Annotated in this window: 193 protein-coding genes, 4 tRNA genes, 1 other RNA gene and 1 pseudogene; 120 read left to right on the top strand and 79 right to left on the bottom strand. The window is 27.3% G+C overall.

Annotated features, from left to right (window positions below):
• The 4 genes and pseudogenes from CLV39_RS06965 to CLV39_RS06950 form a co-directional block, all read right to left on the bottom strand.
• Positions 1 to 665 (bottom strand): annotated as a pseudogene (locus tag CLV39_RS06965) (RNA-guided endonuclease InsQ/TnpB family protein); the annotation flags it as partial.
• Positions 666 to 797: 132 nt separating this feature from the next.
• Positions 798 to 1,229, bottom strand: a complete 432-nt coding sequence (locus tag CLV39_RS06960) for an RrF2 family transcriptional regulator (protein ID WP_121923517.1) — start codon at positions 1,227 to 1,229, stop codon at positions 798 to 800.
• Entirely contained in the window at positions 1,229 to 1,651 is a 423-nt protein-coding gene (locus CLV39_RS06955) for a hemerythrin domain-containing protein (protein WP_121923516.1), read from the bottom strand. The genes CLV39_RS06960 and CLV39_RS06955 overlap by 1 nt, the downstream gene beginning before the upstream one ends.
• A gap of 2 nt (positions 1,652 to 1,653) precedes the next feature.
• Positions 1,654 to 2,055: a bacteriohemerythrin gene (locus CLV39_RS06950; RefSeq protein ID WP_121923515.1), complete on the bottom strand. Its 402-nt coding sequence runs from the start codon at positions 2,053 to 2,055 to the stop codon at positions 1,654 to 1,656.
• Positions 2,056 to 2,196: 141 nt separating this feature from the next.
• Between CLV39_RS06950 and CLV39_RS06945 the strand changes: the two genes are divergently transcribed.
• Positions 2,197 to 2,949 (top strand): nitrilase-related carbon-nitrogen hydrolase, encoded by a 753-nt coding sequence (locus CLV39_RS06945; protein ID WP_121923514.1) that lies wholly within the window; start codon positions 2,197 to 2,199, stop codon positions 2,947 to 2,949.
• A 1-nt stretch (position 2,950) separates the two neighbouring features.
• Positions 2,951 to 4,672 (top strand): NAD+ synthase, encoded by a 1,722-nt coding sequence (locus CLV39_RS06940; protein ID WP_121923513.1) that lies wholly within the window; start codon positions 2,951 to 2,953, stop codon positions 4,670 to 4,672.
• Here the strand turns inward: CLV39_RS06940 and lptB are convergent.
• Genes lptB through CLV39_RS06920 form a run of 4 tightly spaced genes read right to left on the bottom strand, consistent with a single transcriptional unit; the run spans position 4,669 to position 7,922 of the window.
• Positions 4,669 to 5,400 (bottom strand): LPS export ABC transporter ATP-binding protein, encoded by a 732-nt coding sequence (lptB, locus tag CLV39_RS06935; protein WP_121923512.1) that lies wholly within the window; start codon positions 5,398 to 5,400, stop codon positions 4,669 to 4,671. The genes CLV39_RS06940 and lptB overlap by 4 nt on opposite strands.
• Positions 5,397 to 6,605 carry an aminotransferase class I/II-fold pyridoxal phosphate-dependent enzyme gene (locus CLV39_RS06930; RefSeq protein ID WP_121923511.1) on the bottom strand — a complete coding sequence of 403 codons (1,209 nt, stop codon included), beginning with the start codon at positions 6,603 to 6,605 and terminating at the stop codon, positions 5,397 to 5,399. The genes lptB and CLV39_RS06930 overlap by 4 nt, the downstream gene beginning before the upstream one ends.
• Positions 6,602 to 7,669, bottom strand: coding sequence for a M23 family metallopeptidase (locus CLV39_RS06925; RefSeq protein WP_121923510.1), 1,068 nt, complete (start codon positions 7,667 to 7,669; stop codon positions 6,602 to 6,604). The genes CLV39_RS06930 and CLV39_RS06925 overlap by 4 nt, the downstream gene beginning before the upstream one ends.
• A complete protein-coding gene (locus CLV39_RS06920) occupies positions 7,653 to 7,922 on the bottom strand; it encodes an acylphosphatase (RefSeq protein WP_121923509.1) in 270 nt (89 codons plus the stop codon). Before CLV39_RS06920 ends, CLV39_RS06925 begins: the two co-directional genes overlap by 17 nt.
• Positions 7,923 to 8,035: 113 nt before the next feature.
• Between CLV39_RS06920 and CLV39_RS06915 the strand changes: the two genes are divergently transcribed.
• From CLV39_RS06915 to gmhB (CLV39_RS06760), 32 genes are all read left to right on the top strand, one after another.
• Positions 8,036 to 10,342: an endonuclease MutS2 gene (locus CLV39_RS06915; protein WP_121923508.1), complete on the top strand. Its 2,307-nt coding sequence runs from the start codon at positions 8,036 to 8,038 to the stop codon at positions 10,340 to 10,342.
• Between the two features lie 69 nt (positions 10,343 to 10,411).
• Positions 10,412 to 10,807: a Fur family transcriptional regulator gene (locus CLV39_RS06910; RefSeq protein WP_211325082.1), complete on the top strand. Its 396-nt coding sequence runs from the start codon at positions 10,412 to 10,414 to the stop codon at positions 10,805 to 10,807.
• Between the two features lie 8 nt (positions 10,808 to 10,815).
• A complete protein-coding gene (locus tag CLV39_RS06905) occupies positions 10,816 to 11,409 on the top strand; it encodes a sulfite oxidase-like oxidoreductase (RefSeq protein ID WP_121923507.1) in 594 nt (197 codons plus the stop codon).
• Positions 11,382 to 11,813, top strand: a complete 432-nt coding sequence (locus CLV39_RS06900; protein ID WP_121923506.1) for a hypothetical protein — start codon at positions 11,382 to 11,384, stop codon at positions 11,811 to 11,813. Before CLV39_RS06905 ends, CLV39_RS06900 begins: the two co-directional genes overlap by 28 nt.
• Positions 11,814 to 11,908: 95 nt before the next feature.
• Entirely contained in the window at positions 11,909 to 13,345 is a 1,437-nt protein-coding gene (locus CLV39_RS06895; protein ID WP_121923505.1) for an SLBB domain-containing protein, read from the top strand.
• Between the two features lie 9 nt (positions 13,346 to 13,354).
• Positions 13,355 to 14,551, top strand: coding sequence for an SLBB domain-containing protein (locus tag CLV39_RS08865; protein WP_121923504.1), 1,197 nt, complete (start codon positions 13,355 to 13,357; stop codon positions 14,549 to 14,551).
• 3 nt (positions 14,552 to 14,554) lie between these two features.
• Positions 14,555 to 15,949, top strand: coding sequence for a capsule assembly Wzi family protein (locus CLV39_RS06885; RefSeq protein ID WP_121923503.1), 1,395 nt, complete (start codon positions 14,555 to 14,557; stop codon positions 15,947 to 15,949).
• Between the two features lie 9 nt (positions 15,950 to 15,958).
• Positions 15,959 to 17,143, top strand: coding sequence for a GumC family protein (locus CLV39_RS06880; RefSeq protein ID WP_121923502.1), 1,185 nt, complete (start codon positions 15,959 to 15,961; stop codon positions 17,141 to 17,143).
• A gap of 10 nt (positions 17,144 to 17,153) precedes the next feature.
• The gene (locus CLV39_RS06875; RefSeq protein WP_121923501.1) at positions 17,154 to 17,372 is read left to right on the top strand and encodes a hypothetical protein; all 219 of its coding nucleotides are present in this window, start codon (positions 17,154 to 17,156) and stop codon (positions 17,370 to 17,372) included.
• A 16-nt stretch (positions 17,373 to 17,388) separates the two neighbouring features.
• Positions 17,389 to 17,757 carry a PIN domain-containing protein gene (locus CLV39_RS06870; protein WP_121923500.1) on the top strand — a complete coding sequence of 123 codons (369 nt, stop codon included), beginning with the start codon at positions 17,389 to 17,391 and terminating at the stop codon, positions 17,755 to 17,757.
• Positions 17,758 to 17,783: 26 nt separating this feature from the next.
• Positions 17,784 to 18,092 carry a nucleotidyltransferase domain-containing protein gene (locus tag CLV39_RS06865; protein ID WP_121923499.1) on the top strand — a complete coding sequence of 103 codons (309 nt, stop codon included), beginning with the start codon at positions 17,784 to 17,786 and terminating at the stop codon, positions 18,090 to 18,092.
• The gene (locus tag CLV39_RS06860; RefSeq protein WP_121923498.1) at positions 18,089 to 18,541 is read left to right on the top strand and encodes a hypothetical protein; all 453 of its coding nucleotides are present in this window, start codon (positions 18,089 to 18,091) and stop codon (positions 18,539 to 18,541) included. The genes CLV39_RS06865 and CLV39_RS06860 overlap by 4 nt, the downstream gene beginning before the upstream one ends.
• A gap of 13 nt (positions 18,542 to 18,554) precedes the next feature.
• The gene (locus tag CLV39_RS06855) at positions 18,555 to 19,616 is read left to right on the top strand and encodes an ATP-binding protein (protein WP_121923497.1); all 1,062 of its coding nucleotides are present in this window, start codon (positions 18,555 to 18,557) and stop codon (positions 19,614 to 19,616) included.
• Between the two features lie 17 nt (positions 19,617 to 19,633).
• Positions 19,634 to 20,509, top strand: coding sequence for a glucose-1-phosphate thymidylyltransferase RfbA (rfbA, locus tag CLV39_RS06850; RefSeq protein ID WP_121923496.1), 876 nt, complete (start codon positions 19,634 to 19,636; stop codon positions 20,507 to 20,509).
• On the top strand, positions 20,502 to 21,704 hold the full coding sequence (lhgO, locus tag CLV39_RS06845) for an L-2-hydroxyglutarate oxidase (RefSeq protein WP_121923495.1): 1,203 nt from the start codon (positions 20,502 to 20,504) through the stop codon (positions 21,702 to 21,704). Before rfbA ends, lhgO begins: the two co-directional genes overlap by 8 nt.
• A 9-nt stretch (positions 21,705 to 21,713) precedes the next feature.
• The gene (rfbC, locus tag CLV39_RS06840) at positions 21,714 to 22,274 is read left to right on the top strand and encodes a dTDP-4-dehydrorhamnose 3,5-epimerase (protein ID WP_121923494.1); all 561 of its coding nucleotides are present in this window, start codon (positions 21,714 to 21,716) and stop codon (positions 22,272 to 22,274) included.
• A gap of 22 nt (positions 22,275 to 22,296) precedes the next feature.
• Entirely contained in the window at positions 22,297 to 23,346 is a 1,050-nt protein-coding gene (locus CLV39_RS06835; protein WP_121923493.1) for an NAD-dependent epimerase/dehydratase family protein, read from the top strand.
• A gap of 10 nt (positions 23,347 to 23,356) precedes the next feature.
• Positions 23,357 to 24,199: a dTDP-4-dehydrorhamnose reductase gene (gene rfbD / locus CLV39_RS06830; RefSeq protein WP_121923492.1), complete on the top strand. Its 843-nt coding sequence runs from the start codon at positions 23,357 to 23,359 to the stop codon at positions 24,197 to 24,199.
• 42 nt (positions 24,200 to 24,241) lie between these two features.
• The gene (gene cysQ / locus CLV39_RS06825) at positions 24,242 to 25,033 is read left to right on the top strand and encodes a 3'(2'),5'-bisphosphate nucleotidase CysQ (RefSeq protein ID WP_121923491.1); all 792 of its coding nucleotides are present in this window, start codon (positions 24,242 to 24,244) and stop codon (positions 25,031 to 25,033) included.
• The gene (locus CLV39_RS06820; protein ID WP_121923490.1) at positions 25,023 to 26,792 is read left to right on the top strand and encodes an SLC13 family permease; all 1,770 of its coding nucleotides are present in this window, start codon (positions 25,023 to 25,025) and stop codon (positions 26,790 to 26,792) included. Before cysQ ends, CLV39_RS06820 begins: the two co-directional genes overlap by 11 nt.
• Entirely contained in the window at positions 26,792 to 27,397 is a 606-nt protein-coding gene (cysC, locus tag CLV39_RS06815; protein WP_121923489.1) for an adenylyl-sulfate kinase, read from the top strand. The genes CLV39_RS06820 and cysC overlap by 1 nt, the downstream gene beginning before the upstream one ends.
• 10 nt (positions 27,398 to 27,407) lie before the next feature.
• Positions 27,408 to 28,562 carry a sulfate adenylyltransferase gene (sat, locus tag CLV39_RS06810; RefSeq protein WP_121923488.1) on the top strand — a complete coding sequence of 385 codons (1,155 nt, stop codon included), beginning with the start codon at positions 27,408 to 27,410 and terminating at the stop codon, positions 28,560 to 28,562.
• On the top strand, positions 28,563 to 29,930 hold the full coding sequence (locus CLV39_RS06805; RefSeq protein WP_121923487.1) for a flippase: 1,368 nt from the start codon (positions 28,563 to 28,565) through the stop codon (positions 29,928 to 29,930).
• Entirely contained in the window at positions 29,930 to 30,820 is an 891-nt protein-coding gene (locus CLV39_RS06800) for a sulfotransferase family protein (protein WP_121923486.1), read from the top strand. The genes CLV39_RS06805 and CLV39_RS06800 overlap by 1 nt, the downstream gene beginning before the upstream one ends.
• Before the next feature lie 250 nt (positions 30,821 to 31,070).
• On the top strand, positions 31,071 to 31,358 hold the full coding sequence (locus CLV39_RS08695; RefSeq protein WP_211325081.1) for a glycosyltransferase family 2 protein: 288 nt from the start codon (positions 31,071 to 31,073) through the stop codon (positions 31,356 to 31,358).
• A gap of 193 nt (positions 31,359 to 31,551) precedes the next feature.
• Entirely contained in the window at positions 31,552 to 32,790 is a 1,239-nt protein-coding gene (locus tag CLV39_RS06790) for a hypothetical protein (protein ID WP_147435398.1), read from the top strand.
• Complete coding sequence (locus tag CLV39_RS06785) at positions 32,784 to 33,713, top strand: glycosyltransferase family 2 protein (protein WP_121923484.1); 930 nt, start codon at positions 32,784 to 32,786, stop codon at positions 33,711 to 33,713. The genes CLV39_RS06790 and CLV39_RS06785 overlap by 7 nt, the downstream gene beginning before the upstream one ends.
• Positions 33,706 to 34,887 (top strand): glycosyltransferase, encoded by a 1,182-nt coding sequence (locus CLV39_RS06780; RefSeq protein ID WP_121923483.1) that lies wholly within the window; start codon positions 33,706 to 33,708, stop codon positions 34,885 to 34,887. The genes CLV39_RS06785 and CLV39_RS06780 overlap by 8 nt, the downstream gene beginning before the upstream one ends.
• The gene (locus tag CLV39_RS06775) at positions 34,871 to 35,893 is read left to right on the top strand and encodes a GHMP family kinase ATP-binding protein (RefSeq protein WP_121923482.1); all 1,023 of its coding nucleotides are present in this window, start codon (positions 34,871 to 34,873) and stop codon (positions 35,891 to 35,893) included. Before CLV39_RS06780 ends, CLV39_RS06775 begins: the two co-directional genes overlap by 17 nt.
• A gap of 2 nt (positions 35,894 to 35,895) precedes the next feature.
• Positions 35,896 to 36,477, top strand: coding sequence for a D-sedoheptulose-7-phosphate isomerase (locus tag CLV39_RS06770; protein ID WP_121923481.1), 582 nt, complete (start codon positions 35,896 to 35,898; stop codon positions 36,475 to 36,477).
• Entirely contained in the window at positions 36,470 to 37,171 is a 702-nt protein-coding gene (locus CLV39_RS06765) for a nucleotidyltransferase family protein (RefSeq protein ID WP_121923480.1), read from the top strand. Before CLV39_RS06770 ends, CLV39_RS06765 begins: the two co-directional genes overlap by 8 nt.
• The gene (gmhB, locus tag CLV39_RS06760; protein WP_121923479.1) at positions 37,168 to 37,701 is read left to right on the top strand and encodes a D-glycero-beta-D-manno-heptose 1,7-bisphosphate 7-phosphatase; all 534 of its coding nucleotides are present in this window, start codon (positions 37,168 to 37,170) and stop codon (positions 37,699 to 37,701) included. Before CLV39_RS06765 ends, gmhB (CLV39_RS06760) begins: the two co-directional genes overlap by 4 nt.
• 7 nt (positions 37,702 to 37,708) lie before the next feature.
• Here gmhB (CLV39_RS06760) and CLV39_RS06755 read toward each other — a convergent pair whose 3' ends face one another.
• Both CLV39_RS06755 and CLV39_RS06750 read right to left on the bottom strand, forming a co-directional pair.
• The gene (locus CLV39_RS06755) at positions 37,709 to 38,230 is read right to left on the bottom strand and encodes an MraY family glycosyltransferase (protein WP_281271983.1); all 522 of its coding nucleotides are present in this window, start codon (positions 38,228 to 38,230) and stop codon (positions 37,709 to 37,711) included.
• 15 nt (positions 38,231 to 38,245) lie between these two features.
• Entirely contained in the window at positions 38,246 to 39,175 is a 930-nt protein-coding gene (locus CLV39_RS06750; RefSeq protein ID WP_121923477.1) for a sugar transferase, read from the bottom strand.
• 784 nt (positions 39,176 to 39,959) lie between these two features.
• Here CLV39_RS06750 and CLV39_RS06745 point away from each other — a divergent pair.
• Genes CLV39_RS06745 through CLV39_RS06725 form a run of 5 tightly spaced genes read left to right on the top strand, consistent with a single transcriptional unit; the run spans position 39,960 to position 45,179 of the window.
• Positions 39,960 to 40,736, top strand: a complete 777-nt coding sequence (locus CLV39_RS06745) for a Wzz/FepE/Etk N-terminal domain-containing protein (RefSeq protein WP_170145620.1) — start codon at positions 39,960 to 39,962, stop codon at positions 40,734 to 40,736.
• Positions 40,726 to 42,084, top strand: coding sequence for a flippase (locus CLV39_RS06740; RefSeq protein ID WP_121923475.1), 1,359 nt, complete (start codon positions 40,726 to 40,728; stop codon positions 42,082 to 42,084). The genes CLV39_RS06745 and CLV39_RS06740 overlap by 11 nt, the downstream gene beginning before the upstream one ends.
• Positions 42,085 to 42,088: 4 nt before the next feature.
• Positions 42,089 to 43,291 carry an EpsG family protein gene (locus CLV39_RS06735; protein WP_121923474.1) on the top strand — a complete coding sequence of 401 codons (1,203 nt, stop codon included), beginning with the start codon at positions 42,089 to 42,091 and terminating at the stop codon, positions 43,289 to 43,291.
• An 11-nt stretch (positions 43,292 to 43,302) separates the two neighbouring features.
• A complete protein-coding gene (locus tag CLV39_RS06730; protein WP_121923473.1) occupies positions 43,303 to 44,103 on the top strand; it encodes a glycosyltransferase in 801 nt (266 codons plus the stop codon).
• Complete coding sequence (locus CLV39_RS06725; protein ID WP_147435397.1) at positions 44,100 to 45,179, top strand: glycosyltransferase; 1,080 nt, start codon at positions 44,100 to 44,102, stop codon at positions 45,177 to 45,179. The genes CLV39_RS06730 and CLV39_RS06725 overlap by 4 nt, the downstream gene beginning before the upstream one ends.
• Before the next feature lies 1 nt (position 45,180).
• On the opposite strand, the gene CLV39_RS06720 is transcribed toward CLV39_RS06725, so the two are convergent.
• Both CLV39_RS06720 and galE read right to left on the bottom strand, forming a co-directional pair.
• Positions 45,181 to 46,221 carry a glycosyltransferase family 4 protein gene (locus CLV39_RS06720; RefSeq protein WP_121923471.1) on the bottom strand — a complete coding sequence of 347 codons (1,041 nt, stop codon included), beginning with the start codon at positions 46,219 to 46,221 and terminating at the stop codon, positions 45,181 to 45,183.
• 212 nt (positions 46,222 to 46,433) lie between these two features.
• Positions 46,434 to 47,441 carry a UDP-glucose 4-epimerase GalE gene (gene galE / locus CLV39_RS06715; protein WP_121923470.1) on the bottom strand — a complete coding sequence of 336 codons (1,008 nt, stop codon included), beginning with the start codon at positions 47,439 to 47,441 and terminating at the stop codon, positions 46,434 to 46,436.
• A gap of 111 nt (positions 47,442 to 47,552) precedes the next feature.
• On the opposite strand from galE, the gene CLV39_RS06710 reads away from it, so the two are divergent.
• From CLV39_RS06710 to CLV39_RS06665, 10 genes are all read left to right on the top strand, one after another.
• Complete coding sequence (locus CLV39_RS06710; RefSeq protein WP_121923469.1) at positions 47,553 to 48,335, top strand: hypothetical protein; 783 nt, start codon at positions 47,553 to 47,555, stop codon at positions 48,333 to 48,335.
• 38 nt (positions 48,336 to 48,373) lie between these two features.
• A complete protein-coding gene (gene rpoZ, locus CLV39_RS06705; protein WP_121923468.1) occupies positions 48,374 to 48,601 on the top strand; it encodes a DNA-directed RNA polymerase subunit omega in 228 nt (75 codons plus the stop codon).
• Between the two features lie 2 nt (positions 48,602 to 48,603).
• Positions 48,604 to 49,770, top strand: a complete 1,167-nt coding sequence (locus tag CLV39_RS06700) for an ATP-binding protein (RefSeq protein WP_121923467.1) — start codon at positions 48,604 to 48,606, stop codon at positions 49,768 to 49,770.
• Positions 49,751 to 51,109, top strand: a complete 1,359-nt coding sequence (locus tag CLV39_RS06695) for a sigma-54-dependent transcriptional regulator (protein ID WP_121923466.1) — start codon at positions 49,751 to 49,753, stop codon at positions 51,107 to 51,109. Before CLV39_RS06700 ends, CLV39_RS06695 begins: the two co-directional genes overlap by 20 nt.
• A 128-nt stretch (positions 51,110 to 51,237) precedes the next feature.
• Complete coding sequence (locus CLV39_RS08840; protein WP_121923465.1) at positions 51,238 to 51,642, top strand: prepilin-type N-terminal cleavage/methylation domain-containing protein; 405 nt, start codon at positions 51,238 to 51,240, stop codon at positions 51,640 to 51,642.
• A gap of 143 nt (positions 51,643 to 51,785) precedes the next feature.
• Complete coding sequence (locus CLV39_RS06685) at positions 51,786 to 52,202, top strand: prepilin-type N-terminal cleavage/methylation domain-containing protein (protein WP_121923464.1); 417 nt, start codon at positions 51,786 to 51,788, stop codon at positions 52,200 to 52,202.
• Positions 52,189 to 54,201, top strand: coding sequence for a hypothetical protein (locus CLV39_RS06680; protein ID WP_121923463.1), 2,013 nt, complete (start codon positions 52,189 to 52,191; stop codon positions 54,199 to 54,201). Before CLV39_RS06685 ends, CLV39_RS06680 begins: the two co-directional genes overlap by 14 nt.
• A gap of 69 nt (positions 54,202 to 54,270) precedes the next feature.
• Positions 54,271 to 54,453, top strand: a complete 183-nt coding sequence (gene rpmF, locus CLV39_RS06675; RefSeq protein WP_121923462.1) for a 50S ribosomal protein L32 — start codon at positions 54,271 to 54,273, stop codon at positions 54,451 to 54,453.
• Positions 54,453 to 55,472, top strand: coding sequence for a phosphate acyltransferase PlsX (plsX, locus tag CLV39_RS06670; protein WP_121923461.1), 1,020 nt, complete (start codon positions 54,453 to 54,455; stop codon positions 55,470 to 55,472). Before rpmF ends, plsX begins: the two co-directional genes overlap by 1 nt.
• 4 nt (positions 55,473 to 55,476) lie before the next feature.
• On the top strand, positions 55,477 to 56,409 hold the full coding sequence (locus CLV39_RS06665) for a beta-ketoacyl-ACP synthase III (RefSeq protein WP_121923460.1): 933 nt from the start codon (positions 55,477 to 55,479) through the stop codon (positions 56,407 to 56,409).
• Here CLV39_RS06665 and CLV39_RS06660 read toward each other — a convergent pair.
• The 6 genes from CLV39_RS06660 to thiE form a co-directional block, all read right to left on the bottom strand.
• A complete protein-coding gene (locus CLV39_RS06660) occupies positions 56,406 to 56,873 on the bottom strand; it encodes a bifunctional nuclease family protein (RefSeq protein WP_121923459.1) in 468 nt (155 codons plus the stop codon). The two genes, CLV39_RS06665 and CLV39_RS06660, sit on opposite strands and share 4 nt — an antisense overlap.
• An 18-nt stretch (positions 56,874 to 56,891) precedes the next feature.
• Entirely contained in the window at positions 56,892 to 58,217 is a 1,326-nt protein-coding gene (gene miaB, locus CLV39_RS06655) for a tRNA (N6-isopentenyl adenosine(37)-C2)-methylthiotransferase MiaB (protein WP_121923458.1), read from the bottom strand.
• Between the two features lie 158 nt (positions 58,218 to 58,375).
• Positions 58,376 to 58,585, bottom strand: coding sequence for a cold-shock protein (locus CLV39_RS06650; RefSeq protein ID WP_121923457.1), 210 nt, complete (start codon positions 58,583 to 58,585; stop codon positions 58,376 to 58,378).
• A gap of 180 nt (positions 58,586 to 58,765) precedes the next feature.
• A complete protein-coding gene (gene queA / locus CLV39_RS06645; protein WP_147435400.1) occupies positions 58,766 to 59,776 on the bottom strand; it encodes a tRNA preQ1(34) S-adenosylmethionine ribosyltransferase-isomerase QueA in 1,011 nt (336 codons plus the stop codon).
• Positions 59,776 to 60,000: a DUF2905 domain-containing protein gene (locus CLV39_RS06640; protein ID WP_121923455.1), complete on the bottom strand. Its 225-nt coding sequence runs from the start codon at positions 59,998 to 60,000 to the stop codon at positions 59,776 to 59,778. Before CLV39_RS06640 ends, queA begins: the two co-directional genes overlap by 1 nt.
• 1 nt (position 60,001) lies before the next feature.
• Positions 60,002 to 60,637 (bottom strand): thiamine phosphate synthase, encoded by a 636-nt coding sequence (gene thiE / locus CLV39_RS06635; protein ID WP_121923454.1) that lies wholly within the window; start codon positions 60,635 to 60,637, stop codon positions 60,002 to 60,004.
• Between the two features lie 61 nt (positions 60,638 to 60,698).
• On the opposite strand from thiE, the gene CLV39_RS06630 reads away from it, so the two are divergent.
• Positions 60,699 to 60,791, top strand: a tRNA-Ser gene (locus CLV39_RS06630).
• A gap of 7 nt (positions 60,792 to 60,798) precedes the next feature.
• Here CLV39_RS06630 and CLV39_RS06625 read toward each other — a convergent pair.
• From CLV39_RS06625 to sfsA, 7 genes are all read right to left on the bottom strand, one after another.
• Positions 60,799 to 61,101, bottom strand: a complete 303-nt coding sequence (locus CLV39_RS06625; RefSeq protein ID WP_121923453.1) for a hypothetical protein — start codon at positions 61,099 to 61,101, stop codon at positions 60,799 to 60,801.
• An 11-nt stretch (positions 61,102 to 61,112) separates the two neighbouring features.
• Entirely contained in the window at positions 61,113 to 61,949 is an 837-nt protein-coding gene (locus tag CLV39_RS06620) for a sigma-70 family RNA polymerase sigma factor (RefSeq protein WP_121923452.1), read from the bottom strand.
• 122 nt (positions 61,950 to 62,071) lie between these two features.
• A complete protein-coding gene (aspS, locus tag CLV39_RS06615; protein WP_121923451.1) occupies positions 62,072 to 63,886 on the bottom strand; it encodes an aspartate--tRNA ligase in 1,815 nt (604 codons plus the stop codon).
• Positions 63,887 to 63,889: 3 nt separating this feature from the next.
• Complete coding sequence (locus CLV39_RS06610) at positions 63,890 to 64,177, bottom strand: hypothetical protein (RefSeq protein ID WP_121923450.1); 288 nt, start codon at positions 64,175 to 64,177, stop codon at positions 63,890 to 63,892.
• Positions 64,178 to 64,198: 21 nt separating this feature from the next.
• Entirely contained in the window at positions 64,199 to 65,086 is an 888-nt protein-coding gene (locus tag CLV39_RS06605) for a carbon-nitrogen hydrolase (protein WP_121923522.1), read from the bottom strand.
• Between the two features lie 10 nt (positions 65,087 to 65,096).
• Entirely contained in the window at positions 65,097 to 65,717 is a 621-nt protein-coding gene (locus CLV39_RS06600) for a trimeric intracellular cation channel family protein (protein ID WP_211325079.1), read from the bottom strand.
• 1 nt (position 65,718) lies between these two features.
• Positions 65,719 to 66,414, bottom strand: coding sequence for a DNA/RNA nuclease SfsA (sfsA, locus tag CLV39_RS06595; protein ID WP_121923449.1), 696 nt, complete (start codon positions 66,412 to 66,414; stop codon positions 65,719 to 65,721).
• 118 nt (positions 66,415 to 66,532) lie between these two features.
• Between sfsA and CLV39_RS06590 the strand changes: the two genes are divergently transcribed.
• The 12 genes from CLV39_RS06590 to CLV39_RS06535 all read left to right on the top strand — a co-directional run bounded on the left by CLV39_RS06590 (position 66,533) and on the right by CLV39_RS06535 (position 77,059).
• A complete protein-coding gene (locus CLV39_RS06590; protein ID WP_121923448.1) occupies positions 66,533 to 67,708 on the top strand; it encodes a pyridoxal phosphate-dependent aminotransferase in 1,176 nt (391 codons plus the stop codon).
• A 9-nt stretch (positions 67,709 to 67,717) separates the two neighbouring features.
• A complete protein-coding gene (locus CLV39_RS06585; protein ID WP_121923447.1) occupies positions 67,718 to 68,239 on the top strand; it encodes a thioredoxin family protein in 522 nt (173 codons plus the stop codon).
• Positions 68,233 to 68,676, top strand: coding sequence for a lytic transglycosylase domain-containing protein (locus CLV39_RS06580; protein WP_121923446.1), 444 nt, complete (start codon positions 68,233 to 68,235; stop codon positions 68,674 to 68,676). The genes CLV39_RS06585 and CLV39_RS06580 overlap by 7 nt, the downstream gene beginning before the upstream one ends.
• The gene (locus CLV39_RS06575) at positions 68,673 to 69,038 is read left to right on the top strand and encodes a glycine zipper family protein (RefSeq protein ID WP_121923445.1); all 366 of its coding nucleotides are present in this window, start codon (positions 68,673 to 68,675) and stop codon (positions 69,036 to 69,038) included. The genes CLV39_RS06580 and CLV39_RS06575 overlap by 4 nt, the downstream gene beginning before the upstream one ends.
• A complete protein-coding gene (locus CLV39_RS06570; RefSeq protein ID WP_121923444.1) occupies positions 69,038 to 69,331 on the top strand; it encodes a DUF4911 domain-containing protein in 294 nt (97 codons plus the stop codon). The genes CLV39_RS06575 and CLV39_RS06570 overlap by 1 nt, the downstream gene beginning before the upstream one ends.
• A gap of 17 nt (positions 69,332 to 69,348) precedes the next feature.
• Positions 69,349 to 70,347: a UDP-N-acetylglucosamine 4,6-dehydratase (inverting) gene (gene pseB, locus CLV39_RS06565; protein WP_121923443.1), complete on the top strand. Its 999-nt coding sequence runs from the start codon at positions 69,349 to 69,351 to the stop codon at positions 70,345 to 70,347.
• Positions 70,347 to 71,489 carry a UDP-4-amino-4,6-dideoxy-N-acetyl-beta-L-altrosamine transaminase gene (pseC, locus tag CLV39_RS06560; protein WP_121923442.1) on the top strand — a complete coding sequence of 381 codons (1,143 nt, stop codon included), beginning with the start codon at positions 70,347 to 70,349 and terminating at the stop codon, positions 71,487 to 71,489. The genes pseB and pseC overlap by 1 nt, the downstream gene beginning before the upstream one ends.
• A complete protein-coding gene (locus tag CLV39_RS06555) occupies positions 71,486 to 72,316 on the top strand; it encodes a cytidylyltransferase domain-containing protein (RefSeq protein ID WP_121923441.1) in 831 nt (276 codons plus the stop codon). The genes pseC and CLV39_RS06555 overlap by 4 nt, the downstream gene beginning before the upstream one ends.
• The gene (pseG, locus tag CLV39_RS06550; RefSeq protein WP_121923440.1) at positions 72,313 to 73,296 is read left to right on the top strand and encodes a UDP-2,4-diacetamido-2,4,6-trideoxy-beta-L-altropyranose hydrolase; all 984 of its coding nucleotides are present in this window, start codon (positions 72,313 to 72,315) and stop codon (positions 73,294 to 73,296) included. Before CLV39_RS06555 ends, pseG begins: the two co-directional genes overlap by 4 nt.
• Positions 73,293 to 73,808, top strand: a complete 516-nt coding sequence (gene pseH, locus CLV39_RS06545) for a UDP-4-amino-4,6-dideoxy-N-acetyl-beta-L-altrosamine N-acetyltransferase (protein ID WP_121923439.1) — start codon at positions 73,293 to 73,295, stop codon at positions 73,806 to 73,808. Before pseG ends, pseH begins: the two co-directional genes overlap by 4 nt.
• A complete protein-coding gene (gene pseI / locus CLV39_RS06540; protein WP_121923438.1) occupies positions 73,789 to 74,826 on the top strand; it encodes a pseudaminic acid synthase in 1,038 nt (345 codons plus the stop codon). Before pseH ends, pseI begins: the two co-directional genes overlap by 20 nt.
• A 79-nt stretch (positions 74,827 to 74,905) precedes the next feature.
• Complete coding sequence (locus CLV39_RS06535; RefSeq protein ID WP_121923437.1) at positions 74,906 to 77,059, top strand: RelA/SpoT family protein; 2,154 nt, start codon at positions 74,906 to 74,908, stop codon at positions 77,057 to 77,059.
• Here CLV39_RS06535 and plsY read toward each other — a convergent pair whose 3' ends face one another.
• Genes plsY through CLV39_RS06490 form a run of 9 tightly spaced genes read right to left on the bottom strand, consistent with a single transcriptional unit; the run spans position 77,060 to position 85,086 of the window.
• Positions 77,060 to 77,650, bottom strand: coding sequence for a glycerol-3-phosphate 1-O-acyltransferase PlsY (plsY, locus tag CLV39_RS06530; protein WP_121923436.1), 591 nt, complete (start codon positions 77,648 to 77,650; stop codon positions 77,060 to 77,062).
• Complete coding sequence (pgsA, locus tag CLV39_RS06525; RefSeq protein WP_121923435.1) at positions 77,641 to 78,156, bottom strand: CDP-diacylglycerol--glycerol-3-phosphate 3-phosphatidyltransferase; 516 nt, start codon at positions 78,154 to 78,156, stop codon at positions 77,641 to 77,643. The genes plsY and pgsA overlap by 10 nt, the downstream gene beginning before the upstream one ends.
• Positions 78,153 to 79,286 (bottom strand): cell division protein FtsZ, encoded by a 1,134-nt coding sequence (gene ftsZ / locus CLV39_RS06520; RefSeq protein ID WP_121923434.1) that lies wholly within the window; start codon positions 79,284 to 79,286, stop codon positions 78,153 to 78,155. Before ftsZ ends, pgsA begins: the two co-directional genes overlap by 4 nt.
• A 13-nt stretch (positions 79,287 to 79,299) precedes the next feature.
• On the bottom strand, positions 79,300 to 80,538 hold the full coding sequence (gene ftsA, locus CLV39_RS06515) for a cell division protein FtsA (protein ID WP_121923433.1): 1,239 nt from the start codon (positions 80,536 to 80,538) through the stop codon (positions 79,300 to 79,302).
• A 3-nt stretch (positions 80,539 to 80,541) separates the two neighbouring features.
• Positions 80,542 to 81,219 (bottom strand): cell division protein FtsQ/DivIB, encoded by a 678-nt coding sequence (locus CLV39_RS06510; protein WP_121923432.1) that lies wholly within the window; start codon positions 81,217 to 81,219, stop codon positions 80,542 to 80,544.
• Entirely contained in the window at positions 81,203 to 82,099 is an 897-nt protein-coding gene (locus CLV39_RS06505) for a D-alanine--D-alanine ligase (RefSeq protein ID WP_121923431.1), read from the bottom strand. Before CLV39_RS06505 ends, CLV39_RS06510 begins: the two co-directional genes overlap by 17 nt.
• Positions 82,092 to 82,955 carry a UDP-N-acetylmuramate dehydrogenase gene (gene murB / locus CLV39_RS06500; protein WP_121923430.1) on the bottom strand — a complete coding sequence of 288 codons (864 nt, stop codon included), beginning with the start codon at positions 82,953 to 82,955 and terminating at the stop codon, positions 82,092 to 82,094. The genes CLV39_RS06505 and murB overlap by 8 nt, the downstream gene beginning before the upstream one ends.
• Entirely contained in the window at positions 82,952 to 83,989 is a 1,038-nt protein-coding gene (gene murG, locus CLV39_RS06495) for an undecaprenyldiphospho-muramoylpentapeptide beta-N-acetylglucosaminyltransferase (RefSeq protein ID WP_121923429.1), read from the bottom strand. The genes murB and murG overlap by 4 nt, the downstream gene beginning before the upstream one ends.
• Positions 83,989 to 85,086: an FtsW/RodA/SpoVE family cell cycle protein gene (locus CLV39_RS06490; protein WP_121923428.1), complete on the bottom strand. Its 1,098-nt coding sequence runs from the start codon at positions 85,084 to 85,086 to the stop codon at positions 83,989 to 83,991. The genes murG and CLV39_RS06490 overlap by 1 nt, the downstream gene beginning before the upstream one ends.
• Before the next feature lie 153 nt (positions 85,087 to 85,239).
• On the opposite strand from CLV39_RS06490, the gene oadA reads away from it, so the two are divergent.
• From oadA to CLV39_RS06455, 7 genes are all read left to right on the top strand, one after another.
• Positions 85,240 to 87,078 (top strand): sodium-extruding oxaloacetate decarboxylase subunit alpha, encoded by a 1,839-nt coding sequence (gene oadA, locus CLV39_RS06485; protein WP_121923427.1) that lies wholly within the window; start codon positions 85,240 to 85,242, stop codon positions 87,076 to 87,078.
• 91 nt (positions 87,079 to 87,169) lie between these two features.
• On the top strand, positions 87,170 to 89,065 hold the full coding sequence (locus CLV39_RS06480; protein ID WP_121923426.1) for a motility associated factor glycosyltransferase family protein: 1,896 nt from the start codon (positions 87,170 to 87,172) through the stop codon (positions 89,063 to 89,065).
• Positions 89,066 to 89,123: 58 nt separating this feature from the next.
• On the top strand, positions 89,124 to 90,023 hold the full coding sequence (locus CLV39_RS06475) for a flagellin (protein ID WP_121923425.1): 900 nt from the start codon (positions 89,124 to 89,126) through the stop codon (positions 90,021 to 90,023).
• A gap of 101 nt (positions 90,024 to 90,124) precedes the next feature.
• On the top strand, positions 90,125 to 90,493 hold the full coding sequence (locus CLV39_RS06470) for a flagellar protein FlaG (protein ID WP_121923424.1): 369 nt from the start codon (positions 90,125 to 90,127) through the stop codon (positions 90,491 to 90,493).
• A 34-nt stretch (positions 90,494 to 90,527) separates the two neighbouring features.
• Positions 90,528 to 91,868: a flagellar filament capping protein FliD gene (gene fliD, locus CLV39_RS06465; protein ID WP_121923423.1), complete on the top strand. Its 1,341-nt coding sequence runs from the start codon at positions 90,528 to 90,530 to the stop codon at positions 91,866 to 91,868.
• Between the two features lie 10 nt (positions 91,869 to 91,878).
• Complete coding sequence (fliS, locus tag CLV39_RS06460; protein ID WP_121923422.1) at positions 91,879 to 92,250, top strand: flagellar export chaperone FliS; 372 nt, start codon at positions 91,879 to 91,881, stop codon at positions 92,248 to 92,250.
• Positions 92,247 to 92,540, top strand: a complete 294-nt coding sequence (locus tag CLV39_RS06455) for a hypothetical protein (RefSeq protein ID WP_121923421.1) — start codon at positions 92,247 to 92,249, stop codon at positions 92,538 to 92,540. Before fliS ends, CLV39_RS06455 begins: the two co-directional genes overlap by 4 nt.
• A 1-nt stretch (position 92,541) precedes the next feature.
• Here CLV39_RS06455 and CLV39_RS06450 read toward each other — a convergent pair whose 3' ends face one another.
• Genes CLV39_RS06450 through CLV39_RS06435 form a run of 4 tightly spaced genes read right to left on the bottom strand, consistent with a single transcriptional unit; the run spans position 92,542 to position 95,402 of the window.
• Positions 92,542 to 92,937, bottom strand: coding sequence for a cytochrome c (locus CLV39_RS06450; RefSeq protein ID WP_121923420.1), 396 nt, complete (start codon positions 92,935 to 92,937; stop codon positions 92,542 to 92,544).
• Positions 92,937 to 94,481, bottom strand: a complete 1,545-nt coding sequence (locus CLV39_RS06445) for a 2-isopropylmalate synthase (protein WP_121923419.1) — start codon at positions 94,479 to 94,481, stop codon at positions 92,937 to 92,939. Before CLV39_RS06445 ends, CLV39_RS06450 begins: the two co-directional genes overlap by 1 nt.
• A gap of 49 nt (positions 94,482 to 94,530) precedes the next feature.
• Positions 94,531 to 95,061: a hypoxanthine phosphoribosyltransferase gene (gene hpt, locus CLV39_RS06440; RefSeq protein ID WP_121923418.1), complete on the bottom strand. Its 531-nt coding sequence runs from the start codon at positions 95,059 to 95,061 to the stop codon at positions 94,531 to 94,533.
• Between the two features lie 38 nt (positions 95,062 to 95,099).
• The gene (locus CLV39_RS06435) at positions 95,100 to 95,402 is read right to left on the bottom strand and encodes a 4a-hydroxytetrahydrobiopterin dehydratase (protein ID WP_121923417.1); all 303 of its coding nucleotides are present in this window, start codon (positions 95,400 to 95,402) and stop codon (positions 95,100 to 95,102) included.
• A gap of 155 nt (positions 95,403 to 95,557) precedes the next feature.
• Between CLV39_RS06435 and CLV39_RS06430 the strand changes: the two genes are divergently transcribed.
• The 3 genes from CLV39_RS06430 (at position 95,558) to CLV39_RS06420 (ending at position 98,824) form a co-directional block, all read left to right on the top strand.
• Positions 95,558 to 95,917: a hypothetical protein gene (locus tag CLV39_RS06430; protein WP_121923416.1), complete on the top strand. Its 360-nt coding sequence runs from the start codon at positions 95,558 to 95,560 to the stop codon at positions 95,915 to 95,917.
• Entirely contained in the window at positions 95,895 to 97,631 is a 1,737-nt protein-coding gene (gene uvrC / locus CLV39_RS06425; RefSeq protein ID WP_121923415.1) for an excinuclease ABC subunit UvrC, read from the top strand. Before CLV39_RS06430 ends, uvrC begins: the two co-directional genes overlap by 23 nt.
• A gap of 137 nt (positions 97,632 to 97,768) precedes the next feature.
• Positions 97,769 to 98,824 (top strand): AI-2E family transporter, encoded by a 1,056-nt coding sequence (locus tag CLV39_RS06420; protein ID WP_245960339.1) that lies wholly within the window; start codon positions 97,769 to 97,771, stop codon positions 98,822 to 98,824.
• Here CLV39_RS06420 and CLV39_RS06415 read toward each other — a convergent pair.
• Positions 98,821 to 99,552 carry a succinate dehydrogenase/fumarate reductase iron-sulfur subunit gene (locus CLV39_RS06415; RefSeq protein ID WP_121923414.1) on the bottom strand — a complete coding sequence of 244 codons (732 nt, stop codon included), beginning with the start codon at positions 99,550 to 99,552 and terminating at the stop codon, positions 98,821 to 98,823. The two genes, CLV39_RS06420 and CLV39_RS06415, sit on opposite strands and share 4 nt — an antisense overlap.
• A gap of 63 nt (positions 99,553 to 99,615) precedes the next feature.
• Between CLV39_RS06415 and CLV39_RS06410 the strand changes: the two genes are divergently transcribed.
• Together CLV39_RS06410 and CLV39_RS06405 are read left to right on the top strand one after the other, a co-directional pair.
• Complete coding sequence (locus CLV39_RS06410) at positions 99,616 to 100,089, top strand: peroxiredoxin family protein (protein WP_121923413.1); 474 nt, start codon at positions 99,616 to 99,618, stop codon at positions 100,087 to 100,089.
• Positions 100,090 to 100,099: 10 nt separating this feature from the next.
• Positions 100,100 to 100,933, top strand: a complete 834-nt coding sequence (locus CLV39_RS06405) for a cytochrome c biogenesis CcdA family protein (RefSeq protein WP_121923412.1) — start codon at positions 100,100 to 100,102, stop codon at positions 100,931 to 100,933.
• A 5-nt stretch (positions 100,934 to 100,938) separates the two neighbouring features.
• Here the strand turns inward: CLV39_RS06405 and lpxD are convergent, their stop codons facing one another.
• The 14 genes from lpxD to CLV39_RS06335 form a co-directional block, all read right to left on the bottom strand.
• Entirely contained in the window at positions 100,939 to 101,925 is a 987-nt protein-coding gene (gene lpxD, locus CLV39_RS06400) for a UDP-3-O-(3-hydroxymyristoyl)glucosamine N-acyltransferase (RefSeq protein ID WP_121923411.1), read from the bottom strand.
• The gene (locus CLV39_RS06395) at positions 101,922 to 102,428 is read right to left on the bottom strand and encodes an OmpH family outer membrane protein (protein ID WP_121923410.1); all 507 of its coding nucleotides are present in this window, start codon (positions 102,426 to 102,428) and stop codon (positions 101,922 to 101,924) included. The genes lpxD and CLV39_RS06395 overlap by 4 nt, the downstream gene beginning before the upstream one ends.
• A 1-nt stretch (position 102,429) precedes the next feature.
• Positions 102,430 to 103,332 carry a protoglobin domain-containing protein gene (locus CLV39_RS06390; protein WP_121923409.1) on the bottom strand — a complete coding sequence of 301 codons (903 nt, stop codon included), beginning with the start codon at positions 103,330 to 103,332 and terminating at the stop codon, positions 102,430 to 102,432.
• Positions 103,333 to 103,335: 3 nt separating this feature from the next.
• A complete protein-coding gene (purN, locus tag CLV39_RS06385) occupies positions 103,336 to 103,989 on the bottom strand; it encodes a phosphoribosylglycinamide formyltransferase (protein ID WP_121923408.1) in 654 nt (217 codons plus the stop codon).
• Between the two features lie 12 nt (positions 103,990 to 104,001).
• A complete protein-coding gene (locus CLV39_RS06380; RefSeq protein ID WP_121923407.1) occupies positions 104,002 to 106,134 on the bottom strand; it encodes an MGH1-like glycoside hydrolase domain-containing protein in 2,133 nt (710 codons plus the stop codon).
• Positions 106,135 to 107,154: a phosphoribosylformylglycinamidine cyclo-ligase gene (gene purM / locus CLV39_RS06375; RefSeq protein WP_121923520.1), complete on the bottom strand. Its 1,020-nt coding sequence runs from the start codon at positions 107,152 to 107,154 to the stop codon at positions 106,135 to 106,137.
• Between the two features lie 16 nt (positions 107,155 to 107,170).
• Positions 107,171 to 107,629, bottom strand: coding sequence for a phosphatidylglycerophosphatase A family protein (locus CLV39_RS06370; protein ID WP_121923406.1), 459 nt, complete (start codon positions 107,627 to 107,629; stop codon positions 107,171 to 107,173).
• A gap of 40 nt (positions 107,630 to 107,669) precedes the next feature.
• Complete coding sequence (gene nuoD, locus CLV39_RS06365; protein ID WP_121923405.1) at positions 107,670 to 109,421, bottom strand: NADH dehydrogenase (quinone) subunit D; 1,752 nt, start codon at positions 109,419 to 109,421, stop codon at positions 107,670 to 107,672.
• Positions 109,422 to 109,458: 37 nt separating this feature from the next.
• Positions 109,459 to 109,977 (bottom strand): NuoB/complex I 20 kDa subunit family protein, encoded by a 519-nt coding sequence (locus tag CLV39_RS06360; protein ID WP_121923404.1) that lies wholly within the window; start codon positions 109,975 to 109,977, stop codon positions 109,459 to 109,461.
• On the bottom strand, positions 109,968 to 110,336 hold the full coding sequence (locus tag CLV39_RS06355) for an NADH-quinone oxidoreductase subunit A (protein ID WP_121923403.1): 369 nt from the start codon (positions 110,334 to 110,336) through the stop codon (positions 109,968 to 109,970). Before CLV39_RS06355 ends, CLV39_RS06360 begins: the two co-directional genes overlap by 10 nt.
• An 85-nt stretch (positions 110,337 to 110,421) precedes the next feature.
• Positions 110,422 to 110,814 (bottom strand): type II toxin-antitoxin system tRNA(fMet)-specific endonuclease VapC, encoded by a 393-nt coding sequence (gene vapC / locus CLV39_RS06350; protein WP_245960345.1) that lies wholly within the window; start codon positions 110,812 to 110,814, stop codon positions 110,422 to 110,424.
• Between the two features lie 5 nt (positions 110,815 to 110,819).
• A complete protein-coding gene (locus CLV39_RS06345) occupies positions 110,820 to 111,044 on the bottom strand; it encodes an antitoxin (RefSeq protein ID WP_211325075.1) in 225 nt (74 codons plus the stop codon).
• A gap of 60 nt (positions 111,045 to 111,104) precedes the next feature.
• Positions 111,105 to 111,428 (bottom strand): antibiotic biosynthesis monooxygenase family protein, encoded by a 324-nt coding sequence (locus tag CLV39_RS06340; RefSeq protein WP_121923400.1) that lies wholly within the window; start codon positions 111,426 to 111,428, stop codon positions 111,105 to 111,107.
• Positions 111,429 to 111,545: 117 nt separating this feature from the next.
• Entirely contained in the window at positions 111,546 to 113,525 is a 1,980-nt protein-coding gene (locus tag CLV39_RS06335) for a M3 family metallopeptidase (RefSeq protein WP_121923399.1), read from the bottom strand.
• 79 nt (positions 113,526 to 113,604) lie between these two features.
• Here CLV39_RS06335 and CLV39_RS06330 point away from each other — a divergent pair, with 79 nt between their 5' ends.
• Positions 113,605 to 114,747: an FIST N-terminal domain-containing protein gene (locus CLV39_RS06330; protein ID WP_121923398.1), complete on the top strand. Its 1,143-nt coding sequence runs from the start codon at positions 113,605 to 113,607 to the stop codon at positions 114,745 to 114,747.
• Positions 114,744 to 115,355 (top strand): GGDEF domain-containing protein, encoded by a 612-nt coding sequence (locus CLV39_RS06325; protein ID WP_121923397.1) that lies wholly within the window; start codon positions 114,744 to 114,746, stop codon positions 115,353 to 115,355. Before CLV39_RS06330 ends, CLV39_RS06325 begins: the two co-directional genes overlap by 4 nt.
• Here CLV39_RS06325 and CLV39_RS06320 read toward each other — a convergent pair.
• The 8 genes from CLV39_RS06320 to CLV39_RS06290 all read right to left on the bottom strand — a co-directional run bounded on the left by CLV39_RS06320 (position 115,341) and on the right by CLV39_RS06290 (position 118,980).
• Positions 115,341 to 116,297, bottom strand: a complete 957-nt coding sequence (locus tag CLV39_RS06320) for a dihydroorotate dehydrogenase (RefSeq protein WP_121923396.1) — start codon at positions 116,295 to 116,297, stop codon at positions 115,341 to 115,343. The two genes, CLV39_RS06325 and CLV39_RS06320, sit on opposite strands and share 15 nt — an antisense overlap.
• Positions 116,298 to 116,308: 11 nt before the next feature.
• Positions 116,309 to 117,322 carry an aspartate-semialdehyde dehydrogenase gene (locus CLV39_RS06315; protein ID WP_121923395.1) on the bottom strand — a complete coding sequence of 338 codons (1,014 nt, stop codon included), beginning with the start codon at positions 117,320 to 117,322 and terminating at the stop codon, positions 116,309 to 116,311.
• A 46-nt stretch (positions 117,323 to 117,368) separates the two neighbouring features.
• Entirely contained in the window at positions 117,369 to 117,869 is a 501-nt protein-coding gene (locus CLV39_RS06310; RefSeq protein WP_121923394.1) for a DUF2628 domain-containing protein, read from the bottom strand.
• 192 nt (positions 117,870 to 118,061) lie between these two features.
• A tRNA-Glu gene (locus tag CLV39_RS06305) sits at positions 118,062 to 118,136 on the bottom strand.
• A 6-nt stretch (positions 118,137 to 118,142) separates the two neighbouring features.
• Positions 118,143 to 118,215 (bottom strand) — tRNA-Lys (locus tag CLV39_RS06300).
• A 67-nt stretch (positions 118,216 to 118,282) separates the two neighbouring features.
• Positions 118,283 to 118,585 (bottom strand): hypothetical protein, encoded by a 303-nt coding sequence (locus CLV39_RS06295; protein WP_121923393.1) that lies wholly within the window; start codon positions 118,583 to 118,585, stop codon positions 118,283 to 118,285.
• Between the two features lie 35 nt (positions 118,586 to 118,620).
• Positions 118,621 to 118,752 carry a hypothetical protein gene (locus tag CLV39_RS08830; RefSeq protein WP_281271978.1) on the bottom strand — a complete coding sequence of 44 codons (132 nt, stop codon included), beginning with the start codon at positions 118,750 to 118,752 and terminating at the stop codon, positions 118,621 to 118,623.
• Positions 118,753 to 118,794: 42 nt separating this feature from the next.
• Entirely contained in the window at positions 118,795 to 118,980 is a 186-nt protein-coding gene (locus CLV39_RS06290) for a hypothetical protein (protein WP_121923392.1), read from the bottom strand.
• 152 nt (positions 118,981 to 119,132) lie between these two features.
• Here CLV39_RS06290 and CLV39_RS06285 point away from each other — a divergent pair, with 152 nt between their 5' ends.
• Genes CLV39_RS06285 through truD form a run of 6 tightly spaced genes read left to right on the top strand, consistent with a single transcriptional unit; the run spans position 119,133 to position 122,312 of the window.
• The gene (locus CLV39_RS06285) at positions 119,133 to 119,450 is read left to right on the top strand and encodes a substrate-binding domain-containing protein (protein WP_121923391.1); all 318 of its coding nucleotides are present in this window, start codon (positions 119,133 to 119,135) and stop codon (positions 119,448 to 119,450) included.
• Positions 119,390 to 119,845, top strand: a complete 456-nt coding sequence (locus tag CLV39_RS06280) for a PhnD/SsuA/transferrin family substrate-binding protein (RefSeq protein ID WP_121923390.1) — start codon at positions 119,390 to 119,392, stop codon at positions 119,843 to 119,845. Before CLV39_RS06285 ends, CLV39_RS06280 begins: the two co-directional genes overlap by 61 nt.
• A 35-nt stretch (positions 119,846 to 119,880) precedes the next feature.
• Positions 119,881 to 120,078, top strand: a complete 198-nt coding sequence (locus tag CLV39_RS06275; RefSeq protein ID WP_342769309.1) for a YgaP family membrane protein — start codon at positions 119,881 to 119,883, stop codon at positions 120,076 to 120,078.
• Positions 120,069 to 120,494 (top strand): Holliday junction resolvase RuvX, encoded by a 426-nt coding sequence (gene ruvX, locus CLV39_RS06270; RefSeq protein ID WP_342769308.1) that lies wholly within the window; start codon positions 120,069 to 120,071, stop codon positions 120,492 to 120,494. The genes CLV39_RS06275 and ruvX overlap by 10 nt, the downstream gene beginning before the upstream one ends.
• Complete coding sequence (gene mltG, locus CLV39_RS06265; protein WP_121923388.1) at positions 120,491 to 121,432, top strand: endolytic transglycosylase MltG; 942 nt, start codon at positions 120,491 to 120,493, stop codon at positions 121,430 to 121,432. Before ruvX ends, mltG begins: the two co-directional genes overlap by 4 nt.
• Before the next feature lie 10 nt (positions 121,433 to 121,442).
• Entirely contained in the window at positions 121,443 to 122,312 is an 870-nt protein-coding gene (gene truD, locus CLV39_RS06260) for a tRNA pseudouridine(13) synthase TruD (RefSeq protein WP_245960337.1), read from the top strand.
• On the opposite strand, the gene CLV39_RS06255 is transcribed toward truD, so the two are convergent.
• The 3 genes from CLV39_RS06255 to dnaK all read right to left on the bottom strand — a co-directional run bounded on the left by CLV39_RS06255 (position 122,277) and on the right by dnaK (position 126,360).
• Complete coding sequence (locus CLV39_RS06255; protein WP_121923386.1) at positions 122,277 to 123,614, bottom strand: ArsB/NhaD family transporter; 1,338 nt, start codon at positions 123,612 to 123,614, stop codon at positions 122,277 to 122,279. The genes truD and CLV39_RS06255 overlap by 36 nt on opposite strands.
• A 12-nt stretch (positions 123,615 to 123,626) precedes the next feature.
• Positions 123,627 to 124,361: a hypothetical protein gene (locus tag CLV39_RS06250; protein ID WP_121923385.1), complete on the bottom strand. Its 735-nt coding sequence runs from the start codon at positions 124,359 to 124,361 to the stop codon at positions 123,627 to 123,629.
• Positions 124,362 to 124,470: 109 nt separating this feature from the next.
• Complete coding sequence (dnaK, locus tag CLV39_RS06245; protein ID WP_121923384.1) at positions 124,471 to 126,360, bottom strand: molecular chaperone DnaK; 1,890 nt, start codon at positions 126,358 to 126,360, stop codon at positions 124,471 to 124,473.
• A gap of 134 nt (positions 126,361 to 126,494) precedes the next feature.
• Between dnaK and CLV39_RS06240 the strand changes: the two genes are divergently transcribed.
• The 4 genes from CLV39_RS06240 (at position 126,495) to CLV39_RS06225 (ending at position 130,404) form a co-directional block, all read left to right on the top strand.
• Entirely contained in the window at positions 126,495 to 126,995 is a 501-nt protein-coding gene (locus tag CLV39_RS06240; protein ID WP_121923383.1) for a hypothetical protein, read from the top strand.
• Between the two features lie 12 nt (positions 126,996 to 127,007).
• Positions 127,008 to 128,687, top strand: coding sequence for a DEAD/DEAH box helicase (locus tag CLV39_RS06235; protein WP_121923382.1), 1,680 nt, complete (start codon positions 127,008 to 127,010; stop codon positions 128,685 to 128,687).
• Between the two features lie 84 nt (positions 128,688 to 128,771).
• Positions 128,772 to 129,566 carry a nucleoside triphosphate pyrophosphohydrolase gene (gene mazG / locus CLV39_RS06230; RefSeq protein ID WP_121923381.1) on the top strand — a complete coding sequence of 265 codons (795 nt, stop codon included), beginning with the start codon at positions 128,772 to 128,774 and terminating at the stop codon, positions 129,564 to 129,566.
• On the top strand, positions 129,493 to 130,404 hold the full coding sequence (locus CLV39_RS06225) for an MBL fold metallo-hydrolase (RefSeq protein WP_245960336.1): 912 nt from the start codon (positions 129,493 to 129,495) through the stop codon (positions 130,402 to 130,404). The genes mazG and CLV39_RS06225 overlap by 74 nt, the downstream gene beginning before the upstream one ends.
• Here CLV39_RS06225 and CLV39_RS06220 read toward each other — a convergent pair.
• Complete coding sequence (locus tag CLV39_RS06220; RefSeq protein ID WP_121923379.1) at positions 130,401 to 130,886, bottom strand: peroxiredoxin; 486 nt, start codon at positions 130,884 to 130,886, stop codon at positions 130,401 to 130,403. The genes CLV39_RS06225 and CLV39_RS06220 overlap by 4 nt on opposite strands.
• An 87-nt stretch (positions 130,887 to 130,973) precedes the next feature.
• Between CLV39_RS06220 and CLV39_RS06215 the strand changes: the two genes are divergently transcribed.
• The 14 genes from CLV39_RS06215 (at position 130,974) to CLV39_RS06150 (ending at position 143,748) form a co-directional block, all read left to right on the top strand.
• Entirely contained in the window at positions 130,974 to 131,213 is a 240-nt protein-coding gene (locus CLV39_RS06215; protein WP_121923378.1) for a hypothetical protein, read from the top strand.
• Complete coding sequence (locus CLV39_RS06210; protein WP_121923377.1) at positions 131,206 to 132,540, top strand: hypothetical protein; 1,335 nt, start codon at positions 131,206 to 131,208, stop codon at positions 132,538 to 132,540. The genes CLV39_RS06215 and CLV39_RS06210 overlap by 8 nt, the downstream gene beginning before the upstream one ends.
• Positions 132,530 to 132,910 (top strand): HEPN domain-containing protein, encoded by a 381-nt coding sequence (locus CLV39_RS06205; protein ID WP_121923376.1) that lies wholly within the window; start codon positions 132,530 to 132,532, stop codon positions 132,908 to 132,910. Before CLV39_RS06210 ends, CLV39_RS06205 begins: the two co-directional genes overlap by 11 nt.
• A 4-nt stretch (positions 132,911 to 132,914) precedes the next feature.
• Positions 132,915 to 134,498, top strand: coding sequence for an NAD(P)H-hydrate dehydratase (locus CLV39_RS06200; protein WP_121923375.1), 1,584 nt, complete (start codon positions 132,915 to 132,917; stop codon positions 134,496 to 134,498).
• A gap of 61 nt (positions 134,499 to 134,559) precedes the next feature.
• A complete protein-coding gene (locus CLV39_RS06195) occupies positions 134,560 to 135,069 on the top strand; it encodes a hypothetical protein (RefSeq protein WP_121923374.1) in 510 nt (169 codons plus the stop codon).
• Positions 135,070 to 135,192: 123 nt separating this feature from the next.
• Positions 135,193 to 135,399 (top strand): 50S ribosomal protein L35, encoded by a 207-nt coding sequence (rpmI, locus tag CLV39_RS06190; protein WP_121923373.1) that lies wholly within the window; start codon positions 135,193 to 135,195, stop codon positions 135,397 to 135,399.
• Between the two features lie 16 nt (positions 135,400 to 135,415).
• The gene (rplT, locus tag CLV39_RS06185) at positions 135,416 to 135,766 is read left to right on the top strand and encodes a 50S ribosomal protein L20 (RefSeq protein ID WP_121923372.1); all 351 of its coding nucleotides are present in this window, start codon (positions 135,416 to 135,418) and stop codon (positions 135,764 to 135,766) included.
• 3 nt (positions 135,767 to 135,769) lie between these two features.
• Positions 135,770 to 136,804 (top strand): phenylalanine--tRNA ligase subunit alpha, encoded by a 1,035-nt coding sequence (gene pheS / locus CLV39_RS06180; RefSeq protein WP_121923371.1) that lies wholly within the window; start codon positions 135,770 to 135,772, stop codon positions 136,802 to 136,804.
• Positions 136,804 to 139,209, top strand: coding sequence for a phenylalanine--tRNA ligase subunit beta (gene pheT, locus CLV39_RS06175; RefSeq protein WP_121923370.1), 2,406 nt, complete (start codon positions 136,804 to 136,806; stop codon positions 139,207 to 139,209). The genes pheS and pheT overlap by 1 nt, the downstream gene beginning before the upstream one ends.
• Positions 139,210 to 139,268: 59 nt before the next feature.
• A non-coding RNA gene (gene ssrS / locus CLV39_RS06170) (6S RNA) lies at positions 139,269 to 139,435 on the top strand.
• Positions 139,436 to 139,479: 44 nt separating this feature from the next.
• Complete coding sequence (locus CLV39_RS06165) at positions 139,480 to 140,031, top strand: 5-formyltetrahydrofolate cyclo-ligase (RefSeq protein WP_121923369.1); 552 nt, start codon at positions 139,480 to 139,482, stop codon at positions 140,029 to 140,031.
• Positions 140,024 to 141,685 carry a ribonuclease Y gene (gene rny / locus CLV39_RS06160; RefSeq protein WP_121923368.1) on the top strand — a complete coding sequence of 554 codons (1,662 nt, stop codon included), beginning with the start codon at positions 140,024 to 140,026 and terminating at the stop codon, positions 141,683 to 141,685. Before CLV39_RS06165 ends, rny begins: the two co-directional genes overlap by 8 nt.
• A 67-nt stretch (positions 141,686 to 141,752) precedes the next feature.
• The gene (locus tag CLV39_RS06155) at positions 141,753 to 142,973 is read left to right on the top strand and encodes an ammonium transporter (RefSeq protein ID WP_121923367.1); all 1,221 of its coding nucleotides are present in this window, start codon (positions 141,753 to 141,755) and stop codon (positions 142,971 to 142,973) included.
• Between the two features lie 7 nt (positions 142,974 to 142,980).
• Positions 142,981 to 143,748: a TIGR00282 family metallophosphoesterase gene (locus CLV39_RS06150; protein ID WP_121923366.1), complete on the top strand. Its 768-nt coding sequence runs from the start codon at positions 142,981 to 142,983 to the stop codon at positions 143,746 to 143,748.
• On the opposite strand, the gene mqnC is transcribed toward CLV39_RS06150, so the two are convergent.
• Positions 143,745 to 144,860 (bottom strand): cyclic dehypoxanthinyl futalosine synthase, encoded by a 1,116-nt coding sequence (gene mqnC / locus CLV39_RS06145; RefSeq protein WP_121923365.1) that lies wholly within the window; start codon positions 144,858 to 144,860, stop codon positions 143,745 to 143,747. The two genes, CLV39_RS06150 and mqnC, sit on opposite strands and share 4 nt — an antisense overlap.
• A gap of 11 nt (positions 144,861 to 144,871) precedes the next feature.
• Positions 144,872 to 146,554 (bottom strand): carbamoyl-phosphate synthase large subunit, encoded by a 1,683-nt coding sequence (gene carB, locus CLV39_RS06140; protein WP_121923364.1) that lies wholly within the window; start codon positions 146,552 to 146,554, stop codon positions 144,872 to 144,874.
• A gap of 66 nt (positions 146,555 to 146,620) precedes the next feature.
• On the opposite strand from carB, the gene gmhB (CLV39_RS06135) reads away from it, so the two are divergent.
• Together gmhB (CLV39_RS06135) and CLV39_RS06130 are read left to right on the top strand one after the other, a co-directional pair.
• Positions 146,621 to 147,220, top strand: a complete 600-nt coding sequence (gene gmhB, locus CLV39_RS06135; protein WP_121923363.1) for a D-glycero-beta-D-manno-heptose 1,7-bisphosphate 7-phosphatase — start codon at positions 146,621 to 146,623, stop codon at positions 147,218 to 147,220.
• Positions 147,180 to 149,108 carry a helicase HerA domain-containing protein gene (locus CLV39_RS06130; protein ID WP_121923362.1) on the top strand — a complete coding sequence of 643 codons (1,929 nt, stop codon included), beginning with the start codon at positions 147,180 to 147,182 and terminating at the stop codon, positions 149,106 to 149,108. Before gmhB (CLV39_RS06135) ends, CLV39_RS06130 begins: the two co-directional genes overlap by 41 nt.
• A 1-nt stretch (position 149,109) precedes the next feature.
• On the opposite strand, the gene CLV39_RS06125 is transcribed toward CLV39_RS06130, so the two are convergent.
• From CLV39_RS06125 to gltB, 5 genes are read right to left on the bottom strand one after another with little or no spacing between them, the layout of a single operon-like run.
• Positions 149,110 to 149,418 (bottom strand): metal-sulfur cluster assembly factor, encoded by a 309-nt coding sequence (locus CLV39_RS06125; RefSeq protein ID WP_245960335.1) that lies wholly within the window; start codon positions 149,416 to 149,418, stop codon positions 149,110 to 149,112.
• On the bottom strand, positions 149,411 to 150,703 hold the full coding sequence (locus tag CLV39_RS06120; protein ID WP_121923361.1) for a dihydroorotase: 1,293 nt from the start codon (positions 150,701 to 150,703) through the stop codon (positions 149,411 to 149,413). Before CLV39_RS06120 ends, CLV39_RS06125 begins: the two co-directional genes overlap by 8 nt.
• 12 nt (positions 150,704 to 150,715) lie before the next feature.
• The gene (gene lepB, locus CLV39_RS06115) at positions 150,716 to 151,423 is read right to left on the bottom strand and encodes a signal peptidase I (protein ID WP_121923360.1); all 708 of its coding nucleotides are present in this window, start codon (positions 151,421 to 151,423) and stop codon (positions 150,716 to 150,718) included.
• Positions 151,424 to 151,999, bottom strand: coding sequence for a thermonuclease family protein (locus tag CLV39_RS06110; RefSeq protein WP_121923359.1), 576 nt, complete (start codon positions 151,997 to 151,999; stop codon positions 151,424 to 151,426).
• On the bottom strand, positions 151,986 to 156,365 hold the full coding sequence (gene gltB / locus CLV39_RS06105) for a glutamate synthase large subunit (protein ID WP_121923358.1): 4,380 nt from the start codon (positions 156,363 to 156,365) through the stop codon (positions 151,986 to 151,988). Before gltB ends, CLV39_RS06110 begins: the two co-directional genes overlap by 14 nt.
• A 118-nt stretch (positions 156,366 to 156,483) precedes the next feature.
• Here gltB and CLV39_RS06100 point away from each other — a divergent pair, with 118 nt between their 5' ends.
• Genes CLV39_RS06100 through CLV39_RS06080 form a run of 6 tightly spaced genes read left to right on the top strand, consistent with a single transcriptional unit; the run spans position 156,484 to position 160,432 of the window.
• Complete coding sequence (locus CLV39_RS06100) at positions 156,484 to 156,885, top strand: hypothetical protein (RefSeq protein ID WP_121923357.1); 402 nt, start codon at positions 156,484 to 156,486, stop codon at positions 156,883 to 156,885.
• Positions 156,882 to 157,940, top strand: a complete 1,059-nt coding sequence (locus CLV39_RS06095) for an ABC transporter permease (protein WP_121923356.1) — start codon at positions 156,882 to 156,884, stop codon at positions 157,938 to 157,940. Before CLV39_RS06100 ends, CLV39_RS06095 begins: the two co-directional genes overlap by 4 nt.
• Before the next feature lie 9 nt (positions 157,941 to 157,949).
• Positions 157,950 to 158,159 carry a MoaD/ThiS family protein gene (locus tag CLV39_RS06090; RefSeq protein ID WP_121923355.1) on the top strand — a complete coding sequence of 70 codons (210 nt, stop codon included), beginning with the start codon at positions 157,950 to 157,952 and terminating at the stop codon, positions 158,157 to 158,159.
• Positions 158,156 to 158,314, top strand: a complete 159-nt coding sequence (locus tag CLV39_RS08620) for a hypothetical protein (RefSeq protein WP_170145619.1) — start codon at positions 158,156 to 158,158, stop codon at positions 158,312 to 158,314. Before CLV39_RS06090 ends, CLV39_RS08620 begins: the two co-directional genes overlap by 4 nt.
• A complete protein-coding gene (locus tag CLV39_RS06085; RefSeq protein WP_121923354.1) occupies positions 158,289 to 159,251 on the top strand; it encodes a TIGR00269 family protein in 963 nt (320 codons plus the stop codon). The genes CLV39_RS08620 and CLV39_RS06085 overlap by 26 nt, the downstream gene beginning before the upstream one ends.
• A gap of 20 nt (positions 159,252 to 159,271) precedes the next feature.
• On the top strand, positions 159,272 to 160,432 hold the full coding sequence (locus tag CLV39_RS06080) for an NAD(P)/FAD-dependent oxidoreductase (RefSeq protein ID WP_121923353.1): 1,161 nt from the start codon (positions 159,272 to 159,274) through the stop codon (positions 160,430 to 160,432).
• A 1-nt stretch (position 160,433) separates the two neighbouring features.
• Here CLV39_RS06080 and CLV39_RS06075 read toward each other — a convergent pair whose 3' ends face one another.
• The 7 genes from CLV39_RS06075 to hemN all read right to left on the bottom strand — a co-directional run bounded on the left by CLV39_RS06075 (position 160,434) and on the right by hemN (position 168,264).
• Positions 160,434 to 160,880 carry a desulfoferrodoxin family protein gene (locus CLV39_RS06075; protein WP_121923352.1) on the bottom strand — a complete coding sequence of 149 codons (447 nt, stop codon included), beginning with the start codon at positions 160,878 to 160,880 and terminating at the stop codon, positions 160,434 to 160,436.
• Between the two features lie 208 nt (positions 160,881 to 161,088).
• Positions 161,089 to 161,592: a translation initiation factor IF-3 gene (infC, locus tag CLV39_RS06070; RefSeq protein WP_281271979.1), complete on the bottom strand. Its 504-nt coding sequence runs from the start codon at positions 161,590 to 161,592 to the stop codon at positions 161,089 to 161,091.
• 17 nt (positions 161,593 to 161,609) lie between these two features.
• Positions 161,610 to 163,184 (bottom strand): L-aspartate oxidase, encoded by a 1,575-nt coding sequence (gene nadB / locus CLV39_RS06065; protein WP_121923350.1) that lies wholly within the window; start codon positions 163,182 to 163,184, stop codon positions 161,610 to 161,612.
• A complete protein-coding gene (locus tag CLV39_RS06060; protein WP_121923349.1) occupies positions 163,177 to 164,169 on the bottom strand; it encodes a gluconeogenesis factor YvcK family protein in 993 nt (330 codons plus the stop codon). Before CLV39_RS06060 ends, nadB begins: the two co-directional genes overlap by 8 nt.
• Positions 164,166 to 165,224: an S-methyl-5-thioribose-1-phosphate isomerase gene (gene mtnA, locus CLV39_RS06055; RefSeq protein ID WP_121923348.1), complete on the bottom strand. Its 1,059-nt coding sequence runs from the start codon at positions 165,222 to 165,224 to the stop codon at positions 164,166 to 164,168. Before mtnA ends, CLV39_RS06060 begins: the two co-directional genes overlap by 4 nt.
• 346 nt (positions 165,225 to 165,570) lie before the next feature.
• Entirely contained in the window at positions 165,571 to 166,866 is a 1,296-nt protein-coding gene (gene rimO / locus CLV39_RS06045; RefSeq protein WP_121923346.1) for a 30S ribosomal protein S12 methylthiotransferase RimO, read from the bottom strand.
• 12 nt (positions 166,867 to 166,878) lie between these two features.
• The gene (gene hemN, locus CLV39_RS06040) at positions 166,879 to 168,264 is read right to left on the bottom strand and encodes an oxygen-independent coproporphyrinogen III oxidase (protein ID WP_121923345.1); all 1,386 of its coding nucleotides are present in this window, start codon (positions 168,262 to 168,264) and stop codon (positions 166,879 to 166,881) included.
• A gap of 120 nt (positions 168,265 to 168,384) precedes the next feature.
• Here hemN and folP point away from each other — a divergent pair, with 120 nt between their 5' ends.
• From folP to CLV39_RS05980, 12 genes are all read left to right on the top strand, one after another.
• Entirely contained in the window at positions 168,385 to 169,446 is a 1,062-nt protein-coding gene (gene folP, locus CLV39_RS06035; RefSeq protein WP_121923344.1) for a dihydropteroate synthase, read from the top strand.
• Positions 169,439 to 170,245 carry a diadenylate cyclase CdaA gene (gene cdaA / locus CLV39_RS06030; RefSeq protein WP_121923343.1) on the top strand — a complete coding sequence of 269 codons (807 nt, stop codon included), beginning with the start codon at positions 169,439 to 169,441 and terminating at the stop codon, positions 170,243 to 170,245. Before folP ends, cdaA begins: the two co-directional genes overlap by 8 nt.
• A complete protein-coding gene (locus CLV39_RS06025) occupies positions 170,242 to 170,613 on the top strand; it encodes a CdaR family protein (protein WP_121923342.1) in 372 nt (123 codons plus the stop codon). Before cdaA ends, CLV39_RS06025 begins: the two co-directional genes overlap by 4 nt.
• A 9-nt stretch (positions 170,614 to 170,622) precedes the next feature.
• On the top strand, positions 170,623 to 171,033 hold the full coding sequence (gene gspG / locus CLV39_RS06020) for a type II secretion system major pseudopilin GspG (protein ID WP_121923341.1): 411 nt from the start codon (positions 170,623 to 170,625) through the stop codon (positions 171,031 to 171,033).
• Entirely contained in the window at positions 171,023 to 171,310 is a 288-nt protein-coding gene (locus tag CLV39_RS06015; RefSeq protein ID WP_170145618.1) for a prepilin-type N-terminal cleavage/methylation domain-containing protein, read from the top strand. The genes gspG and CLV39_RS06015 overlap by 11 nt, the downstream gene beginning before the upstream one ends.
• Positions 171,300 to 171,701, top strand: a complete 402-nt coding sequence (locus CLV39_RS06010; protein WP_121923339.1) for a prepilin-type N-terminal cleavage/methylation domain-containing protein — start codon at positions 171,300 to 171,302, stop codon at positions 171,699 to 171,701. Before CLV39_RS06015 ends, CLV39_RS06010 begins: the two co-directional genes overlap by 11 nt.
• A 138-nt stretch (positions 171,702 to 171,839) precedes the next feature.
• On the top strand, positions 171,840 to 172,748 hold the full coding sequence (locus CLV39_RS06005; RefSeq protein ID WP_121923338.1) for a type II secretion system minor pseudopilin: 909 nt from the start codon (positions 171,840 to 171,842) through the stop codon (positions 172,746 to 172,748).
• Between the two features lie 10 nt (positions 172,749 to 172,758).
• Entirely contained in the window at positions 172,759 to 173,055 is a 297-nt protein-coding gene (locus CLV39_RS06000) for a nucleotidyltransferase family protein (RefSeq protein WP_121923337.1), read from the top strand.
• Positions 173,048 to 173,398 carry a HepT-like ribonuclease domain-containing protein gene (locus tag CLV39_RS05995; RefSeq protein ID WP_121923336.1) on the top strand — a complete coding sequence of 117 codons (351 nt, stop codon included), beginning with the start codon at positions 173,048 to 173,050 and terminating at the stop codon, positions 173,396 to 173,398. Before CLV39_RS06000 ends, CLV39_RS05995 begins: the two co-directional genes overlap by 8 nt.
• On the top strand, positions 173,398 to 174,519 hold the full coding sequence (locus tag CLV39_RS05990) for a hypothetical protein (protein WP_121923335.1): 1,122 nt from the start codon (positions 173,398 to 173,400) through the stop codon (positions 174,517 to 174,519). Before CLV39_RS05995 ends, CLV39_RS05990 begins: the two co-directional genes overlap by 1 nt.
• Before the next feature lie 109 nt (positions 174,520 to 174,628).
• Positions 174,629 to 174,701, top strand: a tRNA-Thr gene (locus CLV39_RS05985).
• A gap of 43 nt (positions 174,702 to 174,744) precedes the next feature.
• A partial coding sequence (locus tag CLV39_RS05980) for a GTP-binding protein (RefSeq protein ID WP_211325005.1) occupies positions 174,745 to 174,834 on the top strand: 90 nt, incomplete at its 3' end.

Below are 174,834 nucleotides of genomic sequence, written 5' to 3'. Positions count from 1 at the left end.
TCTACTATACAGGTTGCGAAGTTGTTTATTCCGTAATCTATGGCTAAAACTCTACTTCCTTTAACCTCTACTTTTGGTATTGCCTCTTCATATATCACTACCAGTTTGTAGCTTAGATGTCCATAAGCCTTGTATGGAACTAATTGAATGTTAAGAACTCTTAATTCTTTTAACCTTTTATAGCCTGTGTCTATCCAGAGGTAATCGGTTTCTATTTTGAATTTGCTCTTTAAGTATTCCTTTAAACTCTTTGAGAGGGAGAGCCTTATTACACTTCCTACTATCTTAAAGCCTGTCTTGTCCCACGTGATTGTCCTATGAGGAAGATTAGGATTTTGGTATTTGGGAGGTTTTACAAACTCAACTCCCTTTTTCTTGTAGCTTTCAGGAGACTTTAGGAAGTTAAAGAAGTTGTTCCAAGCTCTTGATAGTTCATCAAGGATGATTTGAGCAGAGCGAGAGTGTAAGGAACGGAGGTTAACGGAACTGTCCTTTAGTTTATGATATAGGTCTTTGTAGAGCGGCTTGGCTAATTTGTTTTGTATTAGGTAATTAGCTTGGTTCCATAGTTTACCTGCATGGTAGGTTAAGTGTCCAATTATTATCAGTTGTTCGTCAGTTAACCTGTTATTAAGCTCAAATGAAATAGCTTTTTTTGTTTTCATAGGTTTATTGTATCATTCTATATACGGGCTTTCATCCCCTCCCTTACGGAAGGGGTCTTCTCGCCCGCTAAAGATAAAATTTAATTCGTTAATAAATATTATAAATTATCTTGATTGTTTTTTTTGATTAGATTAAATCTTTATATTTGTTTCTTTTTCTAAATTTTCTTCTATATTTTCAAGAGTTGTATTTTTAAACATATTGTAAAGTCTATCTCTTTCTTCTTTCCACATATTATGAATTGCACAAGGTTTTGAATCTGAACATTCTTTAAAACCTAAAATACAAGATTCAAAAAGTTCAGTACCGTCTATTGATTTGATAATATCAAATAAGGATATCTTTTTTAAATCTTTTTTTAATTTCACTCCACCATTAGGACCTCTATAAGACTCTAAAAATCCATCTTTTACTAAAATCTGAAGAATTTTAGACAAAAAGTAGAAAGATAATCCTAAATTTTCTGAAATCTCTCTTATTGATATAAATCTATTTTCTTTTTTATTTTCTTTGGCAATATAAATAATTGCTCTAATAGCATCTTTACATGCTGTTGATAGCATTAAAGCCACTCCTTTTCTTCTTTATATACATTTGGAAATAGGAAATTTTCTTCTTCCATAAAATGATCCTTTAACATAGTAAATACTTTTTCAATGCTGTTAACTAATCTATCTTTATATTTTTTATTTTTTTTATATTTTTCATAATAGTATATAACATCTTCTATTGCTTCATCTAAAACATCATGTGCGAAAATTATTGCTTGACTATCAAAATCTGGATACTTTTCTTCTATTTTCTGATTTAATCTTTCTTCCTCTTTTTCTGCATGATTTTGTATATCTTCTTTAAGAAAATTTATTATTTTTTCCAATAAATCTTCATTAAATTTAAAATGTAATAGCTTTTTCCAGTTTTCCATTTTTTGTATATATTCTTGATGTTCATTTTTAAGATTTTCTATGAAATCTTTTAAATCCATTTTTAAAAGCCACCAGTTAAGAATGAAGCAGTAACAGTATCCATTGTATTTAAATGATTTATAAGCCAAGGAATAAATCCTTCTTTTAGAAAGTTTGCAATTAATTTAGTATCCTTTGTTTTTTCAAATTTTTCTCGTAGGTTATATAAATCTTTTAATACATTATCATGTTCCATTTTATGCATTGGATAAGCAAAAAACTCATTTTGTTCCATTAAATCTTCTTCAAAAGAAAAATGATCTTCTATATGTTCTATAAATTCATCAAACAACTTTTTGGTTTTTTCATAATCTCCTGACATAGCAGTATCATATAGATTATTAATCATATCTACTTCTTCAAAATGAATCTCATTCATTTCATTTAATGCAACTTTTGGAAGTTCTTCTTTTGTTAATAACATTTTTATCACCTCATAATTAAGACTAATTACTCTTTAATCTATAATTTTTGAATTTAAAATTTTATGATTTATATCAAATTTTTTATACTCTTATGTTAAAATTCTTTTAAATTCTATAAAACTACATACTGAGAGGTATTGATGAAAATATATTCACTGCAGATAAATTTAGAACTTGGAAATATTGAAAAAAATATGGAAAAAATATTTTCATATATAGATAAAATAGAAAAATCCTCTAAAACATCTTTGTTACTTCTTCCTGAAATGTTTAGCAGTGGATTTGATAATGAGAATTTAGAAAATCATGCAAAGGAAACTCCTCAAATATATAAAGATTTAGAAAAATTATCCTTAGAAAAAAACTTAGTAATATCAGGAACTCTTCCAGAAAAATCAAGATATGGAATATATAATAAAGCATTTGTAATAGATAAAGGGGATATAATCTTTAAAAGAGCAAAAGTTAAGCTTTTTACTCCGACAAATGAGGATAAATATTTTAAACCAGGAAAAAATAGTTTTGATATAGCAGAAAGCTCTGTAGGTAATCTTGGAATAATGATATGTTTTGAACTTAGATATCCTAATATCTCTCATATTTTAAGAAAAAAGGGTGTAGAGATAATATTAATTCCTGCTCAATGGGGACTTTCAAGGAAAGAACATCTTGAAATACTTTCAAAAGCGAGAGCAATAGAAAATCAATCTTTTGTAGTTGTAAGTGATACAACTGATAAAATAGGTAGAATTTCTTATGCAGGAAGTTCGGCTATTTATGATCCTTGGGGTAAGACTTTAGCTTTTATTGATAGTGAAGAAGGATTAGTAGAAGCAGATATAAATTTAAGTGAAGTTTATAGAGTAAGAAGAAAGATAAAAATGGAGATATAAAATGAAAGTATTGAGAGTTGCTTTAGCTCAATTAAATCTTACAGTTGGAGATATAAAAGGAAATACAGAAAAAATAATTGAATATATAAAAAAAGCAAAAGAAAAAGAAGTTGATATAGTAGCTTTTCCAGAACTTGCTATTACAGGTTATCCACCGGAAGATCTTTTATTTAAAGAAGAGTTTATAAATGAAAATCTAAAAGCCTTAAAAAAAATAGAACCTTATATAGAAGGTATTATAGCTATTGTAGGATTTGTAGATAAAAAAGAAGATATATACAATGCTGCAGCTATTTTAAGTAATAAAAAACTTTTAGCTACTTATCATAAAAATATGCTTCCTAATTATGGTGTGTTTGATGAAATGAGATATTTCCAAAGAGGAAATGAGATTACTTTATTAAATATAGAAGGATATAAGGTAGGTATTTCTATATGCGAAGATATATGGTATCCAGAAAATCCAATAAATATAATGGCTATAGAAGGGGTTGAACTTGTAATAAATATAAATGCTTCTCCTTACAACATAGGAAAAATAGAAAAAAGAGAAAATATGGTAAGAACAAGAGCTACTGATAATTTAATATCAATAGCTAATGTAAATATGATTGGTGGGCAAGATGAACTTGTTTTTGATGGTAGTAGTTTTGCAGTAGCTCCAGATGGTAAATTTTTAGCAAAAGGAAAGTCTTTTGAAGAAGATTTTATTATTTTTGATATAGAACTTGATAGTATATTTAGAAAACAGCTTAAAGATAATAGATTAAGAAACTTAAGAGCCTCTTATAAAAGAGAAGAAATAGTTAAAGAGATATTCGTGGATTATAAAATAAAAAATAAAACAACAAAAATAAAAGAAAAAATAGAGTTAGATTTACCAGAAGTAGAGCAGATATATAAAGCTTTAGTATTAGGATTAAGAGATTATATATATAAAAATGGATTTGAAAAAGTGGTAATAGGTTTAAGTGGAGGAATAGATAGTTCTTTAACTGCTACTATTGCTGTAGATGCTCTTGGAAAAGAGAATGTTAAAGGGGTATTAATGCCTTCTCAATTTACTTCAAAAGAAAGTATAGAAGATGCTGAAAAGCTTGCAAAAAATCTTGGAATAGAAACTTTTACTTTTAAAATCAAAGATATATTTGATAAATATATGAATATTCTTAATCCTGTTTTTGAAGGAAAAGAATGGGATATAACAGAAGAAAACTTACAAGCAAGAATAAGAGGAAATCTTTTAATGGCTTTATCAAATAAGTTTGGCTGGATAGTTCTTGCAACAGGTAATAAATCAGAAATGAGTGTAGGATATGCAACTTTATATGGAGATATGGTTGGAGGTTTTGCAGTATTAAAAGATATTTATAAAACAAAAGTTTATGAACTTGCTCAGTATAGAAACAGTATATCTCCAGTAATACCTGAAAGAGTTTTACAAAAGCCACCTTCTGCAGAACTTAAACCAAATCAAAAAGATGAAGATGAACTACTGCCTTATCCTATCCTTGATGAAATTATATATCTATATGTAGAAGAAGATTTATCACCAGAAGAAATATCAAAAAGAGGTTTTGATATAGAAAGCGTAAAAAGAGTGATAAGAATGATAGATAATAATGAATATAAAAGAAGACAAGCACCAATAGGAATTAAAATAACAGAAAGAGCTTATGGAAAAGACTGGAGAATGCCAATAGTAAATAAGTTTAAGTACTAAACAAGAATAAAATCTTCTCCAAGGAAAACCTTTTTTACATACTCATCATTTACTATTTTTTCAGGTTTTCCTTCTGCTATTACTTTTCCATGAGCTATTATATAAGCTCTGTCAGTAATTTTTAATGTTTCTCTAACATTATGGTCTGTTAAAATTATTCCAATATCTTTTTGTATTAAAGATTTTATAAGATTATTTATATCTTTTACAGAAACAGGATCAACCCCTGCAAATGGCTCATCTAATAAAAGAAATGAAGGATTTATAATTAAACTTCTTGCTATCTCAAGTCTTCTTCTTTCTCCACCTGATAAAGTAGAAGCTTTTTGATTTTTTAATCTTTCTATCCCAAACTCTTCTAATAACTCTTCTGCCTTTTCATATATTATTTTTTTGTCATCATACTGGAACTCTAAAAACATTACTAAATTTTCAAGTACAGTTAAATCTTTAAAAATAGAACTTTCTTGAGGTAAAAATGATATTCCTTTTTTTGCTCTTTCATAAACAGGAAGATTTGTAATATCTTCTTTATCAAGATATATATTTCCTTCATCTGGTTTTATAAATCCAAGTAAACATTTAAAAGTAGTTGTTTTACCTGCACCATTTGGGCCAAGAAGTCCTATAATCTCTCCCTCATTAACTTCTAAGGATATTCCTTGTAAAATTGCTCTATCTTTGTAAGATTTTTTTATATTATCAACATAAAGCCTTGATTTTTTCATTTATTATTTTGTAAAAATTTTTTAATATTTCTTACTGCTTGTCTTATTCTTTTTTCATTTTCAACTACTGCAAATCTAACATATCCTTCTCCATGTTCTCCAAAACCTACACCAGGTGCTACTGCAACTTTAGCCTCTTTTAAAAGTTTCATACTAAATTCAATAGAGCCTAAATCTTTGAATTGTTCAGGTATTTTTGCCCATAAAAACATAGTTGCTTTTGGTTTTTCTACTTTCCAACCTGCTCTATTTAAACCTTTAACTAATATATCAAGTCTTTTATTATATGTATCCCTTGCTTTTTCTACAATTGAGTAATCACTATCAAGAGCAATCACAGATGCTACCTGAATAGGTGTAAATGTTCCATAATCTAAATAGCTTTTAAGTCTTTTCAGATTATAAACAATAGTTTCATTTCCAAGTACAAATCCAACTCTCCATCCTGCCATAGAAAATCCTTTTGTCATTGAATAAAGCTCTACTGCAACATCTTTAGCACCTTCTACCTGTAAAATAGACGGAGCTTTATATCCATCATAACAAAGATCTGCATAAGCAAAATCATGAATAATCCATAAACCTTTTCCTTTTGCAAATTTTACTATCTCTTTGAAGAACTCAATATCAACAGACATAGTTGTTGGATTATTTGGAAAGTTTAAAAGAAGTACTTTAGCTTTTGGATAGCTATCTTCATAACTTTCATATATATTTTTTAAGAATTTTTCCTGTTTTTCGCTATCACTACCTTCTAATGGAAGAGGTACAGTTAACACACTTGCTCCTGCTATAACAGGTGCATAATAATGGATTGGATATCTTGGACTTGGCACAAGGGCTATATCTCCTGGCTCAAGCATAGCTACCATAAGATGAGAAATTCCTTCTTTTGAACCAATTGTCATTATAGCTTCTTTTTCTGGATCAATGTCAACATCATATCTTCTTTTATAAAAATCTGTAATTGCTTTTCTAAGTCTTGGAATACCTTCAGACATAGAGTATCTATGGGTATGTTTCTTTTTAGCTGATTCACATAATTTATCAATTATATGTTTTGCAGGTTGAAGGTCTGGATTACCCATTCCAAAATCTATAATATCTTCACCTTCTTTTCTCATTTGAGATTTTAGTTTGTTAACAACTGCAAAAACATACTGAGGAAGTCTTTTTATTCTTGGAAACTCATACATTTCACTCATTTAGTTTGAACCTCTTTTTTCTTTGGTAGTAATACTATTGGATCTACAGGAATTGCATTTTTTCTAATTTCAAAATAAAGTCCACAATCATCACTATTATTTAATTTTCCTGTATATCCTATAATATCTCCTTTTTTAACATACTTGCCATCTTTTGTAGCTATCTTTCCAATATGGCCATAAACTGTATTGTAATTTTTTCTATGTTTAATTATTACAAGATTACCAAAAGCTTTTATACTATCTCCTGCATATATAACTTTCCCAGATTCTGATGCTTTAATTGGATAATTACAATCTGTTTTAATATCTATTCCTAAATGTCTTAAAGTAGAACTATTTACAAATTGAGCTATTACAACTCCTTTGTCAACAGGCCATATAAATCCAAAAGGCATAGATTTTGAAATCTGTTTTATCTTTTCTTCTTCTGTAATTTCTACAACTTTTACTATCTTCTTAGGAATTTTTATTTTTTGCCCAGGTCTAATAATATAAGGTTTTCTTAGATGATTTATTTTTATAATCTCATTAACTGATGCATTATATTTTCTTGCTATAAGAGCAATACTTTCACCAGGTTTTACAGTATGTATAACAATTTTTTTTATTATCTTTTTCTTTACTTTTACTTTAGGAGATTTTTTAGTTTTTTTTGTTTGATGGTAATTTTTATTACCTTTCTTTATACATAAAATTTGACCAACTCTGATAGTATTACCTTTTAAATTATTTAATTTTTTTAAATCTTTAACCCATACATGATATTTTTTTGCAATAGTTATTAAAGAATCACCTGCTTTTACTTTATATGTAATAGCACAGTTATTGATACTTTGTTGCTCTGTTTTCTTTTTTTGTTTAACAGGAATCTTTATTTTTTGCCCAGGTCTAATAATATAAGGTTTTCTTAGATGATTTATTTTTATAATCTCATCAACAGATACTTTATATTTTTTAGCTATGTAATGTAAGTTATCACCAGGCTTTACAATATAAACCTTTGCAAATGCTACTGAAAAAGTAAAAAATAAAATTGTTAATATATTAATACCTAATCTCAAAATCAGTAAATCCTCCATCTTTATTTAAAAATTCATAATCTATATCTATAATTTCGGCTAAAGGAGGTCCTTTATAAAGATTTTCTAACAGCTCCTTTAGTTTATCTTCATCTCCTTCTGCTACAACTTCTACTGTTCCATCTGGAAGATTTTTTACCCAACCTTTTAAACCAAGTCTATCTGCTGTTTCCTTTGTAAACTTTCTATAGTATACGCCTTGTACTTTGCCTTTTACAATTGCATGGAGTAGCATCTAAAACTCCAACTAAATTTTATTAGCTTAATATTATAATACTTGAAAAAGGTAAGTTAAAGCTTAATTTTTGTCATAAAATATAAAGATTAAAATAATTTTAAAGAGGTAAAATGAGACAAAAAGATTTACAGCTTTTAGAATATCCAAAATTTTTAGAAGACATATCTAAATTTACTTTAAATGAAAAAACAAAAAATAAGATAAAATCTTTAAAACCATTAACAGATAAAGAAAAAATTCAAAAAAAACATAAAAAAGTTGATGAATTTATCCTAATTGTTCTTAAAGAAGGATATTTTCCTTTATCAGAATATCCAGATATAGAAGAAAGTTTAAAACTTTTGGCTATAGAGGAAAGTATTTTATCTCCTCATGAAATACTAAATATTTCTAAGCTTTTAAACATATCAAGACAGATAAAAAATTTTTTTTCAGGAAAATTATCAAAAGAAAATAGCCTATTTTATTTATATAAAAAACTTTTTTCATCAAAAGATACTGAAAATATTATAAATGATAGTATAGATGAAGCAGGATATATAAAAGATAGTGCAAGTAGAGACCTAAAAAGAATAAGAAAAGATATAAAAGAGCTTGAACATAAAATTACAAATATTTTAGAAAGTATTTTAAATAATCCAAATTATGAAGATATAATTCAAGAAAGAATTATCACAATAAGAAAGGATAGATATGTTATTCCTGTAAAAGAAAATTTTTCATCAAAAATAAAAGGTATTATCCATGACAGGTCATCTTCAGGGCATACTATATTTTTAGAACCAATATCTATTTTAGAGTTAAATAATAAACTTTCTGATTTAAAAATAAAAGAAAGAATAGAAATAAGAAAAATACTAAAGTTTTTAACTGATATTTTAAGAACAAAACAAAAAAATATCCAAAGCACATTTGAAGCAGTAATAGAGTTTGATTATCTATATACTATATACAAATATGCAAAAGAAACTGATGCAAAACTACCAAAAATCTCAGATAGATTATACTTAAAAAATGCAAAACATCCTTTATTCTTATTAGAAGGTAAAGATTTTAAACCTATAGATTTAATTATTAATGAAAAACAAAAAGGACTTGTAATTACAGGGCCAAACACTGGTGGAAAAACAGTAGCTTTAAAAACAACAGGACTACTTGCTTTAATTTATCAAACAGGACTTCCAATCCCAGTTTCTGAAGAAAGCGAAATACCAATTTTTGATGGAATATATATAGATATAGGAGATTTTCAAAGTATTCAACAAGATTTATCAACATACTCATGGCATATATCAAATATAAAAGATATACTTTCAAAGGTAGATAGTAAATCATTAGTTTTACTTGATGAATTAATTCCAGGTACAGATCCAGATGAAGGTTCAGCTATTGGAATAGGAATACTTAAATATTTAAAAAATAAAAACAGTTATGTGATAGCCACATCCCATTTTAAACAGATAAAAATGTTTGCCCTTTCAGATAATTATTTTAATGTTGCATCTGTAGGATTTGATAAAGAAACTCTTACACCAACATATACTCTTTATTATAACTCTGTTGGAAATAGTATGGCTTTTTATATAGCAAAAAGACTTGGATTTAATGAAAAGATTTTAGAAGATGCAAAAAGCTATCTAAAAGAAGATAGTATAAAACTTGAAGAAGCAATAGAAAAATTAGAGCAGTTTAAAGAAAAATATTATAAAGAACATCAAAAATATTTAGAAATTAATCAAAAACTAAAAGAAGAAAAAGAAAAGTATGAAAAGTTAAATGAAGAACTTGAAAGAATCAAAAAAGAAAAATGGAAAGAAAGTTTAAAAGAGATAAATGAATTTGTAAAAAATGTAAAAAAAGAAGGATATTCAATACTTGAAAATCTAAAAGAAAAACAATCAGGGAAAAATATAGAAATTTTTGGAAAAAATGTAAAAGAAAAGATATCCCAATTTTCAGAAGAAGATACAGAAATTCCTTTAATAGATATTGGAGATAAAGTAAAGATAAAAGGCAAAAATACTATTGGTGAAGTAATATCTGTTAGAGAAACGAAAGCAAATGTTAATTTTAATGGCCTTAAAATATGGGTACCTTTAAAAGATTTAGAAAAGGTAGAAGAAATAACTTCAAAGAAAAAGATGAAATTTTCTATAAAAAAAGGGAAACCTTCTGTAAAAAATGAGATAAATCTTATAGGAATGACAAAAGAAGAAGCTATAAAAAAATTATCTGATTATTTAGATAAAGCAGTTTTAGCAGGATATAGTAGAATACGAATTATACATGGATATGGTTCAGGAGTTTTAAGAAAAGCAGTTAGAGAATATCTTGATATAGCCCCTTATAATATATCTTATAAAGATGCAGATTATCAAGAAGGTGGAATGGGAGTTACAATAGCAGAAATTAAATGATAATTATTATTGAAAATAAAATTCTATTAAATATAATAGTATAGTTAATCTTCATTTGAGGTAAAAGAAATGAATAATATAAAAAGAAGAAATACAAAACAAAGAGCTATTATATATGATATAGTTGCATCTACAAATAGTCATCCTACAGCAGACTGGATTTATGAAAAAGCAAAAAAAGTAATACCAAATATAAGTCTTGGTACTGTTTATAGAAATCTTCATATTCTAAAGGAAGAAGAAAAAATAATAGAGATTAACGATGGAAAACAAAGTAGGTTTGATGCAAGAATAGATAAACATTATCATTTTAAATGTTTATCATGTGGTAATATATATGATATAGAAAAAGAAGATGTTTTGGACATTAAAGATATAAATTTAAGTAATAAAGGATTTGATGTGTTAGATGCTTCTATAACATTAACAGGTATTTGTCCAAGCTGTAAAAAGGAAAATAACTAAAGGATATTATGAAGAAAATAGTAAGCCCAATAAATTTTAGAGAAGATAGACTACCACCAGGTCAACACTGGGTTGACCATTTAATAGTGCTTGATATAGCAGGACCACCTTCTAATATAGATTTGAATAAATATAGATTTAAAATATTTGGAGAAGTTGAAGAAGAAAAAATATTAACTTGGGATGATATTTTAGATTTAGAGCCAGTAGAACTTAAAGCAGATTTTCATTGCGTTACAAGATGGAGCTGTAAAGATGTAGTTTGGCAAGGTTTTCATGTAAACGAAATAAAAAAATTAGTAAAAATAAATCCTGATGTAAAAGCAGTTATGGTTCATTCTCTTGATGGATATACAACAAATATTCCAATAGAATACTTTTTTGATGAAGATGTGATATTTGCATATAAATTATTTGAAAAACCAATTCCTGCTGATAATGGTTATCCCTTAAGATTAATTGTTCCTAAACTTTATTCATGGAAAAGTGCAAAATTTGTTTCAGGAATAGAATTCCTAAAAGAAGATATACCCGGTTTTTGGGAACAAAGAGGCTATCATATGAGAGGAGATCCATGGAAAGAAGAAAGATACTCAGTCTAATTTTAATTTTTACATTCTTTTTTAGTAGTATAAAAGCTCAAGAAAACAAGAACTGCGATTCTTATTTAGCATCTTATCCAGATATAATCAAAGTAGTTTTAGACAACAAAGATAATTTAGATCTTTCTCAAGAACAGATGGAATCAATAGAGTCAGCAATAAGCACTTATGAGCCTATGATACTTGAAAGAAAAAAACAGATAAATCAACTTCAAGAAAAACTAAATAAACTAATTTTAGAAGGTGGAAAATCTGAAGATATAAAACAGATAATATTAAAACTTGCCCAGTTAAAAGCGGAAAATTTAGTACTAAAAATAAAAGAAATAAGAGAAGTACAGAACAGCTTAACAGAAAGTCAGTATAAGAAAATTCTTTCTTTAATAGAGGCAAAGAAGATATAAGTTGGTTTTTTATATACAAGTATTTTTGACTTTTTCTTTATGAAAAGTTTAGAATATATATCTGTTTGATGAAAAATAAAAATAGAGGATAACTAATGGGGAAGCTTTTTTACAGTTTATTTATATCTACATTTATTATTATTTTTTCCTATGCAGCTTCATCTACAATGTCTGGAACTTCTGTTCAAGGAACTGCTACTCAAGGTATAATTTCTACTCAATCAGAATCTTCAGTAGGTGGAACAACTAACTCTGAATCAGGTTCTCAATCTCAGCAAGCAGAAGAGATTCAAAATAGTGAAACACAGCAAGAAATTGAAAATTTAAAAGAACAATATATACAAAAAGAAGTTCAAGGAATATCTACTCAAGTTTCAGATATTGAAAGTTTATATATGTCTAAAATAGGCCTTTCTAAAGTAAAGGGAAGATTAAGACAATTTGGATATAATTTTTTTAAAGGATATAAAGTTACAGGCTTAACTTCTGTTGGAGATAAATATATACTTGGGCCAGGAGATTTTTTATTACTATACATATGGGGGGATCCTGTTGATATTTTAGGATTAAATGGCTTTTATAGATTAGTTATTGATAGAGAAGGAAAAGTATTTATACCTCATCTTGGAGTATTTTATGTTTGGGGGCTTTCAGTAGCTAAAGCTAAAAATTTATTTTATGATTTTTTCAAGAAAAAATTTAAAAATTTTCAAATAGAGCTTTCCCTTGGAAAACTAAGAACATTTCCAGTATATGTTTCAGGATTTGTAAATAAACCTTCTGTTGTTCAGGTTACAGGAATAAATACTGTACTTGATGCTTTGGCCTTAGCAGGAGGAATAAGTAAAAATGGTTCTTTAAGGAATATTATATTAAGAAGGGCTACAGGAGAAAAACAGAAAATAGATTTATATGATCTATTAGTAGAAGGAAAACCTATAAATATTACAGTAAAGCAAGGAGATTCTATTTATGTAGGACCAATAGGAAAAACTGCTGCAATTTATGGAGAAGTAAAGAGACCTGCTATTTATGAACTAAAAGAAAATGCAACAATAAATGATTTAATAAAACTTGCTGGAGGTCTTAATCCTTCTGCTTATGAATATAATGTAAAGTTATATAGATATGAAAACAATCAATTAATCATAAAAGATGGAAGTTTAAAAGATAAAAAATTTATGGAAAGTTATATAAAAGATGGTGATTTAATAAAAATAGAAGAGATAAAAAATATTATTGAAAATAAGGTTGAAATAAAAGGCCATATAAAATATCCTTCTATTTATTCTATAAATGAAGTTAACACACTAAGAAAAGCAATAAAATTAGCAGGATTTTTAGATGATACAAATCTTTATTATGCAGAAATTATTAGAAAACAAAAAAGTGGTAATTATAAAGTTATAGAATTTAAACCTATAGATATTCTAAACAATAAAAAAGATATAAAATTAAAACCTCTTGATACCGTTGTATTTTATCCGGAATTTATTTATAAACCTATAAAAATATCTGGAGAAATAAAATAAGGTAAAGTAATTCCATATTATGAAGGAATAACATTACTTGATGTACTTAGAGATGTAAAATTTAAGGAAAAACCAAGATATTTAAAAGCTGTTATTTTTAGAGAAAATAATAATAAAGAGGGATATAAAGAGTATCCTACATATAAAAATCAAAATCTTTTAAATAAGAATAATTTAATAACGAACAGTATAAATAAAAGGTTTATTGCAGAAAATAATCAAAATTTTATCGATAAAAATTTAGGCTTAAAAGATCAATATGATAATTCTTACTTTACTAAAAAAGAAAAGAAAGTAGTTTATTTATACGATTTATTAATAAAAGGAAGTAAGGAAGAAAATATAACTTTAAAGGAAGGTGATTCTATCTTAATAAAAAAAGTAGAAAATACAGAAAAAGATAAAACAGTAACTATTCTCGGAGAAGTAAATAGACCAGGAATATATAAGTATAAATCAGGTATGAGATTATATGATCTTATATTAGAAGCAGGTGGTTATACAGAAGATGCATATCCAAAGGCATTAATATTTATAAGAGAAAGTGCTAAAAAACTACAACAAGAGCAATTACAAGCTTCAATTCTCAGTATGGAAGAAAGTTTATCTAAAAGTTCTGAAGGTTTAGAAGCGGCTGGAGCAACTGCTGAAGAACAAGCACTTGCAAAAATGTATATAGAAAAACAAAAAAGATTATTAAATATAATAAAACAAAAAGCAAAATTAGGACTTGGTAGAGTTGCTCTTGATATCCCAAACTCTCTTGAAGAATTGAAATATTCAAAAGATAATATCCAGCTTCAAGATGGGGATTTTATTTATATCCCAGCAAAACCTAATTATATACTAGTTCTTGGGGATGTTTATAATCAAATATCTTTACCTTACAGAAAAGATTTTACAGTTGAAGACTATCTTAAAGAAGTTGGTGGAGCGAAAGAAAATGCTAAAGAAGATGATATTTATATAATAAAAGCAAATGGAAGAGTAGTTTCAAAAAGAAATTTTGATAGCTCATTTATAAAATGGCAAGATGATAAACTTTATATAAAGCAAGATTTTTATTCAATGAAATTAGAGCAAGGAGATACTATAGTTGTTCCAACAGAACTTAAAATTCCTGTAATGTGGAGACCTCTTTTAAGAGATATTACCCAGATTATATTCCAGTCTATATCTACTGCAGTTCTTGCTAAGAGGTTATAATTTATGAAGAAGATAGTATTTACTGGATTTGCTTTTTTTTCTATAGCTAATGCTCATCCTCTTTTAAATATAAATGTTGATGATTATGAGTTTTATGAAAAGCTTGAATCTGCAAAGAATTCTAATAAACTCATTTTATCTATAAAGCCTATAAGTAATATATTTTCATCAGAAAAAGGTGGTTGGTATATAAAACCAATAAACAATATAACTACAAAAATATATTATACAAATGCAGATAATCTTTTGCTGGAAGGACAATCAGGAATAAGTTTAAAAAAAGGCTTAAATGCTTTCTTTTATGAAGATGGATATATATCTTTTGGTAAAAATTTAGTTTCTTATTACCAACTTAGACAAGATTTAAATAAGGATACAAAACAAGGAAATTTATTTAGAGGTTATATAAAATACAAAATAGGAAAATTTTCAATAGAAGCTGGAAGAGATAATGTCAACTGGGGACCGGGAGAATATGGGTTGATATTATCAAACAATACTTATCCTTTTCCTTTAATAAAGCTTGATACAGAGCAACCTTTAAAATTTTGGGGAAAATGGAGATTTACTATATTAAACGGATGGCTACAAGAAAAAAGAAAAGATTTTTCTAATCCAAAATTATTAGGATTAAGAGTGGTTTGGAAACCAGCAGACTGGATAGAATTAGGTGGTTCCAAAACAACTATGTATGGAGGAGATGGAAGACCTTCTTATAAACTTACAGATTATCCTGAACTTATATTTTCTTCAAGAGATAATATACCAGGAGATAAATTTGATAATGATTCAAGGGCTGCTTATGATATTTCCATATTTTTACCTTTTAAATCTTTTAATATATTTAAAATTTATTATGTAGAAGCTGGAGATGATATTCATGCTATTTGGCAAAAAGAAGATAGAGGGAAATTAGTAGGTAGATTTCCTTTTATTTTTATGCTATTAGATCCATTATATCAAGCAGGAGTTTTAATTTCTAAAAATAATCATAGTTTGAGAGTTGAATATGTTAAAACAGATTATAGATCATATATACATCATTGGTATAATTATGAAGGTTATACCTATAAAGGATTTTCTCTTGGATATCCTTATGGTAGAGATGTAGAATCATTTTTAATTAAGTATATTTATGATTCTAAGAAAAATTATAGAATAAAAACACAACTTGGCTATTATAAACAACCTGTTAAAACAGGCGATATAAAATCAAAAACATATTATGGATTTGTAGAGTTTTCTTACCTGTTAAGGAAAAATATAGAAATATCCCCATATTTTAGGATAGACAAAAAGGACAATATTGATGAAAATCCTTTACCTACTCAGTTTGATATAACGAATAAAAATAAAACCTTTATAACTGTAGGACTATCAGCAAGTATTAATTTTTAAGAGGTAAAAATGGAAGAAAAAAATATAAATTATCAGCAACCTTGTTATGAAGAAGATGAAATAGATTTATATGAGCTTTGGCAAACTATAAAAAAAAGAAAAAAGTTAATCATAGGACTTTTTTTATCTATAACCATTCTTACAGGAATATTCAGTTTTATAATGACTCCAATATATCGTTCAGAAAGTGCAATAATGCCAATATCAAGTGAATCTTCTCCACTTGGCAATTTGGCAGGTCTTGCAGCAATGGCAGGTGTTTCTGTAGGCGGTGGAGAAGATAGTGCAAAGATAGTAGCTATATTAAATAGTAGAGATATAAAAGAAAGAGTAATAAAAAAGTTAAATCTAATTCCAGTTTTATTAGAAGATGAAATTCCAGAAGATAGAAATCCAATGAATGTAGCAGTGGAAACCTTAGATGATATGGTATCTATTTCAGAAGATAAAAAAACAGGTGTAATAAATATAAATGTTGATTATAAAGATCCAAAGCTTGCACAGAAAATAGCAAATACTTACATAGATGAACTTCATAAAATAATGAATGAAAAAAATCTTACTGTTGCTAAATTTAATAGAATAGAGTTAGAAAAACAGCTTAAAGATCAAGAGGAAAAACTAAAAAAATTAGAAAATAAACTTGCTGAGTTTCAGAAAAAAACAAAAATTTTATCTCCAGAGGATCAATTGTCAGGAGTGATGGATTTATATTCAAATCTTATATCTCAAAAAATGAAACTACTTGTACAACTAAGATCTTTAGAATCAGCTTTTTCTGCAAATAATCCAAGAATTAAAACATTAAAAAGTCAGATAAAAGCAGTAGATAAAGAAATTAAAAATATAGAAGAAAAAACAAATATAGGAGCTTTACCTTCTCTTTCTCAAGCTCCAGAGAAAATGGTAGAGTATTCAAATATAATGAGAGATTTAAAAGTAGCTCAGACTGTTTATGAAACCCTTGTAAAGATGTATGAACAGGCAAAACTTCAAGAAGCAAAAGAAAATATATATGTAGAAATAATAGACCCACCATCATTACCAGATAAACCTGTAAAACCAAAGAAAAAATTGATGGTAGCAGTTGCAGGGATAACATCTTTAATACTTGGAATATTTTTAGCATTCTTTTTAGAATGGCTGGAAGGTATAAAAAATAGAAATAAATTAAATGAAGCTAAAACTGAGTAAGGAGTTAACTATGAAAACAGAAGAATATAAAATAGACCTTGAAAAACTTTCAGAAGAAGCAAGAAAAAGCTTAATAGATTTTTATGAGTATTTAATAGATAAATATAAAAAAGAAGAAAAAAAGATAAAATTAATAAAACTATTTGAAAATATTGAAGGTGTTTTACCTGAAAATTATAAATTTAATAGGGAAGAGATTCATGATAGAGAAAGTTTTCATAGATTCTAATATTTTAATCTATTAAATTACGAAAAATTCTATAAAAGGAGATATAGCAAGAAAACTTTTAATAGAAAAAATAGATAATATCATAATTAGTTCTCAAGTAATTAATGAGTTTATAAATGTTTGCATTAAAAAGAATATCTTGCCTATGGAAGATACATTTAAATATGCTGAAGAGTTTCTGAATATATTTGATTTTAAAGTAATTACTAAAGAAAGTATAAAATTAGCAATGAATATAAAAAGAAAATACAAATACTCTTATTGGGATAGTCTAATTTTAGCATCTGCTTTAGAAAATAATTGTTCAATTTGTTATTCTGAAGATATGCAAGATGGACAATTAGTAGAAGATAAGTTAAAAATTGTAAATCCATTTAAATCATAAAATGCATTTTTAGGAATTTTAATATTATGGAAATTTCAAAAGATAAAAATATTAGATTGACCAAAGATGAAATTTTAAAAATAAAATCCATTATTTTGTCTTTTGATCCAAAAGCAGAAATTATTCTATTTGGAAGTAGAACAGATACAAATAAAAAAGGTGGAGATATTGATATTCTTGTAATATCTGATAAAATTGATTATAAAAAAAGAAGAAAAATCAGAGTTGAACTTTTAAAGTTATTTGGAGATAGAAAAATAGATTTAATAATAACTCCTAACCCATCAAAAAGTGTTTTTACTGAATTGTCATATAAATATGGAGTAAAACTTTGAATTTAGAAGAAAGAAGAAAGCTCTTTTGTGAAAACTTTAGATTATTAAAGAAAAATATACACTGGTTTAAAAAATCATTAGAAAAAACTAAACAGATTAAAGATATTAAAAATGTTAATGAAGAACAGCTTGGAACTATGGAAGTTTTAGCAAGTAGATATTCAAGAAGTATTGATATTTTAATTAATAAACTGTTAAGAAGTTTAGATTATTTAGAATTTGAAGATATATCAAGAAAGTTAGATATTATAATAAGAGCAGAAAAAAGGGGATTTGTAAAAGATTTTAATATATTAATAGAAATGAAAGATTTAAGAAATGAGCTTGCACATGAATACATAGAAGAAAATTTTAAGGAAAAAGTTAAGGAAATCATAGAGAAAAGTAAAGAGCTTATTGAGATTATAAACAAGATAGAAGATTATGTAAAAAAATATAAATATTGTTAATGAAGGCAGGGAAATGCTAATTAAACAGTTTAGAGGAGTAGATTTTATAAATAGGGAAAAAGAGATAGATTTTTTTCTGAGTTATTTTAAACAAAAACCTGAAAGAGTATTGTGGGTTTATGGACCAAAAAGTTCAGGTAAGACTACCTTAATTGAGTATATTATAGAAGAGATATTAGCAAAAAACAGCGAATATTACATAAGATATATAAATTTTAGAGGTATATTAGTATATAGCTATGATACTTTTTTAGATGCGATATTAGAAGAAAAAGATGAAGAAGAAACACAAACAGAATTAAATAGAAATTACAATTTATTTAATGTATTTAAATTAGAAGCAAAAACTTTAAAAAAGATAAAGAAAAGAAAAAAAAATCTATTTAATTATCTTTTAGAGGAATTTCAAAAAACAGGTAAGAAAAACATATTTATTATTGACGAAATCCAAACACTACAAGATATATACATAAACGGAGAAAGAGAATTACTAAATGAGTTTTTAAATTTTTGTGTTAGATTAACAAAGGAAACCCATTTATCACATGTAGTTATATCAACAAGTAATACTATATTTCAAAATCAGATATATAACACTGCGAAAATGAAAGCAACAAGTGATTTTAAATTGGTAGATCATTTAGGATATAAAGATATAGAAGAATGGCTTTTAAGCAAAGATTTAGGATTTACTAAAGAAGATATAAAATTAATTTATGATTATCTTGGTGGTAGTGTTGCTTATATTAAAAAATTAATAGATTTTAGGAATATGTATCCTTCATTAAAAGAGCAGTTAGAAGAAATGGCTGAAATTGCAAAAAATGAGATTCTTTTTGAAAGAAATAAGAATTTAACTGATAAGGAATATAACATTTTTTTAGAAATTGCTAAGAATATAGTAGATAAAGGATATTATATCTTAGATGAAAAAGATGAACTTAAAAGAAAAGAGATATATAAAGTTATTGAAAGATTTTGCGAAGTAGAAATCCTATTTTTTGATCCAATTAAAAATATTACAAAAGCCAATAGTAGAATTTATGTAAAAGCTTTTGAAAAATTATTAAAATAACTATAAATGGAGGTTTTATGAAAGCAGTAATACTTGCAGGTGGAAGTGGAACAAGATTATATCCTGTTACAATAGCAACTAATAAGCATTTTTTACCTATATATAACAAACCGATGATTTATTATCCTTTATCCTTAGTTATGCTCCTTGGTATAAAAGATGTTTTATTTATTATAAATCCTGAAGATTTAGAAAATTTTAAAAAACTTTTTAAAGATGGTTCTCATCTTGGAATGAATATAGATTATAAAATCCAAGAAAAACCTAATGGCCTTGCTGAAGGTTTAATTCTTGCAGAAGATTTTATAGGAAATGATAATATCTGTTATATGCTTGGAGATAATATCTTTTTTGGCCATGATATTGTAAAAATAATGAAAGAAGCAAAAGAAGAAATAGAAAAAAATGGTGGTGCGTATGTTTTTGGATACTATGTAAAAGATCCAGAAAGATTTGGGATTGTAGAATTTGATGAAAAAGGAAATGTTTTATCTCTTGAAGAAAAACCAAAAAATCCAAAATCAAATTATGCAGTTGTTGGAATGTACTTTTATGATAATAAAGCAGTGCAGATAGCTAAAAATATAAAACCATCAGATAGAGGAGAACTTGAAATAACATCAGTTAATGAAGAATATCTAAGACAAAATAAATTAAAGGTTAAACTTCTTGGTAGAGGTTTTGCTTGGTTTGATGCAGGAACCCATGATAGCTTTTTAGAAGCAGGTGAGTTTATAGAAACTATTGAAAACAAAACAGGTTTAATGGTTGGCTGTATAGAGGAGATAGCTTATAGAAATGGTTGGATATCTAAGGAAGAGCTTTTAAAACTTGCAGAGCCTTTAAAGAAAACTGGCTATGGACAATACTTAGTAGGTTTAGCTAATGAATAAAGAAAAAAGTTATGACTTTATAATTATTGGAGCAGGAATAATAGGTTTGACTATAGCAAAAAATTTAAAGCAAAAATATTCTGATAGTAAAATAGCAATAATAGAAAAAGAATCTGAAATAGGGTTTCATAGTAGTGGTAGAAATAGTGGTGTTTTACATGCTGGATTTTATTATACTGCTGATTCTTTAAAAGCTAAATTTACTAAAGAAGGTTGTTTATATTGGCGAAACTATTGTGAAAAAAATAAGCTAAAAATTAATAAATGTGGAAAAGTGGTTGTTTGTAAAAATGAAGGGGAACTTGAAACTTTGTATGAATTAAAAAATAGAGGTGATAAAAATGGTGTGCCTCTTGAAGTTATAAATGAAAAAGAATTAAGTAATTATGAACCAAATGCAAAAACATTTAAAAAAGCTTTATGGTCACCATTAACGGCAACAATTGATCCAAAAGAAATATTATCTAATCTTAAATATAATTTAGAGAAAGAAGGAGTAGATTTTTATTTTAATACTTCATACAAGTATAGAATTGATGAAAAAAGTATAAAAGCAGGAAACTTTATTTTTAAATATGAAAAATTAATCAATGCATCGGGTCTTTATGCAGATAGCATAGCAAAAGATTTTGGATTTTCTAAAGATTACATAATTATACCTTTTAAAGGAGTGTATTTAGAATATACTGGTAATGATAAACCAATAAAAACAAATATATATCCTGTTCCAAATATAAAGAATCCTTTTTTAGGAGTTCATTATACTATCAAAGTTGATGGAACAATCAAAATTGGTCCAACAGCAATTCCTGCTTTTTGGAGAGAAAATTATAAAGGTTTAGATAGATTTAAATTAAATGAGTTTTTACAGATTATTACTTGGGAAACAAAACTTTTTTTAACAAATGCTTTTGGATTTAGAAGTTTAGCATTAGAAGAAATAAAAAAATACAATAAAAACTATTTAATTGATCAAGCTATTAGTTTAGTGAAAAAAATAGATAAAAGTAAATTTACCAAATGGGGAAAACCTGGAATTAGAGCGCAGCTTTTAAATATTAAAACAAAAGAGCTTGTCCAAGATTTTGTAGTTGAAGGTGATAAATATTCCGTTCATATATTAAATGCCGTTTCGCCAGCTTTTACTGCAAGTTATCCATTTACTAAATGGATTGTTCAAAATTATATAAATTAGGAGGATTCTATGGGAAAATTTAAAAAATTAGAAACAAAATTAAAAGGAGTTTATATCTTAGAACCAACTGTTTTTAAAGATCATAGAGGATTTTTTATGGAAAGTTATAATAAAAAAGACTTTGAAGAGATTGGATTACACTATGAATTAGTTCAGGATAATCATTCTTTAAGTATAGAAGCAGGAGTATTAAGAGGTCTTCATTTTCAATTAAATCCTAAAGCACAAACAAAAATTGTTAGATGTTTAAAAGGAGCTATATATGATGTAGTAGTAGATATTAGGAAAGGTAGTCCTACCTTTGGTAAATGGATAAGTGCCATATTAACCGCAGATAATAAAAGACAGATTGTAGTTCCAAAAGGTTTTGCACATGCTATTTTGACACTTGTTCCAAATACAGAAATTTTATATAAGGTTGATGAATATTATTCGCCTGAACATGATAGATCAATAAGATGGAATGATCCAGATTTAAATATCTCATGGCCTGTATCTAATCCTATTTTATCTGAAAAAGATGCAAATGCACCATTTTTAAAAGATATTTTAAATGAAATAAACTTTTAATATCAAAAGGAGGTTTAAATAAATGGAAACAGTTTTAGTAACAGGTGCTGGAGGTTATATAGGAACAGTACTTGTACCAAAGTTATTAAAAAAAGGATATAAAGTTAAGGCTATAGATAGATACTTTTTTGGTAAAGAAAAATTACCTAAGAATGAAAATTTAGAAATAATAAAAGAAGATACGAGAAAATTAAATGAGGATTTATTTAAAGATGTTGATTATGTTATAGATTTAGTGGCAATATCAAATGACCCTTCAGGAGAACTTTTTAATGAAGCAACATTGCAGATAAATTATGAATCAAGAGTAAGAACAGCAAAGTTATCAAAAAAATATGGAGTAAAAAGATATATTCTTCCTTCAAGCTGTAGCATATATGGTTTTCAAGAAGATATAGTAGATGAAACATCACCTACAAATCCATTAACAACTTATGCAAAAGCAAATGAAAAAGCAGAACAAAATATATTACCTTTAGCAGATGATAATTTTGTAGTAACTGTTATGAGACAGTCAACTGTTTTTGGATATAGTCCAAGAATGAGATTTGATCTTGCAATAAACGGTATGACTTATGGGGCATGGAAAACTGGTAAGTTACCATTAATGAGAGATGGAAGTCAATATAGACCTATGGTTCATGTTCAAGATACTACTGATGTAATGATACTGCTTTTAACAGCAGATAAAGAAAAGATAAATGGCCAAATATTTAATGTTGGTGGTGATGATTTAAATTATCAGATAGGAAAACTTGGTGAAATAGTTGCAAAAACTGTAGAAAACGAAACAGGAAAAAAAGTAGAAATAGAATGGTATGGAGATCCGGATCATAGAAGTTATAGAGTTTCATTTAAAAAAATAAAAAAAATATTAGGTTGGGAACCAAAATGGAATGCTGAATCAGGAGTTAAAGAGATTGTATCAAAATTAGAAAAAGGAGAAGTAGATAAGACAACAGAAACAATCACTTTGAATTGGTATAAAGAGTTAGAAAAATGGTTCAATATTATTGAGGAATTAAAAATGTATGGTGGAATATTAAATATAGATGTAGATAAAATTTTATAAGAGGAAAAAGATGAAGTATCTTATATTAGGTAAAGATGGACAATTATCAAGAGAGTTTATTAAGAAATTAGAAAATAAAAAAGAAAATTTTAAAGCATTTAATCATAAAGAATGCGATATATCAGATTTAAATAAAGTTTTACAAGTAGTAGATGATTATAAACCAGATATAATTTTAAACTGTGCCGCTTATAATTTAGTAGATTTAGCAGAAAAGAATTTTTTTGATGCATATAAAACAAATGCATTAGGAGTAAAAAATCTACTTTTAGCATCAGAAAAGCAAAATGCTTTTTTAATTACTTATTCAACAGATTATGTATTTGATGGAACAAAAGAAAATGGCTTATATACAGAAGAAGATGAAACAAATCCACTAAATGAGTATGGAAAAAGCAAACTTACAGGAGAAAAATGGATTTTAGAATCAAGCTATGAAAAATTTTTAATATTTAGGACAAGCTGGGTATATGGAGAAGGAAAACAAAATTTTATATATAAACTTTTACAATGGGCTAAAAATAATGAATATCTAAAAATAGCTTATGATGAAATATCTGTGCCAACATCTACAAAAACTATTGTAGAAATAACTTTAAAAGCAATAGAAAATAGATTAACAGGTTTATATCATCTAACAAACTCAGGGTATGCTTCAAGATATGAATGGGCAAAAAAGGTTTTTGATATAAAAAATATAAATAAATTTATAAAACCGGTTTCTTCAGAAATATTTAATCTACCTGCAAAAAGGCCTAAATTTTCAGCTATGAGCAATGAAAAGATAAAATATTTATTAAATATAGAAATAAAAAATTGGGAAGAAGAGTTAGAAGAAGTTTTAGTGTTATAAAAATACTATTAGAAATAAGATAATACAAGGAGATATTAAAAATTGATTAAAAGTCTAATATCTATAGCTAAAAAAGCAGGAGAAGAGATTTTAGAAATTTATAATAAAGATTTTGAGATAGAATATAAAGATGATAAATCTCCTCTTACTGAAGCAGACAAAAAAGCTCATAAAATTATAAAAAATGGTTTATCTGAAATTTCGGATTTTCCAGTTTTAAGTGAAGAAGGGAAAGAAATACCTTCTAAAGATAGGAAAAATTGGGAATATTTTTGGATGGTTGATCCTTTAGATGGAACAAAAGAATTTATTAAAAAAAATGGGGAGTTTACTGTAAATATAGCTTTAATACATAAAAATAAACCTATATTAGGAGTAGTTTATGCTCCTGTTTTAGATATAATGTATTATGGTGATATAGAAAATGGTGGATATAAAATAGAAAAAGGAAAAAAAGAAAAACTTCCTTTAAAAAAACAAAAAAAAGATACAGTTTCCGTTGTTATGAGCAAATCTCATTTAAATGAAGAAACTTCTAAATTTGTAAAGAGTTTAAAGAAATATTTTAAAAATATAGAAGCAGTATCTATAGGTTCTTCTTTAAAGATATGTCTTGTAGCAGAAGGAAAAGCAGATATATATCCAAGATTAGCTCCTACTATGGAATGGGATACAGCAGCTGCACATGCAGTTCTTAATGCAGTAGGTGGTAAAATCATTAAATATGAAGATTCTTTTTCTTTATCTAAAACAAAAAATTATCCTGAAATAAGTTATAATAAGGAAAATTTATTAAATCCCTATTTTATAGCTATAAGGTCTGATGTCTTTTGAAATATTAATTTTATTATTTGTATTAACATTTCTTATAATAGCTCTTTATTTTGAAAAATTTCATCCTGCTGCTACATTTACAATAGCAGTAGCTATTCTTGTAGTTACAGGAATATTATCTCCAAAAGATGCATTATTAGGATTTTCTAATCCAAGTATTGCAATAATAATATTACTTTTAGTTATAAGCAATATTATACATAAAATAGGAGTTATAAATATTTACTTTTCTAAGATTTTAAAAGAAAATATTAGCTATAAATCTTTTTTATCCAAGATGTTTTTGACAACATCAGCTTTATCTTCTTTCCTAAATAATACACCTATTGTTGCTATGCTTATTCCTTATGTATATCAATGGAGTAAAAAAAATAACATATCTCCTTCTAAACTTCTTATCCCATTGTCTTACGCTGCAATATTAGGTGGAACTATAACTTTAATAGGTACATCAACAAATCTAATTGTAAATGGTCTTGCAGTTGAAAGTGGTTTAAAATCTTTACATATTTTAGATTTTGCGTGGGTAGGCATTCCTACAACAGTTATTGGATTTTTATATATCTATTTTGTTGGTCATAAATTACTTCCAAATAGAAAAGATATATTAGATACATTTTTAGAAAATAAGAAAGAGTATTTAGTAGAAACTGTAATAAAAGAAGATTCTAAAATTGTAGGTAAAACAGTAAAAGATGCGAAACTTAGAAATCTGAAAGGTTTATTTTTAGTTGAGATAATTAGAGATCAAAACAAAATATCTCCTGTTTCTCCAGATGAAGTTTTAGAAAAAAATGATATTTTGATTTTTGCAGGTCAGGTAGATTCTATAACAGAGTTAATATCTTCAGATATTGGATTATCAATACCAGATATATGTATTGTAAATGGTGAGAAAACAGATATTGTAGAAGTTGTTATTTCAAATAATTCATATCTTATAAATAAAAAAGTTAAAGATACAGATTTTAGAGCAAAATATGATGCTGCCATTTTAGCAGTCCATAGAAATGGTGAAAAACTTTCAGGAAAAATAGGAGATATTATACTAAAAGCAGGTGATGTTTTATTAATTGTAGCAGGAAAAGATTTTTGGAAAAGAACAGAAGATACAACCGATTTTTATCCAGTTTCAAAAGTAAAAGAGATTTTTAATATAGATATAAAAAAAGCTAATTTAATATTATTAGGATTTATTTCTATAATACTTTTATCTATTTTTCATTTCATAAATCTTTTTTCAGGTCTTCTTTTATTTATTTCAGCTCTAATATTTTTTAGAATTACTACGTATTCAGAGGTAAGAAAAGGTTTAGATCTAAATCTAATTATTATTGCTGCATTATCTTTAGCTATTGGTAAAGCTATGATTATTACCAATTTATCAGATATAATCTCAAAAGGGATAATATCTGCTTTTTCGGTTTTTGGAATTGTAGGAGCTTTGATAGGTGTTTATTTATTAGCAAATATTCTTACAGAGTTTATTACAAATATAGCAGCAGCATCTATAACTTTTCCAGTAGCTTTATCTTTAGCAAAACATTTATCTATAGATCCAACTGCTTTTATTTTAGCAGTGGCTTTTGGGGCATCTGCAAGTTTTATAACACCAATAGGTTATCAAACAAATATTATGGTATATGCAGTAGGAAACTACAAATTTAAGGATTTTTTAATAGTTGGTTTACCTTTATCTATATTATACAGTATAATATGTATTTCAATACTTTATTTAGTCTTTATAAGGGGGATTTAATGCAACAAAAGGAAGAAAGATTTATTATTCCACATAAAGGAAATATTACTAAAGAAGATAGACAAAGACAAAAAGGGCATAAATCCGCTATTTTATGGTTTACAGGGCTTTCTGGGAGCGGTAAATCTACTCTTGCCCATGCAGTAGAAGAAAAGCTTTTTGAAAGGGGAATAAATACTTATGTTTTAGATGGAGACAATATAAGAACAGGTTTAAATAAAGATTTAGGATTTTCAGCAGAAGATAGAGAAGAAAATATAAGAAGAATTGGTGAAGTTGCTAAACTTTTTGTTGATGCAGGTATAATTACTTTGACTGCTTTTATATCTCCGTACAGAAAAGATAGAAATTTTGTAAGAAATTTAGTAGAGGAAGATGAGTTCATAGAGATATATGTAAAATGTCCTCTTGAAGTTTGTGAACAAAGAGATGTAAAAGGTTTGTACAAAAAAGCAAGACAAGGAATAATAAAAAACTTTACAGGAATAGATGATCCTTATGAGGAACCTGAAAATCCAGAAATAGTTGTTGAAACAGATAAAATGAGTTTAGAAGAGTCTGTAAAAAAAATAATAGATTATTTAGAAAATAAGAAAATTATTTAGGAGGAAATTTATGTTAAACCCACATGGAGGAAAATTAATAAATAAAATAGCAACAGAAGAAGAAAAAAAGGAACTTATAGAAAAAGCAAAAAGCTTAAAAAAAATAGTGATAGCCGATAGATATGTAAGCGATTGTGAAATGATAGCAAATGGAGGATTTTCTCCTTTAAATGGATTTATGACTAAGGAAGATGCAGAAGAAGTTATAAATAATATCCATCTAAAAAATGGTCTTCTATGGTCAATTCCTATAGTTTTACCATTACCAGAAGATATTTATAAAGATTTAAAATTAGGAGATGAGATAGCTTTATATGATAAAAATGAAAGATTAATAGCGATTATGGTTATAGAAGATAAATTTAATCTTGATCTTGAAAATTACTGTAAAAATGTATTTAAAACTACAGATATAGAACATCCAGGTGTAAAAGTTGTTAAAAATGCAGGTAATAACTTTATAGGTGGAGAGATAATAAGACTTATAAACAGACCTTTAAGAGAAGGTATTGATGAGAAATACTACTTAGATCCTTCACAAGTAAGAGAAAATATAAAAAAGAAAGGATGGAAAAAGGTAGTAGCCTTTCAAACAAGAAACCCAATCCATAGAGCACATGAATACATAATAAAAACAGCATTGGAACCAATGGATGGAGTTATGATTCATCCATTAGTTGGAGAAACAAAACCAGATGATATTCCTGCAGATGTAAGAATGAGATGTTATGAAACATTAATAGATAACTACTTTAATAAAGAAAAAGTACATTTATCAGTATTACCTGCATCAATGCATTACGCAGGACCAAGAGAAGCAGTACATCATATGCTAATGAGAAAAAATTATGGTGCTACACATATGATAATAGGAAGGGATCATGCAGGAGTTGGAGATTATTATGGAACATATGAAGCACAGGAGTTTGTAGAGCAGTTTATAGATGAGCTTGAAATACAGCCTTTAAAATTTGAACACTCTTTTTACTGCAAAAAATGTGAGAATATGGCTTCAGCAAAAACATGTCCTCATCCAAAAGAGGATCATATTCATTTAAGTGGAACAAAAGTAAGAGCAATGTTAAGGGAAGGTAAAAGGCCTCCTAAGGAGTTTTCAAGACCTGAAGTTGCAGATATACTTATTGAGTGGGCTAAGAATTTATAGATGATAGCAAAATTAAAAGATAAATTAAATAAAGATATACATTTAAAAGAGCTTTTAAAAGGCTCTTCTATAGCTTTTGTCATAAAAGTTTTAGGTTTAATTGCCGGATATATATTTACTTTGATAATTACTAGAGGCTATGGTGCAGAAGCAATGGGTATATTTGCTCTTTCTTTTACAGTCCTTCAAATTGCTTCTGTGGTAGGAAGAGTTGGAATGGATACTGCACTTTTAAGATTTGTTGCAGAGTATTCTTCTCAAGGTAAGTGGGATATAGTAAAGGATATTTATAAAAAAGCTATAAAACTTGTTATTCCTATTTCTTTAATATTATCTATATTAGTTTTTTTATTATCTCCTTATATTGCAGAATATATATTTCATAAACCGTATTTATTTAAATACTTTCAGATAGTTTCTATAGGAATTTTGCCTTTTGTTTTACTGTATATTCATACAGAAAGCATAAGAGGACTAAAAAAGATAAAAGAGTATATGTTTTTACAACAGGCAGGGATTTTTATACTTTCTTCAATTATACTTGGACTAATAACATTTTTTATTTATAAAAACTTTTTACATATAAGGGATATTAGTCAAATACCTTTATTAGTGTTTATCTTTTCTATAATTATTATCTCTATAACAGCATATTTTTTATGGATAAAATTTATACAAAAAAGACAAGAACAGAAAATAGATAAAGAAAAATTATCTTATGCTAAAATTTTACATGTTTCTATCCCAATGCTATTTTCAAGCTCTTTAGCATTAATTATGGGATGGACAGATACCATAATGCTTGGGATGTTTAGAACAGAAGAAGAAGTAGGGATATATAATGTAGCATTAAGATTAGCAACAGTAACAAGCATAACATTGATGGCTATAAATACAATAGCTGCCCCAAAGTTTGCAGAATTTTGGGGTAAAAAAGATATAGAAGGACTTTCAAAAGTAGCTCAACAATCAACTAAAATTGTATTTTGGACATCTTTTCCAATATTGATTATATTTTTAATTTTTCCAAAGCAAATTTTAGATATATTTGGTGAGGAATTTAAAGCAGGAGCTTTGGCTTTGATAGTATTAACTATAGGACAGTTTGTAAATGCAGTTGCTGGGAGTGTTGGATATATTTTAGATATGACGGGCAATCAAAAATTTGTTCAAAATATAATATTTATAGGAGCTTTACTTAACATAATTCTTAACTATTTATTAATTCCAATTTTTGGAATTTTAGGTGCCGCTATAGCAAGTGCAATAAGTATGATTTTTTGGAACTTTATGTTTTCAATTAAGGTAAAATATATATTAAAAACATGGATTTTTTATCCAAGATTATATAAAAGGAGAAAATTTTGATGAAAATACCTAATTTTTTTATTGTAGGAGCAGGTAAGGCAGGCACAACTTCGTTATATTATTATTTTAAACAACACCCAGATATTTATATGAGTCCAATAAAGGAACCTAATTATTTTGCAAAAGATACAGATATTAATGAATTTATTAAAAGACATAAAGGAGTAAACACATTTATAAAAGATTTTAATGAATATATTCAATTGTTTAAGGATAGAAAAAAAGAAAAAGTTGTAGGAGAAGCAAGTGTTAGTTATTTGTATTCTAAAGTTGCTGCGGCGGAAATTTTTAAATACAATCCTAATGCAAAAATACTAATAATTTTGAGAGATCCAATAGAAAGAGCATTTTCTCAATATTTAATGAATTTAATGATAGGATTAACAACAGAAAAAAATTTCATAAAAGAGGTTGTTAATGATTATAAAAATTCAAAAGGAATTTTGGGTAGTGCATATTTATATATAGAATTTGGGCTTTATTATGAACAAGTAAAAAGATATTTAGATATATTCCCTAAAAAAAATGTAAAAATTTTGCTTTTTGAAGATTTAAAGAATAATCTTGAAAACACTTTAAAGAATATATTTGTTTTCCTTGATGTTGATAGTAATGTAAAGATAGATATTACTCCACAAAATCCTAGTTATGTTCCTCGTATACCTCCTTCTATAAATAAGTTTATCTTAAAGTGGGGTAGAAATTTGAAGCCCATAATTCCTTCAAATTTTTGGAATGAATTCAAGAATTTTTATAGAAAAATATTTTTTGAGAATCAGAAACCTGTTTTAAGTGAGAAGGATAGAAAATATTTGCTTCCTTTTTTTGAACAAGATATTAAAAAAACACAAGAATTGATACAAAGAGATCTTAGTAGTTGGTTAAAATAAATGTTGGATAGTACTATTAATTTAATTATTTTTAATATGATAATTTTCTTTTATCTGTTATATTTTTCAGATTATCAAAAATAGAATTTTTTTCTTTTAATCCAATTTCTTTATTTTTTTATTTGTATTTTGTATATGTTATATTTGCCCAAAATTTAATATTGATATCTTTTTTTAAGCAAGTGATTGATAGTGCTTTAAGGGAAGGTGTGTCAAATCACGAGGCAAGAGACGGTTAAGGAGTTAAAATATGAATAAAAAAGTATATATAATCATTTTAAACTATAACGGCTGGGCAGATACGATAGAGTGTTTAGAGAGTGTTTTAAGAAATGATTATCCAAATTATCAAGTTATTGTTGTGGATAATGATTCTCCTAATAATTCAATGGAATATATCAAAGCTTGGGCTGAAGGAAAACTTGATGTTTGGGTGAAACCTAATCATTCGCTAAGATATCTATCTCATCCTCCAATTAAAAAGCCAATTCCTTATGTTTATTACAACCGTGAAGAAGCAGAAAAAGGGGATAAATAGATAGAAGAAACCTTGAATAATAAAATCTTTAATAGAATTACGAATAAATTCCAGAGATTTTGCAGCAAAAAATAATATTAGAATAAAATATGCTATAGCTAAAGATGATTTAAATATATTTGGTTGCTTAATAATGATGTAATTATTGATAAAAAGGTTTTATATAATTTAATTGAAAAAATGGAAAAATGATATGGAAAAAATTAATATTGTAAAATTACTAGTTTTTCTCATAGGAGTATTTAGCCTCATCTTTATTCCTGATTTCTATGGAATAAAGATAGTAGATTTTTTTCTTGTTTTGCTGTTGTCATTGTTGTTTTTTAATCTTTTAAAATCAAATATTAGATTTAATGTATTTTTATTGATAGTATACTTTGTAATTATCATTTTCTTTCTTATAACAATAATTGGAGCAACTATTAATACCGAAAGTCCGATTAAAAGTATCTTAGTAGCTATTAGATATAGTATTATTGTAACAATTATATTTTTACTATCCAATCAATCAAAACAATTAAAGTCTTATTTTCGTATTTTTATGAAAGGGTTTGTTGTGTCTGTATTGATTAATTCTTTATGGATATTTGCAGATACTATATATTATTACACAGTAGGAGGTTTTTTCTCTATTAATGAAAATTTGCGGTTTCTTGTATTAGGAAATGATCATGGTTTAACAAATAGATTACATGTCTCTTTCATGAATTCAAATATATTTTTGTTGAGATCGGCTGGGATAGGATGGGATCCAGGTGGTATAGCAACTGCCTTAGTTATTGGATTTATTTATGTTTATGAAACTTCAAAAAGTAAAAAGTTGCTTGTTATCATAGCGTTATCCATTTTTCTAACTCTCTCAACCACAGGAATAGTAGCTTTTATTGTTTATCTAATATTTAACTTTCTTTATAGGAAGAATAAGGTACTAGCAATGACTAGCATAAGCTTTCTTTTCTTGTTTGTTTATATAATCTCTTTTATTGTTAAACCTTCTTTTGTAAATTATGATGATGGTAAGTATAGGCATCTTATATATATTTCAAAAGTTTTCAATATAGTTTATGCTAAACCTACCGAAATGTTATTCGGTTACGGTTATAGAGGAACTGGTACGTTTATGAATAGGTATTCTGAATTACCTAAATTACAAAATTTTTATTTTCAGGAAAACCAAATACCGGAATCTACTTTAGCAAATTTATTTTTGTACGGGGGAATCTTGGGGGCACTAATACAAGTTGTTATTTTTACCTTACTGTTATATTATGGCAATAGACTTGAAAGAAGTATTATAATAATTTTACTATTTTCTTATTTAGGATATACATTTGAAAATTTTTGGACTATATTTATAGTATATATGTTACTTTTTATAAAAGTTAGAAATTATATTACGTATATACATAAAAAGGGAGAGACGAGTTGCTAGTTTCTTTTATCCTAGTAAATTATAATACTAAAGACATAACTTATAAAGCTATTAAAAGCATCATAAATAAATTAAATAAGGAAGATTATGAAATTATTTTAGTCGATAACGCCTCAACAGATGGTAGTAAAGAGTTTTTTGAAAAATTAAATAGTCCTAATTTCAAATATATTTATAATACAAAAAATTTAGGTTTTGGAAAGGCAAACAATATTGGTTTTAAATATAGTAAAGGTAAATATATATATATATTAAATAATGACACTTTATTGAATACCAAGAATATTACAAAGATTATTGAAAATAAATTCAATAAATTTCCTGAAGTTGGTATATTAGCTACAAAAGTTTTATATCCAGATGGAACTTTACAACCCAATGTTCAATCTTTTTCAAATTTATGGACAGTAACACTAAGGTTGTTAAAAGTAGGCCAACTTGTAAGAAACAATAAATTCGCGTTAAACTTATTTAGGTGGTTTCCAATAAAACCTAATTTTATTAAAGTATATTTGGAAAACTTCGATAAAGAAAAAAAAGAAGGGCTTATAGATTGGGCAAGTGGCTGTAGCTTAATATTTCGTAGGGAAGTATATGAGGAACTTGGTGGTTTTGATGAAAATTTTTTTATGTATACTGAGGATGAAGAAATCTGTTATAGAGCAAAGCTTAAAGGATATAAAATATTGTATACTCCTGATATAGTAATCACCCACTTTGAGGGAAAGAGTAGCGAAAATTCTGAGATTAATGAATTCGTAATTAGAGAGAAGGTGAAAAGTGAATTTTATTATTTTAAAAAACACTTCCCTGAAAAATTACCAGTATTAAAAAATATATATTTTACAATATCAACTTTAGGATATCCTTTTTCAAAAAGACTTAGAATAGTTCACAAAACCATTCGGAGGCTTAATGTCTAAAAAAATACTGTTAATTACCAGTAGAATTCCATATCCTCCTTTTGGTGGAGATAGATTAAAAAATTTTAACTTATTAAAAATATTATCAAAATATTATGAAGTACATTTAGTAACTATAACTGATGAAATACCTACTGATGAAACAAAAAAAGTTTTAGAAAAATATACTACCAGTTGCAAGATTTTTAAGAAATCAAAATTTGATTTTCTTCTTTCTACTTCAAGGGCAATTTTTAATAAAGAACCATTACAAGTAAATTATTATTACTTCAAAGATGTGCAAGAGTACATTAATAGTATTTCAAAAGATATGGATTGTATTATTGCTACTCTTGTAAGAACAGCCAAATATTCTGATAGTATAGATAAACCGAAAATTTTTGATATGGCAGATAGCATAGGCCTTAATTATAAAAGATCTTCTGCGAGAGTTAAATCCTTATTCTGGAAATCTATATATATGTTTGAATCTAAAAGATTACTTCGTTATGAAAAAGAAATGATAAACAAGTATGACAAAACTTTGTTATTTAACAGAGAAGAAATAAAGTATTTCAATTTGCCTAACAAGATAAAATTTATTCCTCATGGTGTAAATGAAGCTCTTTTTACATACGATGATCAGGATGAAAAATACAAAAATTATGTGGCATTTTTTGGAAAAATGGACTATCAACCTAATATAGATGCAGTAATTTGGTTCACCGAAAATGTCTTAAACAAATTAAATCTAAATATTAAATTTATTATAATTGGAGTAAATCCAACTAAGAAAATAAAAGACCTTGCTAGAAAGTATAGAAATGTTGAAGTTGCTGGTTTTGTGGAAGATCCGTATTTGATATTAAAGTCAAGCTTATGCGTAGTTGCTCCTATGCAAACAGGAGGTGGAATTCAAAACAAAGTATTAGAATCAATGGCTTTAGGAACAATAAATATAGTATCATCATTAGCTGCTGCTCCAATTGGAGCAAAAGATAAGAGAGATTATTTGATTTTAGATGATCCTGTTGAAATTGCAAATGTAATTAACGATATATTTAGAAATAGGAATAAATATGCTTTTTTGAAGAAGAATAGCAGAAAATTTATAAAAGAACACTTTACGTGGTCTTTATACGAAAAGGTTTATATAGAAACTATTGAAGAGGTGATAGATGCTCATAAGAAGTAAAGCACCATTAAGATTAGGATTAGCTGGTGGAGGGACAGATGTAAGTCCATATGCTGACATGTATGGTGGAGCTGTTTTAAATGCAACGATTAGTATGTATGCTTATGCTTCAATAGAACCAAGAGATGACGGAAAAATTGTTTTTAACTCTGTAGATAGGAGTGAAAGCTTAGAATTTGCAGAAACTCTTGAAATTGAAATAGATGGAAAGCTTGATTTATTAAAGGGAATTTATAACAGGATTGTTAAAGATTTCACAAAAGAACCGTTATCGTTTGAACTTACTACTTATGTAGATGCACCTCCTGGTTCTGGTTTGGGAAGTTCCTCAACCTTAGTTGTAGCTATAATTGGAGCATTTGTTGAGTGGCTAAAATTACCGCTTGGAGAGTACGATATATCCCACTTAGCCTATGAAATTGAAAGAAAAGATTTAGGAATGGCTGGAGGAAAGCAAGACCAGTATGCTGCTACTTTTGGTGGATTTAACTTTATGGAATTCTATGATAATGACAGAGTTATTGTTAATCCACTAAGGATTAAACCGGAGATTGTTAATGAATTACAATTTAATCTCTTATTATACTACACGGGTACCAGTAGGCTATCCTCTAAGATAATTGAAGCTCAAGTGAAAAATGTAAAACAGAAAAGAACAAAGTCTATAGAGGCTATGCATAAGCTTAAAGAACAATCTATTTTGATGAAGGAGGCCATATTAAAGGGAGAGTTAGATAAAATAGGGGAAATCCTAGACTTCGGTTGGCAGTACAAGAAACAGATGGCCAGCAGTATAACAAATCCTTTGATAGAGGAAATATATGAAACTGCTAAGAAAGCGGGAGCAATAGGAGGTAAAATTTCAGGGGCTGGTGGAGGTGGATTTATGATGTTATACTGTCCTGGGAATTCACGTTACAAAGTCATAGAAGCTTTAAAGAAATTTGGTGGAGAATTTAGAAGATTTCAATTTACAAAGTATGGTTTAGAAACTTGGAGGGTGTAGAGATGTTGATAAATAATGTAAAGGATAGTTTAAAGGGCTCCATTGGGGTTAAGACAAATATTTTGAAGAATGAAAAACTCCTTAGAACAATAGCTACTGTTGCTGAGGAAATTATTAAGGCGTTTCAAAAGGGTAATAAAGTTTTATTTTGTGGTAACGGTGGTAGTGCAGCTGATGCTCAACACATTGCTGCAGAACTTTCAGGTAAATTCTATTTTGATAGGGAACCGCTCTTTGCCGAAGCTCTCCATGTAAATACTTCTTATTTAACAGCAGTTGCAAATGATTACTCATATGATGAAGTTTATTCCAGACTAGTAAAAGCTAAAGGTGAAAAAGGGGATATACTGATTGGAATATCTACTTCAGGGAATTCAAAGAATGTAGTTAAGGCAGTGGAGGTGGCTAATAGTAAAGGCTTAGTTACGGTCGGATTAACAGGAAAAAGCGGTGGAAGGTTAAAGGAGCTTTGTAAGTACCTTATAAACGTACCTTCAACAGATACACCACGAATTCAAGAAGTACACATAACTATCGGGCATATTATCTGTGAGATTGTGGAAAAGGAGCTCTTTAATGCTTAAAGAGGCTATAATTTTAGCAGGAGGATTAGGAACAAGACTAAGAAGCGTTGTTAAAGATGTACCTAAACCAATGGCTCTTGTTGCTGGGAAACCTTTTTTAGAATATATTTTGGATTATTTAAATAATAACAGTTTAAAAAGAGTAATTTTGGCAATAGGTTATAAATCAGATATTATAAAAAGTTATTTTGGTAACAGTTATAAAGAATTAACTCTAAAATATTCTGAAGAAAATGAACCTTTAGGCACAGGAGGTGCAATAAAGCAAGCTCTAAATTTTTCTGTAGAAAACGACATACTGATTTTGAACGGAGATACTTTTTTTAATATTGACTTAATAAAATTCTATGAATTTCACTTAGCTAAAAAATCAAATTTAACCATTGCCTTAAAGAAGATGGAAAACATTGATAGATATGGAACAGTTGAAATAGATAAAGATAGGAGAATTTCAGGTTTTTCTGAAAAAAAGTACGTGAAAAAAGGGATAATTAATGGAGGTGTTTATATACTTAACAAACCTTTTTTCTTGTCTTTAAATTTTGTTAATAAATTTTCTTTTGAGAAAGATTTTTTAGAAAAATACTATAATTTGTATAACTTTTATGGATTCATTTCTAAATCTTATTTTATAGATATAGGAATACCTGAAGATTATGAAAAAGCTAAAAAGGAAATGAAGAATTACATATGAGAATTCAGAAAAATAAAGCGTTATTTTTAGATCGTGATGGAGTAATTAATAAAGAAAAAAACTATGTTCATAAAATAAAAGATTTTGAATTTATTGATACAGTATTTGAAGCTTGTAGATATTTTCAAGAAAAAGGATATCTAATCATTGTTATTACAAATCAGGCTGGTATTGCAAAGGGATTATATACGGAAAAAGATTTTCAAGTATTAACTAAATGGATGATAAAAGAGTTTGAAAAAAGAAAAATTAAAATATCACAAGTATATTATTGCCCTCACCACCCAGATTATACTGGTAAATGTAAATGTAGAAAACCTGAACCAGGGATGATTTTAAAAGCAAAAAAAGAATTTAACATTGATTTAGAGAAATCAATATTAGTTGGAGATAAAAATAGTGATATTGAAGCTGGTATAGCAGCTGGTATTAAACATAATTATTTAATTTCTACAGGTCATATAATAAATAAAAATTTATTTAATGTTCCAATAATTAGCAATCTTAAGGAGCTAACAAATTTATTTTAAATACTCATTATATTTTTTTCAATATATTATAAACATACAGATATCCAAAAACACTAACTAAAAACAATCCTATCAAAACAAAATCATTTTCTCTAAAAATAAATCCAATTAGGTTTACAATAAAGTAGGGAATTAAAATAAAAACAGAAGCTAAAGAATTTGATAAAATAGAATTTTTTATATTAGGGAATTTTAATGTTACATAATTTAAAACAAAATGATGTAAATGCTCTTTATCTGGACCAAAAGGTTTATCCCCGCGTTTTTCTCTTCTTTTTTTTCTTATCATTGTATATACTGTTTCCATAACAGGAAGTGTAAAAATAGCTAAAGGATACCATAAAGAAACAGATGTATGATTAGCTAATACAATAGATAAATATCCTACTATAAATCCTATCAGATGGGCACCCATATCCCCTAAGAATATTTTCCCAAATGGAAAATTAAATACAAGAAAACCTAAAATTGCTCCTAAAAGGATTATAGAGATAATAAAGTAATTTTCTACTCCTTGATTGTAAAAAATGATAGAAAAAAAATATTAAACCCCCTTTTTCATAATAACAGTCATAGCAGTTTTCCAAACAATTTTTAATTCAAGCCATATATTCCAGTTTTTAATATAATATAAATCATACATAAGCTTTTGTTTAGCATCTTCTACATTTGCTCCATATGGATAATTAACTTGAGCCCATCCTGTAATACCTGGTGCTACAACATGTCTTTCATTATAATATGGAATAACCTTTTCAAATTGTTCAACCCAGTATTTTCTTTCAGGTCGCGGTCCTATTAAGTGCATTTCCCCTTTTAATATATTCCACATTTGAGGAAGTTCATCAAGTCTTGTTTTTCTCATAACTACTCCCCATTTAAAAACTCTTGGATCATCTTCATTTGCAAACTGAGGTTTCCCTTTTTCAGCGTCAGGTACCATACTTCTAAATTTAATACAGACAAATTCTTTACCATTTTTACCTACTCTTTTTTGTTTGAAAAATATAGGACCTTCTGGTGATTCTTTTTTTATTCTATACACGCAATATAACATAACAGGCCAAGAGAAGAAAAAAAGCCAAAATATACCAAAAAAATCAATAAATCTTTTTTGAATATACTGCCATTTTGAATATGGTTTTATATCTTCTAAAAAGCTTAAATCGTTAGGATTTTCCGGAATGTAGCATTTATGAAGATATTTTTCTAAAAAATGTTCTATTGATAAAAAAGAAATTCCTTCCAATTCTAAAGAAGTTAAGTATTTTATAAGTTCATCAGGAACAGGTACATCAGTGTTTAATACTATTAACTTTTTACCTTTTTCGTTATCTAAAGTTTGCTTAATAGCTTTTATTACATCTTTTACATTTTTATCTTTATATGAAATATGGACTATTTGTGGAAATTTCTTATTTAATTTTTCTAAATCATATTTGGTAAATTTATAGCTATCCCCTATAACAATCATTTTAACTACACTCCCTTTTTATTAATTAACTACTCCTAAATCAAGCCCCGTATTTTGATTTTATTAAGATATAATTAAAAATTACCGATATAAAAAAGATAATAAAAATATTTTTAATACCATATAAATCTTTCTCCTTTGTAGTTTCTTATAGAACCATTTTAGTTTCTTTCATATTTCTATACCATTTCTTAAAGAAACTTTTTCAATTAATCTGTTTTTATTTTTTTGCTATTGTTATATATATTTTTTGTTTTTTTATATATTTATCTAGCTTTGCCAGAATTTAATTTTCCTTTTTGTTAAATTTTTTATTTTAGGAATGATATAACTATCCATATTACTATTTTTTGGTATTATAAACCCCCTAAAAAAATAAATTTCAATTTACTATATGTTTCTAAAAATGCTTTTTTATAAGCTTTCTTTCTTTTTTTGTTAGTTTTATTAAAATACTTGCTCTTTTTTATAACTAATTTTAACATATATTATATTTAAACTAATATATAAAAGGGTATTTAGTTAAAGAGTAGTTTGCAATTTGTTATAAAACTTAAAAAAACACTTTTAAAGCTCTGAATTTACTTTAATTAAAATTAAAAATTAAAAAAGAAATCTTTGATTTATTATTAAGACTAATTAACTCTAAAACTGAATACCAAGATTTTTTATAATTTATTACCCAAGGTATTTATGTTAAAATTATTAAAGTTTATAATTTATTACCCGAGGTATTTATGTTAAAATTACTAAAATATAGAAAAATTTTTTCTATGGAGTTATGTTGAAAGAATTAAGTGAATATTGGGTTATCATTGAAAAAAGATGGAAAATTATAACTTTTATTACTCTTGTATTTTTTATACTTGCAAGTATATATACTTTGACATTAAAAAATATATATAAGTCTGAATTTATTATTAAAAATCCTCTCATATCTCCTAAGGAAACGGAGATCTATATAGAAAAAATCTTAAATTTAATAAGAAAAAAAGAATATAATAAATTAGCCAAATTACTAAATCTGGATGTTGATATCGTGCAAAATATAGCAAGCATCAAAATTATTTACAATAAAGATAATAAAAATTTTTCAAAAATAGAATTATATACATATTCTACACAAAATATTGATAAACTTGAAAAGGCTATTGTAGGTTATCTAAGACAAAATATAAATATGCGACAAGAGGTAATTTTTAAGAAAAATAGACTTATTTCTATCATTAGTAAAATAGATAAAGCTATATTAAGTTTAGAAAAAATAAAAAATAAAGTAGAAAAAAATATAGACAAAATCCAGTTCTTCAAATTTAATCCAGCAGATATATATGAAAAATTAATATATTTTTATTCTGAAAAATATTACCTTGAAAATGAATTAAGAAAATTAAAGATTGAAATTATACTATCAAAACCTCCAAAACCTTTTAAGCCTAACAAAATTTTTATTTTATTGATAGCAACAAGTATAGGATTACTTCTGGGCTTTTTTATTGCTTTCTTTTTAAATTGGTTAGAGGAATTTAGAAATTTATCAAAAAAATCTAATGATAAATAAATTAAAAGAAAAGTTCAATAGAGATATCCATTTAAAAGAAATTTTACAAAAATCTTCTATTGCTTTTATCCTTAAAGTTTTGGGTTTATTTTCTGGATATATTTTTACATTGATAATAACTAGGGGCTATGGTGCGGAAGCAATGGGAATATTTGCTATCTGTTTTACTGTTTTACAGATTTTTTCCTCAATAGGAAAATTAGGATTAGATACTGCATTTTTAAGATTTGTTGCTGAATATTCTTCTCAAGATAAATGGAATATATTAACTGATGTATATAAAAAAGTAATAAAAGTAACTATTCCTATTTCTTTGATTTTATCAATATTTCTGTTTTTATTATCTCCATATATTGCTAAATATCTATTTAACAAGGTTTATCTGTTTAAATATTTACAATTAACATCAATAGCTATACTTCCATTTGCATTGCTATTTATTCATATTGAGGGTATAAGAGGCTTAAAAAAAACAAAGGAATATATGTTTCTACAACAAGCTGCAATATTTATATTAGCTTCTATTATCCTTGGAACAATTACATTTTTTATTTATCAAAGATTTTTTGAAATCAAAGATATAAATTATATTCCTCTAATAGTTTACATTTGCTCTCTTTCTATAATTTCTTTAATAGCATATTTATTATGGATAAATTATTTAAAAAACAAAGATATTATTAATAATATTCAAGAAGAAAACAATTATATATCACATTCTTCTATACTTAAAATATCAATTCCCATGCTTTTTTCAAATTCTATTTATTTATTAATGGTTTGGACAGATACTTTAATGCTTGGAATTTTCAGGTCTGAAGAAGAAGTTGGAATATATAATATAGCATTAAGACTAGCTATGATAATAACTCTAACATTACTTGCTATAAATGCTATAGCTGCTCCGAAATTTGCAGAATTTTGGGGCAAAAAAGATATAAATAGTATTTCGAAAATAGCTGAGCAATCTACAAAATTAATATTTTGGACTTCTATTCCTGTATTAGTTATATTTTTACTTTATCCAAAAAGTATATTAGGAATTTTTGGAGAAAAATTTATATTGGGAACTAATGCCTTTATAATATTATCAATAGGTCAATTTATAAATACTATTATGGGAACGTCAGGTTATATTTTAAATATGACAGGTAATCAAAAGTTTGTTCAAAATGTAATGATTATTTCAGCTTTAATAAATGCGATTTTAAATTATATATTAATTCAATTACTTGGAATAACAGGTGCAGCTATAGCAACTACTATTAGTACAATTTTTTGGAACTTTGTATTAGCTATAAAAGTAAAAAATATTTTAAAAACATGGATTTTTTATCCAAGATGGTAGAGTAATGAATATATTTATGTTTGAAAAAGGAACTATTGTTGCTTTAATAACATTTTTAGAGTGTTTAATAATTTTATTTTATAAGTATGTTATAGAGCTTTTATCTTATAAATATCTTATACCTGAGGATAATAGTTTTTTTAAAAAAACACGGTTTAATTTTAATATAGTATTTCTAACTTTTACAACACTATCAATTTTAATTTTAGTAGCTTTACGTCCAATTAATGCCGGTAATGATACTCCAAGATATATTCAAACCTATGAAAAAATTACTACTATAACATCAGCTCCTTTAACTGGTTATGAAGGTTTTGGTAGTAGGGAAATAGGGTTTTGGTATTTATTAGCTTTTATTAAAAAATTTTTCTCTTTATCCCCAGAGAATTTCTTAATTTTTTATACATTTTTATCTTTTTTTATAACACTTATTTGTTTTTATATAGTTTTAAAGCAGTTTAAATTAGAAAGTTATACACCCTTAGCTTTAAGCTATTTATTTTCAACATATTATATAGTTTACTTTGGCAATGCTCTTAGGCAAATTTTAATTATACCTTTATTATTGTTAAGTTTTTATTTATTTTATAAAGATAAATATATATTAGGATTTACTATTATTTTTATTGCATCTTTATTCCATTTTTCTGCCATATGGGCTATAACATTTATTTTCGTTTTAAAAATTTTTAATGCTGAGAAAATTAAGTATTATGGGATAGCTATAATTTTAATAGCTATTATTTTCATTTTTCAAGAAAAATTAATACTAAATATGATAGGTTATATAATAAAACATATTCCACTTGATATAAGTTCTTATATTTACAAAAAAATAAATTTATATCTTACCAATAAATTTGCATTGAAAGATGTTTCTAATATTCTTCAAATTAAGAATTTTATATATTTCTCTTTTATTTATCTTATTTTTATGGTTATCTTTAATAAGGATAAAGAATCGTTTGTGTTATTTACAAAAATTTTCTCAACTTTTGTCTTTATTACTTTTTTATTTTTATTTAATCTTCCACAAATTGCAGATAGGTTTTTACCTTATGCCTTTGTAAGTTTGTCTTTGATATATTTGCTATCTTTTAAAAAGAATTTTTATTTTTTCGTTTTTTTAACAATAATAAATTGTATATATTTCATTTTAGTATTAAATGCTCCAAGTACCCAATATACACTGGGTTTTAAATTTTAAGGAGGTTTTTTATGAAGGCTGATATAGCTGTACTTATTCCACATTATAATGCCTTAGATTCTTTAGAAAAATCTTTAAATAGTATATCTAATATAGAACCTGTTGATGTAATAATTGTTGATGATGGTAGTAAAGAAAAACCTGATGAACAAGTCCTTAAAAGGAAATTTTCTCACATAAATGAAATAAAGATTTTATATTTACGAAATAATATGGGCATAGAGCATGCTTTGAACAAAGGGGTAGAGTATATATTAGAAAATAATTACAAATATATAGCAAGATTAGATTGTGGAGACATTTGTTATCCTGAAAGATTTAAAATACAGAAAGAGTTTTTAGAAAAAAACCCAGACATAAAATTAGTTGGTTCTTGGGTTTCGTTTATAGACATGAAAACAAATAAAGAATTATTCCAGTTTAAACCTCCTGTAAAGCATGAAAATATAAAAAAGAAAATGTTTATAAATAATCAATTTATTCATCCTTCAGTAATGTTTAAGACAGAAATTATAAAAGAAATAGGATTTTATCCAACTAATAGAAAAAATGCAGAGGATTATGCTTATTTTTTTAATATAGTAAAAAATTATAAAGTAGCAAATATTCCAAAAATTTTGTTGAAATATGAAATAAATCCTCAAGGATTATCTATTAGTAAAAGAAAAATACAACTAAAAAATAGAATTAAAGTAATTTTGGATAATTTTGATTTTTCTTTTTATGCTTTTTATGGTCTCTTGAGAAATATTTTCATATATTTTCTTCCTTACTCATTTATAGAAAAACTAAAAATTTGGTTAAAAAAATGAAAATAGTACATATTATTGAGTCTTTTGCAGGAGGTTCTTTCAGTTTTTTAGTAAAATTAACAAATAAAATGTCTAACAACGAGCACATAATCATTCATGGAATAAGAGAAGATACACCAAAAAATTTTCAAAAATATTTCCCTGAAAAAACCAAATTTTATAAATGGAATTCGGCAGTAAGAGAGATTAATCCGAAAAAAGACTTCTTAGCTCTGATAGAACTTGTTAGGATACTTAAATCTATAAATGATATAGATGTAATACATCTGCATTCTTCAAAAGCAGGCTTTTTAGGAAGATTATCTGCAAAAATTTTAGGGTATGAAAGTAGAGTAATATATACTTCTCATGGGGTTTCTTTTCTAAGAGAAGATATATCAAAATTCAAAAAGAAAATATTTATTTCTTTAGAAAAATTAGCATATTTGTTAGGAGGACAAGTAATAGCTTGTTCTAAATCTGAAAGTGAAATATTTAATAAATATGGTATACAAGCTAAATATATAAATAATGGTATTGATTGTAATAGTAATATTTTAAGAAATAAAAAGAAGTTAAATGAAATATTAATTGGTACTGTGGGGCGTATAACTTATGCTAAAAATCCTCAATTATTTAATCAAATAGCAAAAAAATTTTTATATAGGAAAGATGTGAAATTTTTATGGATAGGAGATGGGGAATTAAGAAAAGAGTTGAATTCCCCAAATATTAAAATTACAGGATGGGTAGATTTGGAAAAAGTAAAAAATTATTTGATAGATTTAGATATATATATATCAACATCTTTATGGGAAGGTTTACCTTTATCAGTTTTAGAAGCAATGTGTTTTTCAAAACCTTTAATATTATCTAATTGTGTAGGGAATAAGGATTTAGTAATTTCTGGTTATAATGGATTTTTATTTAATAATTTTAAGGAAGCAATAGAAAAGTTAAACAATTTAATAGAGAATAAATCTAAATTAGAAATTTTGGGATTAAATTCTAAAAAATTAGTAAAAGAAAAATTTACTATAGATAAAATGGTAAAAGAATATGAGAATTTATATAAAACCATTTCTAAAAATTATTAGATTATACCTTCTTTTTTAAAACATTATAAACGTAAACATAGGTAAAAACACTAACTAAAAACAATCCTATCAAAACAAAATCATTTTCTCTAAAAATAAATCCGATTAGGTTTATTATAAAATATGGAATTAATATATGAATTGTGGCTAAAGAATTTTTCAGAGCCATACTTTTTATATTAGGATATTTTTGCTTTATATACGCAAACATAAAATAATGTAAATCTTCACTATCTGATTCACTAAATGGTATATTGTAAAGCTTTTTCCTTTTTATTCTTCTTGGTATTTTTTGAAGTGTGTTTATTATAGGAATGCTAAATATAGCCAATGGATACCATAAAGAAACAGATGTATGATTAGCTAATACAATAGATAAATATCCTACTATAAATCCTATCAGATGGGCTCCCATATCCCCTAAGAATATTTTCCCAAATGGGAAATTGAATATAAGAAAACCTAAAATTGCTCCTAAAAGGATTATAGAGATAATAAAGTAATTTTCTACTCCTTGATTGTAAAAAATGATAGAAAAAAATATTAAAGATATAGCCATAGCACCCATAGAATATCCATTAAGACCATCTATAAAATTAACTGCACTTGAAAACCCAATTATGCCTACGAAAGCTATGATAGCCGCTATAGAAATTTCAAAAATATTAGTTTGGCTTAAAACAATAAACCCACCATCATAAGCAAACTCTTTTGTAAAATACAGTAAAAAGAAAGTGGAAATAGCAATAAATGAGATTTTATAACTATATGGCAAGTCAAAATGGAATCTATCTTCAAGAAATCCAAAACTAAATATAGCAAGTCCTGAAGCTAAAATAAGCATAAAATCCTGAGAATAAAAAATCGAAGTTATGGTAATTGCTATAACTATAGCAAGGCCACCCATTCTGGATACTTGATGAGTATGTAAAGCATGTTCTTTTTCATCTACTCCTAAGTCAAGCCCATATTTTGATTTTATTAAGATATAATTAAAAATTATTGATATAAAAAAAGACAACAAAAATATTTTTAATACCATATAAATCTTTCTCCTTTGTAGTTTCTTATAAAATCATTTTAGTCTCTCTCATATTTATCTACCATTTCTTAAAGAAACTTTTTCAATTAATCTGTTTTTATTTTTTTGCTATTACTATATCTATTTTTTGGGTTTATTAATGATGTAAAGATCTATATTTCTACTTTTTTTGAATTATAAATAGCTTTTATCTAAAATATATTTACTAAACTCTATTCATATCCTTTTGGATTTTTACTCTGCCAGTTCCAGCTATCTTTACACATTTTGTTTATATCATATTCGGCTTTCCAGTTAAGCTCTTTTTCTGCTTTTGATGGGTCTGCATAGCAAACTGCTACATCTCCCGGTCTTCTTTCTACAATTTTATAAGGAATTTTCTTACCTGATGCTTTTTCAAATGCTTTTACTACTTCTAATACAGAATATCCTCTTCCTGTTCCAAGATTATAAACTTCATAGCCTATTTCATCAAGCTTTTCAAGAGCTTTTAGATGTCCTTTGGCAAGGTCTACTACATGTATATAATCTCTTATTCCTGTTCCATCTGGTGTATCGTAATCATTTCCAAATACTCTTAAATATTCTCTTTTTCCTACTGCTACTTGTGATATATATGGCATTAAATTATTTGGTATTCCTTGAGGGTCTTCTCCTATTAAACCTGATTCATGGGCACCAACAGGATTAAAATATCTAAGTACTGCTATATGCCAATTTTTATCAGAGTTATATAAATCTTTCAGTATTTCCTCAATCATATACTTTGTTTTGCCATAAGGATTTACTGGTGCTAAAGGATGATCTTCTGTTAATGGAAGTTTTTGAGGATCTCCATAAACTGTAGCAGAAGAACTAAAAACTATCTTTTTTATATTTTTTTTCTGCATTACTTTAAAAAGATTCACAGATCCACAAACATTATTATCATAATACTCAAGAGGTTTTTCTACAGACTCTCCAACTGCTTTTAATCCTGCAAAATGTATTACTGCATCACAACCTTCTATAGCTTTTTCTAAGGTTTTAGAATCTCTAATATCTCCTTTTATAAACTCAGGTCTTTTTCCAGTAATTTTTTCTATTCTGTTTATCACTTCATATTTTGAATTACTTAAATTATCATAAATAACCACATCATATCCTGCTTCTAAAAGCACAACTGCAGTATGAGAACCTATATAACCAGCTCCACCTGTTAAAAATATCTTTTTTGACATAAAATCTCCCTTGTTAATATTATTTTTCGTTAATCAATTATAAAATTGATTTTTAGCTATATCAACTTATAATAATATTATTGTCTAAATATTTTTTTAGAGGAGTTTAAGATGCCAGAACTTAAAGAAAGAGTAGATAGACTTGAAGAAGCAATGATGAGACTTGTATATATACAGCAGAAAACAGAAATGGAAATTCAAGCACTAAAACAAGAGATGAAAGAGTTTAAAGATGAAATGCTTGAGTTTAAAAATGAAATGAAAGACTTTAAAGATGAGATGAAAGAGTTCAAAGATGAAATGCTTGAGTTTAAAAATGAAATGAAAGACTTTAAAGATGAGATGAAGGACTTTAAAGATGAAATGAAAGAGTTCAAAGATGAAATGCTTGAGTTTAAAAATGAAATGAAAGACTTTAAAGATGAGATGAAAAGAGAAGTAAGAAGAATAAATAAACAATGGGGAGAACTTTCTAACAAATTAGGAACTATTGTTGAAGATATAGTTTTACCAGCTACAAGACCTATCATTAAAAAATATTTTAAATGTGATCCTGATACATTAATGGCAAATGTAGAGAAAAAATTAAACGGAAAAACTGAAGAATGGGATGTAATAGCAATATGTAAAGATAAACTATTTTTGGTAGAAGTAAAAGCAACTCCAAGAGTAGAATACATAAAACAAGCAAAAGAAAAAGCAACAAAGTTAAAAGAATTTTTTCCTGAATATAAAGATAAAGAAATTATACTTATTTTTGCAAGCTTAAGCATAAAAGAAGATATACTAAACAAACTAACAAAAGAAGGAATATATGCTATGGCTTATAGAGAGTGGGAATATATGGATATTTTAAATTTTGAAGAAGTAAAGAAAATCAGTTTAGAAAACTGATATAATAATTTACTTAAAATTATTGAGGAGGTTATTCCTTGAGTAAAAGACCTTTAACTGAAGAAGCTTTAAAGAAAGTAAATAATAGATATGAATTAGTTCATGCTGCAGCAAAACTTGCTAAAAGACTTTATGAAACAGGAGCAGAATCTTTTGTAACAGAAGAAGGAATTCCTCTTAAAAAAACTGTTATAGCTATAGACAAAATAGCAAAAGGTGAAGCAAAAATTATAAAACCTGAAGAAATAATTAAAGAAGAAGAATAAATGTGCAATTAAATCAGTATCTAATTGGCTATAAGTTAGGTAGATTCTTTTTCGCAATATTCTTTTCTTTTTTTTATTTTATATATTTAAACATTATTAAAGTTATACCTTTTAATATACCTATTGTTGTTGTAATTGTTTATTCAATAGTTGCTTTTGTTTTGCTTTTTTCCAAAAAAGTAATTATATGGGAATTTATTCTTGATATTTCTTTTATAACAGTTTTCATGTTATTTAATTATAATTCTGTTTTTTATCTTTCTATCTTATATTTATTTCCAATATTCTTTTATAGTTTATTAACTGGAAAAAATAATGCTTATATACTTTCTGTAATATCTTTTATATCTTATATATCTGTAAGATATATGTATAATTCAGATGGAATTTCTAATTTATTAATTCCTTCATTCTTACACGGATTTTCATTTTTCATAATAGCTTTTGCAGGAATTGCTTTAAATAAAAGATTAGAACAACAACAAAAAGAAATTAAAATATTAGAAGATGAAAAGAAAAAAACTCAGATGTATAAAAAATTATATGAAATATCTGCAAATTTAGCCCATGAAATAAAAAATCCTTTAGCATCCATTAGTGGAGCTGCTCAATTAATCAAAGAAGGAAAAATAAATGAGAAATTAGTTGATATTATATATAAAGAATCAAAAAGAGTTGATGAGCTTTTAAAAAATTTTTTAAGATTAACAGATCCATATAAAGAAAATGAGGAAATTATTAACCTTGATGAACTAATAAATGAAATTGTTAAATCTCATACATTAGGGAAAAAAATTATATTAAATACAAAACCTATAAAAATAAGAGCAAACAAAAAAGCTATTTACTCATTAATTGATAATATTTTTAAAAATGCTTTATATTGGTCAAAATCAAAAGTAAAAATAACATTAAATAACAATGATGAAAATCTAATTTTAATAATAGAAGATGATGGTAAAGGAATATCAGAAGATATAAAAGATAAGATTTTTGATCCTTTTTTTACTGAAAACCCAAAAGGAACAGGACTTGGTCTTGCAATAGCAAAAAATATTGCTATAAATTTAGATGGTAATATTTTAGTTTCTAAAAGTGAAGAATTAGGCGGAGCAAAATTTATTATTAAATTACCTATAAAGGCTAAAAATGAAAGCATTAATAGTTGATGATGAGCAAAGTATAACAGAGATATTATCTATATTGTTAGAAGATTCAGGATTTGAGATAGAAAAAGCTTATTCTATACAGGATTTCCAATCAAAAAATAAAATATATGATATAGCATTTATAGATATTAGACTACCAGATGGTTCAGGGATAGATATAATTCCTCAATTAAAACAAAGAAATCCAGATATTCAGATTTTTATGATTACTGCTTTTGCAGATTCTAAAACAGCAGTAGAAGCTTTAAAAAAAGGAGCTTCAGATTATATATCTAAACCTTTTGAAGTATCTGATATAAAAAATTTAATAAATAATGTTAAAGAAAAGTTAGAAATTGAAAAAAACTTAGACAATAAAAATATTTTAGAAGAACAGTTCTTAACAGGAAAATCTAAAGCTATTCAACTTGTAAAAAAAACAATAAAAAAGGTAGCACCATATGATATAAATATTTTAATTACTGGAGAAACAGGAACAGGAAAAGAAATTACAGCAAAAGCAATACATTCTTATAGTAATAGAAAAAATAAACCTTTTATTGCAGTTAATTGTGCAGCAATACCAGCAGATTTACTGGAAAGTGAGCTATTTGGTTATAAGAAAGGAGCCTTTACAGGAGCTGATAAAGATAAAAAAGGACTTATAGAAGAAGCAAATGGAGGTACTTTATTTTTAGATGAGATAGGAGAAATGCCATTACCACTTCAAGCAAAGCTTTTAAGATTTTTAGAAGAAAGAAAAATAAGACCTCTTGGTTCAACAAAAGAAATAGAAGTTGATGTAAGAATAATATCAGCAACAAATAAAGATTTAAAAAAACAGATAGAAAAAGGAGAATTTAGAGAAGATTTATATTATAGACTTTCAACAATAACAATAAATTTACCACCATTAAGAGAACGAAAAGAAGATATTCCCTTACTTGTTGAACAGATTTTAAAAGAGCTAATAAAAAAATATAATAAAGAAATAAAAAAAATAGATCCTCAGTTTATTACTTATTTAAAAACCTTAGATTTAAAAGGAAACATAAGAGAACTTAAAAATATAATAGAAAAAGCAGTAATTTTATCTGAAGATGAAGAACTAAAACTAAATGAATATTTTGAAATAAATTCTTTAAACTCTATTTTTATAGATGATACAAAATCTGAATTTCAAATTAAAAATTTCCCAGAAGATAATATGGACTTAAAACAAGTAATGGATAATATAGAAAAATCTATAATAAGATATGCTTATGAAAAAGCAGGCAAAGTAAAATCAAAAGCAGCAGAGATTTTAGGTATATCTTTTAGAGAGTTTAGATATAGATATGATAAGTATTTTAAAGATTGACAAAAATTGTTAATTAAAATGACAAAAATCAGACTAAATACTTTTAATTTTTACTAAATTCCATAGCTAAAAGCTGGCATATATTTTGAGTATAAAAATAACAAAATTAAATTTAGGAGGTATAAAAGATGAAGGAAGAACTCATCAAACAAGAAGAACTTGAGCTTAAGAAGAAAAAAGCTCAAAAAGGTTTCACATTAATTGAGCTACTAGTGGTAGTAGCAATAATAGCAATATTAGCAGCAATTGCTATTCCTCAGTTTGCAAAATATAGACAAAAGGCTGCATTCTTAAGAGCAGAAGCAGATTTTAAAAAGTGTATCGGTACTCTTCTTATTGAATACACATATAATGCATTGGATACGACACAAACATGTAAAGTTGGGGATAGTGAAATTACTTTAACTTTAAACAACCCTGGAACTAATACTGAAAGTATTTCTTATACTGGAAATATTACAGTTAATGGTCAAACAGTTACTTGTACAGCACAAAAGGATACAAGTGGTTCTTATACCGTAAATTGCCGATAAAATAACTAAAAACAAAGGCCTCTATATTCCAAGAGGCCTTTCAAAACAAGATAAATAAAAAAGTACGAGTATTGTTTTTATATAGGTTTTTTGTATATATAAAATTTTAAATTAGCAAAAATCATTTTTCGTAGGATATATTTATGAAAATTAAAGGATTTTCTTTATTAGAATTGATTATAGTAGTTGCCATATTATCATTATTATTATCTATTTTATTAGAATTGATTATAGTAGTTGCCATATTATCATTATTATTATCTATATCAATTCCATATTACATAAAATATAAAAAAAATGCTTATTTAGCTTCTATTTATTATTCTTTTACTAATTGTGCTAGAAGTTTAGCATTAGATTATTCATGGAATTCTACTGTCAAATCAAAAATATGTAATTTTCAATATACTACAGATACTTGTGAAATATATATTGATGAAACAAAGCCTGACTATCCTGTTAGGATAAAAGGAAATACATGTAATATCTCTTTAAAAGGATTTCATTTTTCCTGTGAAATAAAATCTCTTAAAAAAGTTTACTGTTATGAACAAAAATAAATTAATGTTTCTTATAATTTCAATTTCCTTTTCTATAGTTTACTTTTTTAAGTTTCGATTTTTAATTGAGTTTATAGAAAAATATAAAGATTATGTAATAACTGGTGCAGATGCTTTTTATTATGCAAGGAAAGCAAAAGAGTTATTAGAGAATAGTCCCAATTTAACTATTGATTACTTAAAAAATGTTCCTGATTTTTCTATATCCTTTGTAAATTTTCATTCCTATATAGCTTATATTTTAGCTAAATATTTGCATATAGATTTAAATACTATTTTTTTATTATTTCCACCTTTATTTGCACCATTATTTGTTATACCTTTACTTTCTTTATTAAAAGATATAACTAAAGACAAAGAACTATTTTTATTTTTTATTCCTTCAGTCACAATACTTGGTTCTTTAAATATAATATATGCAGGAAGGACCCAATTAGGAAGATTTGATACAGATTTTCTAATACTTTTTTTCTTATTTGGAATATACCTTTTCGTCTATAAACTAATAAAAAATTTAGAAAATATAAAATCAGTTTTAATAAATCTTACAATTATTTTTATTTTATACAAGCTTTTTATGTGGCATTATCCAAAAAATGTTTTTTCTTTAATGTTTTTATTTTCTTTTGTAATTACTTCCTTTTACATATATAAAACAAAGCTTATAAAAAATTTAAAAATTAATTTTTTATTTTCTTTACTTTTCTTTGCTCTTATCATGAATAATGAACTTATTGGTAGTGTATTAAGTATATATAAATATTTTACTTCTTACATATTTAAAATAACTCAACCTTCATTTTTGCCTGCATCTGTTAGTATTTCTATATCTGAATTACAAGGTTTAACATTAAAACAGGTTATTAATATAACTACAGATAATATTTTAGCTTTTATTATCGCTATATTCGGATTAATTTTATTTTTCTATAGATATAAAACTTTCTTTTTACTTTTATTTCCAGTATTTGCTTTAGGTTTAACATCTTTTGGTTCTAATAGGTTTATGATGTACCTTGCTCCTTTTATTGGTATAGGAGTTGGATATGGAGTTTATATTTTTTATAGTTTCTTGAAAGATAGATTTTTAAATACAGATTTTCTAAAAAATACTACTTTTACATTTTTATTATTTATAACTTTCCTTTTTTCTACACCGCCAAATGCATTTTTACTAATACCAAGACCTTTATTTTCTGAAGGAATTTATAAATCCACATTAGAAGCAAACAAATATTTAAAAGAAGATTCTTATATCTGGGCTTGGTGGGATTATGGACTTGCTATCCAGTATTTATTAAATAAGGGTACTTTTACAGATAATGGTAATTTTAATCAGATTAAAATGTATAGTTTTGCAAACTCTATGTATACTACTAATCCTAAAAGAACATATAAACTAATATCTTATTTGACAAATAAAGGAACAAAAAATTTAATTAAAAAGAATAATTTAATAAATATAAAAATAGATGAATATCTAAATTTAGTAGATAATTATAAAGAAAAACCAAAAAAAGATGTTTATATATTTATTTATGGCAGAGATTTACACTCAGATTTTATACCAATGATAGGTTTTGCAGGTACAAAAATACAAAAGTTTCAACTTCCTTTGGTGAAATCTTTTTATAAATGTATGGAAAAAGATAATCTAATAAAATGTCCAACTTTTTCATATAATTTAGAAAATAATACTTTTTTAGTAAAAAATCAAAATATATCTCAAGTAATTTTCGTAGATAGAGAAAAAAGAATCCATAAAAAAGTTAATTTTTTATATGAACTATCAAATAAAAACCAAACAAATTTAATAAATGATAAAAATTTAGTTTTAGAAATTATTAAAACAAAAGATAACAAATATTATGAATTATTAGTGTCTGATATTTTTATAAATACAATGATAGATAAAATGTTTGTAAAAGCTAATAAGTTTAAAAATTTTCAACTTGTTTATGATAACTTTCCAAATTTAGTTGTATATAAAATCAAATAGATAAGCTTAAATTCTGATATAATATTTACTTTGAATTTCCAATTTAATTATAAAGGAGGATATATATAAATGGCAGCACCTAAGAGAAAAAAATCTAAAGCTAAAACTGCTATGAGAAAGGCTCAATGGTATAAAAAGTTAAATATTCCTGGTATATCTCTTTGTCCTGAATGTGGACAGCCTAAAAAACCACATAGAGTTTGCCCTCATTGTGGATATTATAAGGATAAAGAGGTTGTTGAGGTTATTTAATGTATATTGCTCTTGATGCCATGGGCGGTGATTACGCCCCTGAAAGTAATGTAAAAGGGGCTATTTTATTTGCTAAAGAAACAAATATTAGTGTTTATCTTGTAGGTAATAAAGAAGTCTTAAAGCCTTTACTTGAAAAAGAAGGTGGTAAAAATCTACCAATAGAAATTGTTCATGCTGAAGAAGTTATAGAAATGCATGAGCCACCTTCTAATGCAGTTAGAAAAAAAAGAAAATCTTCTATGTATATTGCTGCAAAACTTGTAAGAGAAGGCAAAGCTCAAGCTTTTGTTTCTGCAGGTAATACAGGAGCTGCTATGGCAGTATCTAAATTTATAGTAGGTTCGGCTCCTGGAATTGAAAGACCCGGCATAGCTGTAGCATTCCCAACAAAAAAAGGAAAACCAACTGTCTTAATAGATGTTGGTGCTAATGTTGATTGTCGTCCAAGACATCTTGTTTATTTTGCAGTAATGGGACATACATATGTGAAAGAGATACTTAAATCTTCTGATAATCCGAAAGTTGGAATATTAAGTATTGGTGAAGAAGAAGGGAAAGGAAATGAGCTTGTAAAAGAGACTTATCCTTTATTAAAAATGTCTAATTTAAATTTTGTTGGAAATGCAGAAGGTAGAGATATTTTTACTGGTGATTTTGATGTAATTGTTTGTGATGGTTTTGTTGGAAATGTTGTTTTAAAAACAAGTGAAAGCCTTGGAAGTATTATAGTAGATATGATTAAGCAAGAAGTTAAAAAAAGTATGATCTCAAAGATTGGAGCTGCTTTAATGCTTCCTGCAATAAAAAGATTTAAGAAAAAGGCAGATTTTGCAGAATATGGTGGTGCTCCTCTTCTTGGAACAAAAGCAAGCTGTATTATTACTCATGGAAGAGCAGATGCAAGAGCTATAAAAAATGCTTTAAAAGTTGCTACAGAGTTTGTTGAAACTAATTTTAATGAAAAACTGTATGAAAATATTGAAAAACTACTTCCAGAGCCACTTTTAGAGGTTTAATTTAATGGGTGTTGAAATAACAGGAATTGGTATGTATGTTCCTCCTCGTGTTATTACCAATCAAGATTTAGAAAAAATATTAGATACTTCTGATGAATGGATAACAACTAGAACTGGAATTAAAGAAAGAAGAATTGCAGAAGAATGGGAAAAAACAAGTGATTTAGCAAAAAAAGCTTCAGAAGAGGCTATAAATTCTGCAAATATAAATAAATCAGATATTCAAGCTGTAATAGTTGCCACTTCTACTCCTGATATGATATTTCCTTCAACAGCAGCATTGCTGGCAGATAAACTTGGATTAAAAAAACCTATGGCATTTGATATTTCTGCAGCATGTAGTGGTTTCATATATGCTTTAACTATTGCAAACTCTTTTATAAAATCAGGGCAGTTTGAAAATGTTTTAGTTGTTGGAGCTGAAGTTTTTTCACGAATAATAGATTGGGAAGATAGGTCAACTGCTGTAATATTTGGAGATGGTGCAGGTGCAGTAGTTTTATCCAAAACTGAAAATGATAGTGATATTTTATCTACAGTTATGCATTCTGATGGTAGTCATGGTAATTCTTTATACTGTCCAGTTGGTGAAAAATTAAGAATGAAAGGAAGAGAAACTTTTAAACTTGCAATAAAGAGTATGGAAGAATCATCTTTGCAAGCTTTAAAGGAAGCTAATTTAACATTAAATGATATTGATTTAGTAATTCCTCATCAAGCAAATATAAGAATTATAGATGCTCTTGCTGAAAGATTAAAACTAGATAAAAGTAAGGTTTTTAGTAATATCCATAAATATGGAAATACAAGTGCAGCCTCTATTCCGATAGCTTTTTATGAAGCAGTAAAAGAAAAAAGAATAAAAAAAGGAGATAACATCCTTTTTACTGCTTTTGGTGGCGGTTTAACTTGGGGTTCTATAGTTTTAAAATATTAGGATTCAAAATCTTCTGGTTTTAAAGATTTTATCCATTCTTCAAGCTCGTTCTCATCTACTTCTGATTGAATATCTTTTTTATACTCTTGTAAAACTCTTTCTTCAACAAAAATAGGCACATTTTTTCTAATTGCTAAATTTATAGCATCGCTTGGTCTTGAATCTATTCTTATTTCTTGGCCATCTTTATTTAAAACAATCTCTGCATAATAGGTATTATCATTAAGATCATTTATTAATATATATGATATATCAGCACTTAAATTTTCTATTAAATTTACCATAAGATCATAAGTCATAGGTCTTGGCATATGAATATTTTCCAGTTTCATAGATATTGCATTTGCTTCAAAAACACCTATCCAGATTGAAAGAATATCATCTGTTTCTTTTGATTGTAAAACAACTATAGGCATATTTGTAATAGGATCTAATACTATCCCCCTAATATCCATCTCAATCATTTTCAAAGCCTCCTAATTTTATATAAGCTGTAATTCCTTTTCATTTATAGTTCCTTCTAATGAAAATCTATTTGCCTTTGTTATTTTTACATCTACAAGCTTACCTAATAAATTATGCTTTCCTTCAAAATATACAAGTTTATTTGTTCTACTTCTACCTACTAATTTCCCATCTTTTTCTTCTTCTACTAATACTTCTACTTTTTTTCCTTCATATGCTAAATTTTTTTCAAAAGCTATATTTTTTTGAATATTTATTAAATCTGTAAGCCATTTACTTAATGTTTTTGGATCTTCTGTCATTTTTAAATCTGCTGCTGGTGTTCCAGGTCTTGGAGAATATTTAAAAGCAAATATCTGATCATATTTAACTTCCTTTACTACTTTTACTGTTTCAAGATAATCTTCATAAGTCTCTCCTGGAAATCCAACTATTATATCGGTAGAAAGGGCAATATCTGGAATATACTTTTTAAGTAGTTCTATTTTTTCTAAATATTCTTTTTGAGTATAACCTCTATCCATAGCTTTTAATATCTTATCTGAACCTGCTTGTATTGGAAGATGTAAAGCTTCACATACTTGAGGAATATCTGCCATTGCTTTTATAGTATTTATATCTAAATCTCTAGGATGTCCTGTTGTAAATCTAATTCTTTCAACTCCATCAACATTTGCTACTGCATATAATAATTCATAAAATTTAACATCTCCTAAATCTTTTCCATATGCAGTAACATTTTGTCCTATTAAATGAATCTCTTTTACTCCATCCTCAACAAGCCATTGAACTTCTTGTATTATCTCTCCTATTCTTCTACTTCTTTCTTTTCCTCTTGTAGTTGGTACTATACAATAAGTACATTTCTTATCACAACCTCTTATTACTGTAACATATGCAGTATATTTGTTATCTCTAACTGTTGGATAAGAATCAAGTTGATTTTCATTTTCATCAATTTCTTCTAATATTTCTACTGCTTTATTTCCTTGTTTTGCTTCTTCTAAAAGCTGAGGTAAATGGTGAATATTAGTAGTTCCAAAAACCATATCTATATAAGGTGCTTTTTGAAGTATTTCATATCCTGCTCTTTGAGCTAAACATCCACAAACACCTATTATTGCATCTGGATTTTTATTTTTAACTTTTTTAAACTCTCCAAGAGCAGATAATACTTTTTGATCTGGCTTTTCTCTAACAGAACAAGTATTTACAAGAATAACATCTGCTTCTTCCCAATTGTTTGTAGGCTCATAACCAAGAGTTTTTAGCATCCCACTCATTTTTTGACTATCATTTATATTCATCTGACAACCAAATGTTCTAATATAGAATTTTTTCATTATTACCTCTTAATAGTTTTTTTTGATTTAGATAATATATTATCTCTTAAAAATTTTGGTAGTGGAATGATATTTTTTATAAATTTTATGAAAAGTTTTGATTTTTTGATTTTTTAGGAAAAGGCAGGTTTAACCTGCCTTTTATATTTTGACAATCTTTATTGTATTTTTCTTACTGATTGTGCTCTTGGTCCTTTTTCTTCTTGAACAACTTCAAATTCTACTTTCTCACCTTCTTCTAAGTTTTTGAATCCTTCACCTTCAATAGCTGAGAAATGAACGAAGATGTCTCCTTGGTTATCATCTCTTGTGATGAAACCAAATCCTTTCTTAGAATTGAACCATTTAACTGTACCTGTGATACGCACGACAAAATACCTCCAAAAAAATAATATTACTTAACTTCTTCCTTTGTTTATTTGAAGAAGTTTAAAGAAACAACTTAAGATAGTTTTGAAGTTATATTGAGGATGTTCCCCCTTGTTAGTTACTTCTTTAAACGTCTTCTATATTTTATACATTAAATATATACCTTTTTTTTACTTTTGTCAAATAATTAACATCGCATCTCCATATGAAAAAAATCTATATCTTTCTTTAATGGCTATTTCATAAGCTTTTAAAATAAAATCTCTATTAGCAAAAGCAGAAACTAAAAGTAAAAGAGTTGATTTTGGTAAATGAAAGTTTGTTATTAAGGTGTCTACTATTTTAAATTTATAAGGTGGATATATGAAAATATCACTAAAGCCTTCTTTTTTATTAGTTTGTGCATAGGTTTCTAATGTTCTAACTACTGTTGTTCCAACTGCTACTACTTTTTTCCCTTTCTTCTTAGTTTCATTTATTAGCTGTAATGTTTCATCTGGTATTTGATAAAATTCTTCATGCATTTTATGTTTGGTAATATCTTCTGTTTTTATAGGCCTAAAAGTTCCAAGTCCAACATGTAATGTGCAAAAAGCTTTTTTTACTCCTTTCTCTTCTAACTGTTTTAAAAGTCTTTCTGTAAAATGAAGTCCTGCAGTTGGAGATGCTACTGCTCCTTCTTTTTTTGCAAATACAGTTTGATAATAATCTTTATCTTTTTCTTCATCTTCTCTTTCTATATAAGGTGGTAAAGGTATATGTCCATATTTTTTTATAAGCTGATTAATATTTTCTCCAATTAATTCTACTTTAGCTTTTCCTTCTTCATATTTTTCAATAAGTTTTATCTTAAAGTCATTAGCAATTATTACTTCTTGACCTTCTTTTAATCTTTTTATATTTTTTATTAAAACTTCCCATTGATTTTCAGAAAAAGGTCTTAAAAGGAAAATCTCTATATTTGCTCCTGTTTTCTTTTTACCTTTTAATCTTGCTGGAATTACTTTTGTATCATTTAAAACAAGTAAATCTCCTTCTTCTAAATAATCTATAATATCTTTAAAAATTTTGTGTTCTATTGTTTTTTTCTTTCTGTTTAGCACCATTAAACGACATTCATCTCTTGGCTCATGAGGATATTTTGCAATAAGTTCTTTTGGAAGGTTATAATCAAAATCTGATAGTTTTATCATTTTCCAATCTTTGAAAGTATTATAAATATTAATGATAAGAAAATACTAATAAGAATAGATGTTGTAATTGGAAAATAAAATGTAAAGTTATCTTTTTTTATATAAATATCTCCCGGTAATTTTCCAAGGCCAAAAGGTAATTTTTCTGCAAAAACAAGAATCAAACCTATAAATATTATTATTAAGCCTATAAAAATTAAGCTTTTACCTACGCTTTCCATCTTAAAATCCCATTTTTTTCTTTTTGTTTAGTAATTCTTTTAATCTTTTACTATTTTGTTTTATATTTTTATCTTTAAAAACTGCAGAAACTACTGCAATATTTTCACATCCTGTATCTATTACATCTTCAATATTTTCTTCATTAATTCCACCAATTGCAACTACAGGTACAAGAGAAATTTCCATAGCTTTTTTTAACTGCTCTAATCCTGCCACTTTAGCATCTTCTTTTGTAGATGTAGGAAATATAGAGCCAAATCCTATATAATCAATAGGTAATTTATTAGCTTCTTCTACCTGATTTAGATTTTTTGTAGAAAGTCCAATTATTTTATCAAATCCTAAAATTCTTCTTGCAACTTCTACAGGCATATCTTCTTGTCCTATATGAACTCCATCTGCATTTATAGCTAAAGCTATATCTATTCTGTCATTTATTATTAATGGTTTTCTATAATAATCACATATTTTTTTTAACTGAATTGCTTCTTCATACATATCTTTTGTATCTTTATGCTTTGCTCTATACTGGATTATATCTGCTCCACCTTCTATAGCTTGTTTAACAGCATCTATTAAATTATCTTTTAAAAGCTTTTCATCAGTAATTACATATAAAGTAGGCTTTTCAAACATTTTTTCCTCTTAAATTTTAGTTTGAATTTATAGTTAAATAGTATATAATATTAATCTCTTTGGAGAGGTGGCCGAGTGGTCGAAGGCGGCTCCCTGCTAAGGAGTTGAGGGAGTTATCCTCCCTCCGAGGGTTCGAATCCCTCCCTCTCCGCCACAAAAAATTATTTCGCTGAGCATTCAGTCATAAATGATTTTTCATCTTGAAGTTTAAATCTATTTTTTGCAAGATAACATCCTGTTTTGCAGGTATTTTTTATATAATCTATTTGCTCTTTTGAAAAAGCTTTTCCAAATCTAATTCCATTTGAAAGAGTATTACAATCTATAGGAGTTTTTGCTCCTCTCATATAACAATCTTTATATATTGTGTAAGAAAAATAACAAAACTTATTTTTTGCAAAATTATTTTCCTTAGCAAAGGCTACAGATACAGATAGCAAAAGAAAAATAGCTATTTTTTTCAACTTTATCCTCCTTAACTTAAGAAATCTTTTATATGTTTTTTCATAGCTAAAGCTCTTAATTTTTTCAATGCTCTATTTTCAAGCTGTCTAACTCTTTCTCTTGATATTCCAAGCATATCACCAACTTCATTTAAGGTTTTTGGTTCTTCACCTTCAAGACCAAATCTATGTTTAATTATAGTTCTTTCTCTTTCATCAAGAGCTTTCATAAGTTTTTCAAGTTCTTTATGAAGAGCCTCTTCTACTATTTCTTTCTCAACATCTTCAGTTCCTTTTTTAGATAGTAAATCTAAAAGAGTTATATCTTCTTCTTCTCCCATTGGCATATCTAAAGAATATGGCATTCTAACTATTTGAAGAGCTTGTCTAACTTTTTTAGGATTTGCATCTACCTCTTTTGCTATCTCTTCAATTGTTGGTTCTCTTCCATTTTTTTCTTTCAATTTTTCATAAGCTTCTTTTACTTTACTTATGAAAAGAGATTCTTTTATTGGTATTCTTACTGCACCAGTTTGCTGAAAAATTGTTTGCATTATAGCTTGTCTTATCCACCATACTGCATAAGAAATAAATTTAACATCTCTATCAGGGTCAAATCTTTTTGCTGCTTCTATTAGGCCAAGATTTCCTGCAGCAATAAGATCTGTTAAAGGTACACCCCATCCCATAAAATTTTTAGCAACATTTACAACAAATCTTAAATTACCTTCAACTAATTTTTTTAAAGCTTCTTTATCACCTTTTTTCGCTTTTATAGCAAGCTCTTTTTCCTCTTCTGGTGTTAATAGAGGATGTTGAGCCATCTGTTGTATATAAAGATTTAAAGTATTTTGGTCTTTATCTGCCATTTTTTCCCCTTTTTATATTATGATCTTAATATAAACAATAATAATTCTTAATAAGATATTAACAATGATAAATCTTATAGTTTTAATGTAGAGGTTTTAAAAAGAAAAAGCAAGAGGAAAGATTAATTTCCCTCTTTTGGTATTTCTACTTCTATACCAAGTTCTTCAAGCTGTTCTTCAAAAACAAAATCAGGAGCATTTGTAAGAGGACAACTTCCTTTTTGAGTTTTTGGAAAGGCTATTACATCTCTTATACTTTCTGAATCTGTCATTAATGCTACAAGTCTATCAAGTCCAAAAGCTAATCCACCATGAGGTGGTGCCCCATATTTTAATGCATCTATTAAAAATCCAAATTTTTCTCTTGCTTCTTCTTCTGATATTCCAAGAATATTAAACATTTTTTCTTGTAATTGGCTTGTATGAATACGGATAGAACCTCCTCCTATCTCTTCACCATTTAAAACAAGATCATAAGCTCTTGCTTTTATTGAAGTTGCTAAATCCCTATCTTCTTTTGCTTTGTCAAGTTTTGGTATATCTTCTTCTTTTGGGCTTGTAAATGGATGGTGTAATGCTACATATCTTCCTTCTTCCAAATCAAATTCTAAAAGTGGAAAATCTACAATCCATACAAAATCCCATCTTCCAGTTGGAATGATATTTAGTTTATCTGCAATATGTTTTCTCATAAATCCAAGTACTCTATGGGTAGTTTCATGCTCATCTGCAATAAATATCATTAAGTCCCCTGCTTTTGCACCCATTTTTTCTTTTATCTTATTTAACTGCTCTTCAGTAAAGAATTTGGTAATTTGAGATTGGAAACCTTCATCAGTAACTTTAATCCAAGCCATCCCTTTAGCACCAAATTTTTGAGCTTGCTCTATTAATTCATCTATTTCTTTTCTTGAAAATGATGCTCCACCTTCAATAGTTAATCCTTTTACAATTCCACCTTTTTTTACTGTATCTTTAAATACTTTAAAATCTACTTCTTTTGCTATATCTGTAATATCTTTTAAATGCATCTCATATCTTAAATCAGGTTTGTCTGAACCATATTTTTCAATTGCTTCTTGGTAAGTCATTCTTCTAAATGGTATTTTTAAGTCTATTCCAAGAATATTTTTAAATAAATAATGGATTAATCCTTCAGAGATAGCCATTACATCTTCTTCAGAAACAAAGGACATCTCAAAGTCTATCTGTGTAAACTCTGGCTGTCTATCTTTTCTTAAATCTTCATCTCTAAAACATTTTACAATCTGGAAATATCTTTCAATTCCACCAACCATTAATATCTGTTTAAATAGCTGTGGAGATTGAGGAAGTGCATAAAATTTTCCTTTTTCAAGTCTTGAAGGAACTAAAAAGTCTCTTGCACCTTCTGGAGTTGATTTTGTAAGCATTGGAGTTTCTACTTCTAAAAATCCATTTCCTACTAAATACTCTCTTGTTTTTTGATATACTTCATGTCTTATTAAAAGATTATTAAACATCTTTTTTCTTCTAATATCTAAGTATCTATACTTTAATCTAACTTCTTCACTTACATTAATATCATCTTCTATCTGGAATGGAAGAATATCACATGTATTTAATATTAAAAGTTTTTGGCCTATTACTTCTATGTTTCCTGTTGGTATTTTAGGATTTTCTGTGCCTGCTGGCCTTCTTTCTACTCTACCTAAAACACCAATTACATATTCTGATCTTACTTTTTTAGCTTTTTCTACCATATCTACAGGTGATTTTGTAGGATCAAAAACAACTTGAACAATTCCTTCTCTATCTCTTAAATTAATAAAAATTACACCACCATGATCTCTTACACTTTCAGCCCAACCTAAAAGTCTAATTTCATCTCCAATATTATTTTCTGTTAATTCTCCTGCAAAATAATCTCTTTTAAAATCTCCTAAATTATCTATCATCTCCTATCTCCTAAATATATTTTTATCAAGTAAAGCTTCACTATTATTTAAAAATTTTTTGGCTTCTTTAAAAGAAATTTCTTTAAAAATATTATAAATTTTATTTTTATCTTCTGTTAAAAACTCATAAGTGTTAGAAAAAATTATTCTATTTCCTAAGATGGCAAAAACTTTACCTATTTTTATAAAATCTTTATCATCAACTTTATTATTTTCTAAAAGCATATAAACACTGTTTAACTCAAAATAAGGATTTTTAGATTTTGGTTTATAGAATTTTTCCTTTTCCATAAAAATAATTATATACTAAATTTAGTCTAACCATCTTTTGGTTAAATCTTGATAGCTATCTATTCTTCTATCTCTAAAAAATGGCCAAGTAATTCTTGTTTCATCTATTATTGATAAATCTATTTCTGAAATTAGTATTTCTTCTTTATCTACTGATGCTTTTTTGATAATCTCTCCATAAGGATTTGATATAAATGATTGTCCCCAAAACTCTATTCCTTCATTTCCATCAGGGGATTGTTCAAAGCCTGTTCTATTTATAGATGCTATATAACAGCCATTTGCTACTGCATGTCCTTTTTGGATTGTTTCCCATGCATTATATTGAGAATTCCCAAATTCTTCTTTTTCTGAAGGTAGCCATCCTATAGCAGTAGGATAAAATATTATTTTAGCTCCTTTCATTGCAGTAAGTCTTGCTGCTTCTGGAAACCATTGATCCCAGCAGATTAAAACACCAATTTTTCCATATTTTGTATTAAAGGCTTTATATCCTAAATCTCCAGGCGTAAAATAAAACTTTTCATAAAAATGGGGATCATCTGGAATATGCATTTTTCTATATTTTCCTAAGAATTTCCCATCTGCATCTATAACAACGGCAGTGTTATGGTATATTCCATCTGTTCTTTTTTCAAATAATGATGCTACTATTACTATATTAAAATCTTTTGCTACCATTGAAAGCTTTTTTATTGTTTTGTTTTCTTCATTAATTTCTTCTGCAAGTTTAAAATTTTCCCAATCTTCTACTTGACAAAAGTAAGGGGTTAAAAAAAGTTCTTGGGTTGAAACTATATTTGCTCCATTTTTTGCAGATTCTTTCATAAGCTCTATAGCTTTATCTAAATTTTCTTTTTTATCTTTTGAGCATTTCATCTGAAGTAAAGCAATATTTACTTTATCCATTTTTTCTCCTTTAAGAAAAGGTTGGTAATTTCCATTTATAAATAATAGCAAGAATTCGTATCATTAAAACAACAATACTACATATAAGTCCACTTAAACCAATTGAAACCCCTGAAAGTATTGCAATATAAAAAACAATAGCTCCAATAATAGAACAAGATGCATAAAAATCTTCTTTCAAAACAGAAGGAACTCTTCTAAGAAGTAAATCACTAATAAGTCCACCACCTACTCCTGTAATAGTTGCAAGTATTATTATTCCAAAAAAAGAAACATGCGCATTATAAGCAATTACTGCACCTGTAGTTGTAAAAGCGGCAAGTCCAATAGCATCTGGAATTTGGATAATATATCTATGTTTTATATCTATTCCAAAAATTTTATAAAGAACTAAGGCAAACCAAACACCAATAAGAGCAAAAGACATATCAGATATAGATAAAAGTGCATTTGGTATATTATTTACTAATATATCTCTTGTAATTCCACCACCAAGAGCAGTCATAATTCCAAGGGTGGTAATACCAAGTAAGTCTAGTTTATCTTCTATAGCTTTCATAGAACCTGTAATTGCAAAAGCAATAAGCCCTATAATATTCATTATTGTAAAAATCTCTTCTGTAGATACCATTTTAGCTAAAATCTTTGCAGATATTTATATTTTCTACTAATTTTACTTTAAAATCTTTTTCTACTTTTATTTTAAAACCTTTAAATTCAACTCCATTATTCAGAGCCTTTTTAAAGCTTTGATAAAATTTCTTATCCATATCTTTATAAGGTAAAAAACATTTACAATTTCTAAGCATCATAAAAAGAATTATTCCTTTATATCCTTCTTTGACTGCTTTTATTAATTCTTCAAGATGCCTTGAACCTCTTTCTGTAGGAGCATCTGGAAATAAGCATTTATTATCTATTAATAAATTACTTCCTTTAAGTTCTACAAATGTATCTTTATTTACTAGATAATCTATTCTACTTTTTCCATATTTTACTTCTCTTTTTAAGTCTTTTACTTTAAATCCAAGAACACCTTTTTTAATGGCTTCTTCTCCAATTTTAGAATGTAAAGAAGTATTTAAAAGAACAATCTCATTTTCAACTTCTACAGCAATTATCTTATAATCTGTTTTTAGTCCAGGTTTATTTTTTATAATAAAAACTTTTCTACCTTTTATAAAAATTTCTTTTAATCTGCCAGGGTCTGCCACATGACAGGTAATAGTTTTACCATCTTTTTCACAAATTGATTTAAATCTATTAGGCCTTTCTAAAAAAGTAGCCTGCTCAATATTTCCAAGTTTATTTAAGTCAAGTAAAATCATAAAAAAATAATATCATACAAAAGGGAAAATTCTAATTTAGGGTATTTTTATTTTTGTTTTACAACTTTTTTAAAGATTTGTATAATTTATATTAAATCTTAATTTCAAAGAGGTATCAATGGAACTTTCAAACAGAATAAAAAAGGTAAAACCATCAGCAACACTTGTGATTACAGCAAAAGCAAATCAATTAAAAGCTCAAGGTATTGACGTAATAGGTTTTGGAGCTGGAGAGCCTGATTTTGATACGCCAGATTATGTAAAAGAAGCAGCTATTAAAGCTTTAAAAGAAGGAAAAACAAAATATACACCTTCAGCAGGAATTCCTCAGTTGAGAGAAGCAGTAGCACAAAAATTAAAAGAAAAAAATAATATTGAATACCAACCTTCAGAAGTTGTAATTACTCCAGGGGCTAAAATGGCTCTTTATGAAATATTTGCTATCTTATTAAATCCAGAAGATGAAGTAATTGTACCAGCTCCTTATTGGGTTTCATATACAGAACAGATAAAACTTTGTGATGGCACATACAAAACACCTTTAACTTCTGAAGAAAATGAGTTTGTATTTACAGCAGATTTATTAAAAGAAAATATTTCAGATAAAACTAAAGCAGTAGTAATAAACACACCTTCAAATCCAACAGGAGCAGTAATACCAAAGAAAGAACTTGAAAAAATAGCTGAAGTTTGTCTTGAAAAAGGAATAATGATAATTTCTGATGAATGTTATGAAGAGTTTGCTTATGATGAGCCTCATTTTAGTATTGCATCATTATCAAAAGAGGTTAGAGATATTACCTTTACTGTCGGAGCATTTTCTAAATCATACTCTATGACAGGTTGGAGACTTGGCTGGGTAGCAGCACCTGAAAAATATACAAAAGCTATAGCATCTATGCAAAGTCAAACAGTATCAAATCCAACATCTTTTGCTCAGTATGGAGCTTTAGAAGCTTTAAAAGATAATGGAAAATTTCCGAAAATGATGAGAGAGGAATTTATAAAAAGAAGGGATTATATAGTTGAAAGATTAAACAATATTGAAGGTATAAAATGTGTAAAACCACAAGGAGCTTTTTATGTGTTTCCAAATATAAAGCAGTATATTAAAGGAAATATAAAAAATGATATAGATTTTGCTGAGTATTTACTTGAAGAAGGAAAAGTTGCAGTTGTTCCTGGTTCTGCTTTTGGAGCTGAAGGTTATATAAGAATGTCTTATGCAACTTCAATGGAAAATATAAAAGAAGGACTAAATAGAATAGAAGAAACTTTAAAAAAATTAAGATAGGAGATTAAAATGAGAAAAATTTTAACTATTTTTTCTATATTCGTTTTGTTTTTAGCAATTTCAGCATGTAATAAAAAAGAAAATCAACAATCTGAAAAATTTAAAGTTGATCCTTATCCTGTAATAAAAGATGCAATGAAAAATCATAAATATTTAATGATTGTTTTTGAATCTGAGGAATGTCAATACTGCAGTAAATTAAATAAAGAAGTTTTAAATCAGTTGGATTTTAAAGAAAAGTTAATAAAAAATAATATTGAAGTTGCAATAGTAAATGTATATGGAAACAGAAAAGTTATAGATCCAGAAACTAAAAATGAGATGGAAGAAAAAGTTTTAGCTTATCTTTATCATGTTCAAGGTTTTCCTACTACTGCTATATTTGACCCAACACAAAATTACAAACTTTTATATAAATTTACAGGATATGTACCAAAAGATAACTTTGCAAATTTAGTTGATTTCATAGGAAGTAGTTGCTATAAGAAAATTCCTTTTGAAAAATATTTAGAAAATAATAAAAAATGTTAAGATTAATTTTTCTTAGCTTATTACTAATATTTGTTAGTAGTTTTGCTGAAAATAAAAATTATTGTTTTGAAGAAGCAGGAGAAAGGTATGGAATAAATCCATATCTTCTTTATGTAATTGCAAAAGTTGAAAGTAATTTAAATCCAAAAGCTATACATAAAAATAAAGATGGAAGTTATGATATAGGATTAATGCAGATTAATAGTAATTGGCTACCTGTATTAGAAAGGTTTTCTATAAAAAAAGATGATTTATTTAATCCTTGTCAAAATGTTTTTGTTGGTGCTTGGGTTTTAAGACAATGTGTAGATAAATTTGGTATTACTTGGAAATCTATAGATTGCTATAATAAAGGTAGAAAAGCAAAAAGCGAGTCTAAATATATTTGGAAGATTTATACTGAATATAATAAATTATTTGCAGAGGGAAGAAAATGAAAAAAAAGATATTAACAGTTTTAACAGGATTAGCTATTTTAGGAACACAGCAAGCAAAAGCTCTTGACGGACAGATAATCTTCAGAGATAGTTTATATGGAGCAGGAATAGGTGGATTAGGTGGTCTTGCTTTATATGTAATAGATGGGGAAAATTTTGGTAAAAAGGTAGGTACAGGGGTATTTCTTGGTTTAATACTTGGTGCTGGAGTTGGAGTTTATGAATCACAAACTGCTTTAGTTGAAATAAATAATGGGAAAATATATGCAGGGATTCCTCAAATTAATATAAAACAAACTAAAACCGTAGGTGGCAAAAATAATACAATAACAGAAATAAACTTACTTGGAGCTTCTTTTTAATGTTATCTGAAGAGCTTTTAGAAAAACTAGATATAAAATCAATAAAAGGGATAAATTTACTAATAAAAGTCGATCCTAAAAAATTAAATTTTATATCTATGGTGATAGATGGACATGGGAGAATAGCTCTTCCAAGGACAAGAATAGGTAAAGAAGGTTATTTAGACCTTCTTACTTCTCCTGATTGTGTAGATGATTTAATGTTAATTCTTGAAAATTTAAAAAAGGATTATGACCCTTCTCTTGAAATAGTTAAAGAACTTGGAGATAACTGGTTAGAAGCAGTAATATAAAATTTTAAGGTAAAAAAATGCTAAATGGAAAAACAATATTAATTACAGGTGGGACAGGTTCCTTTGGAAAAAAGTTTACTAAAAGATTATTAAAAGATTTTAATCCTAAAAAAATTATTATCTATTCAAGAGATGAGTATAAACAGTATTTAATGCAAAAAGAGTTTGCTGAATATAAAACTAAATTAAGATTTTTTATAGGAGATGTAAGAGATAAAGAAAGACTTTATAGAGCATTTGATGGAGTTGATATTGTTGTTCATGCAGCAGCTTTAAAGCATGTTCCTTTAATGGAATATAACCCAATTGAAGCAGTAAAAACAAATATTGGTGGTGCTGAAAATATAATAAATGCAGCTATTGATAGGGGAGTAGAAAAGGTGGTAGCACTTTCAACTGATAAAGCAGTAAATCCTGTTAATCTTTATGGAGCTACAAAACTTGTTTCAGATAAGTTATTTGTTTCGGCAAATGCTTATGCAGGTGGTAAAAAAACAAGATTTAGTGTTGTTAGATATGGAAATGTTGCAGGAAGTAGAGGTTCAGTAATTCCATTTTTCTTAAAACTTGTAAAAGAAGGTGCAAAAGAACTTCCAATTACAGATTTTAGAATGACAAGATTTTGGATAAGCTTAGATGAAGGTGTTGATTTAGTCTTAAAAGCTATAAGAGAAGCAAAAGGTGGAGAAGTTTATATATCAAAAATACCATCTTTTAAAATAACTGATTTAGCAAAAGCAATATGCCCTGAATGTAAATTGAAAGAGATAGGAATAAGAGAAGGTGAAAAATTACATGAAGTAATGATAACAGAAGAAGATTCAAGAACAACCTATGAGTATGAAGATCATTACATTATCTATCCAAATTTTGATTGGTGGAACTACAAAAAACATTTTAAAGAAGGCGGGAAAAAAGTAGAAGAAGGATTTAGATACTCATCAGATACAAATAAAGATTGGTTATCTGTAGAAGATTTAAAAGAGCTATTAAATAAAATAGATATTGTTTACTAATGGAAAATTTTATTCCTTATGGAAAACAATTTATAGATGAAGATGATATAAAAGCAGTTGTAGAGGTTTTAAAATCAGATTTTATTACTCAAGGACCTAAAATAAAGGAATTTGAAGAAGCTTTAGCATCTTATGTTGGTGCAAAATATGCAGTAGTTTTTAACAGTGGGACTTCTGCCCTACATGGAGCATATTTTGCTTTAGATTTAAAAAAAGATGATGAATTTATAACAACACCTATGACATTTGTAGCAACTTCAAATGCAGGACTTTATTTAGGAGCAAAACCTGTTTTTGTTGATATAGAAAAAGATACAGGAAATATAGATATATCAAAAATAGAAGAAAAAATTACAGATAAGACAAAGCTATTATCAGTTGTTCATTATTCAGGTCATCCTGTAGATATGGAAAAGGTTAAAGAATTAGCTGATAAATACAACCTAAAAATAGTAGAAGATGCATGTCATGCCCTTGGTGCAAAATATAAAAATGAAAGAATAGGAAATTGCAAATATTCAGATGTTACTATTTTTAGCTTTCATCCTGTAAAACATATTACAACAGGAGAAGGTGGAGCAGTTTTAACAAATAATAAAGAAATATATGAAAAACTTTTAATCTTTAGAAATCATGGTATTACAAAAGATAGATTTATAAATAATCCAGATGGCGATTGGTATTATGAGATGCAGTATTTAGGCTATAACTATAGAATGACTGATATTCAGGCTTCTCTTGGAATATCTCAGTTAAAAAAACTAAATAGATTTATAGAAAAAAGAAGAAATATAGCTAAAATATATAACAAAGCTTTTAAAGATAATCCATATTTTGATTTACCAGTAGAAAAAGATTATGCTTATCATTCATATCATCTTTATCCAATAAAATTAAAAGATAAATATAAAGAGAAGAAAGCAGAAATTTTTAGATCTTTAAGAAAAGAAGGCGTAGGTGTTCAAGTTCATTATATACCTGTTTATTTACAACCATATTATCAAAATCTTGGTTATAAAAAAGGATTATGTCCAATAGCAGAAGATTTTTACAAAAGAGAAATATCTCTTCCTATTTTTCCAGCTATGACCGAAAAAGATATAGAGTATGTTATAGAAAAAGTTTTTAAGGTATTCATATGAAAATAGGAACAATAATACAAGCAAGAACTTCTTCTACAAGACTTCCAAAAAAGGTATTAAAACCTCTTCCTTATGATTCAGATATTACAGTTTTACAACAAGTAATAAGAAGAGTTAAAAAATCTAATAATATAGATGAGATTATAATAGCTACAACAAAAGATAAAGAAGATGAAGAGATTGTAAAAATTGCAGAAAAAGAACAGGTTAAATGGTTTAAAGGTAGTAAAGAAAATGTTTTAGAAAGATATTATTTATCTGCAAAAGAAAATAAAATTGATATTATAGTTAGAATTACAAGTGACTGTCCTTGTATAGATTGGAATATTATAGATAAATCTATTATAAAACATATAAAAGAAAAAGCAGATTATACTTCAAATACAATAAAAAGAACATTTCCTCATGGATTAGATGTAGAAGTAATATCTTTTGAAGCTTTAGAAAAAGCTTATTGCAAAGCTGCCAAAGATTTTGAAAAAGAGCATGTATGTCCATATATTCATACTACAAATAAAGATAAATTTAAAATATCCTCTTTAGAAGCACCAAAAGAATTAACTGCACCAGATATTAGAATAACCTTAGATACAGAAGAAGATTATGCACTACTTGCATCAGTTTTTGATTATCTATACTGGGAAAATCCATTTTTTGATGCTTACGATATAATAAAATTATTTAATAAAAAACCTTGGTTAAAGCTTATAAATAAAAAAGTCTTACAAAAGAAAATATATCTTTCCTTAGAAGAAGAGATTGAAGATGCAAAAAAACTTTTAAAAATGCAAGAACTTTATAATGCACTAAAACTACTTGAAAAATGAAAATATATATACTTACAGAAGGCGGAAAAGAGATAGGTTTTGGTCATATTACAAGATGTATATCTATTTATCAAGCTTTTGAAACAAAAAAGATAAAACCAAAACTTATACTAAATGCAGATGAAACTGTAAAAGATATTGTAAAAAATACTAACTATGAAATATTTAACTGGCTTGAAAATAAAGATATTTTTAAAATATTAAAAGATAGTGATATAGTTCTAATTGATAGCTATTTAGCAGATAAAGATTTTTATGAAAAAGTAAGCAATATTGTAAAACTTTCTGTATATATTGATGATAATAAAAGAATAGATTATCCAAAAGGTATTGTTATAAATGGAAATATCCATGCTACAGATTTAGATTATCCTATAAAAAAAGATATTAAATATTTACTTGGTACAAAATATACACCTTTAAGAAAAGAGTTTTGGGAAGTGCCAGAAAAGATAATAAATGAAAAGATTAAAAATGTTTTAATAACATTTGGTGGCGATGATTTAAGAAATATGACCCCAAAAATTTTAAACTTATTAAATAAAGAATATCCAGATATTAACAAATATGTAGTAATAGGAAAAGGATTTAAACAAACTGATTGGATAAAAGATATAAAAGATAAAAACATATTTTTTATTTATGATGCGTCTGCAAAAGAAATGAAAGAATTAATGTTAAAAGTAGATTTAACTATATCTGCAGGTGGACAAACATTATATGAGCTTGCAAGAGTTGGCGTTCCAACAATAGCAGTAGCAGTTGCAGATAATCAATTAAAAAGTGTAAAAAAATGGGAAGAAATAGGCTTTTTAGCTTATGCAGGATTTTATGATAATAAAAATTTATTAGAAAATATATTAAACTTAATTAAAAAACTTGAAAATAAAAAAATACGAGAAAATATGTCAAAAATTGGAAGAAAATATGTTAATGGTAACGGTTCAAGGAATATAGTTTACGAGTTAATAACAATATGAAAGAAAATATAAAAATAAAAGAAGTTGAATTAATAAATTTTATATATTTGCCATTAAAGCAAAAAAAGATGATTTTAGAATGGAGAAATCATCCAGATATAAGAAAGTGGATGTATAACCAGTATGAAATAAGTTTAGATGAGCATTTAAACTTTATTGAAAGTTTAAAAAATAAAAAAGATAAACTTTACTTTTTAGTTAAAAAAGAGGATAAGTATATAGGTGTAATTGATTTTTACGATATTGACAATAACAAAAAAGAAGCAAAATTTGGTCTTTATAAAAATCCTTATGAAAAAACTGTAGGAATAGGAAAAATTTTAATAGAAACTGTTATTGAATTTGCTTTTAATATTTTGAAATTAAAAAAATTGAAGTTGGAAGTTTTTAATGAAAATAAAAAAGCGAGGAATTTATATAAACGCTATAATTTTAGAAAAATAGGGGAAAAAGTAATTAATAATAAAAAGATTATCTGTATGGAGCTAACAAATGAAAATAGGCAGTCATGATTTAGAAAAAGATGGAGTTTATATAGTTGCAGAACTTAGTGCAAATCATAATGGAAGCTTAGAAATTGCTAAAGAAAGTATAAAGGTTGCAAAAGAAATTGGTGCCAATGCAGTAAAACTTCAAACATATACACCAGATTCCTTAACTTTAAACTGTAATAAAGAAGATTTCATAATAAAAGGTGGAACCCTTTGGGATGGAAAAACCTTATATCAGCTTTATAAAGAAGCAATGACTCCTTGGGAATGGCATGAAGAACTATTTAATTATGCAAAAGAAATAGGAATAGATATATTTTCAACACCATTTGATAAAACAGCAGTTGATTTTTTAGAGCAATTTAATCCTATAGCATATAAAATAGCATCTTTTGAAATTACAGATTATGAGCTTGTAAGATATACTGCATCAAAAGGAAAGCCAATTATAATTAGTACAGGAATAGCTACTATAGAAGAGATACAAGATGTTGTAGAAATATGTAGAAGTGTTGGAAATAATGATATAATCCTTTTAAAATGTACTTCTGCTTATCCAGCTCCTTTAGAAGATGCAAATTTAGCGATGATACCAAATTTAGCTCAAACCTTTGGAGTAGTTGCAGGTTTTTCAGATCATACCTTAGGAACAACTGCTCCTATTGTAGCTACTACCCTTGGAGCTAAAGTTATTGAAAAACATTTTATATTAGATAAATCTCTTGGTGGACCTGATGCAGCATTTTCCTTAGACAAAGAAGAGTTTGCTCAGATGGTAAAAGCAGTTAGAGATACAGAAAAATTAATAGGAAAAATTGATTATAGCTTAAATGAAAAAAGAAAAAAATCAAGACAGTTTGCAAGAAGTTTATATGTAGCAAAAGATATAAAAAAAGGAGAGATATTTACAAAAGAAAATGTAAGAAGTGTAAGGCCAGGATATGGATTACATCCAAAATATTTACCTCAAGTTTTAGGAAGAAAAGCTAGGAAAGATATAGAAAAAGGAACACCTTTAAGTTTTGATTTAATAGACTAATTATGATAGAGCTTATAGCTTAAATTAATATCTGGATTAAATTCTTTTAATAAAAGATTAAAAGGTTTATACTAATCAAATGAAAGTTTTAGATAAAGAAAAAGAGATTCAAAAGCTTATTGATAAGTTAAATTATTTAGATAAAGAAGATATAAAAGATATAAAAAAAGCTGCTGAATATATAGTAGAAAAACATGAAGGGCAAGTAAGAAAATCAGGAGAACCTTATTATATTCATCCAATAGAGGCGGCTATTATTTTAGCTGACTTAAAGCTTGATAAAATATCAATTATTTCAGCATTACTTCATGATGTTGTTGAAGATACAGATACTAACCTTAAAGAAATAGAAAAGTTATTTGGTAAAAAAGTTGCTGAAATAGTAGATGGAGTAACAAAAATAGGAAAATATCATTTTAAAACAAAAGAAGAAGCAGAAGCTGAAAATTTTAGAAAAATGATAGTTTCAATGGCAAATGATATAAGAGTAATTCTTGTAAAAATTGCAGATAGACTTCATAATGCAAGAACTTTTCAGTATTTACCAGAGCATAAACAAAAAGAAAAAGCAAAAGAAACCTTAGAAATATATGCACCTCTTGCTGCAAGACTTGGTCTTTGGAATATAAAAGGAGAGCTTGAAGATATATCCTTTAAATATCTATATCCAGAAGAGTACAAAAAAATAACAACTTATGTAGCACAATCAAAAGAAAATCAAGAAAGATATTTAAAAGAAAAAATAGTTCCACAGATAGAAGAACTATTAAAAAAACAAAATATTAAGTATGAAATACAATATCGCTCAAAACATTTATACAGTATTTATGAAAAAACAATAAGAAAAAATCTAAAGCTTACTGATATATATGATATTTATGGAATAAGAATACTTGTAGAAGATGTTAAAGATTGTTATTTAACCTTAGGATTAATCCATTCAATCTTTAAACCTGTACCTGGAAGATTTAAAGATTATATATCACTACCAAAATCAAATCTTTACCAAGCATTACATACAACTATAGTTGGACCAGAAGGAAAATTTGTAGAAATTCAGATAAAAACCTTTAAAATGCATAAAATAGCAGAAGAAGGTATTGCTGCCCATTGGCGATATAAAGGTGGAGAAAAACTTTCTGAAAAAGATTTACAATCTTTTGTATGGCTTAGAAATATTCTTGAATCTATAAAAGAAAATCCATCTTCAAATCTTATTGATAATGTAAAACAAGACTTGAACAATGAAGAGATATTTGTATTTACCCCAAAAGGAGATTTAATAAAACTTCCAGTTGATGCTACTCCTGTAGATTTTGCTTATAATATTCATACACAAGTAGGACATAAATGTTCAGGTGCTAAAGTCAATGGAAGATTAGTACCTTTAAATACAAAGCTAAAAAATGGTGATGTAGTTGAAATAATAACTTCTCCCCATAAAAAACCAAATAGAGATTGGCTAAATTTTGTAGTTTCTTCAAAGGCAAAATCTAATATAAAAAGCTACTTACATAAAATAGAAAGAAAAAGAAGTATAAAATTTGGTGAAAAACTATTTGATAAACTTCTAAAAAGAATAGGTAAGAGTATAAACTCCTTATCAGAAATAGAAAAGAAAAAATTACTTGAAAGATTTAATTTTAAAACTTATGAAGATTTCTTAGCTGCCCTTGGAGATGGAAAATTATCTTTAAACAAAGTAATAAGATTTTTAAAATCAGGAGATAAAAAAGAAGAATATAAAGAAGAAAATAATAAAGTTCAACAAAAAGATTCTGTTATAGAAGTTGATGGAATAAGTAATATAATGTGTAGTATCGCAAAATGTTGTGAGCCTATTCCTGGTGATGATATTGTAGGCATTGTTACAAAAGGAAAAGGTATAACTATACATTTAAAAGACTGTTTAAATATAAAAAATATATTAGAAAAACAACCAGAAAAAAAAGTAGATATATGTTGGTCTGATAACATAAATAATGCAAACTATAATGTTTCTATAAGAGTGATTTCTGAAGATAGACCAGGCGTTTTAGCTGAAATATCCTCAGCTATAGCATCTAAAAACTCTAATATATCAAAAGCAACAATAAGAACTCGCTCAGATGGTAAAGCTATAAACGATTTTATTTTATCTGTAAAAAATAAAGCTCAACTTGATTCAGTACTGAATGCTGTTAAATCTATTAAAGGAATTGAATCTGCCTTTAGAATCAAAAATAGAAAATAGTTACTTGTAAATAAATCTGTGTTCTGTACCGTTTATAAGTCTATCTATATTTTTAGAATGTTTAATAAATATAATCAAAGATGAGATAAAAACTGCTATAGTTATATTTAAATCTCCAATAAGATAATAGATAATTATCCAAGAAAAAGAAGATGCAATAATAGATGCTAAAGAAACATAACCTGATACTAAAAAAGTTCCAAGCCATATTAAAAAGGTAATAAAAGCAACTTTACCAGATAAAGCTATTAAAACCCCAAAACCAGTAGCTACTCCTTTTCCACCTTTAAATTTCATGAATATAGAAAAACAATGTCCAATTACAGCAGTTACTGCAATGATAGCCACTAATTTAGTGTCCCAAAATAAATATTTTGCATAATACACAGGTAAAAATCCTTTTAATAAATCAAGAATAAGTACTAAAATACCAGCTTTTTTGCCAATAGTTCTTGTTACATTGGTAGCACCTATATTTCCACTACCTTCTTTTGTTACGTCTTTACCAAATAATTTACCTATTACATATCCAAAAGGAATTGAAGCTATTAAATATGTACCAATAATATATAAATAAAAATTTAGTTCCATATTTTTTCCTTAAATAAAAGTTTAAAGTAATCAATGGCAGAAATATAAGCTACAAAAATTGAAATCCATAATACAATATTTCCTATCATTACATAATTTAAAGATAATATAAATACTGCAATAAGTTGTAAGGTTGTTTTTATTTTTCCAAGAGAAGAAGCTGGAACAACAATTCCTTTATTAACCATTACAGAACGAAACCAGGTAATTAAAAACTCTCTAGCTACAACAAGAAATAAAGCAAAAGAAGAAACCATCTGTTTCTCAATAAAAGCAGCCAAAACAGATATTATGAAAATTTTATCAACTGCAGGGTCTAAAAGCTTTCCGTAATTTGTAACATCTTCAAAATTCCTAGCTACAATCCCATCTAACCAGTCTGTAATTATAGAAATAATAATAAGTATTGCAGAGATATAATAATAATCATTTAATATGGTATAAATCAGTAATGGTGTTATAAATAATCTTGCTATAGTTAAAATATCAGCATAACTAATTTTCACGTCGTATTGCCTTTGTTTTTCTTTTTTCTTAAATAAGTAGGTATATCAAGTTCATCATAAGAAGTTTCTTCAATAAAGCTTTTTTTCTCTGGTTCTTTTTTTTCTTCTTCTTCTAAAAGTTCTTTAAATCTTGGATGTTTTCTTTCAAATTTAGGTGCTTTTTTCTTATCTTCTTCTGTTTCAAAATCGGTAGCTACAACTGTTATTCTAATTTCATCTTCCGAATTCATATCAAGGGCTGCACCAAATATAATATGTGCCTCTTCATGGGCAAGCTCTCTTATTTGTGCAATAGATTCTTCAACATCTGAATAAGATAAATCAGGACTCACTTCTACATTTACTAAAAGTTTTCTTGCTCCTTCTATAGAAGTACCTTCAAGAAGTGGTGAATTTGTTGCATTATAAACTGCATCTTCTATTTTATTTTCACCTTTTCCACTTCCAACACCAATTAAAGCTTTTCCTCCACTTTCCATAATTGTTTTTACATCTGCAAAATCAACATTTACAAGTCCAGGTACTAATATTAAATCTGTAATACCTCTTACTGCTTTATATAAAATATCATCAACCAATTTAAAAGCTTCTAAAAAAGTAAATTTCTTACCTGCTATTGTTGTAAGTTTTTGATTATTAATTACTATATAAGTATCAACTACATCTTTTAATTTTTTTAATCCTTCTTCCGCAATTTTTGCCCTTGCAGGTCCTTCAAAATCAAAAGGTTTTGTTACTACTGCAACAGTTAATATTCCAAGCTCTTTAGCTGCTTGAGCTATTACAGGTGTTGCACCTGTTCCGGTACCACCTCCAAGCCCTGCAGCAACGAATACCATATCTGAGCCTTCTAAAGCTTCTTTTATTGCTTCTAAACTTTCTTTTGCTGCTTCTTCACCAACTTCAGGTTTGGAACCAGCTCCAAGCCCTCTTGTTACTGTTTCACCAATATGGATTTTATTAGGAACTGGTAATGAGTTTAAATGTTGTAAATCTGTGTTTACTATATAAAGCTCTACATCTTGAAGTCCTTCCTCATACATTCTTGAAACTGCATTACTACCTCCACCACCAACACCAAAAACTTTTATTTTAGAAGGATTTTTTGCATCAAAATTAAAATTTTCCATTTTAGTACCCTCTTTAAAAAAGACTTTTTATTTTTTCTACTAAAGTTTTAAATATATTTAATATATCACTTTCTTTCTCTAAGGATGTAGAATTTGTTTTCAAACTAAAATAATTTCTTTTAAAAAGTAATATACCTATAGAAGTAGAAAACTCAGGACTATTTAATCTATCACTAAATCCTCTATAATCTTTTGGTTTGCCTATTCTAACATCTGTATTAAAAACTCTATAAGCAAGTTCCTTAATATAAGGAGTATTAGCAACTCCGCCTGTGATTACAACTCCTCCATTTATTTTATCTAAAAACCCTACTGCTTCTATTTCCTTTTTCACCAAGCTAAATATTTCTTCCAATCTTGCTTCTATAGTATCAACAAGTTCATATTGGCTAATTGTAGCTGTATCTTCACTGCCTATCTGATTTATTTCTATTTCCATATCTTCTATTAATGCATCTACTGTAGCAAGACCATATTCTAACTTTAACTCTTCTGCTTCCTCTTTTGGAATTCTAAATCTATGGGCAATATCTAAGGTTATTCTATTTCCACCTATTGGAATATTTCCTACAAACTCAAAACTACTATCTTTTAAAACAGCTATATCTGTCGTACCTCCACCTATATCTAATAGAAGCACTCCCATATCTTTTTCTTCTTGATATAAAGTAGCCATTGCAGAGGCTACTGGATTTACTACAAAATTTAAAACATTTACACCTGAAGCTTCTATAACTCTTTTGAAATTTATGTAAGAGTTATTCTTTATAAGTATTACATGAAATTCACCTACTATTTTAGATGCTATAAAACCTTTTGGATCTAAAACTTCATTTTCATCATCAAGAATATATCTTTTTGGTATTATATGAATTATTTTATACTGATCTTTATTTATTTTTTCTTCTACTTTTTCGATTAATAAAGCTATATCTACCTCATCTATTTCCTTTTGATTTGTTCCAAAAGTTAAAGACTCTGATATATTTTGATATTCTAAATTTGGACCTGATAAGTTTACAACTGCACTATTTATTCCAACTCCAGATACTTTTTCTGCATCTTTTAAGGCTTTTTTTATACTCTTAACTACAGAATTTGGATTAATAATTGTTCCTTTTTCAATTCCTTCTGTTTCAGAAATTCCAAGTCCTACAATATTTAATTCTCCAACTTCATCAAAATCTCCTACCAAAGCTGTAGTTTTGCTTGTACCTACATCTATAGATACAAGTATACTATTTTTTTTCATGGCTTATCTCCTTGCTATAACCATAGAGTCAAAACTGAAATCTAAATATTTAAATTCAGCTAAATTTACATTTTTTATAAATTTTTTAAATTTTTCCATCTGAGAATCAATATTATTCATATTAAATATAATTATTTTATCATCTATTGTTTTAAAAGTTATAATTTTACCTTTATAAATAATCTTTTTTAATTTTAAATAATCTTTTAATTTATTATTTAAGTCTAAAATTGCTTGAACTTTATCTTTATTTAAGAGTATATCTTTATCATAGATATATATAAGTGGTAAATTCTTTGTATTATATTTATTGTGTAGTTTTACTCCATCTTTATCAATTATATATTTTTGTTTATTATGATAAACTACTGCAAAAGGTTCTCTCTCCCATATATAAAGATAAACTTCGCCAAAAAAATATCTCTTTATATCTATTTTTTTTATATCTGGATATTTTTTTAAAATCTTATTTTTTACTTCTTCAGAATTTAAGAAAAACCAGTTTTGATTTGAAAAAAACTCTTTTATATCTTCCTTTTTTAAATTTTTATAACCTTTAACTTTAACAACTTTAATTCCTACTAAATCTTTAAATATTGGTATTGTCGGTAAAAAATATCCAAATGCGGAACTTGTAATAATCCAAGAGATAAGAATTAAAAGTTTAGTCTTTTTTTTCATTTAAAGCCCCCTCTATAATCTTTTCTACAAGATTATCAAATGAAATACCTACATAAGCTGCTGCTTTTGGTAATAGACTATGATCTGTCATTCCCGGAATAGTATTTATTTCAAGTACGAAAGGATTATTATCTTTTGATAGAATTATATCTACTCTAATTGCACCTTTACAATTTAGATAGTTATAACATTTTAAAGATATATCATTTATTTTTTCTTCTAAATTCTTAGTTAAAGGAGCAGGACATAAATATTGAGTCTCATTTGAGATATATTTATTTTCAAAATCATAAAATCCTGACTGGGTTTTTATTTCAATAATAGGTAAAACCTTTCCATTTAATATACTAACTGTTAATTCTCTACCTTCTATGTATTCTTCAATTAGATAATCATCTAAATTTTCTATTTTGTTTAAAACTTCTTTTAACTGATTTTTATCTTTTACTATATAAACACCAATAGATGAACCTTCTTCTTTTGGTTTAAAAACTGCAGGAAGTTTTAAGTTTTCTAAGTTATAATCTTTTGGAACAGGAATATTATAGGTTGATAATATTTTCTTTGTTAATTTTTTATCCATACATATAGCACTTGTTTTAAAATCACAACCAGTATATTTTATGTTTAAAAACTCAAGTAATGCTTGAATTTGACCATCTTCTCCACCTTTTCCATGTAAAGCTATAAATGCTAAATCTGGTTTGTATGAAACTATTTCTTTTATGAAATTTTCTCTATTTATAGGATCAAAAACTTTAAAGATATAATCTAGCCTTTTTAATGCATTCTCAACTGCTTTTCCAGTTTTTATAGATATTTCTCTTTCTTTTGAAAATCCTCCATATAATAAAGCTATTTTTATATTTTTTTTACTCAATTATTCTTATTTCCCTTTCTAATTTGATATTAAATTGACTTTCAACCTTTTTTTCGGCTAATTCAAGTAAATTCATTAAATCTTTAAAGTTTGCATTACCATAATTAACCAAAAAATTTGCATGTTTTTCTGAGAAAGCTATATCATTTATTCTTTTTCCTCTAAATCCTGCTTTTTCAAGTAGTAGTCCTGCAAAACTACCTTCTGGATTTTTATAAGTTGAACCAATAGTTGGAAGATTTAAAGGTTGTTTTTTATTTCTTTCTAAAAGATGTTTTTTTATAATTTCAGAAATATTTTTATTACTTTTTTTTAAAACGATAATTACCTCATAAACAAAACCTTCTTTTTGAAACTGGGTTTTTCTATAGCTATAATCTATTTCCTCTTTTTTAGATATATGTAAATTTCCATTATTATCAATCCATTTTATTTCTTGTAAAATATCAAAAATCTCACTTCCAAAAGCTCCTGCATTCATAGCAGTAGCACCACCAATTGATGCAGGTATTCCTGATAAATTTTCAAATCCTTCAAGATTAAATTTTTTCACAATAGATACTATTTCTTTAAAACTTACTCCTGCTTGTGCTTTTATGAAAAAAGTATCTTTTCTTTGTTTTATTTCTAACTTTTTTAACCTTTTTGTAGAAACAAAAATATAATCTAAAATTCCATCTTTAAAAACTATATTACTACCAATACCTACGGGTATTAATCTTTTATTTTCATCTTGGGATTTTTTTATTAAAAACTGAATATCTTCAATATTTTCAGGAAAATAAATAATCTTTGCTTTACCACCTATTTTTATTGTTGAAAAGTTTGAAAGATTTATATCTTCTAATATTTTCATAATACTTTTTCTATCTCTTTGTAAATTCTTTCTTCTGCATTTAGTATAGAAAACTGTTTTATTTTATCCTCAAAATTTGTTATATCAAGCTTTAAAATATTATCAAAAATTTCAAAAAATTTATTTAGCTGGTTTTCTCTTAAAACCTTTGATAATCCTTTCTCCTCAAGCCATTTTACATTATAAAACTGATGATCTGATGCAGCATAAGGATAAGGAATATAAATAGAATATTTTCCAAAAGCTATTAACTCATTTACAGTACCAGAGCCTGATCTACTTATTACAATATCTGATACTTTGTATAAAAGCCCCATATCTTCATAATATGGAAATTTTATTAAATTTGGTAATTCTTCATTATAATCTGATTTTCCAAATATATTTATTACTAATAAATTTGAATAATTTTTAGCAATATTTACAGCAAGCTCATTTAATCTCTTTGCTCCTTGACTTCCACCAAAAATAAGAACAATTTTTCTATTATCTAAACTTAAAATCTTTCTTGCCTCTTCTTTTTTAAGATTTAATCTATCTTTTACAGACTTTCTTATCGGTAAGCCAGTTTTCACTGTCTTATTTTTAGGAAAATATTTAAAAGAGTAATCAAATGTTATAAAAATTTTTTTTGCTATTTTTGAAAGTAATAAATTTGTATAAGAAGGAATAGAGTTTTGTTCATGTATAAATAAAGGTGTATTTGTTAATTTTGAAGCAATTCCAAGAGGAACTGAAGTATATCCACCAAAACATATTGCAAAATCAGGTTTTTCTTTTTTTATTATTTTTTTAATCTCAAAAGCAGTTTTTAAAAGCTTAAAAGATGATTTTATTTTGCCAGTTTTCCCTCTAATTCCTTTTATATCATATAAAAATTTTTTACCTACAAAATCTTTATCTTTTTCTATCCCATATTTGGTACCAAAATAAAAAATCTCATATCCTTTTTCTGCTAAATATTTTGAAGTTGCCAAAGCAGGATAAAAATGACCTCCAGTACCACCACCAGCTATAAAAACTTTTTTACTCATTATTCACCATAAAATATGGATTTTATAGGTTCTTTAGAGATTTTAAGTAATATTCCTGCTGATATACATTCTATTAAAAATGAAGAACCTCCATAACTTACAAAAGGAAGTGTAAAACCAGTTGGTGGAAATAAGCCAACATTAACAAGAATATGAATTGCTGCTTGTACAACTATCATATATGTAATTCCAACTCCTAAAACCTGTGTAAAAGTATCTCTTCTATTTAAGGATATATAGATTCCTCTAAAAAGCAGAAGTATAAATAAAGATATAACAAATAAACATCCTATAAATCCTGTTTCTTCTCCTATTAATGCAAAAATAAAATCTGTATGTATTTCTGGTAAATATAAAAGTTTTTGAGTTCCTGCTCCTATTCCATCTCCTATAATACCACCTTTAGCAAAAGCAAGAAGAGACTGGAAAACTTGATGAGAGTTTTCACTGCCTCCCATAGGATTTAAAAAAGCATTAATTCTTTTCATTGCATATTCGGAATTTTTTATATAAAAAACAAGAATAATTATAGGTATAGAAGATATAGCTAGTATCTTTTTTAAAGAAAAATAAGAGCTACCTATTATTAGCAAAGCTATTAATATGATAAAACCTGCAGCACCCTTATGAGGTTCTATTAAAATCAAAAAGGATATTAAAAAAGGAACCAAGAAAGCAGTTAATAACTTAGACCAATTATTTAAACCTTCATTTTTTTTTCTATCTATAAATGTAGCTAAAAATAAAATAGTAGTTAGTTTAGCAAGTTCAGAAGGTTGAAAATTCATAAATCCTAAGTTTATCCACCTTTTAACTCCTGATGTTGGAATTAATAAAACAAGTATTAGTAGCAAAATTGTCAAAACTGTTAAAGGGTATGCTATTTTTTTCCAAAATGATATAGGCAGTAAATAAGTAAGAATGATAATTAAAAATCCAAGAGAAGTTATTAATATTTCTTTTTTTATAATAATTGAAGAGTTCGAAGAATAAAGTTGGTATGTAGATAAAGCACTATAAACAAAAACAATACCTATTATTATTAAAATAAGGAAGATAATAAATAAAAGCTTGTCAAAATAAATATTTCTTATCATATTTTATAAATTCTAAAATGTTAATCATTTCTTTTATTTCGGCAGTTTTTCTAAAAAACAAAATTCATTTTTTGGCATAAAATTAATTTAAAGGAAATATTGTATAATATAAGAAGTTTTCCTGAAAGTATTATTTACAAAGGGAGTTAAATTATGACAAAAAAAATTAATTTTACAGATGTTACATTAAGAGATGGACAACAAAGTTTACTTGCTACAAGAGTTAGGACAGAGGATTTACTTCCAGCAGCAGAAAAATTAGATAAAGCAGGATTTTGGTCTCTTGAAGTATGGGGTGGTGCTACTTTTGATGTATGTCTTAGATATTTAAAAGAAGATCCATGGGAAAGATTAAGAAAAATAAAAGAAGTAGCTCCTAATACACCTTTAGAAATGCTTCTTAGAGGCCAAAATCTTGTAGGTTATAGACATTATCCAGACGATGTTGTTGAAGAATTTGTAAAAAAAGCAGCAGATAATGGAATTGATGTTTTTAGAATATTTGATGCATTAAATGATGTTAGGAATATGGAAGTTGCCATATCTGTTGCAAAAGAAAAAGGGAAAACAGTAAAAGGAGTACTATCTTATACAATTAGTCCTGTTCATACTATTGAATATTATGTAAATGTTGCAAAACAGCTTAAAGATTTAGGTGTAGATATAATATCTATAAAAGATCAGGCAGGAATACTTTCTCCAAAAGTTGCTTATGAGCTTGTTAAGACTTTAAAAGATGAGATTAAACTACCAGTACATTTACATGCACAAACAACTGCAGCAATGGCAGAAATGTCTTGTTTGAAAGCTGTTGAAGCAGGGGTAGATATTATAGATACAGATGTTTCTACTTGGTCTTGGCTAACTGCTCATCCAGCTGCAGAAACAATGGCATATGTTTTAAAAGAGTTTGGATATCAAGTTGATATAGATTTAAATATAATTGAAGAAGTTGCAGAATATCTAAAAGAAGTTAGAAAAAAATATAAAAAATATGATACAGCTGAAAAATGGCCAGATTCAGAAGTTCTTATACATCAAATTCCTGGTGGAATGATGTCAAACTTTATTGCTCAACTTAAAGAAAATGATGCCCTTGATAAATTAGATGAAGTTAAAAAAGAAGTTGCAAGAGTTAGAGAAGACTTAGGATATCCTCCACTTGTTACTCCAACTTCACAAATAGTAGGAACTCAGGCACTTTTAAATGTATTACAAGGAGGAAGATATAAAGTAGTAACAAAAGAAGTAAAAGACTATGTAAAAGGTTTATATGGTAGACCACCAGCTCCAATTAAACCAGAGATAATTGGAAAAATAATAGGTGATGAAGAAATTATACAGGTAAGACCTGCAGATTTATTAGAACCAGAATTAGATAAATGTACAAAAGAAGCTTACGAAGCAGGAGCTAAATCTCCTGAAGATGTATTATCTTATTGCTTATTCCCATCAGTTGCAAAAGAGTTTTTTGAATGGAGAGAAGCTTATGAAAGAGGAGAAGCATTACCTCCTCAAATTGAGGAACTTTCAGAAAAACAAGAATGTGATACAGCTCCAATAGAGTTTAATGTTACTCTCCATGGAGAGCAATATCATATTCAGATAGCAGGTGTAGGTAATCCTATAGAAGAAGGTAAACCTTACTTTATTAGAATAGATGGAAGATTAGAAGAAGTACTTGTTAAACCTATCAGAGAAATAAAAGTAGGAGAAACATTTGAAGGGTTGCCTGAAACATCAACTATAACAGGAAGACCAAAAGCAGTTGATGTTGGAGATGTATCTTCTCCAATGCCAGGAACAGTAGTTTCCCTTAAAGTAGGAATTGGAGATATGGTTAAAAAAGGAGATGTCTTATTGGTAGTAGAAGCTATGAAAATGGAAAATGAAATACATGCTCCTATAGATGGTGAAGTTGTTGAAGTTTATGTAAAAGAAGGAGATAAAGTAAATCCTGATGAATGTTTAATAAAAATAATGCCTCAATAGTTTGAGATAGCTATTGAGGTTTCCCTCCCTCTTTATAAAATATTATTTCTTCCGATAATGAAAATATCTTTATCTCTCAAAGAAGGTAAATATGGATACTAAACTTTTTAAAAAAAATTTAAAATTTTTCAAAAAAGAAAAACCAAGTATATATAAACTAATTAAAGATATAAATCCATCTTTTTTAAAAATAAATAAAACAAAAGAAAATATTGTAAATATAGAATCACAAAACTATAAGTATTCTGAAAGTATTAGTCAGTTGAAAAATAAATTGGCAAAAAATTTAGAACTAATAACAATACCTTCATTTGCTGCTGAAAAGGCTAAAGATTTAAAAAGAGATTGGATTCATGATTCTATTATTGAAACATGGGATAAAGTTTTATCTAATATATTTTCAAGGGAAAATTTAATAGAAAAAATTAAAAATTATAAAAAAATACCTTTAGTTTTTTTAAATGGGTTAGGTACTGGAAATGTTATAAATATATTAAAAGAGGATATATCTTTTAAATATCTTTTAGTTTTTGAACCTAATATTTATAACTTTTTTGTAAGCTTATATTTTGTTGATTGGCAAAATCTATATCAAGAAAAAGAGATATTTTTAATAATAGGAGATAATAAAGATAAAATAAAACAAGGATTAATTACCTCTTTTAATGAGTTTAGTCCTGTTAATGCAATAACCTTTTTAAAAATTTCAATAAATAATGAGAATAAAGAAAAAAAAGAAGAATTTGAAAAACTTTTAGAAGAATCAGTAACCCTTGCTTTAAAAGGATGGGGCTATTATGATGATGAAAAAGAAGCTTTAGTTCATGTATATGAAAATCTTAAGCATAAAATTCCATATATATATAAACCATTACCTTTACAAAAAGGAACTAATTTAATAATAGTAGGTTCTGGACCTTCCTTAGATGAAACTATTGATTTTATAAAAGAAAATAAAGATAATGCTATTGTTTTTTCATGTGGAACAGCTATTCATAAACTTTATAAAGAAGGGATAGTCCCTGATTTTCAAATAGAACTTGAAAGACCTAAATTTAGGGTTTCATTATTTTCAGATTTGCCAGAAGATTATAGGAAAAAAATAACTTTACTTGCTGCTGATGTTGTACCATACGAATTAGTATTATTATATAAAGATGCTTACTTATTTCCAAGAACAGATGCAATTACTCAGTTTTTATTAAACCCTTTATGTCATCCTATAAATATTTCTCCTACAGTTGTTAATACTGCATTAAGTCTTGGTTTATTCTTAGGTTTTGAGAATTTTTATTTTGTAGGCGTTGATATGGGATATTTATCTTTAGAAAAAAAACATGCCACAGGAACAATATATGGAAAAAAAATAGAAGAAAGGAAATTTGATCATTATAAACAAGTTGAAGGAAACATTCAGGACAAAGTTTATATAGATGACATTTTAATATGGGCAAAGAATAATTTAGAAACTGTAATAAAAAGTTTTAATAAAGAAAGAAAATTTATTAATATATCAAGAGGAGCAAAAATAGAAGGTACTGATTTTATTTATGAATTTAAAAATATAAAACTTCAAAATATAAATAAAGATGAAGTTATTAAAACTATTTTAAATACAACATCAAATGAATATGATAAATTTTTTAAAATTAAAAAAGAAGACTTTATAAAAAATTTAGAAAACTTTATAAATGATTTTGAAGAAAAACTAAAAGCCATCTTGTTTTCAAAAAACATAGAAATAGCTTTAGAAAATTATTATGAAATTTTTAATAATTTAAAAAAATTACAAGAAAAAGATATGGTAACTTATACTTTAATATCAGGTACAATAAAACATTTATTAGTAAAACTTATTTATATTTTATATTTCTTAGAAAATATTAAGACTCAAGATAAGAAACTACTTATTGACTCTATAAAAACAATTAAAACAGATATTCCTTCATTAAAACCTTATTTTGAATTTTATAAAAATTTAACCTAAAAAAATTTTTATCACCTCCGATAATAAACCTCAAATTTAAATTTAGGAGGTAATAAAAATGGGTGCTTTAAGAATTAATTACAACTACCAATCAGATTTCACCCTAAACAATTTAAGAAAAACAGAATACAACTTAAACAAGTCACTTGAAAGACTTGCTAGTGGTTACAGAATTAACAGAGCAGCAGATGATGCTGCAGGACTTTATATTGCAGATCAGTTGAAAACTTATGCAGTTTCTTTAAACCAAGGAACAAGAAATGCACAAGATGGGGTATCAATAGCCCAAATAGCTCAAGGTTCATTAACAGAAGTTTACAATATTTTAAATGATATTAAATCTAAAACTATTCAAGCGTCTAATACTTTAGATTCAAATGCAAGAGCACAACTACAACAGGATATAAATCATTTAGTAGATGCTATTGACAAAATATTCTCAGATACAGAATTTAATGGTTTAAAAATTTTCGGAAGTGGTGTAGTTAATGCTGCTAATGGATCGGTTAGTGGTGTAGGAAAAGCTTCCTTTGTAATACATTATGGAGGAAGAACAAATCAAGAATTAACATTAGCTATAGGATTTGCAGGTGCTGCTGCAGGTTCAACAGGTACAGCTGCTTCAGCTGTTGCTATTGGTACAGGTACAGGTTATGTTATAGATGTTACTGCCCAATCAAAAGCAAATGCTTCTGTTCAGACAGTTGATAATTTAATAAAAGCATTAGACAACTTAAATGCACAAGTAGGTTCATACCAAATAGAACTTGAAAAGATAATATCAAATAATCAAACACAAAGAATTAACACTCAAGAAGCAGAATCAAGAATTAGAAATGTTGATATGGCAGAAGAAATGTCTAACTTTACTAAATATCAAATACTTATGCAATCTGGTACTGCTATGCTTGCTCAATCAAACCAAGTTCCTCAAATGGTTTTACAACTTCTTAGATAATTTTAAAGGGAGGTTTTATCTCCTCCCTTTTATAGATTAGGGTTGTCTCTAATCTATAAAAGGGTTATATTTAGTGTTAAACTAATTTTGAGGCAATTGCTATGGATATAAAAGCAGTACAAAATCAAGCTTTAAGTAGTATGAATTCTCAAAATATAGAAATTCAAAAAGCATCAGAAAAGCAAATATTAGAACAAACCAAAGAAAATCAGTTAGATGAAAAAACAAAAAAAGCTGATGTTCATTCTCCTGAAGATATAGTTAATGCTGCTAATAAAATAAATGAAAAGTTAAAAATGTTAGATTCTCAGTTAAAAATCGAGTTTGATAAAGATACAGGTATAAAAGTTGTAAAAATTGTTGATAAAGAAACAGATCAAGTTATAAGACAAATTCCTCCAGAAGTTGTTTTAAAAATTGCCAAATATTTAGATGAACTAACAGGACTTTTATTTAATGAAAAGGCTTAATTAAATTGTTTTCTTACAATAAGGAGTAATAATAATGGCTGGAGAAATATATTTAAGTGGTTTAGGAAATGATAATTTTGATTACCAATCAATACTTCAAAAGTATCAAGAGTTAATGTCTATTTCTATTCAAAAACTTCAGTATGATCAACAATCTTTATCTCAGAAAAAAAGTGCTGTTTCAGAAATAGCAGATCAGTTAAAAGCATTTTCTGATCCAGTATCTGCTTTAAAAAGTAGTTTAACATATCAAACTAAGGTGGCAGATTTATCAAATCCTAATATTGCTGATGTTTCTGTAACAACTGATGCAGTAAATGCCTCATATACATTAACTGTTTCGCAACTTGCAAAAGCAAGTAGCTATAAAGTTGGAACAGTAAGTACTATTTCTGATTTTAATGCAACCCTTTCAGGATCAGGTACATTAACAATAAACTATCTTAAAGATGGAACAGCTACCTCTTATAGTGTAGATTATACAGGTAAATCTCTTAAAGATATTATGGACGATATAAATAATAATTCTGGAGATCTCCAAGCTTCTATAATAAATTTAGGAACATCTTCATCGCCAGATTATCAACTTATTATAACCTCAAAAAATACAGGTACTGCTAATGCAATAACTGGCATTGATGATTCAGCAAATCCTGGCGACGATTCTGCAGGTATTTTTAGCGAAAATAGTACAAAAACCTATGAGACTGTAGCTGCTCAAGATGCACAGATAAATATAAATGGTATAGATTTTACAAGTTCAACTAATACATTTGAAAATATTATTACAGGAGTAAGTATAACAGTTAATCAAATAGGGACAACAGACATTAATATAAGTAATGATTATCAATCAATACAAGATAATATACAAAAGATTGTAGATACATATAATTCTCTTTTAGATTTAGTTCAAAATTTAACTGGAAAAGATCAACCTCTTTCTGGAGAAAGTACATTTTTAAGAATGGTTTCAGGTATAGCAAATACTATATTAGATAATCTTGGTCAATATGGATTTATAGAATCTGGAGCTACTGGGGAACATGGGAAATTATCCTTGGATACTACTAAATTCCAAGAATTTATGAATAGACCTGATGCACAAACTATATTACAGGATTTTGCAACCCAATTAGATACTTATGTAAATAATTATATAGACACAACTGATAATATAAGTCAGGGATATGATAAGCAGATAAATTATATAAATGATAGAATAGAATTTACTCAAGAAAGAATAAATAAACAGATTGAAATAATGAGACAACAATTTATAAAACTTGAAGTATATATGTCGCAGATGCAAGAAATACAAGCTAGGTTAGCAGGATTTACACAAAATTCAGGAACATCTAATTCATCAGGATAGGAGATAGAATATGACTAATCCTTATGAGCAATACAACAAATATGATATAGAAACTTTATCTTCAGAAGATGCTTTAGTAAAAGCATACGAAGAACTTTTAAGTGCGTTAAATGTAGTAAAATTAGCAATACAAGAAAATGATATAAAACAAAAAGCTACTATGATAAGTAAAATAAATAAAGCATTATCTTTATTTCAAGCTTCTTTAGATTTTGAAAAAGGTGGAGAAATTGCAAAAAATCTTAATCAGATTTACGATTTTTGTCTGCAAGAGCTTTTAAAAGCAAATTTAAATAATAGCACTGAAAATATAGATAATATTATTAGAGTATTAACACCTATTTATGAAGGATTTAAAGAGGCTAAAGAAAAAATAAAATGAATGAAGAAGAACTAAAGTCTATAATAGATAAACATTTAAAAAAGCTGAATGAAGTTATAGAAAAAAAAGAAATTGATACTAAAACCTTAGATGAATTAATAAAAGATTCAAATTATATTTTGGAAAATTATTCAAGTTTAAAGCTTTCAAAATCCAAAGATTTGTTATCTAAGATCCAGGAAATTTTAGAAAAAATAAAAAACCTAAAAGAAAATTTATTAAATAATATAGAAGATTTAAAATCCAAAGGAAAAGCAGAAATATCTTATTTAAAAAATCAAAAAATGTAATTTACCATCCTCTAAATACTGCATGGCAACCATTACATCTATCTAACATTTGAGCAAAATACTCAGAAGCTTTAGCTTTGTTTCCGTTTTTAATGTATTTTTCTATTTTTGATGCTTCTTCTCTTACAAATTTATCAAATTCTGCTGTATATTTTTTAAAACCTTCTGTTCTTCTTTCAGGTTTTGCATATTCTAAAACTTGCTGTGTAATATCTGGATGATTTTTTATATATTCTGCTCCTTCTAAGATAAGATTTGGTTGATTTCTTAAAAAGCCTTTTAATATCTTAATTGTACTTTCTTCCATTTTAAGCATTACATCTTTTAAATTTGCTTTCTTTTCTCCTGCAAAAGATACAAAACTTAAAGCTAAAACTAAAGCTAGGATCTTTTTCATTAAATACCCTCCTTTATTCTATATTCTGCAAAAGCTTTTCTTGCTTTAAATCTATTATAAGCATCTAAATAAGCTTTTACACTTGCTTCTATAATATCAGTAGAAGTTCCTTTCCCTGATACTTCCTCTCCATCAAAATCAATAACAACTCTAACTTCTCCCATAGCATCTTTTCCTTGACTTAAAGATCTTATAGAGTAATCTTTTAATCTACTTTTTACCCCTAATGCTTTTTCTAAAGCTTTTAAAGCGCTATCTACTGGCCCATCACCGCATGAAGTTGAAATTACTTCTTCCCCTTCGATATTTAGTTTTACTGTTGCTGTTGGTATAGCTTTATCTCCACTTACTATCTGAAACTGCTTTAATTTTATTTCTTCATAAGATTTAAATAACTCATCAAATATTAAAGCTTCAATATCTTCATCAAAAACTTCTTTTTTCTTATCTGCAAGCTCTTTAAATTTTACAAATAGTCTTTCTATCTCTGTATCAGTTAGATTTTTATATCCAAGTTCTTCAAGTCTTGTTTTAAAAGCATGTTTTCCTGAATGTTTACCAAGCACAATTTTTGAAGATGGTACTCCTACATCTTCAGCTTTCATAATCTCATAAGTTTCTCTTTTAGCAAGTAAACCATGTTGATGTATTCCTGCTTCGTGGGCAAATGCATTATCTCCAACTATTGCTTTATTAGGTTGCACAAAACTACCTGTTAATCTACAAAGCAATCTACTTGTTTTGTAAATTTCTTTTGTATTTATATCTGTATAAACATCTTTGAAATAATCTTTTCTAACTTTTATAGCCATTACAACTTCTTCTAAAGCTGCATTTCCTGCCCTTTCACCAATTCCATTAATTGTTGCATGTACTTGACCTGCTCCATTTTTTACAGCAGCTAAGGAGTTCGCTACTGCAAGGCCTAAATCATTATGACAATGAACACTTATTACTGCTTTGTCTATATTAGGAACATTATTTATAATATCTGCTATTAATTGTCCCATTTCTTCAGGTATAGAATATCCAACTGTATCTGGAATATTTACAGTTTTTGCTCCTGCATCTATTACTGCTTCTAAAACCTTATACAAAAACTCTCTTTCTGAACGAACTGCATCTTCAGCGGAAAATTCAACATCATCTGTAAAATTTCTTGCAAACTTAACTGCATCTACTGCTTTTTCTAAAACTTGTTCAGGAGTCATCCTTAATTTATATTCCATATGTATAGGTGATGTTGCTATAAATGTGTGTATTCTTTTCCTTTCTGTAGGAGCTAACGCTTCTCCTGCTTTTTCTATATCTGAATGTAAAGCTCTTGCTAAGGAACAAACTATAGAATCTTTTACTTCTTTTGCTACCTCATTCACTGCTTCAAAATCACCTTTTGATGCAGCTGCGAAACCTGCTTCTATTACATCAACTCCTAAATTTTCAAGTTGTTTTGCCATTCTAACTTTTTCTTCAACAGTCATAGAAAATCCGGGAGCTTGCTCTCCATCTCTTAAAGTTGTATCAAATATTATTAATTTTCTCATTATTTCCTCCAAAACTTATTAGTAATAATTACTAATAATTATAAGATAATTAATCTTTAATGCAATATATCTCTTTTAAATTTCTTCCTTCTTCTGCCCAATCAAGACCATAACCAACAACAAATTTATCTGGAATTATAAAGCCGCTATAATCAGCATCAAAATCTACTTCTCTTCTTTCTTTTTTATCTAAAAGTACACAAGTTTTTAAATTTTTTGGATTTCTTTTTTGTAAAGCCTCTACTAAAGCTTTTAAAGTTCTTCCTGTATCTATAATGTCATCTATAATCAATACATTTTTATCTTTTATATCTACTGATAAATCTTTTACAAATATTACTTCTCCTGAACTTTCCATACTTGTATGGTATGAAGCAACTTGCATAAAATCTATTTTAAGTTTTAAATTTATATTTCTAACTAAATCTGCAAAAAACATAAAAGAACCTTTTAAAATTCCAACTACATAAAGTTCTTCATTTTGAAAATCTTTACTTATTTTTTCTGCTAACTCTTTAACCTTTCTTTGAATTTCAGACTCAGATATTAAAAGCTCTAAATCTTTACCTTTTATTTGCAATATAAAACCTCACCTATTTTTTCATTATTATAACCTTTTTATTCTTTTTTAAAGAAATTATTTATTTTAGTTGCAAGGTCAATATCAGCTTGAGTAATACCTCCTTCACTATGGGTAGTTGTAGATATTGTTATTGTTTTTGTTGCAGTATGAAAAATTATATCTGGATGATGATTTGTCTCTTCTATAGATTTAGCAACATGCTTTAAAAACTGTGTAATTGTATTCCAATCTTCTATATAAAACCTTCCAGTAATGCATTTAAACTCTTTTTTCCAATTTTCTAAATTTTTTAAATAGTTATTTATTTCTTCTTCTGATAAAACTTTTTTGTTTTCCATAACTTTCTCCTTTAAATTTGATTTTACTGACTAAAATTATATTTAATGCAAATAAAGGAAAATTTTTATATAAAATCTCATCTTGACTAATATTTTATACTTTATAATATTTTATCATCTGGTAATGAGAATACTTTTAATATATAGGAGAAAAAATGAAAGTAAAGGTTGGACAAACTGTCCCATATTTTGAGTTTTTAGATGGTATTGAAGGAAAAAGCTCTTACGATTTAAGAAATAGATGGCATATAATAATATACAAATCATCAAAACTTGATTTATCAGACAAAGAAGAAGAGCTTGAAAAAGCAGGGATAAAACTAATAGATTATATTCAGATTTTAACAAAAGATTTATTAGATAAAATAGATATAAAAAATAAAGATGAATTTCTTATTTTAATTGATAGATATGGAGTAATAAATTATATGGCAGAAGGAGAAAATCTTCCAAATTTTGAAAATATAATGGAGACAATTCAGTTTATTGAAGATGAAGGATGTTGTAGCTTATAAAAAATTAATAGAAAAAATAGAAAATGCTCCTGAAAAGTCAGGAGTTTATATATTTAAAAATAAGAAAGAATATATATACATAGGAAAAGCAAAAAATCTAAAAAATAGATTAAAAAATCATCTTCAATCTATAAAAATAGATTATAAAGAACAAAAAATATTTGAGCAGTCTACAGATCTAGAGTGGTTAATAACATCTTCTGATTATGAAGCATTTGTTTTAGAAAATGAGTTAATAAAGCAGTATAAACCAAAATATAATGTAAGACTTAAATCAGGTTCTTCTTATCCTATGCTTGTAATTACAGATGAAGAGTATCCTACAGTTAAAATTAGTCGCAAATTTGGTGAGATAAAAGGAGAGTATTTTGGTCCATTTATTCCTGCAAGAACAGCAAGAGCTATGAAAGAGTTAATCCATAAAATTTTTAAACTTAGAACATGTGAAACTATGCCTAAGAAAGATATGATATGTTTTGATTATCATTTAGGTCTTTGTTCTGCACCATGTGGAAATAAAATATCAGAGAAAGAGTATAACCTTGATGTAAAATCAGCAAAAGCTTTTTTATCAGGAAATGTAAAAAAGATTATATATGAGCTTTATGATCGTATAAATGAATACACAGAAAAAATGCTTTTTGAAAAAGCAGCAGTTGTAAGAGATCAGATTACAGCTCTTGAGAATATAGTAAGAAAGCAACAGGTTGTTGGTATTCCTGAAGAAGAAGCGGATATTTTTTATTTTTTTAATAATGAGCTTTATATTGTAATTGTTAGAGGAAATAGAATCTTAGGAAAAGATAAATTAAAAATAGAAAATATAGAAAAATCAGATATTCCTATAGCAATAATAGATTATTACAAAAAAGGAAACTTTATCCCAAAAAAGATTGTAGTAAATATAAATTTTGAAGATTTAATTAATCTAAAACAATGGATAAAACAAGTTAAAAATAAAGAAGTAATTATAGATACAGATATAATTTCTGAAATTAAAGAGTTTATAAAAAGAAATATAGAAAATCAGTCCCTAAATTTAGATATTTTAGAAAAAGAGTTTAAAAAAGTATTTGGTTTTAATCTTCCAAAAAGAATAGATGGATTTGACATATCTACTTTGCAAGGAAATTTTAACGTTGGTTCTTGTGTTATTTGGGAAAAAGGAAAAATGAATAAAAGAAAGTATAGAAGATATAAAATAAAAACAGTGAAAGGTGTTGATGATTATTCCTCTATGAGAGAAATGCTTTATAGAAGATTAAGAAAATACAAAGAAGAAGAAAATCCTCCAGAACTTCTATTAATAGATGGAGGAAAAGGCCATTTAAAACAAGGATTAATAGTAAAAGATGCTCTTGGAATAAAAGATTTAAGAATCTTTTCAATAGCAAAGAAAGAGGAAATTATATATACAGATGATAACAAACAAGTTCATCTTTATGAATATCCTCTACTTTTAAGACTTTTTACAACTATAAGAGATGAAGCACATAGATTTGCTATAAGCTATAATAGGAAACTAAGAGAAAAAGAAGGTTTAAAATCTGTACTTGATAATGTAGAAGGAATAGGTAAAAAAAGAAAAGAGATTTTATACAGAACTTACAAAACTATTGATAATATTGCTTTGGCATCTGAAAAAGAGCTTGTCCAACTTGGAATACCTTTAAGGGTTGCACAAAACTTAAAAAAGTATTTAAATAATAGTTAAATGTATTTTTCATAAGGAGGTTTGAAAAATGGGTGGTCCTTGGGAAGCTTTCATCATTATGACAATTTTTGCAATAGTAACTGCAGTTTTAGCATTTGTGGCAGGAGCTTTAAAAAAAGGAGAAGAGTAATTTTTAAGTGAATCAGAGTAGTAATATAAGTAATATATTTTTCTTTTTATCCCTTGCCTTTTTTATAGGCTTGGGTTATTTTTTATTTTTACCTTTTGTTAAGATTTTTTTGCTTTCAGCTTTTATTGTTATAATTTTATATCCTCTTTATAAAAGATTAAATTCTTATATAAAATCAGATATTTTATCTTCTCTTATATTATCAGCTTTAGTATTACTTTTTATAATTATTCCTTCTATTTTGATAATTACTGTTTTTATTAATGAATTTATGGCTCTTTATCCAGAGATTTTAAAAAAGATATCAAAAGCACAAAGCATAGAAAAGATATTTTTGAGTCTTCCTTTTGTTTCTGATATTCAAAAATATATAACAGTTAATTTTAATACACAGATAGATATACGGTCTTTGCTTAAGAATATTCTTTCCTTTGTATCTGAGTTTCTTATGGCAGAAAGTAAGGCTATATTTTTAAATATAGCTTTTTTAATTTTTGGAATTGTTTTAATGCTTTTTACAATTTTTTTCTTATTTAAAGATGGAGAAAATTTTTATAAATGGATTTATAAACTTGTACCTTTACATGAAAAAGAAAAAAACTATATTGTAAATTCTTCTTATCAGGCTATACAAGGTATTGTGTTAGGTTCTTTTTTAACAGCTTTAGCACAAGGAATTTTATCTTTTATTGGTTATTTTTTTGCAGGAATATCTTTTAGTTTATTTTGGGCAATAATGACATTTTTTGCATCTTTCATTCCTATAGGTGGTGCTTCTCTTGTTTGGGTTCCTATAGCTATATATCTGCTTTTTTCTAAAGGAATAATAACAGCTGTTTTATTTTCATTATGGGGAACATTTGTTATAAGTACTGTAGATAATATTATTAAACCTATAGTAATTGGAGAAAAAGCAAATATTCATCCAGCTATTATGTTTTTTTCTATTCTTGGAGGTTTAAACTTATTTGGATTTATAGGAATATTTGTAGCTCCTATAATAGTGGTTATTCTTCATAACTTATTAAATATTTATATGGAAAGGTATTCAATACCAAACTAAAAATTAGGGAAACCAAAACCAAATCCAAAATCCTGCTTCTTCTTTATAATACCTTTTTGTTGTCCATAAAATTCTATTTGGGTAATATCTGTTTCCACCGGAATTTCTTTTGGACATATAAAAGTACAGAATTTACAATGGACACAGCTTGTAATATGATTTTTTTCTGCTAACACAATTCTTTCATCTCCAAGTGCATCATTTTTATCTTTCCAAAATCTAAAAACTTTTACAAAATTTATTGGTCCTCCAAACTCTTTATCTGATTCAAATGCAGGACAAGCACTATAGCATGCACCACATAAGATACAATCTGTTTCTTTTTCAAACCTTTTAAGATCTTCAGGATAAACAGGTTCAAAATTTTCTTTTGGAATAAACCAAGCTTTTATATCTTTAAGTTTATTAATAAATTCATTATGATCAACAACTAAATCCTTTATTACAGGCATATTTGAAAGAGGCTCTATTAGTATTTCTCCAAATTCTTTTTTTAAATCTTTTATTTTTGTTTTGCAAGCGAGCAGATGTTTTTCACCAACTTTAACAGCACATGTTCCACATATTGCTGCTCTACATTGAGCTCTAAATGATAAAGTTGGGTCTATATTTTCTTTTATATATATTAAAGCTTCTAAGATTGTAGTTCTTTCTGTTATATCTATATTATATTCTTCTATTTTTTCTTTATTACCATCAAATCTTTTTATTTTTAAGTTAGTATTCATTACCATTGACCTCTTGTAATTAATGATATATAAATAAGTTATCATAGTTTGGAGGTTTATAAATTGAGAAAGTTCATATATATATTATTTTTAATAATTACTGTTATTAATATTTCTATAGCAAAAGGATTAAAAGCTCCTGATTTTCAACTAAAATCTGAAGATGGTAAAGTTATTAACCTTCAAGATTTGAAAGGAAATGTAGTTGTTTTAATATTTTGGGCTACTACTTGTGGTGTTTGTCAAAAAGAACTTCCAGAAATATCCTTCTTACAAGAAGAGTATAAAGATAAACCTGTAAAGTTTTATGCTATTGTTATAGATACAAAAGACTTAAATGAAGTAAAGAAAATAAAAGATGAATGGGGTTTTGATATTCCTGTGCTAATTGGGAATCTTGAAGTTGTAAAAGATTACAGAATAATAGGTACTCCAATAATATATATTATAAGAAAAGATTTAACAATTGGTAAAATCTTTTTTGGAGAGACTTCTTTGAAAAGATTAAGAAAATATATAAATAAATTTTTAAAGTGAGGTAAATGGTATGTTTCAAGATATTACATTATGGACTGCCTTTATAGCAGGACTGCTTAGTTTTGTTTCTCCTTGTGTACTTCCTATTGTTCCTGCTTATCTTTCTTATATTACAGGGGTAAGTGCAAATATCTCTGAAGAACAGAAATTTAATTTTAAAGCTATAATACCTATCTTATTTTTTGTCCTTGGTTTTTCTACAGTATTTATCTTAATGGGTGCTTCTGCATCTTTTATTGGCCAGTTTTTTATTGAGTATAAAAAATATATAGCAGAGATTGGTGGTGCTTTAGTTGTATTTTTTGGTATCCATTTTACAGGTTTATTTTTAAAGCCTAATTTTGAAAAGATAGCTATTGCAGTTGGTCTTTTATTTGTAGCACTTTATACATTTGGTCTTATATCTCTAAATACATTCTTTATATTTGTTGGCATCTGGGCTATTGTTATGGCTCTTTATTATTTTAAAGTTCATGAATTTTTATATAGGCAGTTTAAAGTTGAAAAAAGTGGGAAAGCTTCTAGTATAAGCTCATTTATTGTAGGTTTAACTTTTGGAGCAGGATGGTCTCCATGTATTGGTCCTATACTTGGTTCTATATTAATGATAGCAATGAATGAAGGTACAGTTTCTAAAGGTATGCTTCTACTTACTTTTTATTCTGTAGGCCTTGGAATTCCATTTATACTTGCTGGTCTTTTATGGACAGGATTTTTGAAAATGGTTCAAAGATTTGGAAGATTTTTTGAGATTGTTGAAATTATTGGAGGAATTTTACTTATAGCTCTTGGAATTTTACTTGCTACTGGAAACATAGAAAAAATATCTACTGCTTTAACATAAAAGGGCTATCTGCCCTTTTTAAATAATTCATTAAGCCTATATAAATAAAAAAGTATTTTTTTCCATCTTGACCATTCTATAGCATTAATTCCAGAACCATAAACACCTGCTTTTAATATATCTTTTCCTACACCAGATTTTGCAGTTATAATTACATTATCAGTAATTTTTATATGATCTGCTACTCCTACTTGACCTGCAAGAATACAATTATTTCCTATCTTTGAACTTCCGGCTATTCCAACCTGAGAAACTAATATTGTATTTTCTCCTACTTGAACATTATGGGCTATCATTGTTAGATTATCTATTTTTGTTCCTTTTTTTATAATTGTTTCATCAAGCATTGCTCTATCTATAGTAACATTTGCTCCTATTTCAACATCATCTTCTATTACTACTTTTCCAATATGTTTTATTTTTTTATGCTTTCCGTCTTCCTGATAATATCCAAATCCATCTGAAGCTATAACTGAACCAGAATGTATTATTACTCTATTTCCAATAATTGTATCTTTATATATAGTTACTCTTGGATATATAATGCAGTCATTTCCTATTTTAGTATTTTTCCCTATGTATGTGAATGGATGAATAATTGTATTATTCCCTATTTCTACATTATCTTCTATTACAACATAATCACCTATGTAAACATTTTCTCCTAATTTTGCTTTCTTACTTATTTTTGCAGTTTTTGCTTTTCTCGGTTTTATCTCTTCTTCTGGATATAAAATATCTATTAACTTATAAAATGCTACTTGTGGATTTTCTACAACTATCTGTACTATATCTGCATCTTCTATAGGTTCTTTTACAAATATTGCAGTAGCTTTTGTTTTTTTTGCTAACGCCTTTAATTTTGGTTCTGAAATAAAAGATATATCTCCTTCCTTAGCTGATAATATACTTGAAACTCCTGTTATCTCTTTATCTTCTTTAAAGTTATAAAGTTTTCCATTAAAAATCTCAGCTATTTTTAATAATCTCATTTCTCTTCCTTATCAAGTAGTTTAATTATTTTATCTGTAATATCTATCTTCTTTGATGCATATAAAATAGCCCCATAAAGTCCATTTGTGAAAATAATATCTGTATTATTTTTATCTGTATATTCTTTAGCAGCAAGTTTTATTTTTTCTATTAACTGTTTTTCTGCATCTTGTTTCATTTTATTTAGTTTTGTTTGAGCTTCTATTGTTAGATTTCTTATCTGTCTTTCAAGCTCTCTTATTTTTGCCTGTTTTTCAGATTTTGCTTTATCACTTAAAAGTGGACTTTCAAGCTGTTTTTTTATTTCTTCAATCTGATTTTGCATATCTTTTATTTTTTGCTTATAAAAATTAAATTTATCTTCTATCTCTTTTCTTAAATTGTGTCCTGTTTTTGATTGGTTCATTACTTTAATAAGATCCACATAAGCTAATTTTTCCTGAGCATAGGAATATCCAGTAATAACTAAAAGTAATAAAAATAAGCTTAAAAATTTTTTCATATTAATCTCCTTTTTTCACATTTTTATTTAATAAATAATAAACAATACCTATTATAAGTAAAATTATTCCATAAGCTAAAAGCTTTTTTGTATCTTCTGGTGAAAGAGAGGCAATAAGTATTTTTCTTATTACTGCTGCAAGAGCAACACCTAAGAATGCAGTAAGAGCAAAACCTCCACCTTTTAAATGCTTTATCTCTTCTCCCATAAGTTCAACAACTGCCCATAAAATTAATAAACTACCAAGAGTTGCAATAATTCCCTCTTCAAAATGAACTTCACCAATTACAAATTTATAAACATCAAACCCTAATAATCCAATAACAAAAAAGGAAATAAATATTAAAGAAACAAGTAATGCTAAATCTAAAAAGTCTTTGAATCTTTTTGCTGCTTTTATTAATTTTTTTTCAAGTCTGGAAAATTCCATATATCTGGAAATTTCTTCTTCTATATACGATTTTGTAAAAACATCTAAATTTATATCTAAGATTTTTCCTACAGATTCAACATAAAGATTCCTTTCTCTTGAATAGCCAAATTCTTCATTTATTTTTCTTATAAAAAATCTTCTAGTAAAGTTAAAAGAAGCATTTATATAATGAGTTGGCACTCCTAAACTATCATGAACTTCCCCAACTTTATGTAACTTTTCAAAGTATCTCTCATCATAAACACCACTAAATAAATCAAGATACCATTCTTTTAATTTTTTCTTATGTCTGTTTATAATTTCTTCGTTTTTTAAGTATTGTTTTGCTTTTGGAAGTCTAAAAATAAAATCATAAAGCTCATTTATATATTCATCAAGATATTTTTCCATAACTGGTTTTAATTGTTTTAATCTTTCTTCATCCTTAGGTGTAAAATCAAAATCTTTTTTTATCTGGTCAAAGCTTTCCATGATTTAAAAATCCTCTAATGCAGGATTTACAGGAACCTCCCCATATTTTGCATTTTCTATTATAACATTTCTACCATTTTTCTTAATTCTTCCATCACAGAACCATTTTATAGCTTGCGGATATATTTTATGCTCATATTTTAAAATTCTTTCAGAAAGGGTTTCTTCTGTATCATCAGGTAAAACAGGAACTACTGCTTGAATTATTATTGCTCCATTATCAAGTTCTTTTTCAACAAAATGTACTGTACAACCTGTAAATCTTGCTCCATACTCAATTGCTTGTTTTTGGGCTTTCAATCCTTGAAATGCTGGGATTAATGATGGATGGATATTTAAAAGTTTACCTTCAAATGCTTCTACAAACTCATCTGATAAAATTCTCATATATCCAGCAAGTACTACTAAATCTGGGTTTTCTTTTCTTATTCTTTCCGCTATGTAAATATCATATCCTCTTCTTGATGCAAAAAAAGCAGGATCATAAAATTTTGCTTCTATTCCATTTTCTTTAGCTATTTTTAAAGCGCCTGCATCTTTTTTATTAGATATTACAAGAGATATATTTCCGTTAATCTTTCCGTCTTTTATTCCTTTTATGATAGCCCTTAAATTACTGCCTCTACCTGACGCAAGAACAACAATATTACAGCTCATTCTATCTCCTTATTAATCATTTAATGCCCAGTTAAAATAAAAGTAGTTTATATTTATGTCTTTTTTTTCTATTAAATAATCTCTTTTTTTCTCATCATTTATATATTTGGCTATAAACTTTATTTTATCATTATTTTTCCTAAATATATCTTTATGCCAGTCAAATAGTTTAGATATAAAAATGCTATTTTTTTCAGGAACTATTAATATTTCTGAACCTCTTATGAATCTTTTTGTTGCATTATCAATCTGTTTATCTAAATCTGTATAATTATAAAAACTTAAAGCAGGTGAACTTCTTGCTCCTTGAGTTATGGTAAATATTACTCTATTATCTTTTTCCTTGAGAATTAATGGATTTTTATCTATAAACTGTTTCTTTCCTGTAAATGGATTTTCAGAGTTTGATTTTAAAATTCCATAAAGAATATCATCTAAGGATAGGATATAATCTCCAATTTTATAATGTAGTCTTTCAAAAAATTTATCTATTTCCATAACTGATTCTTTAATATCTAAAGAGATAATAAAATCTATAACCATAAAGTTGTAAATATTTATCCAAAAAGCTTTTTTCTTATTTTCCGTATCTAAATAATTAAAATTAAATTTTTGAAAATTCTTAACTGTTTCTTTTAGTATTTTGTATTCTGGAGATATACTTATTTTTTTGTAATTAACAACAAAATCTTCAACATTGTTTTTTATAAGTTTTTCAAAAAATATATTAAATTTTTGTAAAGCTAATTTTGTATCTAAAAATTTATCTTTTTTAGAATTATTAAAAATTTTATTTTCAATATTTTTAGAAATAAATCTTTTGTTTTTTCTTTTTTCATACTCATAAACCATATCTATAAATAAAGCTGCTGTCCATGAAAAGTCCTTTGTTCCATAACCAATACCTGTTTCAGAATCATAATATTCATAAAATCCAAATCTAAGTGGAAGTTCTAAAATATCTTTTTCAACATGGTAAGCATACTCTTCAAAATCATAATTTTTTAATCCATGGTATAAAAGATAATTAATATTTATCCAAACAGGACCTCTCCAGTAATTTTTACTGTTAAAACCTTCCTTTGTTTTATCAAAATTAGGAACTGCAAAACATGTATTATCATAAAGTTTACAAAAATTATGAGAATTAAGATATTGATAAATAAGCTTTGCTTGATAATCAGATGCAGATTTTGAAAATAATGGCATAAATCCTGCAGCTGTTTCTACTTTTATTAATTTATTTTCTACTAAATCAAATGGAAAAAATATTTTTTTGTCTTTATCAAATAATAAATCTCTAATTGCCCTTGAAGTTTGAATATACCATTCTTGTTGCTGTCCATAATCTTCACCAATAATTTTAGCAAGTTCTATTAAAGCAAGATTTGATGCATTAAGTATTGAATTAAATAAAGGATCTATAACTAAAAATGGACATTCTTTATATATCTTTTCTTCATCATAATCTAATTTTTTAAATAAGTTTACAAGATATATATATCTTATATAATCTTCATCTTTTGGTCTTTGGGAAGAATCTATTATTTTATTATCTTTTCTTTCAAATTTAGGCACTTTTATTTTATTTATATCTATTCTTTCAAGAATAACATCCCACATTGGAGAGTTATCCATTCCTGATTCCCAAGGATGTCTTATATAAACAAGTCCATTGTCCATAGGATTTCTTTCAAGATAGAAATACTTATGCATTTTAATAAGTTTTGGATATATCCATTTTATAAACTCTTTAACTTTTTCTTTATCTTTTGCATTTTCATAAATTTTCAATACAGCAAATGCGTGGATAGGAGGCTGTGTTATTCCTGATGTTAATTTATTATCTGGAGATATTTCTAAATTTTCAGTTTGCCAAAAATCTGGTTCTGGAAAATATTTACCAAGATTTTTTTCATTAAAAATTATATGAGGAAGCATTCCATTTTTCCATTGACCTTCAAAAAGAGAAACTAACTCTTGAATAGCTCTATCTGTATCGTATCTTGAATATCCTATAGCAATAAAGGCACTATCCCAATTCCATTGGTGAGGATATAGATGTATAGAAGGGACTGTATAACTACCTGTCCAGTTTTTATCTAAAACTTTCTTTGCTTCTTCTAATAAATATTTATATATCATCTATATTATCTGGACAGATTTTTCTCCTTTTTTTAAGTATCCTATTATATATGCTTTTTCTCTATTTTCTTCAAGTATTTTAATTGCTTTATCTTTATCTTTTTCAGAAACAGCTATTATTAAACCAATTCCCATATTAAATGTTTTGTACATCTCTTCTTTTGGCACATTTCCTTCTTTTTCTATCCATTTAAATACTGGTAATATTTCCCAACTTCCTTCTTCTATAACAGCAGTAATATTATCATTTAAAACTCTTATTAAATTTCCACCTATTCCGCCACCTGTAATATGAGCAATAGCTTTTATATCTATTTCTTCAGCAAGCTTTAAAACAGATTTTACATATATTTTTGTTGGTGTTAAAAGTTCTTCTCCAAGGGTTTTCCCAAACTCTTTTATATAATCTGTATATTTATAACCTTTTAGTTCTATCAACTTTCTTACTAAAGAATATCCATTACTATGAATACCTGAAGATGCTAAACCTATTAATATATCTCCTTCTTCTGTCCTTGAACCATCAACCATTTTATCCTTTTCAACAACTCCAACAGAAAATCCTGCAAGATCATATTCTCCATCTTTATACATTCCAGGCATTTCTGCAGTTTCTCCACCTATTAATGCACATTCAGCTTGTTTGCATCCTTCTGCAATTCCTTTAACTATATCTACTGCTGTTTGAGGTTCAAGTTTTCCAGTAGCTATATAATCAAGAAAAAACAAAGGTTTTGAAGTTGTAGTTATTAAATCATTTACACACATTGCAACTAAATCTATTCCAACTGTATCATGTTTATCCATAATTTGGGCAATTTTTAGTTTTGTTCCTACTCCATCAGTGGAAGATGTAATTACGGGATTTTTATATTTTGCTACTTCTAATAGATATGCTCCTGCAAAACCACCAATTGGAGTAATTACATTTTTATTAAAAGTTTCTTTTACAAATCCTTTTATCTGCTGTACGAATTTATCAGCTTTTTCTATGTCAACACCTGCATCTTTATAAGTTATCATTTCTCACCTCTTTTTAAATATTGAAAAAATGAATTAATATCTGCATTATTACAAGAACATATAATCCAGCCACAATATCATCAGCCATTATACCAAGACCTGATGGAAGTTCTTCAAACTTTTTTATTGGAGGAGGTTTAAAAATATCATACAATCTAAATAAAACAAAAGCTATTGCAAGATATAAAGGATTAAAAGGTACTCCTATCATAGAAACCATATATCCTGCTATCTCATCTATAACAACATAATCTGGATCTTCTTTTTTTTCTCCGACTACAACTGTAGAAGCCCAAAGTCCTATAAAAAAAATAGACAATGTAATGAAAATATGAGGTAATATTCCTTTATTCCAGTATATAAACATAATAGGTATAGCTACAAGAGTTCCAATGGTACCAGGAGCAACTGGTATTTTCCCTACATAAAAACCTGTTGCTAAAAATTCGGCAATTTTTTCTTTTAAAGACATTAATTTCTCCTAAATAGATTTTTTAAAATTTTATTACATTTTATCTGTCTGTTTCACCTACAACAGGATCAAGGCTACCAAGTAAAACTACTGCATCTGCTATTGTTCTTCCTTTTATAAGTTCTGGAAATATTTGTAGGTTATAAAAAGCCCCTGACCTTATTCTAAGTCTATAAGGCTTTCCTTCTCCTTTACTTACTATATAAAATCCAAGTTCTCCTCTTGGATTTTCTCCTGATAAATATATCTCTCCTTCTGGAGCTTGTTCACCATATATTCTAAGATTAAAATCTTTAACCATAGATTCTATTGATACAAAAGTTTCCTCTAATGTTGGAAGTACATAAGGGTTATCAGTTGCTATATGTTTATCATCTTTTAGCTCTTTAAGTTTTTCAACACATTGCTTTACTATATTTAAACTTTGTCTCATTTCTTCCATTCTAACTAAATATCTATCATAAGAATCTCCAACTGTTCCAAGAGGTACCTCAAAATCTACTTCATCATATTTATCTGTAGGTTGTATCATTCTAATATCATAAGGTACTCCTGATGCTCTTGCTACTGAACCCGTTAATCCATACTGATAAACATCTTCTTCTGTAATAATCCCTACATTTATATTTCTTTTTTGCCATACTCTATTTTTAGTTAATATAGTTTCATATTCATTAAGTTTTTCAGGAAAATCTTTTACAAAATGCTCTATAACATCTAAAGCACCTTCAGGAAGGTCTAATCTAACTCCTCCAATTCTTATATAAGAAGAGTTTAATCTTATTCCTGCAATACCTTCAATAATATCCATTAATTTTTCTCTTTCTCTGAAGGTATATAAGAAAATTGTTAAGGCTCCAAGATCAAGTGCATAAGTACCAAGCCATAAAAGATGTGAGTTTATTCTTTGAAGTTCACACATCATAGTCCTTATCCATTTTGCTTTCTCTGTAGCCTCAACATCAAGTAGTTTTTCTACTGCATTTACATATGCTACATTACTACATATTGCAGATATATAATCCATTCTATCAGTGTATGGTATTATCTGAGTGTATGTAATATCTTCTGATAATTTTTCTATCCCTCTATGAAGTTGTCCAAGAATAATATCGCAATTTTTAACCTTTTCTCCTTCTAAATCAAATAAAAACCATATTGTCCCATGTGTTCCAGGATGTAATGGTCCCCAGTTTAAAACAATCTGAGCCTTTTTTTCTAATCTTGCTTTTTCTGTTTTTTCTAAATCTTCAAGAGTAGGTACTGCAGTATGATATTCTTCATAATCATGAGAAGGATATTCTTCTCCTCTTTCATTTAATGATGGTAGATATGTATCTTTTATACCTTCTTTTGGAAAATCCTTTCTAAGTGGAAAATATTTATAACCTTCCCACATAAACATTCTTACAAGGTTTTCATGTCCTTCAAAAGAAATACCAAACATATCATAAGCTTCTCTTTCTGCCCATTTTGCTCCTTTCCATAAATTAATTAAAGAAGGTAAAGTTTCATCTTCTGCCCAAGTTTTTATACATATCCTTTTTTTATGTAGTGGTGAATAAAGAAAATAAACCCCTTGAAATCTTGGTTTATGAAGTGGATAATCAACTATTGTAAAGTCTATAAACATCTTAAACTGAAGCTCTGAATTTTCTTTAAGTTCTTTTAAGAGAGGAATAAGCTGATTTTTTTCTATTTCTAAATAAAAAAGTTCCTTATTTTTTTTAAACACTAAATTAGGAAATTTTTCTTTTAAAAAAGATATTTTATCTTCTTCAATCCAGAGCAATTATATATACCCCTTAAAAAAGGATAGGCAGTGAAGCCTATTTTTTTATAGGAAAAGAAGGGGCTGCTTGTTTTATTGGAATTTCTTTAAATTCTTTACCTTCTTTTTTAGCTTTTATTTTCTTTTGAAGTTCAAGTATTCCCCAAAGTAATGCTTGAGGTGTTGGAGGACATCCTGGAACATATACATCAACTGGAATTATTCTATCAACTCCTTGAAGTGTAGAGTAAGTTGGGAAAGGTCCACCTGCAGAGGCACATCCTCCCATAGATATTACCCATTTTGGTTCAGGCATCTGATCATATATAAGCTTTAACATTGGAGCAACTTTATTTACAACTGTACCTGCAACAATTAAAACATCCGACTGTCTTGGAGAGCCTCTAAATATTATTCCAAGTCTATCTGTATCAAATCTTGATGCAGCAGTATGCATCATTTCTATAGCACAACAAGCAAGGCCTATAGATACTGGCCATAAAGAGTTTCTTCTACCCCAGCTTAAAACTTCTTCAGCTGTTGTTAATATTATCCCATTATTATTTATTATTGCCATTTTAACGCTCCTTTTTTCCAAGCATATATAAAACCAAATATTAATATAGTTAAGAATAAAAACATCTCTACAAAAATAAGTCCTGCATTAACACTTACAAATGATTTGTATATTACTGCCCAAGGAAATACAAAAGCCGCTTCAAGATCAAATAAAACAAGCAAAAGCCCTAAAAGATAGTATTTCTGATCTAAACTGGTTTGAGCTGTTTTATCATAAAGAGGTACTCCACACTCATAAGGATATTCTTTTAAGCTTGTTGGTGCTTTTGGAGCTATAAGTCTGTTTATAATAAGCATTGCAACCCCAACAATTGTAGCAGCTAAGAAAAATATAACCAAAGCAAAATATCCAGTCATAATTTATACCTCTAATCAAACGCTGTTTTATTTGGTAAATAAAAATACCTTAATCTTTTAAATATTTCAAGTGTTATAATTATACTTAAATCCAGTTTTCTATTTTTAATCCCTCTACCCTTTTAAATTCTTTCTCATTATTTGTAACTAATATGGCACCTATACTTTTTGCATGAGCTGCTATAAGCATATCATATGCTCCTATTATTTTTCCTTTTGCTTCTAATTTTGCTCTAATATCTCCATATGTTAAGGCTGCCTTTTCATCAAAAGGAAACTTTTTTAAGGGAAATAGAAATTTAGTTATAGCAATTTCAAGTTTTTTACTATTTTTCTTTTTAACTCCATAGAATAACTCAGCAACTGTTATAGAAGAAACTGCTATTGAATTATCTTTTTCTGAAATTTGTTTAAATTTATCAATTAAGGTAAGATTTTGTTCTCTAATTATATAAGATATTATATTTGTATCTAACATATATATCAAAATAAATCCCTTTCTTGGATTTTCGGTTGGTTTCTTTCAAACTCAAAGTTTTTCAATTCTTTAACAGCATCTTTCATAATATCCCATTTGTTTTTCTTTTTTGGAATTATAATTAAAGTATCTCCTATTTTTTCAATATATACTTCATCAGTATCTACACGATATTCTTTTGGAATTCGTATTGCTTGACTTCTTCCATTTTTAAATACTTTTGCAATCAATATAAACTCCGTTATTTACATTGATATATATCAAAAAGTATATATTGTTTATAAAATATTTCAAGACTTTTCTTTTATAACTTCAAAAACATCAACAGTTGGTCTTCCTGTAAACCATTCTTGAGGTGGAGGGTTTTTATGAGCTTCTGCAAAAGCAGGGCTTTCAGTATATTTTTTAAAACTTTCTAAATCTTTCCAATAAGTTTCAATTATGAATAAATTATTTTCAGGATTTGGTGGAATTAACATAGGTTTTAAAATATTCATTTTGATAAAACCTTCCTGCTTTGTTAATCCTTTTTCTCCAAATTGACTTTTTGCTCTTTCTTCAAAATCTTTAAAATACTCTTTTTTTATTGGAAATTTTGTCATCACTACAATCATTAAAATTTCCTCCTATTTGGATTTTTAGTTTCTTTATATAGAAACATTATAAGAGAGATTATAAAAGCAAGCACCATACTCCATATAAAAATCTGTTCAATAAGATCATGAGACATTTTAATTTCCTCCCTTTATTCCAGAAAGTCTTAAAAGAGCATCTATATCTGGTTTTCTACCTGCAAATTTTTCAAAAAGTTCCATTGCTGGCCTACTTCCACCTTTTGTCAAAATTTCTTCATAAAAGCTTTCTGCAACATCATCATTATAAATACCATTATCTACAAACATAAAATATGCATCTGCAGATAAAACTTCTGCCCATTTGTAGCTATAATATCCTGCTGCATATCCTCCGGCAAATATATGTCCAAAAGACCACTGGAATTTATTGTATTTAGGAGGTTTTATTACTGCTACTTCTTCTCTTACCTTGTTAAGTATTTCTTGAACATCTTTTGCAGTATATTTATCCATATGGATTAATATATCAAATAGTCCAAACTCAAGCTGTCTTACCATAGCAAGTGCTGATTGGAAATTTTTTGCTTTATTTAATTTTTCTATTAGCTCGTCAGGAAGAGGTTCTCCTGTTTTGTAATGTTTTGCAAAACTTTTTAATACTAAAGGCTCATATGCAAACTTTTCTAAAAACTGAGATGGAAACTCTACTGCATCCCATTCTACACCTGATATACCACTTACAAAAGGTTCCTTAACTTCACTTACAAGATGTTGAAGTGCATGTCCCATTTCATGAAATAATGTTTCAACATCATAAGGTCTTAATAGTGAAGGGGTTTTATCTGTTTTTGGTGCAAAATTTGCAACTATAAATGCTATCGGATAAAGTTTTTCTCCTTCTGAGGTTTCATGGTGTACTACCCATTCATCCATCCAAGCTCCATCTCTTTTTCCTTTTCTTGCTTCTAAATCAAGATAAAGCCTTCCAATTAGGTTTCCTTTTCTGTGTATATGATAAACGAGGACAGAAGGATGCCATACAGGTACATCTACTTTTTCAAACTCAAGTTTGAAAAGTTTATTTAAAAAGCTAAAGAGTCCATTAACTACATTTTCTTTTTCAAAATATGGTTTATAAAGCTCATCACTTATACCAAATTTTTCTTTTTTTAGTTTTTCTGAATAATATGCAAAATCATAGGCTTGAACATCATCATTTAATCCCAATTTTTTAGCAAACTGATTTAATTCTTCATACTCTTTTTCTGCTTGAGGTTTACTTTTTTTAGCAAGTTCTCTTAGGAATTCAATAACTTCTTCCGGAGATTGTGCCATTTTTTTCTTTAATGAAAGCTCTGCATAGTTCTTAAATCCAAGAAGTTTTGCTTTTTCATGTCTTAAAGCAAGTATTTCCTCTAAAACTTTGTCATTTTCTGGAGCCCTTGTAGTATATGCTTTGTAAAGTTCTTCTCTTTTTTGTCTATTTGAGCCATAAGTCATATATGCAATATAAGATGGCTGTTGAAGTGTAAATCTATAAACTGTTTTTCCATCTTTTTCTATTTTTGCTGATTCTAAATCTGATTTTGGAAGTTCTTTTATATCTTCAAAATCTTCTATAATCATTTCGTAAGAATTTGTAGCATTTAAAAGATTTTGAGCAAACTGATTACTTAGTTGTGAAAGTTTGATATTAAGCTCTTTTACTTTATTTCTTTTTTCTTCTTCAAGTCCTACCCCTGCAAGTTCAAAATCCGTAATTATATCTTCTAAAACCTTTTTTTGCTCTTGATTTAAACTATCTTTTTCTTTCTCATAAATTTCTTTAAATGCTTTATAAATATCTTCATTTTGTTCAAGCTCTGTTTGATACTGGGTTAAGACTGGTAAAAGTTCTGTATAAGCTTTTTGAGTGTTTTCTGAGTTATTAACATAATTAAGATGAGCTATAGGTGTAAATAGGATACCAAGCTTAACTTGTAAATCTTGATAAGGTTTTACAAAATTTTTATATGTTTTTTCTTTTATTTGTAAAAGCTGTTTTATTTTTTCTTTATTCTCTTTTATCTGTTTTAAAACTTTCTCTTTTTGCTCGTTAATATTTTCATCTGTAATAGTAAATTCTGGGAATATCATTTTACCTCCTTAAACTTGCAAATTTTTAAAAATATACTTATATATTAACTTTAAGTTAATTTTATCATAGGTAATTTAATTGAAAGCAAGAGTTTTTAAAAGCAATAAAAAAACTTTATTATTCGCATTAGAAGAATTGAAAGAAAACATAAAAAACTCTTTTAAAGATTATGATTTTCTTTTATTTGCTATATCTCCTAATTATGATTATAACTATATAAATCATTACATAAAAAAAGTTTTTGAAACTGATAATTATGTAGCTTTTCATGCTATAGATGCTTTTTGTGATAATGAAATTGTAGAAGGGGTTTCTGTAGCTGTTTTTAAGTTTGAGAATAAGGGAAAAATAAAAATATTCTATATTGAAGATATAGATAATAAAGATTCTTTAATAAAGACTGCAGAATATCTAAATAATAATACTGATAAATTACATATAATTTTAGCAGGATTAGGTAATAAAAAGAAAACAGGAACTTTTATTGAAGAACTTTCTGAATATTTAAATTATTCTCCTATAAACAATATAATAGGTGGGATATCTTCAGGATATAAAAAAAACAATGAGGTTCTTACTTATCAATTTATAGACAACAAAATAATTAAAAATGGTTTTGTAATACTATCTTTTGAGAATATAGAATTTGCAATAGATATAGCTCTTGGTTTTAAACCTTATGGAATTACTTATACTATAGAAAAAGCTGAAGGCTATAAGCTATTTTCAGTAGATGATGGAAAAAGTTTCGTAAAAATTGCTAAATCCTTTTTTAGAGGTATTGATAATCCAAAAACTGAGTATTTATGGTATTGCCCTATTTATATATTAGATGATAAAGAAGGATATGTTGCTAAATTAAGAACAATAGCAGATTTAAAAGAAGATTATGTAGAGTTTTATGGTCCTTTAAAAGATAGACAAAGATTTAAACTTTCTTTTGCAACAGCTGATGATTTATTAAAAGCAGATAAAACAAGTGCTTTAAAAGTAAATGAAAAAATTAATGGTTTATCAGAAATTATTTTTAATTTTTCATGTATTGCAAGACAATATGTATTAGAAGACAAACAAACTCAAGAAATTGAAACTTATACTTCTATTTTAAACTCACATCTTTTTGGATTTTTTACTTTTGGAGAAATAGGTCCTGATAAATATTTTAAAAAACTAAAATTTTATAATGAAACATCTTTAATATTGGCTATGAGGGAAAAATGAGAGAAGAAATAAAAATAAAGATTTTAGAAAATTTGCTTGAAGAAATAACTAAAAGATATGATTATTTTATATCAAAACAAGAAGAAAAGTATAAAGAAACTTATGAAAAAGCAGTAAAAGATAGTCTTACAGGGCTTTACAATAGATTTTATTTTCTTGATACTTTGAGAAGAAGTATAATAAGAACAAAAAGAAAAAGAAAAAGAGAGAAGGTTTTTATTATTTTTGTAGATTTAGATAACTTTAAACCTATAAATGATTATTTTGGACATATTGAAGGAGATAAAGTTTTAAAAGAAGTAGCCAAAATATTAAAAGAAAATTTTAGAGAATATGATATAGTTTCAAGATTTGGAGGAGATGAATTTTTAGTTTTATTCGTAGGTGAAGAACTTCCTATAGATAGAGTAGAAAAAATAAAAAAAATAGTAGAAGATAAATTTAAAAAATATCATCTTTCATTTAGCTATGGAATTTCTGTTTACCCAGATGATATAAAAGAAAAAAATTTATATACTGATAATATTATAAAAAAACTTTTAAAAATAGCAGATGAAAGAATGTATAAAATGAAAGAAGAAAAAAAAGAAAAATCAAGAAATACTTAATTTATGAGCTTTGCCAACTAATTGTAAAATATGTTCATATCCTTTTTTGTTTAAATGTTTTCTTAGCCCTTCAATTACTTTTAATGGAGAATAAGGATCATAAAAGTTTGCAGTTCCTATCTGAATAGCTACTGCACCTGCTAAAAAATGCTGTAAAGCATCTTCAGTAGTTGTAATACCACCAACACCAATTATTGGTACAAAAGAGCCATACTTTTCAAAAACTTGATAAATCATTCTTACTGCTACTGGTAAAATTGCAGGTCCTGAAAGTCCTCCTGTTTTTGTAGCAAGGATTGGTTGTTCTTTTTCTACATCTATAGCCATTCCAAGAAGAGTATTTATTAGCACTAATCCATCTGCTTTTGCCTCTATGCAAGCATTAGCAGTATCTCTTATATCTGTAATATTAGGACTTAATTTTACTAAGATTGGTTTATCTGTTATTTGTTTTAATTTATAAACAAGATTGTAAAGGGTTTCAGGATCAGAGCCAAATGCTATACCACCTTTTTTTACATTAGGGCAAGAAACATTTAACTCTAATGCATGAACTCCATCTGTTTTATTTAGAAAATCTGCAACTTTTAAATATTCTTCTTCATCTTCACCAAAAACATTTGCAATGATTATTGTGTCATATTTTTTTAATTTTGGAAGTATATTTTCTGCAAAATATTTCACTCCCGGATTTTGAAGGCCTATAGAATTAAGCATTCCAGCAGGAGTTTCTACAATTCTTTGAGGAGGATTTCCTGTCCTTGGCTCATAAGATAAACCTTTTACAACAACTGCTCCAAGTTTTGAAATATCATAAAGATTTTCTGCAACTTCAAGACCATAAGAAAAACATCCAGAAGCAGTCCACACAGGATTTTTAAATTTTATTCCAAAAAGCTCATAAGAAAGGCTATCTTCTAAAGGTTTTACTATTTGAGACAAAATTTACTCCTTTAAACTAAATTATATTTAATAAGAAGCTCTGCTATTTGTACTGCATTTGTAGCGGCACCTTTTCTTAAATTATCTGCAACTATCCACATAGCAATTCCATTATCAAATGCTAAATCTTTCTTAATTCTTCCTACAAAAACTTCATCTTTACCATCTGCATTTATAGGCATTGGATATATATTATTGAAAGGATCATCTTCTACTATAACTCCTGGAGCATTTCTTAAAATCTCTCTTGTTTCTTCTACTGTAATTGGCTTTTCTGTTTCAATTACAACACTTTCACTATGGCCATTAAAAACAGGTACCCTTGCACAAGTAGGAGAAACTTTAATGTCTGGAGCATGCATTATTTTTCTTGTTTCATTAACCATTTTCATCTCTTCTTTTGTATGAAGATTATCTAAGAATACATCTATATGAGGTATTACATTAAAAGCTATATGATTTGGTAAAGCTTCAGGTTTATAATCTTCACCTTTAAGTTTTGCTTCAGTTTCCTTTCTTAAATCTTCTATAGCTTTAGCACCTGCACCTGATACTGCTTGATATGTAGAAACTATTATTCTTTTTATATTTTTTTCTTTATGTATAGGATATAATGCTACAACCATTTGAATTGTTGAACAGTTTGGATTTGCTATTATCCCTTTATGCCATTTTACATCTTCAGGATTTACTTCAGGTACTACTAATGGTACATTTTCATCCATTCTCCAGGCAGAAGAGTTATCCACCACAATGGCTCCTTTTTCTACTGCTATAGGAGCCCATTTTTTACTTGTAGAACCACCTGCTGAAAATAAAGCTATATCTATATTATCAAAGCTTTCAGGTTTTACTTCTTCTATTTTATATTTTTCACCTTTAAATTCTACTTCTTTTCCTGCAGAACGAGCAGATGCAAGAAGTTTTAAATTATTGATAGGAAAATCTCTTTCTTCTAAAACTTTAAGCATTACCTTACCGACGGCACCTGAAGCACCAAGAATAGCCACATTATATTTTCTCACTATTTACTCCTCTTTTATGATTGAACTATAAAATTATATTAAACATTTAAAAATTTGTATACGAATAAGGTTGATGCATTACTAAAGCGTTTATAAGCAACATTATTATAATCCATACAAATATAGCTATAAATAATGCTATAAATGAGCCTAAAACAGATGTTCCTCCTGCTTTTAATACTTCTTCTTGAAATTTAGATTCTTCTGGAAAAGCAATTTTTAATTCAGTAAGTTTATTATATGTAAATTTTCCATATAGATAATTTCCAATCATACCAAGGCCAATCCAAAGAGCTAAACTTATAAAAAGACCAAGGATTGGTATTATAGTAAAGATGGTTAATAATACAAATATAAAACTATATAAATACATTTTTCTATATCCAAGCCACATAACACCAAACAAGAATGCAGACCAATTCCAAGATATTTTAGAATTTTTAGATGCTAAAAGTCTCCATTTTGCAAGATAATAATCAGAATTTTTCTGCACGAAATCTTTTATAATTTCTTCACTAAACTCTTCTAAAAGCTTTCTTATTTCCATTTAACTCCCTCTTTATATCTTCCTACTTTTAATTTTAATGTTATTTTATCATTGCTCTAATAAATTATTCTTATTTAAATTTTGAAGGTTTAGTTTTACATAATAGAATAACTAATGAAATAGACATTATTTATTAGATTTTTTTATTGGCTGAAGTTTGAAATTTTTAATCAAAATATTAGAAAAAATAAATGCCCCCGACGGGATTCGAACCCGTGTCGCCGGCGTGAAAGGCCGGTGTCCTAGGCCTGGCTAGACGACGGGGGCATACTATGAGCCGCCCGGGGATCGAACCCGGGACCACCGGTTTAAAAGACCGGTGCTCTACCGACTGAGCTAGCGGCTCAAATCAAGGATAAAAAATATAACACTTCATATTAAATTTGTCAATTATTTGGTAAGATGTTCTAAAATTAAGCAATCAAAAATAAAAATAAGGTAGTAATAAGAAAGAAAAAAATAACTAAAAGATACATATTATAAATGGCAAAAACAGCTAAACCCATTTTCTTAGCTATTTCTTGATTTTTTACACTAAAGTGGGATCCTAATTTCTGTTTTATATTACCAAATAAACTCTCTATTAAATATCTATACCTACCAAAATTATTCCAGCCTTCTTTTGATTTTTTCCTTAATGGATGTTTTACATTTATCCTAAATGTTTCTTTTACTCTAATATCTAATTCTATTCCTGATTTTGCTATATCTTCCATTATCAAATCCTTTGTCTGCTATAAAGGAATAAACTTTAATTAGGGTATATATCATCAAAACTAAAACCTGTTCCATCTGCTATAAGATAAGAGACTTTTTTCTTTATCTTTTTTTTTATGATTATTGCTGTTTTGTGTATTATTTTTTGTAATAAACTTTTTGGCAAAGTCTTTACCCTATAATGATATACAGATAATGATGGTAATTTTTATATTATATCTTTTGTTTCTTCTAATACTTCTCTATATGAATATCCTTTTAGAATTTGGTATAGAAATATTGATATAATTAAATAGTCTGGATATTCTTTTGGTCTTCCTTTCCCTTTTTTCTCTTTTTTGCTTTTTTCTCTTAGTATTGATTTAGTTATTTTAATTATTTTTTTGAATTTCAATCTAGTTCTTCTTATTTTTATTCCCTCCTACTTTTAGTTTTTATCTTTATTTTACATCTGACTCTATATTTTTAGAACACCTTTATGATAAAATTGCTTAAACTAGAAAAAGTAGTATTATATTTATTATAAATTTTCTTTATGGGGGTAAAATGAAAAATATTAATGTAGGCATCTGCCCACATGATTTAAATCCTAAAATACTTCCAGATTGGATAGAATTCTTTATATACCTATCTAAAAAAACACGAGCTCATTTCTCACCTTCTATATGTCTGGATTTTGAGTGTTTTTACCAACTGTTCCCAAAAATTCAGTTTGCATATGCAAATCCACTAGATTCATTAAAATTAGAAAGAGAAAGAGAATTTATTCCAGTAGCAGGTGATGACAAATATGATGAAGTTATATTTATATCAAGAAAAGGAGAAAAAATAAAAGATATATCAGGGGAAAAATTGCTACAGTAAAAGGTCAATTTACCACTTTTTTAGGCTTAAAAACCTTTAAAGAAAAAGGAATAAATGATTTTGAAATAGTTTACAAAAATTCTTGGCAAACTGTAATAAATTCTGTTGTAAAAGGAGAAGTAGATATAGGATTTGTGCATGCTGGTTTTTACGATAATTTATCTTTTTCTTCAAAAGTAGATGTTGAAGAATTTTACAGAAGCAATTTTCAAAGATTTTCCCATCTATTTATGATTGATCCTAATGAAAAAGAATTAAGAAGTAAAATTCTTGATGTCCTGTTAAACTTAGATGAAAAGGGAAAAGAATTAGCTCAAAAACTACATGCTCATGAATTTTATGAAGTGTCATCATTAGATGAACTTAAAAAAGTTGTTGAAAATGCCAACTTATAATGATATTTTAATTTAAAAAATTTTAGGAGGGTTAGCTGATAGCATTTTGGGACGCAGTAATAAGAGTTTTAATAGGTGCAATTTTGATTTGGCTTGGTATTGAAAAAGGTGGTGTTTTTGTTATTGGTTATTTTGTAGGTTTAATACTTATTTTGACTGCTATTATTTCATTTTGTCCTTTATACAAATTAGCTGGAATTTCTACAAAATGTGAGGGTGAAGGCTGTCAATAATTAAAGATAGAATTTTAGCTCTTGATGTTGGAGATAAAAGAATTGGGGTTGCAGTAAGCGACCCTTTTGGTTTTTCAGGAACGCCTCTTGGTATTATTCAAAATAATGAAAAAGCTTTTGAAAAAATTAAAGAATATATAAATCAGTATAAACCTAAAAAAATAATTATAGGACTTCCTCTTACTTTAAAAGGAGAAGAAGGAGAGCAAGCGAAAAAAACAAAAGCATTTGCAGAAAAATTAAAAGAGAAAATACCAGATATAGATATAGTTTTTGAAGATGAAAGATTTACAACTTCAATAGCTGAAGAAAGATTATCCTTAGCAGTTAAAAACAAGAAAAAAATGAAGAAAAAATTAGATAGTGTTTCTGCAGTTGTGATTTTAGAAAGTTATTTGTCTAAAAATCCATTATGAAAAGATTTTTAATTTTCTTAATTATATTAACAATTCCTGCTTTTTTTTATATTTTCCATATAAAAAAGCCAGTAAATTCTACAATATTAATAAAAAAAGGTGATAATTTATTTAAAATTGCAGACAATCTAAAAAATAAAGATATAATTTCTTCAAAAATTTTATTTTTAATATATTCTAAAATTAGAAATAAACCTTTAAAAGCAGGCTATTATGAATTTAAAGGAGATTACTCTATCTCTGATGTTTGGTATGTTTTGTATAAAGGAAAAGAGAAATTAGTAAAAATTACAATAAATGCAGGAAATAATTTATTTGATATTGCAAAAAAATTAGAAAATAAAGGAATAATAAAAAAAGATACTTTTTTAAAATATGCTTTTGATAAAGATTTTTTAAAAAGTATAGGGATAGATAAACCTTCATTTGAAGGATATATTTATCCAGATACTTATTATATTTCTAAGATTTCTGATGTAGAAGAAATTTTTAATATGTTTTTCAATAGATTTAAAAAAGAATACAAAGAATTTAATATTAATGATGAAAAATTTTACAAATATATGATTGTAGCTTCACTTATTGAAAAAGAATCTTCTAAAGAAGATGAAAAAAGAATAATAGCAGGAATAATATACAAAAGACTTAAAATGAAAATGCCGATACAGATAGATGCTTCAAACATATATGGTTTAAAGCTAAAAGGTTATGAGTATATTAATATTACAAAACAGATATATAAAATAGATTCACCGTTCAATACTTATAAACATTATGGACTTCCACCAACACCTATTTGTAATTTTTCAAAAAAAAGCTTTTATGATGCAATAAATCCAGCAAAAACAGATTATTTATATTATTTTTCAAAAGATGGTAAAACACATATTTTTTCTAAAACATACAAAGAACATTTAAGAAAGTTAAAAAATTTTTAAGAGGAAAAAGTTGTATAAAATAAAACAAAAACCTGAATTTTTTATTGTTTCAGAAGTAGCACAGCATAAGATAAATAAAGATGGAAATTTTTTTCTTTATCTTTTAATAAAAAGAAATATGAACACCTTAGATATAGCTAAAAAATTAGATCTATCTTATGCAGGACTAAAAGATAAACAAGCTATTACTTTTCAGTATGTAAGTAGTAAAAAGGATTATGGAGATATTTATAAAGAAAAGCAGATAGATAGTTTTTTTATTTTAAAAAAGATTGGTAAGATAAACAAAAAAATAAAAATAGGAATGCTTGAAGGGAATTTTTTTAGTATAAAATTAGATAAAAAACCAGAAAAAAGAATAGATTATTTTATAAATTATTATGATTTTCAAAGAATAAAGCCTTATAACATCCAAAAAGGAAAAGAACTTTTATTTTTAGAAAGAAAATTAAATAAAAAAGAAAACTTTTTTGTAGATGCTTATATTTCTTATTTATGGAATAAATCTTTAAAATTATTTTTGAAAGAAAATTTTGAAGGAAAAGAGATTGATTTTAAAGATATTAAACTATTTATTCCGAAAGATATTGATTTAAATAAATTACCAAAATTTTGGACTATTCTTGGATATAAAGCAAAGTTAGAAAATTCTAAAATTTATTATGAGAATGTTATAAAAGAAGAAGGTTTTGAATTTGAAGAATTTATAGAAATATTAAAGAAAAAAAGAATAAAAGGCGATTATAGAAGGACTTACGAAAAAGCCAAAAACTTAAAAATTCAAAATAATTGGATTTCTTTTTATTTAAAAAAAGGAGCCTATGCAACAATGCTCCTACGATTTTTATATGCCAAAAATAGCATATTTAGCATAAAGTAAAGCAAGAGCAAATATCACTGTAACTATTGTTACTGGAGTTCCCATTTTTAAAAAGTCAACAAATTTGATAGGATATCCTTCTCTTTCTGAAAGTCCTGCTGCAACAACATTAGCAGATGCTCCAATTATTGTTAAGTTTCCTCCTAAGCAAGCACCTAATGCAAGAGCCCACCATAAAGGCTCAGTATCCCAACTTACAGTTTTACCAAAATCTATTAATACATTAGCCATAGCCATTGTAAATGGAATATTATCAACAATACCAGATATTATTGCAGATAAACTACCAAGTATTAATATTCCTGACATTGAGTCTTTCAGCAAATTAGATGTAGCATGAGCAACCTGTTCAAAAACTCCTGTATGTTCCATACCTCCAATTACTATAAAAAGGCCAACAAAGAACATTAAAGTAGTCCATTCTACTCTTGAGAATATCTCTTCAGGGTCTTCTCTTGTCCATAACAATAATATAGATGCCATAAATAAAGCTATAGTACCTGCTTCTAAATGAAGTACATGATGTAGGAAAAATAAAAGTATTGTGATACCAAAAACTATTAATCCTTTTCTCATTAATGATACATCGTATTCTGCTTTTTGCTCTGATATAAGCTTCTCTATCTCTTTTTGATCTGTTATTTGAGTTTTTAAATCTCCTCTTATTTTCATATATAAAACAAATACTATTGTTCCAACAATATGAGTAAGAACAATAATAGGAGCAATATTAACTATAAAATCCATAAATGTGAAATGTCCAAGAGAACCGATAATAATATTAGGAGGATCACCTATTAATGTTGCTGTACCTCCTATATTAGAAGCTAAAACAGTTGCTATCACATAAGGAACAGGTTTTAGATTTAGTTTTCTTGTTAAACCAATAAGAATAGGTATCATAAATAATACAGTTGTAACATTATCTAAGAAAGCAGATAAAAAGGCTGTAAGGGTTGAAAATGTTATAAGAATTTTCAAAGGATCACCTTTTGTTATCTGAAGAGCTTTTAAAGATAAAATAGAAAAAAATCCACTTTCAATTAAAACAGAAACAATAATCATCATTCCAAGTAATAAAAATATAGTATTATGATCAATAGAGTGCCAAGCATCTGTCGGAGATAGTATTCCTATAAATACAGCTAAAAATCCTCCAAATAAAGCTGCAGGAACTCTGTGAAAAAATCTTTCTAAAATTATCATTGCATAAGTTCCAATAAAAATAGCTACAGATAAAGTTGTAAGGAGACCATGTGTTACTGGTATTCCAAAAACTTCAAGAAGAGTATGATGTGTCATTTTTATCTCCTTTTATATTATTCCTATAGAAATTTCTATATTTTCTATATAATGGGAAACATCTTTTAAACTTTGAGATATGATTGCTAAATCAAATTTATTTTCTATCATATAATAAGGAATTACTCTTTTAGGTTCTCCTTCTAATATTTTTAATTTTGCATTTTTACCTTCTAATGCTTTTGCTAATGTTTCCTTTATTTTTTCTATTTTTTCTTCTTTCATAGACTTTATTATCTCTTTTGCTTCTTTTTCTGTATGGGTCTTTTTTAAAGCATATTCATAATATTCTTCATGGAAAGAAAATATATACTCTATTTCCGAATCAAAAAATTTTGAAATCTTATAAGAGTCTTTAATAAAATTAGTAAAATCAAAGTCATCAGGAAAATCTATAACTACGCCTATTTTAGTTATGTTTTCTATAGATGGATCTAAAAATAAAAATTTTTGATTTTTATAGGCTTGAGCTAACTTTATATATTCAGGTTTAGTAAAGATCATTTTGAAAGGATCTAATCTATCTTTATGGAAAACTATTATATCTGGATTTTCTTTTTCTAAGATATTATTAATTGTTTCAAAAAGATCTTCTGAGACAAATGTAGCACTATCAAATTTTAAATCTTTTTTTAAAGTATATATTTTTAACTGGATATTTTTTTTATTTTTTAATTTTTCTAAAAAAGAATATATCTTTTCATCTTCTTCATTTTTTAAAATTAGAATAACTTTTTTAATTTCCATTATAATCCCCTATATAAAAAAAGCTTTTTAATATTTTCGGAAGGGGATTATTTAAGTTTAGTATGAATTTAAAATAAAAAAATAAGGGGCTTTTAGTAGCCCCTTTTCATTATTGAACTTCTGGATCTATTATGTCATCATCTTTTTTGTTTTCATTTGTTTGAGATCCTGCTTGTGATCCTGCTTGTTGTCCTGATTGATATAGTTTTGTACCTATTTTATTAGTTACAGATGTGATCTTTTCTATAGCTGCTTGAATTTTTTCCTTATCATTTGTAGCTAAAGCTTCTTTTGCTTCTTTTATAGCCTCTTCAGCTTCTTTTACTTCAGATTCTTCTAGTTTAGCTTTATTTTCATTTATTGTTTTTTCAAGGCTATATGTAATTGCATCTAACTGATTTTTAAGCTCAACAATTTCTTGGAATTTCTTATCTTCTTCTTCATGTTTTTTAGCTTCTTCAATAATTTTATTAATCTCTTCTTCAGTTAAACCTGAAGATGGTTGAACTGTTAAAGATTGGCTTTTTCCTGTTGCTTTATCTGTTGCAGTTACATGAAGTATTCCATCTGCATCAATATCAAAGCAAACTTCTATTTGTGGTACGCCTCTTGGTGCTGGAGGAATATCTGTAAGTACAAATCTACCAAGAGATTTATTTTCTTTAGCCATTTTTCTTTCACCTTGGAGAACATGTATCTCAACTTGAGTTTGGTTATCTGCTGCAGTTGTAAATATTTCACATTTTTTAGTAGGTATTGGAGTATTTCTTGGAATTAAAGTAGTCATTACTCCACCAAGTGTTTCTATACCAAGAGATAAAGGAGTAACATCTATTAATAAAACATCTTTAACTTCTCCTGCAAGAATTCCACCTTGTATTGCTGCACCAACAGAAACAACTTCATCTGGGTTAACACCTTTGTGAGGTTCTTTTCCAAAGAATTCTTTTATTTTTTGTTGTACAAGAGGAATTCTTGTTGAACCACCAACTAAAACAACATCATCTATCTCTTGTGGTGTTAATTTTGCTGCTTCAAGAGTTCTTTTTACTATTTCCATAGTTCTATCAATTAAATCTTTTATCATCTCTTCAAGACGAGCTCTTGTTAATTTCTTTTCAAGGTGTAAAGGCTGTTTGCTTTCTGGATCTATTGTAATAAATGGAAGATTAATATCTGTTTCCATTTTAAATGAAAGCTCTTTTTTAGCTTGTTCTGCTGCTTCTTTTAATCTTTGGAAAGCTGTTTTATCTTCTCTTAAGTCTATTCCATGTTCTTTTTTGAACTCATCAACAAGCCAGTTTATAATTCTTGCATCAATATCAGAACCACCTAAGTGAGTATCTCCATCTGATGCTTTAACTTCTATTACTCCATCTCCACCTTCAAGTATAGATACATCAAATGTACCACCACCAAAGTCATAAACTAAGATTTTTACATCAGATTTTTTATCAAGACCATAAGCTAACGCTGCTGCTGTAGGCTCATTAATAATTCTTTTTACTTCAAGTCCTGCTATTTTACCTGCATCTTTTGTTGCTTGTCTTTGTCTTTCATTAAAGTATGCTGGTACTGTAATTACTGCTTCTGTAACTGGTTCTCCAAGATAGCTTTCTGCTGCTTCTTTTAATTTTTTGAGAACTTGTGCTCCAACTTCTTCAGGTCTTACTATCTTTCCAGCATTTGGCACATCAAATGCAGCATCACCTTTATCATCTGCTACAACTTTGTAAGGTACATACTTAATTTCTTCTTTAACTTCGTCAAACTTTCTTCCTATGAATCTTTTTGATTCATAGATTGTGTTTTGAGGGTCTAATACTGCTCTTCTTTTTGCAGGCTCTCCAACAAGGATTTCTCCTTCTTTTGTCCAAGATACTACTGATGGAGTTGTTCTTGCTCCTTCTTGGTTTTGGATAACTACAGGTTCCCCTCCTACCATTACAGAAACAACAGAGTTAGTTGTTCCAAGGTCTATTCCAATTACTTTTCCCATTTATAATCCTCCTATTTTTGTTTTTTATACATATTATAATTTACAACTTTAGTCTATATTTGTCAAGATTTTTTATATAAAACTTATAAAATTATAAATATAAAGAATAAAAACAATAAACCGAAAAAAATTTTATGAGAATTGCATTTATTGATTTTAAAGAGCTTAATAATACTGTAAAAGCAGGAATTTTATTAACAGATGAACATACTAAACCTATAGAGTTTAGAACAACAACAAATATTAATATAGATGAACTTCAAAGAATTTTATATGGTGAGTCTTTAAAAGAAGTTTTATATAAAGAAAGATTTGCAGTAGATTTAGCAAATTCATTAAAAGAGGATTTTGATATTCTATTAACAAAAGAAAAAAATATACTATCTATAAGAAAAGAGATAGGAAAACCAGTTGGATATATAAGAAAATTTGATCCTTTCAAAGCTTTAGATAAACATAGCCATAAAATAGTTAATTTAGCAGGAAAGTTTGAACCTCTGGTGCTTACTATTTCAAAAGAAGATGAAAAAAATTTATATATTTTTTCTAAAAATTTACAAAAAATATATAAAAATTTTAATCTTTTGGAACCTTTTGAAAGAGTTAAAAAAGCTCTTGAGTATTTATCAACTTAAGAGGATAAGGTAATGATAACATTAATTGAAGAATATAATGTAAAAGATCTAAACAAAGAAGATACAGTAGTATTTTTTAATAATACTGTTGAAATTTCTGAAAATTTAGTTAAAAAGATAGATAAATATCAGATTTTTGGTAAAGTATTTAAGCAAAATGAAGGCTTTAATCTGAAGGATTTAAAAGAAAAAGAAAACAATAAAATAAAAAAAAGCAGTGTAAAAAATATATCCATTTTTGATTTATTAATTCCTGTTTTAAATCCTGAAATAAATTTTGATATTCCTCAAGAAATATCTTTCCCTTATAAGCTATATAACTATCAAGTGTATGGCGTTAAATTTTTACTTTCTAATAAGTCAGCCCTTCTTGCAGATCAGATGGGGACCGGTAAAACTGTACAATCAACAACTGCCATTAGAATTTTATTTATAAAAGGATTAATTAAAAAAGCTTTAATAGTTGCTCCTTCTTCTTTACTTTCAGTTTGGGAACAACATATAAAATTATGGGCTCCTGAACTTCAATATATATTGATTAATGAAAAAAGAGATATTAGGAAAATATTATTTAATACAAAAGCACATGTTTATATAATCTCATATGATACTTTAAAAAATGATTATAAAAATGAAAAAGAAATTTTAGATAAATTTTCTACAGATTTAGATCTTGTTTTATTAGATGAAGCACATAACATAAAAAATCCTGATGCTTTAAAAACTAAAGCAGTTTTATTTGTAAGTAGATTTTCAAAATATAGATGGGCTCTTACAGGAACGCCAATCCAAAACAATCTAAAAGAATTTTTATCTCTTTATAAATTTTTATTTCCTGATAAAGATTTACCTAAGGATTTAACAGAAGAAGAGGCTTCTGCTTTAATTAAACCTATAATGCTTAGAAGATTAAAAAAAGATGTTTTAAAAGATTTACCAGATAAAATGCCACCTATAATAGAAAAGTTATCACTTTCCCCTTCACAAAGACAAGAGTATGAACATATATTAGGAATAGAACAAGAAAAAATTAGTAATCTTATTGATAAGCATAAAGATAGTAAAAAGTTTAAATTTATCTTAAAACAAAATCTAATCCATTCAATCCAAAGATTAAGACAAATATGTAATTTCCCATCTTCTTCTTTAGAGAGTCCTAAAATGGAAAGATTAAAAGAAATTGTTCTTGAACTAATTGAAAATAAAGAAAAAGTAGTAATTTTTACAAATTTTTATAAATATGGAATAGAAAGAATTGCTAAAAGTTTATCAAACGAGATAGGAAAAGATGCCATAGCTTTATTTTATGGAAATATGAGTCAAAAAGAGAGAAAAAAATCTATTAGAAAATTCAAAGAAGATGAAAACTGTTTTGTTTTTCTTGGTACCGTAGGTTCTGCTGGAGAAGGATTAACATTAACAGAAGCAAGTTATGCAATATTTTTTGATATGCATTGGAATCCTGCCAAAATGTGGCAAGCAGAAGATAGAATCCATAGAATAGGCCAAAAAAATAAAGTAATAATCCATACTCTTATAACAAAAGATACCATAGAGGAAAATATTCTAAAAAAAGTAGAAGAAAAGAAAAAATTAATAAATAATGTGGTAGATGGCGTTAAACATAAAATTACTGAAGAAGATATATCTATAGATTCACTTCTTGAAATAATTGGTTTAGGAAAATCTTAATATAAACTTTTGTATATCTAGTATTTGTATATCTAATAAAAATATCTTATATTGTAAGAAAAAAACTTTTTTATAGAGGTAAATATGGACTGTAGAGAAGAAGGCAAAAATTTTCAAAGATTAGTAGATATATATGAAAAGATAAGAAGAGAATGTCCTTGGGATAAAGAGCAAACAAATAAATCTATAAAAAATAACTTAATAGAAGAAGCATATGAACTTTTAGAAGCAATAGAAAAAGACGATGACAAAGAAATGATAGAAGAACTTGGAGATGTTTTGCTACAAGTAGTTTTCCATAGTCAGATAAAAAAAGATGAAGGAAAATTTGATATAAATGATGTAATAAACCATTTAATAGATAAACTTATATATAGACATCCTCATGTTTTTGGAGAAAAAGAAACAAAAGATGTAGAATCTGTATTAAAACAATGGGATAAACTTAAAGAAAAAGAAAAAAAGAGGGAATCTATATTAGATGGAATTCCCAAAAGAATGCCTGCTTTACAAAGAGCTCAAAAGGTACAAAATAAAGCAGCAAAAGTTGGATTTGATTGGAAAGATATAAATCAGATACTAAATAAAGTAGAAGAAGAAATAAAAGAGTTAAAAGAAGCAAAGACAAAAGAAGAAATAAAACATGAATTTGGTGATATTTTAATTGCCCTTGTAAACTTAGGAAGACATCTATCAATAGATGCAGAAGAAGCTTTACATGAAGCAACAGATAGAATGGTAAGTAGATTTCAATATATTGAGAAAAAGGCTAAAGAACAAGGAAAAAAATTAGAGGATATGTCCCTTGAAGAAATGGATAAATATTGGGAAGAAGCCAAATCTATTGAACTTAATAATAAGCTTAGAGAAAATAGATAAAGGTTATGCTTTATATAAGAAGTTTTATCTTAATGAAAATAGCCTTTTATATAAACAGATCAGATATTGTTTAAATCATAATATAAATTTTATTGCAAATCTTGGCCATTCTTCTTTCTTCATATATTATGAAGGAATAAAAATACTAACTGATCCATTTTTAAGCCCTCATATTTTTGGTATAAAAAGGCAAAAACCAGCAATAATTCCTCAATTACTTCCTCAGATAGATTATATATTAATATCCCATGCCCATTATGATCATTTAGATACAAGAACTTTAAGAAGATTACATAGAGAATCTACAATTATTCTTCCAGAGAACTGTAAACCTGTTCTTAGAAATATGTATTTTAAAGAGATAGTAGAACTAAAACATTTTGAAATATATAAAAACAATAATATAGAAATTATTTCATTACCTGTAAAACATAATAAAGGACGCTCTTTACTTTTCCCAAATACAGAAACTTCCAGTTATATTTTTAAAATAAAAGAAAAAACCTTTTATTTTGCAGGAGATACTGCTTATTTTGAAGGATTTAAAGATTATGGTAAAGATTTTGATATAGATTATGCTTTTTTACCTATAGGTGGTTATGAACCAAGATTTTTACTTAAAAATGTTCATATGAATCCTCAAGAAGCTGTTCAAGCCTTTTTAGATTTAAAAGCAAAATATATAATTCCTATCCATTTTGGAACTTTCCATTCTATTCCAAGATTTGTAAAAGTAGAAGCACCTTTAAAAAAATTCAAAGAAGAGATAAAAAAAAGAAATTTGGAAAACAGGGCAATAATAATTGCCCCAAATGAAATAGAAATAGATTTTTGTTAACTATTTAATTTTTCAAGTTCTTGTATTACCTTAGCAACATGCCCTTTAGCTTTTACATTTCTCCATTTTTTAACTATTTTTCCATCAGGAGAAATAATATATGTAGAGCGGATAACACCAACAGTTGTTTTACCATACATTTTCTTTTCTCCATAAGCATCATATGCTTGTAAAACTTTCTTCTCAGGATCAGATAAAAGATAAAAATTAAGGTTATATTTTTCTTTAAATTTTTTATGGCTTTCTATACTATCCGGGCTAACCCCTGCAACAACAGCTTTATCTCCAATAGCATTTAGATTATCCCTAAAATCACAAGCTTCAGTAGTACAACCAGGTGTATTATCCTTTGGATAAAAATATAAAACAAGATATTTACCTTCAGATAAAAGATCCTTTAAGCATATCTCTTTTTCTTCACCATCAGGGGTTAAACCTGGAAGGCAAAATTCTGGAGCTTTTTGTCCTTCTTCTATAGTCATTTTAATTTCCTCCTAAGTTAAATTTTTATTTAAGAATATAATAATATATTATTTAAAATTTTATTTAAAATTTAGGAGCGAAAAACAATGAGTCCTGAAAAATTACCTACTGCAGGTCAATGGTTTACAGATAATATAGGATTATTACTTTTTTTAATCTTCTTTTTTACTACTATAATCTATATAGTATGGACTTTCTTAGACAAAGAGAAAAAAGCAGGTTTTTGGAGAAAATTTTTAATTTCTTTAGTAGCTGGTTTTTTCATTACTGTGATTTATTTTGTCTACAAAATGGTTATTATGGGCTTGGAGAGGTTAAATGGATAAATTAACAGAAAGCTTATTTAAATTATTAAAAGATAAATCTGATGAATACAATATAGAAGAATTAACAAATGAAGAAAATTTCTTTAATCTAAAAAAAGAAATAGTTAGACAAGTTAATAATATTTTAAATAAAGAAAAGCCTAATAAATGGCAGATAAGAGATTCAGTAAACAATCTGTTTAAACTTGCATCTATAGATTTAGAAGAAAACAATATAGAAAAGCTAATTTTTTTACTTATCACAGATGCAATAAATGAAAGAATTCCATCGCCTTCACCACTTTATTTTGAGTATAGAGGACATATTATTCCAAAAAGGAATGCAATAATAACAGATTTTGAACTTTTCCCCGAGCTTAAAGAAAAAGTAAATCAATTAAATCCAGAAAAAAAGCATATTCTGGTTTTTAAAATATTTAAAGATGGAGAGATTATCTCAAAAGGTGTTGCATACTATTTATCAGTAATTGATTATTTAATTTTTTTATTTCTTGACAAAGCTTTATATGAAGAAGTTATTGATATTAACAAGATCTTAAAAGAAAAAGATGGAAATATTGAAGTAAGCAAAAAGGATATAAACTTTTTAATAGATATTATATTTTCAGGAATTTATGAGTTTTTTTCAGGAGAAAAAGAAAGATTTAAAGCATCTATTTTAGATAAAGATTATTCTAAATATTTTATTAAAGGCAAAAAACTTATAAAAGAACCTTTATCAGATGAGAAAGAAAAAGAACTACTTATAAAAATAGCAATTGAGGATGAAAAACTATCTGAAAACAAAGAAGATTTTGTAAAAAATCCAGAAGTTCAAGAGAATGTATTTAAAGAAGCATCAGAAAGAGATGTTTCAAATATAGACAAAATAGATGCAGTAGTATGGCTTATTGGATTAAATAACTTAAATATGGAAATATTTTTTAATTATTTTAGCGTAGATGATTTACTAAAATTTTTAGAAGATGTAGAAAAAGATATAGAAACAGGTAAAGATATTTTTAAAAAATCAATAAAAGATTTTGTAGAAAATTTACTAAATGAATATAAACTTTATCCTGTTTTAAAAGAAAGCAAGAATTTAGAAGATTTTATAGAAAAAAATACTGATAGTTTAAAAACAGAACTTTTATTTATTAAAGAACAATATAATGAATTCCTTGAGAAGGAAAATAAAAAAGATATAAATACAGAAATAAAAAAATTGTTTGCAAAATATAAAACAGGACAGATTGAAAAAAAAGAGTTTTTAAACTGGCTTAGTTTATATGAAACAAAAGAAGGAATAAATAAAAATTTAATAGAATTTGTGAAAAATGGATTATAAAAATTACTATAAACAAGCAGTAGAAATTTTTGAAGATGTAAAAAATAATATTACTTACTATCAACCTGAAAAATCTTTATATTTACTTGATGAAGCAGTTAATAAATTTTTAAAAAGTTTACTTTTATTTTATGAAATAGATTTTGATTCAAATAGTACAAATGAGGAATTAATAGAATTACTTGAAAATAATACAACTATAAAATTACCTTCTTTTAAAGATTTTCTAATTGATTTATCCTACTCTTATTGTGAAGGAGGTTGCTCTACTTATCTAAATTTTAAAGAACTTCCAACAAAATTTATACAACCTATAGAAGATTTTAAAGAATTTATAATAGAAGAAATAGGAATTTATAATCTGGAGTAAAAGAATGAAAGTATTAAAAGCAAAAGAAATGGCATTTGCAGATGAAAATACTATAAATCTTACAGGAATACCTTCTCTTGTTTTAATGGAAAATGCAGGTAGAACAACTGCACAAATCACATTAGATAAATATAAAGACAAAGAAAACTTCGTTGTGGTAGCAGGTTCAGGGAATAATGGAGGTGATGCCCTTGTTGTTGCAAGATATTTATTTAAAGCAGGTAAAAAAGTAAAAACATATATACTATCATCTTCAAGACAAAAACTTTCTCAAGATAACTTAAAAAATCTTGAAATATATGAAAATATAGGTGGAGAGGTTTTATTTATTACAGAGAAAAATTTAAGGAAATTACAGTTTGCCTTAAAAAATGCAGATGTTATTATAGATGGAATTTTTGGTACAGGGTTTAAGCCACCTGTAAAAGGATATAGAGAAAAGGTTATAAAAATAATAAACAACTCAAAAAAACCTGTAGTATCTGTAGATATACCTTCTGGGCTTTTTTCAGATTCAGGACAGATAGAAGGAGAATTTATAAAAGCAGATATAACAATTACTTTTGCTTATCCTAAGCTTTGCCATATTCTTTATCCTGCATCTGAATACTGTGGAGAGGTTTTTGTTGTTGATATTTCAATAGATGAGCATTATTTACAAGAGATAAAAAGATATATATTAACTCCAAAAAATATACTACTTCCAAAAAGAAAGAAAAACTCTCATAAATACACATATGGCCATAATCTTGTAATAGGTGGTTCCGTAGGAAAATCCGGTGCAGTTATAATGGCTTCTAAAGCATCTACAAAAGCAGGAGCAGGATTAACTACTGCATTAATTCCACAAGAAATAAATCAAGTAGTAGAAAGTAATCTTATAGAAGAAATGTCTATTCCTGTATCAAGTAAAGATGGTTTATTTAGTAAGAAAGCATTAGGAGAAATAAAAAATATTATAAAAAAAGGAAAATTCTCATCTATTACTATTGGAATGGGAATGTCTATAAATGATTCTACATTGTCAATAATAGAATATATATTAAAAGTTAAAAAACCTATTGTAATAGATGCAGATGGATTAAATAATCTTGCTTTAATTGATAATTTCAAAAATTTTCTTAAAAAAAGAAAATATCCAACTATACTAACTCCACATGTTGGAGAAATGAGTAGATTAACAGGCTTGGAAACTTCTTATATCAATAATAATCTTGAGGAGGTTGCAAAAGAGTTTTCAAAAGATACAGAAAGTATAGTAGTTCTAAAATCTTCAAGAGTAGTAATAGCATACAAAGATGAGGTTTTTTACTCAATAAAAGGTAATGAAGGTATGGCAACAGCTGGAACAGGAGATGTTTTAGCAGGTATATTAGGAGCTTTAGTAAATAGATTAGAGCCTTTAGAAGCAGTTAAAACAGGTGTTTATCTTCATGGATTTTCAGGTGATTTGGCAGTAAAAGATTTAGGGGTAGAAAGCTTAAAAGCAACAGATTTAATAGATTATCTTCCAAAAGCCTATTTTGAATTAGAAAAGAAAAAGAATAATCTAAGCTATTCTTTAGTTAAGAGTTTAAAATCTTATTGACTAAAACTTTTTTAATATTTATCTTTACAAATAAGAATATTATTAAAAAAGAGGGAAAATTATGAAAATAAAATCAATAATTTCAGGAATTTTTTTATTATCTGTTTTTTCTTATATCTCTAAAGCTCAACCACCTGTAGTTCCACAACCACCAGCTATTCCACCAGGATTTGATATAGTTCTTCCAAAAAAAGATGTTGTTGGTGAAGATCCAAAAGATATACCTCGTTATAAATCATCTGTTAGAATTAGTTATGAAAAAAATATCTACAACTCACAAGAAAATATAAGAGTTTCTTATTATTCTAAGGATGATATTGATAAAATCCGTAAATTTTATCTTGATAGTATGAAAACTAAAAACTGGAAACTTGTAACAGAAAAAGCTACTTCAGGTTTTATATATTCTAATATAGAAATGAAAGGTTCAAGAACATTAGAATTTAAAAAGGCAAACTGCAGACAACAGTATGATTGTATTCCTTATGTTATAATTACATTAACTGGATATAAAATAAATAATAAAAATTATACTAAAATAGATATAGATTTAACTAAAAAAGCTGATTAATTTCTCTAAAGCTTTATTTTTAATAATCTTAGCGAAATTTGATTATTTTTCCAAAAAATTTTATACTATTTTGTCTATCTTTTCACATTTTTTAAATTAAAGAAAAGGAGGTTTTTATTAATTATGGCTAAGGTAAAAATGAAAACAAATAGAACTGCAGCAAAAAGATTAAAGGTTACTGCAAAAGGAAAAATAAAGTACTGGAAAGGTGGTGTATCCCACTATAGCACTAAAAAAACAAGAAAAAGAAAAAGACAAGGTAGAAAGCCTCAATATGTACCAGAAACAATAAAAGATAAAATTGAAAAATTAATACCTTACTCAGTATAAAAAGGAGGAATAAAAAATGAGAGTAAAAGGACCATCATCTAAAAAACATAAAAAGAAAATTTTAAAGCTTGCTAAAGGATATTACGGTGCAAAACACAGGTCTTATAGAAGAGCAAAAGAACAGGTTTTAAGATCTCTTCAATATGAATACAGAGATAGAAGATTAAGAAAAAGAGAGTTTAGAAGACTTTGGATTCAAAGAATTAACGCTGCTGCAAGATTAAATGGACTTTCTTATAGTCAGTTTATCCATGGATTAAAATCTGCAGGATTGGATTTAGATAGAAAAGTATTGGCAGATATTGCAGTAAGAGATCCTGAAGGATTTTCAAAATTAGTAGAAACAGCTAAATCTGCATTAAACTAAAAGATGGACATAAAAAAGCAGTTAAAAGCTTTAGAAGAAGAATATAAACAAAAAATAAAAGAAGTTCTTAGTTTAGAAGAACTTCAAAAGGTTAAATCTACTTTACTTGGGAAAAAAGGAAAGATAACTTCTTTTTTAAAGCAGTTAAAATCACTGACTCCTGAGCAAAAAAAGGAATTTGGAAAAGCTATAAATGAAGTAAAAAATCTATTTGAAGATTTAATAAAAGAAAAAGAAACTGAACTTAAAGAGAAAGCTCTTGAAGAAAAACTGAAAAAATCTCAAATAGATATTACTTTACCTGCAGAATGGACAGAAGCAGGAGCACCTCATCCTACTACATATACTTTAAAGTATATTACTGATATATTTGTATCTATGGGATTTTCTATAGAAGAAGGGCCAGAAGTAGAACTTGAAGAGTATAACTTTGATATGTTAAATATTCCAAAAGATCATCCTGCAAGAGATATGCAGGATACTTTCTTTATAAATAAAGAAGGTTATGTTTTAAGAACTCATACTTCTCCTGTTCAGATAAGAACAATGTTAAAGAAAAAACCTCCACTTGCAGTAGTGGCACCAGGGAAAGTATATAGAAAAGATTTAGATCCTACCCATTCTCCTATGTTTCATCAGATAGAAGGACTTTTTGTTGATAAAAATGTAAGTTTTAGAGATTTAAAAGGAATTTTAAAAATATTTTTAGAAACAGTATTTGGTAAAGATATTCCTATAAGATTTAGACCAAGTTATTTCCCATTTACAGAACCTTCTGCAGAAGTAGATATTGGATGTACAGTTTGTAAAGGAAAAGGATGTAGAGTATGTAAAGGAACAGGATGGCTTGAGATTCTTGGATGTGGAATGGTTGATCCAAATGTATTTAAAGCAGTAGGAATAAATCCTGAGGAGTTTTCAGGATTTGCTTTTGGACTTGGAATTGAAAGAATAGCTATGCTTAAATTCCAAATACCAGATATAAGACTACTATTTAATAATGATATGAGATTTAATTTGCAGTTTAAGGGGTTATAATGAGAGTAAGCTATAACTGGATAAAAGAGCTTGTTGATATAGATGAAACTCCAGAGAAGATAGAAGAAAAACTAAATGAAACAGGACTTGAAACAACTGTAGAAAAATTTGGGAATTATATCCCAAACTTAACAACTGTAAAAATAATCTCTATAACCCCTCATCCAGAAAAGAATAACCTTTTAGTTTGTAAAGCTACAGATAGTGAAAAAGAATACCAAGTAATTACTACTGCTAAAAACATAAAAGAAAATGATATTGTTATACTTGCAAAAGAAGGGGCTAAAATAAAAGGGAAAGAAATAAAACCTACCAATTTTGGCTCTATAACATCTGAAGGTATGTTTTTATCTTTAACTGAACTTGATATTGGAATTGAAACAGATGAGTTATTTATACTTGGAGAAGATACACCTATAGGAGTAGATGCTTCAAAACTTCTTGGACTTGGAGAAGATTATATATTTGAGATAGAAATAACTCCAAATAGAGGAGATGCTTTATCTGTAAAAGGGCTTGCAAGGGAAATTGCAGCAGTATTTGGAGTAAAAAGGAAAGAAATTATTCCTATAGTTTCTATTTTCAAAGAAAAGGAACCTCAAATACAGATAAATACAGATAAAGTTTATAGATATAGAGGAATTATCCTTGAAAATGTAAGCATAAAACCTTCTCCTGTTGATATTCAGATAAAACTTATAAAGTCAGGCCAAAAACCTATTAATAATATAGTTGATTTTACTAACTATGTTTTACTTCTTGAAGGGCAACCTTTCCATGCTTTTGATTTAGATAAAATCAAAGGTAAAGTAATAGTTAGACAGGCAAAAGAAGGAGAAAAAATAGTAGCCCTTGATGGAAATGAATACTCCTTAAAAGAAACAGATATTGTTATTGCTGATGAAGAAAAGACAATAGCTATTGCCGGAGTAATAGGTGGAGATAATACTAAAGTAGATGAAAATACAAAAAATATACTCCTTGAAGCAGCCAATTTTGATCCTATATCAGTAAGAAAAACAGCAAAAAGACTTGCTATAAATACAGATTCTTCTTACAGATTTGAAAGAGGAGTTGATATTGAAAATCTCCCAAAAGCTCAAGATATAGCAGTAGAGCTTATAGAAAAGTATGCAAATGGAAAAGCAGTAGGAGAAAAAGATTTATACTTAAAACCTTATACTTCAAAGGTAGTAAGATTAAGAGAAAAACAGATAAAAAGAATTCTTGGAATAGATATTCCTTTGGAAGAAGCAGTAGAAATACTGAATAGACTTGAAATTCCTTCTAAGATAGAAGGAGATGAGATTATAGCTGAAATTCCTGCATTTAGAGCTTATGATTTAGAAAGGGAAATAGACTTAATAGAAGAAGTTGGAAGAGTAAAAGGATTTAATAATTTAGAAGAAAGTTATCCTTCCGTATCTACTAAGCAGTTTGAAACTCCTGAGTATTATAAGTTTGAAGAAGGAACAAGGCAGTTTTTCTTATCAAATGGATTAAATGAAGTTCTTACCTACTCTTTTTCTGGTGAAGAAGAGTATGAGACCGTAGGTATAGAAAAACCAACTATTGAGATAATTAACTATATCCTAAAATCTCAAAGATTAATGAGAAACACTCTTATTGTAAGCCTTTTAAATGTGCAAAAAGAAAATCTTAGATATGGCAATAAGGATTTATCTATTTTTGAGATAGCTACTACTTTCTTTGATGATAGAGAGGAAACAAGGCTTGGAATTCTTCTTTCTGGAAAGTTTATAGATGGATATAACTATACTCAAGAAGATAAAAAATTTTCTACTACAAAAAAATGGGATTTTCTAAAGGTTAAAGGATTATTAACAAGCTATTTAACTAAAATTGGATTAAAAGATACAAAACTTAACATTGAAGATAAGCCTTTCTTAAATAAGTATGAAAGTGCTAAATTAATCTACCAAGATATAGAAATAGGATATTTTGGTAAAATCCATCCAAAAGCAGCTGAAAAACTTGAAATACCTGACAATACTTATGTTGGAGAACTTTATATTAAAGGTATATCAAGAGATTTAAATGGAAAGCTAAATAAGAAATTTATTTTTGATTTATTTAAAGAAAAACCTACTATCACTTATCAAGACATACCAAAATATCCATCTGTAAAAAGGGATTTAGCTTTTGAAGCTGATGAAAACTTTGAAGTAGGAAAACTTTTAGAAGAAATAGAAAAAACTTGCAAATTTGTCAAAAAGGTTAAATTATTTGACGTGTACTATATTGGAAATGGCAAAAAAAGTATTGCAGTTTCTATAGAATTTAATGCTGGTGATAGAAGTTTAACAGATGAGGAAGTTAATAAAATAGTGGAAGATTTAGTGAAAGATTTAAGTTTAAAATTAAAGGTTAATTTAAGAAGCTAATGGAAGGTATACGCGGAAATAACTGGGGCTTAAACCCCTTTAAATATAAATATGATAAAAAAAGCCTGCGGGGTGCGATAGGGATGTCCTGAAATTTTCTGGGCTATAACAGGACGAAAGGGAGTCCTACATCCCGTATATTCCAGTAGGAATTACGGTGCGGACACCCACCTATTGCTTGGAACCCAGAAATATGGGTTCTTCCCGTCGGCCTCGCGGGTTATTATATTTAACCCCGCGTGACCTTCCATTGGAATAATGGGAGGTCATATGAAAAAAAGTATAAGAGAAAAAATACTTGAAAAAAGAAATAAGCACAGATATGCAGAGGAAGATTCCAAAAGAATAATTGATAAGCTTATTAATCTTCCTCAGTTAAAAAAAGCAGATACTATAATGCTTTATTACCCTCATAAAAATGAGGTAAATATACTCCCATTATTCTATAAACTTTCAGATAAAACATTTTTATTTCCTAAAACAACTTCTGAAGATATATTACCTGTTAAGGTAGATTCCTTAGATAATTTTTCAAAAGGTAGATTTGGAATCTTAGAACCACAAGGAGAGCTATTTAATCCAAAAGATATAGATATTGTTATTGTGCCAGCTGTAGCTTTTGATGAAACTGGACATCGTATAGGATATGGAAAGGGTTATTACGATAGATTTTTAAAAAAGACAGATGCATTAAAAATAGGAGTAGCTTATGATTTTCAGGTTTTAGATAAATTTCCTACTGAACATCATGATATACCTGTAGATTTAATTGTTACTCCTACCAAAATAATAAAAATAAAGGAGGAATTAAGAGATGTTTGAAATTATAATTGGAATATCAGGCCTTGCTGTTGGCTCAGCAGCAGGATTTATAGGATGTAAAACAGTTTATGGAAAAAAATTAGAAGAAAAAGTAAAGGAAGCAGAAAATATTATTAAAAGAAAAGAAGCTATTGAACAAGAAGCGAAAAAAGAAGCAGAAAGAGAAATAGAAAATCTTAAAAGACAAGCTTTACAAGAAGCAGAAAGTATAAAAAGAGAGGCAGAAGATTTAAAAAGACAGCAAGAGCTTATTATTGAAAAAGAAATTTTAAAAGCAAGAAAAGAGCTTGAGAATGAGCTAAAAAAAGAAAGAGAGGAACTTCAAGCTCTTGAAAAAACATTAATGGCGAGAGAAGCTCAACTTGAGAAAAAACTTGCAAGAGTAGAACATAGAGAAGAAGAGATAGATAAAAGATGGGACGAAATACAAAGGCTTGAAAAAGAGATAGAAGAAACAAAAAAAGAGATTGAAGAAAGAGAGGCTAAAATAAAAGAAGCAGAGGAAAGATTTGAACTTGAACTTCAAAGAATTGCATCTATGACAAAAGAAGAAGCAAAACAAGAGCTTTTAAGAAAAGTTGAAGAAGAAGCAAAATTAGAAGCTGCAAAACTTATGAAAGAAATAGAGGATCAAGCAAGAAAAGAAGCAGATAAGGAAGCTAAATGGAATTTAGTTACTGCAATACAAAGACTTGCACCTGAAATAACAACATCTTATACAGTTTCAGTAGTAGATTTACCAAGTAATGATTTAAAAGGTAGAATTATTGGAAGAGAAGGAAGAAATATCAGAGCTTTTGAGCTTGAAACAGGTGTTGATTTAATTATTGATGATACACCAGATATAGTTACTATATCTTCATTTGATCCATTAAGAAGAGAGATTGCAAAAATATCCTTAGAAAGACTTATTGCAGATGGAAGAATTCACCCAGGAAGAATAGAAGAAGTTGTATCTAAAGTTAGAGAAGAAATGGAAGAGCATGTTAGAAAACTGGGAGAAGAAACTTGTTTAGAACTTGGATTTACAGATGTAAATCCTGAACTTTATTACTATATTGGTAAATTAAACTATAGAACATCTTATACTCAAAATGTTCTCCTTCATACTAAAGAAGTGGCTTATCTTGCAGGAATGATGGCAGCAGAACTTGGCCTTGATGAAAAGGCTGCAAGAAGAGGTGGTTTAATGCATGATATTGGAAAAGCTATATCTCACGAAGTTGGAGGATCTCATTCAAAAATAGGAGCAGAACTTGCAAAAAGATATGGAGAGCCAGATGTTGTAATTAATGCTATCCTTTATCATCATAATGATGAACCTGCAAGATATCCAGAAGCAGTATTAGTTGCAGCAGCAGATGCTTTATCAGCAGCAAGGCCAGGAGCAAGAAGAGAAGCTTTACAATCTTACATTAATAGACTTGAAAAAATAGAAGCAATAGTTAACTCATTTGAAAATGTAGAAAAATCTTTTGCAATACAAGCAGGTAGAGAAGTAAGAGTAATAGTAAATTCAGAAAAACTATCAGATGAAGAGGCATACTTACTTACAAAAGAAATAGCAAAAAGAATAGAAAATGAAGTAGATTTTCCAGGACAGATAAAAGTTACAACAATTAGAGAATCAAGATTTGTAGAAGTAGCTAAATAAAAGCCTTTTTAGGCTTTTCCTTTTTTTTATTTATAATAAATAATATAAAAACTAGAGAGGAATTAGCATGAAGCTTGTACCTGCAGATAATGTCTGGATTTTGGTATCTACTGCTTTAGTCTTACTTATGTCACTTCCAGGACTTGCATCATTTTATGCAGGATTAACAAAAGCAAAAAGTATGTTAAACACCTTTGTAATGGTATTTACTGCTTTTTGTATAGTAGGTTTAATATGGATAGTATATGGATATTCTTTAACTTTTGGACAAGACATAGGAGGATTTATTGGGAATTTACAGTATATATTTTTAAATGGAATAAATCCTTCTGATCCAGCACCTGCTTCAGAAAATATTTATCATTATTTATTTATTTTCTTTCAAATGACTTTTGCAGCTATTACTGTTGCATTAATGACAGGTGCATTTGTAGAAAGAATGAATTTTAAAGCTTGGCTTTTAGTATCAGCTTTATGGGGAACATTTGTTTATTTTCCTGTAGCTCACTGGATTTGGGGTGGTGGATGGTTATCTAATATTGGTACCTTAGATTTTGCAGGTGGTATAGTTGTTCATGAAACATCAGGTCTTGGTGCTTTAGTTGGAGCTATTTTAGTTGGTGCAAGAAAAGAAAATATTATGAGACCTTCTAATTTACCTTTAGTTGCTGTTGGAACAGGATTACTTTGGTTTGGATGGTTTGGATTTAATGGTGGCTCAGCCCTTGGAATAAATAGTCAGGCAATATCTGCAGCATTTAGTACAACTATGGCGGCAATTGTAGGTGGTATTACTTGGATGTTTTCAGAATGGGTATTATTTAAAAAACCTACTACTTTAGGACTTTTAACAGGAATTATTGCAGGTCTTGCTACAATAACTCCTGCAGCAGGATTTGTAGATATTTTTGCATCTTTAATTATAGGATTTTTAGGTGGTATTATATGTTTTATAGCTGTTGTTTATGTTAAAGGTAAATTTAAATATGATGATTCTCTTGATGTATTTGGTGTTCATGGTGTTGGTGGTATTCTTGGAGCATTTTTACTTGCAATATTTGCAAAAGAATCAGTAGGTGGTATTAATGGACTACTTTTTGGAAATGCTTCACAGATTTTACCTCAAATAATAGGTATAGTTTCTGTTGGAATTTATACAATAATTGTTTCTTTTATTATTTTTAAAATAGTTGATAGCATTATTGGTCTTAGAGTTTCTAAAGAAGAAGAAATAATGGGTATAGATGAATATACCCATGGAGAAAAAGCTTATACAGATATAGTGTAGGGTAGAAATGAGATTTTTATTAATTGGAGATATTATTGGAAGAACAGGAAGAAATGCTTTAAAACATTTTCTTCCTTCTGTTATTGAAGAATATAAAATAGATTTTATTGTTGCAAATGCAGAAAACTCTGCAGGTGGTTTTGGAATAACAGAAAAGGTTTATAATCAACTTATCCAGTTAAATATTGATGTTTTAACATCTGGTAATCATATTTTTGATAAAAAGGATGCTTTTAAGCTTTTAGAAGAAAAAGAAAATCTTTTAAGACCTGCTAATTATCCTCCGGAAGTTGTAGGAAAAGGTTATAACATTTTTGAAAAAAATGGGAAAAAGATAGCTGTTATAAATTTAATGGGTAGAGTTTTTATGGGAATTCCTTTAGACTGCCCATTTAGAAAATTTGATGAAATATATGAAGAAATAAAAGATAAAGTAGATTATATAATTGTAGATTTTCATGGGGAGGCAACTTCTGAGAAAAATGCTTTTGGATATTATGTAGATGGAAAAGCTGATATAGTTTTTGGTACTCATTCTCATGTTGCTACTGCAGATGAAAAAATGCTTCCAAATGGAACAATATATATTACAGATATTGGTATGACAGGTGCCTACCATTCTGTAATAGGAATGAAAATAAAAGAACCTATTGAAAAATTTTTAACAGGTATAAATCAAAAATATGAAGTTTCTAAAGATGGATTTTTATTCCAAGCTCTATTTGTAGATTTAGAAAAAAAAGAGTTCAAAAGAATAAAAAAAGAACAGTATTAGCTTATATCATCAAAATACCTAACTATATTGTAGTATGTATCTCTTTGGGCTGGTATAAAACCTGCTTCTTTTATTATTTTTGCCATTTTTTCTGGTTTTGGGTATGAAACAGGAAGGCCTGTAGATGTAACTACATTTTCTTCTATCATTGTACTTCCTAAATCATTTGCTCCAAAATGAAGGCCAACTGGTCCTACTTTCATAGTTTGGGTTACATGAGAGGTTTGTACATTATCAAAGTTATCTAAGAATATTCTTGAAACTGCTAAAACTTTTAGATACCAAACAGATGTTGCTGGTTCTAAAAAGTCTAATTTTGTTCCTCCTTTTTGGAATGTCCAAGGTATAAAAGCAGTAAAATATCCTTTATGGTTTTCAAGAGATCTATCTTGAAGTTTTCTAATGTTTGAAAGATGCTCTATAATATGTTTTGGTTTTTCTACATGTCCAAACATCATTGTAGCTGTTGATTTCATTCCAAGTTTATGTGCTGTTTCATGTACTTCAAGCCACTGGTCTGTAGTTGTTTTATTTGAAGATATTAAAACTCTAACTTCATCTGATAATATTTCTGCTCCACCTCCTGGAAGACTATCAAGTCCTGCATCTTTTAATATTTTTAATGTTTCTTCTATAGATATTTTTTCAAGTTTTGATATATAGTTTATCTCTGTAGCTGATAAGCTATGAATATGTATTTGCGGAAATCTTTCTTTAATTCCTTTAAAAAGTTCAACATAAAAATCAAGTCTTAAATCTGGATTTAACCCACCTTGCATTAAAAGAGTTGTTCCACCCCAATCAACAAGTTCTTGAATTTTTCTATATATTTCATCAAAGTCTAAAACATATGCATCACTATCTGATTTTCTTCTTTGGAAAGCACAGAATTTACAACCTGCAACACATACATTTGTATAATTAATATTTCTATCTACTACAAAAGTTACTATATTATCTGGATGTTTTTTTGCTCTTACATAGTTTGCAATTGTTCCTATATTTAAAAGTTCTTCATTTTCAAGAAGATATAAAGCTTCTTCTTCTGTAATTCTTTCTCCTTTTTGTATCTTATTAAATATAAAATCAGTATCTTTATTTAAAGAAATCATTTATCTACTCCTTAGTTTTCTGTGTCTCTATATAATATAACTTCTCCATCTTCATTAATTTTTCCAGAAAGAGATTCATATGAAGAATAATAATAAGGTGTGTAAGCTCTAAATTCTGCAGCACAAGTATCAACCACTTTATATGATATAGGTATTCTTCTTTCTCTTATATTATCTTCTGAAGTTTTTAAAAGTCTTGCAAGTTCCCTATCTGAAAATCCCCATTTTTTAGCTTTTTCAAGTTCTTCATCTGTAATTGTTGCAAGATTTTTTTTCGCAAGCTCTTTTTCAAAATCAACAAGTTCTTTTATCTGATTTAAAAACCATTTATCTATATGACACAATGAATGAATCTCATCTATACTCCAACCTCTTCTAAAAGCTTCTGCTATATACCATATTCTATCTTCATTTGGTTTTATTATTTTCTGTCTTACTTTTTCATCATCTTCTTTTTCAAGACCAATATAAAGTCCATATCTTCCAAGTTCTAAACTTCTTAATGCTTTTTGAAGACTTTCTTTAAAAGTCCTTCCTATTGCCATTACTTCTCCAACTGATTTCATCATTGTTGTAAGGGTTGGATCTGCTTCTGGAAATTTTTTAAAATCAAATCTTGGCATTTTTGTAACTATATAATCTATAGTTGGCTCAAAAGATGCTGGTGTTTCTTTTGTAATATCATTAGGAAGTTCATCAAGAGTATATCCAACTGCAAGTTTTGCTGCTATTTTTGCAATAGGAAAACCTGTTGCTTTAGATGCTAAAGCTGAAGAGCGAGAAACCCTTGGATTCATTTCTATCACATAAAACTCTCCAGTTTCTGGATTTTGAGAAAACTGAACATTAGAACCTCCAGTTTCAACGCCTATTTCTCTAATTACTGCTACAGAGTAATCTCTTAATATCTGATATTCTTTATCTGAAAGAGTCATTGCAGGAGCAATTGTAATACTATCTCCTGTATGTACTCCCATCGGGTCAAGATTTTCTATTGAGCATATAATTACACAATTATCATTTTTATCTCTCATTACTTCCATTTCAAACTCTTTCCAACCAATTACAGACTGTTCTAAAAGAACCTCATGTATAGGAGATGCATCAAGTCCTGCTTTTACTTTTGCATAAAACTCATCTTTATTATACGCGATACTTCCACCTGTTCCACCTAAGGTAAAAGAAGGCCTGATTATAACTGGAAATCCTATCCAGTCCATTACATCTATAGCTTCTGCCATGGAATTTACAACTTTACTTTTAGGCATTTTTAAGCCAATTTTTTCCATAGCTTCTTTAAAAAGTTCTCTATCCTCTGCTTTTTTTATAGCATCATAATTAGCACCAATCATTTTTACATTATATTTATCTAAAATACCTTTTTCATAAAGGTCTATTGCTAAATTTAAAGCAGTTTGGCCTCCAAGAGTTGGAAGTATAGCATCTGGTCTTTCTTTTTCTATTATTTTTTCTAAAACAGGTGTAATAAGAGGCTCTATATATGTTTTATCTGCTATTTCTGGATCTGTCATTATAGTAGCTGGATTTGAGTTTACAAGAATTACTTCATATCCTTCTTCTTTTAAAGCTTTTGCTCCTTGTGTTCCTGAATAGTCAAATTCTGCTGCTTGTCCTATTATTATTGGTCCTGAGCCAATTAGTAGGATTCTATTAATATCTGTTCTTTTTGGCAATAGATTTACCTCATTGGTACTTTTGAGTTATTATTTTATCATTAAATAAACTAAAAGGAATAAAATATGGGAGAAAAAGCAGTATTTTTAGATAGAGATGGAGTTATAAATGAAGATAAAGGATATGTTCATAAAGTAGAAGATTTTTATATTTATCCAGAAGTTTTTCCTGCTTTAAAAAAGCTTCAAAATGCTGGATATAAACTTTTTATAGTGACAAACCAATCAGGAATTGCTGTTGGTTATTATACAGAGGAAGATTTTAAAAATGTTACAAAACATATGTTAAATGAGTTTGAAAAAGAAGGTATAAAAATAGAGAAAGTTTATTACTGTCCCCATCACCCAGAAGGTATTATTCCAGAGCTTACAATGAAATGTGATTGTAGAAAGCCAGAAAGTGGAATGATAAAACAGGCTATAAAAGAGTTTAATATAGATCCATCTAAATCTTTTTTAATTGGTGATAAAGAAACAGATATAAAAGCGGCACATAAAGAAAACATAAAAGCTATACTTGTAAAAACAGGTCAAGGTTTAAAATATGTAAATAATACAGAGGCAGATTTTATAGCCGAAAATATACTTGATGCAGTGGAACAATTTATTTTAGGAAATTTAGAAAATGAAAATATTAAAGAAAGAGGAAATACTTCCCAAGCTTGAAAAGATATTTGTAGAAACAGAGAAAGATTTAAAAATAGTTTCAGCATGGATCAAAGGAGATATATTAAAACATCTTCTTAATTTAGTAAAAGAAGATGTTAATATTCAGATTATAATAAGAGCATCATCCTATGAAGATTTAAAAATTACTGATCCAGAAGTTTTTAAAATAATAAAAGAAAAAAAAGGGAAAATATATCTAAATCCTAATTTACATTCAAAATTTATTATTTCTGACAATAAAAAAGCAGTTATTGGTTCTGCAAATATAACAAATTCAGGACTTTTAATAGATGGAAACATAGAAACTGCAGTTTATACGTCTGAAGAAAGTAAAATAAAAGAACTTTTAAATATATTTGAAGATATTAAATCAGTATCTTATGATTTTTCAAAAACGGTGGCATTTGTTGCAAGTCTTGATACAACAAGAGAAGGTACTGCTTTAATTTTAGATGACATTCAAGAACAAACCTATGTAAGAATACCTCTTGAAGATGGTAATTTTTTTCTTGGAAGAATTTTTGATATAAAAAGTATAAATTTAGCTTTTTCAAATATAAAAGAAGAAGACAATATAAAGGATAGTAAAATTTTAAATATTTTTTCTAATAATGAAAAAGATTGGATAAAATCAGCTGTTTTTGCTTTATCAAAAGAAGGAGTAAGAATAAAGCTAGCAAAATTTGAGATACTTGGAGAGTATGAAAAAGAAAGAAATCTTTTTAAAACACCTGTTAGACCTGTTGAAGCAGGACTACCTATTGAAGTTTTAGAAGTAGAAGAAAAAGAGCTGAAAGCAATTCTCTTAAAAAATCATTCAGGTTATGATATGAAATTCCCAACATATCTTGGGAAACTTCAAGGGACAGATGTTAAAGCTTATCTTGATATGGATAAAGTTATATCAATGCATATGGCAGTTCTTGGAACAACTGGTTCAGGAAAAACAACATTTGTAAAAAAAATACTTAAAAATTTCGACAAACCAGCAAAAATTTTCATCTTTGATATGTATGGTGAATACTATGAAGAACTAAAAGAATCAAAAAATATAAAAAATATTCAACTTCCAAATATACTTTTTCCATTAGATGTAAATGATATGAAAGATATTTTAAAAGAAGCTGGTTTAACTCTTAGAGAAAGCTCTAAGGATGAAAAAAAGTTAATGGCATTTTTTAGAAGAAACCTAAAACCTGAACTTGATAGAACAGCTCTAAGAGAGATAAATCTAAAAGATTTAATATATAAAGCTTCAGATCAGATAGAAGATAGATTTATAAAAATTTTATTATTGGACATTGTTTCCTTTTGGGAAAGAAATTATGGAAAAGAGTCTATTGAGTATCAGCCTTTAGCAATAAAAATGCTTGAAGAATCTTTAAAAGCTAAAGAAAGCATAGTTATATATAACTATAAAAATATAGATATAGCAGAAACAAGAATAAATATTGCAGGGCTTATAATGAGAGAAATTCTAAAACTTGCTAAAGATAAGATAGAAGATAGGATTATAGTTCTTGAAGAAGCTCATAATTTTGCACCTGAAAAAGGTACATCAGAAATTCCTTCTGGAAGGGAGAATCTTGCATATATAAATGCAAAAAAGATAGCAATGGAAGGTAGAAAGTTAAGACTAGGATTAATAGCAATAACCCAAAGACCTGCAAATATAAGTAAATTTATACTTTCCCAGTTAAATACCCAAGTAATATTTAAACTTATTACAAAAAATGATCTTGATGCTATATCTATATTTTTTGAACAATCAAAAGAGGATATATTTGAGCTTTTACCATTTTTAAAACCTGGGACTGCATATATAGGTGGACTTGCTGTTCCATTTAGCTTTTTATTCCAGATGGAAGAGATTCCTTACTGGTAATTCACAAATTCCAGCCAAGCTTTCTAAGTTTTTCTTTCCCTTCTTCTGAAATCTCTTCTGTATTCCAAGGTTTATCAAATATAAAATCAATTTTTACTTTAGCTTCAGGATATTCTTTTTTAATAGCATTTTCTACTAATTTTCTTATTAAATCTTCTAATGGACATTTTGGAGTAGTTAAAGTCATTTTTATTAAAATTTCATTATTTTTTATTTTTATATCCTTAACAAGTCCAAGATTTACTATATCAAGAGGTATTTCAGGATCACATATATTTGAAAGAATATTATAAATATTTTCTTTATCCACAAGACACTCCAGAGCTATCACTATAAACTATTTTTCCATTATAAAATGTGTATTTAACTTTTCCTTCTATTTTCTTACCAAGTAATGGAGTGTTTTTACTTTTGGAAAGTATGGTCTCTTCATTAACTTCCCAGCTTTCAAAAGGATCAAATATTACAAGTTCTGCAGTTTCGCCAACTTTTATTGCAGGAGGTTTTAAGCCTATCTTTTTCATAGGCTCTGTTGATAAAACTCTTATAGCTTTTTCTAAATCAAAATAATCTTTTTTAACAAGATTTAATACAGTTGGAAGAGCAAACTGAAGACCTATCATCCCTGGTGGGCAGTTTTGATGCTCAAGCATTTTTTCATGATGAGCATGAGGAGCATGATCTGTTGCTACAAAATCAATAATTCCTGCCTCAAGCCCCCATCTTACTGCTTCAACATCTTTATGTTCTCTTAATGGTGGAGAAACTTTTGCTTTACAATCAAAATCAAGCCATTCATCATCTGTTAAAGACAAATGATGAGGAGTAACTTCTGCGGTAACTTTTGCTCCAAGAGCTTTAGCCCATGCAACAATCTCAACAGAAAGTCTTGAAGATATATGACATATATGAACAGGCATACCTGTCTGAATAGATAACACGCAATTTCTTGCTACCATAGTATCTTCTGCTTCAGGTGGAAGTGGTGGAAGTCCTAAAGCTGCTGCTATCTCTCCTTCATGGGCTACTCCATTATTGGATAGATTTAAATCTTCACAATGATCAGCTACAAAACTTCCTATGGAACCAGCATATTCCATAGCTTTTCTCATAATAAATGAATCCATTACAGGAGCACCATCATCTGTAAAATATACTGCCCCTGCATCTTTTAAAAGAGCCATTTCTGTAAGCTCTTTACCTTTTCTTCCTTTAGTTATTGCTGCAGCAGGTAGAACTCTACAAAGTCCTACCTCTTCTCCTTTTTCTATTACATATCTAACAATAGAAACTTCATCTATAGCTGGAAATGTATTTGGCATACATACTACAGTAGTATAACCACCTGCTACTGCTGCCATTGAACCTGTTCTTATATCTTCTTTGTATGTTTGTCCAGGATCTCTAAAATGAACATGAATATCACAAAAAGATGGAGAGATTATTTTATCTTTTGCATCTATTATTTCACAGCCTGCAAAAGGCTTTATATCTTTTTCTACCTTTTTAATTTTTCCTTTTTCTATAAGAATATCAAACTGACCATTTATATTATTTTCAGGATCAATTACATGACCATTTTTTATCAGTATCATATGTCCTCCTAACTACTGAATAATTTTACCTATTCTATTAAATCTAATCATTGGCTTTTCAAAGTCTATAGAAAAATAAATTACAAAAGCTCTTCCTATAATATAATTATCAGGAACAAAACCCCAAAATCTACTATCTCTACTGTTATCTCTATTATCACCCATTACAAAGTAATGTCCTTCTGGTACTTTAATTGGACCAAAATCTTTTCCTTCACCTTCATATATTTCCATTGTTTTATAACAGTATTTTTGATTATTATGGTATTTTCTTATTGTACATTCTTTATAAATCTGAACATCTTCTCCATGTTCTGAATAAATACCATCTTTTTCTTTTGGTAAAGGTTTCCCATTTATATAAACAATATCATTTTTTACCTCTACTATATCTCCTGGAACGGCTATTATTCTTTTTATAAAATCTATTTTTGGATTTTCTGGATATTTAAAAACTATTACATCACCTCTATCAGGTTTTACTAATCTATTTTTATATGTATAAAAATCTATAGAAGTAAACGGAATTCCAAAAGTCCAATCTCCATAAACTAATTTGTTTACAAGTATAAAATCTCCAACTAAAAGAGTTGGCTTCATAGAGCCTGAAGGAATATTAAACGCTTGAACTAAAAAAACTCTTATTAAAGATACTACAATTACAATATAGAGAATAGTTTTTATAGGATGAATTAAGGATCTTTCTTTTTTTTCTTCCATCTATTTTATGCTCCATAATCCTTTTTGCTCTTTTCTTGCTTTTCTAAAACATTCTAAGAAATCATCTTTATATTTGACATTAGGAGGAATAGTCAAAGGGAAAGCATATCCTTCACATATAATTTTTTTATTTACCATCTCTCCTGAAGGAAGCCATACATAAGCAAGGAGTCTTCCATATTTATCTTGTGGTTCTACATCAAATTCTAAATATACAGTTTCACCTTTTTTCAACAATTTTTTTGTAAACTCTTTTGCATAATTTCCAAGTTCAACAACTTCTTTCAGATTTTTTCTTGTTTCCTTAGATTGGATTTTAGCTCTTTTGTTTATTCTACTTTCTGGTGTATCAATTCCAATTAACCTTACCCTAAATTTTAGATTTTTTAATGTTTTTCTATCATTAAAAGTAGTTTTTGGTATTTTTACAATTATAGTATCTCCATCTATTACATAAACAACTTGAGCTTTAACAAAATCAGCCTTTATTTTTTCTTTAGAAATAAATGGCAGCTGAAAAGCAAAAGAAAAATTAATTAAAAATAAAATTACTAATAAAATCTTATTTTCTTTCAACGTTTACCTCATCTGTTTCTATAGTTGGTTTTTTTATAGATATAGGTGAAATTTTTACAAAATTTTCTATTTCTGTATCAAAATTATCAAGTATAAAACTTGCTCTTTCACTATTTGTATATGCTTTATGTTTTATTAAAAGTTCTTTTATATCTTCTTTATCCTCATTATCAATTTCATCTATAAATACATATGATTTATTTATATTATTTTCCATTTCTCCTTCAGGATCATATACATAAGCAACACCACCTGTCATTGCTGCTCCGAAGTTTTTACCAGTTTTTCCGAGAACAATAACTTTTCCATTTGTCATATATTCACAGCCATGATCTCCAACTCCTTCAACAACAGCAATTGCTCCACTATTTCTTACTGCAAATCTTTCTCCAGCTATACCTGCTGCAAATAACATTCCTCCAGTAGCACCATATAAAACTGTATTTCCTAAAATAACATTTTCATACGATTTTCCTTTAAATTCTTTTGGAGGTTTTATTACTATTAATCCTCCAGCCATTCCTTTTCCTACATAATCATTTGCTTGACCTGTAAGTATTAATTCAAGTCCTTTTATACAAAATGCTCCAAAAGATTGTCCTGCAGTTCCATGTAAGTTCAGTTCTATTTTCCCTGTTTTTAAACCTTTATCTCCATATCTTTTTGCTATTTCATGGGCTACTTTTGTACCAACAGATCTATAAGTATTTTTTATAACATAAAATCCAGAAAATACCTCATCTTTTTCTATAGCAGGTAAAGCATCTTTTAATATTTCATCATCAAAAGGTTTTGATGGAGGATCATTTCTATCTACAACTGATTTTATAGGTTTATCTTTTGGTGGTTTAACAAGTATTGGAGATAAATCTATAAATTTAGCTTTATAATGGTCTGTTGGTATTTTTGGTTTAATTAAATCTGTTCTTCCAACAATATCATCTAAGGATTTATATCCCATAGAAGCTAAGAACTCTCTTGTTTCATTTGCAAGATATTCAAGGTATCTTATTACATGCTCAGGTTTTCCTTTATATTTTTCTATTAGTACTGGATCTTGAGTTGTAATTCCTACTGGACATGTATTTAAATGACATTGACGAGCCATTACACAGCCTTCTGCTATCATTAAAGCTGTTCCAAATCCAAACTCTTCAGCTCCAAGTAATGCCCCTATTATTACATCTCTACCTGTTTTTATTCCACCATCAACTCTAAGTTTTACTCTTCCTCTTAAACCATTTTCTATTAATACTTGTTGTACTTCAGAAAGTCCAAGCTCCCATACAACTCCTGCATGTTTAATAGATACAAGAGGAGATGCTCCTGTTCCACCATCATGTCCAGAAATATGAATTATATCTGCGAAAGCTTTAGCTACCCCTGATGCTACTGTTCCAATTCCTGTTTCTGCAACTAATTTTACTATTACTTTTGCTTTTGGATTTATCTGTTTTAAATCGTATATAAGCTGTGCTAAATCTTCTATTGAGTATATATCATGGTGAGGAGGAGGTGATATTAAAGTTGTTCCAGGTTTTGCTTTTCTTAAAAATGCTATATAAACATCTACTTTTTTCCCAGGAAGTTGTCCACCTTCTCCTGGTTTTGCTCCTTGAGCTATTTTTATTTCAATCTCTTCTGCTGAATTTAGATATTCAGGGGTTACGCCAAATCTACCTGATGCAACCTGTTTTATTTTAGAATTTTTAATTGTTCCATATCTTGCAGGATCTTCTCCACCTTCACCTGAGTTTGATTTACCACCTATGGTATTTAAAGCTTCTGCAATTGTTTCATGGGCTTCTCTACTTAAAGCACCAACAGACATTCCAGCACCAACAAATCTTTTCATTATCTCTTCTACTGGCTCAACTTCTTCTATTGGTATAGGAGGTCTATCACTTACTATCTCAAATAAATCTCTAACATTAACTGGCTTTTCAAGATAAGCATTTTCAGAGAATACTTTATATTCTTCCCAGCTTTCTCCTCTAACTGCTCTATGAAGTGCTGTTAATGCTTTAGGATTCCAAGAGTGGAACTCTCCATTTCTTCTATGTCTATACTCTCCTTCATATTCTATTTCCACTTTATCTTTGAAGAATATATCATTGTATTTAATAATTACTTCTTGAGCTATCTGTCTTATACCAATGCCACCAAGTTTTGAAGGAGTACCAGGGAAATATTTATCTATTAATTCTTGAGATAATCCCAGAGCTTCAAAAAGTCCTGAACCTCTATAACTTTTTATAGTAGCTATTCCCATTTTAGACATTATTTTAAGAAGTCCTTCATTTGTAGCCTTTTTATATCTTTCTACTGCTTCTTCAAAAGAGTATTTAAAGTTTTTATCTTCTTCTACTAAATTTCTTATTATCTGTATAGTTAAATAAGGATTTACAAGAGTTGCTCCATATCCAATTAAAAATGCTATGCTGTGAGTATCTCTGGCATCTGCAGTATCTGCAATTATACTAAACTTACTTCTTTTTCCTTTTCTTCTCATATATGTATTTACAGCAGAAACTGCAAGGCCCATAGGAATAGGAGCTCCTTCTATTGAAATATCTCTATCTGATAAAACTATTATTTCTTTTCCTTTATCTACTGCCTCTTCTACTCTTTGACATATTTCATCTAATTTTGGTTCTAAAGCAGTATCATAAGGTTCAAAAATTGCAGGAATTATTTCTACTTTATCTTTAAAAGAATTTATAAGTTCTTCAAGCTCATTATCAAGTATTACAGGTGAAGGAAAAACTAATTGATCTGCATGTTTTGGAGTTTCTGTAAGAAAGTTTTCTTTTTTACCTACATAAGTTTTTAAAGACATTACACTTTTTTCTCTTATTGGGTCAATTGGAGGATTTGTAACCTGAGCAAATCTTTGTTTAAAGTATGTAGATAAAAGTTTTGGTCTTTTGGATAAAACAGAGATTGGAGTATCATTTCCCATTGAATAAACAGGCTCATTAGCCTTTTCTATCATTTCTTTTATATAAAGATTAATATGGTCTTTGTCGTATCCAAACATCATAGCTTCTTTAGAAACATCCTTAGGCTCAATTTCTGGATAATCTGTAGCAGGGATAAACTCTTTCAGATTTTCTTTTACCCATTTTTTATATTCTTTTCCTTCAATAAGTTTATCTATAATTTCCTTAGATGTATAAACTTTTCCTTCTTTTGTATCTATTGCTATTTTGTCTCCGGGACCAAGTCTTCCTTTATATATTATTTTTTCTTCAGGTCTATCTACAACTCCAACCTCTGATGCTAAAATAACTTCCTCATCAGTAATTATATATCTTGCAGGTCTAAGACCATTTCTATCTAATTTTCCTATTACTACCTCTCCATCTGTAAATGCCAAGGCTGCAGGTCCATCCCATGCTTCAAAAATACAAGAAAAATACTCATAAAAAGCTTTTTCTTCTTCTGTTAATCTATCATCATTTTCATAAGCTCTTGGAACAAGAACATTTATAGCTTGTAAAGGATTTTTCCCAGAATGTACTAAAAACTCTATAGCTTTATCTAAGGATGCTGAATCACTTTCTTCATAATCAACTATTGGAAGTATATCTTCTGCAAGCTCTCCCCATATCTCTCTAACATCATCAGATTTTGCATTGAGCCAATTTCTATTTGCAGAAATTGTGTTTATTTCTCCATTATGAGCAAGCATTCTAAATGGCTGAGCAAGTCTCCAGTTTGGAAATGTATTTGTTGAATATCTTTGATGGTATAAAGCGATAGCAGATTTATAGCTTTCATCTTGTAAATCAGGATAAAAATATCTAAGTCTTGGTGCTGTTATCATTCCTTTGTAAACAATAGTTTTAGAGGATAAACTTGGTATATATAAATATTCTTGGTTTATTTTATGTTCTATTTTTTTTCTTAATATATAAAGTTCTTTTTCAAAATTATCTGTTTCTATACTTTCTTTTGATATAAAACCTTGCCATATTTCTGGCTTCGTAGATGCGGCTATCTCTCCAAGTTCTTCTTCATTTATAGGAACTTTTCTCCATCCTATAAATTTAAATTTTTCATTTATTATATTTTCTATCTGTTTTTTTATTTCATCTTCTTTTTCTTTATTTATAAAAAAAACTCCTACTGCAAAATCTTTTTCATCTGGTATATTCGGAATTTCTTTTTTGAAAAATTCATAAGGAATCTGGGTTAATATTCCTGCTCCATCTCCTGTTTTTCCGTCTGCACTAACTGCACCCCTATGGTTCAGGTTTGCAAGGGCTGTTAAACTATCATCAACTAATTTATGTGATTTATTTCCTTTTATATTTACTATAAATCCTACTCCACAAGAATCTCTTTCTAAAAGATTAAACAATTTTCCAACCTCTTTTTTTCTCGTTTGTAATCTATTATTATAATACTTATTCCTTATAATTAACAAATTAAATAATATGTTAAAATTCAGTTATAAATTTTTTACTGAGAGAATCAAGATGATTACAGAAATTTTATTTGAAGATTTTAGCAACTTTATAAAATTTGAAATAGAGCAAATCAAAAGGTTTCAATGTCCAAATGGCTTTTGTATAATGTATGTAAAACCTGAATTTTCGAAGGATTTTAAAAAATTAAAGGAAATTTTAAAAGAGGCTTTAAGAAGTAGTGATGTTATAGCTTCAAAAGATGAGCATATTTTTTTAATTCTTACAGGTGTTGATAAACAAGGAGCAGATTTTGTAAGGAAAGCTATCTATGATTTTTTTGAAGGAAATGTTGTAGAGTATTATGTTGATTATCCACAAGATGCTTTAACAAAAGATGAACTTATAAAAAAGCTTACAGACGATATTTATAAAAAATTTGGAATTAACTTAAAGCATTATTTTGCTAAATGAAAGAAATAATTTTTTATATAAAAAAGAATAAATTAGCATATCTATCTTTCTATATACTTATAGTTTTGTATTTTCTAGCTATTTTTGCAGACTTTATAGCTCCATATCCTTATGATATACAGCATAGAGATACTCCTTATCATCCTCCTACTCAGATTCATTTTTTTGATAAAAATGGCAATTTTTCTTTAAGGCCTTTTGTATATGAGTATAAGCTTGTAGATCCAATTTTTAAAAGATACAAGATAGATTATACAAAAAAACATTATATTTATTTTTTTGTGAAAGGAGATAAACATTATCTTCTAGGATTGATTCCAACATTTACCCATCTTTTTGGAGTTAAAGAAGGTAAAATTTTCTTACTTGGAGCAGATCATTTAGGGAGAGATATATTTTCAAGGCTTTTATATGGTGCAAGAATTTCATTATCTATTGGTATTGTTGGAGTTTTAATATCTTTTGTAATTGGTGCTTTAGTTGGAGGAATTTCAGGATATTTTGGAGGATATATAGATAATATTCTCATGAGAATATCGGAAGTAATTATGTCTTTCCCAGGATTTTATCTTATGCTTGCTTTAAGGGCTATCTTTCCTATTACTTTATCTTCTGTTGAGGTATATTTTTTAATAGTTGTAATACTTTCATTTATAGGATGGGCAGGACTTGCAAGGGTTATTAGAGGAATGGTTTTATCTATCAGAGAACAAGATTTTGTTTTAGCGGCAAGAAGTTATGGAGCTTCTTCTTTAAGAATAATTACAAAACATATACTTCCTAATACATTTTCTTATCTTTTAATAGCGGCAACTCTTTCTATTCCTGGATATATTCTTGGAGAAAGTGCTTTATCACTTCTTGGACTTGGTATTCAAGAACCTTATGCAAGCTGGGGGAATATGCTTGCAGCTGCAAGAAGTATTACTGCTATTTCTAACTATCCTTGGATTTTATCGCCAGGAATTGCTATATTTATTACTATACTTGCTTTTAATCTTCTTGGAGATGCATTAAGAGATGCCTTAGATCCAAAATTTAGAAAAAATTTATGAGGTAATAATATGAAAATAAAAGTTAAGTATAGGGGCAAAGAACAGGTTTTAGATATTAATAAAGAAAAAATAACTGCTTTAGATATTTTAAAATCATTAAATCTATCTTCCGAACATGCTTTTGTTGCAGTAAATGGAGAACTTGTTTCAGAAGATTATATAATAAAAGAAAATGATAATATAAAAGTTATAAATGCTATTTCTGGAGGAAAACAATGAATGAAACTTTTGAACTAATATTGACAATTGTTGTTTTTGGATTAATGTTTGGGGGAATATTTGCTTTAATGATTTATTGGTCTAAAAAGAATACAGTGGTAGATGAAAGAGATAAAAAGTGGTATAAAGATGAAAAAACTAAAGAAGAACAGTAGATGTACTATATGTAAAGCAAAAGGTGAAAAAGAAAAGGCTATAATCTATCTTCCTCATCATAGACTTACTTTATGTAAAAAGCATTTTATAAGCTGGTTTGAAAAAAGGGTAGAAAAAACAATAAAGGAATTTAAAATGTTTTCTACCAATGACAAAATATTAGTAGCAGTATCTGGAGGAAAAGATAGTCTTGCTTTATGGAATGCTTTAACAAAACTTGGATATGAAGCAGATGGTTTTTATATAAATCTTGGTATAGATCAATATTCTATAGATTCTAAAGAACTTGCTTTAAATTTTGCAAAAAAAATAGGAAGAGAATTACATATTCTTGATTTATCAAAAGAGATAGCTACAATTCCTCAATTAAAAGAAATATCAAATCGTCCTGCATGTTCTGCTTGTGGGACTGTTAAAAGATATTATATGAATAAATTCGCAAAGGAGAAAGGATATTCTATTATTGCAACCGGCCATAATCTTGATGATGAAGTAGCAGTACTATTTGGAAACACTTTAAAATGGGATATAGATTATTTAAAAAGACAGTATCCTGTTTTAAAAGAGGAAAATGGATTTATAAGAAAAGTAAAACCTCTTTGTAAAATAACAGAAAAAGAAAGTGCTTTATACTCATTTTTAAATAACATTGACTATATAGAATATGAATGTCCATTTTCAGTAGGAGCATCTTCTATAGAGTATAAAGAGTTTTTAAGTAGATTAGAAGAAAAGCATCCTGGAACAAAACTTCAGTTTTATACAAATTTCTTAAAAAAGATGTATCCATTATTAAACAAAGAAAAAGAAAAAAAAGAAGAACTTAAATATTGTAAAATATGTGGAGAACCTTCATATAATGAGATATGTAGTGTATGCAAATTAAAACAAAAGGTTGAAAAGTTAGTAAACACTAACTATAATATAAATATGTAAAATAAAAAAGAGAGATGATAATGAAAAAAGTAATTGTCTTAGGTGGAGGAATTGCAGGAGTAGAAGCAGCTATTTCCTTAAGAAAATATAACTTTGATGTTGAACTAATATCAGATAGAGATTATCTTTATGTATATCCTATATCTATATGGATACCAACAAAAGAGAAAAAGTTTGAAGATGTAATAATACCTTTAGAAGATATTGCAAAAGCACATAAATTTAAATTTACAAAAGCATCTGTTTCTACAGTAAACAAAAATGGTTTTGAACTTGAGGATGGTACAAAAAGAGATGATTTTGATTATTTAGTTATAGCCTTAGGTCAAGCAAAGAAAAAACATAAAGGAATAGAAAATACATACTCAATCTGTTCAAAACCTGAAGAAACTTTAAAGTATACAGAAAAATTAGAAGAAGTAATAAATAAAGGAAAAGGAACATTATGTTTTGGATTTGGAGGAAATCCACAAGCAAAAGAGTCTGTTAGAGGTGGTCCAGTCTTTGAACTTTTATTTAATGTTGATTATTATTTAAGAAAAAAAGGAATTAGAGAAAATTTTGAACTTGTTTTCTTTGCTCCAATGCCAAAACCAGGAGAAAGACTTGGAGAAAAAGCTTTACAACTTATGGATAAAATGTTTAAAAAACTTAATATAAAGAAAATAACAGGTAAAAAAATAAAAGAGTTTGTTTTAGATGGAATTATTTTTGAAGATGATTCAAAGCAGTATTCAGATTTAACATGTTTTATAGCGGCAGGAGATGGGCATCCAGCAGTAAAAGCAGGAGATTTACCTCAAACTGAAGCAGGATTTATAAAAATAGATAAAACAAATAAAGTTGAAGGTCTTGAAAATATTTATGCTATTGGGGATAGTGTAGCCTTAGAAGGTCCTTCTTGGAAAGCAAAACAAGGCCATTTAGCAGAAGTAATGGCAAGAAATGTAGCATTTAATATAGCATTAAAAGAAGGTTTAGAAAAAGGAGAACCTAAAAGTTATATAGAGCATATAAATATATTATGTCTTATGGATATGGGAAATGGTGGTGGACTTGCTTATAGAGATGATAAAAAAGCCATGCTTATACCACTACCAATAATTGGACATTGGATGAAAAAAGGATGGGGAATTTATTATAAGCTTACTAAACTTGGTAAATTCCCTAAAATTATCTAACTTAAACTACTTTTATATTTATAGGCTTACTTACCCAAAGTCCATGTAAATTACAATATCCAAGACCTTTAAGGGTTGTTTCACCTTTATTATCTATTTTAATAGTAAAGGTAGCTTTTGGAGCTCCTTGAGTGGCTCTAAATGTTGCTTTTGCTACTTCATACTGGCCAATCCATAAAGCAACTGATTCTATCCAGTGTGTCATTAAATTTGGATGAGGATGATAATATCCAACTTCTACATAAACATCAAACCATTCACCAGCTTTAACTTGCTTAGGAGCTTTTACATATGGAGTATGTTTTCTTCCAAAAGTAGTTTCTAAATCAGGACCATATAAAGGAATTTTGCTTTCCTTAGCTTTAGCTATTTCAGGTATTATAATTCCACTTCCTAAAACAACACCTGTTGCAAGAAATGTGTTTTTTATGAAATTTCTTCTATCCATCTTTGTTCCTCCTATGAATTTATAAGAATAAATTTAAATTTATATTCTTTTAGCTTATATATTTATGATAAAGATTCAAGTTTTTTGTTTTGAGACTATACGTTGAAAAATTCACAAAAACAAAAAAGCATTTTAGAAATCAATTACATAAATTTTATCTAAATTCTAAGTATGTCCATCTAACAAGTTAGATGGACATTTAAAAATATTATTTATCTTTTTTAGGTACTAATGTAAATGTCATATTTCTTCCTTCTTTTTTAGGAGGCTTTTCTGCTTTACCTACTTCTTTGACATCTTCTATTATTCTTTCTGCAAGTTGTTGCCCTATTTCTGGATGAATATTTTCTCTTCCTCTAAACATTATTATGACTTTAACTTTATTGTTATCTTCTAAAAATTCTCTTATATGTTTTACCTTTGTTTCATAATCATGTTTTTCTATTTTAGGTCTAAATTTTATCTCTTTTACATGCTGAATATTCGCTCTTTGCTTTTTCTTTGCTTCTTTTTCTTTTTTCTGTTGCTGAAATTTATACTTTCCATAATCCATTATTTTACATACAGGAGGGTTTGCATTAGGGGAGATTTCTACTAAATCTAAATCCTTTTCTTCAGCAAGACGTAAAGCTTCTTCTATAGGTACAATGCCTAAGTTTTTGCCTTCATCGTCTATTAACCTGCACTCCCTTGCTTTTATTTGTCTGTTGATTCTTAACTCTTGAATGGCTAATTTACCTCCAATTTTATTTCAAAATTTTTGTTTTCAATTATACTATGCTTTTTAAATTCTTCTCGTGGAGATTTAAAGTCTTGTCTATAATGTACACCTCTACTTTCTTCTCTATTTAAAGCAGACAAAGTAACTGCTTTTGATAAATATAAAATATCTAATATATATACTGGTGAAAAATGATTTTGAACATCTTCTATTAGATTTTCAATAGATTTCAATGCCAATTTTAAAGATTCTCTATCTCTTATTAATCCTACTTTATTCCACATTAAATTTTTTAAAGTATATATGATTTCTTCCTTTTTATTATCGGTTAAATCTTTTTTGTATTTTATTTTATTGCTTATATTTATCTCTTTTATTTTTTGATACATATTATATAAATAAACCCCATAAGCTGTTTTACTACCAAAAGTTATACATTCAAGAAGAGAATTACTTGCTAACCTATTTGCACCATGAACACCACTGCAACTTGCTTCTCCAACTGCAAATATTCCTTCTACATTTGTTTTTCCAGAAGGGTTTGCCTCAATTCCTCCTATTGAAAAGTGAGCTGCAGGACTTACAGGAACTTTATCTATGCTATCTAATAGATTGTATTCTTTTAATAAAGAGTATATAGTTGGAAATCTTTCTTCTAAATTTATTCCTTTTTCTATTAAAGGTTTTAGATTTAAGAAAACTTTACTTCCTTCTTTTTCTTTTTCAAAAATAGCTCTTGCAACTTCATCTCTTGGAGCAAGCTCATTAGTAAATCTATTTCCTTTTTCATCTATTAAAATAGCTCCTTCTCCTCTTATAGCTTCTGTTATTAAATAAGCTGGAGTATGTGGTAAATTTAATGCAGTAGGATGAAATTGTATAAATTCAATGTCTTTTAATCTACAACCTGCTCTAAATGCTTTTAATATTACATCTCCACCAATGTTATAAGTAGAAGTATTTCTTTTAAAAAGAGGACTATAACCACCAGATGCTATAACTAAGGATTTAGCATATATTACTTTTTTTTCTTTTTTATTGCTTACAATAACACCTACAAATTTATTATCTTCTGTTAATATCTCTTCTAAATAGAAGTTTGTTTCAAAATACTTGTTATCTAAATTTTTATATAAAAATTTACCTATTTCTTTACCTGTTTTGTCTTTTACATGTAATACCCTTCTTTTGCTATGAGCTGCTTCTCTTGTTAATTTTATATAACCTTTCTCATCTTTATCAAATTCAAGTCCGTTATTTATTAAATCTACTACTCTTTCAAGACCTTCTTCTACTAATATTTCTACATTTTTTTCAATACATAAACCTTTCCCTGCATTTATAGTATCTTTAAAATGAAGTTCAGGGCTATCATCTTTTCCTATTGCTGCTGCAAGCCCACCTTGAGCTAAAAAAGAGTTTGATATACCAACATTTTTTTTAGTAAGAATGATAAACTTAGAGCCTAATTCTTTTAATTTGTTTGCTACAGAAAGACCAGCAATACCTGCTCCAACAATGATTGTATCTACTTTTTCAGAAGGAAAATCTTTTGTATTAAAATTTGTGAAATATCTATCCATTTATAACTTTTGTAGAAGATTTTATATCATTAAATATTTTTATAAACATTTTATTAAGTTTCTCCGGATTATGTCTTGCATAACTACCTTCATCAAGTAAATCATCAGAATATATTTTAATTCCCATTTTTGAAATGTTTGCTGCATCAATTACCACTGGTTCTGCATGCTCCTTAATATATCTCTCTAAAACTTCATTAGGTGGAAGTTTAGTATTTACTATAACATAATCTATAAAATGTTTTCCTACTGTTTTTTCAATGGCTTTTATATGATCTGATACTGTATAATCATCAGTTTCTCCATACTGAGTCATAACATTTGAAATATAAATTTTTACTGCCTTTGATTTTACAAGAGCCGTAGATATTTCTTTAACTAATAGGTTAGGTATTATACTTGTATATAAACTTCCTGGACCAAGAATAATTAAATCTGCATTAAGGATTTTTTCTATTGCTTCAGCAGGTGCTTTTACATCTTCAGGCTCAAGCCATATTTTTTCTATTTTTGCTATTAATTTTTTTCCATATTCTGTTATCTGAGTTTCCCCTTTTATTATTTTTCCATCTGAAAATTTAGCTACAATATCAACATTTTCATCTGTAGAAGGTATTATTCTACCTTTTATTTTTAAAATATCAGATGTTGTTTCTATTGCATCTAAAAAATTCCCTGTAATTTTTGTTAAAACTGTTAAAAATAGATTCCCAAAACTATGTCCTTTTAATCCTTCCCCTTCTTGAAATCTATATTGAAAAACCTTAGTAAGAATATCTTCATCTTCAGCAAGAGCTACTATACAGTTTCTAACATCTCCTGGTGCAGGAATTCCCATTTCTTCTCTAAGTCTTCCTGAGCTACCTCCATTATCTGCAACAGTAACTATAGCTGATAAATCTTCTATATAATCAGGTACTAATTCTTTTAATCCTCTAAGTAAATTTGAAAGTCCTGTTCCTCCGCCTATCGCAACTACTTTCATTTTATATCACCTTTTAAAAATTTTTTTATATTTTCTTTATTTATTTCGTTTATTATACCTTTTTCTGTAATTATTGCAGTAATATTTTCAGCTGGGGTAATATCAAAACTATAATTTAAAGCTTTTGTTTCAATAGGTGCAATAGCACAACCACCACATTTTTTAACTTCATTTTCATTTCTTTCTTCTATAGGAATATCTTCTCCTTTTTCTGTTTCAAGATCAAATGTTGTTGTTGGAGCAGCTACATAAAATGGTATATTATACTCTTTTGCAAGTACTGACAATGTAAAGGTTCCTATTTTATTTGCTACGTCTCCATTTGCAGTGATTCTATCAGCTCCAACTATTATTACATCAATTAAGCCTTTTGATATTAAAAATCCTGCACTATTATCAGTAATAAGATAATGGGGAATTCCTTCTTGTACCAGTTCCCATGCAGTAAGTCTTGCACCTTGCAAATATGGTCTTGTTTCGTCTACATATACTGTTATATCTTTTCCTTCTTCATAAGCACTTCTTATTACTCCTAATGCTGTTCCCCAGCCAGAAGTTGCAAGGGCTCCTGTATTACAATGAGTTAATATGTTAGCTTTTTTAGGAATTAAAACCTGCCCATATCCTCCAATAGATTTATTAGCATGGTAATCTTCTAAATCTATTTTATTTGCTTCTTTAAAAAATGCTTTTACAAGTTCTTCTTTTGTTTTTTCATTTTTCCATTTTTCAAATTTTTTCCAAATTCTATCAAGTGCCCAAAATAGGTTTACTGCAGTAGGCCTTGTGTTTTTTAGAGTTTTTAAAACTTTTTTAGCATTCTCTAAGGGTTTTCCTTCTTTTATTAACTGTTTTACACCAATAGCAAATCCATAAGCTCCAACTATTCCAATTAACGGAGCCCCTCTAACTATCATATCTTTTATAGCTTTTGCAACATCTTCATATGTAGAAAGTTCTAACCATTCTTCTTCTAATGGTAGTTTAAGCTGATTTAAAACATATAATTTATAATTTTCTACTTTTATAGGTCTAATGTCTTTTAGTTTTCTCATTTTTCCTTTTTCATATCCTTATAATAATCTTTTACTGTTAATATAGCCATTATACCAAATACTATTATAGTTAATATACCAACAAATATTATCATTGCCTCAACTATTTTTCCATTTTCTTAATAGCCTTTATTATTGAAAGCCAAAGATATAAATTAAATATAAGCGCAAAAAGTAAAAAGTAATAGATAAAGCATATATTCATAAATTTTTCCATTAAAGTTATAGAACCTATTCCTGCTCCAACTGTTAATAATAATAGATAAAGTTCTAAATATTCCTTCTTTTATTTTTAAATTTTCTATTTCTATCTTTTTAAGCCCCATCTCTTTTTGTTTTTTATTCATTATTTTATCTTTGCAACTGTATCAACAATATCTACTACATCTTTTATTTTAGCTTTTATAAACTGTCCAGGGCTTACTGGCTCTGTAGTTTCTATGTATGTAATTCCATCTATTTCATAAGCAGATCTGTAAGTTCTACCAACTGGAAGACTTTCCCATTCTTCTGAAAATCCATCTACTAAAATTTCCATTTCTTTTCCTATCAAACTTTTATTTTTTTCTTCTGTTATTTTTTCTTGAATTTCTAATATCTCATTTTTTCTTCTTATTTTTTCTTCTTTTGGAATATTATCTTGAAATCTTTCATAATCTGGTGTTCCTTCTTCATATGAATACTCAAATACTCCAAGCCAATCAAATTTTGCATTTATTATAAAATTTTTCATATTCTCAAAATCTTTTTCTGTTTCTGTAGGATAACCAACTATTACAGATGTTCTTATTGCAAGTTCTGGAATATATTTTTCTTTCCATTCTAAAATTTTCTCTATTTTCTTTTCCCTATAACCTCTCATCATATCTTTTAAGACTTTATCTTCTGAATGTTGAATAGGCATTTCAAAATATTTAACAACTTTTTCACTATCTCTTATATTTTTTATAAGATCTTCATTTACAGTTGTAGGATATAAGTAATAAAGCCTAATCCATTTTATTTCATCTATTTTTTCTATTTCTTTAATTAAATCCCAAAGTTTTGGCTTTCCATAAAGGTCTGTTCCATAATAACTTGTATCTTGAGATACTATATTTATTTCCTTTACTCCTTGTTCTGCTAAAATTTTTGCTTCATTTACAATATCTTCTATAGGTCTGCTTCTATGTTTCCCTCTAATATTTGGAATTGCACAAAAGCCGCAAGTATGATCACAACCTTCTGAAATTTTAAGATAAGCAGTATGTTTTGGCGTAGTTAAAATTCTATTTTGATATAAAGGTAGATCAATATTAGAAGATAATCCTATTTTTTCTGGAATTTTAAACTCTTCTTTTAAGTCTACAAACATATCTACTTCTGGAATTTCTTTCTCAAGCTCTTTTTTATATCTTTCTACAAGGCATCCTGTAACTACTACTTTTTTATTTGAATTTTCTTTTAATTTTGTAGCTTCTAAAATTGTATTTATAGATTCTTCTTTAGCAGGTTCTATAAATCCACAAGTATTTATAAGAATAATATCTGCTTCTTCTGGATTTGAAACAAATTTTGCATTTGAAGCATTTAATTTTCCAAGAAGATTTTCTGTATCTACTAAATTTTTAGGACATCCTAAGCTTATTACTGATATTTTCAATTGCTTACCTCTTTATATAGCTTGTGAAAATCTTTTTTCTTTTTTAGCAAGAGTATATATATCAAAATTTACTGCTATATTTCTTATTAAAAGTCTACCTGCAGGTGTAATATCTATTCTATCTTCATAAATTTTTAGAAGACCATCTTGTTCTTGTTCTTTTAATCTTTTTAGCTCTTCTGAAAAATATCTATCAAAATCTATATTATATTTTTCTTCTATCTCTCCTTTATAAAGTTGGAAATGAGACATTAACCTCATAATTACATCTCTTCTTATAATATCATCTTGGTTTAGTTTTATTCCTCTTACTGTTGGGAGTTCTCCTCTTTCAACTGGCTCATAATAATCTCTTAAGGTTTTTGCATTTTGAGCATAAGCGTCATAAAGCATACTTATTGAAGTAGCTCCAAATCCTATAAGCTCAGCTTCTGCATGGGTTGTATAACCTTGAAAATTTCTATGAAGTGTTCTTTCTCTTTGAGCTATTGCAAGTTCATCATCAGGTTTTGCAAAATGATCCATTCCTATAAATATATAACCTGCTTTTGTAAATTTATCAATTGTCATTTTTAATATTTCCAGTTTTTCTTCAGGAGGTGGAAGGGTTTTTTCATCTATCATTCTTTGAAGTCTTTTAAGCCATGGTACATGGGCATAATTAAATGTTGCTATTCTATCTGGATTTAACTGTATTGTTTTTTCTACTGTTTTTGTAAAACTTTCTAATGTTTGGTAAGGAAGTCCATATATTAAATCTATATTTACACTTTCAAACTCAGCTTCTCTTAACCAGTTCATTACATTAAATATCATCTCTTCAGGTTGAATTCTATTTACTGCTTGTTGAACTTTTGGATTAAAATCTTGGACGCCAAAACTTGCTCTATTAAAACCAAGCTCTCTAAGTAAAAATATTCTATCTTTATCTACATGCCTTGGATCAAGTTCTATAGATATTTCTGCATTTTCATCAAAAATAAATCTTTTTTTTATCTCTTTAAAAAGCTCAATAGTTTGATTATCTTCAAGATAGTTTGGAGTTCCACCACCCCAATGAAGTTGAACAACTTTTCTATCCTTATCTATATATGAAGAAACAATATCCATCTCTTTATATACATGCTCTAAATATGGATTAGATACTTCTTTTCTTCTTGTAATAATTACATTACAACCACAAAAATGACATGCACTTTCACAAAAAGGAATATGAAAATATAAAGATAAAGGAGTTTTTCTTTCATTACTTTCTATTAATTTTTGTTTATAATCTTCAGGTGTAAAATCTTCTGAGAACTCTTGAGCAGTAGGATAGCTGGTATACCTTGGGGCAGGTTTTGCATATTTTTTTATTAAATCTATATCAAACTTTACTTCTTGTGGTAAGTATGCCATTTTTAAACTCCTTAAATGTAAAATATGTTGAAATTATATCATTATATATTATGCAATTATTTGGATTTTGGTATCTTTGTAATATATTATAGTTTTATATCTTAATATAGAGGTAAGATTATGTATCCAAAAATAAAACCAATAAATGAAACTACATATAAAGTAATTTTCAAAGATCCTTTTAAAAGTCCTGTTTTTATAAAAAATGAAGATGAATTAAAAAATCTTGTTGAAGATTTATTAAATAAAGGTAAAAGAGAGGAAGCAAAAGAATTAGCTACTCAGTGGGTAAATCTACAAAAAAAACATTTCAAAATAAATTATAAAGGTAAATTTTTAAATCTTGGAACAAAAACTATTATTATGGGAATTTTAAATATTACTCCTGATTCATTTTCAGATGGAGGAATTTATTATAAAAATATAGAAAAAGCGGTTGAAAGAGCTTCTCAAATGCTTGAAGAAGGAGCAGATATAATTGATATTGGAGGTGAATCAACAAGGCCCGGAGCAACTCCTGTTCCAGTAGAAGAAGAACTTGAAAGAGTATTACCAATTATCCAAGCAATAAGAAAAGAGCTTGGCAATAAATTTTTTATATCAATAGACACTTATAAATCTAAAGTAGCAGAAGAAGCTTTAAAAGCAGGAGCAGATATAGTAAATGATATAAGCGCTATGAGCTTTGATAAAAATATGGCAAATGTAGTTTCAAAATTTGATTGTCCAGTAATTTTAAATCATATAAAAGGAACACCACAAAATATGCAAAAAGATATATATTATGATGATGTAATAGATGATATAGTTCTTTTTCTTTCTGAACATATAAACTATGGAATAAAGAAAGGAATAAAAAAAGATAGGTTTATAATAGATCCAGGTATTGGTTTTGGTAAAAAAGTAGAACATAATGTGGAAATAATAAAAAGACTTGAAGAACTTAAAATATTAGGCTTTCCAATCTTAATAGGAATATCAAGAAAATCTTTTATTGGATCTATATTAAAAAATCTACTTGGAAAATCTGAATATCCACCGAAAGAAAGATTAAATGGGACTCTTGCGGCTACTGCTTATGCAGTAATAAAAGGAGCTCATATTGTTAGAACCCATGATGTAAAAGAAACTGCAGAATTTTTAACAATCTTAGATACTATAAGAGGATACAAGATTGTATGAATTTTTAGAAGTAATAAAAAGCATAGGATGGAATGATTTATTAGATATATTTTTAGTATCTATAATTGTTTATTATCTTCTTAAATTTCTTCTTGGTACAAGAGGTTGGCAGATATTAATAGGTATATTATCTTTATTAATTGTATGGTCTATAGCAAAAATTCTAAACCTTACAACCTTAGCTTGGATATTTGATAATATATGGGCTGTAGGTTTTTTCCTTATTGTTGTAATATTCCAACCTGAACTTAGAAGAGCTTTAGCAAAAATTGGAGAAGGAGGACCTTTTTCAAGTTTCTTTTTATCTAAAAAGAAAACTATTGATGATGTAATTAGAGCAACTACTTTTTTAGCAGAAAGAAAAATAGGAGCTTTAATAGTTTTTGAGAGGAATATCTCTTTAGAAAATTATACTGAAGGATGTGTAAAATTAGATGCAGATGTAAATTTAGAGCTAATAATTAGTATATTTATACCTCAAACACCTTTACATGATGGGGCAATAATAATAAAAGATCAAAAAATATTTTCAGCAAGATGTTTCTTACCACTTACAATAAATCCATACATAGATAAAAATATAGGAACAAGACATAGAGCAGCTATAGGTATTTCAGAAGAAACAGATGCAGTTGCAGTAGTTGTTTCAGAAGAAAGAGGAGAAATATCTGTTGCAGTTGGAGGAAATCTTTATAGGAATTTGGATTCTTTAGCTTTAAGAAATATATTATCTGAGCATTTAGGATTAAACAAAAAAGGAATACTGTCTAAAATTCAGAAAAAAGGTAAGAAAAAGTGAAAGATCTAATATTAAATAATCTACCTTTAAAAATATTAGCCTTAGTTATATCTTTTTTATTATGGCTAAATATAAATGTGGCTCAAAAAACAAAACTACAGTTTACAAACGATATAAAAGTTGAAAACATACCGAATAATCTTATAATAAAAAAAGTATATCCAGACAAGGTTGTTGTTGTTTTAGAAGGATCAAAGAAAAATATTAACAAACTTGATATATCAAAAATCCAGTCTGTTGTAGAAGGCCAAAATCTAAAGGAAGGAGAAAATAAATTAAAAGTTAAAATTAAAGGAAGTTTAAAAGATTTCAAGATAATATCTATAAAACCAAAAGAAGTTATAATATATACAGAGAAAAAGAAGTAAGAGGAAGGTATGAAAAAAAATAAAGGTTTCACTTTATTAGAACTTTTAGTTGTTATTGTAATTTTATCACTTCTTGCTGCTTTACTTGTACCAAAACTTACAGGTAGAGTTGATGAAGCAAAAATAGATACTACTAAAATACAGTTAAAAGAAATAAAAAGAGCTTTAGAAATGTATAAAGTAGATAATGGTACATATCCAACAACAGAACAAGGTTTAAAAGCACTTGTTAAAAAGCCAGATACCCCACCTGAGCCTAAAAAATGGAGACAGTACTTAGAAAAAGTACCAAAAGATGGATGGGGGAATGAATTTATATATGTATATCCTGCAGAAAATCATCCATTTGAACTAAAATCTACGGGTCCAGATGGGGAACTTGGGACAGAAGATGATATATCAGTTTGGGATGAGCAATAAAGGTTTTACCCTTTTAGAAGTAGTAGTTGCAACTTTAATACTTGCAATATCTTTAACTGCTATTTTAAAAATATTTACAAACTATTTAACAGATTATGATTTTTCAAAAAATGAAATTGAAGATATTCAACAGGTAAAAAGATATATCTATGATATAAAAGAAGAAGATAGAGATATACCTAGTGTTGAAGTAAAATCAGAAGGATATAAATACGGAGTTGTGAAAAAAGTGTATCTTTATAAAGAAAAACCTATTTTATTTGATTATGTTCAATAAAAAAGCATTTACATTACTTGAACTTTTAATTGTAATTGTTCTTGTAATGATAGTTTTCTCTATTGGGGGAGCAGTTTTTATTAATAATATAAAATCATTAATTTTTTTCTCTTCAGATTTAACAAAAGAAAGCCATCAGATAGGATTTATTAATCAATTAACCTCTCAGCTTTACTCTAAGTACGAAAAAAGAGATATAAATATAAAAATAGATGAAAATAGAATCTCATTTTATACAGGCTATCCAATATTTTATGAAGGATTTGTAAGAGCAGAATATATTATAGAAAAAGATGAAAATAATAATTTTAAGAAAGTATATTATGAAGAATTTCCATACATAGATGGAAATTTAGGATTTGAAGGTTTAAAAAAAAAGCTTCATAGGTAAATTCAAAAATATAAAAATATCAGTTTATGAAAATGGAAGATGGTTTGTGAACTACAAAGGTAAAAATTTTCCTAAGGTTATAAAATTAGAACTTGATAAAAATACCTATTACATTACAGTTAATGCAGAGAAAAAAAGATGATAATTATATTTGTAATAGCCATAATCTCATCTTTAACATTTTTATTAACATCTACTGCTTACGATGTAGAGATTTATCAAAAGTATGTACAAGATTATAAAAATAAAGAGCAGTTATACTTAATCTCTGATACTGCAATAAAAGCAGTAGAGCAGTTTTTAAAAAAAGATGATTCATCTTATGATAGTCTCAACGATTTTTGGGCAAAAGAAATTCCAATAATTACTCAAGATGCACAAATTACATTAACAGTTATAGATCAAGAAAGATATTTAAATCCAAATATACTTATAAAAAATGATAGAAAAACAATAAATGAAAAAGTATTTCCTATTTTTGAAAGAATATTTGACAATTTAGGATATGATACTTCAATACTTTATAACATTATAGACTGGATAGATAAAGATGACATATCTCAAGGAGGCAAAGAAAATTATACAGATTATAAAGCAAAAAATGATTATATAGAAAGTTTAAATGAACTACGATTGATTGATGGAGTAGATGATAATATTTTTAATGGAAAAGTTAATGAAATTGGAGAATATGTACCAGGACTAAAGGATATATTTTCACCATACTTAAATGGAAAAATAAATATAAACACTGCCCCTATTTATATATTACAAGCTTTAGACCCTGCAATTGATAAACAGATAGCTCTGAATATTATTACATATAGAAAAACAAAACCATTTAAAAAAATAGATGATTTAGCTTTAGTAGATGGCATAAACTCAGATATTATTTACAGACTAAAAAAATTAAATATACTTGATATAAAAAGTGAAAACTTTCTTGTTGATATAAAGATAGAGTTTAGAGATAATACTTATCATATTATTGCTTTAATAAATAGAAAAGAAAAAAACACAAAACTTATCTGGAGAAAGATATATTAAGGTTAAAGTTATGAAAGATTTAGAAGAGATAAAAGATATTATTGAAAAACATAAAAATGAAATTAAAGAGAATTTTGGCGTTAAAAATATAGGAATATTTGGCTCATATGTTAGAGGAGAACAAAAAGAAAATAGTGATTTAGACATTTTAGTTGAGTTTAAGGAAGGACATAAAACATTTGATAATTATATGGATTTAAAACTATATCTTGAAAAAGTTCTTAACCTAAAAATAGACCTTGTAAGCAAAACTGCTTTAAAACCTAGATTAAAGACATATATACTAAAAGAGGTAATTTATGTCTAAGAGGGATTTAAATATTATCCTTGAAGATATTATTGAAGAAATTAATCGCATTAATAGATTTACTAAGGAAATAAATACATTAGAAGAATTTTTAAAAAATGAAGTTATAATCTATGCAGTAATGAAATCTCTTGAAAATATAGGTGAAGCAGTAAAACAAATTCCAGAAGAAAAAAGAAACTTATATCCAATAGAGTGGAGAAAAATAGCAGGATTAAGAGATATTTTAATACATCAATACTTTGGTATTGATATAGAAATAATATGGGATGTTATTAATACAAAATTACCTGATCTTGAAAAAGCAGTTAAATATTTATTAAAGTCTGGAGAAACATATTAATGGAAATATTAGGAATAGAAATTTATCCTGAAAAAAGAAAAATATATGCAAAATTAAATCCATTAAAAAAAGAAATAAAAATAATAAAACCCTCTTCAAAAGCAAAAGCTATAGCATCAATTCCTACTATTAAATCAACCTTTAGAATCTTTGAACTTGATATAAAAGAAAAATCAAAAATAAAAAAAGCAATAGAAACAAATATTTCAATAGAGTTTCCAAATTTTGAAAATTTAGAATATTCCTATTATCAATATAAAAACAAAATATTTTGTGTAATTACAAAAAAAGAATATATAGAACAAATAAAACAAAAATTTAATAATCTATCTTCAATAGATAGTGATATTTTTTCTATTATAAGAGTTTTGAATTTTAATAATATTACTTCAGGAGAAGTAATACATTTTTATAAAAATGAAGCATTTTATTTAAAAATTGAAAGTAACTTTCCAAAAGAAGTTAAGACAATAACTATAGAAGAAGCTAAAAATTTAGCTACAAATGATACATTCCTTTCAGGATATATACCAAAAAATATAAAAGGAAAAATACTTAATAACAGTTTAAATGAACCTTCATTAAATATAGCCTTTGGAAATATATTAAAACCAGCATATGAAATAGGGGTAGATTTTTTACATAGAGAAAGCAAACTATCATTAAAAACTTTAATAACTTTTTCTATTTTATTAATACTTACCTTTTTATTTATAAATATTGGCCTTTTTATAAAAGACTATCAATTAAAGAAAGAGTTAAATCTTACAAAAAGCAAAGAGAAAGAAATATATCTTAAATATTTTGGAGAAATTCCAGTTGATCCTTTATCTCAAGCAAAAGGAAAAGTTAAAAATCTAAATAAATCTAAAGAACACAAAAAAGATGTAGCAGATATTTTAGATTTTATTGGTAAAACAAAAAAAGATATAAATAATTTAAAAATTATGAATATAAAAGCATCTTTTGAAACTATTTCCATAAAAGGCTATGCATCTTCTATTGAAGATATTACAAAATTTACTGAAAACTTAAAAAAGAAATTTAGCTTTGTAAAAATAGTAGAAAGCTCAAAAGATGCTGATGGTAAAATAAGATTTAAACTTGAAATTAAATCATAATTACCATTTTTGTTTTTTCTGTAGTATAATCATTTAAGAAAAATACCCAACACTATTACATCTTGATTTTTTCATCAATTTATGGCTTAATATATATTTGCTGTTTTAAGCCCAGGTAGCTCAGTCGGTAGAGCACACCCTTGGTAAGGGTGAGGTCGCGGGTTCAAGTCCCGTCTTGGGCTTCAATGGGCTGGGAAAAAACATCTAAAATCACTGGAGGATAAAATGGCTAAGGAAAAATTTGTCAGAGAAAAAGAGCACGTAAACGTAGGTACAATAGGACACGTAGACCACGGGAAAACAACATTAACAGCA

The sequence above is a fragment of the Hydrogenothermus marinus genome (assembly GCF_003688665.1).
Lineage (GTDB): Bacteria > Aquificota > Aquificia > Aquificales > Hydrogenothermaceae > Hydrogenothermus > Hydrogenothermus marinus.
This window is presented reverse-complemented; position numbering and strand designations above follow the sequence as displayed.

What these genes read in the sequence shown, in the direction of transcription:
- lpxD (WP_121923411.1), bottom strand. Translation starts at nt 101,925, where the DNA reads ATGAGATTATTAAAAATAGCTGAGATTTTTAATGGAAAACTTTATAAC.
- CLV39_RS06435 (WP_121923417.1), bottom strand. Translation starts at nt 95,402, where the DNA reads ATGGAAAACAAAAAAGTTTTATCAGAAGAAGAAATAAATAACTATTTA.
- CLV39_RS06575 (WP_121923445.1), top strand. Translation starts at nt 68,673, where the DNA reads ATGAAAAAAAAGATATTAACAGTTTTAACAGGATTAGCTATTTTAGGA.
- CLV39_RS06450 (WP_121923420.1), bottom strand. Translation starts at nt 92,937, where the DNA reads ATGAAAAAGATCCTAGCTTTAGTTTTAGCTTTAAGTTTTGTATCTTTT.
- ftsA (WP_121923433.1), bottom strand. Translation starts at nt 80,538, where the DNA reads ATGAAAAAAAATAGTATACTTGTATCTATAGATGTAGGTACAAGCAAA.
- CLV39_RS06905 (WP_121923507.1), top strand. Translation starts at nt 10,816, where the DNA reads ATGAAGAAAATAGTAAGCCCAATAAATTTTAGAGAAGATAGACTACCA.
- pseH (WP_121923439.1), top strand. Translation starts at nt 73,293, where the DNA reads ATGAAAGAAAATATAAAAATAAAAGAAGTTGAATTAATAAATTTTATA.
- lptB (WP_121923512.1), bottom strand. Translation starts at nt 5,400, where the DNA reads ATGAAAAAATCAAGGCTTTATGTTGATAATATAAAAAAATCTTACAAA.
- CLV39_RS06120 (WP_121923361.1), bottom strand. Translation starts at nt 150,703, where the DNA reads ATGATACTGATAAAAAATGGTCATGTAATTGATCCTGAAAATAATATA.
- CLV39_RS06660 (WP_121923459.1), bottom strand. Translation starts at nt 56,873, where the DNA reads ATGATTGAGATGGATATTAGGGGGATAGTATTAGATCCTATTACAAAT.
- CLV39_RS06835 (WP_121923493.1), top strand. Translation starts at nt 22,297, where the DNA reads ATGGAAACAGTTTTAGTAACAGGTGCTGGAGGTTATATAGGAACAGTA.
- CLV39_RS06885 (WP_121923503.1), top strand. Translation starts at nt 14,555, where the DNA reads ATGAAGAAGATAGTATTTACTGGATTTGCTTTTTTTTCTATAGCTAAT.
- CLV39_RS06920 (WP_121923509.1), bottom strand. Translation starts at nt 7,922, where the DNA reads ATGCTACTCCATGCAATTGTAAAAGGCAAAGTACAAGGCGTATACTAT.
- sfsA (WP_121923449.1), bottom strand. Translation starts at nt 66,414, where the DNA reads ATGATTTTACTTGACTTAAATAAACTTGGAAATATTGAGCAGGCTACT.
- CLV39_RS06310 (WP_121923394.1), bottom strand. Translation starts at nt 117,869, where the DNA reads ATGGAAATAAGAAAGCTTTTAGAAGAGTTTAGTGAAGAAATTATAAAA.
- CLV39_RS06090 (WP_121923355.1), top strand. Translation starts at nt 157,950, where the DNA reads ATGAAAATAAAAGTTAAGTATAGGGGCAAAGAACAGGTTTTAGATATT.
- rfbA (WP_121923496.1), top strand. Translation starts at nt 19,634, where the DNA reads ATGAAAGCAGTAATACTTGCAGGTGGAAGTGGAACAAGATTATATCCT.
- CLV39_RS06725 (WP_147435397.1), top strand. Translation starts at nt 44,100, where the DNA reads ATGAAAATAGTACATATTATTGAGTCTTTTGCAGGAGGTTCTTTCAGT.
- dnaK (WP_121923384.1), bottom strand. Translation starts at nt 126,360, where the DNA reads ATGGGAAAAGTAATTGGAATAGACCTTGGAACAACTAACTCTGTTGTT.
- CLV39_RS06945 (WP_121923514.1), top strand. Translation starts at nt 2,197, where the DNA reads ATGAAAATATATTCACTGCAGATAAATTTAGAACTTGGAAATATTGAA.
- CLV39_RS06820 (WP_121923490.1), top strand. Translation starts at nt 25,023, where the DNA reads ATGTCTTTTGAAATATTAATTTTATTATTTGTATTAACATTTCTTATA.
- CLV39_RS06780 (WP_121923483.1), top strand. Translation starts at nt 33,706, where the DNA reads ATGTCTAAAAAAATACTGTTAATTACCAGTAGAATTCCATATCCTCCT.
- CLV39_RS06060 (WP_121923349.1), bottom strand. Translation starts at nt 164,169, where the DNA reads ATGAAAGTAGTTGCGATAGGCGGAGGAACAGGACTTTCAAATTTACTT.
- CLV39_RS06685 (WP_121923464.1), top strand. Translation starts at nt 51,786, where the DNA reads ATGAAAATTAAAGGATTTTCTTTATTAGAATTGATTATAGTAGTTGCC.
- CLV39_RS06360 (WP_121923404.1), bottom strand. Translation starts at nt 109,977, where the DNA reads ATGGCAATAATAAATAATAATGGGATAATATTAACAACAGCTGAAGAA.
- CLV39_RS06455 (WP_121923421.1), top strand. Translation starts at nt 92,247, where the DNA reads ATGAATGAAGAAGAACTAAAGTCTATAATAGATAAACATTTAAAAAAG.
- CLV39_RS06570 (WP_121923444.1), top strand. Translation starts at nt 69,038, where the DNA reads ATGTTATCTGAAGAGCTTTTAGAAAAACTAGATATAAAATCAATAAAA.
- CLV39_RS05995 (WP_121923336.1), top strand. Translation starts at nt 173,048, where the DNA reads ATGTCTAAGAGGGATTTAAATATTATCCTTGAAGATATTATTGAAGAA.
- CLV39_RS06340 (WP_121923400.1), bottom strand. Translation starts at nt 111,428, where the DNA reads ATGATTGTAGTGATGACAAAATTTCCAATAAAAAAAGAGTATTTTAAA.
- CLV39_RS06415 (WP_121923414.1), bottom strand. Translation starts at nt 99,552, where the DNA reads ATGAATACTAACTTAAAAATAAAAAGATTTGATGGTAATAAAGAAAAA.
- CLV39_RS06130 (WP_121923362.1), top strand. Translation starts at nt 147,180, where the DNA reads ATGAAAATATTAAAGAAAGAGGAAATACTTCCCAAGCTTGAAAAGATA.
- CLV39_RS06075 (WP_121923352.1), bottom strand. Translation starts at nt 160,880, where the DNA reads ATGGATAGAAGAAATTTCATAAAAAACACATTTCTTGCAACAGGTGTT.
- pseB (WP_121923443.1), top strand. Translation starts at nt 69,349, where the DNA reads ATGCTAAATGGAAAAACAATATTAATTACAGGTGGGACAGGTTCCTTT.
- sat (WP_121923488.1), top strand. Translation starts at nt 27,408, where the DNA reads ATGTTAAACCCACATGGAGGAAAATTAATAAATAAAATAGCAACAGAA.
- CLV39_RS06250 (WP_121923385.1), bottom strand. Translation starts at nt 124,361, where the DNA reads ATGGAAATTAAAAAAGTTATTCTAATTTTAAAAAATGAAGAAGATGAA.
- mazG (WP_121923381.1), top strand. Translation starts at nt 128,772, where the DNA reads ATGGACTGTAGAGAAGAAGGCAAAAATTTTCAAAGATTAGTAGATATA.
- CLV39_RS06215 (WP_121923378.1), top strand. Translation starts at nt 130,974, where the DNA reads ATGAGTCCTGAAAAATTACCTACTGCAGGTCAATGGTTTACAGATAAT.
- aspS (WP_121923451.1), bottom strand. Translation starts at nt 63,886, where the DNA reads ATGATAGATAATTTAGGAGATTTTAAAAGAGATTATTTTGCAGGAGAA.
- CLV39_RS06370 (WP_121923406.1), bottom strand. Translation starts at nt 107,629, where the DNA reads ATGTCTTTAAAAGAAAAAATTGCCGAATTTTTAGCAACAGGTTTTTAT.
- folP (WP_121923344.1), top strand. Translation starts at nt 168,385, where the DNA reads ATGTATCCAAAAATAAAACCAATAAATGAAACTACATATAAAGTAATT.
- CLV39_RS06710 (WP_121923469.1), top strand. Translation starts at nt 47,553, where the DNA reads ATGCCAGAACTTAAAGAAAGAGTAGATAGACTTGAAGAAGCAATGATG.
- CLV39_RS06735 (WP_121923474.1), top strand. Translation starts at nt 42,089, where the DNA reads ATGAATATATTTATGTTTGAAAAAGGAACTATTGTTGCTTTAATAACA.
- CLV39_RS06325 (WP_121923397.1), top strand. Translation starts at nt 114,744, where the DNA reads ATGAGAGAAGAAATAAAAATAAAGATTTTAGAAAATTTGCTTGAAGAA.
- CLV39_RS06940 (WP_121923513.1), top strand. Translation starts at nt 2,951, where the DNA reads ATGAAAGTATTGAGAGTTGCTTTAGCTCAATTAAATCTTACAGTTGGA.
- CLV39_RS06335 (WP_121923399.1), bottom strand. Translation starts at nt 113,525, where the DNA reads ATGATATTCCCAGAATTTACTATTACAGATGAAAATATTAACGAGCAA.
- CLV39_RS06875 (WP_121923501.1), top strand. Translation starts at nt 17,154, where the DNA reads ATGAAAACAGAAGAATATAAAATAGACCTTGAAAAACTTTCAGAAGAA.
- gspG (WP_121923341.1), top strand. Translation starts at nt 170,623, where the DNA reads ATGAAAAAAAATAAAGGTTTCACTTTATTAGAACTTTTAGTTGTTATT.
- CLV39_RS05990 (WP_121923335.1), top strand. Translation starts at nt 173,398, where the DNA reads ATGGAAATATTAGGAATAGAAATTTATCCTGAAAAAAGAAAAATATAT.
- CLV39_RS06720 (WP_121923471.1), bottom strand. Translation starts at nt 46,221, where the DNA reads ATGGTATTAAAAATATTTTTGTTGTCTTTTTTTATATCAATAATTTTT.
- nadB (WP_121923350.1), bottom strand. Translation starts at nt 163,184, where the DNA reads ATGGATAGATATTTCACAAATTTTAATACAAAAGATTTTCCTTCTGAA.
- CLV39_RS06165 (WP_121923369.1), top strand. Translation starts at nt 139,480, where the DNA reads ATGAAAAAAAGTATAAGAGAAAAAATACTTGAAAAAAGAAATAAGCAC.
- CLV39_RS06395 (WP_121923410.1), bottom strand. Translation starts at nt 102,428, where the DNA reads ATGAAAAAATTTTTAAGCTTATTTTTATTACTTTTAGTTATTACTGGA.
- rfbD (WP_121923492.1), top strand. Translation starts at nt 23,357, where the DNA reads ATGAAGTATCTTATATTAGGTAAAGATGGACAATTATCAAGAGAGTTT.
- CLV39_RS06155 (WP_121923367.1), top strand. Translation starts at nt 141,753, where the DNA reads ATGAAGCTTGTACCTGCAGATAATGTCTGGATTTTGGTATCTACTGCT.
- CLV39_RS06475 (WP_121923425.1), top strand. Translation starts at nt 89,124, where the DNA reads ATGGGTGCTTTAAGAATTAATTACAACTACCAATCAGATTTCACCCTA.
- CLV39_RS06100 (WP_121923357.1), top strand. Translation starts at nt 156,484, where the DNA reads ATGATTACAGAAATTTTATTTGAAGATTTTAGCAACTTTATAAAATTT.
- pheS (WP_121923371.1), top strand. Translation starts at nt 135,770, where the DNA reads ATGGACATAAAAAAGCAGTTAAAAGCTTTAGAAGAAGAATATAAACAA.
- CLV39_RS06665 (WP_121923460.1), top strand. Translation starts at nt 55,477, where the DNA reads ATGGGTGTTGAAATAACAGGAATTGGTATGTATGTTCCTCCTCGTGTT.
- CLV39_RS06910 (WP_211325082.1), top strand. Translation starts at nt 10,412, where the DNA reads ATGAATAATATAAAAAGAAGAAATACAAAACAAAGAGCTATTATATAT.
- pheT (WP_121923370.1), top strand. Translation starts at nt 136,804, where the DNA reads ATGAGAGTAAGCTATAACTGGATAAAAGAGCTTGTTGATATAGATGAA.
- fliD (WP_121923423.1), top strand. Translation starts at nt 90,528, where the DNA reads ATGGCTGGAGAAATATATTTAAGTGGTTTAGGAAATGATAATTTTGAT.
- oadA (WP_121923427.1), top strand. Translation starts at nt 85,240, where the DNA reads ATGACAAAAAAAATTAATTTTACAGATGTTACATTAAGAGATGGACAA.
- CLV39_RS06005 (WP_121923338.1), top strand. Translation starts at nt 171,840, where the DNA reads ATGATAATTATATTTGTAATAGCCATAATCTCATCTTTAACATTTTTA.
- CLV39_RS06750 (WP_121923477.1), bottom strand. Translation starts at nt 39,175, where the DNA reads ATGATTGTTATAGGGGATAGCTATAAATTTACCAAATATGATTTAGAA.
- CLV39_RS06790 (WP_147435398.1), top strand. Translation starts at nt 31,552, where the DNA reads ATGGAAAAAATTAATATTGTAAAATTACTAGTTTTTCTCATAGGAGTA.
- CLV39_RS06080 (WP_121923353.1), top strand. Translation starts at nt 159,272, where the DNA reads ATGAAAAAAGTAATTGTCTTAGGTGGAGGAATTGCAGGAGTAGAAGCA.
- CLV39_RS06930 (WP_121923511.1), bottom strand. Translation starts at nt 6,605, where the DNA reads ATGAGTGAAATGTATGAGTTTCCAAGAATAAAAAGACTTCCTCAGTAT.
- CLV39_RS06585 (WP_121923447.1), top strand. Translation starts at nt 67,718, where the DNA reads ATGAGAAAAATTTTAACTATTTTTTCTATATTCGTTTTGTTTTTAGCA.
- murB (WP_121923430.1), bottom strand. Translation starts at nt 82,955, where the DNA reads ATGAAAATATTAGAAGATATAAATCTTTCAAACTTTTCAACAATAAAA.
- CLV39_RS06405 (WP_121923412.1), top strand. Translation starts at nt 100,100, where the DNA reads ATGTTTCAAGATATTACATTATGGACTGCCTTTATAGCAGGACTGCTT.
- CLV39_RS06490 (WP_121923428.1), bottom strand. Translation starts at nt 85,086, where the DNA reads ATGATAAGAAATATTTATTTTGACAAGCTTTTATTTATTATCTTCCTT.
- gmhB (WP_121923479.1), top strand. Translation starts at nt 37,168, where the DNA reads ATGAGAATTCAGAAAAATAAAGCGTTATTTTTAGATCGTGATGGAGTA.
- CLV39_RS06880 (WP_121923502.1), top strand. Translation starts at nt 15,959, where the DNA reads ATGGAAGAAAAAAATATAAATTATCAGCAACCTTGTTATGAAGAAGAT.
- CLV39_RS06205 (WP_121923376.1), top strand. Translation starts at nt 132,530, where the DNA reads ATGGATTATAAAAATTACTATAAACAAGCAGTAGAAATTTTTGAAGAT.
- CLV39_RS06695 (WP_121923466.1), top strand. Translation starts at nt 49,751, where the DNA reads ATGAAAGCATTAATAGTTGATGATGAGCAAAGTATAACAGAGATATTA.
- rfbC (WP_121923494.1), top strand. Translation starts at nt 21,714, where the DNA reads ATGGGAAAATTTAAAAAATTAGAAACAAAATTAAAAGGAGTTTATATC.
- CLV39_RS06680 (WP_121923463.1), top strand. Translation starts at nt 52,189, where the DNA reads ATGAACAAAAATAAATTAATGTTTCTTATAATTTCAATTTCCTTTTCT.
- CLV39_RS06775 (WP_121923482.1), top strand. Translation starts at nt 34,871, where the DNA reads ATGCTCATAAGAAGTAAAGCACCATTAAGATTAGGATTAGCTGGTGGA.
- CLV39_RS06200 (WP_121923375.1), top strand. Translation starts at nt 132,915, where the DNA reads ATGAAAGTATTAAAAGCAAAAGAAATGGCATTTGCAGATGAAAATACT.
- CLV39_RS06195 (WP_121923374.1), top strand. Translation starts at nt 134,560, where the DNA reads ATGAAAATAAAATCAATAATTTCAGGAATTTTTTTATTATCTGTTTTT.
- pseG (WP_121923440.1), top strand. Translation starts at nt 72,313, where the DNA reads ATGAAAATATATATACTTACAGAAGGCGGAAAAGAGATAGGTTTTGGT.
- thiE (WP_121923454.1), bottom strand. Translation starts at nt 60,637, where the DNA reads ATGTTTGAAAAGCCTACTTTATATGTAATTACTGATGAAAAGCTTTTA.
- CLV39_RS06220 (WP_121923379.1), bottom strand. Translation starts at nt 130,886, where the DNA reads ATGACTATAGAAGAAGGACAAAAAGCTCCAGAATTTTGCCTTCCAGGT.
- purN (WP_121923408.1), bottom strand. Translation starts at nt 103,989, where the DNA reads ATGAGCTGTAATATTGTTGTTCTTGCGTCAGGTAGAGGCAGTAATTTA.
- cysC (WP_121923489.1), top strand. Translation starts at nt 26,792, where the DNA reads ATGCAACAAAAGGAAGAAAGATTTATTATTCCACATAAAGGAAATATT.
- CLV39_RS06210 (WP_121923377.1), top strand. Translation starts at nt 131,206, where the DNA reads ATGGATAAATTAACAGAAAGCTTATTTAAATTATTAAAAGATAAATCT.
- CLV39_RS08620 (WP_170145619.1), top strand. Translation starts at nt 158,156, where the DNA reads ATGAATGAAACTTTTGAACTAATATTGACAATTGTTGTTTTTGGATTA.
- CLV39_RS06000 (WP_121923337.1), top strand. Translation starts at nt 172,759, where the DNA reads ATGAAAGATTTAGAAGAGATAAAAGATATTATTGAAAAACATAAAAAT.
- vapC (WP_245960345.1), bottom strand. Translation starts at nt 110,814, where the DNA reads ATGTTAGATACAAATATAATATCTTATATAATTAGAGAACAAAATCTT.
- CLV39_RS06240 (WP_121923383.1), top strand. Translation starts at nt 126,495, where the DNA reads ATGAGAATTGCATTTATTGATTTTAAAGAGCTTAATAATACTGTAAAA.
- CLV39_RS06915 (WP_121923508.1), top strand. Translation starts at nt 8,036, where the DNA reads ATGAGACAAAAAGATTTACAGCTTTTAGAATATCCAAAATTTTTAGAA.
- mqnC (WP_121923365.1), bottom strand. Translation starts at nt 144,860, where the DNA reads ATGATTTCTTTAAATAAAGATACTGATTTTATATTTAATAAGATACAA.
- miaB (WP_121923458.1), bottom strand. Translation starts at nt 58,217, where the DNA reads ATGAAAAAATTCTATATTAGAACATTTGGTTGTCAGATGAATATAAAT.
- plsX (WP_121923461.1), top strand. Translation starts at nt 54,453, where the DNA reads ATGTATATTGCTCTTGATGCCATGGGCGGTGATTACGCCCCTGAAAGT.
- plsY (WP_121923436.1), bottom strand. Translation starts at nt 77,650, where the DNA reads ATGGAACTAAATTTTTATTTATATATTATTGGTACATATTTAATAGCT.
- CLV39_RS06095 (WP_121923356.1), top strand. Translation starts at nt 156,882, where the DNA reads ATGAAAGAAATAATTTTTTATATAAAAAAGAATAAATTAGCATATCTA.
- CLV39_RS06950 (WP_121923515.1), bottom strand. Translation starts at nt 2,055, where the DNA reads ATGTTATTAACAAAAGAAGAACTTCCAAAAGTTGCATTAAATGAAATG.
- hemN (WP_121923345.1), bottom strand. Translation starts at nt 168,264, where the DNA reads ATGGCATACTTACCACAAGAAGTAAAGTTTGATATAGATTTAATAAAA.
- CLV39_RS06255 (WP_121923386.1), bottom strand. Translation starts at nt 123,614, where the DNA reads ATGACACATCATACTCTTCTTGAAGTTTTTGGAATACCAGTAACACAT.
- CLV39_RS06600 (WP_211325079.1), bottom strand. Translation starts at nt 65,717, where the DNA reads ATGGTATCTACAGAAGAGATTTTTACAATAATGAATATTATAGGGCTT.
- murG (WP_121923429.1), bottom strand. Translation starts at nt 83,989, where the DNA reads ATGAGTAAAAAAGTTTTTATAGCTGGTGGTGGTACTGGAGGTCATTTT.
- mltG (WP_121923388.1), top strand. Translation starts at nt 120,491, where the DNA reads ATGAAAAGATTTTTAATTTTCTTAATTATATTAACAATTCCTGCTTTT.
- CLV39_RS06445 (WP_121923419.1), bottom strand. Translation starts at nt 94,481, where the DNA reads ATGAGAAAATTAATAATATTTGATACAACTTTAAGAGATGGAGAGCAA.
- fliS (WP_121923422.1), top strand. Translation starts at nt 91,879, where the DNA reads ATGACTAATCCTTATGAGCAATACAACAAATATGATATAGAAACTTTA.
- CLV39_RS06510 (WP_121923432.1), bottom strand. Translation starts at nt 81,219, where the DNA reads ATGAAAAAAAAGACTAAACTTTTAATTCTTATCTCTTGGATTATTACA.
- rpmI (WP_121923373.1), top strand. Translation starts at nt 135,193, where the DNA reads ATGGCTAAGGTAAAAATGAAAACAAATAGAACTGCAGCAAAAAGATTA.
- rpmF (WP_121923462.1), top strand. Translation starts at nt 54,271, where the DNA reads ATGGCAGCACCTAAGAGAAAAAAATCTAAAGCTAAAACTGCTATGAGA.
- gmhB (WP_121923363.1), top strand. Translation starts at nt 146,621, where the DNA reads ATGGGAGAAAAAGCAGTATTTTTAGATAGAGATGGAGTTATAAATGAA.
- CLV39_RS08695 (WP_211325081.1), top strand. Translation starts at nt 31,071, where the DNA reads ATGAATAAAAAAGTATATATAATCATTTTAAACTATAACGGCTGGGCA.
- pseI (WP_121923438.1), top strand. Translation starts at nt 73,789, where the DNA reads ATGAAAATAGGCAGTCATGATTTAGAAAAAGATGGAGTTTATATAGTT.
- CLV39_RS06895 (WP_121923505.1), top strand. Translation starts at nt 11,909, where the DNA reads ATGGGGAAGCTTTTTTACAGTTTATTTATATCTACATTTATTATTATT.
- CLV39_RS06085 (WP_121923354.1), top strand. Translation starts at nt 158,289, where the DNA reads ATGAAAAAACTAAAGAAGAACAGTAGATGTACTATATGTAAAGCAAAA.
- CLV39_RS06900 (WP_121923506.1), top strand. Translation starts at nt 11,382, where the DNA reads ATGGAAAGAAGAAAGATACTCAGTCTAATTTTAATTTTTACATTCTTT.
- CLV39_RS06285 (WP_121923391.1), top strand. Translation starts at nt 119,133, where the DNA reads ATGAAAAATATTAATGTAGGCATCTGCCCACATGATTTAAATCCTAAA.
- galE (WP_121923470.1), bottom strand. Translation starts at nt 47,441, where the DNA reads ATGTCAAAAAAGATATTTTTAACAGGTGGAGCTGGTTATATAGGTTCT.
- CLV39_RS06855 (WP_121923497.1), top strand. Translation starts at nt 18,555, where the DNA reads ATGCTAATTAAACAGTTTAGAGGAGTAGATTTTATAAATAGGGAAAAA.
- lhgO (WP_121923495.1), top strand. Translation starts at nt 20,502, where the DNA reads ATGAATAAAGAAAAAAGTTATGACTTTATAATTATTGGAGCAGGAATA.
- CLV39_RS06590 (WP_121923448.1), top strand. Translation starts at nt 66,533, where the DNA reads ATGGAACTTTCAAACAGAATAAAAAAGGTAAAACCATCAGCAACACTT.
- CLV39_RS06730 (WP_121923473.1), top strand. Translation starts at nt 43,303, where the DNA reads ATGAAGGCTGATATAGCTGTACTTATTCCACATTATAATGCCTTAGAT.
- CLV39_RS06235 (WP_121923382.1), top strand. Translation starts at nt 127,008, where the DNA reads ATGATAACATTAATTGAAGAATATAATGTAAAAGATCTAAACAAAGAA.
- CLV39_RS06640 (WP_121923455.1), bottom strand. Translation starts at nt 60,000, where the DNA reads ATGGAAAGCGTAGGTAAAAGCTTAATTTTTATAGGCTTAATAATAATA.
- CLV39_RS06765 (WP_121923480.1), top strand. Translation starts at nt 36,470, where the DNA reads ATGCTTAAAGAGGCTATAATTTTAGCAGGAGGATTAGGAACAAGACTA.
- CLV39_RS06010 (WP_121923339.1), top strand. Translation starts at nt 171,300, where the DNA reads ATGTTCAATAAAAAAGCATTTACATTACTTGAACTTTTAATTGTAATT.
- rny (WP_121923368.1), top strand. Translation starts at nt 140,024, where the DNA reads ATGTTTGAAATTATAATTGGAATATCAGGCCTTGCTGTTGGCTCAGCA.
- CLV39_RS06610 (WP_121923450.1), bottom strand. Translation starts at nt 64,177, where the DNA reads ATGGAAAAGGAAAAATTCTATAAACCAAAATCTAAAAATCCTTATTTT.
- uvrC (WP_121923415.1), top strand. Translation starts at nt 95,895, where the DNA reads ATGAAGGATGTTGTAGCTTATAAAAAATTAATAGAAAAAATAGAAAAT.
- pseC (WP_121923442.1), top strand. Translation starts at nt 70,347, where the DNA reads ATGGAAAATTTTATTCCTTATGGAAAACAATTTATAGATGAAGATGAT.
- CLV39_RS06430 (WP_121923416.1), top strand. Translation starts at nt 95,558, where the DNA reads ATGAAAGTAAAGGTTGGACAAACTGTCCCATATTTTGAGTTTTTAGAT.
- CLV39_RS06865 (WP_121923499.1), top strand. Translation starts at nt 17,784, where the DNA reads ATGGAAATTTCAAAAGATAAAAATATTAGATTGACCAAAGATGAAATT.
- rplT (WP_121923372.1), top strand. Translation starts at nt 135,416, where the DNA reads ATGAGAGTAAAAGGACCATCATCTAAAAAACATAAAAAGAAAATTTTA.
- CLV39_RS06535 (WP_121923437.1), top strand. Translation starts at nt 74,906, where the DNA reads ATGAAAGTTTTAGATAAAGAAAAAGAGATTCAAAAGCTTATTGATAAG.
- CLV39_RS06150 (WP_121923366.1), top strand. Translation starts at nt 142,981, where the DNA reads ATGAGATTTTTATTAATTGGAGATATTATTGGAAGAACAGGAAGAAAT.
- CLV39_RS06605 (WP_121923522.1), bottom strand. Translation starts at nt 65,086, where the DNA reads ATGGATAAAGTAAATATTGCTTTACTTCAGATGAAATGCTCAAAAGAT.
- CLV39_RS06620 (WP_121923452.1), bottom strand. Translation starts at nt 61,949, where the DNA reads ATGGCAGATAAAGACCAAAATACTTTAAATCTTTATATACAACAGATG.
- CLV39_RS06015 (WP_170145618.1), top strand. Translation starts at nt 171,023, where the DNA reads ATGAGCAATAAAGGTTTTACCCTTTTAGAAGTAGTAGTTGCAACTTTA.
- CLV39_RS06380 (WP_121923407.1), bottom strand. Translation starts at nt 106,134, where the DNA reads ATGATATATAAATATTTATTAGAAGAAGCAAAGAAAGTTTTAGATAAA.
- CLV39_RS06480 (WP_121923426.1), top strand. Translation starts at nt 87,170, where the DNA reads ATGGATACTAAACTTTTTAAAAAAAATTTAAAATTTTTCAAAAAAGAA.
- CLV39_RS06770 (WP_121923481.1), top strand. Translation starts at nt 35,896, where the DNA reads ATGTTGATAAATAATGTAAAGGATAGTTTAAAGGGCTCCATTGGGGTT.
- CLV39_RS06955 (WP_121923516.1), bottom strand. Translation starts at nt 1,651, where the DNA reads ATGGATTTAAAAGATTTCATAGAAAATCTTAAAAATGAACATCAAGAA.
- CLV39_RS06470 (WP_121923424.1), top strand. Translation starts at nt 90,125, where the DNA reads ATGGATATAAAAGCAGTACAAAATCAAGCTTTAAGTAGTATGAATTCT.
- CLV39_RS06960 (WP_121923517.1), bottom strand. Translation starts at nt 1,229, where the DNA reads ATGCTATCAACAGCATGTAAAGATGCTATTAGAGCAATTATTTATATT.
- CLV39_RS06800 (WP_121923486.1), top strand. Translation starts at nt 29,930, where the DNA reads ATGAAAATACCTAATTTTTTTATTGTAGGAGCAGGTAAGGCAGGCACA.
- CLV39_RS06355 (WP_121923403.1), bottom strand. Translation starts at nt 110,336, where the DNA reads ATGACTGGATATTTTGCTTTGGTTATATTTTTCTTAGCTGCTACAATT.
- CLV39_RS06295 (WP_121923393.1), bottom strand. Translation starts at nt 118,585, where the DNA reads ATGGAAGATATAGCAAAATCAGGAATAGAATTAGATATTAGAGTAAAA.
- CLV39_RS06580 (WP_121923446.1), top strand. Translation starts at nt 68,233, where the DNA reads ATGTTAAGATTAATTTTTCTTAGCTTATTACTAATATTTGTTAGTAGT.
- CLV39_RS06555 (WP_121923441.1), top strand. Translation starts at nt 71,486, where the DNA reads ATGAAAATAGGAACAATAATACAAGCAAGAACTTCTTCTACAAGACTT.
- CLV39_RS06805 (WP_121923487.1), top strand. Translation starts at nt 28,563, where the DNA reads ATGATAGCAAAATTAAAAGATAAATTAAATAAAGATATACATTTAAAA.
- lepB (WP_121923360.1), bottom strand. Translation starts at nt 151,423, where the DNA reads ATGGAAGAAAAAAAAGAAAGATCCTTAATTCATCCTATAAAAACTATT.
- mtnA (WP_121923348.1), bottom strand. Translation starts at nt 165,224, where the DNA reads ATGAGAAAACTAAAAGACATTAGACCTATAAAAGTAGAAAATTATAAA.
- CLV39_RS06740 (WP_121923475.1), top strand. Translation starts at nt 40,726, where the DNA reads ATGATAAATAAATTAAAAGAAAAGTTCAATAGAGATATCCATTTAAAA.
- CLV39_RS08840 (WP_121923465.1), top strand. Translation starts at nt 51,238, where the DNA reads ATGAAGGAAGAACTCATCAAACAAGAAGAACTTGAGCTTAAGAAGAAA.
- CLV39_RS06390 (WP_121923409.1), bottom strand. Translation starts at nt 103,332, where the DNA reads ATGGAAAGCTTTGACCAGATAAAAAAAGATTTTGATTTTACACCTAAG.
- ftsZ (WP_121923434.1), bottom strand. Translation starts at nt 79,286, where the DNA reads ATGGAAAATTTTAATTTTGATGCAAAAAATCCTTCTAAAATAAAAGTT.